The 224583-nt window shown below is 71.8% G+C and carries 215 protein-coding genes and 4 tRNA genes (2 of these 219 only partly in view); 98 read left to right on the top strand and 121 right to left on the bottom strand.

What is annotated here, in order from left to right:
• Window positions 1-2186: the 5' portion of an ATP-dependent chaperone ClpB gene (gene clpB, locus ACZ67M_RS22410; RefSeq protein ID WP_469852410.1), read on the bottom strand. Its footprint begins 415 nt before the window's first position; 2186 of the gene's 2601 nt are visible here — the first part of the coding sequence; its start codon is at window positions 2184-2186; its stop codon lies off the left edge, out of view.
• Window positions 2187-2483: 297 nt separating this feature from the next.
• Window positions 2484-2819 (bottom strand): Rieske (2Fe-2S) protein, encoded by a 336-nt coding sequence (locus ACZ67M_RS22405; protein ID WP_125494939.1) that lies wholly within the window; start codon window positions 2817-2819, stop codon window positions 2484-2486.
• 285 nt (window positions 2820-3104) lie between these two features.
• Between ACZ67M_RS22405 and ACZ67M_RS22400 the strand changes: the two genes are divergently transcribed.
• Window positions 3105-4142: a helix-turn-helix transcriptional regulator gene (locus tag ACZ67M_RS22400; protein ID WP_392011512.1), complete on the top strand. Its 1038-nt coding sequence runs from the start codon at window positions 3105-3107 to the stop codon at window positions 4140-4142.
• The gene (locus ACZ67M_RS22395; RefSeq protein WP_392011509.1) at window positions 4139-5116 is read left to right on the top strand and encodes a helix-turn-helix transcriptional regulator; all 978 of its coding nucleotides are present in this window, start codon (window positions 4139-4141) and stop codon (window positions 5114-5116) included. Before ACZ67M_RS22400 ends, ACZ67M_RS22395 begins: the two co-directional genes overlap by 4 nt.
• On the opposite strand, the gene ACZ67M_RS22390 is transcribed toward ACZ67M_RS22395, so the two are convergent.
• From ACZ67M_RS22390 to ACZ67M_RS22360, 7 genes are all read right to left on the bottom strand, one after another.
• Window positions 5079-6116 (bottom strand): helix-turn-helix transcriptional regulator, encoded by a 1038-nt coding sequence (locus ACZ67M_RS22390; protein WP_161326351.1) that lies wholly within the window; start codon window positions 6114-6116, stop codon window positions 5079-5081. The genes ACZ67M_RS22395 and ACZ67M_RS22390 overlap by 38 nt on opposite strands.
• Before the next feature lie 151 nt (window positions 6117-6267).
• A complete protein-coding gene (locus ACZ67M_RS22385; RefSeq protein WP_469852408.1) occupies window positions 6268-7386 on the bottom strand; it encodes a sugar ABC transporter substrate-binding protein in 1119 nt (372 codons plus the stop codon).
• A 241-nt stretch (window positions 7387-7627) separates the two neighbouring features.
• The gene (locus tag ACZ67M_RS22380) at window positions 7628-8083 is read right to left on the bottom strand and encodes a heat shock protein transcriptional repressor HspR (protein ID WP_361357157.1); all 456 of its coding nucleotides are present in this window, start codon (window positions 8081-8083) and stop codon (window positions 7628-7630) included.
• 5 nt (window positions 8084-8088) lie between these two features.
• Window positions 8089-9288 (bottom strand): molecular chaperone DnaJ, encoded by a 1200-nt coding sequence (gene dnaJ, locus ACZ67M_RS22375; protein WP_355829602.1) that lies wholly within the window; start codon window positions 9286-9288, stop codon window positions 8089-8091.
• Window positions 9289-9324: 36 nt separating this feature from the next.
• Complete coding sequence (gene grpE / locus ACZ67M_RS22370; protein ID WP_122616726.1) at window positions 9325-10002, bottom strand: nucleotide exchange factor GrpE; 678 nt, start codon at window positions 10000-10002, stop codon at window positions 9325-9327.
• The gene (gene dnaK / locus ACZ67M_RS22365; protein WP_122616724.1) at window positions 9999-11858 is read right to left on the bottom strand and encodes a molecular chaperone DnaK; all 1860 of its coding nucleotides are present in this window, start codon (window positions 11856-11858) and stop codon (window positions 9999-10001) included. Before dnaK ends, grpE begins: the two co-directional genes overlap by 4 nt.
• Before the next feature lie 95 nt (window positions 11859-11953).
• Window positions 11954-13174, bottom strand: coding sequence for an MraY family glycosyltransferase (locus ACZ67M_RS22360; RefSeq protein ID WP_392237369.1), 1221 nt, complete (start codon window positions 13172-13174; stop codon window positions 11954-11956).
• A 251-nt stretch (window positions 13175-13425) separates the two neighbouring features.
• Here ACZ67M_RS22360 and ACZ67M_RS22355 point away from each other — a divergent pair, with 251 nt between their 5' ends.
• The 6 genes from ACZ67M_RS22355 (at window position 13426) to ACZ67M_RS22330 (ending at window position 24628) form a co-directional block, all read left to right on the top strand.
• A complete protein-coding gene (locus tag ACZ67M_RS22355; RefSeq protein WP_361357150.1) occupies window positions 13426-15708 on the top strand; it encodes a (Fe-S)-binding protein in 2283 nt (760 codons plus the stop codon).
• Window positions 15709-15892: 184 nt separating this feature from the next.
• Complete coding sequence (locus ACZ67M_RS22350) at window positions 15893-17194, top strand: FG-GAP repeat domain-containing protein (protein WP_469852405.1); 1302 nt, start codon at window positions 15893-15895, stop codon at window positions 17192-17194.
• Window positions 17195-17316: 122 nt separating this feature from the next.
• Complete coding sequence (locus tag ACZ67M_RS22345) at window positions 17317-18555, top strand: FG-GAP-like repeat-containing protein (protein WP_469852403.1); 1239 nt, start codon at window positions 17317-17319, stop codon at window positions 18553-18555.
• Window positions 18556-18642: 87 nt separating this feature from the next.
• Window positions 18643-19656, top strand: coding sequence for a Yip1 family protein (locus ACZ67M_RS22340; RefSeq protein ID WP_469852401.1), 1014 nt, complete (start codon window positions 18643-18645; stop codon window positions 19654-19656).
• A gap of 170 nt (window positions 19657-19826) precedes the next feature.
• On the top strand, window positions 19827-23051 hold the full coding sequence (locus ACZ67M_RS22335) for an FG-GAP-like repeat-containing protein (protein ID WP_469852399.1): 3225 nt from the start codon (window positions 19827-19829) through the stop codon (window positions 23049-23051).
• A 143-nt stretch (window positions 23052-23194) separates the two neighbouring features.
• Complete coding sequence (locus ACZ67M_RS22330; protein ID WP_469852397.1) at window positions 23195-24628, top strand: recombinase family protein; 1434 nt, start codon at window positions 23195-23197, stop codon at window positions 24626-24628.
• Window positions 24629-24767: 139 nt separating this feature from the next.
• Here the strand turns inward: ACZ67M_RS22330 and repSA are convergent, their stop codons facing one another.
• From repSA to ACZ67M_RS22285, 9 genes are all read right to left on the bottom strand, one after another.
• On the bottom strand, window positions 24768-26156 hold the full coding sequence (gene repSA, locus ACZ67M_RS22325) for a replication initiator protein RepSA (RefSeq protein ID WP_469852395.1): 1389 nt from the start codon (window positions 26154-26156) through the stop codon (window positions 24768-24770).
• A complete protein-coding gene (locus ACZ67M_RS22320; protein ID WP_469852393.1) occupies window positions 26153-26818 on the bottom strand; it encodes an SAM-dependent methyltransferase in 666 nt (221 codons plus the stop codon). The genes repSA and ACZ67M_RS22320 overlap by 4 nt, the downstream gene beginning before the upstream one ends.
• Complete coding sequence (locus ACZ67M_RS22315; RefSeq protein ID WP_469852392.1) at window positions 26815-27060, bottom strand: hypothetical protein; 246 nt, start codon at window positions 27058-27060, stop codon at window positions 26815-26817. Before ACZ67M_RS22315 ends, ACZ67M_RS22320 begins: the two co-directional genes overlap by 4 nt.
• Window positions 27061-27065: 5 nt before the next feature.
• Entirely contained in the window at window positions 27066-27248 is a 183-nt protein-coding gene (locus ACZ67M_RS22310) for a hypothetical protein (RefSeq protein ID WP_469852391.1), read from the bottom strand.
• A 92-nt stretch (window positions 27249-27340) separates the two neighbouring features.
• The gene (locus tag ACZ67M_RS22305) at window positions 27341-27637 is read right to left on the bottom strand and encodes a hypothetical protein (protein WP_469852389.1); all 297 of its coding nucleotides are present in this window, start codon (window positions 27635-27637) and stop codon (window positions 27341-27343) included.
• Between the two features lie 13 nt (window positions 27638-27650).
• Window positions 27651-27833: a mobile element transfer protein gene (locus ACZ67M_RS22300; RefSeq protein ID WP_125494957.1), complete on the bottom strand. Its 183-nt coding sequence runs from the start codon at window positions 27831-27833 to the stop codon at window positions 27651-27653.
• 15 nt (window positions 27834-27848) lie between these two features.
• Entirely contained in the window at window positions 27849-28517 is a 669-nt protein-coding gene (locus tag ACZ67M_RS22295) for a DUF2637 domain-containing protein (protein ID WP_386119063.1), read from the bottom strand.
• Between the two features lie 23 nt (window positions 28518-28540).
• Window positions 28541-29878 carry an FtsK/SpoIIIE domain-containing protein gene (locus ACZ67M_RS22290; protein ID WP_469852386.1) on the bottom strand — a complete coding sequence of 446 codons (1338 nt, stop codon included), beginning with the start codon at window positions 29876-29878 and terminating at the stop codon, window positions 28541-28543.
• Between the two features lie 2 nt (window positions 29879-29880).
• A complete protein-coding gene (locus tag ACZ67M_RS22285) occupies window positions 29881-30210 on the bottom strand; it encodes an SCO3933 family regulatory protein (RefSeq protein ID WP_469852384.1) in 330 nt (109 codons plus the stop codon).
• Window positions 30211-30368: 158 nt separating this feature from the next.
• Here ACZ67M_RS22285 and ACZ67M_RS22280 point away from each other — a divergent pair, with 158 nt between their 5' ends.
• The 4 genes from ACZ67M_RS22280 (at window position 30369) to ACZ67M_RS22265 (ending at window position 34248) form a co-directional block, all read left to right on the top strand.
• Window positions 30369-31163: a GntR family transcriptional regulator gene (locus ACZ67M_RS22280; RefSeq protein WP_228951651.1), complete on the top strand. Its 795-nt coding sequence runs from the start codon at window positions 30369-30371 to the stop codon at window positions 31161-31163.
• Entirely contained in the window at window positions 31160-31825 is a 666-nt protein-coding gene (locus ACZ67M_RS22275; RefSeq protein ID WP_469852382.1) for a YdcF family protein, read from the top strand. Before ACZ67M_RS22280 ends, ACZ67M_RS22275 begins: the two co-directional genes overlap by 4 nt.
• Before the next feature lie 766 nt (window positions 31826-32591).
• The gene (locus ACZ67M_RS22270; protein WP_469852380.1) at window positions 32592-33074 is read left to right on the top strand and encodes a hypothetical protein; all 483 of its coding nucleotides are present in this window, start codon (window positions 32592-32594) and stop codon (window positions 33072-33074) included.
• 40 nt (window positions 33075-33114) lie between these two features.
• Entirely contained in the window at window positions 33115-34248 is a 1134-nt protein-coding gene (locus ACZ67M_RS22265) for a helix-turn-helix domain-containing protein (RefSeq protein WP_469852378.1), read from the top strand.
• Between the two features lie 247 nt (window positions 34249-34495).
• Here ACZ67M_RS22265 and ACZ67M_RS22260 read toward each other — a convergent pair whose 3' ends face one another.
• Window positions 34496-35005: a phosphoribosyltransferase gene (locus ACZ67M_RS22260; RefSeq protein WP_355283397.1), complete on the bottom strand. Its 510-nt coding sequence runs from the start codon at window positions 35003-35005 to the stop codon at window positions 34496-34498.
• 13 nt (window positions 35006-35018) lie between these two features.
• A complete protein-coding gene (gene dcd, locus ACZ67M_RS22255; RefSeq protein ID WP_064728971.1) occupies window positions 35019-35594 on the bottom strand; it encodes a dCTP deaminase in 576 nt (191 codons plus the stop codon).
• A 502-nt stretch (window positions 35595-36096) separates the two neighbouring features.
• On the opposite strand from dcd, the gene ACZ67M_RS22250 reads away from it, so the two are divergent.
• Window positions 36097-36170: transfer RNA gene (locus tag ACZ67M_RS22250), tRNA-Gly, on the top strand.
• A gap of 408 nt (window positions 36171-36578) precedes the next feature.
• Here ACZ67M_RS22250 and ACZ67M_RS22245 read toward each other — a convergent pair.
• From ACZ67M_RS22245 to ACZ67M_RS22220, 6 genes are all read right to left on the bottom strand, one after another.
• Complete coding sequence (locus tag ACZ67M_RS22245; RefSeq protein ID WP_469852375.1) at window positions 36579-36977, bottom strand: type II toxin-antitoxin system VapC family toxin; 399 nt, start codon at window positions 36975-36977, stop codon at window positions 36579-36581.
• Entirely contained in the window at window positions 36974-37255 is a 282-nt protein-coding gene (locus tag ACZ67M_RS22240; RefSeq protein WP_164251275.1) for a hypothetical protein, read from the bottom strand. Before ACZ67M_RS22240 ends, ACZ67M_RS22245 begins: the two co-directional genes overlap by 4 nt.
• A 152-nt stretch (window positions 37256-37407) precedes the next feature.
• Entirely contained in the window at window positions 37408-37839 is a 432-nt protein-coding gene (locus ACZ67M_RS22235) for a DUF7144 family membrane protein (RefSeq protein ID WP_467320536.1), read from the bottom strand.
• A gap of 75 nt (window positions 37840-37914) precedes the next feature.
• Window positions 37915-38364, bottom strand: coding sequence for an arsenate reductase ArsC (locus tag ACZ67M_RS22230; protein WP_469852372.1), 450 nt, complete (start codon window positions 38362-38364; stop codon window positions 37915-37917).
• On the bottom strand, window positions 38357-39457 hold the full coding sequence (gene arsB / locus ACZ67M_RS22225) for an ACR3 family arsenite efflux transporter (RefSeq protein ID WP_469852370.1): 1101 nt from the start codon (window positions 39455-39457) through the stop codon (window positions 38357-38359). Before arsB ends, ACZ67M_RS22230 begins: the two co-directional genes overlap by 8 nt.
• Window positions 39454-39861: an ArsR/SmtB family transcription factor gene (locus tag ACZ67M_RS22220; protein WP_469852368.1), complete on the bottom strand. Its 408-nt coding sequence runs from the start codon at window positions 39859-39861 to the stop codon at window positions 39454-39456. The genes arsB and ACZ67M_RS22220 overlap by 4 nt, the downstream gene beginning before the upstream one ends.
• A 79-nt stretch (window positions 39862-39940) precedes the next feature.
• On the opposite strand from ACZ67M_RS22220, the gene ACZ67M_RS22215 reads away from it, so the two are divergent.
• The 3 genes from ACZ67M_RS22215 to ACZ67M_RS22205 all read left to right on the top strand — a co-directional run bounded on the left by ACZ67M_RS22215 (window position 39941) and on the right by ACZ67M_RS22205 (window position 42039).
• Window positions 39941-40411: an ArsI/CadI family heavy metal resistance metalloenzyme gene (locus tag ACZ67M_RS22215; protein WP_469852366.1), complete on the top strand. Its 471-nt coding sequence runs from the start codon at window positions 39941-39943 to the stop codon at window positions 40409-40411.
• Window positions 40412-40632: 221 nt separating this feature from the next.
• Entirely contained in the window at window positions 40633-41640 is a 1008-nt protein-coding gene (locus ACZ67M_RS22210) for a sporulation protein (RefSeq protein WP_469852592.1), read from the top strand.
• 150 nt (window positions 41641-41790) lie between these two features.
• A complete protein-coding gene (locus tag ACZ67M_RS22205; protein ID WP_122616709.1) occupies window positions 41791-42039 on the top strand; it encodes an SCO4226 family nickel-binding protein in 249 nt (82 codons plus the stop codon).
• Window positions 42040-42137: 98 nt separating this feature from the next.
• Here the strand turns inward: ACZ67M_RS22205 and ACZ67M_RS22200 are convergent, their stop codons facing one another.
• Window positions 42138-43046: a winged helix-turn-helix transcriptional regulator gene (locus ACZ67M_RS22200; RefSeq protein WP_469852364.1), complete on the bottom strand. Its 909-nt coding sequence runs from the start codon at window positions 43044-43046 to the stop codon at window positions 42138-42140.
• A gap of 127 nt (window positions 43047-43173) precedes the next feature.
• On the opposite strand from ACZ67M_RS22200, the gene ACZ67M_RS22195 reads away from it, so the two are divergent.
• The 3 genes from ACZ67M_RS22195 (at window position 43174) to ACZ67M_RS22185 (ending at window position 46944) form a co-directional block, all read left to right on the top strand.
• Entirely contained in the window at window positions 43174-44445 is a 1272-nt protein-coding gene (locus tag ACZ67M_RS22195; RefSeq protein WP_469852362.1) for an MFS transporter, read from the top strand.
• Between the two features lie 83 nt (window positions 44446-44528).
• Window positions 44529-45386, top strand: a complete 858-nt coding sequence (locus ACZ67M_RS22190; RefSeq protein ID WP_469852360.1) for an alpha/beta fold hydrolase — start codon at window positions 44529-44531, stop codon at window positions 45384-45386.
• Between the two features lie 13 nt (window positions 45387-45399).
• A complete protein-coding gene (locus ACZ67M_RS22185; protein ID WP_392011460.1) occupies window positions 45400-46944 on the top strand; it encodes a fused MFS/spermidine synthase in 1545 nt (514 codons plus the stop codon).
• Window positions 46945-46960: 16 nt separating this feature from the next.
• Here ACZ67M_RS22185 and ACZ67M_RS22180 read toward each other — a convergent pair whose 3' ends face one another.
• The gene (locus tag ACZ67M_RS22180) at window positions 46961-47650 is read right to left on the bottom strand and encodes a DUF2848 domain-containing protein (RefSeq protein ID WP_361357100.1); all 690 of its coding nucleotides are present in this window, start codon (window positions 47648-47650) and stop codon (window positions 46961-46963) included.
• A gap of 126 nt (window positions 47651-47776) precedes the next feature.
• Between ACZ67M_RS22180 and ACZ67M_RS22175 the strand changes: the two genes are divergently transcribed.
• Window positions 47777-49132, top strand: coding sequence for an MFS transporter (locus ACZ67M_RS22175; protein ID WP_361357097.1), 1356 nt, complete (start codon window positions 47777-47779; stop codon window positions 49130-49132).
• A 12-nt stretch (window positions 49133-49144) separates the two neighbouring features.
• A complete protein-coding gene (locus ACZ67M_RS22170; protein WP_469852357.1) occupies window positions 49145-49945 on the top strand; it encodes a carbon-nitrogen hydrolase family protein in 801 nt (266 codons plus the stop codon).
• A gap of 403 nt (window positions 49946-50348) precedes the next feature.
• Here ACZ67M_RS22170 and ACZ67M_RS22165 read toward each other — a convergent pair whose 3' ends face one another.
• On the bottom strand, window positions 50349-50996 hold the full coding sequence (locus ACZ67M_RS22165) for a GntR family transcriptional regulator (protein WP_202558006.1): 648 nt from the start codon (window positions 50994-50996) through the stop codon (window positions 50349-50351).
• A 174-nt stretch (window positions 50997-51170) separates the two neighbouring features.
• Here ACZ67M_RS22165 and ACZ67M_RS22160 point away from each other — a divergent pair, with 174 nt between their 5' ends.
• Both ACZ67M_RS22160 and ACZ67M_RS22155 read left to right on the top strand, forming a co-directional pair.
• Window positions 51171-51734, top strand: a complete 564-nt coding sequence (locus ACZ67M_RS22160; protein ID WP_469852355.1) for a hypothetical protein — start codon at window positions 51171-51173, stop codon at window positions 51732-51734.
• Window positions 51735-51737: 3 nt separating this feature from the next.
• Complete coding sequence (locus ACZ67M_RS22155) at window positions 51738-52670, top strand: SRPBCC family protein (RefSeq protein ID WP_469852353.1); 933 nt, start codon at window positions 51738-51740, stop codon at window positions 52668-52670.
• Between the two features lie 68 nt (window positions 52671-52738).
• Here ACZ67M_RS22155 and ACZ67M_RS22150 read toward each other — a convergent pair whose 3' ends face one another.
• Together ACZ67M_RS22150 and ACZ67M_RS22145 are read right to left on the bottom strand one after the other, a co-directional pair.
• Complete coding sequence (locus tag ACZ67M_RS22150) at window positions 52739-53011, bottom strand: hypothetical protein (RefSeq protein WP_361357237.1); 273 nt, start codon at window positions 53009-53011, stop codon at window positions 52739-52741.
• A 51-nt stretch (window positions 53012-53062) separates the two neighbouring features.
• Window positions 53063-53593: an Asp23/Gls24 family envelope stress response protein gene (locus ACZ67M_RS22145; protein WP_361357083.1), complete on the bottom strand. Its 531-nt coding sequence runs from the start codon at window positions 53591-53593 to the stop codon at window positions 53063-53065.
• A 169-nt stretch (window positions 53594-53762) separates the two neighbouring features.
• On the opposite strand from ACZ67M_RS22145, the gene ACZ67M_RS22140 reads away from it, so the two are divergent.
• Genes ACZ67M_RS22140 through ACZ67M_RS22130 form a run of 3 tightly spaced genes read left to right on the top strand, consistent with a single transcriptional unit; the run spans window position 53763 to window position 55347 of the window.
• The gene (locus tag ACZ67M_RS22140) at window positions 53763-54320 is read left to right on the top strand and encodes an RNA polymerase sigma factor (protein ID WP_307013860.1); all 558 of its coding nucleotides are present in this window, start codon (window positions 53763-53765) and stop codon (window positions 54318-54320) included.
• On the top strand, window positions 54311-54979 hold the full coding sequence (locus ACZ67M_RS22135) for a hypothetical protein (protein WP_392011444.1): 669 nt from the start codon (window positions 54311-54313) through the stop codon (window positions 54977-54979). Before ACZ67M_RS22140 ends, ACZ67M_RS22135 begins: the two co-directional genes overlap by 10 nt.
• Window positions 54976-55347: a hypothetical protein gene (locus ACZ67M_RS22130; protein ID WP_469852350.1), complete on the top strand. Its 372-nt coding sequence runs from the start codon at window positions 54976-54978 to the stop codon at window positions 55345-55347. Before ACZ67M_RS22135 ends, ACZ67M_RS22130 begins: the two co-directional genes overlap by 4 nt.
• Before the next feature lie 66 nt (window positions 55348-55413).
• Here the strand turns inward: ACZ67M_RS22130 and ACZ67M_RS22125 are convergent, their stop codons facing one another.
• Entirely contained in the window at window positions 55414-56709 is a 1296-nt protein-coding gene (locus ACZ67M_RS22125; RefSeq protein ID WP_469852348.1) for an LPXTG cell wall anchor domain-containing protein, read from the bottom strand.
• Between the two features lie 239 nt (window positions 56710-56948).
• On the bottom strand, window positions 56949-57512 hold the full coding sequence (locus ACZ67M_RS22120) for a DM13 domain-containing protein (protein ID WP_469852346.1): 564 nt from the start codon (window positions 57510-57512) through the stop codon (window positions 56949-56951).
• 255 nt (window positions 57513-57767) lie between these two features.
• Between ACZ67M_RS22120 and ACZ67M_RS22115 the strand changes: the two genes are divergently transcribed.
• Window positions 57768-58541 carry a polysaccharide deacetylase family protein gene (locus ACZ67M_RS22115; protein WP_361357064.1) on the top strand — a complete coding sequence of 258 codons (774 nt, stop codon included), beginning with the start codon at window positions 57768-57770 and terminating at the stop codon, window positions 58539-58541.
• Window positions 58542-58565: 24 nt separating this feature from the next.
• Here ACZ67M_RS22115 and ACZ67M_RS22110 read toward each other — a convergent pair whose 3' ends face one another.
• Entirely contained in the window at window positions 58566-59621 is a 1056-nt protein-coding gene (locus tag ACZ67M_RS22110; protein ID WP_469852344.1) for a hypothetical protein, read from the bottom strand.
• 94 nt (window positions 59622-59715) lie between these two features.
• Here ACZ67M_RS22110 and ACZ67M_RS22105 point away from each other — a divergent pair, with 94 nt between their 5' ends.
• Window positions 59716-60549 (top strand): TetR/AcrR family transcriptional regulator, encoded by an 834-nt coding sequence (locus ACZ67M_RS22105; protein ID WP_469852342.1) that lies wholly within the window; start codon window positions 59716-59718, stop codon window positions 60547-60549.
• On the opposite strand, the gene ACZ67M_RS22100 is transcribed toward ACZ67M_RS22105, so the two are convergent.
• Both ACZ67M_RS22100 and sigJ read right to left on the bottom strand, forming a co-directional pair.
• Complete coding sequence (locus ACZ67M_RS22100) at window positions 60515-61705, bottom strand: NAD(P)/FAD-dependent oxidoreductase (protein WP_469852340.1); 1191 nt, start codon at window positions 61703-61705, stop codon at window positions 60515-60517. The genes ACZ67M_RS22105 and ACZ67M_RS22100 overlap by 35 nt on opposite strands.
• Before the next feature lie 152 nt (window positions 61706-61857).
• Window positions 61858-62802, bottom strand: coding sequence for an RNA polymerase sigma factor SigJ (sigJ, locus tag ACZ67M_RS22095; protein WP_469852338.1), 945 nt, complete (start codon window positions 62800-62802; stop codon window positions 61858-61860).
• A gap of 244 nt (window positions 62803-63046) precedes the next feature.
• Here sigJ and ACZ67M_RS22090 point away from each other — a divergent pair, with 244 nt between their 5' ends.
• Complete coding sequence (locus tag ACZ67M_RS22090; protein ID WP_469852336.1) at window positions 63047-63442, top strand: TOBE domain-containing protein; 396 nt, start codon at window positions 63047-63049, stop codon at window positions 63440-63442.
• A gap of 15 nt (window positions 63443-63457) precedes the next feature.
• On the opposite strand, the gene ACZ67M_RS22085 is transcribed toward ACZ67M_RS22090, so the two are convergent.
• Window positions 63458-63937 (bottom strand): molybdopterin-dependent oxidoreductase, encoded by a 480-nt coding sequence (locus ACZ67M_RS22085; RefSeq protein ID WP_469852334.1) that lies wholly within the window; start codon window positions 63935-63937, stop codon window positions 63458-63460.
• Between the two features lie 185 nt (window positions 63938-64122).
• Here ACZ67M_RS22085 and modA point away from each other — a divergent pair, with 185 nt between their 5' ends.
• From modA to ACZ67M_RS22070, 3 genes are read left to right on the top strand one after another with little or no spacing between them, the layout of a single operon-like run.
• The gene (gene modA, locus ACZ67M_RS22080) at window positions 64123-64953 is read left to right on the top strand and encodes a molybdate ABC transporter substrate-binding protein (RefSeq protein ID WP_392237298.1); all 831 of its coding nucleotides are present in this window, start codon (window positions 64123-64125) and stop codon (window positions 64951-64953) included.
• Window positions 64950-65759 carry a molybdate ABC transporter permease subunit gene (modB, locus tag ACZ67M_RS22075; RefSeq protein WP_361357036.1) on the top strand — a complete coding sequence of 270 codons (810 nt, stop codon included), beginning with the start codon at window positions 64950-64952 and terminating at the stop codon, window positions 65757-65759. The genes modA and modB overlap by 4 nt, the downstream gene beginning before the upstream one ends.
• Window positions 65756-66829, top strand: a complete 1074-nt coding sequence (locus ACZ67M_RS22070; protein ID WP_469852331.1) for an ABC transporter ATP-binding protein — start codon at window positions 65756-65758, stop codon at window positions 66827-66829. Before modB ends, ACZ67M_RS22070 begins: the two co-directional genes overlap by 4 nt.
• Window positions 66830-66840: 11 nt before the next feature.
• Here the strand turns inward: ACZ67M_RS22070 and ACZ67M_RS22065 are convergent, their stop codons facing one another.
• The 3 genes from ACZ67M_RS22065 to ACZ67M_RS22055 form a co-directional block, all read right to left on the bottom strand.
• Window positions 66841-68193, bottom strand: a complete 1353-nt coding sequence (locus ACZ67M_RS22065; RefSeq protein WP_469852329.1) for a phosphatase PAP2 family protein — start codon at window positions 68191-68193, stop codon at window positions 66841-66843.
• A 106-nt stretch (window positions 68194-68299) separates the two neighbouring features.
• On the bottom strand, window positions 68300-68914 hold the full coding sequence (locus tag ACZ67M_RS22060) for a VOC family protein (protein WP_469852327.1): 615 nt from the start codon (window positions 68912-68914) through the stop codon (window positions 68300-68302).
• 66 nt (window positions 68915-68980) lie between these two features.
• Window positions 68981-69634, bottom strand: a complete 654-nt coding sequence (locus ACZ67M_RS22055) for a DNA-binding response regulator (RefSeq protein WP_469852325.1) — start codon at window positions 69632-69634, stop codon at window positions 68981-68983.
• A gap of 118 nt (window positions 69635-69752) precedes the next feature.
• On the opposite strand from ACZ67M_RS22055, the gene ACZ67M_RS22050 reads away from it, so the two are divergent.
• From ACZ67M_RS22050 to ACZ67M_RS22035, 4 genes are all read left to right on the top strand, one after another.
• Window positions 69753-70610, top strand: a complete 858-nt coding sequence (locus ACZ67M_RS22050; protein ID WP_469852323.1) for an aldo/keto reductase — start codon at window positions 69753-69755, stop codon at window positions 70608-70610.
• Between the two features lie 196 nt (window positions 70611-70806).
• Entirely contained in the window at window positions 70807-71010 is a 204-nt protein-coding gene (locus ACZ67M_RS22045; RefSeq protein WP_019324834.1) for a cold-shock protein, read from the top strand.
• A 221-nt stretch (window positions 71011-71231) separates the two neighbouring features.
• Window positions 71232-72791, top strand: coding sequence for a DEAD/DEAH box helicase (locus tag ACZ67M_RS22040; RefSeq protein ID WP_469852321.1), 1560 nt, complete (start codon window positions 71232-71234; stop codon window positions 72789-72791).
• 45 nt (window positions 72792-72836) lie between these two features.
• Window positions 72837-73157: an SCO5918 family protein gene (locus ACZ67M_RS22035; protein WP_392011386.1), complete on the top strand. Its 321-nt coding sequence runs from the start codon at window positions 72837-72839 to the stop codon at window positions 73155-73157.
• Between the two features lie 16 nt (window positions 73158-73173).
• Here ACZ67M_RS22035 and ACZ67M_RS22030 read toward each other — a convergent pair whose 3' ends face one another.
• Window positions 73174-73527, bottom strand: a complete 354-nt coding sequence (locus ACZ67M_RS22030) for a DUF952 domain-containing protein (protein WP_361357013.1) — start codon at window positions 73525-73527, stop codon at window positions 73174-73176.
• A 39-nt stretch (window positions 73528-73566) separates the two neighbouring features.
• Between ACZ67M_RS22030 and ACZ67M_RS22025 the strand changes: the two genes are divergently transcribed.
• On the top strand, window positions 73567-73887 hold the full coding sequence (locus ACZ67M_RS22025; RefSeq protein ID WP_392100033.1) for a hypothetical protein: 321 nt from the start codon (window positions 73567-73569) through the stop codon (window positions 73885-73887).
• 90 nt (window positions 73888-73977) lie between these two features.
• On the opposite strand, the gene ACZ67M_RS22020 is transcribed toward ACZ67M_RS22025, so the two are convergent.
• Genes ACZ67M_RS22020 through ACZ67M_RS22010 form a run of 3 tightly spaced genes read right to left on the bottom strand, consistent with a single transcriptional unit; the run spans window position 73978 to window position 75535 of the window.
• Complete coding sequence (locus ACZ67M_RS22020; RefSeq protein WP_122616678.1) at window positions 73978-74469, bottom strand: RNA polymerase sigma factor; 492 nt, start codon at window positions 74467-74469, stop codon at window positions 73978-73980.
• 41 nt (window positions 74470-74510) lie between these two features.
• Window positions 74511-75152 (bottom strand): class F sortase, encoded by a 642-nt coding sequence (locus ACZ67M_RS22015; RefSeq protein ID WP_392237284.1) that lies wholly within the window; start codon window positions 75150-75152, stop codon window positions 74511-74513.
• Window positions 75149-75535, bottom strand: a complete 387-nt coding sequence (locus ACZ67M_RS22010; protein ID WP_392011376.1) for a RodZ family helix-turn-helix domain-containing protein — start codon at window positions 75533-75535, stop codon at window positions 75149-75151. The genes ACZ67M_RS22015 and ACZ67M_RS22010 overlap by 4 nt, the downstream gene beginning before the upstream one ends.
• 180 nt (window positions 75536-75715) lie before the next feature.
• Between ACZ67M_RS22010 and ACZ67M_RS22005 the strand changes: the two genes are divergently transcribed.
• The gene (locus ACZ67M_RS22005) at window positions 75716-76717 is read left to right on the top strand and encodes an NAD-dependent epimerase/dehydratase family protein (RefSeq protein ID WP_469852317.1); all 1002 of its coding nucleotides are present in this window, start codon (window positions 75716-75718) and stop codon (window positions 76715-76717) included.
• A gap of 9 nt (window positions 76718-76726) precedes the next feature.
• Here the strand turns inward: ACZ67M_RS22005 and ACZ67M_RS22000 are convergent, their stop codons facing one another.
• Both ACZ67M_RS22000 and ACZ67M_RS21995 read right to left on the bottom strand, forming a co-directional pair.
• Window positions 76727-77839, bottom strand: a complete 1113-nt coding sequence (locus ACZ67M_RS22000; RefSeq protein ID WP_392011370.1) for a sensor histidine kinase — start codon at window positions 77837-77839, stop codon at window positions 76727-76729.
• Window position 77840: 1 nt separating this feature from the next.
• Window positions 77841-78650: a response regulator transcription factor gene (locus ACZ67M_RS21995; RefSeq protein ID WP_361356995.1), complete on the bottom strand. Its 810-nt coding sequence runs from the start codon at window positions 78648-78650 to the stop codon at window positions 77841-77843.
• 115 nt (window positions 78651-78765) lie between these two features.
• On the opposite strand from ACZ67M_RS21995, the gene ACZ67M_RS21990 reads away from it, so the two are divergent.
• From ACZ67M_RS21990 to ACZ67M_RS21980, 3 genes are all read left to right on the top strand, one after another.
• A complete protein-coding gene (locus tag ACZ67M_RS21990; RefSeq protein WP_467320513.1) occupies window positions 78766-79494 on the top strand; it encodes a glycosyltransferase family 2 protein in 729 nt (242 codons plus the stop codon).
• Between the two features lie 5 nt (window positions 79495-79499).
• On the top strand, window positions 79500-80129 hold the full coding sequence (locus ACZ67M_RS21985) for a TIGR04282 family arsenosugar biosynthesis glycosyltransferase (protein ID WP_361357226.1): 630 nt from the start codon (window positions 79500-79502) through the stop codon (window positions 80127-80129).
• 323 nt (window positions 80130-80452) lie between these two features.
• Window positions 80453-81247 carry a class I SAM-dependent methyltransferase gene (locus ACZ67M_RS21980; protein ID WP_469852313.1) on the top strand — a complete coding sequence of 265 codons (795 nt, stop codon included), beginning with the start codon at window positions 80453-80455 and terminating at the stop codon, window positions 81245-81247.
• Here ACZ67M_RS21980 and ACZ67M_RS21975 read toward each other — a convergent pair.
• Together ACZ67M_RS21975 and ACZ67M_RS21970 are read right to left on the bottom strand one after the other, a co-directional pair.
• On the bottom strand, window positions 81133-81645 hold the full coding sequence (locus tag ACZ67M_RS21975; RefSeq protein WP_392237278.1) for a hypothetical protein: 513 nt from the start codon (window positions 81643-81645) through the stop codon (window positions 81133-81135). The genes ACZ67M_RS21980 and ACZ67M_RS21975 overlap by 115 nt on opposite strands.
• Window positions 81642-82880 (bottom strand): molybdopterin-dependent oxidoreductase, encoded by a 1239-nt coding sequence (locus ACZ67M_RS21970; RefSeq protein ID WP_392100024.1) that lies wholly within the window; start codon window positions 82878-82880, stop codon window positions 81642-81644. The genes ACZ67M_RS21975 and ACZ67M_RS21970 overlap by 4 nt, the downstream gene beginning before the upstream one ends.
• Before the next feature lie 113 nt (window positions 82881-82993).
• Here ACZ67M_RS21970 and ACZ67M_RS21965 point away from each other — a divergent pair, with 113 nt between their 5' ends.
• The gene (locus tag ACZ67M_RS21965) at window positions 82994-84376 is read left to right on the top strand and encodes a hypothetical protein (RefSeq protein WP_469852310.1); all 1383 of its coding nucleotides are present in this window, start codon (window positions 82994-82996) and stop codon (window positions 84374-84376) included.
• Between the two features lie 50 nt (window positions 84377-84426).
• Here ACZ67M_RS21965 and ACZ67M_RS21960 read toward each other — a convergent pair whose 3' ends face one another.
• Window positions 84427-85449, bottom strand: coding sequence for a hemolysin family protein (locus tag ACZ67M_RS21960; RefSeq protein ID WP_125494306.1), 1023 nt, complete (start codon window positions 85447-85449; stop codon window positions 84427-84429).
• Entirely contained in the window at window positions 85446-86795 is a 1350-nt protein-coding gene (locus tag ACZ67M_RS21955) for a hemolysin family protein (RefSeq protein ID WP_361356978.1), read from the bottom strand. Before ACZ67M_RS21955 ends, ACZ67M_RS21960 begins: the two co-directional genes overlap by 4 nt.
• 322 nt (window positions 86796-87117) lie before the next feature.
• On the opposite strand from ACZ67M_RS21955, the gene ACZ67M_RS21950 reads away from it, so the two are divergent.
• The gene (locus ACZ67M_RS21950; protein WP_392011354.1) at window positions 87118-87573 is read left to right on the top strand and encodes a tellurite resistance TerB family protein; all 456 of its coding nucleotides are present in this window, start codon (window positions 87118-87120) and stop codon (window positions 87571-87573) included.
• Between the two features lie 4 nt (window positions 87574-87577).
• Here ACZ67M_RS21950 and ACZ67M_RS21945 read toward each other — a convergent pair whose 3' ends face one another.
• Window positions 87578-88273: a TetR/AcrR family transcriptional regulator gene (locus tag ACZ67M_RS21945; RefSeq protein WP_469852307.1), complete on the bottom strand. Its 696-nt coding sequence runs from the start codon at window positions 88271-88273 to the stop codon at window positions 87578-87580.
• A 125-nt stretch (window positions 88274-88398) separates the two neighbouring features.
• On the opposite strand from ACZ67M_RS21945, the gene ACZ67M_RS21940 reads away from it, so the two are divergent.
• Window positions 88399-89538: a cytochrome P450 family protein gene (locus ACZ67M_RS21940; RefSeq protein ID WP_469852305.1), complete on the top strand. Its 1140-nt coding sequence runs from the start codon at window positions 88399-88401 to the stop codon at window positions 89536-89538.
• A 10-nt stretch (window positions 89539-89548) separates the two neighbouring features.
• Here ACZ67M_RS21940 and ACZ67M_RS21935 read toward each other — a convergent pair whose 3' ends face one another.
• Window positions 89549-91183 carry a penicillin-binding transpeptidase domain-containing protein gene (locus ACZ67M_RS21935; RefSeq protein ID WP_469852303.1) on the bottom strand — a complete coding sequence of 545 codons (1635 nt, stop codon included), beginning with the start codon at window positions 91181-91183 and terminating at the stop codon, window positions 89549-89551.
• A 168-nt stretch (window positions 91184-91351) separates the two neighbouring features.
• Window positions 91352-92350: a CE1 family esterase gene (locus tag ACZ67M_RS21930; RefSeq protein ID WP_469852301.1), complete on the bottom strand. Its 999-nt coding sequence runs from the start codon at window positions 92348-92350 to the stop codon at window positions 91352-91354.
• 115 nt (window positions 92351-92465) lie between these two features.
• Here ACZ67M_RS21930 and ACZ67M_RS21925 point away from each other — a divergent pair, with 115 nt between their 5' ends.
• From ACZ67M_RS21925 to ACZ67M_RS21900, 6 genes are all read left to right on the top strand, one after another.
• Window positions 92466-93398 (top strand): LysR family transcriptional regulator, encoded by a 933-nt coding sequence (locus tag ACZ67M_RS21925; protein WP_453435768.1) that lies wholly within the window; start codon window positions 92466-92468, stop codon window positions 93396-93398.
• Window positions 93399-93777: 379 nt separating this feature from the next.
• On the top strand, window positions 93778-94656 hold the full coding sequence (locus ACZ67M_RS21920; protein ID WP_392100009.1) for a serine hydrolase: 879 nt from the start codon (window positions 93778-93780) through the stop codon (window positions 94654-94656).
• A gap of 69 nt (window positions 94657-94725) precedes the next feature.
• Entirely contained in the window at window positions 94726-95094 is a 369-nt protein-coding gene (locus ACZ67M_RS21915) for a DUF6479 family protein (RefSeq protein ID WP_161330406.1), read from the top strand.
• 142 nt (window positions 95095-95236) lie between these two features.
• Complete coding sequence (locus tag ACZ67M_RS21910; RefSeq protein ID WP_392011342.1) at window positions 95237-96217, top strand: nucleoside hydrolase; 981 nt, start codon at window positions 95237-95239, stop codon at window positions 96215-96217.
• 90 nt (window positions 96218-96307) lie between these two features.
• Window positions 96308-97978 (top strand): glycoside hydrolase family 13 protein, encoded by a 1671-nt coding sequence (locus tag ACZ67M_RS21905; RefSeq protein ID WP_469852298.1) that lies wholly within the window; start codon window positions 96308-96310, stop codon window positions 97976-97978.
• Window positions 97979-98119: 141 nt separating this feature from the next.
• A complete protein-coding gene (locus ACZ67M_RS21900) occupies window positions 98120-98887 on the top strand; it encodes a hypothetical protein (protein ID WP_361356951.1) in 768 nt (255 codons plus the stop codon).
• Between the two features lie 432 nt (window positions 98888-99319).
• On the opposite strand, the gene ACZ67M_RS21895 is transcribed toward ACZ67M_RS21900, so the two are convergent.
• Both ACZ67M_RS21895 and ACZ67M_RS21890 read right to left on the bottom strand, forming a co-directional pair.
• Complete coding sequence (locus ACZ67M_RS21895) at window positions 99320-100051, bottom strand: GAF and ANTAR domain-containing protein (RefSeq protein ID WP_361356948.1); 732 nt, start codon at window positions 100049-100051, stop codon at window positions 99320-99322.
• A 94-nt stretch (window positions 100052-100145) separates the two neighbouring features.
• Window positions 100146-101495, bottom strand: coding sequence for a helix-turn-helix domain-containing protein (locus ACZ67M_RS21890; RefSeq protein WP_469852295.1), 1350 nt, complete (start codon window positions 101493-101495; stop codon window positions 100146-100148).
• 113 nt (window positions 101496-101608) lie between these two features.
• On the opposite strand from ACZ67M_RS21890, the gene ACZ67M_RS21885 reads away from it, so the two are divergent.
• A complete protein-coding gene (locus ACZ67M_RS21885; protein ID WP_361356942.1) occupies window positions 101609-101785 on the top strand; it encodes a hypothetical protein in 177 nt (58 codons plus the stop codon).
• 46 nt (window positions 101786-101831) lie between these two features.
• On the opposite strand, the gene ACZ67M_RS21880 is transcribed toward ACZ67M_RS21885, so the two are convergent.
• A complete protein-coding gene (locus tag ACZ67M_RS21880; protein WP_361356939.1) occupies window positions 101832-102929 on the bottom strand; it encodes a hypothetical protein in 1098 nt (365 codons plus the stop codon).
• A gap of 64 nt (window positions 102930-102993) precedes the next feature.
• Window positions 102994-104232: a PP2C family protein-serine/threonine phosphatase gene (locus ACZ67M_RS21875; RefSeq protein ID WP_361356936.1), complete on the bottom strand. Its 1239-nt coding sequence runs from the start codon at window positions 104230-104232 to the stop codon at window positions 102994-102996.
• A 65-nt stretch (window positions 104233-104297) separates the two neighbouring features.
• On the opposite strand from ACZ67M_RS21875, the gene ACZ67M_RS21870 reads away from it, so the two are divergent.
• The 4 genes from ACZ67M_RS21870 to ACZ67M_RS21855 all read left to right on the top strand — a co-directional run bounded on the left by ACZ67M_RS21870 (window position 104298) and on the right by ACZ67M_RS21855 (window position 107191).
• Entirely contained in the window at window positions 104298-104723 is a 426-nt protein-coding gene (locus tag ACZ67M_RS21870) for a hypothetical protein (RefSeq protein WP_161329544.1), read from the top strand.
• A gap of 57 nt (window positions 104724-104780) precedes the next feature.
• The gene (locus ACZ67M_RS21865) at window positions 104781-105695 is read left to right on the top strand and encodes a hypothetical protein (RefSeq protein WP_392011330.1); all 915 of its coding nucleotides are present in this window, start codon (window positions 104781-104783) and stop codon (window positions 105693-105695) included.
• 45 nt (window positions 105696-105740) lie between these two features.
• On the top strand, window positions 105741-106094 hold the full coding sequence (locus ACZ67M_RS21860) for an ADP-ribosylation/crystallin J1 (protein ID WP_392099998.1): 354 nt from the start codon (window positions 105741-105743) through the stop codon (window positions 106092-106094).
• An 83-nt stretch (window positions 106095-106177) separates the two neighbouring features.
• Window positions 106178-107191: an endonuclease/exonuclease/phosphatase family protein gene (locus tag ACZ67M_RS21855; RefSeq protein WP_469852291.1), complete on the top strand. Its 1014-nt coding sequence runs from the start codon at window positions 106178-106180 to the stop codon at window positions 107189-107191.
• A 31-nt stretch (window positions 107192-107222) separates the two neighbouring features.
• Here the strand turns inward: ACZ67M_RS21855 and ACZ67M_RS21850 are convergent, their stop codons facing one another.
• The gene (locus ACZ67M_RS21850; protein WP_469852289.1) at window positions 107223-109301 is read right to left on the bottom strand and encodes a PhoX family protein; all 2079 of its coding nucleotides are present in this window, start codon (window positions 109299-109301) and stop codon (window positions 107223-107225) included.
• 265 nt (window positions 109302-109566) lie between these two features.
• Between ACZ67M_RS21850 and ACZ67M_RS21845 the strand changes: the two genes are divergently transcribed.
• The 3 genes from ACZ67M_RS21845 (at window position 109567) to ACZ67M_RS21835 (ending at window position 113255) form a co-directional block, all read left to right on the top strand.
• Window positions 109567-110913, top strand: a complete 1347-nt coding sequence (locus ACZ67M_RS21845) for a VWA domain-containing protein (RefSeq protein ID WP_469852287.1) — start codon at window positions 109567-109569, stop codon at window positions 110911-110913.
• 157 nt (window positions 110914-111070) lie between these two features.
• The gene (metG, locus tag ACZ67M_RS21840) at window positions 111071-112792 is read left to right on the top strand and encodes a methionine--tRNA ligase (protein WP_469852285.1); all 1722 of its coding nucleotides are present in this window, start codon (window positions 111071-111073) and stop codon (window positions 112790-112792) included.
• 97 nt (window positions 112793-112889) lie between these two features.
• Window positions 112890-113255, top strand: coding sequence for a PH domain-containing protein (locus ACZ67M_RS21835; RefSeq protein WP_064728890.1), 366 nt, complete (start codon window positions 112890-112892; stop codon window positions 113253-113255).
• Between the two features lie 10 nt (window positions 113256-113265).
• On the opposite strand, the gene ACZ67M_RS21830 is transcribed toward ACZ67M_RS21835, so the two are convergent.
• The 3 genes from ACZ67M_RS21830 to aspS all read right to left on the bottom strand — a co-directional run bounded on the left by ACZ67M_RS21830 (window position 113266) and on the right by aspS (window position 116355).
• A complete protein-coding gene (locus ACZ67M_RS21830) occupies window positions 113266-113466 on the bottom strand; it encodes a DUF397 domain-containing protein (RefSeq protein WP_161327603.1) in 201 nt (66 codons plus the stop codon).
• Window positions 113463-114338, bottom strand: a complete 876-nt coding sequence (locus ACZ67M_RS21825; protein ID WP_361356919.1) for a helix-turn-helix domain-containing protein — start codon at window positions 114336-114338, stop codon at window positions 113463-113465. The genes ACZ67M_RS21830 and ACZ67M_RS21825 overlap by 4 nt, the downstream gene beginning before the upstream one ends.
• A gap of 253 nt (window positions 114339-114591) precedes the next feature.
• On the bottom strand, window positions 114592-116355 hold the full coding sequence (aspS, locus tag ACZ67M_RS21820; RefSeq protein ID WP_361356916.1) for an aspartate--tRNA ligase: 1764 nt from the start codon (window positions 116353-116355) through the stop codon (window positions 114592-114594).
• Window positions 116356-116517: 162 nt separating this feature from the next.
• Here aspS and ACZ67M_RS21815 point away from each other — a divergent pair, with 162 nt between their 5' ends.
• Window positions 116518-118668: a SpoIIE family protein phosphatase gene (locus tag ACZ67M_RS21815; RefSeq protein WP_469852282.1), complete on the top strand. Its 2151-nt coding sequence runs from the start codon at window positions 116518-116520 to the stop codon at window positions 118666-118668.
• Here the strand turns inward: ACZ67M_RS21815 and ACZ67M_RS21810 are convergent.
• The 6 genes from ACZ67M_RS21810 to ACZ67M_RS21785 form a co-directional block, all read right to left on the bottom strand.
• Window positions 118614-119684: an AI-2E family transporter gene (locus ACZ67M_RS21810; RefSeq protein ID WP_392011311.1), complete on the bottom strand. Its 1071-nt coding sequence runs from the start codon at window positions 119682-119684 to the stop codon at window positions 118614-118616. The two genes, ACZ67M_RS21815 and ACZ67M_RS21810, sit on opposite strands and share 55 nt — an antisense overlap.
• An 80-nt stretch (window positions 119685-119764) precedes the next feature.
• A complete protein-coding gene (locus tag ACZ67M_RS21805) occupies window positions 119765-121240 on the bottom strand; it encodes a glycosyltransferase family 39 protein (protein WP_469852280.1) in 1476 nt (491 codons plus the stop codon).
• A complete protein-coding gene (locus ACZ67M_RS21800; protein WP_361356905.1) occupies window positions 121237-121917 on the bottom strand; it encodes an ABC transporter ATP-binding protein in 681 nt (226 codons plus the stop codon). The genes ACZ67M_RS21805 and ACZ67M_RS21800 overlap by 4 nt, the downstream gene beginning before the upstream one ends.
• A 43-nt stretch (window positions 121918-121960) precedes the next feature.
• Window positions 121961-124078 carry a hypothetical protein gene (locus ACZ67M_RS21795; RefSeq protein WP_469852277.1) on the bottom strand — a complete coding sequence of 706 codons (2118 nt, stop codon included), beginning with the start codon at window positions 124076-124078 and terminating at the stop codon, window positions 121961-121963.
• Between the two features lie 53 nt (window positions 124079-124131).
• Window positions 124132-124425, bottom strand: a complete 294-nt coding sequence (locus ACZ67M_RS21790; RefSeq protein WP_161327611.1) for a lactococcin 972 family bacteriocin — start codon at window positions 124423-124425, stop codon at window positions 124132-124134.
• A gap of 83 nt (window positions 124426-124508) precedes the next feature.
• Window positions 124509-124742: a hypothetical protein gene (locus tag ACZ67M_RS21785; RefSeq protein ID WP_382813360.1), complete on the bottom strand. Its 234-nt coding sequence runs from the start codon at window positions 124740-124742 to the stop codon at window positions 124509-124511.
• A gap of 322 nt (window positions 124743-125064) precedes the next feature.
• On the opposite strand from ACZ67M_RS21785, the gene ACZ67M_RS21780 reads away from it, so the two are divergent.
• Complete coding sequence (locus tag ACZ67M_RS21780) at window positions 125065-125499, top strand: ankyrin repeat domain-containing protein (RefSeq protein ID WP_469852275.1); 435 nt, start codon at window positions 125065-125067, stop codon at window positions 125497-125499.
• A gap of 38 nt (window positions 125500-125537) precedes the next feature.
• Here the strand turns inward: ACZ67M_RS21780 and ACZ67M_RS21775 are convergent, their stop codons facing one another.
• Both ACZ67M_RS21775 and ACZ67M_RS21770 read right to left on the bottom strand, forming a co-directional pair.
• Complete coding sequence (locus ACZ67M_RS21775) at window positions 125538-126509, bottom strand: pirin family protein (RefSeq protein WP_122616634.1); 972 nt, start codon at window positions 126507-126509, stop codon at window positions 125538-125540.
• A gap of 115 nt (window positions 126510-126624) precedes the next feature.
• Window positions 126625-127095 carry an SseB family protein gene (locus ACZ67M_RS21770; protein ID WP_064728881.1) on the bottom strand — a complete coding sequence of 157 codons (471 nt, stop codon included), beginning with the start codon at window positions 127093-127095 and terminating at the stop codon, window positions 126625-126627.
• A gap of 173 nt (window positions 127096-127268) precedes the next feature.
• Here ACZ67M_RS21770 and ACZ67M_RS21765 point away from each other — a divergent pair, with 173 nt between their 5' ends.
• The 4 genes from ACZ67M_RS21765 (at window position 127269) to ACZ67M_RS21750 (ending at window position 131491) form a co-directional block, all read left to right on the top strand.
• Window positions 127269-129095 carry an acyl-CoA dehydrogenase gene (locus tag ACZ67M_RS21765; RefSeq protein ID WP_122616632.1) on the top strand — a complete coding sequence of 609 codons (1827 nt, stop codon included), beginning with the start codon at window positions 127269-127271 and terminating at the stop codon, window positions 129093-129095.
• 137 nt (window positions 129096-129232) lie between these two features.
• Complete coding sequence (locus ACZ67M_RS21760) at window positions 129233-130531, top strand: M18 family aminopeptidase (RefSeq protein ID WP_361356892.1); 1299 nt, start codon at window positions 129233-129235, stop codon at window positions 130529-130531.
• Window positions 130532-130647: 116 nt separating this feature from the next.
• Window positions 130648-130896, top strand: coding sequence for a DUF6458 family protein (locus ACZ67M_RS21755; protein ID WP_064731862.1), 249 nt, complete (start codon window positions 130648-130650; stop codon window positions 130894-130896).
• Window positions 130897-130981: 85 nt separating this feature from the next.
• Window positions 130982-131491 (top strand): LURP-one-related/scramblase family protein, encoded by a 510-nt coding sequence (locus tag ACZ67M_RS21750; protein ID WP_361356889.1) that lies wholly within the window; start codon window positions 130982-130984, stop codon window positions 131489-131491.
• Between the two features lie 31 nt (window positions 131492-131522).
• Here the strand turns inward: ACZ67M_RS21750 and ACZ67M_RS21745 are convergent, their stop codons facing one another.
• Window positions 131523-132320, bottom strand: a complete 798-nt coding sequence (locus ACZ67M_RS21745) for a carbon-nitrogen family hydrolase (RefSeq protein ID WP_392099984.1) — start codon at window positions 132318-132320, stop codon at window positions 131523-131525.
• A gap of 182 nt (window positions 132321-132502) precedes the next feature.
• Here ACZ67M_RS21745 and ACZ67M_RS21740 point away from each other — a divergent pair, with 182 nt between their 5' ends.
• Window positions 132503-133327 (top strand): maleylpyruvate isomerase family mycothiol-dependent enzyme, encoded by an 825-nt coding sequence (locus ACZ67M_RS21740; protein ID WP_385804066.1) that lies wholly within the window; start codon window positions 132503-132505, stop codon window positions 133325-133327.
• Between the two features lie 101 nt (window positions 133328-133428).
• Here ACZ67M_RS21740 and ACZ67M_RS21735 read toward each other — a convergent pair whose 3' ends face one another.
• Both ACZ67M_RS21735 and ACZ67M_RS21730 read right to left on the bottom strand, forming a co-directional pair.
• The gene (locus ACZ67M_RS21735; protein ID WP_392237242.1) at window positions 133429-134739 is read right to left on the bottom strand and encodes an MFS transporter; all 1311 of its coding nucleotides are present in this window, start codon (window positions 134737-134739) and stop codon (window positions 133429-133431) included.
• The gene (locus ACZ67M_RS21730) at window positions 134736-135386 is read right to left on the bottom strand and encodes a GntR family transcriptional regulator (RefSeq protein WP_361356879.1); all 651 of its coding nucleotides are present in this window, start codon (window positions 135384-135386) and stop codon (window positions 134736-134738) included. The genes ACZ67M_RS21735 and ACZ67M_RS21730 overlap by 4 nt, the downstream gene beginning before the upstream one ends.
• A 206-nt stretch (window positions 135387-135592) precedes the next feature.
• Here ACZ67M_RS21730 and ACZ67M_RS21725 point away from each other — a divergent pair, with 206 nt between their 5' ends.
• Window positions 135593-136534, top strand: a complete 942-nt coding sequence (locus ACZ67M_RS21725) for a D-alanyl-D-alanine carboxypeptidase family protein (RefSeq protein WP_361356876.1) — start codon at window positions 135593-135595, stop codon at window positions 136532-136534.
• A gap of 52 nt (window positions 136535-136586) precedes the next feature.
• On the opposite strand, the gene ACZ67M_RS21720 is transcribed toward ACZ67M_RS21725, so the two are convergent.
• From ACZ67M_RS21720 to pdhA (ACZ67M_RS21710), 3 genes are read right to left on the bottom strand one after another with little or no spacing between them, the layout of a single operon-like run.
• Complete coding sequence (locus tag ACZ67M_RS21720; RefSeq protein ID WP_469852590.1) at window positions 136587-137999, bottom strand: dihydrolipoamide acetyltransferase family protein; 1413 nt, start codon at window positions 137997-137999, stop codon at window positions 136587-136589.
• Window positions 138000-138018: 19 nt separating this feature from the next.
• Window positions 138019-138999 (bottom strand): alpha-ketoacid dehydrogenase subunit beta, encoded by a 981-nt coding sequence (locus ACZ67M_RS21715; RefSeq protein ID WP_122616625.1) that lies wholly within the window; start codon window positions 138997-138999, stop codon window positions 138019-138021.
• 1 nt (window position 139000) lies between these two features.
• Window positions 139001-140242 carry a pyruvate dehydrogenase (acetyl-transferring) E1 component subunit alpha gene (gene pdhA, locus ACZ67M_RS21710; RefSeq protein WP_361356873.1) on the bottom strand — a complete coding sequence of 414 codons (1242 nt, stop codon included), beginning with the start codon at window positions 140240-140242 and terminating at the stop codon, window positions 139001-139003.
• A gap of 324 nt (window positions 140243-140566) precedes the next feature.
• Between pdhA (ACZ67M_RS21710) and ACZ67M_RS21705 the strand changes: the two genes are divergently transcribed.
• Window positions 140567-141223, top strand: coding sequence for a response regulator transcription factor (locus tag ACZ67M_RS21705; RefSeq protein WP_352157072.1), 657 nt, complete (start codon window positions 140567-140569; stop codon window positions 141221-141223).
• An 83-nt stretch (window positions 141224-141306) separates the two neighbouring features.
• Complete coding sequence (locus ACZ67M_RS21700) at window positions 141307-141714, top strand: pyridoxamine 5'-phosphate oxidase family protein (protein WP_361356870.1); 408 nt, start codon at window positions 141307-141309, stop codon at window positions 141712-141714.
• 15 nt (window positions 141715-141729) lie between these two features.
• Here ACZ67M_RS21700 and ACZ67M_RS21695 read toward each other — a convergent pair whose 3' ends face one another.
• Entirely contained in the window at window positions 141730-143337 is a 1608-nt protein-coding gene (locus tag ACZ67M_RS21695) for a protein kinase domain-containing protein (protein WP_392011283.1), read from the bottom strand.
• A 348-nt stretch (window positions 143338-143685) separates the two neighbouring features.
• On the opposite strand from ACZ67M_RS21695, the gene ACZ67M_RS21690 reads away from it, so the two are divergent.
• Window positions 143686-145338 carry a Stk1 family PASTA domain-containing Ser/Thr kinase gene (locus ACZ67M_RS21690; RefSeq protein WP_361356864.1) on the top strand — a complete coding sequence of 551 codons (1653 nt, stop codon included), beginning with the start codon at window positions 143686-143688 and terminating at the stop codon, window positions 145336-145338.
• Window positions 145339-145433: 95 nt separating this feature from the next.
• On the opposite strand, the gene ACZ67M_RS21685 is transcribed toward ACZ67M_RS21690, so the two are convergent.
• Window positions 145434-145976 carry a bacterial proteasome activator family protein gene (locus ACZ67M_RS21685; RefSeq protein ID WP_361356861.1) on the bottom strand — a complete coding sequence of 181 codons (543 nt, stop codon included), beginning with the start codon at window positions 145974-145976 and terminating at the stop codon, window positions 145434-145436.
• A gap of 161 nt (window positions 145977-146137) precedes the next feature.
• Here ACZ67M_RS21685 and ACZ67M_RS21680 point away from each other — a divergent pair, with 161 nt between their 5' ends.
• Window positions 146138-146908 carry a hypothetical protein gene (locus ACZ67M_RS21680; protein WP_469852268.1) on the top strand — a complete coding sequence of 257 codons (771 nt, stop codon included), beginning with the start codon at window positions 146138-146140 and terminating at the stop codon, window positions 146906-146908.
• 177 nt (window positions 146909-147085) lie between these two features.
• Here ACZ67M_RS21680 and ACZ67M_RS21675 read toward each other — a convergent pair whose 3' ends face one another.
• Window positions 147086-148078, bottom strand: coding sequence for an NAD(P)H-quinone oxidoreductase (locus tag ACZ67M_RS21675; RefSeq protein ID WP_392011277.1), 993 nt, complete (start codon window positions 148076-148078; stop codon window positions 147086-147088).
• A gap of 162 nt (window positions 148079-148240) precedes the next feature.
• Between ACZ67M_RS21675 and ACZ67M_RS21670 the strand changes: the two genes are divergently transcribed.
• Both ACZ67M_RS21670 and ACZ67M_RS21665 read left to right on the top strand, forming a co-directional pair.
• Window positions 148241-149269, top strand: a complete 1029-nt coding sequence (locus ACZ67M_RS21670; protein WP_392237236.1) for an ATP-binding cassette domain-containing protein — start codon at window positions 148241-148243, stop codon at window positions 149267-149269.
• Entirely contained in the window at window positions 149266-150114 is an 849-nt protein-coding gene (locus ACZ67M_RS21665) for an ABC transporter permease (protein ID WP_234956516.1), read from the top strand. The genes ACZ67M_RS21670 and ACZ67M_RS21665 overlap by 4 nt, the downstream gene beginning before the upstream one ends.
• A 43-nt stretch (window positions 150115-150157) precedes the next feature.
• Here the strand turns inward: ACZ67M_RS21665 and ACZ67M_RS21660 are convergent, their stop codons facing one another.
• The 6 genes from ACZ67M_RS21660 to pdhA (ACZ67M_RS21635) all read right to left on the bottom strand — a co-directional run bounded on the left by ACZ67M_RS21660 (window position 150158) and on the right by pdhA (ACZ67M_RS21635) (window position 157247).
• Window positions 150158-151255 (bottom strand): potassium channel family protein, encoded by a 1098-nt coding sequence (locus ACZ67M_RS21660; protein ID WP_361356849.1) that lies wholly within the window; start codon window positions 151253-151255, stop codon window positions 150158-150160.
• Window positions 151252-152676 (bottom strand): molybdopterin molybdotransferase MoeA, encoded by a 1425-nt coding sequence (locus ACZ67M_RS21655; protein WP_469852264.1) that lies wholly within the window; start codon window positions 152674-152676, stop codon window positions 151252-151254. The genes ACZ67M_RS21660 and ACZ67M_RS21655 overlap by 4 nt, the downstream gene beginning before the upstream one ends.
• Window positions 152676-153590 carry an NTP transferase domain-containing protein gene (locus ACZ67M_RS21650; RefSeq protein WP_392011270.1) on the bottom strand — a complete coding sequence of 305 codons (915 nt, stop codon included), beginning with the start codon at window positions 153588-153590 and terminating at the stop codon, window positions 152676-152678. The genes ACZ67M_RS21655 and ACZ67M_RS21650 overlap by 1 nt, the downstream gene beginning before the upstream one ends.
• 80 nt (window positions 153591-153670) lie before the next feature.
• On the bottom strand, window positions 153671-155092 hold the full coding sequence (locus ACZ67M_RS21645; RefSeq protein ID WP_469852262.1) for a dihydrolipoamide acetyltransferase family protein: 1422 nt from the start codon (window positions 155090-155092) through the stop codon (window positions 153671-153673).
• Complete coding sequence (locus ACZ67M_RS21640) at window positions 155092-156096, bottom strand: alpha-ketoacid dehydrogenase subunit beta (protein ID WP_161332042.1); 1005 nt, start codon at window positions 156094-156096, stop codon at window positions 155092-155094. The genes ACZ67M_RS21645 and ACZ67M_RS21640 overlap by 1 nt, the downstream gene beginning before the upstream one ends.
• Entirely contained in the window at window positions 156093-157247 is a 1155-nt protein-coding gene (gene pdhA, locus ACZ67M_RS21635) for a pyruvate dehydrogenase (acetyl-transferring) E1 component subunit alpha (RefSeq protein ID WP_361356836.1), read from the bottom strand. Before pdhA (ACZ67M_RS21635) ends, ACZ67M_RS21640 begins: the two co-directional genes overlap by 4 nt.
• A 189-nt stretch (window positions 157248-157436) precedes the next feature.
• On the opposite strand from pdhA (ACZ67M_RS21635), the gene ACZ67M_RS21630 reads away from it, so the two are divergent.
• Window positions 157437-157937, top strand: coding sequence for an Lrp/AsnC family transcriptional regulator (locus tag ACZ67M_RS21630; protein WP_122616609.1), 501 nt, complete (start codon window positions 157437-157439; stop codon window positions 157935-157937).
• A 25-nt stretch (window positions 157938-157962) separates the two neighbouring features.
• Here the strand turns inward: ACZ67M_RS21630 and ACZ67M_RS21625 are convergent, their stop codons facing one another.
• Complete coding sequence (locus ACZ67M_RS21625; RefSeq protein ID WP_361356833.1) at window positions 157963-158565, bottom strand: TetR/AcrR family transcriptional regulator; 603 nt, start codon at window positions 158563-158565, stop codon at window positions 157963-157965.
• Window positions 158562-160079, bottom strand: coding sequence for a 3-hydroxyacyl-CoA dehydrogenase (locus ACZ67M_RS21620; protein ID WP_469852259.1), 1518 nt, complete (start codon window positions 160077-160079; stop codon window positions 158562-158564). The genes ACZ67M_RS21625 and ACZ67M_RS21620 overlap by 4 nt, the downstream gene beginning before the upstream one ends.
• A gap of 162 nt (window positions 160080-160241) precedes the next feature.
• On the opposite strand from ACZ67M_RS21620, the gene paaN reads away from it, so the two are divergent.
• A complete protein-coding gene (paaN, locus tag ACZ67M_RS21615; protein WP_469852257.1) occupies window positions 160242-161933 on the top strand; it encodes a phenylacetic acid degradation protein PaaN in 1692 nt (563 codons plus the stop codon).
• 9 nt (window positions 161934-161942) lie between these two features.
• Here the strand turns inward: paaN and ACZ67M_RS21610 are convergent, their stop codons facing one another.
• From ACZ67M_RS21610 to ACZ67M_RS21585, 6 genes are all read right to left on the bottom strand, one after another.
• The gene (locus ACZ67M_RS21610; RefSeq protein ID WP_392011260.1) at window positions 161943-162704 is read right to left on the bottom strand and encodes a TrmH family RNA methyltransferase; all 762 of its coding nucleotides are present in this window, start codon (window positions 162702-162704) and stop codon (window positions 161943-161945) included.
• The gene (locus ACZ67M_RS21605; RefSeq protein WP_392011257.1) at window positions 162701-164026 is read right to left on the bottom strand and encodes an HTTM domain-containing protein; all 1326 of its coding nucleotides are present in this window, start codon (window positions 164024-164026) and stop codon (window positions 162701-162703) included. The genes ACZ67M_RS21610 and ACZ67M_RS21605 overlap by 4 nt, the downstream gene beginning before the upstream one ends.
• Complete coding sequence (locus tag ACZ67M_RS21600) at window positions 164023-164841, bottom strand: DUF5819 family protein (protein WP_469852254.1); 819 nt, start codon at window positions 164839-164841, stop codon at window positions 164023-164025. The genes ACZ67M_RS21605 and ACZ67M_RS21600 overlap by 4 nt, the downstream gene beginning before the upstream one ends.
• A gap of 180 nt (window positions 164842-165021) precedes the next feature.
• Entirely contained in the window at window positions 165022-165351 is a 330-nt protein-coding gene (locus ACZ67M_RS21595; RefSeq protein WP_361357216.1) for a rhodanese-like domain-containing protein, read from the bottom strand.
• A gap of 59 nt (window positions 165352-165410) precedes the next feature.
• A complete protein-coding gene (locus tag ACZ67M_RS21590) occupies window positions 165411-166226 on the bottom strand; it encodes a hypothetical protein (RefSeq protein WP_361356816.1) in 816 nt (271 codons plus the stop codon).
• Between the two features lie 51 nt (window positions 166227-166277).
• Window positions 166278-167744: a DUF2252 domain-containing protein gene (locus ACZ67M_RS21585; RefSeq protein ID WP_469852252.1), complete on the bottom strand. Its 1467-nt coding sequence runs from the start codon at window positions 167742-167744 to the stop codon at window positions 166278-166280.
• 260 nt (window positions 167745-168004) lie between these two features.
• Here ACZ67M_RS21585 and ACZ67M_RS21580 point away from each other — a divergent pair, with 260 nt between their 5' ends.
• Window positions 168005-168871 (top strand): carbohydrate-binding protein, encoded by an 867-nt coding sequence (locus ACZ67M_RS21580; RefSeq protein ID WP_469852250.1) that lies wholly within the window; start codon window positions 168005-168007, stop codon window positions 168869-168871.
• Between the two features lie 97 nt (window positions 168872-168968).
• On the opposite strand, the gene ACZ67M_RS21575 is transcribed toward ACZ67M_RS21580, so the two are convergent.
• A tRNA-Leu gene (locus ACZ67M_RS21575) sits at window positions 168969-169055 on the bottom strand.
• 518 nt (window positions 169056-169573) lie between these two features.
• On the opposite strand from ACZ67M_RS21575, the gene ACZ67M_RS21570 reads away from it, so the two are divergent.
• The 6 genes from ACZ67M_RS21570 to pknB all read left to right on the top strand — a co-directional run bounded on the left by ACZ67M_RS21570 (window position 169574) and on the right by pknB (window position 177803).
• Window positions 169574-170449 (top strand): FhaA domain-containing protein, encoded by an 876-nt coding sequence (locus ACZ67M_RS21570; RefSeq protein ID WP_469852248.1) that lies wholly within the window; start codon window positions 169574-169576, stop codon window positions 170447-170449.
• A gap of 10 nt (window positions 170450-170459) precedes the next feature.
• Window positions 170460-170975 (top strand): antibiotic biosynthesis regulator FhaB, encoded by a 516-nt coding sequence (gene fhaB / locus ACZ67M_RS21565; protein ID WP_114528370.1) that lies wholly within the window; start codon window positions 170460-170462, stop codon window positions 170973-170975.
• Between the two features lie 141 nt (window positions 170976-171116).
• Window positions 171117-172670 (top strand): Stp1/IreP family PP2C-type Ser/Thr phosphatase, encoded by a 1554-nt coding sequence (locus ACZ67M_RS21560; RefSeq protein WP_361356805.1) that lies wholly within the window; start codon window positions 171117-171119, stop codon window positions 172668-172670.
• A gap of 27 nt (window positions 172671-172697) precedes the next feature.
• The gene (locus tag ACZ67M_RS21555) at window positions 172698-174134 is read left to right on the top strand and encodes an FtsW/RodA/SpoVE family cell cycle protein (protein WP_122616596.1); all 1437 of its coding nucleotides are present in this window, start codon (window positions 172698-172700) and stop codon (window positions 174132-174134) included.
• Window positions 174131-175603, top strand: a complete 1473-nt coding sequence (locus ACZ67M_RS21550; RefSeq protein ID WP_467320479.1) for a peptidoglycan D,D-transpeptidase FtsI family protein — start codon at window positions 174131-174133, stop codon at window positions 175601-175603. The genes ACZ67M_RS21555 and ACZ67M_RS21550 overlap by 4 nt, the downstream gene beginning before the upstream one ends.
• 190 nt (window positions 175604-175793) lie before the next feature.
• A complete protein-coding gene (pknB, locus tag ACZ67M_RS21545; RefSeq protein ID WP_469852245.1) occupies window positions 175794-177803 on the top strand; it encodes a Stk1 family PASTA domain-containing Ser/Thr kinase in 2010 nt (669 codons plus the stop codon).
• Between the two features lie 88 nt (window positions 177804-177891).
• On the opposite strand, the gene ACZ67M_RS21540 is transcribed toward pknB, so the two are convergent.
• The 4 genes from ACZ67M_RS21540 to ACZ67M_RS21525 are packed head-to-tail and all read right to left on the bottom strand — an operon-like array spanning window position 177892 to window position 182047.
• Window positions 177892-178563 carry a hypothetical protein gene (locus ACZ67M_RS21540; RefSeq protein WP_385865860.1) on the bottom strand — a complete coding sequence of 224 codons (672 nt, stop codon included), beginning with the start codon at window positions 178561-178563 and terminating at the stop codon, window positions 177892-177894.
• A 2-nt stretch (window positions 178564-178565) separates the two neighbouring features.
• Window positions 178566-179099 (bottom strand): hypothetical protein, encoded by a 534-nt coding sequence (locus tag ACZ67M_RS21535; RefSeq protein WP_385803325.1) that lies wholly within the window; start codon window positions 179097-179099, stop codon window positions 178566-178568.
• A 3-nt stretch (window positions 179100-179102) separates the two neighbouring features.
• On the bottom strand, window positions 179103-181553 hold the full coding sequence (locus tag ACZ67M_RS21530) for a glycoside hydrolase domain-containing protein (protein ID WP_361356795.1): 2451 nt from the start codon (window positions 181551-181553) through the stop codon (window positions 179103-179105).
• 59 nt (window positions 181554-181612) lie between these two features.
• Window positions 181613-182047: a hypothetical protein gene (locus ACZ67M_RS21525; protein ID WP_469852242.1), complete on the bottom strand. Its 435-nt coding sequence runs from the start codon at window positions 182045-182047 to the stop codon at window positions 181613-181615.
• Window positions 182048-182422: 375 nt separating this feature from the next.
• Between ACZ67M_RS21525 and ACZ67M_RS21520 the strand changes: the two genes are divergently transcribed.
• Window positions 182423-183445 carry a restriction endonuclease gene (locus tag ACZ67M_RS21520; RefSeq protein ID WP_469852240.1) on the top strand — a complete coding sequence of 341 codons (1023 nt, stop codon included), beginning with the start codon at window positions 182423-182425 and terminating at the stop codon, window positions 183443-183445.
• Between the two features lie 32 nt (window positions 183446-183477).
• Here the strand turns inward: ACZ67M_RS21520 and ACZ67M_RS21515 are convergent, their stop codons facing one another.
• The 5 genes from ACZ67M_RS21515 to ACZ67M_RS21495 are packed head-to-tail and all read right to left on the bottom strand — an operon-like array spanning window position 183478 to window position 186953.
• On the bottom strand, window positions 183478-184248 hold the full coding sequence (locus ACZ67M_RS21515; protein ID WP_467320475.1) for a class E sortase: 771 nt from the start codon (window positions 184246-184248) through the stop codon (window positions 183478-183480).
• A 13-nt stretch (window positions 184249-184261) separates the two neighbouring features.
• A complete protein-coding gene (locus tag ACZ67M_RS21510; protein ID WP_467320474.1) occupies window positions 184262-185299 on the bottom strand; it encodes a class E sortase in 1038 nt (345 codons plus the stop codon).
• On the bottom strand, window positions 185296-185934 hold the full coding sequence (locus ACZ67M_RS21505; protein WP_122616586.1) for an aminodeoxychorismate/anthranilate synthase component II: 639 nt from the start codon (window positions 185932-185934) through the stop codon (window positions 185296-185298). The genes ACZ67M_RS21510 and ACZ67M_RS21505 overlap by 4 nt, the downstream gene beginning before the upstream one ends.
• Entirely contained in the window at window positions 185931-186128 is a 198-nt protein-coding gene (locus tag ACZ67M_RS21500; protein WP_206328638.1) for a hypothetical protein, read from the bottom strand. Before ACZ67M_RS21500 ends, ACZ67M_RS21505 begins: the two co-directional genes overlap by 4 nt.
• A gap of 45 nt (window positions 186129-186173) precedes the next feature.
• Entirely contained in the window at window positions 186174-186953 is a 780-nt protein-coding gene (locus ACZ67M_RS21495; RefSeq protein WP_385803331.1) for a DUF881 domain-containing protein, read from the bottom strand.
• A 151-nt stretch (window positions 186954-187104) separates the two neighbouring features.
• Between ACZ67M_RS21495 and crgA the strand changes: the two genes are divergently transcribed.
• Window positions 187105-187359 (top strand): cell division protein CrgA, encoded by a 255-nt coding sequence (gene crgA, locus ACZ67M_RS21490; protein ID WP_361356777.1) that lies wholly within the window; start codon window positions 187105-187107, stop codon window positions 187357-187359.
• A gap of 246 nt (window positions 187360-187605) precedes the next feature.
• On the opposite strand, the gene ACZ67M_RS21485 is transcribed toward crgA, so the two are convergent.
• Together ACZ67M_RS21485 and ACZ67M_RS21480 are read right to left on the bottom strand one after the other, a co-directional pair.
• A complete protein-coding gene (locus ACZ67M_RS21485) occupies window positions 187606-188493 on the bottom strand; it encodes a rhomboid family intramembrane serine protease (protein ID WP_392237212.1) in 888 nt (295 codons plus the stop codon).
• A gap of 104 nt (window positions 188494-188597) precedes the next feature.
• Window positions 188598-189131, bottom strand: coding sequence for a peptidylprolyl isomerase (locus ACZ67M_RS21480; protein WP_361356771.1), 534 nt, complete (start codon window positions 189129-189131; stop codon window positions 188598-188600).
• Window positions 189132-189450: 319 nt separating this feature from the next.
• Here ACZ67M_RS21480 and ACZ67M_RS21475 point away from each other — a divergent pair, with 319 nt between their 5' ends.
• Window positions 189451-190152 (top strand): DUF5324 family protein, encoded by a 702-nt coding sequence (locus ACZ67M_RS21475; protein WP_469852236.1) that lies wholly within the window; start codon window positions 189451-189453, stop codon window positions 190150-190152.
• Window positions 190153-190235: 83 nt separating this feature from the next.
• Here ACZ67M_RS21475 and ACZ67M_RS21470 read toward each other — a convergent pair whose 3' ends face one another.
• The 3 genes from ACZ67M_RS21470 to ACZ67M_RS21460 form a co-directional block, all read right to left on the bottom strand.
• The gene (locus tag ACZ67M_RS21470) at window positions 190236-191012 is read right to left on the bottom strand and encodes an isoprenyl transferase (RefSeq protein WP_122616579.1); all 777 of its coding nucleotides are present in this window, start codon (window positions 191010-191012) and stop codon (window positions 190236-190238) included.
• 384 nt (window positions 191013-191396) lie between these two features.
• A complete protein-coding gene (locus ACZ67M_RS21465) occupies window positions 191397-192473 on the bottom strand; it encodes an endonuclease/exonuclease/phosphatase family protein (RefSeq protein WP_392011231.1) in 1077 nt (358 codons plus the stop codon).
• A 53-nt stretch (window positions 192474-192526) separates the two neighbouring features.
• Window positions 192527-193168, bottom strand: a complete 642-nt coding sequence (locus ACZ67M_RS21460; protein ID WP_469852234.1) for a M15 family metallopeptidase — start codon at window positions 193166-193168, stop codon at window positions 192527-192529.
• Window positions 193169-193254: 86 nt separating this feature from the next.
• Here ACZ67M_RS21460 and ACZ67M_RS21455 point away from each other — a divergent pair, with 86 nt between their 5' ends.
• Together ACZ67M_RS21455 and ACZ67M_RS21450 are read left to right on the top strand one after the other, a co-directional pair.
• Window positions 193255-193950 carry a response regulator transcription factor gene (locus tag ACZ67M_RS21455; protein WP_469852232.1) on the top strand — a complete coding sequence of 232 codons (696 nt, stop codon included), beginning with the start codon at window positions 193255-193257 and terminating at the stop codon, window positions 193948-193950.
• A complete protein-coding gene (locus ACZ67M_RS21450; protein ID WP_385803171.1) occupies window positions 193943-195028 on the top strand; it encodes a sensor histidine kinase in 1086 nt (361 codons plus the stop codon). The genes ACZ67M_RS21455 and ACZ67M_RS21450 overlap by 8 nt, the downstream gene beginning before the upstream one ends.
• A 73-nt stretch (window positions 195029-195101) precedes the next feature.
• Here the strand turns inward: ACZ67M_RS21450 and ACZ67M_RS21445 are convergent.
• A tRNA-Ala gene (locus tag ACZ67M_RS21445) sits at window positions 195102-195174 on the bottom strand.
• Between the two features lie 179 nt (window positions 195175-195353).
• On the opposite strand from ACZ67M_RS21445, the gene ACZ67M_RS21440 reads away from it, so the two are divergent.
• Together ACZ67M_RS21440 and ACZ67M_RS21435 are read left to right on the top strand one after the other, a co-directional pair.
• On the top strand, window positions 195354-195902 hold the full coding sequence (locus ACZ67M_RS21440) for a helix-turn-helix domain-containing protein (RefSeq protein WP_114528355.1): 549 nt from the start codon (window positions 195354-195356) through the stop codon (window positions 195900-195902).
• Window positions 195903-195977: 75 nt separating this feature from the next.
• The gene (locus tag ACZ67M_RS21435) at window positions 195978-197420 is read left to right on the top strand and encodes a serine/threonine-protein kinase (RefSeq protein WP_469852229.1); all 1443 of its coding nucleotides are present in this window, start codon (window positions 195978-195980) and stop codon (window positions 197418-197420) included.
• A gap of 13 nt (window positions 197421-197433) precedes the next feature.
• On the opposite strand, the gene ACZ67M_RS21430 is transcribed toward ACZ67M_RS21435, so the two are convergent.
• On the bottom strand, window positions 197434-198945 hold the full coding sequence (locus tag ACZ67M_RS21430; protein WP_469852227.1) for a hypothetical protein: 1512 nt from the start codon (window positions 198943-198945) through the stop codon (window positions 197434-197436).
• A 108-nt stretch (window positions 198946-199053) separates the two neighbouring features.
• Window positions 199054-199182, bottom strand: coding sequence for a DLW-39 family protein (locus ACZ67M_RS21425; protein WP_003999697.1), 129 nt, complete (start codon window positions 199180-199182; stop codon window positions 199054-199056).
• A 339-nt stretch (window positions 199183-199521) separates the two neighbouring features.
• Here ACZ67M_RS21425 and ACZ67M_RS21420 point away from each other — a divergent pair, with 339 nt between their 5' ends.
• The gene (locus tag ACZ67M_RS21420; protein WP_361356756.1) at window positions 199522-199893 is read left to right on the top strand and encodes a DUF6344 domain-containing protein; all 372 of its coding nucleotides are present in this window, start codon (window positions 199522-199524) and stop codon (window positions 199891-199893) included.
• A gap of 235 nt (window positions 199894-200128) precedes the next feature.
• Window positions 200129-200917, top strand: a complete 789-nt coding sequence (locus ACZ67M_RS21415) for a glycosyltransferase family 2 protein (protein WP_469852225.1) — start codon at window positions 200129-200131, stop codon at window positions 200915-200917.
• 63 nt (window positions 200918-200980) lie between these two features.
• Here the strand turns inward: ACZ67M_RS21415 and ACZ67M_RS21410 are convergent, their stop codons facing one another.
• Together ACZ67M_RS21410 and ACZ67M_RS21405 are read right to left on the bottom strand one after the other, a co-directional pair.
• Entirely contained in the window at window positions 200981-201856 is an 876-nt protein-coding gene (locus ACZ67M_RS21410) for an FkbM family methyltransferase (RefSeq protein WP_469852589.1), read from the bottom strand.
• A 74-nt stretch (window positions 201857-201930) separates the two neighbouring features.
• A complete protein-coding gene (locus ACZ67M_RS21405; RefSeq protein WP_361356750.1) occupies window positions 201931-202122 on the bottom strand; it encodes a ferredoxin in 192 nt (63 codons plus the stop codon).
• A 459-nt stretch (window positions 202123-202581) separates the two neighbouring features.
• On the opposite strand from ACZ67M_RS21405, the gene ACZ67M_RS21400 reads away from it, so the two are divergent.
• Window positions 202582-206709: an nSTAND1 domain-containing NTPase gene (locus tag ACZ67M_RS21400; RefSeq protein WP_469852223.1), complete on the top strand. Its 4128-nt coding sequence runs from the start codon at window positions 202582-202584 to the stop codon at window positions 206707-206709.
• A 199-nt stretch (window positions 206710-206908) separates the two neighbouring features.
• On the opposite strand, the gene ACZ67M_RS21395 is transcribed toward ACZ67M_RS21400, so the two are convergent.
• From ACZ67M_RS21395 to dnaA, 9 genes are all read right to left on the bottom strand, one after another.
• Window positions 206909-206985, bottom strand: a tRNA-Ile gene (locus ACZ67M_RS21395).
• A 100-nt stretch (window positions 206986-207085) separates the two neighbouring features.
• Window positions 207086-207802, bottom strand: a complete 717-nt coding sequence (locus ACZ67M_RS21390; RefSeq protein ID WP_079163581.1) for a DUF3566 domain-containing protein — start codon at window positions 207800-207802, stop codon at window positions 207086-207088.
• 18 nt (window positions 207803-207820) lie between these two features.
• Window positions 207821-210415: a DNA gyrase subunit A gene (gyrA, locus tag ACZ67M_RS21385; RefSeq protein ID WP_361356744.1), complete on the bottom strand. Its 2595-nt coding sequence runs from the start codon at window positions 210413-210415 to the stop codon at window positions 207821-207823.
• A gap of 42 nt (window positions 210416-210457) precedes the next feature.
• On the bottom strand, window positions 210458-212518 hold the full coding sequence (gene gyrB / locus ACZ67M_RS21380; RefSeq protein WP_206328622.1) for a DNA topoisomerase (ATP-hydrolyzing) subunit B: 2061 nt from the start codon (window positions 212516-212518) through the stop codon (window positions 210458-210460).
• Window positions 212519-212974: 456 nt separating this feature from the next.
• A complete protein-coding gene (locus tag ACZ67M_RS21375) occupies window positions 212975-213538 on the bottom strand; it encodes a DciA family protein (RefSeq protein WP_361356741.1) in 564 nt (187 codons plus the stop codon).
• Window positions 213535-214656, bottom strand: a complete 1122-nt coding sequence (recF, locus tag ACZ67M_RS21370) for a DNA replication/repair protein RecF (RefSeq protein WP_392237200.1) — start codon at window positions 214654-214656, stop codon at window positions 213535-213537. The genes ACZ67M_RS21375 and recF overlap by 4 nt, the downstream gene beginning before the upstream one ends.
• 32 nt (window positions 214657-214688) lie before the next feature.
• Window positions 214689-215564 carry a phosphogluconate dehydrogenase (NAD(+)-dependent, decarboxylating) gene (gene gnd, locus ACZ67M_RS21365; RefSeq protein ID WP_392011205.1) on the bottom strand — a complete coding sequence of 292 codons (876 nt, stop codon included), beginning with the start codon at window positions 215562-215564 and terminating at the stop codon, window positions 214689-214691.
• A 197-nt stretch (window positions 215565-215761) separates the two neighbouring features.
• Window positions 215762-216892 carry a DNA polymerase III subunit beta gene (gene dnaN, locus ACZ67M_RS21360; RefSeq protein WP_064728819.1) on the bottom strand — a complete coding sequence of 377 codons (1131 nt, stop codon included), beginning with the start codon at window positions 216890-216892 and terminating at the stop codon, window positions 215762-215764.
• 911 nt (window positions 216893-217803) lie between these two features.
• Window positions 217804-219795 (bottom strand): chromosomal replication initiator protein DnaA, encoded by a 1992-nt coding sequence (gene dnaA, locus ACZ67M_RS21355; RefSeq protein WP_385803139.1) that lies wholly within the window; start codon window positions 219793-219795, stop codon window positions 217804-217806.
• 376 nt (window positions 219796-220171) lie between these two features.
• Between dnaA and rpmH the strand changes: the two genes are divergently transcribed.
• From rpmH to ACZ67M_RS21320, 7 genes are all read left to right on the top strand, one after another.
• Window positions 220172-220309: a 50S ribosomal protein L34 gene (gene rpmH / locus ACZ67M_RS21350; RefSeq protein WP_064728817.1), complete on the top strand. Its 138-nt coding sequence runs from the start codon at window positions 220172-220174 to the stop codon at window positions 220307-220309.
• A gap of 21 nt (window positions 220310-220330) precedes the next feature.
• Window positions 220331-220702 (top strand): ribonuclease P protein component, encoded by a 372-nt coding sequence (rnpA, locus tag ACZ67M_RS21345; protein ID WP_378808939.1) that lies wholly within the window; start codon window positions 220331-220333, stop codon window positions 220700-220702.
• A complete protein-coding gene (gene yidD, locus ACZ67M_RS21340; protein ID WP_125491288.1) occupies window positions 220699-221073 on the top strand; it encodes a membrane protein insertion efficiency factor YidD in 375 nt (124 codons plus the stop codon). Before rnpA ends, yidD begins: the two co-directional genes overlap by 4 nt.
• Window positions 221074-221076: 3 nt before the next feature.
• On the top strand, window positions 221077-222378 hold the full coding sequence (gene yidC, locus ACZ67M_RS21335) for a membrane protein insertase YidC (RefSeq protein WP_392011196.1): 1302 nt from the start codon (window positions 221077-221079) through the stop codon (window positions 222376-222378).
• Between the two features lie 15 nt (window positions 222379-222393).
• Complete coding sequence (locus ACZ67M_RS21330) at window positions 222394-222906, top strand: Jag family protein (RefSeq protein WP_122616558.1); 513 nt, start codon at window positions 222394-222396, stop codon at window positions 222904-222906.
• A 125-nt stretch (window positions 222907-223031) separates the two neighbouring features.
• Window positions 223032-223751 carry a 16S rRNA (guanine(527)-N(7))-methyltransferase RsmG gene (gene rsmG, locus ACZ67M_RS21325; RefSeq protein ID WP_352155405.1) on the top strand — a complete coding sequence of 240 codons (720 nt, stop codon included), beginning with the start codon at window positions 223032-223034 and terminating at the stop codon, window positions 223749-223751.
• A gap of 265 nt (window positions 223752-224016) precedes the next feature.
• Window positions 224017-224583, top strand: the 5' portion of a protein-coding gene (locus tag ACZ67M_RS21320) for a ParA family protein (protein ID WP_163015882.1). The gene runs 507 nt beyond the window's last position; only the first 567 of its 1074 coding nucleotides appear in the window; the start codon lies at window positions 224017-224019; its stop codon lies beyond the right edge, outside the window.

Genomic DNA, 224583 nt, shown 5'->3' with positions numbered 1-224583 from the left:
AGGTACTGGCTGCCCAGGTTCGAGGTGAGGACCAGGATGGTGTTGCGGAAGTCGACGGTGCGGCCCTGTCCGTCGGTGAGGCGCCCGTCGTCGAGCACCTGGAGCAGGATGTCGAAGACCTCGGGGTGGGCCTTCTCCACCTCGTCGAGGAGCACGACGGTGTACGGCCGCCGCCGCACCGCCTCGGTGAGCTGGCCGCCCTCCTCGTACCCGACGTATCCGGGCGGCGCGCCCACCAGCCGCGCGACGCTGTGCTTCTCGCTGTACTCCGACATGTCGATGCGGACCATGGCCCGCTCGTCGTCGAAGAGGAAGTCGGCGAGCGCCTTGGCCAGCTCGGTCTTGCCGACGCCGGTGGGGCCGAGGAAGAGGAACGACCCGGTCGGCCGGTCGGGGTCGGCGATCCCGGCCCTGCTCCGCCGTACGGCGTCGGACACGGCCCGTACGGCCTCGCTCTGCCCGATGAGCCGCCTGCCCAGCTCGTCCTCCATGCGCAGCAGCTTCTGCGTCTCGCCCTCCAGGAGCCGCCCGGCCGGGATGCCGGTCCAGGAGGCGACCACGTCGGCGATGTCGTCGGCGCCGACCTCCTCCTTGACCATGGTGTCCCTGGCGACCTCCTCCTCGGCCTCGGAGGCGGCCTCCAGGTCGCGCTCCAGGTCCGGGATCTCGCCGTACAGCAGCTTGCTGGCGGTGTCGAAGTCACCGTCCCGCTGGGCCCGTTCCGCCTGCCCGCGCAGTTCGTCGAGCTTCTCCTTCAGCTCGCCGACCCGGTTGAGGGACTGCTTCTCCTTCTCCCAGCGGGCGTTGAGGCCGCGCAGCTCCTCCTCCTTGTCGGCGAGGTCGCGGCGCAGCCGCTCCAGGCGCTCCAGCGAGGCGGCGTCGGTCTCCTTGCCGATCGCCAGCTCCTCCATCTTCAGCCGGTCGACGGCGCGCTGGAGTTCGTCGATCTCGACGGGCGAGGAGTCGATCTCCATGCGCAGCCGCGAGGCGGCCTCGTCGACGAGGTCGATGGCCTTGTCGGGCAGGAACCGGGAGGTGATGTACCGGTCGGACAGACTGGCGGCGGCCACCAGCGCGCTGTCGGCGATCTGCACCTTGTGGTGCGCCTCGTAGCGCCCCTTGAGCCCGCGCAGGATCGCGATGGAGTCCTCGACGGTCGGCTCGGCGACGAGCACCTGCTGGAAGCGCCGTTCGAGGGCGGGGTCCTTCTCGATCCGCTCCCGGTACTCGTCCAGCGTGGTGGCGCCCACCATGCGCAGCTCGCCGCGCGCCAGCATGGGCTTGAGCATGTTCCCGGCGTCCATGGCGGAGTCCCCGCCGGCGCCGGCCCCCACGACGGTGTGCAACTCGTCGATGAAGGTGATGATCTGCCCGTCCGAGTCCTTGATCTCGGCGAGCACGGTCTTCAGCCGCTCCTCGAACTCACCCCGGTACTTGGCCCCGGCCACCATGGCGCCGAGGTCCAGCGCCACCAGCCGCTTCTCCTTCAGCGACTCGGGCACGTCCCCCTTGACGATCCGCTGGGCGAGCCCTTCCACGACGGCGGTCTTGCCGACACCGGGCTCGCCGATGAGGACGGGGTTGTTCTTGGTGCGCCGGCTGAGCACCTGCACGACCCGGCGGATCTCCTGATCTCGCCCGATGACGGGGTCGAGCTTCCCGTCCCGTGCCGCGGCGGTGAAGTCCGTACCGAACTTCTCCAGCGCCTTGTACTGACCCTCGGGGTCGGCGGTGGTCACGCGGCGTCCACCCCTCGCCTTGCGGAAGGCCTCCTGCAACTTCTTCGCACTGGCACCCTGCCCCTCCAGTACCTCACCGGCCGCGCCGCCCTTCGCGGCGATGCCGAGGAGCAGGTGCTCGGTGGAGAGGTACTCGTCCCCGAGTTCCTTGGCGCGTGCCTGGGCGTCGGCGACCACGGCGAGCATCTCACGGCTGGGTTGCGGGGGTGCGACCGTGGACCCGGTCACGCTGGGCAGCCCGCCGACGATGCGCTCGGCGCCGGTCCGCACGGCGGCCAGGTCGGCCTCGACGGCGGCGAGCAGGTCGGTGATGTTCTCGTTGTCCTGCCCCTGGAGCAGGGCCAGCAGCAGGTGGGCGGGGGTGAGGTCGGCGTTCCCCTCGGTCACGGCCCGGCTGCTGGCCGCGTTGATGGCGTCCCGGCTCCGGTTGGTCAGCTCGGCGTCCACGTTCTGGCTCTCCTCCGTGTCTCCATGTCTCCCAGTGCTGACTCAAACAACGTACACAAAGTTGAGTCTATTTCACTCAAGGGGGGTCGGCCACGGGTTCCGTCGGGGCATCCGGACGGAACCCGGGCGAGATCAGGACGCGATCCGACACGGGCAGGAGCTTTTCAGCCAGGCTCAGGAATCCGCGGTACCCGCACATACCCATACATACGACAGCGGCGTCACCGTGTTCAGGTCACGGTGACGCCGCTGCCGGGGGGAAGCACCTGAGCGATTTGTTACGACGGGGGAATCGCGTCAGGCGCTGCGGGGGGTGGCCGAGATGGTCCTGATGTCGGAGACCTCCGGCGGCGCGAGCCGGTGGTCCCGCTGGTCCAGGTTCACAAAGATCATTCCGTACCGGATGGCACAGCGCACGGGCTGCGGCGCCCCCCGAGGCCGCCGCAGACACCGGTACGCACGCACATCGCCGTCCTCGTCCAACGTGACGACGACCGGCTCGCCGAAGACGGTCACCATCAGGGAGTCACCGGGGTGGGGGATCGCGGTGACCAGGTCGATGAAGTGCCAGCCGGAACGGTAGGCGGTGGCCATTTCTCGGCGGAAGGAGCGGTCGTCGGGTGGCGTCGTCATGTCAGGACCACACCGTGTCGTCCGTGACTGCGGCCGCATCCTGTCCGGCGGACACCTCCACTGACTCGACACCGTTCGCTCGCTCGTCGCCCTGCGCAGTAACGAGGCCATTCAGCGCTCCGAAGGCCACAACGGCGGAGAAGGCGGCGACAAGCACCGAGCGAAGCATTCTCTTAGACATAGTCGGCTTCGTCCTCACTTGAAGGTCCCCTCTTCCCCCGTCGGATAAGACGATGGCTCATATAGGCACGTCATGGCCACACAATCGGTGCATCATGTTCCTGCATGTTCAGGACCCTGGGGGGTGGAGATTTGACTACGAATCGGACCAATGAGGCACATGCTCACGGGATCACTGAACTGTGCGAGGAGGGCGGACGTCTCTACGCGAACGCGCTGCGCACGGGACGTATCGCTCGCGCAGAGGCCGGCCAGGCACCTTGCCTCATAGAACTGGCCCTCTTGCACCCCGACCCGGACGACGCCGACTGGCTCCGCCCCGTCCCCCCGTCGATCGCTCTGGCACAGCGGCTCAATCCCATCGAGCGCGAGATCGCCGACCGCAGGCGGACATCGGTCGAACTCGCCGAGGTCTTCGAACCGTTCCTGACTCTCAGCGCACAGGGCGCGGCGCCGATCCACTCCATCACCGTGCTGGAGGGGCTCGACCGCATCAACTCCGCTCTTGATCTGGCCACGACTCAGTGCAAGAACGAGGTACTGACAGTCCAGCCCAGCGCCCGGCATCCGGAACGCCGTCTCGTCGAGGGCTTGGAGCGGGACAAGACACTGACCGAACGCGGGGTGCGCATCAGGACGCTGTACCAGCACACGGCCCGGTACAGCGCTGAACGGCTGGCCTACGTGGACCGGTTCTCCAACGGAAAGGCCGAGTACCGGACCATCGATGAACTGGTCGAGCGTCTGATCATCTGCGATGACACAGTCGCGTTCATCCCGGTTCGCGACGACCGCCAGGTCGCGCTGGAGATCCGCCACTCCGGCCTCGTCATTTACCTGATCAAGGTCTTCGAGTTCATGTGGGGTCGCGCCGTCCCCCTGACCGCCGGCGCTCCCTACGAGACCGCCCCCGACGGCATCACCGACATCCAGCACTCGATAGCCAAGCTTCTGGTGGAAGGCCACGTGGACGAGGCGATAGCCCGCCGCCTCGGCATGAACGTGCGCACCTGCCGAGCACACATCGCGAAGCTGGCGACGGTACTCGGCAGCGGAAGCCGAGCCCAACTCGGCTATCTCATAGCCCAGTCGGGGATTCTGGAGCAGGCGTCCCCGAGTCTGGGAGGAGAGAAGCGTTCATGACGGACGGGGCGCACCGGCACGGGGATGAAGAACTGTGCGATGCGGGTCTCGATCTCTACTCCCGGGCACTGCGCGAGGGCCATGTGTCCAGCGCCGAAGCGACAACGGCGCCTTGTCTCATCGACATCGGGCTACTGCACCCGGCCGTGGACAACCTGAACCGGCTGGAGCCTGTCGCACCGCCCGTCGCGCTGCAACGCCTGCTCCGGTCCTCGGAGGACCGCATCGCCGACGAGCGACGCCGCGGGCAGCGCATGGCCGATGTCTTCGAGCCCCTGATACGCCTGGGAACCCGCGACATCGAGGACACCCCCGCCCTCAGGATCCTCAGTGGCAAGAGACGGACGGGCCAGGCCATCGAGGAGGCCATGGCCGAGGGCAGGAGAGAACTGCTCGCCATCCAGCCGCACGACTCCCACGTGAGCAAACACCCCGACATCCTCGAAGGGGCGATGGAGCGGGACCAGGCTTTCCTCGACCGCGGCGCGCGAATGCGGGCGCTGTACCAGCACACCGCCCGCCACGCCCCCTACCAACGCGTCCGCTACGAGCGACTGACCGGCGACGTCGAGGCCCGCACACTCGACGAGGTGACCGACCGGCTCATCATCATCGACCGCACCGTCGCCTTCATCCCCGCCAGCGCCGACCGCACCCTCGCCCTCGAAGTCCGCCACCCCGCCCTCATCACCTACTTCGTCAACACCTTCGACCGCCTCTGGCGCCTCGCCACCCCCATGCACCCCCAAGCCGTCGAACAACCCACCCTCAACGGCATCACCCCCCGCCAACACGCCATAGCCGCCCTCCTCGTCGAGGGCCACACGGACAACGTCATCGCCGAACGCCTCGGCATGAACGTCCGCACCGCCCGCGTCCACATCGCCAAACTCGCCGCCACCCTCGGCAGCGAGAGCAGGGCTCAGCTCGGGTATCTCATCGGGCAGTCGGGGATTCTTGACCGGGAAGGATGACGGGGGCGGGGACGCCCTGGGAGGTGCCGTCCAGGCCCGCCTGGGCTATGCGGACGCCCAGTTGGGTGCGGCTCGCCGCGCCCAGGGTCTCCGAGAGGCGGGCGATGTGCGCGCGGGCCGTGCGGACGCTTATGCCCAGCCGCTCGGCGATCACCGCGTCCTGGTGGCCCTCCGCCAGCAGCGCCGCGATGGACTGCTCGCGGTGCGAGATGCCCTCGATGCCGGTGTCGGGGAGGGCGGCGGAGAGCGGGATCGCCAGGCGCCAGAGGCGTTCGAAGACCGTGACCAGGTAGGAGACCAGCGCGGGGTGGCGCAGTTCCAGGGCCATGGTGCGGTCGGTGTTGGCCGGGATGAAGGCGACGGTGCGGTCGAAGAGGATGAGACGGTCGATGACCTCGTCCAGCGTGCGGGCCTCGACCGCGTCGCCCATCAGCTCGAGGTAGTTGAGCAGGCCCTGGCCGTGCCGGGCCACGTGCGTGTACAGGTCCCGCATCCGCACCCCGCGCCCGCGCAGCGCCAGCGCCCGGTGCAGCCCCTCCGACAGCTCCGCCTCACGCCGGATGCCGCCGGGCTGCACGGTCAGGACCTCCGTCGTGCACGCCTGCGTCGCCTCGTCCATGGCGGCCTGGATGCGGGCCAGCCCGTCGAGGACCCGGATCGCCGAACTCTCCGTCCCGGCGGAGGCGTGGATGAGCCGGCCGAGCCCCGCGTACCACTCGAAGGCCTCCACCGCCGAGCCCACCCGCCGCTGACTCGCGCTGACCTCGTCGTGGACCCCGCGCAGCAGCCGCGTCATGACCTCCTGCGGAGAGGTCGGCACCAGCCAGTCCATGTCGTCGGGGTCGGGGTGCAGCAGGGCGAGTTCGAGGAGGCAGGGGACCGGTTCGGCGTCCTGGCGCGGCACCCGGCCGCGCCGTACGGCCCGGGAGTAGACGCGGTCCCCTGCCGCGCACAGCCGGTCGGCACCGTGCGGATGCTCCTGAGCCCCGTGCCCGGCCATCGCCCATCCCACCCCCCGGTTCCGGCTCCTCCGCAGCGCAACTATGCGCGGCCGGGACCGGCTCCGCAACACGGCTCGAACGGGGACGCGGGAGGGAAAGTACCGGTTGCGGAGGGTATGACCGGGGCGTGGAACCAGGCTCGCACCGCGACTACTTCTTCAGGCCGATCTCCGCGCAGGCGTCCGCGAACTTCGCCGTGCAGATGTCGCTGACCTTGTAGAAGCCGTCGGCGATGACCGTCTCGTCGATGTTTCCCTGGGTGAGGGCGACGACGGGGACGAGCTGGGCGGGGATGCCCTTGTCGGTGGGGCTGTCGACCTTGTCGCGGGCCAGCGCGTCGAACTGGATGTCCCGGCCCTGGACCCGCGCCACGGCCATCTCCGCGGCGTTCTCGGCCTCCTGCGGGTAGGACTTGTAGACGCTCATGTACTGCTCGCCGGTGACGATCCGCTGCACCGCGGCGAGTTCCGCGTCCTGGCCGGTGATCGGCGGCAGGTCGGTGACGCCCGCGTCCTCCAGGGCCTTGATGATGCCGCCCGCCATGCCGTCGTTGGCGGAGTAGACGCCCGCGATGTTGCTCTTGCCGATCTTCCCGATCGCCTCGGTCATGTTCGCCATGGCGTTCTCCGGCTTCCAGTCCTTGGTGTCGAAGGACTGGGCGATCGTCACCTTGCCGTTCAGCTCGGACATCGCGCCGGCCTTGAACTGCTTGGCGTTCGGGTCGGTGGGCGAACCGTTCATCATGACGATCTTGTCGGAGCTGTCCGCGCCGCCGAGCGCGTCGAGGAGGGAGCGGCCCTGCACCTCGCCGACCAGCTCGTTGTCGAAGGAGATGTACGCGTCGATCGGGCCCTCGGCCAGCCGGTCGTAGGCGATGACCGGGATGCCGGCGTCCTTGGCCTTCTGCACGCCGTCCCCGATGGACTGCGAGTCGACCGCGTCCAGCACGATCACGTCGACCTCGTCGTCGATCATCTGCTGCATCTGCTCGTTCTGCTTCGACGCGCTCGCCTCGGCGTTGGCGTACTTGACGTTGCCCGCGTCGTTCGTGAGCTCGCCGACCTTGGCCTTGAAGAAGGGGTAGTCGAACTGCTCGTAGCGCGTGTTCTCCTTCTCCGGCAGCAGCAGGCCGACGGTGATGTCGTTGCCCTTGGTCGGGCTCGCCTCACCACTGCTGTCCGAGGCGCCCAGGACGCCGCAGGAGGCCAGCGAGAACGTCATCAGGGACGCGGCCACGGATATGGCGGTACGACGGGCACGGCTGCTCACTGCGCTTACCTTCCGAACACACGGGTGCTGTCGGTGACCCAGGTGGGCCCCGGTGGTCCAGGTCCGGGTGACCCTGGTGACCCAGGTGACTCCTGGTGAAGGAAGCCAACGCTGTCTTCACCAAATCGTCAAGAAGTACTAGACCAATGAGACAGCACCGTTGTGAACAAGCCCCGGAGGTCCGATCGGACCTCCGGGGCTGTCGATGCCGTTCACCCTTGCGCCGTCTGCCGACCCGGGGTCAGTCCGGGGTCTGGCCATGGCGCTTGGGACGCCACACGACCAGGGCGCTGGTCTGCTGTACCTCTTGGTAAGGGACCAGGTCACGGCGGTACGACGCGTGTACCGCCGCCTCGCGCTGGCGCATCGCCGTCGCCGCCCCGTCGAGGGCGTCGGCCATCTCCGCCACGCGGGCCTGGAGCGCGGCGACCTGGTTCTCCAGTTCGATGATGCGCTTGATTCCGGCCAGATTGATGCCCTCGTCCTGCGACAGCTGCTGCACCTGGCGGAGCAGCTCGATGTCGCGGGCCGAGTAGCGCCGGCCGCGCCCGGCCGTGCGGTCCGGGGAGACCAGGCCGAGGCGGTCGTACTGGCGCAGGGTCTGCGGGTGCAGACCGGAGAGCTGGGCCGCCACCGAGATGACGTAGACCGGGGTCTCCTCGGTCAGTTCATACGGGTTGCGTCGACGACCGTCCATCCCCATCAAGCTCCCTTCGCGGCCTGGAACAACTCCGCCCGCGGATCCTCGTCCGCGGTCGCCTCGCGATACGCCTCCAGCGCGTCACGAGCCTTCCCCGTCAGGTCCTTCGGAACACTCACCTCGACGGTGACCAGGAGGTCGCCCCGGCTGCCGTCCTTGCGGACCGCGCCCTTGCCGCGGGCCCGCATGGTGCGCCCGTTGGGCGTGCCCGGCGGAAGCTTCAGCGTGACGGGCGGACCGCCCAGGGTCGGCACCCGCACCTCGCCGCCGAGGGCCGCCTCGGCGTAGGTGACCGGCACGGTGACCGTGAGGTTGTCGCCCCTGCGGCCGAAGACGGAGTGCTCCTTGACGTGCACGACCACGTACAGGTCGCCCGCCGGTCCGCCCCGCTCGCCCGGCGTGCCCTTGCCGCGCAGCCGGATGCGCTGCCCGTCCGACACCCCGGCCGGGATGCGGACCTGCATCGTCCGGGAGGACTTGGCGCGTCCGGAGCCCTTGCAGACGTCGCAGGGGTCCTCGGCGATCAGGCCGCGGCCCTTGCAGTCCGGGCACGGGTCGGTGAGCGAGAAGCCGCCGCCCGAGCCCCGCGCGACCTGGCCGGTGCCGACGCAGGTCGGGCACACGCGCGGTGTGCCGTTCTTGTCGCCGGTGCCCGAACAGGCCTTGCAGGGCGCCTGCGAGGACATCCGCAGCGGCACCGTGGCACCCTCGATGGCCTCCGTGAAGCTCAGCGTGACCTCGGACTCGATGTCCTGGCCGCGCCGCGGCTGGGTTCGCGTGCCGGTGCCGGGACCACCGCCGGTGCGGTTGAACAGGCCGCCGAAGACGTCCCCGAGGCCGCCGCCGAAGCCGCCGGCGCCGCCCCCCTGGCCCCCGCCCTGGGCGCCGCCTCCGAAGAGGTCGCCCAGGTCGAAGTTGAAGGTGCCGCCGCCGCCCGCGCCCGGCCCCGGACGGAAACCGCCGTTGCCGAAGAGGGCGCGGGCCTCGTCGTACTCCTTGCGCTTCTTGGGGTCACCGAGGATGTCGTTGGCCTCGGAGATCTCCTTGAAGCGCTCCTCGGCCCTGACGTTCCCCTTGTTGGCGTCCGGGTGGTACTCGCGGGCGAGCTTCCGGTACGCCTTCTTGATCTCGGCCTCGGTGGCGTCCTTGGGGACGCCGAGGACCTTGTAGTAGTCCTTCTCGATGAAGTCCTTGGTGCTCATCCCCGACGTCCCTCCTTCCCGCTTCGCCTACTGACGTCAGCCCTCCTCCGGGCCACCGTTCTCCTTGTTCTCCGCGGCGTCGGAGCCGTCCTTGGCCTCGGTGCTCTCCTCGGCCGGCTTGACGGTCTGCGCGCCGGGCTGCGGCTCGGCGACGGCCACCCGCGCGGGGCGGATGGTGCGCTCGCCGATCCGGTATCCCGGCTGGAGGATCGCCACGCAGGTCGTCTCGGTGACGTCCGGTGCGTAGGAGTGCATCAGGGCCTCGTGGATCGTCGGGTCGAAGGGCTCGCCCTCCTTGCCGAACTGCTGGAGGCCCATCTTGGCGATGACCGTCTCCAGCGACTCCGCGACGGACTTGAAGCCACCGACCAGCTCCCCGTGTTCCCGGGCGCGGCCGATGTCGTCCAGCATCGGGAGCAGTTCGGTCAGGAGGTTCGCGACGGCGACCTCCTTGACCGCGACGCGGTCCCGCTCCACGCGGCGGCGGTAGTTCTGGTACTCGGCCTGGAGCCGCTGGAGGTCCGCCGTGCGCTCGTTGAGCGCGGTGCGCACCTGGTCCAGCTGGGCCACCAGGCCCGCGTTCTCGCTAGCGTCCCCGGCCGGGGCCGCGCCCTCCTCCGAAGAGGGGGCGGCGGCCTTCGGCTCGGCGTCGTCAGGGCTGGCGCCGGAGGGGACGTCGGGCTTCTCGTCGAAGCCCGGGGTCTCCTCCGTCACGCGGCACCGTCCTTGCGCTCGTCGTCCACGATCTCGGCGTCGACGACGTCGTCGTCGGCCTTGTCGCCGTCACCGGCGGTGGCACCGGCGCCCGGGGCCTCGCCGCCGGCGGCCTGCGCGCCCTGGGCGTCGGCGTACATGGCCTGGCCCAGCTTCTGCGAGACGGCGGCGACCTTCTCCGTGGCGGTGCGGATCTCGGCGGTGTCCTCGCCCTTGAGCTTCTCCTTCAGCTCGGCGACGGACTCCTCGACCTCGGTCTTGATCTCGCCCGGGACCTTGTCCTCGTTGTCCTTGAGGAACTTCTCCGTCTGGTAGACGAGCTGCTCGCCCTGGTTGCGGGACTCGGCGGCCTCGCGGCGGGCGTGGTCCTCCTCCGCGTACTTCTCGGCCTCCTGGCGCATCCGGTCGACCTCGTCCTTCGGCAGCGAGGAGCCGCCGGTGACGGTCATCTTCTGCTCCTTGCCCGTGCCCAGGTCCTTCGCGGTCACGTGCATGATGCCGTTGGCGTCGATGTCGAAGGCGACCTCGATCTGCGGGACGCCGCGGGGCGCCGGGGGCAGACCGGTCAGCTCGAACATCCCGAGCTTCTTGTTGTACGCCGCGATCTCGCGCTCGCCCTGGTAGACCTGGATCTGCACGGAGGGCTGGTTGTCCTCGGCGGTGGTGAAGATCTCCGAACGCTTCGTCGGGATCGTCGTGTTCCGCTCGATCAGCTTGGTCATGATGCCGCCCTTGGTCTCGATGCCGAGGGACAGCGGGGTGACGTCGAGGAGCAGGACGTCCTTGACCTCGCCCTTGAGGACACCGGCCTGAAGGGCGGCGCCGATGGCGACGACCTCGTCCGGGTTGACGCCCTTGTTGGCGTCCTTGCCGCCGGTCAGCTCCTTGACCAGCTCGGCGACGGCCGGCATACGGGTCGAGCCGCCGACGAGGACGACGTGGTCGATCTCGGACAGCTGGATGCCGGCGTCCTTGATGACGTTGTGGAACGGCGTCTTGCAGCGCTCCAGCAGGTCGGCCGAGAGCTGCTGGAACTGCGCCCGGGTGAGCTTCTCGTCCAGGTGCAGCGGGCCCTCGGCGGAGGCCGTGATGTAGGGCAGGTTGATCGAGGTCTCGGTGGACGAGGACAGCTCGATCTTGGCCTTCTCGGCGGCCTCGCGGAGACGCTGGAGGGCCATCTTGTCCTTGGACAGGTCCACGCCGTGGCCGGCCTGGAACTGCTTCACCAGGTAGTCGACGACGCGCTGGTCCCAGTCGTCACCACCGAGGTGGTTGTCACCGTTGGTGGCCTTCACCTCGACGACGCCGTCGCCGATCTCCAGCAGCGAGACGTCGAAGGTACCGCCACCGAGGTCGAAGACGAGGATGATCTGCTCGTCCTTGTCGAGGCCGTACGCCAGCGCGGCGGCGGTCGGCTCGTTGACGATGCGCAGGACGTTCAGGCCCGCGATCTCGCCGGCCTCCTTGGTGGCCTGGCGCTCGGCGTCGTTGAAGTACGCCGGGACGGTGATGACCGCGTCGGTCACCTTCTCGCCCAGGTAGGACTCGGCGTCCCGCTTCAGCTTCTGCAGCACGAAGGCGCTGATCTGCTGCGGGTTGAAGTCCTTGCCGTCCAGGTTGATCTTCCAGTCGGTGCCCATGTGGCGCTTGACCGACCGGATGGTCCTGTCGACGTTCGTGACCGCCTGACGCTTGGCCACCTCGCCGACCAGCACCTCACCGTTCTTGGCGAAGGCGACGACGGACGGCGTGGTCCTGGCGCCCTCGGCGTTGGTGATGACGGTGGGCTCGCCGCCCTCCAGAACGCTGACGACGGAATTAGTCGTGCCCAGGTCGATGCCGACCGCACGTGCCATGGTGAATAACCTCCAGCTGACTTGAGTGGAACAGGCTCAAGTGTGCATGACGGCCTTCGTGCGGTCAACAGAGGTGAGTCGAGCCGACTCAACTCTTATCCGTTCCTTACACGCAACGGAGCGCTGACCTGCGCTTCTTCGGTCCGTCTGGCCTGACGAACCGGGAAAATCGACCTCCGGGAGGATGCACCCCCAGGGGGTCCGACCGCCTCGGGAGGCAGCGGGGACTCCGTACGCGGCCGCCGCACCCGTGCCTGCGGCCGACCGGACACCGGCCCCTCCGTCCGCACCCGCGCCTGGAGCCGACCGGGCACCTGTCCCGGCACCCCTGCCGCCCCTGCCCCGTGCCGCGGCCCGTACACCCGCACCCGCAGCAGTCCCGCCAGCGCGGCGGCCGCACCGCCCGCCACCCACCACACCGCCGTCCCGTCCAGCCGCCCGGTGTGCACGAGCACACCCACGAGGACCGCCCCGCACGACGCCCCGCCGACGACCACCGCGGCGCCCTGCGGAGTGAGCCCGAGCCGGCGCAGCCGGTGGGCGAGATGGTCGGGCCCGCCCCGCAGCGGCGGCCGCCCGGCCAGCCGGCGCGAGAGCAGGACGAGTACGACGTCCAGGCAGACCGGCACGCTCAGCGCGAACAGCACCGCCGCGCCGCTCGCGGGCGCGTAGCCCTCGCGGGTGAACACGGCGGCCCCGGCCAGCAGGAACCCGGCGAAGAGCGCCCCGCAGGCACCGAGCGCGATCCGCGCGGGATGCCAGTTGTGCAGCAGCAGTCCGGTCAGCGCGGCGGCCAGCGCGAACAGCGCCACCGCCAGCCCGTCGCGCAGCTCCGCCGCGGCACAGGCGGCGACCCCGAAGGCGGTCACGACCCCCACCGTGCCGGCCACCCCGTCGGCGTGGTCGAGCCCCCGGAAGGCGGAGGCGACCAGCGTGATCCATCCCACGGCGAGCACCCCGGCCACCGGCCCCGTCCCGCCGTACGGCACGACGCACGCCGCCGCGACGGCCGTACCGGCGACCACCCAGCGCCGCCGCAGCCGCCAGAGGTCGGCGGCGAGGCCGAGGAGACCGACGGCGGACGCGCCCAGGAGCAGCCGGCCGGCCGCGGAGCCGAGCGGCACGACGCCGGTCCAGTCCCCGGCCCACGCGACCAGCGCGGTGACCAGGGCGACGGCCACCCCGCCGGAGAGCGGGACCGGCCGCCGGCGGCGCCGGTCGACGAGGGCGAGGGCGAGGGCGGGTGTGCGCAGCACCCCGGCGAGGAGAGCGGCGAGGAGAAAGGAGGCGGTGGCGGCGACGATCCCGTAGAGCACGGGGATAAGCTATGCCGGATATCACGTTTTGATATGAATTGCCTTCCCGCTACGGCGTGGCGCCGGGGCGGCGGCCGACCCGGCGACCGGGCCGGTGGCCGACCCCGGGTCAGGGTTGCCTCAGCGACGCAGATCACCGCACGTCCGACTACAGTGCGGCGGAGGATCGGGGTAGTCTCGGACGGACTGAATAAGTTACCGCTTAGTAATATCGATCCCCTCGCAACCTCGCAGGCCCGAGGAGCCCCCAAATGCAACTCGCCGCGATCATCGTGTCGCTGGTCCTGATCGTGGTCGGCGTCGCACTGTTCGGCCGCGCCGTCCTGCAGATCGTCAACTACATGCGGCTCGGACAGCCGGTGCCGGCCGGCACGCGGACCGACGATCCCGCAGCGCGCACCGTCACCGTGGTCCGGGAGTTCCTCGGCCACACCCGGATGAACCGCTGGGGCATCGTCGGGGTGGCGCACTGGTTCGTGGCGGTGGGCTTCTTCTCCCTGCTCCTGACGATCGTCAACGCGGTCGGGCAGCTCTTCGAGGCGGACTGGATCCTGCCGGTCATCGGCGACTGGGCGCCGTACAACGTCTTCGTCGAGTTCATCGGCACCATGACGGTGCTCGGCATCCTCGTCCTGATCGTGATCCGCCAGCTGAGCAGGCCGGACAAGCCGGGCCGCAAGTCCCGCTTCGCCGGCTCCAACTTCGGCCAGGCGTACTTCGTCGAGGCCGTCATCCTCATCGTCGGCGTCTGCATCTTCATGCTGCACGCGCTGGAGGGCGCCCTCCACCACGTCGACGGCTACGAGGCGTCGTTCTTCATCTCGTACCCGGTCGTCTCCGCGCTCGGGAACCTGGACGTCTCCACCCTCCAGAACCTGGTCTACCTCTTCGCCGGCCTGAAGATCGCGACCTCGTTCATCTGGATGATCACCGTCGCCCTGAAGACCGACATGGGCGTCGCCTGGCACCGCTTCCTGGCCTTCCCGAACATCTGGTTCAAGCGGGACGCGAAGGGCGGCACCGCCCTCGGCGCCCTGCTGCCGATGACGTCGGGCGGCAAGCCGATCGACTTCACCGACCCCGGCGACGACGACACCTTCGGCGTCTCCCAGGTCGAGCAGTTCTCCTGGAAGGGCCTGCTGGACTTCTCCACCTGCACCGAGTGCGGCCGCTGCCAGTCGCAGTGCCCCGCGTGGAACACCGGCAAGCCGCTCTCCCCCAAGCTCCTGATCATGTCCCTGCGCGACCACGCGCACGCCAAGGCCCCCTACCTGCTGGCCGGCGGCGGCAAGACGATGGAGGGCGAGGAGAAGGCGTCCGAGGAGCAGCTGGCCGGCGTCCCGGCCGCCGCGCTGGCCGAGGCCGAGCGCCCCCTGATCGGCACCCTCGAAGAGAACGGCGTCATCGACCCCGACGTCCTGTGGTCCTGCACCACCTGCGGCGCCTGCGTCGAGCAGTGCCCGGTGGACATCGAGCACGTCGACCACATCGTCGACATGCGCCGCTACCAGGTCATGATCGAGTCGGCGTTCCCGTCCGAGGCCGGCACGATGCTCAAGAACCTGGAGAAGAAGGGCAACCCCTGGGGCCTGGCGAAGAAGCAGCGCCTGGAATGGCTCAAGGAGCTGGACTTCGAGGTCCCGGTCGTCGGCAAGGACATCGAGGACCTCACCGAGGTCGAGTACCTGTACTGGGTCGGCTGCGCCGGCGCCCTGGAGGACCGCGCCAAGAAGACCACCAAGGCCTTCGCCGAGCTGCTGCACATCGCGGGCGTCAAGTTCGCGATCATGGGCGGCGACGAGAAGTGCACCGGTGACTCGGCACGGCGCCTGGGCAACGAGCCGCTTTTCCAGGAGCTGGGCATGGAGAACGTCATGTCCCTCAACGCCGCCTTCGGCGAGGAGATGGACGACGACGGCAAGGTCACCGACGAGTCGAAGAAGCCGAAGTCGGCCAAGAAGATCGTCGCCACCTGCCCGCACTGCCTCAACACCCTCGGCAACGAGTACCCGCAGCTCGGCGGCGACTACGAGGTCATCCACCACACCCAGCTGCTCCAGCACCTCGTCGACGAGGGCAAGCTGCTCCCGGTCACCCCGGTCGAGGGCATCATCACGTACCACGACCCGTGCTACCTGGGCCGGCACAACAAGATCTACACGCCGCCGCGCGAGATCATCGCCGCCGTCCCGGGCGTCCGCAACGAGGAGATGCACCGCCACAAGGAGCGCGGCTTCTGCTGCGGCGCCGGCGGCGCGCGGATGTGGATGGAGGAGCGGATCGGCAAGCGCATCAACAACGAGCGCGTCGACGAGGCCCTGTCCGTCAACCCGGACATCGTCTCCACCGCCTGCCCGTTCTGCCTCGTCATGCTGACCGACTCGGTCAACGGCAAGAAGAACGACGGCAAGGCGAAGGAGTCCATCCAGGTCGTCGACGTCGCCCAGCTGCTGCTGGACTCCGTGAAGACCCCGGCAGACCCGGCGGGCGAGCCGGAGGCCGAGAGCGAGCCGACGCCGGAGCCGGTGAAGTAGCCGCGGCAGCCCCTTCCGCCGACACCCCCTGGTCCCGCCCGGACCGGGGGGTGTCGGCGTTTCATCGAGGGTGTCGGCGTTTCATCGGGGGTGTCGCCGTGCGTCGAACACGTGCATCATTACCCGGTCGTTGTCGGTGACACGGATTCACCGGTGATACGGGTTCCGACAGGCGGGGTGACCAATGCGCAGGCGAAGAAGGACCGGGGTCGGCACGGCTGCGGCCGTAGGCTGCGTGCTGCTGCTCGGCGCCTGCGGCCAAGGCGGCGAGGCCCCCGCCGCCAAGGACGCCGAGCCCACCCCCGTACGGGCGGCCCAGGCCCCCGCCACGCTGCCCGTCCCGCGCGGCGACGGCAGCGAGGTCCCCGACGACTTCAACGGCGACGGCCACCGCGACCTCGTCCTCGACGACCTGGTCAAGGCGCAGAGCCACGCCGACGACGCCGGAATCGGCCTCGTCTACGGCTCCGCGCGTGGACTGGTCCCGGGCACCCGGCAGTTGCTCACCCCGGCCAAGTACGCGGCGCCCACGGACGGGCAGACACCGGCCGTCTTCGAGGTGGAGGCGACCTGCGACCTCGACGGCGACGGCTTCACCGACCTGGTGGTCACCACCGACCCTCCCTACGACGGCCAGGGCCGCCCGCCGGTCCCGCTCCAGCTCCTCTTCGGCTCCCCGACCGGACCGGCCGCCCGCGCGGTCCCGCTGAACGTCCCCGACAAGGCCCGCTTCGGCAACGACTGGCCCGAGCGGCCGGTCTGCGGCGACTTCGACGGCGACGGCGCCGAGGACCTGGTCCTGCACGCCTCGGCCGGTCACCTCAGCCACCTGCGCGGCCCCTTCACCCGCAAGGGCGCCCCGCGGAAGGCCGGCCCGCCCGTCCCCTCCCCCGGCGAGGTGCCGACCGGCCCCGCCGCCGACGTGAACCGCGACGGGTACGACGACCTGGTCGTCCGCGCCTCCGCGGGCCCCGGCGCCGCGGCCCTGGTCCTCGGCGGCCCGGCGGGACCCACCCGCACCGGGGCAACCCTGCCCGCCGGCACCGACGTCGCCCTCGGCGCGTTCGGGCGGGGCAAGGCGCTGGACGCGGCGGTGGGCGGCGCGGACGGCACGGCCCTGCGCTTCGACCTGCCCACCCCCCGGCGGGGCACCCTCGACGCCCCCGGCACCCGGCTCGACGCCGCCGACTTCGACGGCGACGGTCTGACGGAGCTGGTCACCGACGACTCCGGCGTACGCGTCCTCCCGGTCCGCGAAACGGGCCCGACGACGCGGGGCGCGGTCACGGTGGCGCCCGCCGCCGAGGGCACGACGCGGGTGCTGACGGCGGGCGACTTCGACGGCGACGGCCGGGCCGACCTGGTCGTGCGGACGAACCAGGGCGACACGAAGGACACGGTCGAGGTCCACCGGGGCGCGACCGAGGGGCTGGTGACAACGGAGCCGGCGCTGACCTTCTCGACGTCGCAGTTCCTGGTCCGGTAGGCGACCGGCGGGGCGGACACGGACGGTCCACCGGCCGCCACCCCTTCCCCGAGCCGGTGCCGGGGACGGTGCGCGGGGCGGCTAAGGTTCCCCTCCGCATCACAGGGGAGGGGAACAACACCATGAGGAACCGATTCACCAGAGCCGTCGCCACGCTCGCCGGCCTGGTACTGGCCGGCTCCGGACTGTCCGTCGCCAACGCCGCTCCGGCCGCCGCGGACTTCGAGGAGGACTGCCCGAGGGGCTACTTCTGCGGCTGGACGGGCGACGACGCCGACGGCAAGATGTGGAAAACGAACAAGAACGTCGCGGACCTGGGCCGCTGGGCCGACGACATCCACTCCTACGCCAACCACACAAGCGCGGAAGCCTGCCTGTACGGCAAACGGAACTACGACAAGTCGAGCTACCTCTGGTACGTGGAACGCGCCCCCAGCGGCGAGGGACTCGCGTATTACGGGGAGAACGACCGGGTGATCGGCTCGGTCAGGTTCGTCCAGGACCGGCGCGAGTGCAACGTGAGCGACTACCCGTCCTGGGCGGTCTCGCCCACCTCCGGCACCCCGGAGTTCGGTGACATGGACGGTGACACCCGGCCCGACATCATCAGCCGCGACCGCGCGGGACGCCTGTGGTTCAGCCCGGGCAGCGGAACGGCGGGCCGGGTCATCGGCACCGGCGGCTGGAACGCGATGAGCGCCCTGACCCGGCACGGCGACTTCAGCCGCGACGGCCGCGAGGACGTCATCGCCCGGGAGGCCGCCACCGGCAGGCTCTGGCTCTACCCCGGCACCGGCTCCGGCGGCCTCGGCGCCCGCAAGCTCGTCGGCACCGGCGGCTGGAACGGCATGCGCGCCATCACTGCCTCCGGCGACCTCACCGGCGACGGCCTCACCGACCTCGTCGCCGCGGAGAAGTCCACCGGCAGGCTGTACCTCTACTCCGGCACCGCCACCGGCGGCCTCGGCGCCCGCAGGCTCATCGGCACCGGCGGCTGGAACGCCATGAACACCCTCGTCGGCACGGGCGACACCAACGGCGACGGCCACCCCGACCTGTACGCCCGCCAGGCCGCCACCGGCAAGCTCTGGCTCTACCCCGGCACCGCCACCGGCGGCCTCGGCGCCCGCAAGCTCATCGGCACCGGCGGCTGGAACAGCATGGCGCACCTCGTCGCCGTCGGCGACGTCAACGGCTCCGACACCCCCGATCTCGTCGCCGTCACCAACGACAGCTACACGCGGGACGGTTCGTTGTACGGCGCCGGTTGGCAGGTCGTCTACATAGGCCGCGGCGACGGCCGCCTCGAAGGCGCCTGGCCCGTGGGGGAAGGCTGGTGGGGTTTCACCGCCTTCTGCTGACGTCACTCCCGCCCACTGGGGCCGTACGACCCCGTCACCGACCCCCGTACGGCCCCTAGGGGACGCCCCGGTCAACCCCCGTAAGGGATGTCACAGCTCGGCCGCAAAGGGTCCCCCGAATGGCCGGGCCCCGCACGTCACTCTCCGGGACCAGGTACGTTCGAAGGCGTGGCTGGATTCAGGATCGGACGCGGCCGGGACAACGGCGCTCCAAACGCGCGACCGCAACGCCCACCGTACGGACAGCAGGCTCCCCAGGGACCGCCGTACGGCGGCCAGGCGGCGCCTCGGCAGCCGTACCCGCAGCAGCCGTACGGGGGTGGCGGACCGGGACCGGCTCCCGGCGGATCCCCGTGGCCGCAGGCACACGGCGGCGGCCACGGCGAGCCGGAGTACTTCGGCGACGGCGGCCATCACCCCGGCGGGCACGGCGGCCAGGCCCCGTACGACCCGTACGCCGCCAACAACCCGGGCCACACCCAGGCGTTCACCGTCGACGACCCCTACAACCAGGGCGACACCTACCGCGCCGGCTCCGCCCCGGCCCCCGGCCCGGTCGGCCCGCGCCTGCACTGGAAGGACCTGCTGAGGGGCGTCGTCCTCGCCCCCAACCAGACCTTCCTCCAGATGCGGGACTACGCGATGTGGGCCCCGGCGCTCATCGTGACGTTCCTCTACGGCCTGCTGGCGGTCTTCGGCTTCGACGGCGCCCGCGAGGAGGCCATCAACGCCACCCTGTCGAACGCGGTCCCGATCGTCCTGACGACGGCCGTGGCGATGGTCCTGAGCGCGTTCGTCCTGGGCGTGGTCACCCACACCCTGGCCCGCCAGCTCGGCGGCGACGGCGCGTGGCAGCCCACGGTCGGCCTCTCCATGCTGATCATGTCCATCACGGACGCCCCGCGCCTGGTCGTCGCCCTGTTCGCCGGCGGCGACGCGCCCTTCGTCCAGATCCTGGGCTGGGCCACCTGGATCGCGGCCGGCGCCCTGCTGACCCTGATGGTCTCCCGCTCCCACGACCTCCCCTGGCCGAAGGCGCTGGGCGCGTCGGCGATCCAGCTGATCGCACTGCTGTCGATCGTGAAGCTCGGAACGTTCTGACCCCACGGCGACCAGCAGGAAGAAGGGCCCCCGGCACGCACGACGCCGGGGGCCCTTCCCCCTGCCCCGCGGTGATCACCCCCTGCTAATGTCACCCTGCTCGCGCAGGGCCGAGCGGCGGTTCCCTGAACACCCCCCCTGCGCGGAGCGCCCTGGGGAGGGACTCACACGTGACACGTCCGCTGAACAAGCGGGCCGAGCGCCGTCGGCGCGCGCTCGCCCGTACCGCTCTGTCCGTCGCGCTCGCCGTGACCGCCGGAGTCGGCGCCACCACGGGAACGGCCGTCGCCGCGCCCGCCGGCATCACCGCCGAACCCGTCGTCATCAGCCCCGGCGCCCGCTTCGTGCCCCGCGCCACCCTCGTCCTGAACGCCGGCGAGACCGGCTTCCTCACCGCCCAGGAGGGCGACGACCGACTCCGCTGGACCGACTACGCCACCGGCGCGGCCACCGTCCTCGACCACCGGCTGCCCGAGCCGCTCTCCTACGACGTCGACGACTTCCGTTTCGCCGCGTATCCGGGGGAGTTCGGCCACGGCTCCGACACCGTCGCCCTGTACGGGGAGTCCCCCGACCCCCACGTGACGCTCCAGCAGCGGGCCGGCGGCGGACCGACGGTCACGATCCGGATCCCCGAGGGCCAGTCGTACGTCGCGACCTACGGCGACACCGTTGTCACCCGCACCGGTGCGAAGGGCGCGGAGACCGGCCTGCACCTGCTGCGCTCGGTGGACGGCGAGGTGCGCGACCAGAAGGTGGAGGGCCTGCCGGAGGGCTGGAACCTCAGCCTCGGCGAGGGCGACACGCGGTCCGTCGCCGTCCGCGCGATCAAGTGGGAGGACACCACCATGTCCCAGGGGTGGTGGGTCCTCGACCTCGCCACCGGGAAGCTGAAGACGCTCTCCACGCACGGCGAGCGCGTCACCTTCGACCGCGACACCGTCTTCCACCTCGGCGCCCCGGAGCCCTACGCCGCGCAGGTGTACCGCCGGGACGATCCGGACGCGGAACCGACCACCCTCGACCTGCGGAACATGGGGTACGACGAGACCGTCCTGCCCTTCGGCGAGGGCTTCGCCACCGTGTCCCCGCCCAACCCCGGCAACAACGAGTACCGCGGCAACGCGCTCACCCTGAGGGACATCGAGGGTCAGCACGCGGAGACCCTGCTGGACGTCGCCTCCCCCTCGCTGTACCGCACGCCCGACGGCTCGCTCCTGGCGACCGGCGCCGAGGCGGACACCGACTACGGCCCGCTCGACTGGGGGTACTACCTCTTCACGCCCGGCGCGGACGGCACCGTCACCCGCAAGCGGCTCGCGGACATCGAGGACCGGGAGGCCGAGCCGGCCGGCATCTCGCTGGGCAGCGGCATCCTCACCACGGCCGACGACTCGAAGCTCTACATGCCGGGCACCTACGTCGGCGGCTACCGGAGCACCTGGCTGAAGACGTCCGGCCGCCCCGAGGAGCTGAAGTCGACGGTCGACGGCCTCGTGTCGGGCCGGGACGACGACTGCGGCGACAGCGAGAGCGGCTACTGCGTCACGATGTTCGCGAGCGGCGACGGGCACCACGGCCGCAAGGCCGGCACCGAGCAGGACGTCACCATGCTCTACCGGAACGGCTCCGCGTCCTGGGGCCCGCGGGTGACCTCCGGACTCGGCAGTCCCGAACTCGTCGACCTGTCCGGCCGGTTCGCCGTCGTGGACCAGGCGTGGGGCGGCACACAGGCGCTCCTGGACCTCGGGGAGGGCGACACCGGCCGCGTCCTTCAGAAGCGGGAACAGGTCGCGGCCGCGCTCTGGGGCAGCACCCTGTGGAGCGCCGCCGGCGGCTGGGCCGACCCCGGCCAGAACGTGCCGACCACGGTGGCGGCGAAGAACGTGACGACGGGCACGGCCGGCGAGACCTTCGACGCGGGGTGCGTCCCGCGCGAGCTCCAGGCCGTGGGCCGCCTGGTGTACTGGCAGTGCGACGACTCCTGGCCCGACTACCGCAGCGGCGGCGTCTACGACCGCCAGACCAAGCGCACCCTGAAGCTCGGAAGCGACAGGACGCTGCTCGGCGACGGCTACCTGGTGCGGCAGTCGGACGCGGCCGGCCTCACCCTCGTCGACCTGCGTGACGGCCTCCCGGCCTCCGGCACGGAGGCGGACCTGCCCCAGCGGGTGATCGTCACCGCCGCGGAGCTGGGCGACCGGACCGTGCGCCGGGCCGACTGGACCGTCGACCGCTTCGGCGGCCACGTCGCCTACGCGGGCGCGGACCGCCGGGTGCGGATCGTCCCGTCGGGCGTCCCGGCCTCCCGCATCGCCGCCGTCGACGCGGACGTGCCCGCCCCGGACGTCGCGGCCGGGGCGTGGCAGCCGCGCTGGTGGCTGTCGAAGCCGGCGGCGTCGTGGTCGCTGACGCTGAGGAACAAGGCGAGCGGCAAGACCGTGCGGACGCTGTCCGGCGGCGAGGCGCGGGGCCTGATCGCCCCCTCGTGGGACGGGAAGGACGCGTCCGGCGGCCGGCTCCCGAACGGCTCCTACACCTGGACCCTGACCGCGCAGCCCGCCGACGGCGTCCAGGCCGCCCTCTCCGTCTCGGGCACCTTCCCGGTCACCGGCGGCGCGGCCGTCTGGCGGGACATGGCCGGCGACGACGGCTTCGGCGACCTGCTCACCACGGACGCCGCCGGGGCCGTGTCGCTGTACCGGGGCACCGGAACCGGCGGACTCTCCGCCCGCACCGCCGGCACCGCGGGCGCCTTCGCCGCCGGCTCGCTGCTCGTGCCCGTCGGGGACGTGGACGGCGACCGGTGCACGGACGTCCTGGTGCGGGTCGGCGACCAGCTGCGGGCCTACCGGCCGGGATGCGGCAAGGTCGTCGGCGCCTCGTCGCCGTACACGCCCGTCGGCGGCGGCTGGTCCCAGTACGACCGGCTGACGTCGCCCGGCGACCTGGACGGGGACGGCCTCGTCGACCTGATCGCACGCCAGGCGGCCACCGGAGACATCTACTTCTACGGCGGCACGGCCGACCACCGCCTGAAGCCCCGGGTGCGGATCCAGACGAACTGGAAGCTGTACAAGAGCATCACCGGCGCCGGGGACCTCAACGGCGACGGCCGCGGCGACCTGCTCGGCCTGGACTCCGCGGGCGTGCTGTGGCGCTACTACGGCACCGCCGCCGGCGGAGTGACCCCGCGGGAGCGGGTCGGCGGCGGATGGAACGTCTACTCCGCCCTCGCCGGCACCAGCGACCTCACCGGCGACGGCCGCACCGACCTGCTGGCCCGCGACACCACCGGGAAGCTGTGGCGGTACGCGTCCACGGGGTCCGGGGCGTACGGGGGCCGGGTGCTGATCGGCACGGGGGGCTGGAACACGTTCAAGGGCCTGTTCTGACCCTTCCCGACCGTGACGGTCAGGGTCAGGCGTCGAGCACCTGACCGTCACGCCGGACCACGGGAGGCAGGACGCTCCAGGCTGACTTGACTTGATGACGGTAGTAGTCTGGCCCTGCTCAGGAGGCAGGGGGAGGGCCGACCGTGGCACGCAAGGTAGGGGTCTACACCCGCATCTCGCGGGACGACGAGGGCGAGTCTCTGGGAGTCGCCAGGCAGCAGCAGGACTGCGAACGCCTCGCCGACCTCCGATCGTGGCAGGTCGTGAAGACCTACGAGGACAACGACGTGTCGGCTTTCAAGCGCAACGTCGTGCGCGACGAGTTCGAGCTGATGCTGAGAGACCTCCGCGCCGGCCTCATCGACGGCATCGTGGCCTACGACCTGGACCGCCTCGCCCGACAACCGCGGGACCTGGAACGCCTCATCGAGATCTTCGACGAGCGGCCCCGCCTGGAGTTCGCCACCGTCACGAACGACATCAACCTTGGGTCGCCGGACGGTCGCACCATGGCCCGCATCATGGTCGCGTTCGCCAACAAGTCGTCGCACGACGCGTCACGCCGGATCAAGCGCAAACACCTGGAGTTGGCCCAGCAGGGCAAGGACAGCGGAGGGCCGGCGCCGTACGGCTGGAGCAAGGACGACCGGACCAAGGTGGACCCGAAGGCCGCCGAAGCCATCCGAGAGGCACAGCGCGAGGTACTCGCCGGCGTCCGCATCGGAACCATCCGGACGCGGTGGCAGCAACAGGGCTTAGGCAACCCGCGCGCAGGCACGAAGCGCATGGCCCACCATCACGTCGAGCAGATCCTGACCAACCCGAGGCTGGTCGGCTACCGGACGTACCACGGCGAAATCCTGGTCGGCGAAGACGGAGAGCCAATCAAGGGCGCCTGGGAGCGGATCAACACCCTGGAGGAGTGGGAAGCCGTCTGCGCGGCCGTCGCCGAGCGGAAGCAAAAGCACCCCGGCAGGTCCCTCGCCCGTAAGTACCTGCTCTCAGGCATTGCCCGCTGTGGACTGTGCAAGGCGAAGATCCGAGGGCAGATCAACAACCGGTGGCAGCCAGGATCGAAGGCCACGAGGTACACGTACCAGTGCTCCGTGGTGAACGGCGGGTGCGGCAAGGTGGGACGGGTTGGAGAGCCCGTAGACAGGCTCATAGTCCAACTAGCACTAGAAGAGCAACGCGCCCGAGCAGCAGTTACCGCCGTCCCGGCCGATGAGCAATGGCCGCGCGAGGACGAGTTGCAGCAGGTCTCCCAAGACATCACCCAACTCGTGGATGCCGAACGCTCGAAACAGATCACGGTGGCCACCCTCTTGCAGCTCTTGCCGGCCAAAGAGCGGCTGCGCGACGAGCTCAAACTGGAGCGGGCCCGCTTCTACAAAGAGCGGAAGCAGGCCGAGGCCAAGGGCGACGCGGCGAACCTGACCGTCGAAGAGTTCTTTGCGCTGCCGGTCGAACGCCAACAAGAGATCGTGCTGCACAGCCTCTCAGCCGTGATCATTCACCCGGCCGGACGCGGAAGCCGGAAGTTCGACCCGAGCCTGATCGAACCCATCTGGCGGTGACGATCAGGCCCGCCCCTGCAACACAAGGGCACGGCGCACCCACTCCTCGTCACGCTCAGGAGCACGGCGAAGGTGCATCCGGAGCCACTCGTCAGTGCTCATGACCTCACGCTGAGCCGTCGCCTTACGGGACTCCGGGCTACTGGTCTGACTCATCAAGGGCACCCCCTGCCAGTTCTTCGCGGGCGGTTTCGCGGTTGTGCTGGATGTCGCGGCGGATGTTGGCGGCGAGCCAGGATTCGCCGGGGGTGTGGCCGTGGCCGGCGTAGGTCCAGTGGGCGAGGGTGAGCGTGGTGGCTTCCTCGTCGTCGGGGTCGGGCAGGCCGAGGGCGGCGCGTTGCTGGGCTGCGCGGTAGTCGGCGCGGGTCTGGCGCAGTTCGCCGAGGGTGGTCGAGTAGCGGCGGGACTTGGTGGAGAAGTGGCCGCGGAAGCCGAGCATGTGGGCCCAGTCGCGGAGCTTGCGATCCGGGTAGAGGGCGTGGAGGTCGAGGCACGCGGTGATGAGCCGGGCCGGGTGGTCGGCGACGCCGAGAAGCACAAGCGCGTCCTTGCTGCCGATCCGGCGGTCAACCGTGCCGGTGGTCTCAGCAGCCTTCGTGGCGTACTTGGCGACGTAGGAGGCGACCGCCTGTTCGGTGATGTCCTCGCCGTCGCCGAAGGCCCGGATGGGGCGCACGTCGAGCTGTGTGCCCCACGCGAGGGTGCGGGCGGGCTGGTCCCCGGACGCGGGCACGTCGACTTCCACGCGGGCGGCAGCGGCATGGATCGCGTCGGTGAGCAGGGCGAGCGTGGCCCACGCCGGCGGCGGATCGTCGGGCCCGTCCGGACCGTCGAAGCGGATCACGGCGTGGAAGTGCACGGCGCCGCGCTTTTGGTACTCGGCGACCTTGCCGAAGGACACCCGGGACTGTTCCTTGGCGGCTTTCTGGGTGAGGCCGGCGCGCTTTGCGATCTCGCGGCGCAGGTAGATCGTGAAGTAGCGCCACAGCTCGGAGGCGTGGTTGTTCCACAGCACCGCGCCCGCGTAGTCGTAGCTGTCGGGGTCGAGCGGGGTGCCCAGCTCCGAGGCATCCTCGCCGTGGCGGACACCGCAGCGGCAGGGCCGAGTGCCGGGCCGGTTGTGGACCGGGCCGAACGAGGGCGCCGTGAGGGTGGCGAACACCCGCGGGTGGTCCCGGATCGTCTCCGGGGTGCCCTTGGCGGGGTCACCGACGAGGCCCGCGCGGATCAGGTGGTAGGTGTCGCCGGCGTAGGTCCAGGCGCAGGAGGGGCAGCGGGAGGCCCGCCGGTTGCCGCAGGCGAGGCGGAGCCGTCCGCCGGGTTCGGTGTCGGTCGAGTAGGAGTGCAGCACCGCGCCGGTGGCAGCGTCGCGGGTGACGGTCGAGCCCTGGAGGTGGATGGGGTCGGAGCAGCCGCCGGTGCGGCGGATCTGGTCCTGGATGCGGTCGAAGCCGGTGGACCCGGCCAGCCTCAGCACGTCGGCGAGGGTGGCCGGGTCCAGGCCCGCCATGGTGGCGGTGTCGCTCACGCGGCCACCTCCAGCAGGGAGGCGTACAGGGCGGTGCCGACGTGTTCGGTGTAGGCGGGCGGGATGCACTCGCGGATGCCGTCGCGGTTCATCCAGGGCACCCGCATGTCGTCGCGGGCTTCCTGGACGCCGGAGAAGTTGCCGACGTAGTGGGCGAAGTGCCCGGCGGCCCGGGGGCGGCCCATCTTGGTCAGGGGCGCCGTGTGCCGCCGGTGGCGGGGCGGGGTGAAGGCGAATCCGCCGCCGGTCTCGAACAGGCGGTGCCGGTAGGTGCGCATTCCGAACGAGGCAGCGCACAGGGTGACCGGCTCGCGCAGCTCCGGGCCCGCCTCTTCCACGTTCTCGATCACCCACGGCCGCCCGGTGGCTTCCAGGGCGGCCCGGACGGGGGCGATCAGGTCGGGGTGGTCGCGGTGCTGGATGCGCTGGGCGAGGGTGTAGCGCTGGCACGGGGGCGAGGCGTGGATGAAGTCGAAGTCCGCGCCGTGCTCGCGGACGAAGGCGAGCGCGTCCGCCTGGACGAAGCGGAAGGGGTAGCGGGGCTGCGGGGCGAGGTCGACGCCGGTGACGTCGAAGCCGGCCAGGTGGTAGCCCATGGAGGCCCCGCCCTGGCAGCAGAACAGGTCCAGCACCCGCTGGCCGTTGGGAAGCGCGGCGTTCATCGGGCACCGCCCTTGCGGCTCTTGCGCGGCGGGTCGGAGTGGAACCGGCGGGTGCCGAGGTCACGTCCGTCGTGCTCGTGGCGGGCGGCGTTCGGGTTGCGGTCGTTCCAGTCCTCCGCGCACACCTTGTGGACGGGCTCACCGGCGTGGGAGCGCAGCGGGGTGGACCTGCCGCACTGGGTGCACGGGCAGTCGCCGGCGTGGTCGTAGTGCTGACCGGAGTTCCAGTTCAGGAGTCCCACGACGCTCACCGCCCCATCCGGGTCACGACGAACGCGGGGGCGGTGGTGCCGGTGCCCTTGCAGGCGGTGCAGGTGACGCGGAGGGTGGCGCGGCTGCCGTCCTGGTGGCGGGTGCCGGTGGTGATGGCGACGACGGGGAAGCCGTCGCAGTCGCGGCAGACGCGCGTGATCTGGGCGTGCTGAGGCATGATGAGGCTGCCCTTTCGGGTCCGTTGGATCTGGATGGGTGGAGCCGTCCGGGGCGGCGGAAACTTGGCGGTTGAGGCCGCCCCGGCCGGTGTTACTTGTTGCTCAAGTGCTTGCGCTTGGACGTGCGGTTGATCGTGTAGGTGAGCCCACCGGTGGCGGAAAGGACCGCTACGGCGGCGCCGGCGATGACCTGGACGAGGAAGGCGACCACGAGCAGCACGGCGACCGATCCCGTGACGACGACGAGCGTCAGGACGATCGGGCCCGTGTAGGAGCGGGGGGCCTGTTGGACGATCACGACGCGTCGCAGGTCGGTGCCGGGCGGGATCTGCCGGTAGAGGTCGGCGGGGATGTGTCCGGCGCGGATCTGGTCTTCGGGGAGCTGCATGGCGTGCCTCCTTTCAGGTGCAGCGGTGGGTGCGGGCGGCGAGTTCGGCCGCCGAGCGGTCACGGTGCTCGGTGGAGAATCCGCAGTTCGGGGCGGTGCAGGCGGCGGTGTGTCGGGTCTGGCCGCGTCCGTTGTTGAACGTGCCGACCCTCACGGGGCCGATGCGGATCAGGTCGTAGAAGCGGTTCGGGCGCACGCGGGTCATCTCCTTTCAGGCGAGTTGGGCGACGATCGCGCCGGCGAGGTCTTCCGGGACGCCGAGGCGAGCGCGCAGGGTGGCGGTGTCGATGTCCGTGCCGGTGCGGGTGCGGTGCTCGGTCGCGACCTTCCGGGCGTGGTCCACCAGCGCCGGCGGCACCGCGGGAGCCGAGGTCTTCGGCGGCACAGCCGAGGCCGGGGCTTGCGGGAGCGCCGGGGCAGGTTCCGGCGTCGGGATCTCCGGGGGCTGCTCAGGCTGCTCGGGTCGGTCGACCACCGGCACGGGCCGGGGCGCAGACTCACGGTCCGAGTCTGGTGCGGGGTCGGTGGGGGTGTGGGCGAGCAGGGTGCCGCCGAGGAAGGCCAGGGCGGGCCAGCCCGCGACGAGGATGCGCAGCCAGGCCGGGACGTGGTCGAGATCGAGGAGCCCGGCGGTCGCGATGTTCGCGCCGAGCGAGGCGACCAGGGCGACCAGGAACCAGAACCAGGCCAGCTTCGAACTCTCGGCGCGCAGCCGCCGCCACACCGCGACCAAGAGCAGGTCGACGGAGACGGGGTAGGCCCACGCCTTCCAGCCGGTCTGTCCGGCCGCTTCGGCGAGGTCGTGCAGGTGGGCGAAGGACAGGGCACCGGCGATCACGGCCTGAATGAGGACGGCGTCGATGCGGATCGAGCGGGACATGGCTCTTCACCTCCCCTTCGAGGTCAGGTCTGCGGGGTGACCAGCGGCGGGACGGTGGGCATCGGCGGCACCACCTGCCGGGCCGGCGGACGGAAGGGCTCCAGGAACGGCAGCTCCGGGGTGAGGTGGGCGAAGTCCCGGCACACGGCGGCTGCTTCGACCGGCGTGGTCTCGGGGGTACGGATACGGGACCAGCCACCAGAGGTGTCACCGGCCACCGCGACCCCGGGACGATCGGCCCGGATCGAGGTCGCCGCCATCACCGCGTCCGGCGCGATGTCGCCCAAGCCCATCTCGGCGGTCTGCTTGTCGTTGACGCGGTGCACCACACGGCCGGTGAGCTGGGCCCGGAGGGCGGTAGCGCCCCTGCCGAGGTCGGAGCCGAAGCGCTGCCCGCAGACCTCCAGATAGATGCCGACCGCGCGGGCCATCTGACCGAGGCGCACGAGCTGCATGACCGTCCGGTCCCGGGCCGCCTCGTCCTTCTTCGAGGTGACGAAGAACAGCTCTGCCACCTCATCGATCAGGACGACCAGCGGCACCGGCCGCAGCTTGGCCGGCAGGTCCCACACGTCCGAGACCCCGTAGAGCGCGAGGAGATCGAAGCGCTCCCCCATCTCCAGGACCAGCGCGTCTATCAGCCGCCCGGCCATGTCCGGGTCCGTCGCCAGAGCGGACAGGCGGGGCGCGTAGCGGCTGTGCTCGACACCGCGCTTGCAGTCGATGCCGATCAGACCCACCGGGAGCTTCGCGAGGCCCTTGATCAGGTTGCGCTGGTAGACGGACTTGCCGGACTGGTTCGCGCCGAGGGTCAGCGCCATGGGAACCGCCCGGTAGTCCCGCTCGAAGACCGTGCCGTCCTCACGCAGGGCCACCGGAACCGTGAGACCACGGGGCTGTGCGGAGCGCGGGAGGCGGACCCGGCGAAGGACGTCGTAGCCCGTCATCCGCAGTTCCACGTATCCCGGTCGGGTCTCGGACACGGTGACCGACTGGACGCCGAAGGCGTGGCGCAGCCGCTCGCAGGAGGCGGCGACGTCGGCGGGCTCCAGGCCGGCCGGGAGGCGCAGGGTGATGCGCAGCCCGGTCGAGGAGGGGCGCACGCGGCGGACCTTCGGCGGCACCGGGCGGACTTCGCGGCGGGCCAGGTTGCGGGTCATGAAGGCCCGCAGCCCGGTCGGCTGCACGGTCAGCCCGCACACCTCCATCGTGGAGCGGTAGGGGAAGGTGAACCGGCCCCAGGTGAGCGGCAGCCCGACCGTGGACCAGTACACGCGCGGCGCCCGGTGCTTGGCGTAGCCGAGACCGCCGGCACCCGCCAGGGCTCCCGTGGCCTCCAGTAACAGCGTCAGGTCACTCATGGTCAGGCCGCCGCCGTGATCGCGACCGCGCGGAACGAGATCCCGTGGCGCTTCTGGCCGTTGAACTCGTTCTCCCAGTCACGGGCCTTGAGGCCGACCACCCGCACCGGCATGCCCGGGGCCAGACCCTCGGGGTAGCCGGTCTCGGGGATGGTGACCTGGTAGAGGTTGCCCTCTCCCTCGTCGGAGACGAGCAGACCCACGGTGGACAGGCCCGCACCGGTGTCCCGGTCGACAGCCCGCTCACTGGTCTTCTTGTTGGCCATCTTCGGTTCCGGCGCGGTCGCCACGAACACGACAGCGGTGGAAAGGTCGATCTTGAAGGACGGCATTGGAACTCCCTGCTCGACGATGGAGCAGCCCAATAGGGACCGCTCATCCTCGCTGTCCTAGGACTGCGAGCGACAAGAGAGATACTGCACCGCAGTCCTAGGACTGTCAACAGTCCTAGGACTATGTTTCACTGGACTCCGTAGAGAGGGGTTACGTGATGGCGCCGAAGTGGCGGGAGCTGGCAGACAAGCTGGCCGAGGAGATCAAGCGGGGTGACTACCCCCCGGGCAAGCAGTTGCCGCACATCCGGGAGTTGGTCGAGGCCGGCGAAGGCTCGAAGGCGACCGTCCACGCCGCCTATAAGGCGCTGGAAGCCGAAGGTCTGGTCACCTCGTCCCGAGGCCACGGCACGGTCGTTCGGCACCAGGTCCCGCTCAAGCGACTCGGCATCGCCCGGTACGACAAGGCGAAGTGGCGGGACGGCGACGAGGTGGCTTTCATCGCCGACCGTGTGGCTTCAGGGCGGGCGTACCGCCGCAACGAGCAGACCCAGACGGTCAGCCTGGTGGAAGCGCCAGCGGAGGTGGCAGACGCACACGGCCTACCAGTGGGCGCCCCGGTCTACGCCCGCGCCCGGCTCGTCAAGGAGGGTGACCAGCCGACACACACCCTCACCAGCTACTACCGGCCCGAGCACGTTGAGGGCACCCGCATCGTTGACCCGACACCAGGCCCCGCCGGCCGGGGTGGCGGCTTTCGCGTGCTGTACGACGCGGGATACGAAATCGATCACATGCGAGAGCGGATTTTTGCCCGCGCGGCGAAGGCCGACGAAGTGAGTCTCCTGCAACTACCGCCCGGGGAGCCGGTCGTCGAGCTGCACCGGACCACCTACACGGCGGACGGCACCGTGGTGGAGTTCGCCATCGGTGTGCACGCTGCATCGCGCTTCGCCTGGGAATACGACTTCGAGGTACCGGACTCGGCGAAGGACAGGGAAGACCAGCAGTGATCTCTACGCAGAACTGGGCCGACACGCGACGCCTGTGGGAGTACCACCAGATGGGCCACACGCCCCGGCCCTGTTCTGTCGCGATCGGACTTGGCAGCCACGACCTGGGCGTCGCCGACACGGCCGCCGAGCTGTACGAGCGCGGCATGGCTCCGCTGATCGTGTTCACCGGCGCGACCAGCCCCACGACGCGAGAACGCATGCCGCGCGGTGAGGCGGTCCACTACCAGGAGCGGGCGGTGGAGCTCGGGGTGCCCAGCTCGGCGATTCTGGTGGAGCCGCGGGCGAGGAACACGGGGGACAACATCCGCTTCTCGCGAGAGCTGTTGGAGGAGGCCGGCGTGGACGTGTCGTCGGTCTTGCTGATCAGCAAGCCGTACGAGGAGCGGCGGGCGTACGCCACGGCGCGCAAGTTGTGGCCCGAGGTCGAGATCATCAGCGCCTCCAGCCCGATGACGCTGAACGAGTACGTCGACTCCCTCGGCGATGCCCGCATGGTGATCGACATGCTCGTGGGCGCGCTACAGCGTCTCCTGGTCTACCCGGAACAGGGCTACCTGATCAGCCAGCCCGTACCTGCCGACGTGGTCGAGGCGTACGAGCGCCTTTGCCGATCCGGGTTCACGAGCCGACTCCTGACCACCGAGACACCCTCGGCCTGACCGGGCGGCAGCGAGAGCTGTTACAGGTTTCTCTACCTCATCAAGGGCCCGCGCGAGGCGCGGGCTGGCCCCTTGGGCTCGACCCCTCTGCGCCTTCGGCGCCGGGGTCGGCCCATGGGGCCGCAGCGAAGCAACGGCCCGAGGGTAGAACCCGCATAGTGTGCGACGGTCAAAGACGATGCCTCCGGCGGGGGATCGGCCGGCACCGGGATGGAGGGGGCGCCGTCGCCGGCCGCGGGCACGTTGGGGCGTGCGTGGGGTGCTCCCATCCCGTACACCGTCGACCCAGGCAGAGCCGAGCAGACGCGGCCCAGGGCGTCCAGGTCGTTCGTACAGTGGCGCGCTCCACCTGGACGCCCTGAACCACGCCCGCTCCACGGTGTGTGGGTCGACGGCGTACGGGATGGGAGCCGGGGCTGGTGGTGGGTGGAGGGAGGACTGACGCACGCCCCCGGCGCGTACCTACGCAGCCTCACAGGAGGTCATCAGTCCAGCTCACAGTCATATTTGGACAACTGATACAGCATCAGGCAGCCCCAGGTGTACACTCGGCTTATTGTTTTGGCCCCTCAGATGTGGAGCCAAATTCATAAGCGAGGAGTGAGCCTTGGTTGAGGTACCCGCTCAAGATCGTCTGGCAGCGCTCGGGATGAAGGTGGAGTACTGCGAGCGTGCCATCCGGGCTGGGGAAGCAGCTCGGCGCGAGGCCACCCCGACAGAACCCCCGACGGCGCCTGGTCTCCGAGACTGGATCGCTCGCGTAGGGATGCTGCGCTACACCATGGTGATTGAGGAAGGGTGGACGCTCCTCAACCACAAGAACATGGCCTTGGTCGTCAACCCGGAGCGGGCCGTCGCGGTCGGCGTGCTGGCGGGAGACTCGGGTACGGGGTGGCCCGCCCCCATCAAGCCGAAGAGTCGGTACCCCAAGGGGCAAGCCTTCGCAAACGCCGTTGCGGGCGGAGACCTGACGTTGTTCGGTAACGAGGACGCAGGGCACCCCGAGGTCCTCGAACCTGAGACGATTGAGGCCCTTGACCTCTGGCTGCTGCTCACCTACCGGGTACGCCAGGGCGACACGATCACGGTCTACAACGAATTGTCCCTCCCGGAGCCTGTCAGTGACTCGGGGTACATTGTCGACTGGCGCGATCGAGTGATCATGCCTCGCCTGACATTCGAAGCGGTAGTCATCGATGACGGCCGCGACGAAGATGGCGGTTTTGATGTTCTTGTAGAGGAGATCTAGCCAGCTCGGCGGCTCCTACAACCGTCGGAGAGATGATCGCATGGTTACACCGTCGCGGATTACCCTGGCCCGTAAGCGACGCGGGATGACCATTGTGGAGCTCTCGCGCAAAGTCGGCATCAGTGCGCAAAGCCTCTCCAACTATGAGCATGGCCGTCAGCATCCATCAGAAGAGACGTTGGCGAAGCTTTCCGATACCTTGAACTTCCCGGAGAGCTTCTTTCTGGATGCAGACTTGGATGAAATTCCAGCGGGCTCCGTAGCCTTCCGCGCTCGGAGTAAACTGACGGCGAGCCGGCGTGACGTCGCCCTCTCTGTCGGGCGCCTTGCGCTCGAACTTGATGAGGAAATCTCCAAAAGATTCCGTCTTCCCGCTGCAGACATCCCCTCTCTGGACAAGCCGGACCCGGAGACGGCGGCAGAGATGATTCGATCACGATGGGGTCTGGGGCAGGCCGCCATTTCCAACCTGGTTCACCTGCTCGAATCCAAGGGTGTTCGCGTATTCAGTCTTGCACCTGAGTACTCCGAGATCGACGCTTTCTCGTTCTGGCATCAAGAGAAACCCTTCATCTTCCTCAATACCTTGAAATCTGCGGAGCGTGGACGTTTCGACGCGGCCCACGAACTTGGCCACCTTGTGATGCATGGCCCCGTTCGCAGCTTGACTGGCCCGGAAGCCGAGCAGGAGGCAAACGCCTTCGCTAGTGCGTTTATCATGCCCAGGAAGAGTGTCGTTGCACATATGCCTAAAGGCCCTTTCCTTGATCAGATCCTGAAGGGGCGAAAGATTTGGAAGGTGGCCGCAATGGCGCTCACCTATCGATTGCATGATCTTGGCATGCTGTCCGATTGGCAGTACCGAAGTGCCATTGTCGAACTCAGCAAAAGAGGCTATCGAACCAGCGAGCCTGGAGGAATTCAACGAGAAACCTCTCAGGTTTTCAGCAAAGTTTTTAAAGCTTTGAGAGATAAAGGCATAAGTGCTGCCGACGTCGCTAAGTCAATAAATATTGAACCCGATGAGCTGAGTAAGTATGTCTTCGGACTTACCCTCACCTCTCAAGATGGCGAAGGAGTCCGCACGTCAGGCCCTCGCCCCACCCTAAAATTGATTTCCTCGAGCGCTGACGAATCTCCAGTCCGCAAGGTGAAGCGAGCAGCCAGAGGTTAAGCGGGGCGGTGCGTAGTGAGCAGGCAGATAGCTCGCGGAGGGCGTGTGCCATCCGTACAGCAGCGCAGTACCGCAACCCCAGCAACTCTCCTTGTTCCCTGACTTCCGGGGTACTGGCGGCGGCCGGTATGACCGTCACTGACTGGTCCGCCTAGAACCGCGGATCGGAAGGCACCACCATGCCTGAGAGCCCTCCGGAGGGTCTCCGAAGGGCTCCCTCGTGGACACTGTGCAGGGCCGCCGCAGGTCAGAGCGCTTCCTTGTTCTCCTTGGGCGCCGTTCCCGACCTATGTACTGGAGGCAAGACACTCCACGGGAAATTAATCCACTCATCGGTCCGCTTCCACACGTACTCGCACTGGACCAGCGAGTGCGACTTCTCATAGATCACCGCGCTGCGGACCTCGGCGACGGTGTCGAGGCAGAAGTCCCGGACCAGCTTGAGCGTCTTGCCGGTGTCGGCGACGTCGTCGGTGATCAGGACCTTCTTGTCGGAGAAGTCGATGACGTTGGGGACGGGCGCGAGCATGACGGGCATGTCGAGCGTGGTCCCGACGCCGGTGTAGAACTCGACGTTCACGAGGTGGATGTTCTTGCAGTCCAGCGCGTAGGCCAGCCCGCCCGCCACGAAGACGCCACCGCGGGCGATGGAGAGCACTATGTCCGGCTCGTACCCGTCGTCCGCGATCGTCTGAGCGAGTTCGCGCACGGCGACGCCGAACTGCTCGTAGGTCAGATTCTCCCGAACATCACTCATGCGCGCGTCCTGCTCATACCTGGGTCCGATGGAAGTTGAGGAAGGAGCGGGAGGCGGTCGGCCCCCGCTGCCCCTGGTAACGGGACCCGTACCGCTCGCTCCCGTACGGGTGCTCGGCCGGCGACGTGAGCCGGAACATGCAGAGCTGCCCGATCTTCATCCCCGGCCACAGCTTGATGGGCAGGGTCGCGAGATTGCTCAGCTCCAGCGTCACGTGCCCGGAGAACCCGGGGTCGATGAACCCGGCGGTGGAGTGCGTGACGAGGCCGAGCCGCCCGAGCGAGCTCTTCCCCTCCAGCCGCGAGGCGAGATCATCGGGCAGCGAGACGACCTCGTACGTACTGGCCAGCACGAACTCGCCGGGATGCAGGATGAACGGCTCGTCGCCCTCCGGCTCCACGAGCCGGGTCAGATCCACCTGCTCCACGGAGGGGTCGATGTGCGGGTACCGGTGGTTCTCGAACACCCGGAAGTAGCGGTCGAGGCGCACGTCGATACTCGACGGCTGCACCATGGAGTCGTCGAACGGATCGATCCGCACCCGCCCGGAGTCGATCTCGGCCCGGATGTCCTTGTCTGAGAGAAGCACGCACCGAGGATACGCAAGGCGCGCGGAGCTGCGACAACCGCCGCCGCACCGCGCGCCCGATCCTGCCCTACCGCTGCTGCGAACCCACCGGCACGGCGCTCCTCAGCCGCGCACACCGCGGACATCGGACGAGCCTGCCGGGGCCGAGTCGCTCGGCCTGCTGCATCGGGAACGAGGCGGCGGTGAACACGTGCCCATCGGCACAGCGGACGACGGTGGTGCGCTCCATCAAGTCCTTCAAGTCCCTTCCCCAAGAGCCGCGTCAGGCTGTCTACGCTGACGACAAATGCCACAGTACGGGATGAAAGAGACGACTCTCCAGGCGGCACTCCGCCCTCACGCGCACCCACTCCAACGCCCCCACCGTACGCGCCAACTCGGCCCACCCGCAGCCGGATCCCACCCCCCGGAACGACCGGCGGCCCCGCGGCGGGAACACCGGGGGCCAGCGATGGGGTAGAGTGAGCGAGCGTCCAGGCACCGACCGTGGTCGGCGTCTTGCGCGGGTGTAGTTTAATGGTAGAACATCAGCTTCCCAAGCTGAGAGCGCGAGTTCGATTCTCGTCACCCGCTCCATGGTTAAGGCCCAGGTCATCGACCCGGGCCTTTTTCGTTGTCCTTTGGCGATCACCCGTCGCGTGCATGAAAGCTCGTCGGTCGTCTTTGGCAGCCTCCGTCCGAGCCCGGCGGACTCGATCCCGCTGACCATCGCGATCCTGCGCGTCCAGACCGCTGGGACCGTCTTTCTCCGCGCCTTGCCTGCCAACTACGCCCGCGCATTCGCAGTTGAGCGAGTCTCGCGGTGGGAGACGGGCTTCGAGGGGCAGCGGGTGAGGCTTCTCCTGGATGCGAATGCCACTAAGGCGACGGTGAGGGCAGGGCAACGCGGCAAGCGCGTGGGCTTGCAGACTGCTGAAGTGATCGACTGCTGGAACGTGAGAAGGGAGACATAGGAGAGCACGTCTTGCCGGCGGTTGCCTCGGCTCAGACCTTTTCGGCGCTCACGCGTGGATGCCCGGCAGTGAGCATCCCGACGTCTTCTACGTCGGAAGTCAGGATCGTCACCCTGCCGGGATGCTGCAGGGCGGTCGCGCACAGCATGGCGTCGATGGCGTATCGGTGGCCGTGCAGCCCCGTTGCCCGCAGCAAGGCGGCAGCGGATTGCGCGACGGCTTGGGTCACCGGCTCGACGCTCAGACGGGACAGGGTCCACCTCAGTGCGGCGTCGTTGATCTTCGGATGGATCACCTCGACCAACACGGCCGCGGAGGTGATCACGGGCAGATCCGCGTCGCGCGCCGCCGTCAGCCACTCGTGGATTTCCCGATCCCGGTGTACGGCCTTCGCCAGTCCCTCGCTGTCCAGGACCAGGACACCGCTCACGCGGCCGCCCCGGCGTTCGTGGCGCCTCCGGTCAGCCGGGCACGCTTGGCCGCCACGGCCTCGGAATCGGCCGGACCGTGCACCTTGTCGAAGTCTGCGATCAGCTCGTCCAGATTGTCGCGCTCGATCTGCCGCTGCGCCGCCTTCTCCAGGTAAGCCGAGACACCTCGCTTGCCGACCCGCTCACGGATGGCCTGCAGGGTTCCGGCGGTCAAGGTGACGGAGATACCACTGGTGGGGCCGTCGCCGGGCGGGAAGTCAACGTCGTCGTCAGTCACACTCCGAGTATGCCATTCGAAATAGCACAGCGGGTGGAAAGTGGCACCGCGCGGCTCTGAGTGGCGCCGGCCTGCCGCTTTCCGACGTCCTCGGGGGGCAGGTATCAATACTGGTCAGAGCCATGGAACCTTTGCGAGCGGGCTGAGGATGTTCACCGACCGCCGTCGGTTCCGGCGTGGAATCTCGTCAGGGCGAAGATGATGAAGAGGTCGAGTGTCATCACGGGGATGGCCCACAGGGGGTAGTACGGGACGAACATGAACTGGGTGATCAGGCTGATCCCCGCCGCCACTGCGCCCGCGCCACGCCCCCAGCTCTGGTTCGTGACGACTCCCATGCCGGCAATGACGAGTGCCAGGCCGACCGCGATGTGGATCCAGCCCCAAGCTGTCAGGTCGAACCGGTAGGCGTACTGGGACGCGGCGAACAAGTTGTCCCTCGCGATGCCGGACGCCCCCATGAGGATGCTGAGCGGTCCGCTGAGCATCATCACGGCGCCGGCGAACAGGGACGCGCCGCTGAGGCTTTCGCTGTCGCCCGGTTCGCCGTGCCCCCGCCGTGTCGCGCCCGGAATCGTTGTCATGACCGCCACCTCCTGTACAGCACGGTCGCCGACGCACACAGCCCGTGCGACGTCAGTAACGCTCCACTGACAGGATCACCGCGATCCTTCGGGACCGCGACTCCAGCCGTCCTGGCCCGCCGGAGCGATGTCGGCGAGCAGGCCGCGGATGCGCCTTTCGATCTCGTCGCGGATCGGGCGGACGGCGTCGACCCCTTGCCCTGCCGGGTCGGGAAGCTGCCAGTCGAGGTAGCGCTTGCCGGGGAAGACCGGGCAGGTGTCGCCGCAGCCCATCGTGATCACGACGTCGGACGCCTGGACCGCCTCGGCCGTGAGGACCTTGGGTACCTCTTCCGCGATGTCGATGCCCACCTCCGCCATGGCCGCGACGACGGCCGGATTGACGCCGGCGGCGGGGGCGGAGCCGGCGGACCGGACCTGGACGCGGTCCCCCGCGAGGTGGGTGAGGAAGGCGGCGGCCATCTGCGAGCGTCCGGCGTTGTGGACGCAGACGAACAGGACGGACGGGGTGGCGGTGTCAGGCATGGACGGCGTCCTTCTCGGGCGCGGGGGTAGCGGTCGGGGTGGTGAAGTAGCGGCGTGCGTACAGGGCGACGTACACGAGGCCGATGAGTACGGGCACCTCGATGAGCGGGCCCACGACGCCGGCGAGGGCCTGGCCGGAGGAGGCGCCGAACGTGGCGATGGCGACCGCGATGGCCAGTTCGAAGTTGTTGCCCGCGGCGGTGAAGGCCAGCGTCGTCGCGCGTGGGTGGTCGAGGCCGACCGCCCGTCCCACGAGCATCGAACCGGCCCACATGATCGCGAAGTAGACCAGCAGCGGCAGGGCGATGCGGGCGACGTCGAGGGGCTGCGAGGTGATGGCCTCGCCTTGCAGGGCGAAGAGGATGACGATCGTGAAGAGCAGGCCGTACAGGGCGAAGGGGCCGATGCGCGGGACGAGTTCGGCTTCGTACCAGGCGCGGCCCTTGGTCTGCTCGCCGATGCGGCGGGTGAGGTAGCCGGCCGCGAGCGGGATGCCGAGGAAGACGAGCACGCTGCGGGCGATCTCCCACACCGAGACGTCCAGACCGGTCTGCTCCAGGCCGAGCCGGCCGGGCAGGACGGAGAGGTAGAACCAGCCGAGCCCCGAGAACGCGATGACCTGGAAGACGGAGTTCACGGCGACGAGCACCGCGGCGGCCTCGCGGTGGCCGCAGGCGAGGTCGTTCCAGATGACGACCATGGCGATGCAGCGGGCCAGGCCGACGATGATCAGGCCGGTGCGGTAGGCGGGCAGGTCCGGCAGGAACAGCCAGGCCAGGGCGAACATGAGCGCCGGGCCGACGATCCAGTTGAGCAGCAGGGACGGCAGCAGCAGGCGGCGGTCGCGGGTGACGGTGCCGAGGCTGTCGTAGCGGACCTTGGCCAGCACCGGGTACATCATCACGAGCAGGCCCAGCGCGATCGGCAGGGACACCCCCGTCACGGTCACCCTGGCCAGCGTGTCCCCCAGGCCCGGAACCAAGCGGCCCAGGCCCAGCCCGGCAGCCATGGCTACGAGGATCCAGACAGCGAGGTAGCGGTCCACGAAGGACAGGCGCCCCGCTACGTGCCGATCAGGAGCAGGACCACTCACGAAGCAGCGCCGGCCGGCGTGCCGCGGTCGGGCAGAGGCTCGCCGGTGGGGCGGGTCAAGATGCTCGCCAGTTGGTCGGTCATCTCCGGAACCAGCCAGTAGTAGACCCACGTGCCGCGCCGTTCGCAGTCGATGAGGCCTGCCTGCCGGAGCAGCTTCAGGTGGTGCGAGATCGTCGGCTGGGACAGATCGAAAGCCGGGGTCAGGTCGCAGACGCACACCTCACCGCCCGCCCGTGAGGCGATGAGCGACAACAGGCGCAGCCGCACCGGGTCGCCCAGCGCCTTGAACACCTTCGCCAGCTCCAGGGCCTGGCCCTCGTCCAGGGGAGCGGTCAGCAACCCGGGGCAGCAGGCCCCAGCCTCGTCGGTCCGGCCGAGCACCACCAGCTCTTGATTCGACATTTCTCTATGTTGACATCCTTCGAATCAGAGCGCAAGGTTGTATCGACAGACATCAAAACAACCGGATGGGAGTCCTGCCATGTCCCGCGCTCAGCTCGCCCTGCGTGTCAGTGACCTGGAGGCGTCGATCACCTTCTACTCGAAGCTGTTCGGCACCGAACCGGCCAAGCGGCGCGAGGGCTACGCCAACTTCGCCATCACCGAGCCCGCGCTCAAGCTCGTCCTCATCGAGGGTGAGCCCGGCGAGGAAACCCGACTGGACCACCTCGGCGTCGAGGTCGACTCCACCGACCAGGTCTCCGCGGCCACGACCCGCCTCAAGGACGCCGGCCTGGCCACCTTCGAGGAGAACGACACCTCCTGCTGCTACGCCCTCCAGGACAAGGTGTGGGTGCACGGCCCCGGCAAGGAGCCCTGGGAGGTCTACGTCGTGAAGGCCGACGCCGACACCCTCAGCAAGAGCACCGACCCGCACGCCTCCGGTGACGGCTGCTGCACCGGCCAGGCCGCCGAGGAGGCACCGAGCGCCGCGGGCTGCGCCTGCGGCTAGGGGTGGCGAGTCGACTCAGGGGCGTCTTTCGGCCTTTCCGGGCGGGGTCGGCCGCGGCGGGCTTCCCGGCTGCCGGGCCAGCTCTATGCTTCTACTTGTTTGTAGAAACAAGACCAGGGGCGGCCCTGGGCGGCGGCCAGGTGTCCTCCGTGCGCATCCTTCCGGTGGCCGGACGGCGCCGCCTCACGAACCACGAGCACTCTTAAGGAGTGAACGCCACGATGGTGTTCAAGCGGCTTCTCGGCTCCCTCGGCGTGGGCGCTCCCACGGTCGACACGCTTCTCCAGCCGGAGCCCGTCCTGCCCGGCGGCACGCTGACCGGGCAGGTCCATCTCAAGGGCGGACAGGCCGACTTCGACATCGAGCACATCACGCTCGAACTCGTGGCCAGGGTCGAGGCGGAGCACGAGGACGGGGAGAGCGAGGGCTTCGTCGTCTTCGACCGGTTCACCGTCGGCGGCGGCTTCCGGCTCGGGGCGGAGGCATCGCACAGTGTGCCCTTCCACGTCACGCTGCCCTGGGAGACGCCGATCACCGAGCTGTACGGACAGCCGCTCGGCATCGTGCTCGGCGTACGCACCGAGCTGGCGGTCGCGGGTGCCAAGGACAAGGGCGACCTCGACCCCCTCACCGTCACCGCCCTGCCGGTCCAGGAAGCCGTCCTGGAAGCCTTCGGACAGCTCGGCTTCGGCTTCAAGTCGGCCGACCTGGAGTACGGGCACATCGGGGGAACGGGCCAGCAGCTGCCCTTCTACCAGGAGATCGAGCTGGCCCCGGCCCCCCAGTACGCGCACCAGCTCAACGAGGTCGAAGTGACCTTCCTGACCGGACCCGGCGGGCTCGAAGTGGTCCTGGAGGCCGACAAGCGCGGCGGGTTCCTCTCCCCCGGCCGGGACACCGTCACCCGCTTCGCCGTGGGCCACCACGACGTCCGCGACTGGGCGGCCGAGGTGGACGGCTGGGTTCGGCGGCTCGTCGAGCACCGCGCGGCGTACGGGGCCGGGGCCGCGTACGGACACGGCGCCCCGTTCACCGACCACGGGCAGCACGGTCACGGTGGTCATCACCACGACGAACACCACCGCTCGGGCCCCGGCGCCGGCACGGCCATCGCCGCCGGAGCGGCCGGACTCGCGGTCGGCGTGGTCGGTGGCATGGTCGCCGCGGAAGTCGTCGACGAGATCGGTGACTTCTTCGAGGGCGACGACGAAGGAGAGGGCGAGGACTGAGACCGGCGCCTGCCCGGGGGCGGAGACCCTGGACCGGTCGCCTGTTCCCGCGGGTCGCCCGTCGCGACCCGCAGGTGCAGCATGGAAGGAGGGGGCAGGGCCGGCGGTGCCGGTTCCCGGTGCCGTCACGGGACCGGAGGAGTGGGAGCGATGACGAAGTTCATGGACGTGCACCACGGCATGAAGGGGATCACGAGCGATCAGTTCCTGGCCGCCCACAACGCCGACCTGGCGGTGCAGGGCGACCAAGGCGTGCACTTCGAGCAGGCCTGGGCCGACCCGGATTCCGGCACCGTGTGGTGCCTGTCCGAAGGGCCCTCGGCGGAGGCGGTCCAGCGGACCCACGAGCGGGCGGGCCACACCGCCGACGAGATCTACCCGGTGTCACTCATGCTGTAGTGACGGTCCGCCGGTGCCTCGGCGAGCGAGGCGTATCCGCGCGGTGTCGTGCGGGGGCGGGTTGCGCGGGCGGTCCCGGTGACCAGGCCCACGCGCCCTCAAGGGTGTGACTGGCGCGCCGCCCGGCTCTCCGCCGCCACCCTCCGCACCACCGCCAGCGCCTCGCGCACCGCCCCCGGGATGTCCGTCACGGGAAAGCGGGCCAGGCGCAACGCGCGTTCGCGGTCCACCACCAGGACCGCCCGCTTCAGTCGCAGCGTCTGCCCCGCGCGGAAGACAGGGAGCCGCAGAGCGGCGGCGAGGCGCAGGTCGACGTCCGAGAGCAGGGTGAAGGGGATGCCCTCCTCGACCGCGAACACCCTTTGCTCGTCCGGGCGTTGTGTGCTCACGCCGCGCACCTCGGCGCCCGCCGCGCGGAAGTCGTCGTAGGCGTCCCGGAAAAGGCGGTTCTCGAGCGTGCAGCCGATGGCGCCCGGGATGTCGGCCCAGCCGTCCGGCAACGGGCCCGGGCGGCCGGTCGCCGGGTAGCAGAAGAGGACGGTGGCCGTGGCCTCGGCCACCGGGTCAATCGGGTCGCCGTCCCGGTGCCCCGGCAGTTCGAGGCGGGGCAAACGCTCGCCCGGCAGGTCCGCCACCCTCCGCGCCTCGGCGCTCTCCTCGTCGGCCGTGCCGCTCAGCGAGCCGTCGCCGAGCAGCCAGCGGTCCGCCCAGTCCTGCATCGAGAGCAGCACCGGCAGCAGGCCGAGACCGCTCTCCGTCAGCCGGTACTCGTACCGCACCGGGCCGCTCTGGTACGGCACCTTCTCCAGGATCTCCACCTCCACCAGGTGCGCGAGACGCTCGGTCAGCACCTTGCGGGAGATCCCCAACTCCTCCTGGAGCGCGTCGAAACGATGGTGCCCGCGTGCGGTCTCCCGTACCAGGAGCAGGCTCCACCAGTCGCCGACCACCGCCGCCGCCTGTGCGATCGCACAGGCGGCGTCCCGCTCGGGCACCGCCCTGACCATGGCTCCCCTGTCCTCCGGATACGGCTCCAGTCCTGGAAACCATCTTGCGCCCTCATGTCAGTTCCGGATAGGAACTCAGTCACAGCAGTAAGTTCCCATAAGAGACTCACTGGAGGGCGGGCGCCGCATGAGCGAGCCACCGACGAGCGAGCCACCGACGCTCCCGCAGCACGATCGCCGCGGCACGGGCCACGCGACCTCGCCCTCGGCCGTCTTCTGGCGCTACTGGGCCGCCGCCACCGTCAGCAGTGCCGGAACCGCCGTCACCGCCCTCGCGCTCCCCTTGGTCGCCCTCTCGGTCCTCGACGCCACCGCGCTCCAGGCCGCCCTGCTCGCCGCCGCCGGTCAGATCTCCTGGCTACTGCTCAGCCTCCCGGCCGGAGTGATCGCCCAGCGCCTCCCGCTCCGCCGTCTCCAAGTGACCCTCGATCTCGTACGGTTCGCCGCCGTCGGATCCCTCCCGCTCGCGTGGTGGCTCGACCGGCTCAGCTACCCGCACCTGTTTCTCGCCGCCCTGGCCACCGGCGCCGCGACCGTACTCTTCGACATCGGCAACTCGACGTTTCTGCCCGCCATCGTCCCGCAGCGGCAACTCGCCGCCCGCAACAGCCTGATGTCCGGCACGCACGCCGTCACCGAGACCGGCGGGCCCTCCGGGGGCGGCCTCCTCGTGCAGGCCGCGGGCCCGGTCGGGGCGCTCCTCCTGGACGCCGCCAGCTACCTGCTCTCCGCCGCGCTGCTGCGCACACTCCCCGAGCGCCGTCCCGCCGCCCGCACCGGCGACGGCGCCGGCCGGCTGATCCGCGAAGGCTGGACGTACGTGACGCGGCACCCGGTGATGCTGCCCTGCATGCTCTGGGCCACCGCCACCAACTTCGTCTGCGCCGCCCTGGTCGCCCTCACGCCCCTGTACCTGGTCCGGGAGGCCGGACTGACCCCCGCACAACTCGGCCTGGTACTGGCCATGGACGGAGTCGGGGGACTCGCGGGTGCCGCCGTGGCGGTCCGGCTGACGCGGCGGTTCGGCACCGCCCGGGGCCTCGTCGTGACCGCGCTGGCCGGCGGCTCCGCCGCCCTGCTGGCCCCGCTGACCACGACCGCCGCCGACGCGTACTGGTTCGCCCTGGGCAACGCCGGCTTCGCCTTCGGGGTCGCCATCGGGTCGATCACCACCCGCACCCACCGCCAGACCGCGTCCCCGCCCGAACTCCTCTCCCGCGTCATGGCCACCGTCCGCTTCGTCTCCTGGGGCGCCCAGCCCCTCGGCGCCCTCACCGCCGGCCTGCTCGCCACGTACGCCGGGACGCACGCGGCCCTGTGGACGGTGTGCGCCGCCGCGGTCCTGCCGCCGCTCTACCTGCTCACGTTCCCGGCAGGCCGCCGCAGGGACTTCGAGTGATGCCGGTGCCGGGCAGAATCGCAGGGCCACCTTCACTCCGCCGACGACCGCCGTGCCGACGACCGATGCCAGGGAGACGCCCGATGAGCCGTATGACCGTGGACGACACCGCACTCCACTACGACGACCTCGGCTCCCCGGACGGGATGCCGGTCGTCCTGATCCACGGACACCCGTTCAACCGCACGCTGTGGGCGCCCCAGGCCCGGGCCCTCGTCGCGGCCGGGCACCGGGTGGTCGTTCCCGACCTGCGGGGGTACGGGGAGAGCGACGTGACGCCCGGCAAGGTGTTCCTCTCCGGCTTCGCCGACGACATCGCCGCCCTCCTGGACCGTCTGGGCATCGAACGCGCGGTGGTCGGCGGCGTCTCCATGGGGGGCCAGATCGCCATGGAGTTCTGCCGCCGCCACCCGGGGCGGGTACGGGCACTCGTCCTGTCGGACACGTCGGCCCCCGCCGAGACCGACGAGGGCAAGGCGTACCGCAACCACCTGGCCGACCGGCTGCTCGCCGAGGGCATGGCGGGCTACGCGGACGAGGTCATCGGCAAGATGCTCGCCTCGTACAACGTCGACGCTCTCCCGGATGTGGCCGCGCACGTGCTCGGCATGATGCGCGCCACCGATCCCCGTGGGGCCGCGGCGGCACTGCGCGGCCGCGCCGAACGCCCCGACTACCGGGACACCCTCGCCACCGTCGCGGTGCCGACGTTGATCGTGGTCGGCGCGGACGACGTCTACACGCCCGTCTCCGACGCCGAGGCCATCGCCCGCCTCGTTCCGCACGCCACGCTGAGCGTCATCGACGGCGCCGGGCACCTGCCGGGCGCCGAGCGGCCCGAGCGCTTCAACACCGTCTTGCTGGACTTCCTCCGGACGGCCGGGCCCGCCGGCACCGCCTCGCCGGCCACTTCCTCACCGCTTCCGGACCAACTGGCGTGAATCGCGTGGGAAGATGTCGGTCGTGACCGATTCGTCGCCCTTAGTCGTCGCCGAAGGCAAGTCGCGCGTACGTGGGTTGGGTGCCCGTGCCGCCGCCGCGCTCGTGTTCGGGTCCTCCGCCGCCGTGCTCGTGGTCGAGATCGTTGCCCTGCGGCTGCTCGCTCCGTATCTCGGGCTCACCCTCGAGACCAGCACCATGGTGATCGGCATCGCCCTCACGGCCATCGCCGTCGGGTCGTGGCTCGGGGGGAAGATCGCCGATCAGGTCGACCCCCGACGGCTGCTCGGGCCCTCGCTCGGGGTGTCGGGGGCGGTCGTGGGGCTCACCCCCGCCGTGCTGCGTACCACCGCGGAGTGGGCGCCGACGGCGCTGTTGTTCATCGCGTCGCTGACCATCCTCGTGCCGGGCGCGCTGCTGTCCGCGGTGACGCCGATGGTGACGAAGCTGCGGCTCACCAGCCTCGCCGAGACCGGCACGGTCGTCGGACGGCTGTCGGGGGTCGGCACCGTCGGGGCCATCTTCGGGACCGTCCTCACCGGCTTCGTCCTCGTGTCGCGGTTGCCGGTCAGCGGCATCCTGATCGGGCTCGGCACGCTGCTGGTGGCCGGTTCGGCGGTGGTCGAGTGGCGCACGCGCGGGTGGAGCGGTGCGCCCGCCCTGGCCCTCGTGATCGTCGCCGGGGGTCTCGCCACCGCGGTCGCGCCCGGGGGCTGCGACGCCGAGACCCGCTACCACTGCGCGCGGGTCGTCGCGGATCCCGAGCGGGACGGCGGGCGCACGCTGGTCCTGGACGGCGTACGGCACTCGTACGTCGACGTCGACGATCCGACGTTCCTGGAGTTCGCGTACGTACGCGCCATCGCGTCCGTGGCCGACTCCGCGTTCCCCAAGGGTGAGCCGCTCGCCGCCCATCACCTGGGCGGTGGCGGGCTCACCCTTCCCCGGTACCTCGCCGCCACGCGGCCCGGGACGCGCAGCCTCGTCTCCGAGATCGACAGCGGCGTCGTCCGGATCGACCGGGAGCGGCTCGGTCTCGGGTCGGCCGCCGGTGTCGACGTACGGGTCGAGGACGGCCGGCTCGGTCTGCGGCGCCTGGACGCCGGCAGTCGGGACCTCGTCGTCGGCGACGCCTTCGGGGGCGTCAGCGTGCCGTGGCACCTCACCACGGTGGAGGCGATGACCGACGTACGGCGGGTGCTGCGGGAGGGCGGGCTGTACGTCGCCAATCTCATCGACCACGGGGGACTCGACTTCGCGCGTGCCGAAGCCGCCACCCTCGGCGAGGTCTTCGAGCACGTCGCCCTCGTCGGCGAACCCGCCGACATCGGCCTCGACCCGGACACCGGGGCCGACGGCGGCAACCTGGTCGTGCTCGCCTCCGACCGGCCCGTCGACCTGCGCGCGGCGCAGCGGGCGCTCGACGCCCGGCGGACCGGCTGGAAGATCATCGGTGGTGACGGGGTCGCCTCCTGGACCGGCGACGCCCGGCCGCTCACCGACGACTACGCGCCCGTCGACCAGCTCCTCCAGCCGGCCGCCACCCGCCGCGGCCCGTGACGCGAGGCCGGCGCGCTCAGCCGATGGGCGCCGGCATGGGCTGGACGTCGTACCGAAGGCGGATCGTGTCCCCGGTGGCGGGGTCGGCCAGCTCCACGGTCCAGCCGTCGGCGAACTGGTCGACGCCGGGGGTCATGGGGATGGTGCCGGAGATCAGGACGGTGCCGGGCGTGAGCCCGCCGCGTGAGCGCAGGACGTCGATCCAGTAGGCGGGGGCGAGGAGTTCCGCCAGGGTGCCGTGCTGGATCTGCGTCGACGTGTCGCCGTGGGTGACCCAGGCGCGCAGGGTGAGGTCGTCGAGGCGGGACTCCACGTCGGCCAGCCGCCAGGCGCGGCGGGCCAGGACGTCGGGGCCGGCGTTCTTGCTCCAGGCCACGCCGTGCACCTCCAGGTCGCGGTCGGTGTGGTCGCAGGCGGCGGTCAGCAGCAGCTCCCCGTCGTCCGCCACGACCAGCGCCCACTCCGCCTCGCCCGAGGTGTGCCCGTGCTGCGCCTGGACCCGGTCGGTCTGCTGGGCGAGGTATGGGGAGACGGGGTAGAGGGCAGGCGTCACGGACGGACCGGGCACGCCCAGCTCGGCCAGTTCCGCGACGTGCGCGGCGACGTCCTCCTGGCTGCGTCCGGCGTACCCGGCGTTGAGGACCTGGACGACGTCGACCTCGCGCGTCGATCCGTCGGGCAGTTCGAAGGTCAGCAGCACGGCCATGAGGGCACTCCCAGAGTTCGGGTCCGCGGTGAATCTCTCGCGCAAAGGGTTGCGCATACGACCTGTATACAAGAAGTATGCCGGGAGGTCGATGTCCCCCGACGTCCCCGAGCAAGGATGGGAACCATGCCCGACACCTCGAAGGACGGCACCACGCCGCCCGCGCGGCACTCCGGCGTCCGCCGGGCCTTCGTCGCGAGCCTGACCGGCACGGCGCTGGAGTGGTACGACTTCGCCGTCTACTCCGCCGCGGCCGCCCTGGTCTTCGGCGACCTGTTCTTCCCTTCGGAGGACCCCCTCACCGGCACGCTCCTGGCCTTCTCCACCTACGCGGTCGGGTACGTGTCACGCCCGCTGGGCGGGTTCGTCTTCGGCCGGCTCGGTGACGTGATCGGCCGCAAGAAGGTGCTGATCGCCACGCTGGTGCTCATCGGGGCGGCGACGTTCCTGATCGGCGTGCTGCCCGCGTACTCGACGGCCGGCGTGGCCGCCCCGATCGCGCTGGTCGTGCTGCGCTTCGCGCAGGGCGTCGGCGTCGGCGGCGAGTGGGGCGGTGCCGTACTGCTGTCCAGCGAGTTCGGGGACCCGCGCCGCCGCGGCTTCTACGCCTCCGCCGCCCAGGTCGGCCCACCGGCCGGAAACCTGCTGGCCAACGGCGTGCTGGCGGCGCTCGGCGCGCTGCTGACCGAGGCGCAGTTCGAGTCGTGGGGCTGGCGTGTGGCGTTCCTCTTCTCGGGCGTCCTCGTCGCGTTCGGGCTGTGGATCCGGGCGAAGCTGGAGGAGACCCCGGTGTTCAAGGCGATGGAGGCCGAGCAGTCCCGGCCCCAGGCGCCGGTCCGCGAGGTCTTCACCACCCAGCCCCGCGCCCTGCTGGCCGCGATCCTGTGCCGCGTGGGCCCCGACGTGCTGTACGCCATGTTCACCGTCTTCGTCCTCACGTACGCCACCGAGGAACTCGGCATGTCACGCGGCTCCGCCCTCGCGGCCGTGCTCATCGGCTCCTCGATCCAGGTCTTCCTCATGCCGCTGGCCGGCGCGCTCTCCGACCGGGTCAACCGCCGTCTGCTGTACGGCGTCGCCACGGTGGCCGCCGGTGTGTGGCCCTTCGTGTTCTTCCCGATGATCGGCGGCGGCACCTGGCTGCCGCTCGCCACGGGGGTCGTCGTGGGCCTGGTGATCCACTGCTGCCTGTACGGTCCGCAGGCCGCCTTCATCACCGAGCAGTTCGCGCCCCACCTGCGCTCGACCGGCTCGTCCCTGGCCTACACGCTGGCCGGGATCATCGGCGGCGCCGTCGCCCCGCTGCTCTTCACCAGCCTGCTGAGCGCGTACGGCACGTGGGCGCCGCTGGCCGTGTACATCGCCCTCGCCTCGGCCGTCACCCTCGTCGGCGTCTGGCTGGGGCGCGACCCCGACGCCGCCCTCGACGAGGACGCCGCCCTCGCGGCGCCGAAGGCGGACACCGTACCCACTCGCCTCTGAGGAGGACGCACCGTGCGCATCGCCCTGAGCCAGCTCACCACCGGCCCCGACCCCGAGAAGAATCTCCTGCTCGTCGAGGAGTGGACCCGGCGGGCGGCGGACGCCGGAGCCCGTGTCGTCGCCTTCCCGGAGGCGACGATGGCCTGCTTCGGCACCCCCTTGGCACCGCTCGCCGAGCCGCTGGACGGGCCGTGGGCCGACGGCGTCCGGCGGATCGCCGCCGCCACCGGCACGGTCGTCGTGGCCGGCATGTTCACCCCGGCCGGCGCAGGGCGGGTGGCCAACACCCTGATCGCCACCGGGGCCGGGGTCGACGCCTCCTACGACAAGATCCATCTGTACGACGCCTTCGGATTCCGTGAGTCCGACACGGTCGCCGCGGGCTCGGCCACGACGGTCATCGACGTGGACGGCGTACGGCTGGGGCTCGCCACCTGCTACGACATCCGCTTCCCGGAGCTGTTCCGGGCGCACGCCGACGCCGGTGCCGTCGCCACGCTGCTGGGCGCGTCCTGGGGTGCGGGGCCGGGCAAGCCGGAGCAGTGGGAGCTGCTGGCGCGGGCCCGTGCGCTGGACGCCACCGTGTGGCTGGCCGCCGTGGGCCAGGCGGATCCCGGCACGGACGCCGGACCGGGCTCCGCGCCGACCGGTATCGGGCACAGCCGCGTCGTCGGACCCGACGGGACCGTACGGCACGCGCTGGGCGCCGGGCCCGAGCTGCTGGTGGCGGACCTCGACGTGGACGAGGTCGCCGCGGTCCGGCAACGGATCTCCGTGCTGGCGAACCGGCGTCCCGAGGTGTGGAGGCGGTGAATGCCGTCCCCCGGCCCCGTTGAGGGGTGACCGGGGCGACGGGGTGACGGGGCGGGGGAGGCTTCGGCGCGGCTCGGGGCCGGCCTCGGTGTGGGCCGGGGGGCTGGGGAGGCTGGGGCTGAAGGAGCCGGGGGCGAGGGAGCCGGAGGGCCGAGGGAGCCGTGAGCCAGAAGGAGTCGTGGGCCCGAGGTAGCCGGAGGGCCGAGGGAGTCGTGGGCCCGAGGTAGCCGGAGGGCCGAGGTAGCCGGGGGCCCGAGGTAGCCGGGGGGGGGAGCCGGCGGGCCGAGGGAGCCGGGGCCGGGGGTTCCATGGGGCCAGGGGCCAGGGGCTGGGGGATTCGTGAGCCGGGGGAGCCGGGGCCCCGAACGAGCCTGGGAGCGGGGGCACGCGTATGCCCCGGTCCTCAGCCCTCCAGCAGAACCTTGAGCGTCGACTCCAGGTGATGGTCGATCGCCGCCCACGCGGCCTGCGCGTCACCGGCCTCCAGGGCGTCCAGGATCGCCTCGTGTTCCCCGAGGACCGCGTCCTGGCGCCCCTGCCGGCTGAAGAGGGCGGCGACCCCGGCACGGACCTGGCGGCTGCGCAGGCCCTCGTAATGCCGGTCGAGGAGGGTGTTGCCGACGGCGGACACCAGGGCCGCGTGGAAGCAGTGGTCCACGGCGATGAACTCCCGGGCCTGGTCGGCACCGGTGAGCCCGCGCTGCCGTTCCAGCAGGGACCGCAGCTCCGCCACCGGCGCTCCCCCACCAGAGACCAGCTCCTGGGCGGCGTACCGCTCGACGATGCCCCGCAGCTCCATCAGCTCGCGGATCTCCCGTCCCGTCAGGGGGGACACGCGGGCGCCCCGCTTCGGCACCAGCTCGACCAGGTCCTCGGCCGCGAGCTGCAACAGGGCTTCCCGGATGGGCGTGCGGGAGACGCCGATCCGGTCCGCGAGCTCCTGCTCGGACAGGAAGGCGCCCTGCATCCCGGGATCCGTCAGCACCGTGTCCTTGAGATACGCGTACGCCTTCTCCCGACCGGACGTCACGGCAGCCCCCAGCTCTCGCATACACCTTGTATACGACGGGACGCTACCACGCGGCCCCCTCGCGGTGCCCGGGGTGCGTTCCGGATCTCTCGGGAGATGCGGGCCCGCGCGGGTGAGAGGAGGGTGGGAGGAAGGGGTGGCCGCCCGGCCGAGCCGGGGCGCGCCTGATACCGCTGACCGCACTCGAGGCCATTCATGGAAACCGAAACGCAAGCCACTCTCGTCGCGGCCCTCGCGACCGGATACGCCCTGGGCCGCACCAAGAAGGGCAAACTCGCCATCGGGGTCGCCTCCGCACTCGCCGGCCAAGGGCTGCTGGGTCCGAGAGAGTTGATGACACGGGCGCTGAGCAAGGCGTCCGAGAACCCGCAGACGGCGCGGTTGCTGGATCAGGTCCGCGGCGAGCTGATGGACTCCGCCCGCACCGCGCTGTCCGCGACCGCCGACCGCCGTCTGGGCGCGCTGGCCACCTCGTTGCAGGAGCGCACCGAAGCCCTCCTGGGCCCGCCCGACGGCGACGAGGGCGAGGAGGAGGAAACGCCGGAGGACCAGGAGGACCAGGAGGAGGACGACGAGGAGGAGGAGGCGGCGCCGCCCCGTCGGAGCCGGGCGAGGAAGAGCCCCGCGAAGAAGTCCGCGCCCAGGACCGCCCCCAGGAAGAAGGTTCCCGCGAAGAAGGCTGCCGCCAAGAAGGCGCCCGCCGGGACGAAGAAGGCCGCTGCGGGCAAGGCATCCGGCCGCGGCAGCCGTAGGAGGTAGGCCATGGCCAAGACGGAGTCGAAGTCCACTCCAGCCGGCACCTCCGGCATGGACCAGCTCAAGGAGCAGCTGGCCGCGTTCGCCTCGGCGAAGGGCCAGCAGATGGCGGACAAGGCCGGGGAGAGGATCAGCGGCCTCGCGCAGGGCCTCGGGGACGTCGGAGACGGCAACAGCACCTTGCTCGACGTCGGCAAACGCGTACTCGGCGGAGGGGAGTCGCCGGTCAAGGCGTTCCTCGGCAAGAAGGCCGGGGACGTGAAGGACAAGGTGGTCGACACCGTGAAGGGCGTCTTCGGCGGCGGTGGCAAGGCGGGGAGCGTCAAGGTCACGAACATCGTCGAGGTGATCGACGTCGGCAAGCCGGTGCGCACCGTGTACGACCGCTGGACCCAGCTCGAGGAGTTCAGCTCCTTCACCAAGGGTGTGCAGAGCGTCTCGCAGTCGGACGAGGTCGAGAGCGACTGGAAGGCCAAGATCGCCTTCTCCAATCGCAGTTGGAAGGCCACCGTCCAGGAGCAGGTCCCCGACGAACGCATCGTCTGGAACTCCGAAGGGGGCAAGGGCACCACCCGCGGCGCCGTCAGCTTCCACGAACTGACTCCCGACCTCACGCGCGTCGTCGCCGTGGTCGAGTACTACCCGTCCGGCTTCTTCGAGAAGACCGGCAACATCTGGCGCGCGCAAGGACGTCGCCTGCGCCTCGACCTCAAGCACTTCCTGCGGTACGCCACGCTCTCCGACGACGAGGAACTGGAGGGCTGGCGCGGTGAGATCCGCGACGGCGAAGTGGTCCGCTCGCACGAGGAAGGTCTTGAGGACGACGAGAAGGACGAGGACGACGAAGACGCCGATGCCCAGTACGAAGACGAGGACGAGGAAGAAGAGGAGTACGACGACGGGGATGAGGACGAGGAGGAGGAAGAAGAGGGGCGGTAGACGAGACCGGGCCGGCGGCGCTTGCGCGCGTCGCCGGTGCCGGTCTCACGGTGTCTCACGATGAGGCGTCACCGCACGCGCCGCGTGTGCCCGTACCCGGTTCCGTAGCCGGGCCCGCGGGTCGCCCGGTTCCCTTCGAAGCTCTCCCGGCGCCCACGGCCCTCCCGGCCCTCGCGCGGGCGCACGAAGTCGGAGACGCGCGTCTCGCGACCCGCCAGGTGGCCGACGACCAGACCGGCCAGACCGAGGGCGGCGACCACCACGAACGCCGCGAACCCGCCGAAGTATCCGGCGAAGCCGAGTGCGAGGCCGGTCAGGAGCCCCGCCGTGGTTGTGTTCATGGCTCGTTCCCCATCTCGTGTGCGGCTCCCCATCGGGAGGGGCGGGGCGGGTCAGTCGACCCGCTGCCGGTTTCGGTCGCCCTCGTCCTCGTCCTCTTCGTCCGCCCCCGGCAGGGCGACGTCGTTGACGTCGATGTTCACCTCCACCACCTCGAGGCCGGTCATGCGCTCCAGCGTCGCGATCACTTCGGCGCGCGTCTCCGCCGTGACCTCGGCGATGGGGTAGCCGTAGTCGGTGACCACGTCCAGGTCCACCGCCACCTGGCGTTCCCCGACCTCGACGCTCACGCCTCGGGTGACGCTCGTCCGGCCACCGGGCATACGGTCGCGGACACCCCCGATGGCATGCGTCATCCCGGAGCCGAGGCGGTGGATGCCGGGCACCTCGCGGGCCGCCATTCCGGCGATCTTCGCCGCCACGACGTCCGCGATCGTGGTCCGTCCCCCGGGCTCCGCGCCGGCGGTGCCGGTCCGCTTCTCGCCCTCCGGCGCACGGGCGTCCCGCTTGGGGTCGTGCTGGGGCATGGTCCCCGGGGTCGGCGTGGCGCGGTCCGAGGCCGGGCTGTACGTCGTATGCGTCATGACGTCCTCCTGAGCGACGAGCGACGGTTCGGGGGCGCCTGGTCGGCACCCTTCATAAGGTTCGACACGAACCGGGCGAAATCGTCACACTTTTCTGTGACCTGGCTCACGTATCCTGGCTCGTAGCAGGACGCGCGCGACCGCGTCACGTGGGAAGCGGACAGTGGATGTGGGGAGCGATCTCGACGAAGCGGACGACCGGGTCCTCGCCGTCCGCGCCTCCGAAGCCGACGAGGACGCCTTCGCGGTGCTCGTGCACCGGCACACCGCCCGGCTGCTCGCGCTGGCCTGCCACATGCTGGGCAGCCTCCCGGACGCCGAGGAGGTCGTGCAGGACGCCTTCGCCAGCGCCTGGAGGCGCCTCCCCGAGTTCCGGGGGGACGCCGCCTTCCACACGTGGATGTACCGCATCGTCACGAACCGCTGCCTCAACCTCCTCCGCGGGCGCACGCCCTCCCTCCCCCTGGACTCCGTCGCCGAGCCCTCGGCCCACGACGCGACGGGCGAACCGGAACGCAGTGCCGAGAACGCCGCGGCGGCCGCCGCGCTGTCCCGCGCGCTCGGGGACCTGCCCGCCGGCCAACGCGCCTGCTGGATCCTCAGGGAGCTGCACGAACTCCACTACGAGGAGATCGCGCAGGTGCTGGGGGTGAGTGAACAGACCGTACGCGGCAGGCTCTTCCGGGCTCGGCGCACGCTCACGAAGGAGATGGCCCCATGGCGCTAGACCACCCCACCGCCACCTCCGCGTCCGGCCGGCCCGGCCCGGGGCACGGGAACACCGGCGAGGTCCGGTTCCCGGCCGACGAGCGGCTGCCGTGCGACCGCCTGCTGAGCGACGTGTGGGAGCGGGCACGCACCGGACACGGTCAGGGCGACGCGCACACGGACGCGTGCGTGTACTGCCGGGACGCCGTCGACGGGCTGACGGCCCTGGACCGCGCCACCGACGCGCTGCGCACGCGGGGGCCGAGCGCCCGCGCCCTCGTGGAGAGAATCGTCGCCGCCGTACGCGCGGAGCTACGACTCGGACGGCTGCTGCCCCTGGACGATCCGACCGGAGAGCTGCGCATCGCGGAGGCCACCGCGGCGGGCGTCCTCCGCCGCGCCGCCGGACGGGTTCCGGGGGTGCTGGCCGCCGGCTGCCGGCTGGCCCCGGGCCCCGCGGGGTCGGAGCACCGGGTGACCGTCGCCATGACCCTCTCCGTCACCCTCGACCAGCCCCTGCCCGGCAGGACGGAAGAGGTGCGACGAGCCGTGGCGGACGCGGCCGCCCACGAGCTGGGCCTCGCCGTCGACGCGATCGACCTGCGGGTGTCGGCCGAGTGGGAGCGTCGTCCGCACCCGACGGACGGCCGCGCCTCGGGGCCCGGGGTGGCGCCATGACGGCCGTCGACCCGGGGAGCGTGGAACGCGCGGTCGCCCGCGCCGCGTTGTCGGTCCCCGGAGTGGCCGGACTCCAGCCGGGCCTCGGCCGCTCACTGGCCGACGCGGCCCACGCTCAGCACGCGCCCGGCACCGCCGCTCCGGCTCCGGGCGCCGGCGTCCGCGCCCGGTACGCGCGCGACAGCGGCGTCTGGCACGTCGAGGTCCGCTGTGTCCTCACCGAGGGCCGCCGCGCCCTCGACACGGCCCGCGCGGTCCGCGCCCGCGCACGGGCGGCCGTGCGCCAACAAGCTCCGGGGAGCTGCGTCGTCGCCGTCACGATCACGCGCATCGTGGGGGACGCGGGGGGCCGGGCCTTGACCAGCTGACCCGACGGGCCGGGCCCGGTCCCCCTCGGGGAACCGGGCCCGGTCGTGCCTTGTCGTGCCCGCCCGTCAGGCGCCGGTGCTCTTGTTGCGGCGGCGGGTGACGACCACCGCGCCGGCGCCGAGGACGAGTGCCGCGCCGCCCGCCAGGGCGATCTTCGGCAGGGCGTCGTTCGAACCGGTCTGGGCGAGGGAGCCGGTGGTGGTGGTGGTGCTGGACGTGTTCACCGGCGTGGTGGAGGTGCCGCCCTGCCCGGTGGGGCTGTTGGGGGCCGGCTCGTCCTTCGGGTCCTCGGGCTTGCCCTGGTCGTCGGCGTTGCCGCCCTTGGGCAGGATCTCGAAGCCGTAGTCGTCCAGGTCGGGGTAACCGCCGCAGGAGCCGTCGTCGTTGAGGTAGTCGGCGGTGACGTAGACCGAGCCCTGCCCGGCGAGGACGTCCGCGTCGACCTTCAGCCGCAGCTTGACGTCGACCGAGGCGTTCGCCTTGAGGGAGCCGATGGAGGTGCCGCCCAGCAGGTCGGCGTCGCGCCACTTCGGGTTGGCGGCGGTGGACCACTCCAGGTCGAGGTAGGAGTCCAGCTCCTTGTAACCCTTGGTGTCGAAGCCGTGGGCGGACGCGAACGGGTACACCTCGTCCAGCGTGCCGCCGGTGCCGTTGGTGACGCGGAGGGTGAAGGTCTCCGTGGTGCCGCCGACGACCTTGTCCGGCAGCCCGCTGACGACTGCGGTGAGCTCGGGCGCGGGGACGCACTCGCCGTCCGGCTCCTCGCCCTCCTCGCCCTCCTCGGCCTCGGCGAGCGCCTTCTCGGCGTCCTTCAGCTTCGTCTTGGCCTCGTCCCGTGCCTTCTGGAGGAGGTCGATCTTGCGAGCCTGGGCGACACGTTCGTCGTCGTGGGCGGTCTGCGCCTCGGTGTGCGCGGTGTCGGCGGCGGTCTTGGCCTCGGCGGCCTCCGCGGCGGCGGTCTCGGCCTCGTCCAGGGCCGTCTGCGCCGCCGCCTTCTCCTCGTCGGTGGTGGCCGCGTCCAGTTCGGCCTGGGCGTCCACCACGGCCTGGTCGGCCTCGGCCTTGACCTTGGCGGCGTCCTCGGCGGCCTTCTCGGCCTCGATGAGCGCGGCCTTGGTCGGGTAGGTCTCCTCCTCCAAGCCCTCCTCGAGGAACTTGACGGCGTCGTTCACCGCGATGACGGCGGCGTCGTACTCCTTCTGCGCGCGTTCGACGGCCTGCTTCAGCTCTTCGATCGTCGGCTTCGCCTTCTGCGTCTGCGCGGCGGGCTTCTCGTCGGCGAAGGCGGGCGCCGACGACAGGAGGACGACCGGGGCGGTCACGGCGGCGGCGACGGCGGTCGCGAGAACACGGCGAATCATCACATGGACCCCTGGTCGGGAGGCGAAAGGAAGCGAGGGGCGCCGCACTCACGGAATCTTCACGCGCCGCGACGCTCCGGCGATGGTATGGCCTGCTTGATCGAGGCCACAGGGGGTTTCCCGCGCCCATGCCGGAAAAGCCTCCACGACGTATGAACAAACGGCACTTACGGGCACAGTTGCCCTCGTAGGCCGCACTTTCTGTGTGAGCCATGTCATCGTCGGCGCCCCACGCCGCCTCAGGCGCGGGCGAGTTCCGCCGCGCCGAAGGAGACGTCGAAGCGGTCGCACCAGATGCTGACGCTGCTGTAGCGGGACGGGTCGATGTGGGTGGGCACGGGGTAGTTCTGGCTGCCCTTGTTGCCCTTGAGCCTGCCCAGGCCGATGTGCTTCCCGTCGTCGAAGACGTGCCAGCCGGCCCGGCCCTCCTTGACCGGTGCGTCGGTCAACAGGACGCGCAGGTCGGGGCCGTTGCTGGTGTCGAGATCCGCCAGCCGCACCACGTGCGAGCCGTCGGCCAGGCGCACGAGTCGCACGGTGCCGGAGGTCGCGTGCTCGTGGCTGATCAGGTCGCCGCTCGCCAGGGTGACCGGCTCGGAAGCGGAAGGTGCGGCCGGCTTGCCGGACGAGTGGGCAGGGGCGCGGGAGGCGTCGGCGGTCGCGGGCAGCGCCTCGTTGACCGTCTCGTTCTGCCACAGCTTCCACGGCTGGAACCAGTACAGCCCGAGGCCGGCCGCGGCGACCGCCACCAGCAGCACGCCGCCCATCCACGGCCTGACCCTCGTACTTCGTCCACGTCCCATGCCGTCCGCCTCCCGGGGAGAATGCCGCGTCGCTTCCGTATCGCCTCCATTCAACGGACGGCGCGGCCTTCCCACGTCGTTCGGCGGATGACGAAACCCTTACGTCCGCCGCCCGTCCCGTCGAGTTGTCCAGGAACTTCTCCTGGATTGTCCGTGATCTGTAACGGACGGATCCCGTGCCCGCCATTCGTCGTCATGCCAGGTGGACCCGGGTTACCGGGGTTCGCCGGGGAACTGCGGGAAGGCGGGGCGGGCATGGCGCGGCACAGTGGTGGGCGGGGCTGGTACGGCAAGGTGGTCGGGGCCGCCCTCGGGGTGACGATGCTCGCCGTCGGTGCCTCGGTGTGGACCGCGCAGGCCGATGCCGTGGGCAGTTCGGCTCCGAAGGCGTCCGCGTCGCCCGCGCCGGGCGGTGCGGTGAAACCGGTCGACGCGACCATCGCGCACGCCTCCGACGCGGGGGCGCGCGGCGTGAACATCACCATCGACGACGGGCCGGACCCCGCGTGGACGCCCCAAGTGCTCGACCTGCTGGAGGAGTACGGGGTGAAGGCCACGTTCTGCGTGACGGGGACGCAGGCGCAGGCCCACCCGGACCTCGTGAAGCAGGTCGTCGCGGCCGGGCACCGGCTCTGCGACCACTCGGTGTCGCACGACACCTCCATGGACCGTAAGTCCGAGGCGTACCAGTCGAAGGAGATCCTCGACGCCGAGCGGATGATCATCAAGGCGTCGGGCGGCGTGCGGCCGATGTACTACCGGGCTCCCGGCGGGGCCTTCACCCCCTACAGCCGCAAGCTCGCCGCCTCCCACGGGATGCGTCCGCTGGGCTGGAACGTGGACACCAAGGACTTCGAGCGGCCGGGCACGGACGCCATCGTCGAGACCGTCCAGCGGGAGCTGGCCAACGGGCCGACGCTCCTCTTCCACGACGCGGGCGGCGACCGTTCGCAGACCGTCGAGGCCCTGCGCCGCGTGCTTCCGTGGCTGGCGGAGCAGGGGTACTCGTTCGGGTTCCCCGTGCGTTGATCCAGGCCGGTCCGCGCGCGGACCTCAGAGCGCCGCGGCCGGCGTGGCCCGGCGCCCCCGCAGGTCGCCGGCGAAGAGGAGGGCCAGGCCGAGCAGGGCCCAGCAGGCCAGTACCAGGGCGGGGGTCCCGGCGGACGTGCCGTCGAAGAAGGCGTTGGCGCGGAGCAGGCTGCCGGCGGCTCCCGGCGGCAGGAGCTGACCGAAGGCGGCCCAGCCGTCGGGGAGCCAGTGGGGGCCGCTGGCCAGGCCGGAGAGCGGGTTGCCGAGCAGCATCACCACCGCGGCGCCGAGGCCGAAGCCGGGCAGCCCGAAGAGCGATTCCAGGCCGAGCAGGGTCATGACCAGGGCGGCCATGCCCAGGGACATGCCGAGGGCGGTGATCAGGTAGTCGCCGCCGAGTGAGCCCGTCCCGTACTGGAGGAACGCGGTGACGGCGAAGCCCGCGACGAGGGCGAAGACGGCGCCGCCGACCGCGCGCAGCCGCAGTCCGAAGTGGCCGGGGAAGAGCCGCGAGAGGAGCACGGCGGGGAACATGCCGCCGAAGATCATGGGCAGGGTGGCCGCGGCGAAGCCCGCGCCCCTGGGGTCGTCCTCGGGGAACGGCTTGAGGTCGGTGACGGTGATGTCCGCCTGCTGCTTGCCCGCGAGCGCCGTCGCCGTGCCGGTCAGCGTCGCGGCTCCCTGCGGGCCGCCCGCCGAGGCCGTGTAGGCGGTGACCTGGCCGGGGGCCAGGACTATGCCGCCCATGACGTCGCGGTTCTCGATCGCCGACTTGAGGTCGGCCTCGGTCTCGTACGCGGTGACGTCCCACGCGTCGCCCTTCAGGGACTCGCTCACCGCTGTCGTGGCCTTCTCCGGGCCGGTCACGCCGACGGGCAGGTTGTGCGGGCCGCTGTTGATCGAGGGCAGGGCGAACGCGCACAGCATCACGACGACCACGGCGGCCAGGCCCACCACGACGACGGCGAGCTTGCGGCCCCGACCGGCGGTCGGGCCGGTGCTCGGGCCCGTGGTCGGGCCGGTGCTCGGGCCCGTGGTCGGACCGGTGGTCGGACCGGTGGTGCCGGCTTGCTGAGTCATGGGCGGGATCCTCGTCAGAAGGGATTACCGGGTCGGGTCGACCGAGATTAATTCATCGACTGTTGAAACAACGATACATGTTAGGTTGATTGCTATGTCAAGCGTCGAGTTCACCGCCTCCGACCCCGTGCGCGAGGAACTCGTACAGGCCGCACTCCGCGCCGCCCGGGCGCGTGACACGGCCGTCGGTGATGTCTCGGTGCAGGCCATCGCCCAGGAGGCGGGTATCTCGCGCAGCACCCTGCTGCGCCGGCTGGGCGGCAACCGGCACGCCCTGGACGAGGCGGTCCGCGCCGCCGGCGTCGATCCCGGCGGGCAGCGGCCGGTGCGGGAACGGGCCCTGGAGGCCGGCGCCGCCCTCATCGGCGAGCGGGGGCTGTCCGCGCTCTCCTTCGAACGCGTCGCCGCGCGGGCCCAGTGCTCGGTGCACAGCCTGTACGCCGCGTTCGGCGGCCGGGACGAGATGCTGCTGGCCGTCTTCGAGCGCTACAGCCCGATCCTCGACGTCGAGGCCGTGCTGGCGGCCCCGTCCACGGACCTGCGCAGCACCGTGCGGACCGTGTACTCCCTCATGGCCGCCGCGCTGAGCCGTGAGCCGCGGCTCCTGCCCGCCGTCTACGCCGAAGTGCTGGCCCGGCCGCACGACGACTCCGTACGGCCGATCACCGAGCAGTTCCTCCCGCGGATGTTCGCCAGTGTCGGCCGGTGGCTCACCGCCGAGATCAAGGCGGGGCGCATCCGTGACCTGCCGCTACTGCTGCTCATACAGCAGATGACCAGCCCGCTCATGATCCACTTCCTGATGCGGCCGACCACGGACCGGATGCCCCACTACTCCGTCCCGCCCGTCGAGGACGTCTGCGACACGTTCGCCGACGCGTTCCTGCGTGCCGTCACACCGCCGCGGGACGAACCTCCGCGCGCGTGACGGCACGGCGCCGGGCCGGTACGCCGAGGGTCGGGTTGGCGACGCCCCAGGCGGCGGCCTTGCAGACCAGTTCCTTGTAGACGGCGGCGAAGCGTCCGGTCAGGGCCGCCCGCACGGCTCGGTCGTCGGCGGTGACGTACTGGATCAGGCCCTCCCGGCGGCCCAGGGAGATGCACTGGTTGAAGTAGCGCAGCGGCGCGTTCGGGAGCTTGCCGCCGGTCAGGCGGGCCGCGATGGAGTCGGCGGCCTGCCAGGCGGTGGGGGTGCCCGAGGCGCACGACATCCGGAGCGGCTTGCCGCCGGGGCCGGCCGCCATGGCCGCGTCGCCGATGGCGTACACGTCCGGGTGGGAGACCGAGCGCATGGTCCCGTCGACCACGATCTGGCCCGTGTCGGTCACGTTCAGGGTGGTGGCCCGCGCGATGGGGTGGACGGCGAAGCCCGCGGTCCACAGGGTGACGGCGGCCGGGATGGTGGCGCCGTCGGCGGTGGCGACGTGGTCCGCCGCGACTTCGGTGACCGCGGCGTTCTCGTACGCCGTGATGCCGAGGGTGCCGAAGACCTTGTGCAGGTGGCGGCGGCCCTTGGGCGAGAGCCAGTCGCCCAGAGCGCCGCGCGCGGCGAGGGACACCTCCAGGTCCGGGCGGGACTCGGCGATCTCGGTGGCGGCCTCCAGGCCGGTCAGGCCGCCGCCGACCACGACCACGGACGCTCCGGCGTCCAGCCCTGCCAGCCGCTCGCGCAGCCGGAGCGCTCCCGGGCGGCCGGCGATCTCGTGGGCGTGCTCGACGGTGCCGGGCACGCCCTGGTGGTTCCAGGCACTGCCGAGGGCGTAGACGAGGGTGTCGTACTCCAACTCCCTCTCCTCGCCCGGGTGGTCCGGGTCGGTGACGGCGACCGTCCCGCGGTCCACGTCCACGCCGGTGACCTTGGCGAGCCGCACTTCGACACCGGTGTCCGCGAACATCTCGTGGAGCGACCGGGGCCTCAGCTCCTGGCCGACGGCGAGCTGGTGCATCCGGACCCGTTCGACGAAGTCGGGCTCGGCGTTGACGAGGGTGATGGCGACATCCTCGCGGCGCAGTCGCTTCGCGAGGCGCCCGGCGGCGACGGCACCGGTGTATCCGGCGCCCAGGACGACGATGCGGTGCTGCATTTCCCTGCTCCTGTCTCCGGCGGCCGAAGCCTCCGGTGTACGACGGCCTCCGGATCCGGAGCCCGTCGGCGGGTTCGCCCCTTGAACCGGACGGCCCGCCGTTTCCTGACAGAAGCAGGGTGTGATGCGCGTCACATACGCATGGGCGGTGGTCAGAAGGCGTTGAACAGGGGTTCTCCATGGTCGGTGGCGGCCCAGAGCCGGGTGGCGCGTTCGAGCTTGTCGGGGTTGACCTGGTTGCGGAAGCCGGCGATGCCCTCGGGGGTGATCTCCAGGCACATGACGCCGATGACCCGGCCGTCCACGACCGCCACCACGGCGGGGTCGCCGTTCGCGGTGCCGGCGTAGACCCCGACGGTGCCGCCGGCCAGGGCCCGCTTGGCCTTGCCGGGCTTGAACAGGCCCCGCATGAACGTCGCCACCGCGCGGGCGCCCTCGAACGCCTTGGCCCGGGCCGGGACCTTCCCGCCGCCGTCGCCGATCGACACGGCGTCCTGGGTGAGCAGCCGGACGAGCGGTTCGGTACGGCCGCTGGTGGCCGCGGCGAGGAACTCCTCGACGACCCGCCGGGCGGCGGCCTCGTCGATCTCGGTACGGGCCCTGCCCTCGGCGACGTGCTTCCTGGCTCGGTGGAGGATCTGCTGGCTGGCGGCCTCGGTGAGGTCGAGGATCCCGGCGATCTCCCGGTGCGGGTAGCCGAACGCCTCGCGCAGGATGTACACCGCGCGCTCGCCCGGCGACAGCCGCTCCAGCAGGGCGAGTACGGCGAAGGAGACCGACTCGCGCTGTTCTGCCGTGTCGGCCGGGCCGAGCATCGGGTCCCCGGCGAGCAGCGGCTCGGGCAGCCACTGACCGACGTAGGTCTCCCGCCGGGCGCGGGCCGAAGTGAGCTGGTTGAGGCAGAGGTTGGTGAGCACCTTCGTCAGCCAGGCCTCCGGGACCTCGACCCGGCCGACGTCGGCGGCCTGCCAGCGCAGGTACGTCTCCTGCACGGCGTCCTCGGCCTCGCTCGCGGAGCCGAGGAGGCGGTAGGCGATGGCCTCCAGACGGGGCCTGGACGCCTCGAACCGTTCCACGTCTTTCATGGTCAGGGCCATGACCGGATCTTAGGCGACGGGGCCCGGCCGCCAGGGTGTGCGGACGGACGGGCCTCGTCACCGCCGGCAGCGCGGGCACCGCGCCGTGCCGCGGCCGCCCACGCGGGGTCCGGGGTGTCGCGGTGGCCGGTGAGCCAGAGGGCACGGGGTGGGGCGCGGGCCGCCTCGAACGGCCCCGGTCCCATGGTGCGCGCGCCGCGGGCTCCGTGCAGCGCGCCGCCGCGGGTCGCCTATCTTGGCGCCCATGCAGGCATACACGATCGGCCAGGCGGCCCGGCTGCTCGGCGTCAGTCCGGACACCGCGCGGCGGTGGGCGGACGCGGGGCGGGTGACGACCCACCGCGACGAGGGCGGCAAGCGGCTCATCGACGGCAAGGACCTGGCCGCGTTCTCCGTGGAGCTGGCCCAGAGCGGCAGCGGCGAGGAGGACACGTCCTACACCTCGGTCCGCAACGCCTTCCCCGGCATCGTCACCGCGATCAAACTCGGCGACGTGGCGGCCCAGGTCGAGATCCAGGCCGGCCCGCACCGGCTGGTGTCGCTGCTGACCCGGGAGGCCGTGGAGGAACTGGGCCTGGAGGTCGGCATGGAGGCCACCGCCCGGGTGAAGTCGACGAACGTGCACGTCGACCGGGGTTGAGCGCGCCGAGACCCTTCAGCGCCCGGTGTCCGCCCCGGGGTATCCCCCGTCCACCCGGATCGCGTCGATGCCGCTGATGTGACGGCCCCCGCAGCGGTCCTGGGGGAGCACCAGTTGGGGGCCTGCGTGGTCGAGGGCGGTGCCGTCGAGGGTGACGGCTAGGAGGACGGGGGCGCGGCCGAAGTCCGGGTCGATCTCCGCCCAGGACAGCAGCGCGTGGTGGCCGTCCGCGCCGCGCACGGCGATCAGGAAGCGCAGCCGGTCCTTGCGGCGGGCGGGGTCGAAGGCCGGGGCGGTGCCGGCGAGGACGTCGTACAGGAGGGGTCCGGTGAAGCGGTGGTGCCGGACGCCGCTGGTGGCGCACTCGAAGGCGACCTGGGCCGTGTGCTGGGGCCAGGCCGCGAGGTCGGGGACGGTCAGGCGGGCCGGGCGGCCCAGGTCGCCGGTGATGACGACGACCGCCGTCGGACGGGCGGCTGCGAGGGACTGACTCACGGCTATCACCTCCCGTGTGACGGTACCCGGCCGGGCATCCCGTACAAACGCACATGCCATGCCAGAGATGGGTTGTGCCTGCTCATGCGAAGAGACAGGAGACTTCCGGGTGGCATCTGCGGCATTATCATCGGCGTAAGCGCAGCGAGCCCAGCAGGATCAGCACCAGAGGGAGTGGACCCGTGATGACCCGTTCCGCGCGCCGGACCCGTCGCACCGTGCAGGTGGTGGGGGCGACCGCCGCCGCGCTGCTGGCGCTGAGTGCCTGCTCCTCCGACTCCGACTCCGACTCGGGCTCGGGCTCGGGCTCCGGTGAGAAGTCCGGCGGTGCCCAGAAGCTCTCCGGGACGGTCAACGTCTTCGCCGCGGCCTCGCTCACCGAGAGCTTCACCGAGCTGGGCAAGGAGTTCGAGAAGCAGCACCCCGGCACCAAGGTCGTCTTCAACTTCGGCGGCAGCGACTCGCTCGCCGCGGGCATCACCAGCGGCGCCCCCGCCGACGTGTTCGCCTCCGCCAGCCCCAAGACCATGAAGGTCGTCACGGACGCCGACGCCGCCTCCGGGACGCCGGCCACCTTCGTCCGCAACCGGCTGGAGATCGCCACCCTGCCGGGCAACCCCGACAAGATCGCCACCCTGAAGGACCTGACCGGGTCCGGCCTGAAGGTCGTACTGTGCGACAAGTCGGTGCCGTGCGGGGCCGCCGCGCAGAAGGCGCTGGACGCGAGCAAGCTCAAGCTGACGCCCGTCTCCTACGAGGAGGACGTGAAGTCGGCGCTCAACAAGGTCGTCCTCAAGGAGGCCGACGCCGCGCTGGTCTACAAGACCGACGTGAAGGCCGCCGGTGACAAGGTGGAGGGCGTGGAGTTCCCCGAAGCGGCCGACGCCGTCAACGACTATCCGATCACCCTCCTCAAGGACGCGCCCAACGCCGAGGTGGGCCAGGCGTTCATCGAGCTGGTGCGGTCGGCCGAGGGCCAGAAGGTGCTCACCGAGGCCGGGTTCACCGCACCGTGACCGCACCGCCCAGGAGCGCGCGGGTGAGGGGCGGGGCTCCCCTGCCCCTGCTCGTGCCCGCGCTGATCGGCCTCGCGTTCCTGGTGCTGCCGCTGATCGCCCTGCTGATCCGGGCCCCCTGGGCGAGCATGCCGGAGCTGCTGACCAGTACCGAGGTGTGGCAGGCGCTGCGGCTGTCGCTGATCTGCGCCACGGCGGCGACCGTGGTGAGCATGGTGATCGGCGTGCCGCTGGCCTGGCTCCTCGCACGGGTCGAGTTCCCCGGGCGCGGTCTCGTACGGGCCCTGGTCACGCTGCCGCTGGTGCTGCCGCCGGTGGTGGGCGGCGTGGCGCTGCTGATGGCGCTGGGCCGCAACGGGGTCGTGGGGCAGTGGCTGGACTCCTGGTTCGGGATCACCCTGCCGTTCACCACCACCGGCGTCATCCTCGCCGAGGCGTTCGTGGCGATGCCGTTCCTCGTCATCAGCGTCGAGGGCACCCTGCGCGCCGCCGACCCGCGCTACGAGGAGGCGGCCACCACCCTGGGCGCCTCCCGGTTCACCGCCTTCCGCCGGGTCACCCTGCCGCTGATCGCGCCCGGCATCGCCGCGGGCGCGGTGCTGGCCTGGGCCCGCGCCCTCGGCGAGTTCGGGGCGACGATCACCTTCGCCGGGAACTTCCCCGGCCGCACCCAGACCATGCCGCTGGCCGTCTACCTCGCCCTGCAGAGCGACCCGGAGGCGGCCATCGCCCTCAGCCTGGTACTGCTGGCCGTCTCCATCGCCGTACTCGCCGGACTGCGCGACCGCTGGATGACCGCCTCATGACCGGGACCGGGAAGCCGGCCGCGCCCCCCGCGGACGGGCTGGACGCGCGGCTCGTCGTCGACCGCGGGGACTTCCGTCTCGACGTGAGGCTGACGGCCGCGCCCGGCGACGTGGTCGCCCTGCTCGGCCCCAACGGCGCGGGCAAGACCACCGCCCTGCGCGCACTGGCCGGCCTCGTCCCGCTGTCCGACGGCCACCTGCGCCTCGACGGGGACGAACTGGACGGTACGCCGCCGGAGTCCCGGCCCGTGGGCGTCGTCTTCCAGGACTACCTGCTCTTCCCCCACCTCACCGCGCTGGACAACGTGGCCTTCGGACCGCGCTGCCACGGCGCGGGCAAGGCCGAGGCACGGGCCCAGGCTGCGGACTGGCTCGACCGCATGGGCCTGGCCGGGCACAAGGGCGCCAAGCCGCGCCGGCTCTCCGGCGGCCAGGCCCAGCGGGTCGCGCTCGCCCGCGCCCTGGCCACCCGTCCCCGGCTGCTGCTCCTGGACGAGCCGCTCGCCGCCCTCGACGCCCGCACACGCCTCGACGTCCGGGCCCAACTCCGCCGTCACCTGGCCGACTTCGAGGCGGTGGCCGTGCTCGTCACCCACGACCCGCTGGACGCCATGGTCCTCGCCGACCACCTCGTCGTCGTGGAGGACGGCCGGGTCGTCCAGGACGGCACCCCGTCACACATCGCCCGCCACCCGCGCACCGACTACATCGCCCACCTGGTCGGCCTCAACCTCTACCGGGGGCGCGCCGAGGGGCACACGGTACGTCTGGACGACGGGACGGCGATCACGACCACCGAGGAGCTGACCGGGCCGGTGTTCGTGGCGTTCCCGCCCGGCGCGGTCACCCTGCACCGGGACCGCCCCACCGGCTCCAGCGCCCGCAACCTGTGGCGCTGCGAGGTCGCCGGACTGGAGACCCACGGCGACCAGATCCGCGCCGACCTCACGGGCGAACTGCCCCTCGCCGCCGACCTGACCACGGTCGCCGCGGCCGAACTCGACCTGCACCCCGGCGCCACCGTCTGGGCCACGGTCAAGGCCACCCAGACCCACGCCTACCGCGACTGACCGACCGCCGGTCAGGCCGCCTCCAGTTGGGGCTCCGGCCGCTTGGCCGGCGCTGCCGCGCCCGTCGGCCGCCATCCCCTCGTGGTCCGCACGTAGCCGTGGATCACCGACGCCATGGCGAGCAGGAGGAGGGGACCGAAGACCAGCGGGTGGCGGGCCATGTCCAGGGACAGATAGCGGGTCGACGCGAGGATCGCGGCGAAGACGAGCGCGCCGTGGGCGACCAGTTGGACTCCCGCCCGGTCCCAGCCGCGGTCGAACGCGCGCAGGGCCGCCTCGACCGTGACGGCGAAGACCACACCGGCGACGAGGTCGATGCCGTAGTGGTAGCCGAAGCCCAGCGTCGCGCCGAGCGTGGCGACGAGCCAGAACGCTCCCGCGAAGCGCAGGATCCTCGGTCCCGTCCGGGAATGCAGGAAGATCACGGTGGCCCACGCCGTGTGCAGGCTGGGCATGCAGTTGCGCGGGGTGATCCCGTCGTACGTGAACGCCGCGGGCGCGCTGATCGGCGGCGGCGTGTCCGGCCACAGCATGGCGACGGCCCACTGCTCACCGCCGGTGCCGAAGGCCCCGGTGCCGTAGGTGAAGATCGGTCCGACCACGGGGAAGATCATGTAGATACCCGGCCCGAGCAGGCCTATCACCAGGAAGGTGCGCACCAGGTGATGGCGCGGGAAGCGGCGCTCGGCGGCCACATGGCGCAGTTGGTAGAGCGCCACGACCACCGCGGCCACCGCGAGTTGGACGTAGACCCAGTCGAGGACGTGCTCGCCGACCGGGCCCGCGGCCCGCACCGCCCGGCCCACCAGCCACGAGGGGCTGCCCAGCGCGTGATCGGCGACCGCGACGTACGGGTCCAGCACCTTCGGGTGGGTCTTCGCGGTGATCAGCAGCCAGGTGTCGCCGGTCTTGCGGCCGGCCACCAGCAGCAGCCCCAGCCCGACGCCCTTCAGCAGCAGGACCCGCTCCCGGCCGGTGCGGCGCGTGACCGCGAGGACGCCGCAGCCGAGGACCACCCACAGCGCGCCGTTGCCGAAGGAGTGGCTGCCGGACACCGTGGCGCCCGCCGCCCAGCGCACCAGCGCGAAGACGAGGTCGACACCGACCGCGCAGGCGGCCGCCACGAGACGCTGACGCCAGGTCAGGACCACCATCGTCAGCGCCAGGCCGGCGTAGAGCAGCGGTCCGGAGACGGGGGCGAACACCACCTCCTTCGCCTGGTTGGTGATCGGCCCCGGAAGGCCGTAGCGGCGCGCGGCGATCTCCAGCGCGACGAGGAACGCGAGAGCCGCCACACCCGCCACGGCCCAGAGTCTTGCGCGCGGCTGACGCCAACGTATTCGCGACGGTATCCGTGATGGCATGTATCTCAATCTTTATTCTGTTTGCGTCTTTTTCCTGATTTGCGCAAATAACGACCTTTCGGCGACGGGAGGGTTACCAACCCGTCAGCACAAGAAGACGAATGTATTACTGCGCGGGTTGCCAGGCGAAGCCGTCGGGGTCCTCGAACGGCGCGGTCTCCGCGGCGATCACGAGGCGGTGCGAGCCGCTGCCGTCGGCGTCGACGCCCGCGACCTTGGCCAGGCCGCGCCGCTTGTAGAGGGAGAGCTTGACCGTGCCCGGTGCGGTGGCGAACTCGACGTACTTGTTCCCGAAGCTCTTGCCGACGGCGAGCCCGCGCTCGACGTAGAACTGCTTGCTGGCCTTCATGTCCTCGACGCCGAGCAGGAGCACGATCTCGTCGAACTCGCGGGTGACCGGACCGGTGTCCTTCTTGTTCGAGGTGGCGAGCTGCCAGATCGTGCCGTCCGGCGCCTGCACGACACCGCCGTAGCCCCACAGGGACTTCGCCGCGGGCTTGACGACGGTGGCGCCGGCGTCCACGGCGGCGGCGAGGAGGGCGTCGACGTTGCCCGGCTGGGACACCACGAGGGACAGGGTGAAGCCGCGGAAGCCGGCCGTCGGCGACTCGGAGGCGCCGACGCGGACCTGCTTGGGGTCCAGTCCGAAGGCGTCGGAGTAGAAGCGGGTGGCGGCCTCGGTGTCGGCCACTTCCAGGGTGATGGAGTCGATGGAGTTCATGTCCACGACGGTATGGGCGGCGGGGTCGGAGATGCTTCTCGAAAACTGACCGTGCCGGCGCGTGTCTCAGCCGCTCAGGCCGAGTTCACCCGCCCGCACCCCCGCCTGGAAGCGGGAGCCGGCGTCGAGGGCGTCGAGCAGTTCGGCGACCCGGCGCCGGTAGGTGCGCAGCGACATGCCCAGTTCGCGGGCGGCGGCCGCGTCGGTGGCGCCCGAGCCAAGGGCGCGCAGGACGGTGCGGCTCGCGGTGTCGAGGTGGGGCTGCTCGCCCCGGAGGAAGGACGTGAGGTCGGTGGCCGCCGCCCAGGCCGCGTCGAACAGGGCGTACACACCGCCGACCAGGGTGGGTTCGGTGGTCACGGTGTAGGCGCGGCCACTGGGGGAGTCCGGGCCGGCCAGGATCGCGTACCGCCGGTCGATGACGATCGTCTCGTGCGGGAGGGCGCCGGCCGCGATCCGCACCCGGGCGCCTTGGGTGAGCAGCGCGTGCAGGTGTTCCCTGCCGCCCTCGTCGGCCAGCGCGGCCGGGCTGAGCAGCTTGCGGACCCGTTGCGCACCGCTCTCCCGGACCCGGGCCCGCGCCACCTCGCGGGCGGCCGGGCGGGGCCAGGTGTCGAGGTCACGGGCGGCACAGACGAACTCCTCGCGGACCGAGGAGAACAGCTGCCCGGCGCGGGCCAGCAGCTCCAGCTCCCCGTGGATCGTGACGCTCTCAGCCATACGTCCATTGTCACCCGCGGGCTCGTGACGGGGACCCGACGGCCTCCGGCCGCCCCTTGGGCCGGCAGCAAGTTGCCACGGTGTCGCCGCGGCGGGGCCCGCCGCGCAGGCTCGGGGCATGAGCACTCACTTTCGTCTCGGCGGCGACCTTCCGGTCGGGCGGCTCGGTTTCGGGGCCATGCGGCTGCCCACCGGCGGCTTCCACGGTCCGGCCCGGGACCCGGAGGCCGGCCGCGCCGTGCTGCGCCGTGCCGTGGAACTGGGCGTCGACCACATCGACACCGCCGCCCTCTACACCAGCGGCGACGGCACCGTCCGGGCCAACGACCTGATCCGCGAGGCCCTGCACCCCTACCCGGACGGCCTGGTGATCGCCACCAAGGTCGGTCCGCTGCGCACACCCGACGGCGGGCTGGAGGCGACCACCGACCCGGCCGCCCTGCGCCCCCTGGTCGAGGAGAACCTGAAGACTCTCGGGGTCGACCGCCTCGACCTCGTCTACCTCCGCATCGGCGGCATCGCGCCGCCGCCGCACGGCGAGTCCGTCGCCGCCCGCTTCGAGGCGCTGGCCGCCCTGCGCGAGGAGGGTCTGATCCGGCACCTGGGGCTGAGCCACGTGGGCGCCGGGCACCTCGCCGAGGCACGGGCGATCGCACCCGTCACGGCCGTCCAGAACCACTTCCACACCGACAAGCGCGACGACACGGAGGTCCTGGCCGCGTGCGAGGAGGCCGGCATCGCCTACGTCCCGTTCTTCCCGCTGGGCGGTGGCCTCGGCGACCTGAGCGGGGCCCGGATCGCCGAGGTCGCGGCCCGGCACGCCGCCACCGTCCCGCAGATCGCCCTGGCCTGGCTGCTCGCGTCCTCCCCCGTCACCCTCGCCATCCCCGGCACGGGCTCCCTTTCCCACCTGGAGGAGAACACCGCCGCCCGGTCGATCGTCCTCACTCCGCGGGATCTGGCCGACCTCGGCTGACCCGGGCCACGCCTGGACGCCGCCCCGCGATCACAAGTGCGACGGGATTATCACGAGCGTCCACACGGTCACGGCGTGCTACTGTCGATGGAAGTTGCAGTTGTGGTTGCCTGAAGGTTTTTCCGACGGGGTGATCATCACGGCGACCGGCGCTCACACAGGGTGAACGCCGAGCACCGTACCGAAGGAGAAAAAAATGGCATCCGGCACCGTGAAGTGGTTCAACTCGGAAAAGGGCTTCGGCTTCATCGAGCAGGACGGCGGCGGCCCCGACGTCTTCGCCCACTACTCGAACATCGCCGCCCAGGGCTTCCGTGAGCTGCTCGAGGGCCAGAAGGTGACCTTCGACATCGCGCAGGGCCAGAAGGGCCCGACCGCCGAGAACATCGTGGTCGCCTGACCTCACGACGCACTCGCGTTACTTCGCAGTCGGGGCCCGCACCTTGGGGTGCGGGCCCCCGCTCGCGTTTCTTTCTTTTTCTTCTCGTTTTCTTCTCCATGCTCCGGTCCCGCGCCCCGATGCGCCGACAGTGACCGGACCCGGCTCGTTCTTGCGATTCCCCGCGCCGTACCACCGCTGCGGGACTCCCTTGATACGTGCCGTATCAAGGAAGGTTCCGTATGGACCGCGCACGCACACGCACCAATGACCGCAGCCGCTCCGGCGGCGGCCCCCGCCGCTCCCCCCGGACGGCCGGCCGCTCCCAGAACCCCGGCCGCCGTCCGGCCGCCGCTCCCCAGGGCGAGTTCGCGCCCCCGAAGACGATCACTCCGGCGCTGCCCGCCGTCGACTCGTTCGCCGAGCTCGACCTGCCGGAGCGCATGCTGGCCGCACTGAGCGGCGAGGGCGTGACCGTGCCGTTCCCGATCCAGGCGGCGACCCTGCCGAACTCGCTGGCCGGGCGCGACGTACTCGGCCGGGGCCGCACCGGATCGGGCAAGACCCTCGCCTTCGGCCTCGCCCTGCTGGCCCGCACGGCCGGCCGGCGCGCCGAACCGCGCAGGCCGCGCGCCCTGATCCTCGTCCCCACCCGTGAGCTGGCCCAGCAGGTCACCGACGCGCTCGCCCCGTACGCCCGCGCCGTGGGCCTGCGGTCGGCCACCGTGGTCGGCGGCATGTCGATCGGCCGCCAGGCCAGTGCGCTGCGGGGCGGTGCCGAGGTCCTCGTGGCGACGCCGGGACGACTCAAGGACCTGATCGACCGGGGCGACTGCCAGCTCGGCGACGTCGGCATCACCGTGCTCGACGAGGCCGACCAGATGACCGACATGGGCTTCATGCCGCAGGTCACCGCCCTCCTCGACCAGGTGCGGCCGGACGGGCAGCGGATGCTGTTCTCCGCCACCCTGGACCGCAACGTCGACCGGCTGGTCCGCCGCTACCTGTCGGACCCGGTGGTCCACTCCGTCGACCCGTCGGCCGGCGCCGTCACCACGATGGAGCACCACGTGCTGCACGTGCACGAGGCGGACAAGCAGGCCACGACCGTCGAGATCGCGGCGCGCGACGGCCGGGTCATCATGTTCCTGGACACCAAGCACCGGGTGGACCGGCTGGTCAAGCACCTGCTGAAGAGCGGCGTGCGGGCGGCCGGGCTGCACGGCGGCAAGTCCCAGCCGCAGCGCACCCGCACCCTCGCCCAGTTCAAGGACGGGCAGGTGACGGCGCTGGTGGCGACCAACGTCGCGGCCCGCGGCATCCACGTCGACAACCTCGACCTGGTCGTCAACGTGGACCCGCCCGGCGACCACAAGGACTACCTGCACCGCGGCGGCCGTACGGCCCGCGCCGGCGAGTCGGGCAGCGTCGTCACCCTGGTCACGCCCGACCAGCGGCGCGACATGACGCGGCTGATGGCCTCGGCCGGCATCACCCCGCAGGTCACCCCGGTCCGCTCGGGCGAGGCGGAGCTGTCCCGCATCACCGGTGCGCAGGCTCCCTCCGGCGTCCCCGTCGTCATCACCGCACCGGTCGTGGAGCGCCCGCGGCGTGCCGCGTCCGGCAGCGGCTCCTCGTCCCGCGGGCGGCGCGGCCGCTCCGGCCAGTCCCGCTCCGGCCAGGCGGCCTCCGTCCCGCAGACCCGCACCGGTCAGGGCCGCGGCGGCGGTCAGAGCCGCTCCGCCGGCGAAGCCCCGCGGCGCAGGCCGCGGCGCCAGTCCGCCGGTGGTTCGGCCGCCTAGGCGAACCGCAAGCCCATCCGCTCCGTCCCCCTTGTTGGAGGCATCATGCGCTGTGTCATCGCCCGGTACCCGTTCGACCTCACCAAGCAGGGGGTGCTGGACTCGATGAAGGGCGTCACGCCGCAGCCCGTCACGGGTGAGTCCGTGACCATCGGCCGCCGCCGCTACCCGGTCAAGCAGGTGGGCGTGGTCGTCACCCGGCAGGACAGCCGCGATTTCTCGGCGGCCGAGGTCACCCGGGCCATGACGCGCCTCGGCTTCACCTGCCACCCCGCTCCCGGTGCCGAGCCCGACCCGGCGCCCACCGCCACGCCGGTCCAGACCGCGTCGGCGATGCTCGGAGGACCGGCCCAGCCGCAGGAGTGAGGACGGGTCTCCTCCGTCAGGACAGTCCCGTCGCCCGGCCCGCGCCGTCCCAGCGCACCTCGCTCACGCGCCGGACGGCGTCGCGGTCGAGCGGGCCGAAGACGTGCGGGAAGAGGGTGCCCTCGGCGACCCCGGGCGGCGGTGCGGGCGCCGCCGCCTCCCACACGCACCGCGCGGTGAGCCGGTCCTCGTCGAGGAGCACCGCGAGCAGGGGACGGGGCGCGGCGCGGTAGTAGGCGTTGACGACGGCGAGCGTGGTCGCCTCGTCGGGCGAGCAGTGCACGAACCCGTCCTCTGCGAGCGAGGCGGGGGCGAAGGGCCGGCCGGGTTCGGCGTTCCACTCGGCCAGCGGTACCACGTGGTAGATCATCGTTCCGTTTTAACAGCCGGGCCGCCGGGCTCCGAGGGCGTGGGCACGGGATCCGGGGCGGACGGCGGCGCGGACGCCGACGGCGAGGAGGCCGACGGGGTCGGCGTGTTCCCCGTGGACGCGTCGGGGACCGGACTCGGCGCCTGCGAGGCGTCGCGGGGCGGGGCCGGGGTCGGTGCGGTCGTCGCGGGCGGGTCGGCGGGGGCCGGGGCCAGCGGGACCGTCGGACGCGGGGGCGGGGCGGGGGACGCCCAGTTCAGCGGCAGCGCGATCAGGGCGGCGGCGGCAGCGGTCGCCGCGGCACCGGCGGCGGCACGGAGCAGACGCCGGCGGGACGCGGTTTTGCGGATCGCCTCGTAGCGGCCGGGCGGCGGGCCCAGGTACGCGGTCTCCGGGCGGAGCACGACCAGCAGCGGATCGTCCCCGTCGTGTCCGAAGCCGGGATCGTCCTCAAGGCGTGTGGTCAAGGCTTCTCCTCAGATGGACGCGGAGCAGTTCGCGGGCCGCGTGGAGGTCGGCCTTGACGGTTCCTTCCTTGCGCCCGGTCAGCGCGGACACCTCCCGGATCGGCATGTCAGCGTAGTAGTGGAGCAGGATCGGCACGCGCAGTCGCTCCGGCAGGGACTGCACGAGCAGCCGCACCGAGGGGTCGGTCTGCTCGGGGTGCGGGCGTACGGCGACCTCCGCGGTGACCCGGCGCACGGCCCGGCGTTCGCGCTCCAGCTTGCGCCAGTGATCCCGGACGAGGTTGGCGGCGGTCACGTAGAGGAACCCGCGGGGCTCCTCCACGGACGTCCAGCGGGCCCAGAGCCGGGTGAACGCCTCCGAGGCGATCTCGTGGGCCGTCTCGTCGTCGTCGACGAGCCGGCGGCACCAGCCGGCGAGGCGCGGATACAGGGCGGCGAACAGCTCGGACGCCGCCCTGTCACGGGACCGTTTCAACGCTCTCCATGGTCGTGAGGGTATGCCGTGCGCACGGCGGGTCAGGAGGGAGCGGGACGCGTCGCGCTCAGCGCGGCGAAGACGATGACGTTGTCCCGGTACTCCTCGCCGACGCGCGGGCCACCGCAGGTGATGAGCCGCAACTCCGGCCGTTTCACGTCCCCGTAGACGTCGTCCGTCGGGAACTCGGCCTTCCGCACGGTCCGTACGGCGGTGACCGTGAACTCGGCCGCCGCGCCGTTCTCCAGGCGCGTCTCGATCCGGTCGCCCCGGTGCAGCCGCGCGAGGTGCCGGAAGACGCCGTCGCCGTGGGTGCCGACCGTGACGTGGCCGAGGAGGACCGACGGTCCCACCTGGCCCGGGGTCGGCGAGTGCCGGTACCAGCCCGCGCGGTCGTCGTCCGTGACGGGCGGGACCTGCACCGTGCCGTCCGCCGCGAGCCCCAGGCGCATCACCGGGGTGTCGACGCCGGCGGCCGGGATGCGCAGGCCGACCGGCACGGAACGCTCCAGTGGACGCGCGGACTTGGCACCGGTGGGCGACTGGGGCGCGGTGGTGCCGGGGCGGTCGGACGCGGCCACGTCGTTGCCCGTGTTCCCCGTGTTCCCCGCGCCGCCGCCGCAGCCGGCGAGCAGCACGGCGAGCGCCGCGGTGGCGAGGGCGCGACCGGCGGGGCGGGTCATGCCCCGGTCGCCGCCCGCCGACGCCGTACGACGAAGAGGACCGCACCGCCCGCGACGAGCACGGCACCGGCGCCCGCGCCGACCAGCCCCTCGTCGGTCCCGCCCGGCTCCGGGGCCGCGACGCCGGTGTCGGGGGCGCCCTCGGGCACGGCGGAGACCTGGCCGTCGGCCGGGGCGGGGGCGGGCGCCTCGTCCGCCGGGCCCGGCTTGCTGGGCGAGGCGGCCGGGGCCTTGGTCGGGGCCTCGCTCGGCACGGGGCTCGGGGTGCTCTGGGCCGGGGGCTTGGTGGGCGCGGGGCTGGGGTCGTCGGCGAACGCGGGCGCGGTGCCGGCCAGTACGGCGGTGCAGGCCAGGGCCACGGCGCTGAGGATGGTGCGGCGCATCGGGTCGCTCTCTCTCGGGGGGTGGTGAGTGGATCGGACGGAGAGACGAGGCGGCGCCCCGGCGGGTTGTAAAGGGATGGCAAAGTCGTGGCGGGTGGCGGACGCGTCCCCTTCTTACGGACCCGTGACGTGCCGCGCGGGACGCCCGGCGCGAGGGCCTCACGCGCCTAGCGTGGACGCATGCGCGTACTGGTCACCGGCCATGCCGGGTTCATCGGGTCCCATGTCGTGACGGCACTGCGGGAGCACGGGCACGAGCCCGTCGGATACGACGTCCGCGAGGACCCCGCCGCCGACGTGCGCGACCCCGCGGCGGTCGCCAAGGCGCTCACCGGGGTGGACGCCGTGTGCCACCAGGCGGCGATGGTGGGACTCGGCAACGGGTTCGCCGACGCGGCGGAGTACGTCTCGCGCAACGACCTCGGCACCGCCGTCCTGCTCGCCGCGATGGCGGAGGCGGGCGTGGAGCGGCTCGTGCTCGCCGGGTCGATGGTCGTGTACGGCGAGGGGCGCTACGAGTGCGCACGGCACGGCGTGGTGCGGCCCGGCCCGCGTGCCGTCGCCGACCTGGACGCGGGCCGCTTCGAGCCGCCGTGCCCGGTGTGCGGCGCGGCCCTGTCCCCGGGGCTGGTCGGCGAGGACGCGCCCACCGACCCGCGCAACGTGTACGCGACGACCAAGCTGGCCCAGGAGCACCTGGCCGCCGCCTGGGCGCGGTCGGCCGGCGCGACGGCGGTGTCGCTGCGCTACCACAACGTGTACGGACCCGGGATGCCCCGCGACACCCCGTACGCCGGGGTCGCCTCCTTCTTTCGCTCCGCGCTCGCCCGCGGCGAGGCACCCCGGGTCTTCGAGGACGGCCGCCAGCGCCGGGACTTCGTGCACGTCCGGGACGTGGCCGCGGCCAACGTCGCGGCGCTGACGGCCGATCGCCCGTCCGGCACGCTCACCGCCTACAACGCCGGCAGCGGCGACCCGCACACGGTGGGCGAGATGGCCACCGCCCTCGCCGAGGCGTACGGCGGCCCCGAACCGGTCGTCACCGGCGAGTACCGCCTGGGCGACGTACGCCACATCACCGCCGACTCCGCCCGCCTGCGCACCGACCTGTCCTGGCAGCCACGGGTCGGCTTCCGGGAGGGCATGCGGGAGTTCGCCCGGGCGGGGCTGCGGGGGGAGTGACGCCGGGGCTCAGGCGTCGGCCAGGGGGAGGGTCACCTCGAAGCGGCAGCCGCCGGGGATGTTCCGGACCGTGGTGCGGCCGCGGTGGGCTTCCACGATGCCGCGGACGATGGCGAGGCCCAGGCCCGCGCCGGCCGGAGGGGTACGGGCGTGGGTGCCGCGCCAGCCGGTGTCGAAGACGCGCGGCAGGTCGTCCTCGGGGATGCCGCCGCAGCCGTCGGAGACGGAGAGCACCACGCCCTCGGGCGAGGGTGCGGCGGCGACGGCGACCGTGCCGTCGGCGGGGGTGCGGCGGATGGCGTTGACCAGGAGGTTGCCGAGGACGCGGCTCATCTCCTTGCCGTCCACCTCGACCGGCACCGCCGCCACCGCGTCGCCGACCAGCCGTACGCCGTGCTCCCGCGCGAGCGGGTCCGCGCCCGCGAGGGCGTCGCCGACCAGGTCGTAGAGCGAGATCCGGGCGGGGGCGAGGGCGAGCGCGCCGGCGTGGATGCGGGAGAGTTCGAAGAGGTCGCCGACCATGCCGTTGAGGCGTTCCACCTCGGTGCGGATCTGGCGGAGGTAGCGGTCGGGGTCCGCCGCGACGCCGTCCTCCAGGGCCTCGGACATGGCCCGCAGGCCGGCCAGCGGCGTGCGCAGGTCGTGCGAGATCCAGGCGACCAGTTCGCGCCGGGAGGTCTCCAGGGCGCGCTCGCGCTCCCGGGACTCGGCGAGGCGGGCGCTGGTGGCGGCCAGTTCACGGCTGAGGGCGTCGAGTTCGGCGGTCGCCGGGACGGTGGGGGCCGCGTAGTCGCCGTCGTCGCCGAAGGAGCGTGCGGCGGCGGCCAGTTCGCGGCTGCGGGCGACCACCCAGCGGCCCAGCAGCAGCGCGGTGGCCAGCGACACCACGGCCGCCATCGCCGCGACGGTGGTGACCACGGACAGGTCGTGCGGGGACAGGAACATCGCCCAGGCGACGACGAGCGTGCCCGCGAACATCGCGAGGACGGCGACCGCCGCCACCACCGCGAGCGAAGCGGTCAGCGAGCGCCGCCGGATCAGCCGCAGCACGGCCGCGCCGGCCAGCCCGGTGACGGCGGCGCCGGCGAAGGAGTACAGGGCGATGAGGAGGGTGTCGTGCATGTCAGTCCGTCTCCCGCCCCGTCGGGTCGAAGCGGTAGCCCACGCCCCACACGGTCTGGATCAGCCGCGGCCGGGCCGGGTCGTCCTCGACCTTGCCGCGCAGCCGCCGCACGTGGACGGTGACGGTGGACAGGTCGCCGAAGTCCCAGCCCCACACCTCCCGCATCAGCTCCTCCCGGGCGAAGGCCCGCCCCGGGTGGCGCAGGAAGAAGGCCAGCAGGTCGAACTCGCGCAGGGTGAGCGCCAGCTCGGCGCCCTCCTTCGTGGCCCGCCGGGCGCCCGGGTCGACGGTGAGGCCGGCCGCGGACGGCGGCACCAGACCGGGGGCGGGCCGGGTGCGGCGCAGTACCGACTCCACCCGCAGCACCAGCTCGCGGGGGCTGAACGGCTTGGTCACGTAGTCGTCCGCCCCGACCTCCAGGCCGAGGATGCGGTCGTCCTCGTCGCCGCGGGCGGTCAGCATGACGACCGGCACGGGCCCGGTGCCGCGCAGCCGCCTGCACACCTCCAGGCCGTCCATGCCGGGCAGCATCAGGTCCAGCACCACCAGGTCCGGCCGGTGCGCGGCGGCCCGGGTGAGCGCGGCCGGACCGTCGTCGGCCCGGTCCACGAGGTGCCCGGCGCGCTCCAGGTAGCCGGCGACGACCTCCGCGACCGTGGGGTCGTCGTCGACGACCAGGATCCGGGCGGGGTCGGCGGTGGATCCCTCGGGGGTCCCGGCGGGGGATCCGGCAGGGACTCCGGCCCGGGATCCGGCAGGGACTCCGTCCGGGGACGCCTGTGCGGGAGCGGACTGGTGCGGCTGCTGCATGCGCCCAGCCTCGCACCGCGCCCACGCGGACGTCGTCCCCGCGAGCCGCCCCCGGCCGCGACGTCCGTGTTTCGTAAGGAGCGGGAGTCCGTTTCGCCCGATATCGGCTCGTAGGGTGAGAGCCGTGACCACCTCGCCCGCTCCCGACGTCGACGTCGTACTCCCCTGTCTGGACGAGGCCGGAGCCCTGCCCTGGGTCCTGGCCCGCATCCCGGACGGCTGGCGCGCGCTCGTCGTCGACAACGGTTCCACCGACGGCTCGGCGGAGATCGCCCGCGCGCTCGGCGCCACGGTCGTGACCGAGCCGCGCCGCGGCTTCGGCGCCGCCTGCCACGCCGGGCTGACCGCCGCCACGGCCGACATCGTCTGCTTCTGCGACTGCGACGCCTCCCTCGACCCCGGCCTGCTGACGCCCTTCGTGCGCGAGATCCGGGACGGCGGAGCCGACCTGGTGCTCGGCCGCCGACGACCGCAGGGGCGCGGCGCCTGGCCCCCGCACGCCCGGGCGGGCAACCTCGCGCTCGCCCGGATGCTGCGCCGCCGCACCGGCCTGCGGCTGCACGACCTCGGCCCGCTGCGCGCCGCCCGCCGCGAGGCGCTGCTCGGCCTCGGCCTCACCGACCGGCGCAGCGGCTACCCGCTCCAGATGGTGGTGCGGGCCGCCGACGCGGGGTGGCGGGTAACCGAGTACGACGTGCCGTACCTGCCCCGCACCGGGGCCTCGAAGGTCACCGGGACCTGGCGCGGCACCTGGCACGCGGTACGGGACATGCGCGGCGTGCTCGCCGAGCGACCGGAGCAACGGATTCCGCGTGACGCGGCCCGCGAGGGGAACACACGGTGAGCATGATGACCACCCTCCTCGTCATCGCGAAGGAGCCCCGCCCCGGCCGGGTCAAGACCCGCCTCACCCCGCCGTTCACCCCGGACGAGGCGGCCGCGCTGGCCGAGGCGTCCCTCGCCGACACCCTGCGCGCGGTCGCCGCGACGCCCGCCCGGCGCCGGGTGCTGGTCCTCGACGGTGCCCCGGGGCCGTGGCTGCCGCCCGGCTTCGACGTCGTACCGCAGTGCGCGGGCGGCCTCGACGCACGGCTCGCGGACGCGTTCGCCGGGTGCGCGGGGCCCGCCCTGCTGATCGGGATGGACACCCCGCAGGTGACGCCGGAGCTGCTCGACGTGGACTTCGAGGGCTGCGACGCGTACTTCGGTCCGGCGGAGGACGGCGGCTTCTGGGCGCTGGGCCTGGCCCGCCCCGACCCGGCCCTGCCGCGGGGCGTGCCGATGTCGACGCCGGTGACGGGGGCCGCGCAGCGCGAGCGCCTGCTGGCGGCGGGGCTGCGGGTACGGGACCTGCCGCCCCTGCGCGACGTCGACACCGCCGCCGACGCCCGGGCCGTCGCCGCACTGGCCCCGCACGGCCGCTTCGCCGCCCGGCTGGCTCAGTGCACGGCGGGCGCGGACGCGCGGGTGGGCCGATGAGCGGCCACGGGCGCGCGGGTGGACGGCTCGGCAGCGGCCGGGCGGCCGGCCCGGCGGACGGGCCGGCGGACGGGCCGGCCGCCGGGCCCGGGTACGGCTCCGCCGACGGGCCTCCCCCGAACAACGAACCGGCGGGCGCCCGGGCAACCAGATCCCCCGACGGCCCGAACAACGAACCGGCGGGCAGCCGGGCAACCACATCGCCCGACGGCCCGAGCAACGGACCGGCGGGCGGCCCGCCAAACGGATCCCCCCGCGTCCGCGCAACCGGGTCCCCCGACCGCCCGGCAGACGGACCCCCCGACGGCCCGCCCCGCGCCGCGGTGACCGGCTCCGCCCGCGCGCTCAGCGGTCGGCGGGCCGCCGTACCCGGCCGTCTCGCGGAGCCGGCGTTCCCCCTGGCGGGGCAGGCGCCCTGGGCCGGGTCCGATCCCTATGCCGCCGCGCTGCGGGCCGGTCGCGGGCCGCTGTTCCTGCGGCGTACCGACGGGTGGCTGCTGCCGTTGGAGGTGGAGCGGTGGTGCGCGGGGGCCGACACCGTCGACCTGGAGGTGCTGGACCGGTGCGAGGGCGCCGTCCTCGACGTGGGCTGCGGACCCGGCCGGCTGGTCGCGGAACTCGCCGCCCGGGGCCGGACCGTCCTCGGTATCGACGTCAGCGAGGCCGCGGTGGCCCACACCGTGCGCTCCGGCGGCCAGTCGCTGCGGCGCTCCGTCTTCGAGCCGCTCCCCGGCGAGGGCCGTTGGGACACCGTGCTCCTCATGGACGGCAACGTCGGCATCGGCGGCGATCCCCGCGCCCTGCTCACCCGCGTCGCCGCCCTGCTCGCCCCCGGCGGCCTGCTGATCGCCGAGACCGCGCGGGTGGACGTCGACGAGCGCGCCCACGTGCAGCTCGTCGACGTCACCGACGGCCACGCGTCCGGCAGCCCCTTCCCCTGGGCGCGGATCGGCACCCGCGCCCTGCTCGACCGCGCGGCCGCCGGGGGCTGGCGGACCGTCGCTCAGTGGACGTCGGGGGACCGCCCCTTCGTCGCGCTGCGCAGCGACCGCAGCGCCAGCAGCAGCGCCGAGCCGCCGAACAGCACGGCCGTGATCAGCAGCCAGCGGGCGAGGTAGCCGTCCGCCGACAGCCCGGTGACCCCCCGGTACCCCGCGTCGACCCGGCCGGCGATCAGCGGGAACCACACCAGCAGGAGCAGCCCGGAGAAGGCGGCGGGGACGCGCACGTACATCGCCCACCGACGGCGGCCGACCGCGCCGAGCGCGCCGGTGACCGCCCGGTCCGCCACCGAGTACAGCGGCAGCAGCACCAGGTCGTGCAGGAGCGCCGCCCCCACGAACCACAGGGCCACGCCCAGCCAGTCGTCGGCGAGCAGCCGCACCCCCGCGTAACCCGCCAGCGCGAAGGAGCAGGCCAGCAGGAGGATCTGGAGGGGGCTGCCGGTCAGCGCCCGGAGCCGGCCACCCGGCCCGCCCGGCCCGCGTGACTCGCGTGACTCGCGTACACGGTTCATCCCAGGTCTCCGAACGTCATCCGGGCCACCCACTTGGTGTTCAGCACGCCGGGCGCGGCGGGCACGATGATCCGCGCCGGGTAGCCGTGGTCCGGGCTCAGCGCCTCGCCGTTGACGTACAGGGCGAGCAGGGAGCGCGGGTCGGCGACCTGGTTGGCGCGCAGGGCGCCGCTGCGGAAGGCGCCGCGCCGCTGGAGGGACTCGACGAACACGTCGGGCGGGTCGTCCTCGTGGCCCACGCGCGCGGCGAGGTCCCGCAGCCGCACCCCGCGCCACCACTGGTCGGACGTCGACCAGCCCTCGACGCAGGCGATGGGCAGGGCCTCGCTGTGCTGCTCCATGGCGAGCAGGTCGGCCCGGCTGAGCCGGACGGTCCCGGAACGGCCCTCGACGACGAGCCGCCACGTGTCGTCGCGGGTCTCGGCCGGGACGATGCCGACGTACGCGGCCGTCTTGTTGATCTGGAAGCCGTTGGGGCCGTTCCCCGGGTCGGGTCCGCCGTGCGGGGAGAGGACGGCCGTGGCCCGCAGCGGAGGGTCGAAGCTGCGGCCCGCGTTCGTGGCGAACATCAGCAGCGAGCCGCCGCCGACGAACCACAGGGCACCGCGCCGCGAGACGGTGGGCGCGGCGGGCCGCGGGGACACCAGGTCGTCGCGCTCCTCGCGCATCGCCCGGAGGTTGCGCAGCGCCATCGGCGTCTTCAGCACGGCGTGCGCGACGAACGCGGCGAAGAAGACCCACGCTCCGTAGAAGTGCAGCGGGTAGAAGGAGCCGGGGAAGAGGTAGTCCAACTGGATGTTGAGCACCCCGGTCACGAACTGGAACAGCGCGCCCCCGACCAGCAGCAGCAGCGAGATCCGCTCCAGCGCGTGCGCGACCGAGCGGGCCGGCGGCAGGGTGAACAGCCTGGGCACGACCGACCACAGTTTGGCCAGCAGCACCGGGATCAGGGTGAGTCCGAGGGTGACGTGGACACCCTGGTTGAGGCGGTACAGCCAGGTGGGGTCGGTCGGCCACGCGAAGAGGTAGAAGCCGAGGAGCCCCTTGTCCGGGGTCTTGTCGTTGACCGGGGACAGGTCGGGGTTGTAGGCGGCGTACGAGAGCAGGCCGGTCACGAACAGCACGGTGATGCCGGCGAGCAGCACGATGCCGAGCACGGACGTGAACCGGGGGCCGCGCAGGGGGCTGCGCCAGAAGCCCGGGGAGGAGGGAAGGCGTGGGGCGAGGTCTCGCATGTCCCGACCGTAGGCAGCGAGAGACCCCGAAAGGGGTCCACGACCCATGACGAAACGCTGACGTCCGCCGTGTGCGCCGTCCGGCCCGCGATCCGCCGCCCTACGGTGCCGGTGTGACCCGCCTCCGCTCCGTCCCCCGCGACCTGTACGCCGCCGCGGCGGCCGTGCTGCTCGTGGCGGCCGCCATCCTGGTCGGCCGCCACGTGTACACCTACGACGACCTGATCGTCGGCTGGCCACCCCTGCTGGGCCGCTGGGACCCGCACCTGGGCCCCGGCACCCCGGCGGCCGTCCTGGTGGCGGCGGCAACCGTGGCGTACGGGCCGGCCGTCGCCGCCCGGCTGCCGTGGCGCGCGCTGCTCCCCGCGGCGTGGGGCGCGGCGATGGCGTGGACCTGGTCGCTGGCCCTGATCGACGGCTGGGAGCGGGGCGTCGCCGGGCGGCTGACCACCGGCCAGGAGTACCTGACGGTCATCGACCGCTGGCGCGACATCCCGGCGACCCTGCGCGACTTCAACGGGCACATCCTGCTGCACTCCCCGGACAACTGGCCCGCCCACGTCGCCGGTCACCCGCCGGGGGCCACGCTCACCTACGTGCTGCTCGACCGGATCGGGCTGGGCGGCGGGGGCTGGGCCGGGGTCTGGACCATCACCGTGGGCGCGACGGGGTGCGTGGCGGTGCTGGTGGCGGTGCGGGCCCTGTGCGGCGAGCGGCTCGCCCGGCGGGCGGCGCCCTTCCTGGCGCTGGCACCGGCCGCGGTGTGGATGGGCACGGCCGCCGACGGCTACTTCGCGGCGGTCGCCGCGTGGGCCGTGGCGCTGCTGGCCCTCACGGTCACCGGACGCTCCCTGTGGTGGACGGCGGGCGCGGGACTCCTCTTCGGTTGGACCTGCTACCTCTCGTACGGCCTCACGCTCTTCGCCGTGATCGGGGCGGCGGTGCTGCTGCTCGGGCGGCGCGGGGTTGGCGAGCGCCCGGTGATGTTCGTGCCGCTGCTGGCGGGCATGGCGGTGGTGCCGGTCGCCTTCACCGTGATCGGCTTCGACTGGTGGGAGGCGTACCACCTGCTCGTCGAGCGGTACTACGAGGGCGCGGCCGGCGTCCGCCCCTACGCGTACTGGGTGTGGGCCAACCTCGCCTGCACGGTGCTGATCACGGGCGTCGCGACGGCGGCGGGCCTGCGCCGGGCCGTCGCCCGCCTCGCCGCCCGGCGACGCGGCGGGCCGCCCGCGACCGGCGGGAGCCTCCGGGCGCCGGACACAGCGGACGCCACCGGGCAGGCCCGCCTCGCGTTCCTCGTCTGCGCGGGCCTGCTCACCCTGCTGATCGCCGACCTGTCCGGCATGAGCAAGGCGGAGACGGAACGCATCTGGCTCCCCTTCGCCCTGTGGCTCCTGCCGGCCTGCGCGTTCCTCCCGCGTCCCCGCGCGTGGCTGGCGGCACAGGCGGTCCTGGCGCTGCTCGTCAACCACCTGGTCGCAACCGGGTGGTGAGCGGCCGACCGCGCGGGTCGGGTTCCCGCGCGGTCAGGCTGCCCAGCGGGTCAGGATCCCACCGGTGCCGGTCCGACCAGCTCCGTCAGCACGTCCTCCATCGTCACGAAGCCCAGGACGGCGCCCGTCTCGCCGGTGACCGCGGCGAGGTGGCTGTCCTCGGTGCGCAGGGCGGTGAGGGTGTCGTCGAGCGGGGTGTCGATGCGGACGCGGGTGACGCGGTGCAGGGCCGAGCGCGGGAACGGGCGGTCGCGGTCGGTGAGGCCCAGGGTGTCCTTGATGTGCAGGTAGCCCAGGACCGTACCGCCGGGGCCGGTGACCGGGAAGCGGGAGTAGCCCGCCTCGGCGGCCATGCGTTCCAGCTCGGCCGGGGTGACCGTGTGGGGGACCGTGCGCATCTTCTGCGACGGGACCAGGATCTCGCCGACCGGGCGGGTGCCCAGCTCCAGTGCGTCGCGCAGGCGCTCGCCGTCGGCCGGGGTGAGCAGCCCGGCCTCGCTGGCGTCGACCACCATGCGGGCCAGCTGGTCGTCCGTGAAGACCGCCTCGACCTCGTCCTTCGGCTCCACCCTGAGCAGCTTGAGCAGGGCGTTGGCGAAGGCGTTGATGCCGAAGACGAACGGCTTCAGGGCCCGGGTGAGGGCGACCAGCGCGGGACCGAGGAACAGGGCGGTGCTCGCCGGGGCGGCCAGCGCGATGTTCTTCGGGATCATCTCGCCGATCAGCATGTGCAGATAGGTGGCGAGGGTCAGGGCGATCGCGAAGGCCACGGGGTGGACCAGCGCGTGCGGCATGTGGACCGCCTCGAAGACCGGCTCCATCAGGTGCGCGATGGCCGGCTCCGCGACCGCGCCGAGCACCAGCGAGGAGACGGTGATGCCGAGCTGGGCCGTGGCCATCATCTGGGAGATGTGCTCCAGGCCCCACAGGGTCATCCGGGCGCGCTTGTCGCCCGCCTTCGCGCGCGGCTCGATCTGGCTGCGGCGCACCGAGATCAGGGCGAACTCGGCGCCCACGAAGAACGCGTTGGTCAGCAGCGTCAGCGCGCCGATGAAGAGCTGTACGGCGGTCATCGGGCCATCTCCCGCTGCTCGTGCTCCGGCTGCCCGCCCACCAGGGGCGCGGGCGCGGTGACGCGGAGGCGGTCCGCGCGGTGGTGGTCGACGTCGAGGACGTCGAGGTGCCAGCCCTCCAGGTCGACGACGTCGCCCTTGACGGGGATGCGCGCGAGGTGGGTGGCGACCAGACCGGCCAGGGTCTCGTACGGCCCCTCCGGCGCGGTCATGCCGATGCGCCGCAGGTGGTCCAGGCGCAGCGAGCCGTCGGCCTCCCAGGCCGCCCGGCCGTCGGTCCGCGCGGGGGCGGGCAGGAGGTCCGGTATCTCGACCGGGTCGTGCTCGTCGCGCACCTCGCCGACGACCTCTTCGACGATGTCCTCGACGGTGGCCACGCCCGCCGTACCGCCGTACTCGTCGATGACGACGGCCATGGTGCGGGCCCGGCGCATGCGCTCCAGGAGGCGGTCGGCGGGCAGGCTGTCCGGCACCAGGAGCGGCGCGGCGGCCAGCTCGGTGACGGGGGTGACCGCCCGGCGCTCCGGCTCCAGGGCCAGCACGTCGCGGATGTGGACGGTGCCGATGACCTCGTCCAGGCTGTCGCGGTAGACCGGGAAGCGGGACAGGCCGGTGGCGTGCGAGAGGTTCGCGGCGTCGGCGGCGGTGGCGTGGGCCTCCAGGGCCTTGACGTCCACGCGCGGGGTCATGACGTTCTCCGCGGTCAGCTCGCTCAGGTGCAGGGTGCGGACGAACAGCTCGGCCGAGTCCGCCTCCAGGGCGCCCTCGGCGGCCGAGTGCTGGGCGAGGGCGACCAGTTCCTCGGCGCTGCGGGCGGACGCCAGCTCCTCGGCCGGTTCCAGGCCGAAGCGGCGTACGAAACGGTTCGCCGTGTTGTTCAGGTGCCGGATGAACGGGCCGAAGGCGGAGGTGAACCCGCGCTGCGGACCCGCGACGACCTTCGCGACGGCCATCGGGCGGGAGATCGCCCAGTTCTTGGGGACCAGCTCGCCGACGACCATCAGGACGACGGTGGAGAGCACCACACCGAGCAGCGTCGCCACCGTCGAGGCGGCGGCGCCCAGGCCGATCGCCTTCAGCGGGCCGCGCAGCAGCACCGCGATCGACGGCTCGGCCAGCATGCCGATGACCAGCGAGGTCACCGTGATGCCGAGCTGGGCGCCGGAGAGCTGGAGGGTCAGGGAACGTACGGCCTTCAGGGCTCCCTCGGCACCGCGCTCGCCGGACTCGGCGGCACGCTCCAGGTCACCGCGCTCGACGGTGGTGAGGGAGAACTCGGCCGCGACGAAGACCGCGCAGGCCAGGGTGAGCAGGAGGGCCAGCAGGAGCAGCAGGACCTCGGTCACCGTGCCACCCCGCTTCCTTCACGCGGATACGGGGGCACTGGCGGGCCGGCCGTGGCACGGCCGGTACTGGGAGGCTCCATTACGGAACGGGACTCCTTAACGGGGTCGGCGGGCGCCGGTACCAGCCGGGCGCCCGAGGTTTTCCCTCACATGGTAAAGGACCTGCAAAGAGAAGGGGAGTACTCATACCCCTGCGCTTCTACTCGCCTGTAGAGAACGGGCGGACGGTTCCGGTTGTTCCCTGCGGCGGCGCGGGCACGGCAGCCTGATAGCTTCTACAAAACTGTAGAAGCAACACTCTCCCGACCCGTACGGAGTTCTCATGGCCCTGTGGGACCGCTTCAAGGAGTCCGCGTCGCAGATGCAGACGCAGCTCGTGGCGAAGAAGAACGACCTCAAGAGCGGCGCCTTCCGCGACGCGAGCATGGCGATGTGCGCGCTGGTCGCCGCGGCCGACGGCACCGTCGATGCGTCGGAGCGGCAGCGCGTCGCCCAGCTGATCTCGGCCAACGAGGTGTTGCAGAACTTCCCCGCCGACGACCTGCGCCGCCGCTTCGAGGAGAACCTCGACAAGCTCACCGCCGACTTCGCCTTCGGCAAGGTCGGCATCCTCCAGGAGATCGCCAAGGCCAGGAAGAAGCCCGCCGAGGCGCGCGCCGTGGTGCAGATCGGCATCGTGATCGGCGGCGCCGACGGGGACTTCGACAAGGACGAGCGGGCGGTGGTGCGGGAGGCCTGCTACGCGCTGGACCTGCCGCCGCACGAGTTCGACCTCTGAGGTCTCACTCGCCGGGGCCGCGGCCGCCCGCACGGGTGCGGTGCGGGCCCAGTTCGCGCAGGACCTCGCCGAGGCCGGCGGCGGTGAGCGCGGGCGCCGGCAGGGGCGGTGCGGCCGGCGCGGTCCGCAGGCCGGCGAGGAACAGGGCGAGCGGGCGGCGCCAGGCGTCCGGCGTGGTCGCGGCGGTCAGCGCCGGGACCGCGCGGCCCAGCGCCGCGAGCCCGAACAGGACGTCCTCGGTGGTGACGTCGGCCCGCACCGCGCCGTCGTCCCGGCAGCGGGCCAGCAGCGCGTCCACGGTCCGGCGGTTGTGCTCGTGCACGGCCTCCAGGCTGTCCACGCCCCGCAGATGCGTGGTCATCAGGTCGTTGGAGCCGCGGTCGGCGGCCAGGGCCGCGAAGACGACGTCCAGATAGCCGGTGAGACCCGCCCACGCGTCCGGCGCCCGTCGGGCCCGCTCGCCCGCCTCCATCGTGCCGGTCAGCGAGTCCCGGAACACGGCGTCCACCAGCGCGGCGCGGGTGGGGAAATGGCGGTAGAGCGTCGCGTTGCCGACCCCCGCCCGGCGCGCGATCACGTCCAGCGGCGCGTCCAGCCCCTGCTCGGTGAACACCTCGTGGGCCGCCTCCAGCAGAAGCTCCCGGTTGCGTCGCGCGTCGCGTCGCTGCCGGGGCGCTCCCTCGCGTGCGCCGACGGTCATCCTCGCCCTCCGGATCGTACGAACCGGGGAGTGCTCCCCGTGCCCTCGGTGCCGATGCTATCGTCGGCCGGGTAAACGGGGATCACTCCCCGTTTAAGTGCCGTCCCCGGTTCCCAGGAGGTCCCATGGCCGCGCCCACCCTCGACGAACTGGCCGCCCTCCGGGCCGCGGGCGCCGTCCACCGGGTGTCGGTGCCGGGGAGCGGGGAGAGCTGGCTGGTCGTCACGCGCGACGCGGCGCGGGCCGCGCTCACCGACCCGCGGCTGCGCAACGACATCCGGCACTCCGCGTCCTGGGACTCCGACGGCGGGCACGCCATCGGCCGCAACATGCTCCAGAGCGACCCGCCGCAGCACACCCGCCTCCGCCACCTGGTGGCCGGCCACTTCGCACCGGGCCGGATCGCCGCCCTGCGCCCCCGCGTGGAGCGCGTCGCGGGGGACCTGCTGGACGCACTGGAGCGCCGGGGCACGGCGGACCTGGTCGCCCGGTACGCGCTGCCCCTCCCGGTGACGGTGATCTGCGAACTCCTCGGCGTGCCCGGGGCCGACCGCGAGGTCTTCCACACCTGGTCGAACGAGCTGGTCATGCCCACCTCGCCAAAGGCGGCTGAAGCCGCGGCCGGCGCGCTGACCGGCTATCTCACCGACCTGACCGGCGCCAAGCGCGACGCCCCGGACGGCACCCTCCTCGGCGACCTGACCGCCGCCGCGGACGCCGGGGGCCTCACCGCCGAGGAACTGCTCGGCACGGCCTTCCTGATCCTGGTCGCCGGCCACGAGACGACGGTCAACCTGATCTCCGCGACCGTCCACAGCCTCCTCACCCACCCCGGCCAGCTCGACCGCCTGCGCGCCGAGCCGGAGCTGGCCGGGGCGGCGGTGGAGGAGTCGCTGCGGTTCAACTCCCCGGTGCACGCCTCCGCGTTCCGTTTCGCGGCCGAGCCGCTGGAGCTGGCTGGCACACCGATCGCGGCCGGCGACTCGGTGCTCGTCTCCCTCGCCGCCGCCTCCCGCGACCCCGGCCACTTCCCCGCCCCCGACCGCTTCGACATCGGCCGCGCGCCCCGCGGCCACCTCGGCTTCGGCCACGGCCTCCACCACTGCCTGGGCGCCCCGCTGGCCCGGATGGAGGCCACCGTCGCCGTACGCCTGCTCCTCGAGCGCCACCCCGCGCTCGCGTTCGCCACCGACCCGGCGACGCTCACCTGGCGCACGAGCACCCTGCTGCGGGGGCTGGCGGAGCTGCCGTTGCGTCTGGGCTGACCCCCAAGCGTCAGGACGGGTCCTCCGGTACGGCGGACAGCAGGCTGTGCACGACCGGGCCCGCCGAGCCGCCGCCGGTGACGCCCTCCTCGACGACCACGGCGACGGCCACGTTGCCGCGGTGGGCGACGAGCCAGCCGTTGTTGTCCTGGTCGTCGGAGACCTCGGCGGTGCCGGTCTTCGCGCCGACCTCGCCGGGCAGGTCGGCCAGGACGCGCGCGGTGCCGTCGGTGACGGTGTCCCGCATCATTCCGCGCAGCTGGCCGACGACCTTGCCGGGCAGCGGCTCGGTGCGGGTACGGTCCTCGTTCCCCCCGGTGACGGACGGCTGGTGGAACTCGCCGGAGACCGCGGTCGCCGTCACCGACGCCATGATCAGGGGGTTGGCCTGGATCCGGCCCTGTCCGATCATCGACGCGGCCTTCTCGGTCTCGTCCTTGGGCACCGGCACCGAGCCGTCGTACGTCGGGATGCCCACGTGCCACTCCTGGCCGACGCCGAAGTAGGTGCGGGCGACCTCGCCCAGCTCCCCCTCCTCGAGCTTGCCGCGCAGGCTGATGAAGGCCGTGTTGCACGACTCCATGAAGTCCTTGCGGAAGGTGGCGCCCGGGTGCTCCGACGTCTCGACGTTGTGGAACTCCTTGCCGACCGTCAGGTACTTGGGGCAGTCCACGACGTCGTCGGGGGCGACCGCACCCTTGAGCAGCAGGGCGCTGCTGGTGACGATCTTCCAGGTGGAGCCGGGCGCGTAGGTGCCGGAGGCGGCGCGGTTGAAGCCGCTGGAGGGGGAGTTGGCGAAGGCCAGGACCTCGCCGTTGTCGACGCGCAGGGCGACGAGCGCGGCGTTCTTGCCGTCGGCCTTCTCGAGGGCCTGCTCGGCGGCGGACTGCCAGGTGGCGTCCAGGGTGGTGCGCACCGGCCGGTCCGCCGTGGCCGGGTCGGGCTTCTTGCCGAAGGACGCCTCGGTGCGCACGGTCTCGCCGCTGGCCCGGTCGACCAGCTCGACCGCGCCGCGCGGACCACCGCCGCCCGAGTCGCCGGCGAGCCGGCCCAGGAGCGGTGCCAGGGACGGGTACCGCGCGCCGTTGAGGGAGGTGCCCTCACGGTCGGTGACCTTCGGCGGGGTGGTCTCGGCGCGCTCCAGCCGGAACTTCTCCGTGTCGCTCAGCCGCGGGTGCACCAGGGACAGCCGCCAGTCCACCTTCCAGGCGCCGTCCTGTTCACGCAGCGGCAGCTCCGACTCGTACGTCCAGGTGCCGAGGCCGCTGATCGGCATCCGGGCGGTGAACGGGACGCCGAGGGTGCCGTCCTCGGCCTCCTTCGCGTCCTTCGCCGCCGTCAGCTTCGGCTTCTCGATGTCGAGCCCGGCGGTGAAGCTCTGGAGCACCTCCTCGGCCGGGCCGGGTCTGGTGGTGCGGCCGGCCGCGTTCGGCAGGCGCCCGGCGGACCAGTCCGCGAGGAACGCGCGCGCCTGCTCCATCGCGGCGGGGTCCGGGCCGTCCTCGCCGCGCGCGAAGGGGCCGAGCCCGGCGGCGTACGAGCCGCCCGCGGCGATCGCGAGCACGACCGCCACCGCGGCGACGGCCCGCACGCCGTTGCGGGGGCCGCGGCGGCGGGAGGAGGGGAGGTACGAGGCGTCGGACATCGGAAGTTCCCTGTCTGTCGGGGCGGTGGGCCGGCCGGGTGGTGAGGCGGCGGAGTGGTGGCATCCGGGGGGCGGTGGCTTCTGTTCGGTGCATCGGACCGGTGCGTCGGATCGGTGCGTCGGCGGCGCCGGGTCAGCGGCCGGGGTGGCGCGGCGCGTGGCGTCGGGTCAGCGGTCCGAGGCGGTGAAGAAGTCGAGGATCGTGCCGGTGGCGTCCAGGTCCTTGCTGACGGGGCCGAATCCCTCGGGCGGTGCGGCGGTCGTCCCCGGCCAGGTGTGACCGGCGTCGTGGACGACGAGGAGCCGGACGGTGCCGGCGTCCGGGGCGCCTCGGCCGTCCTTCGGCCGCCAGACGGTCTCGTCGTAGCCCTTCCGCTCCCGCGTGACCGGGTCACCCGCGCCGCCGGCGTCCGCGAAGGCCTCCGCGGTGTCCCGTGCCGACAGGCTCGGCAGGATCGGTTCCTCGGGGTTCGGCGGCGGGGAGGGCAGGCCGGCCAGGGGCCGTACGGGGTCGTCGGCGCCGTAGACGACCAGGACCGGGACGGGTCCGGTGGGCTTCACCGCGCCGTCGCCCGCGGCCAGCTGGCCGGAGACCGAGGCCGCGCCCGCCAGCAGGGCGGGGCGTTCGGCGGCCATGCGCAGCGCCATCGAGCCGCCGTTGGAGAACCCGGCGACGTAGACCCGCCGCGGGTCGGCGTGCTCGGTGCCGACCAGGTGCTTGATCAGCGCCTCGGTGAAGCGCACGTCGCGCCCGGGGTCGGGACGCTGCTCGGTCGCCCTCGCGCCCGCGCCCCAGCCCTGGTCGAGGCCCTCGGCGAAGGCGACGAGCATGCCGCGCTCCTCGGCCGCCCGTTGCAGCCCGCTCTTCTCCCGCAGGTCGGCGGCGCTCTCACCGCGGCCGTGGAAGGCGATGACGAGGGGCCTGCGGCCGTCGGCGGCGGGCCGGTGCAGGAGGTAGCGGCGGGTGTGGCCGTCGACCCGCAGCTTCCCGGGGACCTCCGGCGCCGCGGCGGCCGTACCGCCGGTGCCGGACGCGCCGCTCGACGGTGGCGCGGCGTCCGGGCGGGAGGAGTCGGCCGAGCAGCCGGCCAGGGGGAGCACGAGGCCGAGGGCGAGCGCACCGGGCCAGCGGCGGAGGCGGGGCGCGAGGTCGCGGAAGGAGCGCATGTCCCGAGGAGAGCAACCCCGCCGGGCCCTTGTCCAAGATTCATATGGATGTTGGATCGATCAATCCCCGATATGATTACTGCTCGTGGACCTGGTGCGGCACCTGGAGTGCTTCGTGGCTGTTGCAGAAGAGTCACACTTCGGGCGTGCCGCGACCCGGCTGGGCATGGCCCAGCCGCCCCTGTCGCAGCGCATCCAGCGGCTGGAGAAGGAGTTGGGCGTCCGGCTCTTCGAGCGCACCAGCCGCCAGGTCACCATCACCGAGGCCGGCACGCTGCTGCTCGCCGAGGCCCGTGAGCTGCTGGCCCGCGCCGAGTCCCTGCGGGCCACCGCGCGCCGGGTCCGCGACGGCGAGACCGGTCTGCTGCGCGCCGCCCTGTCCCCCGACATCTCCGGCGAGACCGTCGCCGCGCTGCTGGCGGACTTCCGGCGCCGCCACGCGGGACTGGAGCTGGAGCTGCACGAGCTGTCCACCGCCCAGCAGCTCGCCGGGTTCGCCGCGCACGAGCTGGACGTCGGCCTGATCCACCACCCCTGCGACGTCGCCGGCCTGGAGCTGGGTCCGGTGCTCCGCCGCGACCTCGGCGTCCTGCTGCCGCGCGGCGCCCCCCAGGCGGACCGGGCGGAGGTGCCGCTCGCCGCCCTGACCGGCTACGACCTGGTCCTCTTCCCGCGCGCCGACGCCCCCGCGGTCTACGACGACCTGCTCACCTCGTGCGCCCGGGGCGGCTGGACGCCCGGTGCCGTACGGCACGGCCAGGGCGCCAGCTTCGTCCGCGGCCTGGTGCTGTCGTCCGGGGCCGTCGCCCTGTGCCCGCGCGACACCCGGCTGGTGACACCCGGCGACCGGGACCTGGTCTGGCGCCCGCTGGCCGGGGCAGCGCCCGCCTGGCGGCACTCCGTGGCCTGGCCGAAGGGACGCGGCGACGCCGCCGTCGGCGCCTTCACGGACGCGGCCACCCACGCCCTGCGCACCACGGCCGACGCCCACTCGGAGGCCCCCGCCCGGCCCCTGCACCTTCGCCCGGCATCGGAGTACTGGCTATGACGGCCCCCGCCGCCTTCCCCCACCCACCGTCGCCCGGTGCCACCGCGGGCCACCGCCCCGCGTTCCCCACCACCGCGCGCCCGGCGCCGCCCCGCGCCACTCCGCACACGACGGACCGCCGTCCGGCGTCCACCACCACCCACCGGCCGTCGCCCGGTGCCGCCGCGCCCTCGGCCGACCATCACCCCGCGCCTCCCGCCCCCGCCCGAGCGGCCGGCGGGTCCGTCGCGGTCCTCCCCCGGCCGGGCGGGCGCCCGCGCACCGTCCCGGCCCTCCCGGCCCCCGGGACCGCCCACACCACCCCCCGCCCCGGAACCCGCGTCCCCCGCACCCGGTACGCCGTCCCCACCCGCCGCCGCCCGGCATCGGAGCCCCGGTCATGACCGACACCGCCACCGCGGCCCGGCTGGGCGCGGCCTTCGCCGAGGCCGGGGTCACCGGGTGGCTGCACGCCGTGGACGTGGACTCCGGTGCGCAGGTGGAGGCCGGTGCGGACCAGGCGGTGTGCACGGCGAGCGTCCACAAGGTGTGCGTGCTGGTGACGCTGCACGAGCAGGCGGCGGCCGGGACGCTCGACCTCACCGAGCAGGTCGAGTGCCCGGCCGACGGGCGCACCCCGGGACCCACCGGCCTGTCGGCGATGCTGGACCCGGTCCGGCTGTCCCTGCGCGACGCGGCGTTCTGGATGATGTCCGTCAGCGACAACACCGCCGCCGACCTGCTGCTGCGCCGGGTCGGTCTGGACGCCGTCAACCGGACCACCGAGCGGCTCGGCCTGCACCGGACGCGGGCCGTGTACGGCTTCGGCGAGATGCTGCGCACCATGCGGGAGGACGCCGGGCCCGCCGGCGCCCAGGCCCTGGCCGACCCGCACGTCATCACCCGGCTGCGCGCCCTGGACCCCGCCCGCACCAACCGCAGCACCCCCCGGGACATGACCCGGCTGCTCACCGCGGTCTGGCGGGACGAGGCCTGCCCGCCCGAGTACGGCGCCGCCATGCGCCGGATCATGGGCCTCCAGGTCTGGCCGCACCGCCTGGCCTCGGGCTTCCCCTTCGACGACGTCCACGTGGCCGGCAAGACCGGCAGCCTGCCGACCCTGCGCAACGAGGTCGGCGTCGTCGAGTACCCCGACGGGGGCCGCTACGCCGTCGCGGTCTTCACCCGCACCGCCCACACCGCCGCCACACTCCCGGCGGCGGACGCGGTCATCGGCACGGCGGCCCGGATCGCGGTGGACGCGCTGCGGGCCCCGTGAACCGCCGGGCCCGGAGATCGAAGAGACATATCGGGCGCTTTATCCCATTCGGGGGTACATAATCAGAACATGAGTACGGCAACGTATGAACTGCTGGCCGCGTCCGACGCGGTCAACGTGACAGTGGCCTTCATCCTCGGGCTGGTGGTCGCCGGCGCGCTCATCGGCGCCGTACGGATCGGCATGCGGGTCATGGACCGGGAGTCCGACCGCCCGCGCGCCGAGGATCAGCCCCACCTCCCGGAGACCGGCGCCGTCCGCGAGGAGCGGGAGATGCGGGAACCCGACGAGATCCCGCTGAACCAGGACGGCAGCCCACGGCTCATGCCCTACGAGCTGCACCACTCGGGCAGCCGCCGGGGCGAGGACCAGCGACGCAAGCGCTGGCTCCCCGGATCCAGCGGAGCCTTCGGCAGCGGCGGCTCCGGGCACCACTGAGCGGCCCGGCGGCGGACGGACCGCCGGGCGGACGCGGCGGAGGGGCCCGTCGGACACGGCGGAGCGGCCCGGCCCGCGGGGACGCGGGCGGGCGCGCGTAGGGTCGCCGGGACCGGCCCCCGCAGCCCAAGGAGCCCCCGCCGTGACGACCGCCCCCAGCCGGCCGCAGCCCGTCCCCGTGATCATCGACTGCGACACCGGCGTCGACGACGCCCTCGCCCTGCTCCTTGCGGTCCGCCACCCCGGACTCGACCTGCGCGCGGTCACCTGCGTGGCCGGGAACACCGACGTGGCGGGCGTCGTACGGAACACCCTGACCGTGCTGGAGCAGGCCGGCGCCCCCGACATCCCCGTGGCCCGGGGCGCCGAGCGCCCGCTGATCGAGGCCGTACGCACCGCCCGGCACGTGCACGGCCACGACGGCATGGGCGACCTCGGACTGCCCGCGCCCACCCGCACCGCCGCCGACGTGGACGCGGTGACCCTGCTGCGCCGGGAGATCCTCGCCTCCCCGCGCCCGGTCACCCTGGTCCCCACCGCACCGGCGACCAACATCGCGCTGCTGCTGCGCACCCACCCGGAGGTCACCGGGAACATCGAGCGGATCGTGTTCATGGGCGGCGCGGTGACCACCGGGAACGCGACGCCGGTCGCCGAGTTCAACGTCTGGCACGACCCGGAGGCCGCCGCGATCCTGCTCGGCGCCGGGGTGCCGATCACGATGTACGGCCTCGACGTCTTCCAGCGGGTGATCGTCCCGGGCCCGGACGTGCGCCGCCTGCGCGCGAGCGACGAGCCCGGCACCCGGCTCGCCGGTGAGCTGCTCGCCCACCGCGGCCCCGCCACCGACGAGTCGGACCCCGGCGGCGGCCTCGGTGACGCGGGCGCGGTCTGCGCGGTGCTCGACCCGGCGGGCCTGACCACGCACCGGCTGCCCGTCGAGGTCTCCCTGGCCCCCGGTCCGGCCCGCGGGCAGACCGTCGTCGACCGCCGCGTCCGCCCCGGCGAGTCCGAACTCCACGACGGGACCCGGGAGCAGCCCCTGGTGGACGTCGCCTTGGACGTGGACGTGGACCGCTACGTGGAGCTGTATCTCTCGGCGGTCGAGCGCCGGACTCCGTAGCCCTCGGCGCGTCGCGGGCACGCGGGTTCGCTTTTCGGGTGATGTGGACAGATCTATTCGTGTCGCCCGCACGCTCGCGAAGGAGACCGCGTGACCGTACGCAGCACCGCCGCCAAGCCCGACCTGTCGTCCAAGGACCCCAACTGGTGGCGGCAGGCCGTCATCTACCAGGTCTACCCCCGCAGTTTCGCCGACGCCGACGGCGACGGGCTCGGTGACCTGCGCGGCATCACCCAGCGCCTGACCCACCTGGCCGCCCTGGGTGTCGACGCCCTGTGGCTCAGCCCGTTCTACCCCTCCGAACTCGCCGACGGCGGCTACGACGTCGACGACTACCGCGACGTCGACCCGCGCCTGGGCACCCTGGACGACTTCGACGCGATGGCCGCCGAGGCGCACCGGCTGGGCCTCAAGGTGATCGTCGACCTGGTCCCCAACCACTCCTCGCACCGCCACGCGTGGTTCCTGGAAGCCCTGGAGGCGGGCCCCGGCTCCGCGGCCCGCGACCGCTACGTCTTCCGCGACGGCCGCGGCACGCAGGGCGAACTCCCGCCCACCGACTGGCAGTCGGTCTTCGGCGGCAGCGCCTGGAAACGGGTGCCGGACGGGCAGTGGTACCTGCACCTGTTCACCCCCGAACAGCCCGACCTGAACTGGGAGAACGAGCAGGTCCGCGCCGACTTCCGCACCACGCTGAAGTTCTGGTCGGACCGGGGTGTCGACGGCTTCCGCGTCGACGTCGCGCACGCCCTGGTCAAGGACCTGGCCGAGCCGCTGCGGGACCTCGGCTCCCCCGAGCTGAGCGGCGAGGCGGCGCTCGCGGAGTTCGCTCCGGGCACCCACCCGTTCTACGACCGCGACGACGTGCACGAGGTCTACCGCGACTGGCGCAAGATCTTCGACACGTACACCCCGCCCCGCATGGCGGTGGCCGAGGCGTGGGTCCCGGGCGCCCGGCGCGCGCTGTACGCCCGCCCGGACGAACTGGGCCAGGCCTTCAACTTCGAGTACCTCCAGGGCGGCTGGGACGCGGCGGAGCTGCGCGCGATCATCACCGGCTCGCTGGCCGACGCGCACGCCGCCGGTGCCTCGGCGACCTGGGTGCTCTCCAACCACGACGTGGTCCGGCACGCCACCCGCCTGGTGCTGCCGCCGGGCACCGACACCGACGCCTGGCTGCTGTCCGGCGGCCACGCCCCGGCCGTGGACGCGGCGGCCGGACTGCGCCGGGCCCGCGCGGCGACGCTGCTGATGCTGGCGCTGCCCGGTTCGGCCTACGTCTACCAGGGCGAGGAGCTGGGGCTGCCCGAGGTGGCCGACCTGCCGACCGAGGTCCTCCAGGACCCGATCTGGGAGCAGACCGGGCACGTCCGCAAGGGCCGCGACGGATGCCGGGTGCCGCTGCCGTGGACGACGGAGGGACCGTCGTACGGCTTCGGCGCGGGCGCGGCGTGGCTGCCGCAGCCGCCGGTCTTCTCGGGGTACTCCGTCCAGGCCCAGGACGGGGTGGCGGACTCGACCCTGGAGCTGTACCGCACGGCGCTGCGCCTGCGCCGCAAGCTGCTCGACGGCGAGTCGCTGACCTGGTCCGACGACGTGCCGGCCGGGGTCCTCCAGTTCGACCGCACGGACCGCTGGCGCTGTGTCACCAACATCACCGGTGCCACGGTCGACCTCCCGGCCGGCGAGGTACTGCTGAGCAGCAGCCCGCTGGACGGCGGCCGCCTGGGCCCGGACACGACGGTCTGGCTGGGGCTGTAACCGCGCACCGTCCCCGTCTCCGTCCCCGTCCCTCACCCGGACGGCCGCGCGCGCTGGTGGCGGGGCGGGGACGGTGGTGGCCTGGGGGGTGCGGCCGGGCCCGGAGCGGCGCCGGCCGCACCGGCCCTCCAGGAGGCACCGATGCAGCACGCCCCCGCCGCCCGTCCCCGGCTCGCCGCCCTGCTGTCGGCGGTCCTGGCGCTCACGGCGGCCGCCTGTGCCGGTGGCGGGCGGACGGCCGAGCACCCCGCCACGCCGGCACCGACGGCCCCGCGGTCCCCGGCCGCGCCGGCACCGGCCGCCGTGCCGCCCGTGCTCACCGAGGGCCAGGCGCGGGCGGCCCTGATCACCGAGGACGACCTGGGGGAGGCGTGGGAGCCGACGCGGGGCGCCGCGACCTGGCGGGACGAGCTGCTCAAGGCCACCGCCGAGCGGCCGGACTGCCGCCGCCTGCTGGACGTCCTGTACACCGAGGACCTCTTCGGCACCGGCACCGCGCCGCGCGCCACGGCCGCCCTGGACGACACGGACGGCGGGGCCCAGCTGCACTACCGGGTCACCTCGCACCGCGCCGCCGACCTCGACCGGACACTGACCTGGCTCGGCACCCTGCCGGACACCTGCGGACACTTCACGTCCCGCGCCGCCCACGGCCCCGCCCGGGACGTCCGGGTCACCGCCGTGCCGCTGCCGGAGGCGGGCGAGGCCCGGCAGGGCGTCCGGGTCACGCTGGACGCCGGGGAATCCGTCCTCACCGTGGACCTCGTCGCCGTCCGCGTCGGCGACGACGCCGCCAGCCTGACCATCGGCACCCTCGGCGAACCGTCCGACGACCCCACGTGGACAGCCACCGAAACGGGCGCCCAGCGCCTGACGGAGGTCCGCCGACAGGGGCGGGTACAGGTGTAGGGCGGGCCGCGACGGGACGCCCGGGCCGGTCCGGGGCCGGCGGTCGGTCGACGGGCGGCGGTGGGCCCGGACCCCGCGTCACGGTCGGCGGGCGGCCGGTCACGCCCCCGGCCGGCCGGAGACGCCGGCTGGACGACCGCCCGCACCAGCGCGCACGACGCTTGGCGGACGCCCGGCGTCGAGGTACGGGCGCAGGTGCGGGACGGGCCCCCGGCGGGGCGACCGAGCCCTGCTCCGCGGGCAGCCGGGCGACGGTCCGCGCCGGCGGGCGATGGTCCGCGGCCGGCAGGCCACGGTCCGCGGCCGGCAGGCCACGGTCCGCGGCCGGCAGGCGACAGTCCGTGGCCGGCAGGCGACCGACGACGCCACCCGGGCGGCCCGCGCGCGCAGCGCTCGGCACGGCCCGCGGCGGGGGCGGGCGCGGACGGCGGTCTACGGGCCGGGGTCCGCGTCGTGGCCGAAGTGTCTGCGGTGGGTCAGTACCTCGCGGGCCACCGCTTGGGCCGTGCGGTCGCGGGCGAAGGCGTCGGCGCGCAGCCGGGCCAGGGCCTCGTCGGCGCCGATGCGCAGCTGCGCCATGATCATGCCGACGGCCCGGTAGACCTCGTCGTGGTCGCCGGCCACCTCGTCAAGCCAGGCGTCCTGCCGGCGCGGCAGGGCCATCAGGGCCACCGTGATGACCCCGGCCACCAGCCGTGCCGTGCGCAACTGCGGCGCGCTCAGACCACCGGGGGTGTCGCGGTAGAGGTCGAGGGTGCCCAGGCACGCCTCGTCGGTGCCCAGCGGCAGCGCGTAGACCGCGTGGACGCCGACCGCCGTGGCCTGCTGGGCGAAGAACGGCCACCGCCCGGCGTCCGCGGCGGACGTCAGGTCGCAGGCGAGCACCGGCACGCCCTCCTCGACGGCCGTCACACAGGGGCCGGTGCCCAGCGTGGCCTGGATCTCCGCCAGGTACGACGCCCGGGCCCCGCTCGCGCACAGCCGCACCGGCACGCCCTCGCCGCGCAGCGACGCGCTCGCCCCGGTCACCGGCAGCAGCCGTACGGCCGCCGCGCACATCCGCCCGGGCACCTCGTCCGGCGCCGCGCCGCGCACCTCGGCGGCGATCAGCTCGGCGGCGGCGGAGCCGTCCGGGAGCCCGCGGGGTCCGTCACTGGGCGGCACGCGCACCGCCTCCTTCCCACCCGGCGGCCGAGGGGCGACTACCCCTGCCCGACCGGCGGAAACCGGCGAAACCGGCGGGACGTGACGAGCCGGGCTACAGCGGCGGCTGCGCCGGTGCCGGACCCAGGGTCGTCGTGCCCGGCGCGGTGCGGTGCCCCAGGCCGGTGCGGTAGGCGTCGAGGGCCGCCTCCACGCGGCCGGTGCGGCGCAGCAGGTCGCCGAGGAGCCGGCACAGGTCGGCCAGGTCACCGGCCGCGCCCGCCCGCTCCAGCAGGCTCAGCGCGCGGACGTAGTGCTCCTCCGCGGCCTCGGTGTCCCGGGCGTCCTCGGCGATGATGCCGAGCAGCCGGTGCGCGCCCGCGGAGTGCACGGCCCCGCGCTCGGAGGAGAGGTCGTCCAGCACCCCGTGCAGCAGTTCGGCGGCCTCCGCGGACTTGCCGCGCCGGTGCAGTACGTCGGCCAGCTCGACGGCGACCTGGCTGCTGTAGAGGGCGGCACGGGTGGCGGAGAGCATGCTCAGCGCCTCGCGCATCGCCTCCTCGGCGCGCGGGAGTTCGCCGTTCTGGGCGTAGACGTACCCGCGCATCCAGTGGCAGTTGGCCAGCTCGGTGCGCAGATGCAGCGTGCGGTACAGCTCGGCGGCCTTGGCGAGCGACGCGTCCGCCTCGGCCAGGCGGCCTTCGGCGAGCAGGGTGCGGGCGACCGAGCGGTGCATCCGGGCGACCAGCGCGGGGTCGCCGGCGCTGGGGGCGAGGGAGAGCGCCAGTTCGGCGGCCTGGGCGGCGCGCGCGTGGGCGCCCATGTCCATGTACGGGCCGATCGCGCTGGCGTAGAGCAGCAGCAGCGCGTCGGGGTCGTGCAGGCCGCCCCGGTTCAGCTCGTCGAGGGTGGACTCCAGGAGGTAGACGGCGTACCGCAGTTCACCGGCGAGGTAGTGCGCGACGGCGCGACCGCGCAGGGCGGGCACCCGGCCGGGCAGCGGGGCTCCGGCGTCGGCGAGGCACCGCTCGGCCCGTTCGAAGTACTGCTGTCCGGCGGCCAGTTCGCCGGTCTCCAGGGCGCATTCGCCGAGCCCGAGCAGCGCGGCGGCGCGTTCCTCGGGCAGTTCGTGCGCCTCGGCCTCGGCGAGCAGCTCGGTGTACTGCCCGGCGGCCTGTTCCGCGCCCCCGGCGGCGAGGGTGCGCTGCGCCTCGGTGAGCCTGAGCCGCAGATCCGTGGCGAGCCGTGCCGGACGCCCGGTGGCCAGCTCCTCGTAGCCGACGCCCAGCCGCTCGGCGAGGTGCCGCAGCGCGTCGTCGGAGGGGCGGACGCGGCCGGCCTCCAGGGTGGAGATGTAGGCGGGTGTGTACGCCGGTTCCGCGAGCTGGCGCTGGGTCATCCCGCGCTCGGCCCGCAATCGTTGCACCCGGCGTCCGATGGCCCCTCGGTCGTCACGGTCCCCCACTGCCAACTCCCCTTGAGGCTCTTGCCGTTCGACTCGGACGGCTCTAGGTTAAACCGCGTATTAAGCGTGCTTAACAGCGCTTGACACAATCCCCGGATCCCGCAGAGGACGCCGTGCCCGCACCCACCCGCACCGCCGAACGCTACGCCAGAGCCGTCGCCGCCGCCCTCGCCGCCGTGGCCTGCCTCCTGCTGGCCGCGAACGCCGGCCCGACGACCACGGCCGGCTCCCCGGCCCCCGTCGGGGAGACCGCCCCGAAACTGGAGGACGTGGCGTCCGTGGACCGCTGAGGGACGTCCGGGCAGCCCCGCAGGCGCCGCACACCGCCTGCCCCGCTCAGCCCTGGGTCTGCAACCGGCTCAGCTCCCGCCGCACATGGTCCAGGGCGCCCTCGCGGCTCCCCGGTACGCGGCCGCGCAGCGCGGCGAGGGCCGCGCCCAGTTCCCGGGCCGGGACGGTGTCGCGCACCCGGCCCCACTGGTGGTGGGCCCGGTCGACGGCCGCCTCCACGGCGGGTGACTGCGGGGGCTGGCCGGCGCCGAGGCGGGCCTCCGCCACCGTCAGCCAGGCCCGGCAGCTGCGCACCGGGTCGCCCGCGAACATCGCCAGGTCGGCCCGGACCTCCGTCCAGTGCAGCGCCTCCTCGGAGGCCGGCCCGTACGCGTGCGCGGCGGCCCCCTCGTGCCGGGCGGCGAGGGCGTCCGCGTCCGGGTGCCGGCCGGCCTGCACGGCGGCGGCGATGACGGCGTGCGGGTCGCCCGCGGCCGGCCCCGGCCCCGTCAGCACCAGGTCCGCGCCGACCGCCGTGCCGCTGCCCGCCGCCTCGGCCGCCGTGCGGGCCAGCGCCTGCTGGTGCAACGCGTCGAGGGGCGGCCGGTGCCCGCTGCGCAGGATCGTGGCGAGGGCCCGCATGTACGAGGGGGCGGCCAGCGTCCGCCGCGCGGGCGGCGGCGCGACGCGGCCGTAGACGGCGTTGTTGCGCCCGCAGTCCAGCGCGTTCAGCGGATTCGGTGCGTTCGCCCCCAGCCACTGCCAGGTCTCGTGGTCGGCGTGCAGGTCGAGCAGCAGCGTCGTCGCACCGCTCGGCCGCAGCCGCAGCTCCTCGCGGATCCAGTGCCAGGGCAGGGCCGTGTAGCGCACGGTGGCCGGGGTGGTGCGGGCCAGGGCCAGGTGCGGCAGGCGCTGGCGCCGGTCCAGCTGGAGCTGCCCGACGACGTAGACGGTCAGCGGCCCCGGGGCCGCCGCCGCGGCGCGCAGCCGGGTGAGCACGGCCTGCGGCTCCAGCGGGTCGGCGAGTTCGACGACGTTCGCCGTGTCGGTGCCGGACAGCACGGCGGGCGGCACGGCCGCGAGCACGGGGAGCACGGAGGCGGCGTCCACCAGGCATCCCCTGCCCACCGGCGACGCCGCGAGCAGCAGCACGGTTCCGGGCATGTCCCCTCCCCCTGTCGATCACGTACGGCAGCACCGTAACCGCTGCGACCGCAAAGCGGGGCGCTCAGGGCCACTTCGGGGGCCGCCCCACCCGCCGTACCGCGAAGACCGTGGTGTCGTCGGCCAGCTTCCCCCGGCAGTGCCGCAGCGTGCCGTCCCGTACCAGGGACACCAGCCGGTGCGGCGCGGCGTTCGCGGCGTCGGCGGCGACGGCGCGGGCGACGGCCTCGCCGTGCGGGAAGAACCGCCCTTGGGGATCGCGGGCCTCGGTGACCCCGTCGGTGACCAGCAGCAGCGACTCGTCACCGGCGAGCGCCGCGCGGCTCACCGGCATCACGGAACGGGAGATGAGATCGCTCATGCCCAGAGGCAGACCGCCCACGACCGGAAAGGCTCGTACGCCACCTGGGCCGACCGCGAGGGGCGGCTCGTGGCCGAAGACGACGATCTCCACGGAGTCGGGCAGGTCGGTGCGGAAGCTCACCAGGAGGGCCGTGGCGAAGCGGTCGCCCTCGGCGCGGCCCAGGGCCGCCGTGTGCGCGCGGTGGCGCAGCATGCGGACCTCCAGGTGCCGGGCGACCACGGCCAGGTCCGCCTCGTGGTACGCGGCGTCCCGGAAGGTGCCGAGCAGGGCGGCGGCGGCGTCCACCGCGCCCAGGCCCTTGCCCTGCACGTCACCGAGGAGGACGCGGGTGCCGTGCGGCCCGGGCTGGATGTCGTAGAAGTCGCCGCCGACGCGGGCCTCGCTGTCCGCGGCGAGGTAGACGGCGGCGTGCTCCAGCCCGCCGAAACCCAACGGGAGCGGGCGCAGCACGGTGCGGCGCGTCGTCTCCGCGATGTCCCGCATGTGCAGCATGCGCTGCTCGCCGCCGACCCGGACCGCGGCCACCACCACCGCGACCACGCCGCCGATGACGACGAGCATCAGGCCGGACAGCCCGGTCTCCTCCCGGTGCCTCCAGACCATGTCGGCGAGGAGGTAGACGACCACCGCCAGCAACGAGAACACGGCCGTGGCCCGCACTCCGCAGATCGCGGCGGCGACGCCGGGGACGAGGACGGTCCAGGAGATGATCTGGAACACGTCGGTGGTGAGGTCGGACAGGGCGATGCCGGCGAGCAGCACCGCCGGGATCAGCCAGGCGACGCTGTGCCCGCGCACGCTGAGCAGTTCGTGCCGGGACACGACGTCACCGCGGCCGGCCGCGGTGACCAGCCGTCCCCACTTCCACCGGCCACGCACCGGCCTGAGCACGCGACCCCTCACAGCGCCAAGCGAAGCACGCCCCCCGGCGCCCCGCATCCTGACTTGCCGCCCGGCCCGCCCAGGTGTGCCCTGGAAGTCGGGGCGAGCGAGAGGAGTGCTCCATGGCTCACGCGGCACCGACACACACACCGCCCGACGTCTACGGCGCGCGGACCCACCTTCTGATGAAATGGGCGATGCCGCTGGCGATCGGCCTGGTCTACGGCTACTGGGTCGCGTCCGTCCGCCGCCACGGCGGGCCCATCACCGGCTGGAACCTGCTGGTCGGCTTCCTGAGCGTCCTCGTGTTCTTCGTGCTCTTCGTCGCGGTCCGCGCGGTGGCGGCGCGGCTGCCGCGGGAGGGGCACGCGGTGCTGTGGGGCGCGTTCGCGGGCAGCGCGCTGGGGTTCCTGTACTCCGGCAGCGGCGTGGCCATGTTCACGTCCATCCTGGTGTCCCTGCTGCTGGCGGCGGCGGTGACGGCGTCGCTGTTCTACCGCTACTACACCCACCAGGACGCCGAGGAGGCGCGGGCGGCGCGTACCTAGGGGCCATATGCAGTCACCCCGGTCGCCGGGGGTGGCCGCGCGGGCTTGCCTGGGAGGGTGGCCCCGCGACTCCGGAGCGGCCTGTCGGCCGTACTGATCTCGCTCGCCTGCCTGCTCGCACCGTGCGGCACGCTGGCGGGCTGGGTCGCGTACGGGCTGGCCGACACCGGGCGGTACGTCGCGGCCATGGCGCCGCTCGCGGACGACCCTGACGTACGGGACACGGTCGCCGACACGCTGGGCGCCGGAGTGGCCGACGAGGTCGCGGCCGGCCCCGGCAACGGCGCCGTGCGGCTCTTCGTGCGGGACGCGGCCCGTTCCTTCGCCCGGACCGAGGCCTTCCGCGTGGGCTGGGACGCGGCCAACCGCGCCGTCCACGTCGCCGTGCTGCGCGCCCTGCGGGACGACGGGGCACGGGGGCGCCCGGTCACCGTCGACCTGGCGCCCGTCACCGCCCGCGTACGGGAGCGGCTGGCCGAGGACCACGTGTCGTTCGCGCGGCGCATCCCGGTCCGGCACACCGCGGTCACCGTGCTCCCGGCCCACGACGTGGACCGGCTCAGGAAGGGCTACCACGTGCTCGACGTCGCCGCGTTCTGGCTGCCGCTCGCGGCGGTCGTCTTCGCGCTCACCGGCATCGCGGTCGCCGCCTGCCGCCGCCACGCGCTCACGGCCGCCGGGATCGGCACCGCCCTGGGCGGGGCGCTGCTCGCCCTCGCCGTCGTACTCGGCCGCCGGCTCACCGTCGCCGACCTCCCCGGCCCGGTGGACGGCCCCGCCGCGGGCGCCGTCTACGACGCCCTCACCGAGACCCTGCGCACGGCCTCCTGGCTCCTCGTCGCCCTCGGCCTCACGGTGGCCCTGACCTCCTGGCTCACCACCCGCCTCCGCCCCCTCCTGCACCGCCGCCGACCCCCCACACCCCCCACCACGGATCCCACGACCCCCGGCCCGACCCGCACGAGGCTCTGAAATCGCTTGGCCGCGCCCGCCCGCGGTCGGCTACCGTCACCGCTCATGCCCGAGACGACGACCCTGTGGCGCCCCACGGGCCCCGAGGAGCTGGCCCTGGTCGAGGCCGCCGGCTGGACGGCCTGGCCACCGCGCCTGCCCGAGCAGCCGATCTTCTACCCCGTCCTCAACGAGGACTACGCGGTCCGCATCGCCCGCGACTGGAACGTCCCCGCCTCCGGCTCCGGCTACGTCACCCGCTTCGAGGTCGACACCGCCTTCCTGGAGCGCTACCCCGTGCGTCGGGCCGGCGGGGAGACGATCCTGGAGCTGTGGGTCCCGGCGGAGGAGCTGGCCGAGTTCAACCGGCACATCGTCGGCCGTATCGAGGTCGTGCGGGAGTTCCACGCGCCGGCGTAGGTCCGGGTGCGCAACTTTCGGCGCCCCGTCTCCGTCTTTGAGGGAGGATTCGGGCATCGCATCCGCGAGCGAAGGGCCGGTACGTGGACACGGACACCGACACGGCGACCGGTGAGTGGACCGACGCCTCCGACCGACCGGCCGGCCGCCGCGCCGGACGGCGTTTCGGAGCCTGGTGCGCGACGCTGCTCTTCGCCCTGGTGAGCGTGGTCGTCGGCTGCCGCGTCGCGGACACCGACGGCGTCACCCCCGTACCGCAGCTGCTCGCCTTCCTGCCCTGGCTGCTCGTGCCGGCCGGCGCCGGACTGCTGCTGACGCTGCTCGCGCGGTGGTGGACCGGCGCGGTGTGGGGCGTCGCGCTGCTCGGCCTGCTGGCCTGGTTCATCGAGCCGTACGGCAAGTCCGTCGACCCCGCGGGACCGCCCCTCGCCGAGCTGCGGGTACTGACCTCGAACGTCGAGTTCGGACAGGGCACCGGCGCGCTCGTCGCGGCCGTCCGCGAGGAGAAGCCCGACCTCGTGTTCGTACAGGAGTGCGAATACACGTGCGACGCGGCACTGCGCCGCGACCTCGCCGCCGACTACCCCCACCGGCAGGCGGTCGAGGGCGGCGGCTCCGAGGGGTCGGTCATCCTGAGCACCTACCCGCTCAAGGCCACCGCCGGCGTCCCCGCCACCATGGGCATGCCGGGCGCCGTCGCCGACGTGCGCGGCCACGCCGTACGGCTCCAGCTCGCCCACCCCATGCCGCCACTGCCGGACCAGGTGGGCCTGTGGCGCGACGAGCTGGACGCGCTGCGGGACGCGGTCGCCGGGGACGGCGGGGCGCCCACCGTGGTGGCCGGGGACTTCAACGCCTCCCAGGACCACGCCGCCTTCCGCCGCGTCCTCGACACCGGGCTGCGCGACGCCGCCCGGCTGTCCGGGGCCGACCGCACGGTCAGCTGGCCCGCCCGGACCAGCCCGGCCTTCGGCGTGCAGATCGACCACGTCCTCGTGTCGGAGGACTTCGCCGCGCGCGGCGCCCGGTTCCTGGACCTGGCCGACACCGATCACCGCGCGCTGGTCGTCGACCTCACGCTGCACGGGGCCGGCTGACACCGGCCCCGCACGGCGTGATCGGCGGGGCTCAGACGCCGATGTCCTCGCCGTCCGCCCGCCACACCGCCACGACCGCCGGGCGCACGATCTTCCCCGGCCCGTCGGGCCAGGTGGAGGCCGGCTTCTCCACGGAGGCGCCGTCCACCTCGCCCGGGTGCTGCACGGCGACCAGCACACGCCGGTCCTGGATGAGCGGACCGCAGGTCTCCGCGCCGGTCGGCACGGTCAGGAACTGCTTCAGCTCGCCGCGCCGGTCACCCTTGGTCGCGACGCCGAAGAGGCCGTCGTGGGTGCCGAGCGCGTTGCCGTCGGTGGAGATCCACAGGTTGCCGTGGTCGTCGAAGGCCACGTTGTCCGGGCAGGAGATCGGGCTGACCCGGTCCTTCGGGAAGCCGGCGAAGTACGTCGCCGGGTCCTGCGGGTCGCCCGCGACCAGGAACAGCGACCAGGCGAAGCTGGTGGCGTCGGCCCGGTTCCAGCGCTCGGTCAGCTCCAGGACGTGCCCGTGCTTGTTGGCGTTGCGCGGGTTGGCCTCGTCGGGCTTGGCGTTGGACCCGACCCCGCGGTTGGAGTTGTTGGTGAGGGCGACGTACACCTTGCCGGTCGCCGGCGACGGCTCGATGTCCTCGGGGCGGTCCATCTTCGTCGCGCCGACCTTGTCCCCGGCGAGCCGCGTGAAGACGCACACCTCCTCGGCGCTCATGCCCTCGACGTGCGAGACGGCGCCGTCCTCGGTCGCGGTGACCAGCGGGATCCAGCGGCCGCTGCCGTCGAACTCGCCGTCGCGCGGCAGCTTGCCCGTGCCGTCGATCTCGATCGCCGGGGAGTCGCCGCTGAGCTTGGCGACGTACAGGGTGCCCTCGTCGAGCAGCGACAGGTTGTGCTCGCGCGCCGAGCGGCTGCCGCCGTGCCGCATCCGCTTGCTGCCGACGAACTTGTAGAAGTAGTCGAACCGCTCGTCGTCGCCGGTGTAGACGACCGGGCGGCCGTCCCAGGTCAGCCGCACGGTGGCGGCCTCGTGCTTGAAACGGCCGAGGAGCGTGTGCTTGCGCGGCGTGGACTCGGGGTCGTACGGGTCCAGCTCGACGACGTACCCGAAGCGGTGCACCTCGTTCGGCTCCTGGGCGACGTCGAACCGCTTGTCGAACCGCTCCCACTTGCGCTCGGTGGGACCGGTCCCGATCCCGTACCGCTTGTCGGTGTCGCGGCTGCTGTTGGCGAAGTACTGGTTGAAGTTCTCCTCGCCGTGCAGCGTCGTGCCCCACGGGGTGGTGCCGCCGGAGCAGTTGTTGAGGGTGCCGAGCACCTTGCGCCCGGACCGGTCGACGGAGGTCTTCACCAGGTCGGACCCGGCGGCGGGCCCGGTCAGCCGGAACTCGGTGGTTGCGGTGACCCGCCGGTTGAGCCGGTGCCGCGAGACGGGCGTCAGCCGCCCGCTCCGCCTCTCCTCCTCCACGGCGACGACGGACAGCCCGTGCGCCGCCCAGGCGATCTCGACCTGCTCGCGCGTCGGGTTCTCGGGGTCGTAGCCCCGGAACATGAGGATCTCGTCGGTGTACTCGTGGTTGGCGACGAGGACCTGCCGGTCGCGCTCGCCGTGCAGCGGCAGCAGCGCCAGGAAGTCGTTGTTGTACCCGAACTGACCGGCCTGGGCCTTGGCGGTCTGCTTCTCCGGGTCGAAGGCGGGCGCCCCGCGCAGAATGGGTTCACCCCAACGGATCACGACGTCCTGCCGGTAACCCTCCGGAACGGTGACCTTGTCGTCCTTGTTGGGCACGACGGGCGTGAACCGCAGCCCGCGCGCACCCTGCGGTTTCGGGTGCCCGTGCCCCCGGCCGGCCACCGGCGCGGCCTGCGCCGACGGCGCCCCGGCCACGCCCACGGCCCCGGCACCCGCCGCGGCGACGGTGACGACGGCCGCGGCACGCATCATGGAACGGCGGCTGAGCGCACCGGCGATCACGTCACCGACGTACTCGTTGGAGCTGGTGTTGGGCACCTCGTGGAAGCAGGCGTCACCACACCGGAAGCGACAGGTCATGGCGGACCGGCCGCCCGGGTGCGAGCCGGACGACGGTGTCCCGATCAACGGCAGCAGCTTGCGCACTGTGTTCTCCCCTGAGAAACCCTTGGATGCCCTTGGTGTCAGCGCGACCGTAGGTGCACATACGTGCGGGAGCCGGGCGGCGCGGTGAACGGCGGGTGAACCCGTGGCAGCCGGAGGGGAATTGTCGCGCCGTCTCGATCCCATCTTGACGCGCCCGTGCTTTCGTGGCAGACCCTGCACAAGATCACAAGTCGGGACCGCTAACCTTACGTGTCCGTCCTGGCCAGGGATTGACGGGCATCAACTCACCCGAAGGGTTGCGCACATGGGCATTCTCACTCTCCTGCGGAACGCGTTCGGCCGGTCACGCAAGGAACAGACCGCCCCTGCGGAGGGTGCGACGCAGGAGACGGCACCGCCGGTCACCGCGCCGGAGCCGAAGCTCCCGTCCCAGCCCACCGCACCCCCGGAGACCACGGCCCAGCCGGAGTCCACCCAGGTCCCCGAGCCCCGCTCGGAATCCACCCCTGACGAACACGACCTCGTCAAGGCCGCCTTCACCAACGTCAACGTCCCGAAGCCGTCTGCGGAACCGACCCCGGAGGCGAAGGCGACCCCGGAGGCGAAGGCGACCCCGGAGCCGAAGCCCGAACCGAAGGCCGAGCCGAAGCCCGAGCCGGAGGCGAAGTCTGCCCCGGAGCCGGAGCCGGAGGAGCCCCCGACCGCCCCGGAAGCCACCCCCGAACCCGCAGCCGCCGACGACGAGGACGCCCCACAGGGGCCACCCGCACCCGACGACGAAAGCAGCACGGGTGGTGCGGGTGGGAACAAGGACTCCGAAGGCGAAGCCGAGGAGACCACGCAGCCGGAGCCGGAGGCACCCGCCGAGGAGACCACGCAGCCGGAGCCGGAGGCACCCGCCGAGGAGACCACGCAGCCGGAGCCGGAGGCACCCGCCGAGGAGAAGGAGACGCACAGCCAGCCGGAGGCACCCGCCGGGACGCCCCCGAAGCCGGCGACCACAGTCGCCCGCATCCGCTCCCGCGCCCCCGCCCTCACCACCGCCTACAAGGCCGCCGCCACCACCCTCAAGACCCACGACCTCACCGGCACCCGCGCCAAGGTCCACCTCGTCCTGGACCGCTCCGCCTCCATGCGCCCGTACTTCAAGGACGGCTCCGCCCAGGCCCTCGCCGAGCAGACCCTCGCCCTCGCCGCCCACCTCGACCCCGAGGCCACGGTCCACGTCACGTTCTTCTCCACCGAGCTGGACGGCACCGGCGACCTCACCCTCACCGACCACGAGAACAAGATCGACGAGCTGCACGCAGCGCTCGGCCGCATGGGCCGCACCAGCTACCACGCCGCCGTCGAGGCCGTCCTCGCCCACCACGAGAAGGAAGCCCCCGGCACCCCCGCCCTGGTGGTCTTCCAGACCGACGGCGCCCCGGACGCCAAGACCCCGGCCACCCAGGCCCTCACGGACGCCGCCAAGAACCACCCGAACGTCCACTTCTCCTTCGTCGCCTTCGGTGACCCGGAGAACAAGGCCTTCGACTACCTCCGCAAGCTGAAGACGGGCAACACGTCCCACTTCCTCGCCGGTGAGACCCCGAAGGAGCTGACCGACGAGGAGCTGTACGAGGGCGTACTGGCCACCTGGCGCCCGTAACCACGGCGCACCCCACCCGCAGCACCCCGGGCCGCCTCCTTCCACTCCCTGAAACGGAAGGAGGCGGCCCAACCGTGTCGGCTACGATTTCAAGGTTCCACGGACGACCGGAATCACAGGGTCGTCACTCCACGTAGCGACTTGGGAGCAGCCCGCGATGGCTCGACACCTCATCACCAGCGCCCTTCCGTACATCAACGGGATCAAGCACCTGGGCAACATGGTGGGGTCCATGCTCCCGGCCGACGTCTACTCCCGGTACCTGCGCCAGCGCGGCCACGAGGTCCTCTACATCTGCGCGACCGACGAGCACGGCACCCCCGCCGAGCTGGCCGCGAAGGAGCGGGGCGTGCCCGTCGACGAGTTCTGCGCGTCGGCGCACGACGCCCAGAAGGCGGTCTACGACGGCTTCGCCCTGGCCTTCGACTACTTCGGCCGCAGCTCCTCTCAGCAGAACGTCGAGATCACCCAGCACTTCGCCCGGAAGCTCAACGAGAACGGCTTCATCGAGGAGCGCGCGATCCGCCAGGTGTACAGCCCGGCCGACGGCCGCTTCCTCCCGGACCGCTACGTGGAGGGCACCTGCCCCCACTGCGGCTACGACAAGGCCCGCGGCGACCAGTGCGAGAACTGCACCCGGGTCCTCGACCCCACCGACCTGATCGAGCCCCGCTCGGCGATCTCCGGCTCCACGGACCTGGAGGTCCGCGAGACCAAGCACCTCTTCCTCCTCCAGTCCAAGCTCCAGCACGAGGTCGAGGAGTGGGTGGCCCGCCACGAGGAGGAGTGGCCGCAGCTGGCCGCGTCCATCGCCCGCAAGTGGCTGAACGAGGGCCTGCACGACCGCGCGATCACCCGCGACCTGGACTGGGGCGTCCCGGTCCCGGCCGACACCTGGCCCGACCTGGCGGCCGAGGGCAAGGTCTTCTACGTGTGGTTCGACGCGCCGATCGAGTACATCGGTGCGACGAAGGAGTGGGCGGACCAGGACCCGGAGAACCGGGACTGGAAGTCCTGGTGGTACGACGCCGACGACACCGTCCGCTACACGGAGTTCATGGCCAAGGACAACGTCCCGTTCCACACGGTGATGTTCCCGGCCACGGAGCTGGGCGTCCGCGAGCCGTGGAAGAAGGTCGACTACGTCAAGGCCTTCAACTGGCTGACGTACTACGGCGGCAAGTTCTCCACCTCCCAGAAGCGCGGCGTCTTCACCGACCAGGCCCTGGACATCCTCCCGGCCGACTACTGGCGGTACTTCCTCATCGCCAACGCCCCTGAGTCCGACGACTCGTCGTTCACCTGGGAGCACTTCACCGCCACGGTCAACAAGGACCTCGCGGACACGCTCGGCAACTTCGTCAACCGCGTGCTGTCCTTCTCGAAGAAGCGCTTCGGCGAGGCGGTCCCGGCCGGCGGCGAGCCGGGCGAGGCGGAGACCCGGCTCGGGACGGAGATCGCCACGCTCCTCGCGGAGTACGAGGCGCAGATGGAGGCGCTCCAGTTCCGCAAGGCCGCCGCGGCCCTGCGCGCCCTGTGGTCGGCCGGCAACTCCTACCTGGAGGAGAAGGCCCCCTGGCTGGAGATCAAGACCGACAAGGACGGCGCCGCGCTCACCCTCCGCACCGCGATGAACCTGATCCACCTGTACGCGGTGGTCTCGGAGCCGTTCATCCCGGGCACCGCCGCCGCCATGCGCCAGGCCTTCTCCCTGGAGGAGGACACGGCGACCTGGATCACCCCCGCCGAGGCCCGCGCCCTGACGACGGTGGCGGCCGGCACCCCCTTCACGGTTCCCCCGGTCCTCTTCGCCAAGCTGACGGACGACGACCTGGACGCGTACAAGGAGCGCTTCGGCGGCGAGCCGCAGCCCGCGTAGGCAGCGCCACACGCGAGGGCCCGGGAGCAACCGCTCCCGGGCCCTCGTGCGTCCGTTACTCCGAGCGCACCGCGAGGATCACGAGGGGGACCAGCCCATGGCACTGTTCGGCAACGCCCACAGCATCGACCCGGCCCAGGCGCAGCAGGAGTACGCGCGCCTGCTCGGCCAGGGTGAGCAGGTGTACGCCGCGTACCTGCTGATCCGCGACACCATCCTGTTCACCGACCGTCGCCTGATCCTGATCGACAAGCAGGGCATCACCGGCAAGAAGACGGAGTACCACTCGGTCCCGTACCGCAGCATCACGCACTTCGCGGTCGAGACGGCCGGCACCTTCGACCTCGACGCGGAACTGAAGATCTGGCTCTCCGGCTCCCAGGTCCCCATCCAGAAGACCTTCACCAAGGGCGTCGACATCTACGAGGTCCAGGCCATCCTGACCCAGTTCGTGGCCCGGTAGCCCGAAGAGGTCAGCTCCCGGAGGCGTACGCCACGAAGTCCGCCCAGGCGTCGGCGCCGAGCGCGAGGCGGGGCCCGGCGTCGCGGTACTTGGAATCGCGGACGTGGGTAGTGCGGGGTGTGAGGGCGATCTCGACGCAGGAGTTGCCGTCGCCGCTGCTGCTGTAGCTGCTCTTGAACCACGTCAGCGTGGAGTCGTCCCTGGTGCTCATGTCTCTCCAAGCATCTGCTCGATGAACGCCCGCGATTCCCGGGGCGTGAGCGCCTGGGCCCGGATCATGCTATAGCGCAGGTCAAGGATGCGGATCTGCTTCGGGTCGCTCACGGGGCGGCCGTTGAACGCGCCCTCGGAGCGACCCACCGCCGTGCCTTCCGGGAACTTCAGCTCCTCGATGAGCCCGCCCGTGCCGAAGTGGTCCTCGACCTCCGTCGGCATCACCTGGATCGACACGTTCCGCAACTCCCCCAGCTCAAGCAGGCGTTCGAGCTGTCGACGCCACACCATTCTGCCCCCAACCGGCCGCCGGAGCGTCGACTCTTCCTGGACGAAGGTGAGCGTCGGCGCGGGTGACCGATCGAAGACCGCGCGGCGAGCCATTCGTGCGGCCACCATGCGCTCCGTCTCCTCGTCCGAGTAGGCGGGAAGCCACGCGCCGAACAGCGCCCGCATATGGCCCTCGGTCTGCAACAGACCCGCGACGTTGCTGTTCTCGTACACCCCGATCTCGACCGCCCGCGCCTCCATCTGAGCAAGATCCCGCACCTTCTTCGGGTACCGGACCTTGGCCACGTCCTCCCGCATCGCCGCGAGCAGACCGCCCGCCCCCAGCACCTCGTCCGCCCGCTCCAGGTACTCGGGCCGGGGAATCCGCTTCCCGCCCTCGATCTTGTAGACGAGGTCCTCCCCGTACCCCACGGCCCGCCCGAAGTCGCCTGCCCGCATCCCCACGGCCTCGCGCCGCAGCCTCAACTGCCGCCCCACCGTGGCGATCACCGCCACGCCCCACTCGTCGTCCGGGTCGACCTCCCACCCCGGCTCGTCAGCCTCGGTCCTGAGCTGCCGAACCTCGCCGTCCACCGACATGCGCGCCCCTCCGTCGTACCGCCCCGTACCAGCCGTGCCCTACCCGTGAACGGCGCCCCGACAAGCCCGGACACGCCCGGACAGATCCCGCCCGGACCGCCCCCTCCCAGACCTGCGACGCCTGCGACCGCGCCTTCCGGGCGCCCGAGCCGGGCAGGTGCCGCGACTGCCGATCCGAGGTCAGGCGTGACGACGGCGAAGGGCCCGGAACCAGCGCATGGTTCCGGGCCCTTCGTCGCAAGGCTGCCGCGGGCTACTTCGGCTGCGGCTTGCGCACCGTCAGGTGCAGCTCCCTCAGCCGGGACTCGTCCAGCTCCGTCGGGGCGCCCATCATCAGGTCCTGGGCGTTGCCGTTGAGCGGGAAGGCGATGGTCTCGCGGATGTTGGGCTCGTCGGCCAGCAGCATCACGATGCGGTCGACGCCCGGGGCGATGCCGCCGTGCGGCGGGGCGCCGAAGCGGAAGGCGCGCAGCATGCCGGCGAACTCGCGCTCGACGGTCTCCGCGTCGTAGCCCGCGATCCCGAAGGCCTTGAGCATGATGTCCGGCTCGTGGTTCCGGATGGCGCCCGAGGACAGCTCGACACCGTTGCAGACGATGTCGTACTGCCAGGCCAGGATGTCCAGCGGGTCCTGGTTCTCCAGCGCGTCCATGCCGCCCTGCGGCATCGAGAAGGGGTTGTGGGAGAAGTCGATCCGCCCCGTCTCCTCGTCCTTCTCGAACATCGGGAAGTCGACGATCCAGCAGAACCGGAAGACGTTCTCCTCGAAGTGCCCGGCGCGCTTGGCGGCCTCGACGCGGACCGCGCCCATGATCTTGGAAACCTCGTCGAACTCGCCCGCGCCGAAGAACACCGCGTGCCCGGCGGCCAGCGACAGGCGCTTGGTCAGCTCGGCGACGTTCGCCTCGGTGAGGAACTTCGCGATCGGGCCGGTCAGCGAGCCGTCCTCGGCGACGCGGACCCAGGCCAGGCCCTTGGCGCCCTGCTCCACCGCATAGTCGCCGAGCTGGTCGAAGAACTTGCGCGGCTGGCCCGAGACGTCCGGCACCGGCAGCGCGCGGACGTGCTTGCCGGCGAAGGCCTTGAACTCCGAGCCCTCGAAGACGTCGGTGATGTCGACCAGCTCCAGCTGGGCCCGCAGGTCCGGCTTGTCGGAGCCGTACTTCAGCATCGCCTCGCGGAACGGGATCCGCGGGAACGGCGAGGTCACGTGCCGGCCCTTGCCGAACTCCTCGAACAGCTCCGTCATCAGCTGCTCGATCGGACGGAAGACGTCCTCCTGCTCGACGAAGCTCATCTCGACGTCGAGCTGGTAGAACTCGCCCGGCGAGCGGTCCGCGCGGGCGTCCTCGTCGCGGAAGCAGGGCGCGATCTGGAAGTACCGGTCGAAACCGGAGATCATCAGCAGCTGCTTGAACTGCTGCGGCGCCTGCGGCAGCGCGTAGAAGCGGCCCGCGTGGAGGCGGGAGGGGACGACGAAGTCGCGGGCGCCCTCGGGGGAGGTCGCGGTGAGGATCGGCGTCGCCATCTCGTTGAAGCCGAGGGCCACCATCTTGCTGCGGATCGAGGAGATCACCGACGTACGCAGCATGATGTTGCGGTGCATGCGCTCGCGGCGCAGGTCGAGGAAGCGGTACTCCAGCCGCCGCTCCTCGTTGACCCCGTCCTCGGTATTGATCGTGAAGGGCAGCGGCTGGGCGGCGCCGAGCAGCTCGACCTCGCCCACCTCGACCTCGACCTCACCGGTGGGCAGGTCGGGGTTGATGTTGTCGGCGCCGCGGGAGACGACCTTGCCGTCGACCCGAACGGTCGATTCCTTGGTCAGCTTGTCCAGCGCCGCGTACGCCTCGGTGCCCGGACGGGCGACGAGCTGCGTGATGCCGTGGTGATCGCGCAGATCGATGAAGAGGATGCCGCCCAGGTCGCGCCGATTGTGCAGCCAGCCACTCAGTCGGACGTCGGTACCGACGTCAGAGGAGCGGAGCTCGCCGCAGGTGTGGGACCTGTACCGATGCATCGTCGTTCATCCAGCCTTCGCGGATCGGGGATGGTGTTTCGCGTTTCACGTGAAACAACCCCAGCGTACCGGGCACCCAAGGCTGCCCTCCTCCCCTTTGGCCGCCGGGGCCCCCGCCGCGAGCGGTGGCAGCCTGCGAACACCTCTTCTTACAGTGGGCCCATGCGCACTGGTGAGCCCCTGCCCGACGTGGGGGACGTCCTGGCCGCCCTGGCGACCGGCCTGTGGCACTGGGACACCGCCACGGGTGAGGTCACGGTGGACGCGGAGGCCGCCCGCCTGCTGGGGCTGCCCGCGGAACGGCGGTGCCTCACCGAGGCACAGGTACGGGCCCGGCTGCATCCGGTCGACTGGAACGAGATCACCGGCGTGGTCCAGCTCGCCGTCGAGGAAGGCACCCTCGCCGAGGTCCGGATCCGGATCATGGACGAGCGGGGCCATGTCCTCCGTGTGGTCCGCAGCCGCTCCAAGCCCTCCTTCGACCCCCTGCGCAAGGCGTACGAGCTGACCGGCACCCTCCAGGAGGTCACCGAGCCCACCCCGGGCACCCCCGCCGGGCGCAGCGCGGTCACCGGCGACTGGCGGCGCTCGCGCGAGGCCTTCCTGCTGGACGCGGGCCGGGCCCTGGCCGAGGCGCGCTCCACGGAGGAGGTGCTGCGGGTCGCCGCGGCGCTGTCGATGCCGGGGTTCTCGCCGGACGGCCTCGCGGTCTTCGGGGTCTCCGGCGACCGCCTCACCGTCATCGGCCACCACGGGCAGCCGGAGAACGAGGTCAACCCGTTCGTGGACATGTCCCTGGACACCGACTACCCGGCCGCCGAGGTGGCCCGCACGGGACGGGCCGTCTACCTCTCCTCCCCCCAGCAGTACCGGTCCCGCTACCCCATGACCTGGCCGCTCGCGGAGCGCTTCGGCCGCCGTTCGTGGGCCTACCTGCCGCTGACCGTGGCCGGCCGCACCATGGGCGCCTGGCTGGCGGCCTTCGCGTACCCGGTCACGTTCACGCCGGACGAGCGGTCCGTGCTGACCACCGTGGCGCGGATGCTGGCCCAGGCCCTGTCCCGGGCGGGTGCCGCCGAGACCCAGCGGGAGCTGACCGACGGGGTCCAGCGCTCCATGCTGCCCGTGCTGGGCCCGGAGATCCCCGGCATGGACATCGCCGCCCGGTACGTCCCCACCGGCGGCGGACTCCAGGTCGGCGGCGACTGGTACGACATGATCCCGCTGCCCGGCGAACGCTTCGCCATCGTCATCGGCGACGTCCAGGGGCACGACGTGAGGGCGGCCGCGCTGATGGGCCAGCTGCGCATCGCGCTGCGCGCCTACGCCTCCGAGGGCCACCGCCCGGACGCGGTGCTCTCCCGCGCCTCGCACTTCTTCCACGGCCTGACCCAGTCCGACCAGGACCCCGGCGACCTGCGCTTCGCGACCTGCTACTACGCCGAGGTCGACCCCGAGACAGGCACCGTGGAGAGCGCCCGCGCCGGGCATCTGGACCCGGTGGTGCGGATGGCGGACGGGACGGCGCTGATCCTCGCCACGGCGGGCGGACTCCCCCTCGGCATCGACCCGGACACCGACTACCCGACCACCCGGCTCGCCCTGGAGCCCGGGGACACCCTGATGCTGTGCACGGACGGCCTGGTCGAGACCGGCGGCCACGACCTCCAGACCGGCTGGCACCGCCTCCGCGTGATCCTGGAGGACCATGAGGGCAGCCTGGAGGACCTCGCCGACGCCCTGGTCCAGGCCGTGCACGGGCCGTCCTCGCACCACACCACCGGTCCGCTGGCCGACCGGCGGGAGGACGACATCGCCCTGCTGCTGCTGTGCCGGCAGGGCGAGGGCTGCGGCTGCGGCGACAGCACGGTGGCCCGGCCGACGGTGCGCCGCACCATGCTCTCGGTCGCGCAGGCCGAGCCCGCCCGGATCGCCACCGCCCGGCAGCACCTGCGCGACCTGCTGCACGACTGGCCCGACGAGGACCAGCGGGACGCCGCGGTGCTGCTGCTCTCCGAGATGCTGACCAACGTCCTGGTGCACACCGACACCGACGCCCTGCTGGTCGCCGAGGTCGCCGGGGAGCCCGGCGAGCGGCGGATCCGGGTGGAGGTCACGGACAACGGCGACGACCTGCCGCACAAGCGGCGGCCGGGGGAGATGGCGTCCTCGGGCCGGGGGCTGATGCTGATCGAGCTGCTCGCCGACGCCTGGGGCGTCGCCCCGCGCGGCAAGGGCAAGAGCATCTGGTACGAGGTCTACGAGTCCGCGGCCCCGGAGGACGGCCCCGCCGACGGCTCGGCGGCGGCGTAGCGCTTCTGCAACTCGTGGACGATCCCGAACGCCGCCGCGGTGAGCGGTACGGCGAGGAGCATCCCGAGGATGCCGGCCACCGACGCCCCCGCGGTCAGTGCCAGCAGCACGACCGCCGGGTGCATCTGCACCGTCCGGCTCTGGATCATCGGCTGGAGGACGTGCCCTTCCAGGACCTGCACGGCCACGACCACCCCGAGGGCCCAGAGCGCGATGACGAACCCCCGGTCCGCCAGCGCGACCAGTACGGCGACGGTGCCGGAGATGAACGCCCCCAGGTACGGGATGTAGGCGCCGACGAAGACCAGCGCGCCGAGCCCCACCGCGCCGGGGACGCGCAGGATCAGCAGCCCGACGGTGATGCAGAGCGCGTCGATGAGGGCGATGAGGGTGGTGCCGCGCATGAACCCCTCGACGGCCCCGAAGGCCCGCCGTCCCATCGCCTCGACGGTGTCGGCGGCGCCGGGCGGGGCGAGGGCGCGCACGGTGCCGACGGCCCGGTCGGAGTCGCGTAGGAAGAAGAAGACCAGCAGCAGGGCGAGGACCGCCACGGCGATCATCTCGCCGACCACGCTGAGCCCGGTCACCACGCCGGAGGCGGCCGTGCCGCCGAACTTGCCCAGCAGCTCGCGGGCGTTGGACGCCATGTCCTCCAGCGAGGTGCCCGCCGCCCCGAAATGGTCGGCGATGTCGCGCGCCGCGTTCCGGACCGAGGCGACGATCTGGTCGCCGGTCTCGATGAGCGCGGAGACCACGATGTACATCGCGCCGCCGACCACGGCGACGACGGCGACGCAGGTCAGCGCGGCCGCCAGTGAGCGCTGCACGTGGGCCTTGACCAGCCGCTTGTGCAGTGGTCTGAGCAGCGCGGTGCCGAGCAGCGCGAGCAGCGCCGGCGTCACCGCGGTGCGCAGCTCGACGCAGAGCCGGATCGCGACGTAGGCGACACCGCTGGCGAGCAGGATGACGGCGCACCAGGCGGCGAGCCGACGGATCGGGCCGGGAAGCAGCTGCACGTCCCCAGCCGATCATGCCCCGGGCGGGCTGTCCTGCGCGGACGGCCCGCCCGGGTGACACGGCGTCAGGACCGCCGCCCTCAGGCCGCGGCGCCCGCCGGCCGGAGCCGCTCGTACACGGTCAGACGCCGCCCGCGGACCTGCTCGTCCCCCACCACGGTGAAGTACTCCTCCAGCACCGCGGTCTTCGCCTTGTCCCGCTCCGCCGACAGCGGGCGGGCCACGCCGGGCGCGTCGGTGATCAACAGGATGCGCCGATGCGCCAGCATCGCGGACCGTATGCGGGCCGGGTCGGCCTCCTCGCCCTTCAACGTCCGGGACTCCACGGGCGTCTCCCGCAGCGCGACGTCCCGCAGTCCCGCGAAGGCGCCGGGGGAGACCAGCGCGGTGTCGCGGCGGGCCGCCGGTATGAAGACCACCGCGTCGCCGGGCCGCTTCACCCTGCGTACGTCCGCCGCCGCCGCGAGGACGTCGTCGACCCGGCTGGCCGGAGACCGCTTGGCCAGCGCCTGCGGCAGCAGCGCGACCACGGCGGCGGTGACCACCACCGGCACGAGCCACGACGACGCTCTGGGGAACCGCGCCCCGAGGGCCGCGGCGGCGGCGCTCAGGCCCGCACCGATCAGCAGGGCCAGACCGAGCATGCTGAACAGGACGTAGCGGTCCAGGAACAGGGGGCGGACCAGGGAGAGCGCGGCCAGGGCGAGTTGCGGCACCGCCAGCAGCGGCAGTCCGACGGCCGCCACCGACAGCCGTCCCGCCCTCGGCCGGCTCAGCAGGGCGCAGAGAGCGCCGATCGCCAGCAGGACGGCGGGGCCGATCATCGTGTGCCAGGTCAGCGGCGGTATCCAGGAGACCTGGCCGGACTGTCGCCGGCTGAAGAGGATCAACGGCAGCACACCGGCCACGGCGACCGCCGAGGCCGCCGCCCAGCGTCTGAGGACGGCCGGCGTCGCCCGCGCCCACACCAGCGTCGCCGCGTGCGCGGGCAGGATCAGCAGCGACAGCCAGTTCAGCAGCCCGCACACCAGGAGCGCGGCGGCGTAGGCGGCCCAGTGCGGTGTCCGGCCGCGGCCCTGGAGCAGGGTCACCAGCAGCAGCGTCGAGATGCCCGCTCCGGCCGTGATCAGCGCGTACGGGCGGCCCTCCTGCAAATAGAACTGCACGGCCGGGACCAGCCCCAGCGCCAGGCCGCCGACCAGGCCCGCCCGGGCTCCGGCCAGCCGCTGCCCGATGACCGTCACACAGGCGGCCGCCACCGCCATGGCCAGCACGGAGGGCAGCCGCAGGGTCGTCGTGCCGGGCCCGAAGCAGGTGAAGAGTCCGTGCATCAGCAGGTAGTAGAGACCGTGCACGACGTCGACCCGGCCCAGCATGTGGCCTATGTCGGCGGCCGACCGAAGGGCCACCTGCCAGGTCGCGGCCTCGTCCCGCCACACGCTGTCCTGCCGGGAGAGCCCCCACAGCCCGAGGGCGAGGGTCCACCCGACCGGGACCGACCAGAGCGGCGGGCGCCGCCGGAGGCAGGCGACGGCGGCGGCTTTCCAGGGATTCATGAAGCGGCGGACCGTTCGGCACCCCGGAGGTGGTGGTGGGCGTTCTCGTGGACGGCGAAGACGGAGTCGCACCGGTCACGGACACGGTCGTCGTGCGTGGCGATCACCACGGCGCATCCCGCGTCGCTCATCTCGCGGAGAACGTCGGTGACGACGTCGGCGTTGGCCTGGTCGAGGGCGCCGGTCGGCTCGTCGGCCAGCACCAGGGAGGGTTCCTTGACGATGAGCCGGGCGAGCGCCACCCGCTGCTGTTCCCCGCCGCTGAGCCGGTGGACCTTCTCCTGTTCCCGGCCCGCCAGGCCGACGCGGTCCAGGGCGTCCGCGACGCTCACGCCGGTGCGGTCCCGCCGGCCCCGCCGCTTCGTGCGCGCGACCTCCAGGTTGTCGGCGACGGTGGCGTTGTCGATCAGGGCGTAGTTCTGGAAGAGGTGGCCGAGGACGTCGCGGCGGAAGCGCCGGGCCTCCTGCCTGCCGAAGCGGGTGATGTCGACGCCGTCGTGGAGTATCCCGCCCGCAGTCGGCCGGTCGAGGAGGCCGAGGCAGTTGAGGAGGGTGGACTTGCCCGATCCGCTGGGGCCGACGAGGGCCAGCATGCGGCCGCGGTCGATGCCGACGGTGACGTCGGACCACAGGGTGCGGCTGCCGAAGGTCTTCGCCAGTTTCACGATCTCGATCACAAAGGTGCTCCTGCCGGGTGGGGGGTTCTCGTCCGCGAGAGGCTCATGAGTCGGCCGCCCCCTCCTTGACGACGCGGCGGTGGAAGACGCCGAGCGCGATGAGCACGGCGCACACCTGGACGGCGACGAGACCGGCGATGACGGCCAGGTCCGACGCGGTCGTCTCGACCGCCGGGAACGGAGCGGGGATGCCGCGGCCGGTGAACTCCGCCAGCTCCTGGTTCTGCCGCCAGGCCCGCACGGGAACCCAGCAGGCGAGGAACACGGCCAGAATCCCCTCCGAGGCGAGGAGGAGCCGGTGGTTCGCCGTGAACCTCCAGCCGCTGACGTGCCGGGCGAAGACGGTCTGGGCACGCCTGCGCACGTGGATCATGCAGACACCGACGCCGGTGATGACCAGGACGGCCACCGCCGCGGCGAGATTGAAGAGCTGTAGCCGGAAATCGTGCACCGCGTCGCGCAGTTTCAGCGCGGCGCTCTGTCCGACCGGACGCACTGAAGTGACGTAGGTCCCCAGTCCGCTCGGGTCCGCCGTGATCGCGCCCAGGGCGTCCTCCGGGTCGGGGAAGACGATGCCTTCCTGACTGGCGAAGGCGGTGTAGGCGTCGTCGGAGAGGACCGGGGAGCCGTTGGGCACCACGACGAGGACCGGGTCGCGCACCAGGGACCGGTCGTCGTCCGGGCGGTGGGCCGTGTTGGGGCTCAGGGCGCCGGAGTTGTAGCCGAACAGGCGCTGACCGTCCTTCGCCCGCAGCGACGTCACCTCGAGCCCGCGGCGGACCTCGGGTGCGAGCCGCCCGAACATGTCGGGGAGCCCGGCGCGGATGTCCGCGGTGTGGCCGGCGAGGGAGTCGGGGACGATGAGCCGCACGGCGTGGGCGTCCGGGTCCCTCCCGTCCGGGGGCCGTGCGGAGTACCGGCGTCCGGCCGGGTCGAGGACCGGCTGCCGGGCGAGGAAGGTCTCGTTGACGACGAGCATCTCGCCCGGTGGGAGCCGGACTTCGGAGGAGGCGTCCCGGAGGTCCCGGCGCCCGGCGACGACGATCTCGCCCGCGGTGTCGGACCGTCGCAGCCACCCGCCGACCTGGGCGATGACCTTCCTCTGCTCGCCCATCAGGCTGCCGTTGAGGCGGATGGTGACGGCGTCGCCCGCCCGGGCGTAGGCGCTCCGGGTGTCCTGCCGCGCCATGACGTGCTGCCCGGCCAGGGCCACGTCCATGGCGACGGCGAGCGCGAGGAGCAGCGCCGGGACACGCACCAGGTAGGTGGCGACGAGCGCCGCCCGCCCCGGCAGTTCGCCCTTGAGGGCGCGCACCAGCGCCACCTTGGAGATCAGGACGAGGGCGGCCGCGTGGGCGGCCAGGACCAGGAGGACCAGCGGTACTGCCAGGGCTACGGCCACCGACGCGAACAGCCCCAGCCAGGCGAGACCGTTGTAGTGGCCGAGGAAGGCGAGTGTCGCGGCCGCCACCGCGCAGACGGCGGCCGCCCAGAACCCCGCCAGTTGCCGGAGGTCACGCGCGAGGACGTCCCACAGGGAATGGCCCTGGAGGCGCAGCACCCCGTACGCCTTGGCGCTCAGCAGAACGCTCGCGCCGGTCGTCGCCGCCGCGGCGAGGGCCACGACCCAGAAGGTCCAGAAGAGGTCGTCGCCCGAGAAGAACAGGGCCAGTTCACCGGCCGAGAGCGGGTGCTGCACGCTCGCGCGCAGTCCGAGCCCGCTGAACTCGGCCACCAACGCGTCGGCGGCCTCGGGCGGTCCGAACACGTAGTAGAAGCCCCGCGGATCCCGCTGCCCGATCTCGGTGAGGGGATGCACGCGCGTCTCGACGTGGGCGCTGAAGCCCGGATATGCGTCGCGCAGCCACGAAGCGGCGTCGGAACGCGGGGCGCCCGACGTCAGATAAAGGTGCCGAATTCCGTCGGGATTCCGGACGTCGGGGGCCTCGCGAGCCACCGAGATCTCGTGTTCTTCGGAGAACGCGGCGATCTCGCGGGCCACCCGGGCACCGCTCACGGAATCGTCGGACTCGAACACCCAGACCTGGGCCGAATTCCCCAGTACCAGTTGTTCGTCCAGCCCCCGCACGAAGAGAAAGGCCATCATCGCGGAAGTGGCCAGCACGGCGGCATGGACGTATTTGATACCTCGGTGCAGCATCGGTCACCTGGGTCCGGGTGTTCGATCAGTGAGCGGTGGCGTACGGCGGAACGTCAGCAGGACGCGTCGTAATGGGCGCTGTTGGGGTGGACGCTCGACTTCTCCACCGAGGCCTTGGACCACTTCTTGTTGGCGGTGCAGCCGCTGTACGCCCAGCTCCTTCCGTGCACGGAGGAAGCGTGGTAATTGACGCTGTGGTAGAAGTTCGAATAGGCGTAGTTCGCGCCCACGTCGTAGCTCCACCGGCCGCCGCTGACGTCGACCGACTTGGCCAGCGCGGGAGTGGCGACAGCCATGACGATGGCACCCGCGGCGGCTGCGGCCTTGAGGCCGTTCTTCATGCGCATGTGTGACTCACTTTCGTTCTTGCCTGCTGAAACGGGCATGGGTGTGCCCTGACGGGCGGAAGAGGAGACCGGCCGGCCTCGGGTCAGAGCTGCTTGACCGACTTCTGGGTGCAGTGCTTGGCGCGATAGCCGCGGGGCATCTGGTCGTTGGCGTTCTTCTTGGCCGCCTTCTTGGCGTCCGACGCCGTCTTTCCGGTGCCGTGCCCCTGCACGAACCCATGCGCGGTGTCATCCGAGATGCGCTTCTTGGTGCACTGGAAGTGCGCCGTCCAGCCCCGAGCCGCTTCGGCGGGAGCGGCGACGCTCAGTGGAATCACGACCGCCATGGCAGTGGTGAGGAGTGGGCCGACGACAAGCATTTTGCGCACGAGTGCTGATCCCCCTTGAAATGTGTGGGGGCACACCGAATCCCGCCTTGGCCCGAAGGCCAATGCGGGATGTGAGTCTTGCTCTCGCCCCCGTGAATGCCACTCGTCCCCGGTGGTCGGCCGGGTGAGTGGACGTGCCAGAAGTTACGTGGCGGGGACGGAGTTTATCCAGTCAATACGGGGTGACCATGATCACTGCACATTGATGGAACGCGCGGGACACCTGCTCCGGATGGCCCACGCCACTTCGTCTCCGCTAACCTCCACCCCCATGAAGCAGCGGCAGCAGAAGAAACTTTCCCGCCACCTCTTCGAAGCGATACTGCTGGGGGACGCCGCTCGTGCGCGGACGGTGCTGCGGGCCGGTGCCGACCCCGAGCGGGGCGACGGCGAGGGCACGCTCCCCCTGTACGAGGCGGCGGTGAGCGGCAGGACCGAGATCGTGCGGCTGCTGCTGGAGGCGGGCGCCGCTCCCGACACCGAGAGCCGCGGAGTCGGCGCGGAGGGCACCCCGTTGTGCGCGGCGGCGTGCTGGGGGCACGCGGAAACCGTGCGGGAACTGCTGGCGCACGGCGCCGATCCGGGGCTCCGGGAGGACCACGGAACCGGCCGCTCCCCCCTGGACTGGGCGAACGACGGCCCCCACCCGGAGACCGCCGCCCTCCTGATCGCGGCGGGGGCGGCGGCCGGCACGGAATCCGTGTAGCCACCGCCCCCCACCGGGCGCCGCCGGCGCCGGAGGACCTACAGACCGTCCTCGGTCATCCCGTGCACCGCCGGGACCGTCCCCAGCCGGCCCTTCTGGAAGTCCTCGAAGGCCTGCTGGAGCTCGTCGCGCGTGTTCATCACGAACGGCCCGTAGTGCGCCATCGGCTCCCGGATCGGGCGCCCGCCGAGCAGCACGACCTCCAGGTCCGGCGTGTGCGCGTCCTGCTTCTCGTCCGCGCGGACGGTCAGCGAGCCGCCGGCTCCGAAGACGGCGGTCTGCCCGAGGTGCACCGGGCGCCGCTCGGCGCCCACCGAACCGCGGCCGGCCATCACGTACGCCAGGCCGTTGAAGTCCTCCCGCCAGGGCAGGGTGACCTCGGCGCCGGGCGCCAGCGTGGCGTGGACCATGGTGATCGGCGTGTGCGTGATCCCGGGGCCGTCGTGACCGTCCAGCTCACCGGCGATGACGCGGAGCAGCGCGCCGCCGTCGGGGGAGGTGAGCAGCTGGACGCTGCCGCTGCGGATGTCCTGGTACCTCGGGGCCATCATCTTGTCCCGGGCCGGCAGGTTCACCCACAGCTGGAGCCCGTGGAAGAGGCCGCCGGACATCACCAGCTGCTCCGGCGGCGCCTCGATGTGCAGCAGTCCGGAGCCCGCCGTCATCCACTGGGTGTCGCCGTTGGTGATGGTGCCGCCACCACCGTTGGAGTCCTGGTGGTCGAAGATCCCGTCGATGATGTAGGTGACGGTCTCGAAGCCGCGGTGCGGGTGCCAGGGCGTGCCCTTGGGCTCGCCGGGCGCGTACTCCACCTCGCCCATCTGGTCCATCATGATGAACGGGTCGAGATGGCGGTAGTTGATCCCGGCGAACGCGCGGCGCACCGGGAAGCCCTCCCCCTCGAAACCGCTGGGAGCGGTCGTGACGGTCAGCACGGGGCGTGCGACGGCGTCTGCGGACGCGGATACACGGGGCAGCGTCAACGGGTTCTCGACGGTCACTGCGGGCATGTCGGTACCTCCTCGGGTACGCCCACTTTAGTTGAGCGTTGAACTTCTTGCCACTCCGAACCACGAAAGCCCGGAGGACATTCCCTCCGGGCTCGCTCAGCGGTGGCGACGGCGTCTAGCCATACATGCGGCGCATCGCGAAATCGACCATCTGTTCGACGGCCTTCGCGTCGAAGACCATCCGGTGCTCGCCCTCCATGTCCAGGACGAAGCCGTAGCCGGTCGGCAGCAGGTCGATCACCTCGGCCCCGGTGATCACGAAGTACTTGGACTCCTTGCCCGCGTACCGGCGCAGCTCCTTCAGGCCGGTGAACATCGGGATCACCGGCTGCTGGGTGTTGTGCAGCGCGAGGAACCCGGGGTTGTCGCCGCGCGGGCAGTAGACCTTCGAGGTGGCGAAGATCTGCTGGAAGTCCTCGGCGGACATCTGGCCGGTGGTGAAGGCGCGCACCGCGTCCGCGAGCGAGGGCGGGGACGGCTCGGGGTACAGCGGCGGCTGCTGCCCGTACCCGCCGCCCATCGGCTGCTGCGGCGGCGGGGCGTACTGCTGCTGCTGAGGACCCGCGGTCTGGTCGTAGCCGTACATGCCGCAAAGAGTAACGAGTAACGAGTCACAGATGGCCCGCTCGGGGTTGCTTCTTATTACCGACGGGTAGCATCATCAGTAGCCAGGCTGAGCTACTGCTTGGTACGCGCAGTCGGTATGTGTACAGATGCGAGGAGTCAGTGCCTCGCCGATCTCTCAACGGAGCCGTCGCCATGGGGCACTACAAGCCGAATCTCCGGGACATCGAGTTCAACCTCTTCGAGGTGCTCGGCCGTGACAAGGTTTACGGCACCGGCCCGTTCGCGGAGATGGACACGGACACCGCCAAGAGCGTCCTGGAGGAGCTGACCCGCCTCTCGGAGAACGAGCTGGCCGAGTCCTTCGCCGACGCCGACCGCAACCCGCCGGTCTTCGACCCCGAGACCAACACCGCGCCGGTCCCGGCGTCCTTCAAGAAGAGCTACCAGGCCTTCATGGACTCCGAGTACTGGCGCCTGGGCCTGCCCGAGGAGATCGGCGGCACCACCGCGCCGCGCTCCCTGATCTGGGCCTACGCGGAGCTGATCCTCGGCGCCAACCCGGCCGTGTGGATGTACTCCTCCGGCCCGGCGTTCGCCGGCATCCTCTTCGAGGAGGGCAACGAGGTGCAGAAGCACATCGCCTCGTTCGCCGTCGAGAAGCAGTGGGGCTCCACCATGGTGCTCACCGAGCCGGACGCCGGCTCGGACGTCGGCGCCGGCCGCACCAAGGCGGTCCAGCAGGAGGACGGCTCCTGGCACATCGAGGGCGTGAAGCGCTTCATCACGTCCGGCGAGCACGACATGTCGGAGAACATCCTCCACTACGTCCTCGCCCGCCCCGAGGGCGCCGGACCCGGCACCAAGGGCCTCTCCCTCTTCCTCGTCCCGAAGTACGAGTTCGACTTCGAGACCGGCGAGCTGGGCGAGCGCAACGGCGTGTACGCCACCAACGTCGAGCACAAGATGGGCCTGAAGGCCTCCAACACCTGCGAGATGACCTTCGGCGACCGCCACCCCGCCAAGGGCTGGCTGATCGGCGACCGGCACGACGGCATCCGCCAGATGTTCCGCATCATCGAGTTCGCCCGCATGATGGTCGGCACGAAGGCGATCTCCACCCTGTCGACGGGCTACCTGAACGCGCTGGAGTACGCCAAGGAGCGCGTCCAGGGCCCCGACCTGGCCAACTTCATGGACAAGTCGGCCCCCAAGGTCACCGTCACGCACCACCCGGACGTCCGCCGCTCCCTCATGACACAGAAGGCGTACGCCGAGGGCATGCGCGCGCTGGTGATGTACACCGCGTCCGTGCAGGACGAGATCCAGGTCAAGGAGGCGAACGGCGAGGACGCCTCGACCGAGCACGCCCTCAACGACCTGCTCCTGCCGATCGTCAAGGGCTACGGCTCGGAGAAGGCCTACGAGCAGCTCGCCCAGTCGCTCCAGACCTTCGGCGGCTCCGGGTTCCTCCAGGAGTACCCGATCGAGCAGTACATCCGCGACGCCAAGATCGACACCCTGTACGAGGGCACCACGGCGATCCAGGGCCAGGACTACTTCTTCCGGAAGATCGTCCGCAACCAGGGCGCCGCGCTGAACTCGCTCGCCGAGGACATCAAGAAGTTCCTGGCGCTGGCCACCGGCGGCGAGGAGCTGTCCGGCGCCCGCGAGCACCTGGCCAAGGCGGCCGTCGAGCTGGAGGCCATCGTCGGCCTGATGCTCACCGACCTCGCGGCCACCGAGCAGGACGTCAAGAACATCTACAAGGTCGGGCTGAACACCACCCGCCTGCTGCTCGCCTCCGGCGACGTGGTCGTCGGCTACCTGCTCCTCAAGGGCGCCGCGGTGGCCGCCGAGAAGCTGCCGACCGCCTCCGCCCGGGACAAGGCCTTCTACACCGGCAAGATCGCCGCCGCGAAGTTCTTCGCCGCGAACGTCCTGCCCGGCCTCACCCTGGCCCGCAAGGTCGCCCAGGGCGTCGAGCTGGACCTGATGGAGCTGGACGAGGCCGCGTTCTAGTCGCTTCTGGTCAGGGGCCGCCTCCCCGGTCCGATCGGTACCGGGGAGTCCGGTCTCCACACTCCCCACACACCATCGCGAGGGCCCGCTCCCGGCAGACCGGGAGCGGGCCCTCGTACGTCGTTAAGGTGAACCCCATGAGCGCACCGTCCCGCTTCGACCGCGGCCACACCGACGACCTGATGTCCTTCCTGGCGGCCAGCCCGACGCCGTACCACGCGGTGGCGACCGCCGCCGAGCGGCTGGAGAAGGCCGGATTCCGGCAGGTCGCCGAGACGGACGCGTGGGAGGGGTCCTCCGGCGGCAAGTACGTGCTGCGCGGCGGCGCGCTCGTGGCCTGGTACGTGCCGGAGGGCGCCGAGCCCCACACGCCCTTCCGCATCGTCGGCGCGCACACCGACTCCCCCAACCTGCGCGTCAAGCCGCGCCCGGACAGCGGGGCGCACGGCTGGCGCCAGGTAGCCGTGGAGGTCTACGGCGGCCCCCTGATGAACTCGTGGCTCGACCGCGACCTGGGCCTGGCCGGCCGGCTCTCGCTGCGCGACGGCTCCACCCGGCTGGTCAACATCGACCGCCCGCTGCTGCGCGTTCCGCAGCTCGCCATCCACATGGACCGCAACGTGTCCGCGGAGGGCCTCAAGCTCGACAAGCAGCGCCACCTCCAGCCCGTCTGGGGCCTCGGCGACTCCGTCCACGACGGCGACCTGATCGCCTTCCTGGAGGAGGAGACGGGCCTGGCCCGCGGGGAGGTCACCGGCTGGGACCTGATGACCCACTCCGTGGAGGCCCCGGCCTACCTGGGCCGTGACAACGAGCTGGTGGCCGGGCCGCGCATGGACAACCTCCTGTCGGTGCACGCCGGAACGGCCGCGCTGATCGCGGCCGCCGCGTCGGGGGACGACCTCACCTGCATCCCCGTACTCGCCGCCTTCGACCACGAGGAGACCGGCTCCCAGTCGGACACGGGCGCCGACGGCCCGCTGCTCGGCGGCGTCCTGGAGCGCTCGGTGTTCGCGCGCGGCGGCTCGTACGAGGACCGGGCGCGCGCCTTCGCCGGCACCGTCTGCCTGTCCTCCGACACGGGCCACGCCGTCCACCCCAACTACGCGGAGCGGCACGACCCGACGCACCACCCGCGCGTCAACGGCGGCCCCCTCCTCAAGGTGAACGTCAACAACCGCTACGCCACCGACGGTTCGGGCCGCGCGGTCTTCGCCGCCGCCTGCGAGAGGGCTGACGTCCCCTTCCAGACCTTCGTCTCCAACAACTCCATGCCGTGCGGCACCACCATCGGCCCGATCACCGCGGCGCGGCACGGCATCAGCACCGTGGACATCGGCGTGGCGATCCTTTCGATGCACAGCGCCCGGGAGCTGTGCGGCGCCGACGACCCGCACCTGCTGGCCAACGCGCTGGTGGCGTTCCTCCGCCCGTAGCCGGCGGGAACGAGTAACGGCGTTCCACGGCATGCGGGTTGACACCCGGGGTACCCGAACGGAACCGGATCGACCGGAAACCCGGATCCGACCGGCTCTACAGGGAGGCGACACTCATGGGCCTCGGCGGGTGCATCATCCTCATCGCCGTGGGAGCCATCCTCACGTTCGCGACCGACTGGGACATGCAGGGCGTCAACCTCGACCTGGTCGGGGTCATCTTCATGGTGGTCGGCCTGATCGGTGTCGCGACGTTCAGCAGCATCGCCCGGCGCAGGCGCGTCATGGTGCCGCCGACGACCCAGGTCGTCGAGGACCGCTCCCACCAGCCGCGCGACGGCTACAGCAACGGCTACGGCGCCTGACCGGCCGCACACCGCGCGCGGGCGCACTCATCCTGTCGGCCTACCGCCCGCGTTCCGCGGCGCCCGGCGGGGAAGCGGTCCGGACATGAGATTCCTCGTGTACGACCGGCTCCTCGGCATCGGTGACGACTACTGGATCGAGGACGACTCCGGCAACAAGGTCTACCTCGTCGACGGCAAGGCGATGCGGCTGCGGGACACCTGGGAGCTGAAGGACGCCCAGGGACGCGTGCTGATCGACATCCACCAGAAGATGTTCGCCCTGCGCGACACGATGGTGATCGAGCGGGCGGGCGAGCCCCTGGCCCGGATCAAGCGGAAACGTCTCTCCCTGCTGCGCAACCACTACCGCGTCGCCCTGGCCGACGGCACCGAGCTGGACGTCAGCGGCAAGATCCTCGACCGGGAGTTCGCCGTCGAGTACGACGGCGAACTGCTGGCGGTCGTCTCGCGCCGCTGGCTGACCCTCCGGGACACTTACGGCGTGGACGTCGTCCGCGACGACGCGGACCCCGCGCTACTGATCGCGCTGGCGGTGTGCGTGATCCACCTGGCGGAGAAGGAACGGGAGAAGGACGACGGCGAGGACGACTGAACGAGCGGGCCCACCGGGGACGGGGCGGCGGCTACCGCGGGTGCGGAGCCGCCAGTCCCATCACGCGGTCCTTCAGGGCCGGGAACTGCTCCCGGGTCGTCGCCACCTTCGCCGGGTCGAACTCCACCGTGAGGACCTCCTCGCCGGCCCCGGCCTCGGCCAGCACCTCACCCCAGGGGTCGACCACGATCGAGTGACCGGCCTGCGGAACTCCGGCGTGCGTCCCGGCCGTTCCGCAGGCGAGGACGAACGCCTGGTTCTCCACCGCCCGGGCCTGGGCGAGGAGCGTCCAGTGGGCCCGGCGGCGCTCCGGCCAGCCCGCCGGGATCACGAGCGTCTCCGCCCCGGCGTCGACGAGCGAGCGGAAGAGTTCGGGGAAGCGCAGGTCGTAGCAGGTCGCCACACCGAGGCTGGTCTCCGGCAGACGGACCGTCACCGGCTCGCGCCCCGCGCCCATCAGCACGGCCTCGCCCTTGTCGAAGCCGAAGCGGTGGATCTTGCGGTAGGTGGCGGCCAGGTCGCCGGAGGGGGAGAAGACGAGCGAGGTGTTGTAGAGCACTCCGTCCGGAGCGCGCTCGGGCACCGAACCCGCGTGCAGCCAGACGCCCGTGTCGCTCGCCGCCTTGGCCATCGCCTCGTGCGTGGGGCCGGTCAGCGGCTCCGCCAGCGCCTCGAAGTCGTCGAAGGCGAACGCCCCGGTGGTCCACAGCTCCGGCAGCACCACGAGATCGGCGCCCGCCTGCTCCCGTACCAGAGCCGCCGCGCGCACTCGACGCGCTTCGGGCGTTTCGTCCTCATTCACGGCGATTTGGATCAAAGAGGCGCGCACACTACCACCGTCCTGGCGTTCGAGCCGTCCACACGGGCCTACGATCGTCACACGAAAGCACTGCCGGGGTGCCGCACAGCAGCGTAACTTAGCGTTCCAAGACGCCCGCCGACCGCAGCCACCGCCCACTGGCACCGCCGCCACCGCCCGCCCGTGTACCGACCGCCGAGGGGTCCCGTTCCGTGAGTCTGCATCCCACCCTCCAGCCCTACGCCGACGCCTGGACTCACTCCATCGAGGCGATATCCGAGCTGGTCCAGCCGCTTGCGGAAGCAGAGTGGAACCGCCGTACCCCCTGCCCGGGCTGGTCGGTGCGGGACATCGTCTCCCACGTCCTGGGCCTGGACTCCGAGATGCTCGGCGACCCCCGCCCCATCCACACCCTGCCGCGCGACCTCTTCCACGTCACCAACGACCACCAGCGCTACACGGAGATGCAGGTCGACGTCCGCCGCCACCACACGGCCCCCGAGATGACCTCCGAACTGGAGTACATGATCATCCGGCGCAACCGCCAGCTGCGGAACGAGTCACGGGACCCGGGTACGAAGGTGCGCGGCCCGCTCTCCACCGAGCTGACCCTGGAGGAGGCGATGCGCCGGCACGCCTTCGACGTGTGGGCGCACGAGCAGGACCTGCGCACCGCCCTCGGCCGCCCCGGCAACCTCGACTCCCCGGGCGCGCACGTCGCCCGTGACGTGCTGCTCGACGAACTGCCGGCCGTCGTCGCCGAACGCGCGGACGCGCCGCGCAGCTCCGCCGTCGTCTTCGACGTGCACGGCCCGGTCGAGTTCCTGCGCACCATCCGCGTCGACATCCAGGGCCGCGGCACCCTGGAGACGGCGCCCGCGCTCGGCCCCGCGGCGACGCTGACCATGGACTGGGAGACCTACTTCCGCCTGGCCTGCGGCCGCGTGAGCCTCCAGGCGTCGGCGGACCGCATCAAGACGGAGGGCGACCCGGACCTGACGGACGCGATCCTGCGCCACTTCACGGTGACACAGTAGGTTTCTCCAGCCCGTCCGGCGTTTGAGGACGAGGCCGTTCAGGCCGACAGCGGGGGTCTGGGGGCGGCAGCCCCCAGCCGGCCCGCACCCACGCCGGGGACCTACACGGGAACGTGCACCGTCTCCACCCGGCTCGCGACCAGCCGCTCGCTCTCCCTCCGCGCCGCCCGCTTCCGCAGCCGCAGGATCTGCGTGATCCCGAGCGCCTGCAACACGAACACGGAAGAGAACGCCACGGCGTAGTCGTCCCCCGTCGCGTCCAGCAGCACCCCCACCGCGAACAACGTGGTCATCGACGCCACGAAGCCCCCCATGTTCGTGATCCCGGACGCCGTCCCCTGCCGCTCCGGCGGGTTCGCCGGCCGCGCGAAGTCGAAGCCGATCATCGACGCCGGCCCGCACGCCCCGAGCACGGCGCACAGCACGACCAGCAGCCACATCGGCGCGTGGTCGGCCGGGTAGGCCAGCGTCGCCGCCCACAGGACCGACGTCGCAGCCACCGTGCCGAGCGCCAGCGGCAGCCGCGCCGCGTGGTGCCGGGCGATGACCTGGCCGTAGACCAGGCCGACGGTCATGTTGGACAGCACGACGAGGGTGAGCAGCGTGCCGGCCGTGGCCTGGGACAGCCCCTGCGCCTCGACCAGGAACGGCATCCCCCACAGCAGCAGGAAGACCATCGCCGGGAACTGGGTGGTGAAGTGCACCCACAGCCCCAGCCGCGTCCCCGGCTCCCGCCAGGACAGCGCGATCTGCCGCCGTACGTACGCGGCCCCCTGATGCGGCATCGGCTCCGGCTCGTGGCCCTCGGGGTGGTCCTTCAGGAAGAGCAGCAGCAGGACGAAGACCACCACACCGGCGAGCGCGCTGCCCGCGAACGCGGCCGTCCAGCCGACGCCGTGCAGCAGCCGGGCGAGGACGAGGGTGGAGACCAGGTTGCCCGCCATGCCGACGAGACCGGCGAGCTGGGCGACCATCGGCCCCCGGCGGGCGGGGAACCAGCGGGTGCCCAGCCGCAGCACGCTGATGAAGGTCATCGCGTCGCCACAGCCCAGCAGCGCCCGCGAGGCCAGCGCCATCCCGTACGACGGTGAGAAGGCGAAGCCGAGCTGTCCGGCCGTGAACAGCACCACGCCGATGCCCAGCACCCGCTTGGTGCCGAGCCGGTCGACCAGCAGGCCGACGGGTATCTGCATGCCGGCGTAGACCAGCAGCTGGAGGATGGAGAAGGTGGACAGCGCCGAGGCGTTGACGTGGAACCGGTCGGCGGCGTCGAGACCGGCGACCCCCAGCGACGTACGGAAGATGACGGCGACGAAGTAGACGGCGACGCCGATGCCCCAGACGGCCATCGCGCGCCGGCCGCCGGGCGGATCGCCGGGCAGGCCGCGCCCGGCCGAGCCGGCCGTGCTCATCGGACCTCCCCCCGCGCCAGGTTCGAGAACCAGCCCACGTGGCGGCCGACGACGCCGACCGCCGCCTCCGCGTCCCCCGCACGCAGCGCGTCGAGGATCTCCTCGTGCTCGGTGAGGGTCTTGGCGATGCGGTCGGGATGCGAGTACATGACGGCGACACCCATGCGCAGCTGGCGGTCGCGGAGCTGGTCGTAGAGGCGGGAGAGGATCTCGTTGCCGCCGCTGCGGACGATCTCGGCGTGGAAGCAGCGGTCGGTGACGGAGGCGGCGACGAAGTCCCCGGCGGCGGCCTGCTCCTTCTGCCGGGCGAGCAGTTCCTCCAGCCGTTCGACGAGGCCGGGCGGTGCGGGTACGGCCTTCCTGGCCGCGTGCTCCTCGACCAGCAGCCGGGTCTCCACCACGTCCGCGATCTCCTGGGCGGACACGGGCAGGACCAGGGCGCCCTTCTTCGGGTAGAGCCGGATCAGGCCCTCGACCTCCAGCCGCAGCAGGGCCTCGCGCACCGGTGTGCGGGAGACGCCGACGGCCTCGGCCAGCTCACCCTCGGTGAGCAGCGTCCCGCCCTCGTAGCGGCGCTCCAGGACACCCTGCTTGACGTGGGTGTAGACGCGGTCCGCCGCGGGGGGTTGCTTCACTGCCGTGGTCATGCCGACAGGATAGATACAACAGGGACGCAAGACGGGGCCGGTCCAGCATGCGGACGCCCGGTCACCTATCAGGGGGATCCGTCATCCCACCCCTGCCGCAGGGCAACCTTCCGTGCTATTCACGAGTCGCACAGTCGCGGCCCCATCCGCACCGACCACAACCCGGCCGCATATCTGGGGAATTCACCACAATCGGGGTATTTGACTTGATAAACAGCATTCTGGGCAGCCGCTCCCGCAGAGCCGCCGCCGTCACGCTGACCGGCGGCGCCGTCCTCGCGACCGGCGTCCTCGCCTCCGCACCCGCTCAGGCCGCCGAGCAAGGGTGGAAGGACCACCGCGTGCGCGTCGCCGTCGCCCCGGCGCCGTCGATCGCCGCCAAGGGCGGCTTCGTGATGAACGACGCCAACGGTGCCTCGCTGTACACCAAGGCCGCCGACACCAAGCGCTCCACCGGCTCCACGACCAAGATAATGACCGCCAAGGTCGTGCTCGCGCAGCCGAAGCTGAACCTGGACGCCAAGGTCACGATCCAGATGGCGTACAGCGACTACATCGTGTCGAAGAACGCCTCCTCCGCCCGTCTGATCGTCGGCGACAAGGTGACGGTCCGGCAGCTGCTCTACGGGCTGATGCTGCCGTCCGGCTGCGACGCGGCGTACGCGCTGGCCGACAAGTTCGGCACGGGCTCCACGCGGGCGGCCCGGGTGAAGTCGTTCATCGGCAAGATGAACTCCACCGCCAAGAGCCTCGGCCTGAAGAACACGCACTTCGACTCGTTCGACGGCATCGGCAACGGCAAGAACTACTCCACGCCGCGCGACCTGACGAAGCTCGCGAGCAACGCGATGAAGAGCTCGACCTTCCGCACGATCGTCAAGACCAAGAAGTACACGGCGAAGACGGTCACCAAGTCGGGCGGCACCCGCACCATGGGGGCCTGGACCAACACCAACACGCTGCTGAGCAGTTACAGCGGCGCGATCGGCGTGAAGACGGGCTCGGGCCCGGAGGCCAAGTACTGCCTGGTCTTCGCCGCGACCCGGAAGGGCAAGACCGTCATCGGCACGGTCCTGGCGTCCACGTCGTCCAACCAGCGCGCGGCCGACGCCACCAAGATCATGAACTACGGCTTCGGCAAGCTCTGACGGGACCGGGCCGCGCGTCCCGGACGGGGACGCGCGGCCCGGTTCGTCCCGGCTACGCCCAGCTGATCAACCGCTTCGGCTGCTCCAGGACCGCCGCCACGTCGGCGAGGACCTTGGAGCCCAGCTCGCCGTCGACCAGGCGGTGGTCGAAGCTCAGGGCCAGGGTCGTCACCTGACGCGGCTTCACCTTGCCCTTGTGCACCCACGGCTGGAGCTTGATCGCGCCGACCGCGAGGATCGCGGACTCGCCGGGGTTGAGGATCGGCGTGCCGGTGTCGACGCCGAAGACGCCGACGTTGGTGATGGTCACCGTGCCGCCCTGCATGGCGCCGGGGCTGGTCCTGCCCTCCCGCGCCGTCGACACCAGCTCGCCCAGGGACCCCGCCAGCTGCGGCAGCGTCTGGGCGTGGGCGTCCTTGATGTTCGGGACGATCAGGCCCCGCGGGGTCGCGGCGGCGATGCCCAGGTTGACGTAGTGCTTGACCACGATCTCCTGCGCCGCCTCGTCCCAGGAGGCGTTGACGTCCGGGTTGCGCTTGATCGCGACCAGCAGGGCCTTGGCGATCAGGAGGAGCGGGTTCACGCGCAGGCCCGCGTACTCCTCGTCCTGCTTCAGCTCCTCGACCAGCTTCATCGTGCGCGTCACGTCGACCGTCACGAACTCGGTGACGTGCGGCGCGGTGAACGCCGAGCCGACCATCGCCGCCGCCGTCGCCTTGCGGACACCCTTGACCGGGATCCGGGTCTCCCGCGCGGTGTCGTGCGACGCCGGCGCCACCGGTGCCGGGGCGGCCGCCGCGGGGGCCGCCTGCGGTTCCGGCCGGGCCGGTGCGACGGCCGCGTGCACGTCCTCGCGGGTGATGACGCCGTCCGGGCCGGAGGGCACCACGGTCGCCAGGTCGACACCGAGGTCCTTGGCCAGCTTGCGCACCGGCGGCTTGGCCAGCGGGCGCTCGCCGGGGACCGGCGCGGCGGCCGGCGCGTGGCCGTTCCCATGGCCGTTCATCTCGGCCTGGATGGCGGCCGCCGCCGGGGCCTGCCGGTCGTCCGGGGCCTGGGCGCCCTTGCGGGGGCGGCGGCGGGTCGCGGAGGTGGAGACCCCGTAGCCGACCAGGACCGGCTGGCGGCCCTCCGGCTTCTTCTCCTCCGCGTCGGCCGGCGCCTCCTCGGCCGCGGCCGGGGCCGCCTCCTGCACGGGGGCCTCGGCCGCCGCGCCGCCCACGGCGACCGCGATGATCGACGTGCCCACGTCGACGGTGGTGCCCTCGGGGAAGTGCAGCTCGCGGACCACACCGTCGTAGGGGATGGGCAGCTCGACGGCGGCCTTGGCCGTCTCGACCTCGCACACCACCTGCCCGTCGGTGACCGTGTCACCGGGCTTGACGTACCACTTGAGGATCTCGGCCTCGGTGAGTCCCTCACCCACGTCGGGCATCTTGAACTCACGCACGGAGCTGTCCGTCATCGTCGTCACGCTCCCCTCCTCAGTACGCCAGCGAGCGGTCGACGGCATCCAGCACCCGGTCCAGGTCGGGCAGGTACTCCTCCTCCAGACGCGCCGGCGGGTACGGGGCGTGGTAGCCGCCGACCCGGAGCACCGGGGCCTCCAGGTGGTAGAAGCAGCGCTCCGTGATCCGGGCCGCGATCTCCGCGCCCGAGCCCAGGAACACCGGTGCCTCGTGGACCACGACCAGGCGGCGGGTCTTCTCCACCGACGCCTGGATCGTGTCGAAGTCGACCGGCGAGATGGACCGCAGGTCCACCACCTCCAGCGACCTGCCCTCCTCGGCCGCCGCGTCGGCGACCTCCTGGCAGAGCTTCACCATCGGGCCGTACGCGGCCAGCGTGAGGTCGCCGCCCTCGCGCACCACGCGCGCGGTGTGCAGCGGGCCCGGGATGGCCTCCCGGTTGACCTCGGCCTTGTCCCAGTAGCGCCGCTTGGGCTCGAAGTAGATCACCGGGTCGTCGCTCTGGATGGCCTGCTGCATCATCCAGTAGGCGTCCGCCGAATTCGACGGGGAGACCACCTTCAGGCCCGCCACGTGCGCGAACAGCGCCTCGGGGGACTCGGAGTGGTGCTCGACCGCGCCGATGCCGCCGCCGTAGGGGATGCGGATGACGATCGGCATCTTGACCTTGCCCAGCGAGCGGGCGTGCATCTTGGCCAGCTGGGTGACGATCTGGTCGTAGGCCGGGAAGACGAAACCGTCGAACTGGATCTCCACCACCGGCCGGTAGCCGCGCAGGGCCAGGCCGATGGCGGTGCCGACGATGCCGGACTCGGCCAGCGGGGTGTCGATGACCCGGTCCTCGCCGAAGTCCTTCTGGAGGCCGTCGGTCACCCGGAAGACACCGCCGAGCTTGCCGACGTCCTCGCCCATGATCAGGACCTTGGGGTCCGAGTCCAGTGCGCGGCGCAGCGACTCGTTGATCGCCTTGGCCAGCGCCATCTTTTCCGCTGCCATGTCAGACCCCCTCTGCCTCGGCGAACGACGCCTGGTAGGCGGCGAACTGGGCTCGCTCCTCGTCGACGAGCGCGTGCCCGTCCGCGTACACGTTCTCGAAGATGGCGAACCGGTCCGGGTCCGGCATGGCACGGACCACCTCGCGCACTCGCTTGCCCAACGCCTCGCTCTCCGCCTCCAGTTCCCCGAAGAATCCCTCGTCCGCGTGGTTTGCGGCCTCCAGGAAGCGGCGAAGACGCAGGATCGGGTCCTTCGCCTCCCACGCGGCACGCTCGTCGTCGTGCCGGTAGCGGGAGGGGTCGTCCGAGGTGGTGTGGGCGCCCATGCGGTACGTGTACGCCTCGATGAGCGCCGGGCCCTCGCCGCGCCGCGCCCGCTCCAGCGCCCAGCGGGTGACCGCGAGGACGGCCAGTGCGTCGTTGCCGTCGACGCGGACGCCGGGGAACCCGAAGCCCTGGGCGCGCTGGTAGAGCGGCACGCGGGTCTGCTTCTCGTTGGACTCGGAGATCGCCCACTGGTTGTTCTGGCAGAAGAACACCACGGGGGCGTTGTAGACGGCGGCGAAGTTGAACGCCTCGCTGACGTCGCCCTGGCTGGAGGCGCCGTCGCCGAAGTAGGCGATCACGGCCGAGTCCGCGCCGTCCTTGGTGATGCCCATCGCGTAGCCCGTGGCGTGCAGCGCCTGCGAGCCGATCACGATGGTGTACAGGTGGAAGTTGTTGCCGTTGGGGTCCCAGCCGCCGTTGTTCACGCCGCGGAACATGCCGAGGAGGTTGGTCGGGTCGACCCCGCGGCACCAGGCGACGCCGTGCTCGCGGTAGGTCGGGAAGACGTAGTCGTCCTCGCGGGTGGCCCGGCCGGAGCCGATCTGGGCGGCCTCCTGGCCGAGCAGCGAAGCCCACAGGCCCAGCTCGCCCTGGCGCTGGAGGGCGGTGGCCTCGGCGTCGAAGCGCCGGGTGAGCACCATGTCGCGGTACAGGCCGCGCAGCTCGTCGGGGGTGATGCCGTCGACGAACGAGGCGTACTCGGCGTACGGCGAGTTCTTGGCGGGCTTCACGCGCTCGCCCTCGGGGGTCAGCAGCTGCACCAGCTCCGTCTCGGAGCCCTTCTGAGCAGCGGTGCGGGTGGTGCGAGTGGTGCGTGCGGTGCGCTTGCCGGTGGTCTCGGCTTGGGTGCCGGTGGTGCCGGCCGCCTTGCTTCCGGCGCTGCGTCGCGGCTTGCGCGCGGCAGTGCTCTCGGTCACGTGTGCTCCTCCGTCGGTCCGGCCCCCGGGTTCGCCGGAAGCCAGTGCGGCTCACCTGTGTCCCGGCGGTCGCACGAGGGTGGGTGCGGCCCGATCGGGGGACAGGCGTGACAGGTGCCCCGGCGAGCGCCCTGCGAACTGCACGTTACCCAGTGCTCCACATTTCTGTGAAACCCCTCCTGACCTGCGTTTTTACTCGGATTTCCAAGTAAATCGGCGAAGTGCGGAAGTTGTCCTGGTCACAGCCTCGCAGGGGGCCGGAACAACGGCACGTTATCCCGGCCACCCCGGGCACGGGAAGAGTCGGTGTGTGACACTGACCGCGTGCGCGAAGACGGAAAAATCCGGGTATTCCTCCTCGACGACCACGAGGTGGTGCGCCGGGGGGTGCACGATCTGCTCTCGGGCGAGTCCGACATCGAGGTGGTCGGCGAGGCCGGCACGGTGGCCGACGCCGCGGCCCGGGTCATGGCCACCCGTCCGGACGTGGCGGTGCTGGACGTCCGGCTGCCCGACGGCAGCGGCGTCGAGGTGTGCCGCGACATCCGCTCCCGGGACGAGTCCGTCCGCTGCCTCATGCTGACCTCCTTCGCCGACGACGAGGCCCTGTTCGACGCGATCATGGCGGGCGCCTCCGGGTACGTCCTCAAGGACATCCGGGGCGCCGAGCTGCTGAGCGCCGTACGCGGCGTGGCGGCGGGCAAGTCGCTGCTCGACCCCGCGGCCACCGCGCGGGTGCTGGAGCGACTGCGCGACGGCGGCGCCAAGCCCGACGACCGGCTGGCCCGCCTGACCGACCAGGAGCGCCGCATTCTGGAGCTGATCGGCGAGGGGATGACCAACCGCGCGATCGGCGAGCGGCTGAACCTGGCGGAGAAGACGATCAAGAACTACGTGTCGAGTCTGCTGGCCAAGCTCGGGATGCAGCGGCGTTCCCAGGCGGCTGCCTTCGTGGCCCGGCTGGAGGCGGAGAGCCGCTGAGCCGCCCGAACCGGGACTTACGTCCCGTCCTGCCGGGGCGGGCGACTCTGTCGCCGCCGCATCCGCTCGCGCACAGTGAGTGCATGCCCACCGACGCACAGCACGCCGTAGGCCTGCTCGCCCGCACCGCCTACGGCCGCGCTGCCACGACCATGCGCGCCCTGCCGTTCCTCGCCTTCGCGCGCCACATCGTGGCCGACGCCCGGGTCCTGCTGCGCATGCCGCGCAGCTGCGGCTACCACCAGGTCTGCGCCGGGAGCGTCGTCGCGTACGGCGCCGACAACCTGAGCACCGCCGGGCCCGGCGAGAGCCTGTGGTCGGCCCAGGTGGTGGGCCGGTGCGAGGCGCACGAGCCGAGCGCCGCAGAGGTCGAGCGGTTCGGCCCCGCACCGCGCCGGGTGGACGGCGAGCCGTTCGACCCGGTCTACCTGCGGATCGAGCCGCAGTTCGGTTCGGTGCACGTCACGGAGGACACCGTCGGCACCCTGTGACCCGCGGCGCTCCGGTCAGCCGTTGCCCTCTTCGCCGCCCGGGGCCCCGGTCCCGCCGCCGCCCTCGGTGCCGCCGGTCGGATCGCCGGTCGGGTCGCCCGTCGGCCCGGTCGGGTCCGTCGTCGGGTCGTCCGTGGGCGTCGTCGGATCGCCGGTCGGGTCGCCGGTGGGGTCGCCGGTCGGCTCCTCCGTCTGACTCTGGGAGGGCGTGTAGGAGGGTGAGTACGACGGCGTCCAGTCGCCACCGCCGGTGCCGCCCCCGCCGTTGTCCTGGTCCGTGCCCGGGTCGGTGTTCTCCTGCGTCTCCTCGTCGCTGGGCGACGGGCTGGGCGACTCGTCGCCGGTGCTCTCCGAGACGCTGGCGGACGGACTCTTGTCCGTGTCGGTGCCGCCCTTGCCGTCATCGCCGTTGTTCAGGGCCAGCGCGACGCCGGCCGCGATGGCGATGACCGCGAGGACGGCCAGTATCCACAGCTTGCCGCGGCCGCTGCCCTTGTTGCCGTTGCCCTCGAAGCCGCCGTCGTCGCCCCCGCCGTAGCGGCCGGGCAGGATCGGCTGCGGGATCTGCTGGGTGCCCGACGTTCCGTGGCCGGGGTTCGGCATCACCGACGTGCCGGCGAGACCGGCCGCCGGCGTCTGCCGGCCGTCGTGCGCGGTGACCGGGCCGGTGTTCCAGGTGCCGGTGTGGCTGCCCTGCTCGTAGAGCATCTGGAGCCCGTACTGGACCAGCCCGCGCATCTCCTCGGCGGTCTGGAACCGGTCGTCGGGCTCCTTGGCCAGGGAGCGCATCACGAGGCCGTCCAGCTCCGGCGGGGTGGCGTCGGAGACCTCGGACGGGGGCGTCGGGATGTCCTGGACGTGCTGGTAGACCACGGACAGCGGGGTCTCGCCGGTGAACGGCGGGCGCAGCGCGAGCAGTTCGTAGAGCAGGCAGCCGGTCGCGTACAGGTCGGAGCGGTGGTCCACGGCCTTGCCGAGGGCCTGCTCCGGGGAGAGGTACTGCGGGGTGCCCATGACCATGCCGGTCTGCGTCATCGTCGTGGACGCGCCGTGCAGGGCGCGGGCGATGCCGAAGTCCATCACCTTCACCGCGCCGTTGTTGGTGATGATGACATTGGCCGGCTTGATGTCGCGGTGCACGATGCCGTGCTGGTGCGAGTAGGCGAGCGCCTCCAGGACGCCGGAGACGATGATCAGCGCCTGCTCGGGGCCGGGCGCCTCGGCGTTCAGGAGGAGGTCGCGGATGGTGCGGCCCTCGACGATCTCCATCACGATGTACGGCACGGACTGGCCGCCGACGAAGTCCTCGCCGGAGTCGTACACGGCGACGATCGCGTGGTGGTTGAGGCCGGCCACCGACTGCGCCTCGCGCGTGAAGCGCGCCTTGGAGACCGGGTCCTCGGCCAGGTCGGCGCGGAGCAGCTTGACCGCCACGGTGCGGCCCAGGCGGACGTCCTCGGCGGCGAACACCTCGGCCATGCCGCCCCGCCCGAGTCTGCGGGTCAGCCGGTACCGGCCGTCGCCGACAAGGCCGCCGTTGCCCCAGGTCTCCGGCGCGTCAGCCATACCGCCGCCATTCGCCTCGGGATCGGACGGGCCCTGGGCGCGCTGCTGCTGTGCCATCAGTCCTCGCCGTCGTTTCTGCCCGCGGTGCGCGCGGTGTTGTTACGGTCTCCGTCGGCCACGCTACAGGCTCCGCGGCGGCCTCCGGTCCGGGATGGGGGGCCGGGACCGGACATGAGACGGACCGGTCATGAAACCCTGGTTCCTTACTGTCGTGCAAATTCTGTGTACCGGCGGTACGGCGGCTGTAACGCTTCCGCGACGCTTCTTTCGCGTACGGTCACGGAACGGGCACCGCGCTTGACGTGTCAGTGCCCTCGGGCAGACTTGGCCGGGAATAGCACTTTCGATCACGAGCGCGCGGCCCGCTGCCACCGGCGCCGCGGCGCCTATGGGGGACGCAGAGACATGAGCCAGGACGCCGGACAGGGCCGGTACGCGGGGCGCGCGCTCGCCGGCGGCCGCTACCAGCTGCGCGACTTGCTCGGCGAGGGCGGCATGGCCTCCGTGCACCTGGCGTACGACTCGGTCCTCGACCGCCAGGTCGCGATCAAGACGCTCCACACCGAGCTGGGCCGGGAACAGGCCTTCCGCGAGCGCTTCCGCCGCGAGGCCCAGGCCGTGGCCAAGCTCACGCACACCAACATCGTCTCGGTCTTCGACACCGGCGAGGACGAGCTGGACTCCATGACGACGCCGTACATCGTCATGGAGTACGTCGAGGGCCGCCCGCTGGGCTCGGTGCTCGACGAGGACGTCCGCCAGCAGGGCGCGATGCCCGCCGACAAGGCGCTGAAGATCACCGCGGACGTGCTGGCGGCGCTGGAGATCAGCCACGAGATGGGCCTGGTCCACCGGGACATCAAGCCGGGCAACGTGATGATGACCAAGCGCGGCGTGGTCAAGGTCATGGACTTCGGCATCGCCCGCGCCATGCAGTCCGGCGTCACCTCGATGACGCAGACCGGCATGGTGGTCGGCACCCCGCAGTACCTCTCGCCGGAACAGGCCCTCGGCCGCGGCGTGGACGCCCGCTCCGACCTGTACTCGGTCGGCATCATGCTGTTCCAACTGGTCACCGGGCGGCTGCCGTTCGACGCGGACTCCCCGCTGGCCATCGCGTACGCGCACGTGCAGGAGGAGCCGGTGGCCCCCTCCTCGGTCAACCGGTCGCTGCCCCCGGCGGTGGACGCGCTGGTGGCCCGCGCCCTGAAGAAGAACCCGAACGAACGCTTCCCGAGCGCCGAGGCCATGCGGGACGAGTGCCTGCGGGTGGCGCAGTCCTTCCACGCCGCCCCGCCGAGCATCGTGCCCGGCGCGGCCGCGGCGAGCGGCGCCGGTGTCGGCTCCGCGGTCTTCCCGCCGGTCGACCAGAGCACCCCGGCCCCCACCGGCCCCGTCCAGACGCCGTACCAGCCGACCCCGGCCCCGAACCCGTACGGCGGCCCGGCACCCGCCACGCACTCGCCCGCCGCCTACGGCTATCCGCAGCAGGGCGGCTACCAGACGCCTGCCCCGTACGGACAGCACGGGCAGCAGGGCGCGTCCACGCCGCCGCCGTACAACCTGACGCCGTCGGCCCCGGCCTCCGGCGGCGCGGGCGGGGGCAAGAACAACAAGCCGGTGATCATCGGCTCGATCGTGGTCGCCGTGGTGGCCGTCGGCGGACTGGTCGGCGCGCTGCTGATGAACGGCGGCGGCGGTGACGACCCCGAGGCGGGCAACTCCCCCAGCGCCTCCGTGTCGGCGTCGAAGGCGGCGGGCTACCGCGGGCCGGACAAGACGAAGACCATGGAGAAGGACGAGTGCACCGAGCCGGAGGAGTCGTACAACGACCCCGACAAGATCAAGGTGCCGGACTTCACGTTCAAGTACATCGGCTCGGTCAAGGAGTGCTTCAACGCCGCGGGCTGGCGGATGAAGGTCGTCGAGGTCGACGAGAACACATACGGCGAGGGCTCGATCCGGGACCAGTTCCCGGCGGCCGGCACGGACGTCGACCCGGAGGACATGCCGGAGATCCAGCTCAAGGTCTCGACGGGCAACCCGGCCTCCGAGTGAGCGCGTGACAGCGCGAAGGGCCCGGCAGCAACCGCTGCCGGGCCCTTCGCGCTGTCGTGGGGGAGGCTCCCGCGGGTCGGGAGCCCCACCAGAGGCTAGAGGTACGGGCCGCCCGAGCGGCCGCCCGGCTGCGGGGGCTCCTCGCCGTCCGGGACGACCCCCGGCGGCAGGGCGCGGCGCATCTGCTCCAGCTGGGCCCGCGCGGCCATCTGCTGGGCGAACAGCGTGGTCTGGATGCCGTGGAACAGCCCCTCCAGCCAGCCGACCAGCTGCGCCTGCGCGATCCGCAGCTCGGCGTCGGTCGGGGTCACGTCGTCGGTGAACGGCAGGGAGAGCCGCTCCAGCTCCTCGACCAGCTCCGGGGCCAGACCGTCCTCCAGCTCCTTCACCGAGCTGGAGTGGATCTCCTTGAGCCGGGCCCGGCTCGCCTCGTCCAGGGGCGCGACGCGCACCTCCTCCAGCAGCTGCTTGATCATGCTGCCGATCCGCATGACCTTGGCAGGCTGTTCCACCTGCTCGGTCACCGGAATCTCGCGGGAGTCGTCGTCCCCGCCGCCGCCGCTGAGCGCCATTCCGTCCTGGCCGACGACCAGGATCTGGGGGTTCTCCGGCGACCTGTCGTTCCTCGGCATCTCCATGCCGCCATTGTCTCGCACCGGTGCGCGGCGGCCGGGCGGTGCCCCCGCCCAAAGGTGTCGCACCGCGTTCGGACCCGTCCGAAATGCCGGAATCGTCGCCTGGTGTGAGGCTTGTTCCGTCGATTTTCCACGACTGGTTACACCGGGAGGGGGTCACGGACGTGACTCCATGGCTGCGCACACTGCGAGCGACGGGACTGGTGGGGGCACTGGGGTTCGGCGCGCTGGTGTCGCCGTACGGGGTGGGGGCGGCGCACGGCGTCGCCGGGTTCGCGGCGGTGGGGGGCGCCTTCACGCCGTCCCCCTCGGGGCCGGGGCACGGTGCGGTGCCGGGGGCCGCCGCCGACCGACCCGACGGCGGCGGGGACCAGGACGGGCGGGGCGGGCACGAGCGCCCCGGGCAGTCCAGCGGGCACGAGCGCCCCGGCCGCCCGGAGCGCCCCGAGCGTCCCGAGGCCGGCCCCGCCGCGCCCTCCGCCGGGCAGACCCGGCCCGGGGGCGGGAGGGCGCACGGTTCCGCCACGCCCTCCACCACGGCCTCGCCCTCGAAGTCCGGCGCCTCGGCGCGTTCCGCGGCGCCCGCCGTCTCCACGCCGGAGCCGTCCCGGGCGGGGAGCGTGCCGGGCGAGGGCAGGCAGCGGCCCGGCCGTGCCGGGGAGTGGAGGCCGGGGAGGGACGGCGCCCACGAGAACGCCGACCGCAGGGCGCGGGGCGACCACGACGGGCCGGCCGAGGACCCGGCCACCGCCCAGCCGCCCGGCGAGGCCGCCCTGGTGCCCTCCGCCGCGCCGTCCCAGTCCCAGCCCGGGACCGGCACGCGTGCCGCCGCCACCGAGCCCGTGCTGCGGGTGCTCCCCCTCGGCAGCGGCCTGGTCCTCATCGGCCTCGGCCTGGCCCTCGCCTTCGTGGGCCTGCGCCTGCGCCGGGGGTAGCCCGGCGCCATGACGGACCACGGCCCGCCCGCGGGACACAGCGCCGCCCGCGCCAGGCGGGCCGGCCCGCCGGATGGTGCCCCGGACGCGGGGCCCGGCGCGCCCACCGGCGTCTGCGCCATGCTCCGGCGCCGGCAAGGCGGCGTGGCCTGCCGGCGACCCGATCCGCCGGAGGCCCTACGACCCGGTGACCAGCAGCACCTTGCCGATGTGGCCGCTCTCCTCCACCACCCGGTGGCCGTCGGCGGCGTCGCTCATCGCCAGTTCGCGGTCGACGACCGGGCGTACGCGAGCACTGCCGTCTCCGGCGAAGAGCGGCCAGACGTGCTCCCGTACAGCGGCCACGATGGCCGCCTTCTCCTCCGGCGGGCGGGCCCGCAGCGAGGTCGCGCTCACGGCGGCGCGCTTGGCGAGGAGCGTGCCGATGTCCAGCTCGCCCTTCCGGCCGCCCTGCATGCCGATGATCGCCAGCCGGCCGTTCACCGCGAGGGCCCGGACGTTGCGGTCCAGGTACTTGGCCCCCATGTTGTCGAGGATCACGTCGGCGCCCGCGCCGCCCGTCGCCTCCTTCAGCTCGGCGACGAAGTCCTGCTCCCGGTAGTTGACCAGGATGTCGGCGCCCAGCGCGGCGCAGCGCTCCAGCTTCTCCGGGGTGCCCGCCGTCACGGCGACGCGCGCACCCACCGCCTTGGCGAGCTGGATCGCCATGGTGCCGATGCCGCTGGAGCCGCCGTGCACGAGGAACGTCTCGCCGGGCCGCAGGTGGGCGACCATGAAGACGTTCGACCAGACGGTGCAGACCACCTCGGGCAGCGCCGCCGCCTCCTTGAGGCCGACGCCCTTGGGCACCGGCAGCAGCTGGCCGGACGGAACGACGACCTTCTCCGCGTAGCCGCCGCCCGAGAGCAGCGCGCAGACCTCGTCGCCGACGGCCCAGCCGGACACGCCGGGCCCGAGCGCGGCGATCCGCCCGGAACACTCCAGTCCGGGGTACGGGGAGGCGCCGGGCGGGGGATCGTAGAACCCCTGGCGCTGCATGATGTCGGCGCGGTTGACGGCGCTGGCCGCCACCTCGACCAGGACCTCGCCGTCGCCGGGCACCGGGTCCGGGACCTCGGTCCAGACCAGCGCCTCGGGGCCGCCGGGTTCGGAAATCGTGATCGCATGCATGGGGCGACGCTACTCCTGTGGTCCTCCGTGCCCGGGTCCCCGGACCGAGCGCCCTGCGACTTTGGGACCGTCCCTCCCGAAATCCCTTCGCACGACCGATGAGTTTGCGCGACGGTAAAGGTCTCCCCATGCGTAGCCCAAGAAGGCGGAAGGACCACCAGCATGAGCACGCACACGTCCGACCCCGCGATCGAGACCGCGGGACTGGTCAAGACGTTCGGCGAGACCCGGGCCGTGGACGGGGTGGACCTCTCGGTGCCCGCCGGCACGGTCTACGGCGTCCTCGGACCGAACGGCGCGGGCAAGACCACCACGGTGAAGATGCTCGCCACCCTGCTGCGGCCGGACGCCGGCCAGGCCCGGGTCTTCGGCCGTGACGTCGTACGCGAGGCGGACGAGGTACGCAGCCGGGTGAGCCTCACCGGTCAGTACGCCTCCGTGGACGAGGACCTCACCGGCACCGAGAACCTGATCCTGCTGGGCCGCCTCCTCGGTCACGGCAAGGCGGCCGCGGCGGAGCGCGGCGAGCAGCTGCTGGCGGCCTTCGGCCTGACGGACGCCGCGGGGAAGCAGGTCAAGCACTACTCCGGTGGCATGCGGCGGCGCATCGACATCGCCGCGTCCATCCTCAACACCCCCGACCTGCTCTTCCTGGACGAGCCGACCACCGGCCTCGACCCGCGCAGCCGCAACCAGGTGTGGGACATCGTGCGCGCGGTCGTCGCCCAGGGCACCACCGTGCTGCTGACCACGCAGTACCTGGACGAGGCCGACCAGCTGGCGTCCCGGATCGCCGTGATCGACCAGGGCAAGGTGATCGCCGAGGGCACCAAGGGCGAGCTGAAGGCGTCCGTCGGCGCCGGCTCCGTCCATCTGCGGCTGCGGGACGCCGAGGAGCGCCCCGAGGCCGAGCGGCTGCTGCGGAACCTGCTGGTCGCCGAGGTGCAGCAGGAGCCCGACCCGGTGGCACTGAGCGCCCGCCTCGGCGCGGCGGCCGGCGACACCGCCGCCGACCAGGCCGCCAAGGCCCTCGGTGAGCTGGCGCGGGCCGGCATCACCGTCGACAGCTTCTCCCTGGGACAGCCCAGCCTCGACGAGGTCTTCCTGGCGCTGACCGGGCACGACACCGGCCAGAGCACCGGCCCCGACGCCGGCTCCGGCACCGACAAGAAGGACGAGGTGGCGGCATGAGCACGGCCACGAGCCCCGAGAGCAAGGAGCTCTCCCCGGTCAGCGCCGAGTCCCTGGCGGCGCTGCTGGTGGCCAAGGAGCGCCCGCCCCGGCCCAGTGCCCTGTCCACGTCCGTGACGTTCGGCTGGCGCGCGATCCTCAAGATCAAGCACGTGCCGGAGCAGCTCTTCGACGTCACCGCGTTCCCGATCATGAACCTGTTGATGTTCACGTACCTCTTCGGCGGTGCGCTGGCGGGTTCGCCCGGCGACTACATCCAGTTCGTCCTGCCGGGCATCCTCGTGATGTCGGTCGTGATGATCACGATGTACACCGGCATCTCGGTGAACGTCGACATCGAGAAGGGCGTCTTCGACCGCTTCCGCTCGCTGCCGATCTGGCGGCCCTCGGCGATGGTCGGCTACCTGCTCGGCGACGCGCTGCGCTACACCATCGCGTCCGTCGTGATGCTCGCGGTGGGCCTGCTGCTCGGCTACCGGCCCGACGGCGGGTTCGTCGGCGTGGTCGCCGGCATCGCGCTGCTGCTGGTCTTCTCGTTCGCCTTCTCCTGGATCTGGACGATGTTCGGACTGATGCTGCGCACCGAGAAGTCGGTGATGAGCGTCAGCATGATGGTGATCTTCCCGCTCACCTTCCTGTCCAACGTCTTCGTCGACCCGAAGACCATGCCGGGCTGGCTCCAGGCCTTCGTCAACAACAGCCCGATCACCCACCTCGCGTCCGCGGTGCGCGGTCTGATGGCGGGCGAGTGGCCCGGCGTCGAGATCGCCTGGACGCTGGGCTGGGCGGGCGCGCTCCTGCTGGTCTTCGGCCCGGTCACGATGCGGCTCTACAACCGCAAGTAGCGGGTCCGCGATCTCGAGGGGGCCGCGCCAGTCGCGGGCCCCCTCAGTCGCGGGGCAGCGGGCGGGCGTCGGGCGCCACCTGGGTGGTCGGCGTCGCCCGCACGATCGTGATCAGCCGGTCCGTCAGCTCCAGCCCGCCGACGGCCGCGTCGTCGTACCCCAGGACCCGGTGCCCCCGCACGACGCTCACCACCAGGTCGCTCACCTCGCGCAGGTTCTTGCCCACCTCGGCCTTTATGACGGGCCGCTCGATGAGGTCGAGGCCGCTGCCCTGGCTGATCAGGTCCTCCATGACCATGCCGGCGGCGGGGCTGAGCACCGAGAGCCCGAGCAGCCGGCCCGCGGCGCTGGCGCTGGTGATCACGGCGTCGGCGCCGGACTGCTTCAGCAGCGGCGCGTTCTCCTCCTCGCGGACCGCGACCACGATCTTCGCGCCCCGGTTCATCTGCCGGGCCGTCAGCGTCACCAGCACGGCCGTGTCGTCCCGCTGCGTGGCGATGATGATCTGCTTCGCGCGGAACAGCTCGGCGCGGTTGAGCACGTCACTGCGCGTCGCGTCGCCTATCACGCCCGCGTAGCCGTGCGCCGTCGCGGCCTCGATGGCCTTCCCGCTCGGGTCGACCACCACCACCTGCTCCTTGCGCAGGCCGGTAGCGCAGACGGTCTGGATCGCCGACCTCCCCTTGGTGCCGAAGCCGACGACGACGGTGTGATCGCGCAAGGTGGACCTCCAGCGGTTCAGGCGCCACTCCTCCCGAGTGCGCTCGGTGAGGGCTTCCAGCGTGGTGCCGACCAGGATGATCAGGAACATCACACGCAGGGGCGTGATGATGAAGATGTTGGTCAGCCGGGCGGCGTCGCTGACCGGGGTGATGTCGCCGTATCCGGTGGTGGAGAGGGTGACGGTGGCGTAGTAGAAGGCGTCGAGAAGATCGACCGAGCCGTCCGAGTTGTCGTTGTAGCCGTCGGCGTCGGCGTAGACGATGAACGCCGTCGCGACCAGCACCACCAGGGCCAGGGAGAGCCGCTTGGCGACCTGCCGGATCGGGTGCTCCACCAGTTTCCTGGGGAGCTTCACCCGGTGGGTCACGAGATGCTCGTCCGCCTGGCGGGCGATCGCGTCCTGGCCCGGAAGTTTCACGTGAAACACACTCCGATTCCGGCGGTGGCCCAGGGCAGGTCCAGCAACTCCGCCTCCTGACCCGACCGCGCTCCGCCCGGGGGTACGACGGCCAGCGCGTCGGCGGCCGCGATGCCGCGCAGCATGGCCGGGCCGTTGTAGTGCAGCGGCGCTGCGCCGTCCTCGCGCAGTACGACGGGGACGAGCCGGGTGTCGTAGGGGTGCCCGTGCACCGCGTCCCGCAGCGGCAGCGTGTACCGCTCGGGCGCCGGGCGGGCGGCGAGCGTGCGCAGCAGCGGCTCGGCGAGGGTGAGCAGGCCGGAGACGGCGGCCAGGGGATTGCCGGGCAGCCCGACGAGGTGCTGGTCGTCCTTGAGGCGGGCCAGCAGCATCGGGTGTCCCGGGCGCACCTTGACGCCGTCCACGAGGAGGTCGGCGCCGATCCGGCGCAGGATCGGGTGGACGTGGTCGACGGGCCCGGCGGCGGTACCGCCGGTCGTGACGATCAGGTCGGCGTCGCAGGTCGTGACGGCTTGTTCCAGCGCCTGGGCGTCGTCGCCGATGCGGCGGACGGTGCGGACCTCGGCGCCGAGCGCACGCAGCCAGTGCGGCAGCATCGGGCCGAGCGCGTCCCGGATCAGGCCGTCGTGCGGGAGGCCACCGGTGAGCAATTCGTCGCCGAGGACGAGGACGTCGACGCGGGGGCGGGGGACGGTGGTGAGGGTGTCGTACCCGGCGGCCGCCGCGAGGCCCAGCACGGGCGGGGTCGCGAGGGTGCCGACGGGCAGCAACTGGTCGCCGCTGCGGCACTCCTGGCCGCGCGGGCGGATGTCCTGGCCGTGGACGACCTCGCGGGTGGGGTGGAGACGGTCCCGGTCGTCGGTGCGGCCGTGCTCGGTGCGCAGCACGGCGGTGGTGTCCGGGGGGATGCGGGCGCCGGTGGCGATCCGGGCGGCCTCGCCGTCGGTGAGGGGCGCGGCCTCCCCGTGTCCGGCCAGGACGCCTTCGTCGCGCACGGTCCAGGGGCCCGGCCCGGCGACGGCCCAGCCGTCCATCGCGGAGGTGTCGAAGGACGGCAGGTCGGTGAGGGCGGTCAGCGGTGCGGCCAGGGTGAGGCCGAGAGCCGCGTCGAGCGGCACGGAGACCGGGGTGCGGCGGGCGGCACGGGCGGCGGAGCGGGCGGCGCGCTCGGCGGCCGACCGGGCCTCGGGCCAGGGTGTCGCGTGGTGGGACTCGGGGGAGTCAGAGGGCTCATGGGGCTCGGCGGGGCCGTTCGGGGCGCCCTGACGGCCGCCGGCCGTGGCGCGGGCCGCAGCGTGGCCGGGGTCACCGTGGGAAGGGCCCGGACGGCCGTGCGGGCGGCCGGGGTTCTCCTTCACGAGGGCGAGCGCCTCCTCGACGTCGAGGTCTTCGTCGTCGGCCCATGTGCCGGGGGAGGCCATCAGGCGTCCGGGCGGGCGTCGGTGGCCTCGTCCGCCCAGCGCTGGGCGAGGGCCGCGGCCTTGCGGGCTGCCTCGGCGACCGCCTCGGGACCTCCCCCGGCCCGCCCGGCGGCGTAGCCGACGAGGAAGGTGGTCAGCGGCGCCGCGGGCCGGGCCACTCCGTGGGCGGCGTCACGCGCGAGGTCGAGCAGGAGGCCGGTGTCGACGTCGAGGTCGATGCCCAGTTCGTCCTTGGCTGCGGAGATCCATTCATCCAACACGTGACCATGCTCCCTGATGCGTGCCCTTGCGGTGGCGATGTCGTCCCAGGTGTCGCAGTCGAAGGAGGCGACGGCGTCGGGAACCCGCGCGAGCCGGAGGGCGCCGGTGAGGCGGCGCAGGGGCAGCCCGGTGAGTTCCGTCTCCTCCTCCCCAGCCGGCGCGGCGAGTTCGCGACGTAGGGCGGAGGCGCGATAGGCCGCCACCAGGGGCTGGTCGCGGCCGTCGGCGTCGGTGAGCAGCACGCCGTCCGCCTCGCCCGCGGCGAGGGCCGACAGCAGCCGGGCGACGGTGGGTTCGCCCAGGAACGGCAGGTCGGCGGAGAGCACGACGACGTACTCGGCCGTGGTGTGCCGCAGTCCGGCCGCGAGGGCGGCGAGCGGTCCGCCACCCGGCGGGTCCTCGCGGGCCCAGGTCACCGGGCGGGCGGTGGGCCGCGGTCCGGCGACGACCACGGTGGTGCGCGCTCCGGCGCAGGCGGCGAGCACCCGGTCGAGGAGCGCGCGCCCGCCCACGCGCAGGCCGGGTTTGTCGGCACCGCCGAGCCGCCGGGCGGCCCCTCCCGCGAGCACGACGGCGTCGTACCCGGCGGGGCCGGGGCCCGGCGCGGGGCCGGGGCCGGCGCCGGGGTCACCCGGTGGCTCGTACGCGGTCACCCCCCGAGTATGGGGCCCTGAGCGATCACAGGGAACGTGGGGGAGGCCGCGCGATCAGCGTCCGCGCGGCAGCACCCGCGTCACAGGGTGCGCAGCAGCACCGCCGGCTGTTCCACGCAGTCCGCCACGTACCGCAGGAAACCGCCCGCCGTGCCGCCGTCGCAGACCCGGTGGTCGAAGGTGAGCGACAGCTGGACGACCTGACGCACCGCCAACTCGCCCTCGTGCACCCACGGCTTGGGGACGATGCGGCCGACGCCGAGCATCGCCGCCTCCGGGTGGTTGATGATCGGCGTGGAGCCGTCGACGCCGAACACGCCGTAGTTGTTCAACGTGAAGGTGCCGCCGGTCAGCTCACCGGGCGTCAGCCGGCCCGCGCGGGCCGCCTCGGTCAGCCGGGCGAACTCCGCGGTGAGCCCCTCGGCGTCCCGCGCGTGCGCGTCCCGGACGACCGGCACGACCAGCCCCCGGTCCGTCTGGGCGGCGAAGCCGAGGTGGACGTGGTCGAGTTGGACGACCTCCCGGGCCTGGGTGTCGACCGTGGAGTTCAGCTCCGGGAAGCGGGCCAGGGCGGCCGTGCAGATCCGGGCCAGCAGCGCGACGAGGGAGATCTTCGGGCCCCCCGACGCGTTGATCGCGGTGCGCGCCCGCATCAGCTCGGTCGCGTCGGCGTCCACCCAGCAGGTCGCGTCGGGGATCTCGCGCCGGCTGCGGGAGAGCTTGTCGGCGACGGCGCCGCGCACGCCCTTGAGGGGGGTGCGGATGCCGCCGGGGCGCGGCGCGGAGGACACGGGGGACCCGGTGGGCGGGGCGCTCGGCCCTTGGTCCGCCACGCCCGGCTGGACCGCCGTACGGCCGCCCTGGGCGGTGGCGGCACGCAGCGCGTACTCCACGTCCGCCCGCAGGATCAGCCCGTCGGGGCCCGAGCCGGTCAGTTCGCGCAGGTCCAGGTCGTTCTGCCGGGCCAGCCTGCGGACCAGCGGGGAGATGACCGGGACGGGACCCTCCGGCTCGGCGGCGCGGACGGGCCGCCCGTTCGCCGCCGCGCCGGCCTGATGGGCGGCGGGCTCCGGACGCACCGGACGCACCCGGCGCCGCCGCGCCGGTGCCTCCGAGGTGCCGTAGCCGACCAGGACGTTGCCGGAGCCCTCGGCCTTGGGCTGCTCGGCCCCGGTCGCCGCGGCCTTGGCCGTCTCGGCCCTCGCCCCCTCGGCGGCGCCGCCAGGGGCCCGCTCCGGGCCGCCGGGAGCGGCTCCCTCGCCCACCGCGACCGTCAGCAGCGGCGCGCCGACGGGCAGCTCCGAGCCCTCCTCGCCGAAGCGGGCGGTGACCACGCCGCCGTAGGGGCAGGGCACCTCGACCATCGCCTTGGCCGTCTCGACCTCGACGACCGGCTGGTCGACGGCGACGACCTCGCCGACCTCGACGAGCCAGCGCACGATCTCCGCCTCGGTGAGCCCCTCACCGAGGTCCGGGAGCTTGAACTCCAGCACCTGTGCCATCAGCTTTCGGCCTCCCACTGAAGACGCCCCACGGCGTCCAGGATCCGGTCCACACCGGGCAGGTGGTGGCGCTCCAGCATCGGCGGCGGGTACGGGATGTCGAACCCGGCCACACGCAGCACCGGCGCCTCCAGGTGGTGGAAGCAGCGCTCCGTGACCCGGGCCGCGATCTCCCCGCCCGGGCCCCCGAAGGAACCCGACTCGTGGACGACGACCGCGCGTCCCGTCCGCCGCACCGAAGCGCACACCGTCTCGTCGTCGAACGGCACCAGGGAGCGCAGATCGACGACTTCGAGGTCCCAGCCCTCGGCCCGGGCCGCCTCGGCCGCCTCCATGCAGACGGCCAGCGACGGCCCGTACGTGATGAGTGTGGCGCTCCGGCCGGAACGCCGCACCACCGCGCGGCCCACCGGTTCAACGGGTGCGGGCTCCTCGGGGTTCCAGGCGTCCTTCGACCAGTACAGGCGCTTGGGTTCGAGGAAGACCACCGGGTCGTCGGAGGCGATGGACGCGCGCAGCAGCCCGTAGGCGTCGGCGACGGTCGCGGGCGTGACGACATGGAGCCCCGGAGTCGCCATGTAGTACGCCTCGGACGAGTCGCTGTGGTGCTCGACCCCGCCGATGCCGCCGCCGTAGGGGACGCGGATGGTCAGCGGCAGGGGCATCTTGCCGCGCGTGCGGTTGCGCATCTTGGTGACGTGGCTGACGACCTGCTCGAACGCCGGGTAGGCGAAGGCGTCGAACTGCATCTCCACGACCGGGCGCAGCCCGTACATCGCCATGCCGACGGCGGTGCCGAGGATGCCGGCCTCGGCGAGCGGGGTGTCCGTGCAGCGGTCCTCGCCGAACTCCTTCGCGAGGCCGTCGGTGACGCGGAAGACACCGCCGAGGGTGCCCACGTCCTCGCCGAGGACGTGCACGGCCGGGTCGGCGGCCATGGCGTCGCGCAGCGCGCGGGTGAGGGCCTGCGCCATGGTGGCCGGCTTGGCGGCGACGGTGGTCATCGGTGCGTCCCTTCCGGCCCGGTCTCCGCCTCGGCCGCGGCCTCCAGCTCCGCGCGCAGCAGCGCCCGCTGCTCGCGCAGCTGCCCGGTGGGCTCGGCGTAGACGTGGGCGAACAGGTCCATCGGGTCCAGCTCCGGGTCCTGGTTCATCCGGGCGCGCAGGTCCGCGGCCATGGCCTCGGCGTCCTCGCGGGCCGCCAGGACGGCGTCCTCGCCGAGCAGGCCGCGGTCGGTCAGCTCCCGCTCCAGCAGCTCGATCGGGTCGTGCCGCCGCCAGGTCTCGACCTCGGCGTCGCCCCGGTAGCGCGTGGCGTCGTCGGCGTTGGTGTGCGCCTCGACGCGGTACGTCACCGCCTCCACCAGTGTGGGACCGCCGCCCTCGCGCGCGCGGCGCACGGCGTCGGAGAGGACCTCGTGCACGGCCACCGCGTCGTTGCCGTCGACCAGGCGGCCCGGCATCCCGTAGCCGACGGCCTTGTGGGCCAGCGACGGGGCGGCGGTCTGCTTGGCGAGCGGGACGGAGATCGCGAAGCCGTTGTTCTGCACCAGGAAGACGACGGGCGCCTGCCAGACGGCGGCGAAGTTCAGCGCCTCGTGGAAGTCGCCCTCGCTGGTGCCGCCGTCGCCGACCATGGCGAGCGCGACCACGTCGTCGCCCTTGAGCCGGGCGGCGTGCGCGAGGCCCACGGCGTGCGGCAGCTGGGTGGCCAGCGGCGTGGACAGCGGGGCGACCCGGTGCTCGTAGGGGTCGTAGCCGGTGTGCCAGTCGCCGCGCAGCAGGGTGAGGGCCTCGACGGGGTCGACGCCGCGGGCGACGACGGCGAGCGTGTCCCGGTAGCTGGGGAAGAGCCAGTCCCGCTCCCTCAGGGCCAGCGCGGCGGCGATCTCGCACGCCTCCTGGCCGGTGCTGGAGGGGTAGACGGCCAGTCGGCCCTGCTTGGTCAGCGCCGTAGCCTGCGCGTTGTACCGCCGGCCGTGGACCAGCCGGGCGTAGAGCGTGCGCAGCAGCTCGGGGTCGGCGTGCTCCGCCGCCTCCGTGCCGAGCACGCGGTACGGCTCGGCGTCGGGCAGCAGCGGCGCGGGGTCGGTACGGGGCTGCCAGGCGGGCGGCGGTGTGGGCCGGTACGCGCCCCGCTGCTCCATGACCGTCATGACGGCACCTCCTCGTGGGAGCGGCTGTCGACTCGCCACGGGTGTGACGGGCCTCACCTACCGATTGTTCGGTCGCCGGCACATTTTGGCTACAGGCGGCCCCAGGCTGTGGACAAACGGTTCTCCACAGCCTGAGATGGACGCAGGACGTCCACGACAGGGAGGCGGGGGCAGGTGGCATCTGAACAAATGGCCGAGCGCCCGGAGGACGGCGGCCCCGAAGAGCCCGCTCCCCCGCCGCCCCCGCGCCCGCTGGACGCGATCGACCAGGACATCCTGCGCATGCTCCAGGCCGACGGCCGCGCCTCGATACGGTCGGTCGCCGAGCGGGTGCACGTCTCGCGCGCGAACGCCTACGCCCGCATCAACCGGCTCGTCGAGGACGGCGTCATCCGCGGCTTCGGAGCCCGCGTCGACCACGAACGCGCGGGGCACGGGACCTCGGCCTACATCACCCTGAAGATCGTCCAGAACTCCTGGCGCACGGTCCGGGCGCAGCTGCGGCAGCTGCCCGGGGCCTCGCACATCGCCCTGGTGGGCGGTGACTTCGACGTGCTCCTGCTGGTGCACACGCCGGACAACCGGGCCCTGCGCGAGCTGGTGCTCAGCCGCCTCCAGGCCATCCCGGAGGTGCTCAGCACGCGCACCCTGCTGGTGTTCGAGACCGAGGACCTGGAACCCCAGAGCTGAGCGCGCGGGCGCCGGGCGCCACGGCCTAGGAGGGGTTGCGCAGCCCGCCGAAGACCAGCCGCGCCACGGCGTCGGCCACCTCGCGCTCGCCCGCGCCCGCCCGGCCGTCGGGACCCTCGGGGCGGTACCACTCGACGATCGAGTTGATCATGCCGAAGACCAGGCGGGTCGCGAGCCGCACCTCCACGTCCGCGCGGACGTCCCCCTCGGCCGCCGCGGCCTTCAGCAGGGCGGCGACCCGGTGGTCGAACTCCCGCCGCCGCTCCAGCGCCCACCGCTCGGTGTCCGTGTTGCCGCGCACCCGCAGCAGCAGCGTCACGTAAGGCAGTTCGGCCATCAGCACCTCGACCATGCGGCGCACGACGTACTCCAGGCGCCCGGCGGCGGACCCCGAGCGCGCGTGCTCCTCGTCGAGGATCCCGAAGAGCTCGTCCAGCGCCCGGCTCACCGCGCGGCGCAGCAGCTCCTCCTTGCCCGTGACGTGGTGGTAGATGGACGACTTGGAGATCCCGGCGGCCTTGGAGAGGTGCTCCATGGAGGTGCCGTCGTAGCCGCGCTCGATGAAGACCTGCACGGCGACGGAGAGCAGCGTCTCGGGCGTGTACGTGTCGCGCCTGGCGGTGGTCATGAGGGGGTGCCCTCCTGCTTGTCGGCGGCGTACGCGTGGCGGTACAGCGCCAGGGACGGCGCGTACCGGCCCGTGGGCGCGCACTCGTGCAGGTGGCCGAGGACCGAGCAGGCCCAGTCGCCGCCGAGGCGACGGCTCCACTCCAGCGGCCCCAGCGGGTAGTTCACACCGAGGCGCATCGCGGTGTCGACGTCCTCCTCGGTCGCCACGCCCTTGGCGACCGCCTCCACGGCCAGGTCGACGATCCGCGCGACCGTGCGGGCGACGATCATGCCGGGGACGTCCCCGATGACGCTGACCTTCTTGCCGAGCGCCTGGAACAGGCCCGTGGCCTCGGCGACCGTGCGCGGGGAGGTGCTCCGCGCGGCGGCGAGGGCGACACGCGTCGCCGCGCGGTAGTCGAGCGCGAGGTCGAAGTGGACGACGTCCCGGAACTCCACCGAGGTCTGGCCGTCGGCGAGCACGAGCTGCCCGCCGCCGGGCAGGACCAGCCGCGTGCCGTTGTCCTCGGCCTCCTCGCGCACCTCGATGCCCGCCTCGCGGATCAGCGCGAGCACCTCGGCGGCCGGCCCCAGATCGCCCTCGGCGACGACGTACGCGGGCGGGTCGGCCGGCTCGGCGGTGTGCGGCTCGGGCCGCTCGGCGCCGTCCCGGTAGTCGTACCAGCCCTGCCCGCTCTTGCGGCCGAGGCGCCCGGACTCGACCAGGCGGCGCTGGGCCAGCGACGGCGTGAACCGCACGTCCTGGAAGAACGCCTGCCACACGGAGTGCGTGACGGACTCGTTGACGTCCTGGCCGATGAGGTCGGTCAGCTCGAAGGCGCCCATGCGGAAGCCGCCCGACTCGCGCAGCACGGCGTCGATGGTGGCCGGGTCGGCGCCCTGGTCCTCGTACACGGCGAGGGCCTCGGCGTAGAAGGGCCGGGCGATGCGGTTGACGATGAAACCGGGGGTGTCGGCGCAGGCGACCGGGGTCTTGCCCCAGGCGCGGGCCGTCTCGTACGCGCGCGTGGCCGACGAGAGGTCGGTGGCGAAGCCGGAGACGACCTCCACCAGCGGCAGCAGCGGCGCGGGGTTGAAGAAGTGCAGGCCGACGAAGCGGCCGGGGCTGCCGAGCCCGCCGGCGATGGCGGTGACGGACAGGGAGGAGGTGTTGGTGGCGAGCAGGCAGTCGTCGCCGACGACGCCCTCCAGCGCCCGGAACAGCTCCTGCTTCACGTCCAGCCGCTCCACGACGGCCTCGACGACCAGGGCGCAGTCGGCCAGCTCGGAGAGCGCCCCGGCGGGCGTCAGCCGGGCGCGGGCGGCGTCGCGCTCCGGGCCGGTGAGCCGTTCCTTCTCGACGAGCCGGTCGAGCCGGGCGCCGATCGCGTCGGCCGCCTCCCGGGCCCGGCCCGGGACGGCGTCGTACAGCCGTACGGGATGACCCGCGACCAGCGCCACCTGGGCGATGCCCTGGCCCATGGTGCCGGTACCGACGACGGCCACGGGGCTGCTGAGGTCGAGTGCTGTCATGTGCGCGATCCTCCCGCACGGGGTTTTCCACAGATGCGGCGGTCCCCCTTGTCCCGACCGATCGTTCGGTTACTCTAACCGTGTCCGCCCGTTCCTGCCCAGGTTTCCCCCAGGTCCACGAACTCGACGGCGAGTTTGTGGGAGACGAGGAGTTGGTCCCGCATGGCCGCCGAACTCACCGCACACCAGCTGATCGCCCAGCACCGGCCGACCCTGGACCTGGCGCTGGAGACGATCCGCACGCGCGCGTACTGGTCCCCCCACCCCGAGCACCCCAAGGCCTACGGGGAGAACGGCAGCCTGGACATGGCCGGGGGCAAGGCCGCCTTCGACGCCCTGCTCGGCACCCGCCTCGACCTCGGCCAGCCCGGCACCGACGACTGGGTCGGCGGCGAGGTCTCCCCGTACGGAGTCGAGCTGGGCGTCCAGTACCCGCACGCGGACCTCGACGTGCTGCTGCCCGCCATGAGGGCCGGCCAGAAGGCGTGGCGGGACGCGGGCGCCGAGCTGCGCGCGATGGTCTGCCTGGAGATCCTCCGCCGGATCGGCGCGCGGACCATGGAGTTCGCCCAGGCGGTCATGCACACCTCCGGGCAGGCCTTCATGATGGCCTTCCAGGCGGGCGGCCCGCACGCCCAGGACCGCGGCATGGAGGCCGTGGCCTACGCGTACGTGGAGCAGGCCCGCACCCCCGACACCGCGGAGTGGACCAAGCCCCAGGGCAAGCGCGACCCGCTCGCGCTCACCAAGGGGTTCACGCCGGTGCCGCGGGGCATCGGCCTGGTCATCGGCTGCAACACCTTCCCGACGTGGAACGGCTACCCGGGCCTGTTCGCCTCCCTCGCCACCGGCAACGCGGTCCTGGTCAAGCCCCACCCCCGCGCGGTGCTGCCGCTCGCCCTCACCGTGCAGGTCGCCCGCGACGTGCTCGCCGAGGCCGGCTTCGACCCGAACCTGGTCGCGCTGGCCGCCGAGCGCCCCGACGAGGGCATCGCCAAGACCCTCGCGACCCGCCCCGAAATCCGGATCATCGACTACACCGGCTCCACCGCCTTCGGCGACTGGCTGGAGGCCAACGCCGGCCAGGCGCAGGTCTTCACCGAGAAGGCCGGCGTCAACACGGTGATCGTCGAGTCGACCGACGACTACAAGGGGATGCTCGCCAACCTGGCCTTCTCGCTGTCCCTGTACAGCGGCCAGATGTGCACCACCCCGCAGAACCTGCTGATCCCCCGCGACGGCATCCGCACCGACCAGGGCCCCAAGTCCTACGACGAGGTGACCGCCGACCTGGCGCGCGCCGTCGACGGCCTCCTCGGTGACGACGCCCGCGCGAACGCGCTGCTCGGCGCCATCGTCAACCCGGACGTCAAGGCCCGCCTGGAGGCCGCCGCCGGACTCGGCGAGGTCGCCCTGGCCTCCCGCGAGATCACCAACCCGGAGTTCCCGGACGCGGTCGTGCGCACCCCGGTGATCGTCAAGCTGGACGGCGCCAAGCCCGGTGACGAGGCCGTCTACACCAGCGAGTGCTTCGGCCCGGTCTCCTTCGCCGTCGCCGTCGACTCCGCCGCCGACGCCGTGGAGCTGCTGCGGCACAGCGTCCGGGAGAAGGGCGCGATGACGGTCGGCGCGTACACCACCGACCCGCAGTTCGAGGAGGCCGTGACCGAGGTCTGCCTGGACGAGGCCGCCCAGCTCTCCCTCAACCTCACGGGCGGGGTGTACGTCAACCAGACGGCCGCCTTCTCCGACTTCCACGGCTCCGGCGGCAACCCGGCGGCCAACGCGGCCCTGTGCGACGGCGCCTTCGTCGCCAACCGCTTCCGCGTGGTGGAGGTCCGCCGGCCCGCCTAGGGCCCGTTCCTACGGCACCCGCGGTGCGCCCCCGGTGGCGCTCCAGTGGTACAGCGTCATGGCCACACTGGTCGCGAGGTTGTAGCTGGAGACCTGGGGGCGCATGGGCAGCGCCACCAGGTGGTCGGCCCGCGCCCGCAGTTCCCGCGAGAGACCGCTGCGCTCGGAGCCGAACGCGAGCAGCGCGTCGTCCGGCGGCCGGAGCCCGCGGATGTCCTCGCCCTCGGGGTCCAGCGCGAAGACCGGCCCCGGCGGCAGCTCCGCCACCTCCAGCCGCTCCACGACCGTCGCGAAGTGCAGCCCGGCCCCGCCCCGCACCACCGTGGGGTGCCAGGGGTCGAGCGTGCCGGTGGTGACCACGCCGGTCGCCCCGAACCCGGCGGCCAGCCGGATCACCGCGCCCGCGTTGCCGAGGTTGCGCGGCTGGTCCAGCACCACCACCGGGGCGTGGCGGGGCCTGCGCGCCAGCGCCTCCAGACCGGCCGCCCGCGAGGGCCGTACCGCCAGGGCGGCCACCGCCGTGGGGTGCGGCCGCGCCACCAGCGACGCGTACGCCTCGGGCGGCACCTCGGCCAGCAGACCGTCCAGGGTGTCGCGCACGTCGGGCGCCAGTTCGCCGGCGAGGGCGAGGGCGGCCGCGCGGTCGGTGGTGACGGCCACCGGCACCCGGGCCCCGAACCGCAGCGCGTGCTTGAGCGCGTGGAAGCCGTCCAGCAGGACACACGGCCCGGCGTGCCGGCGCCAGGCGGCCAACGGGTCGGGCTCGGTCATGCCTTGAAGCCTACGTGGGTCTGCTCGGAGCCCTCGGGCCCCTCGGGCCCCTCCCCGGAGCGCTTGTCCCCCTCGGACCCCTCTCCGGGGCCCTCCTCGCCGGATCCGGCCCGCGGGCCCGGCACCGTGGCCGCACGGCCCGCCCCGCCCTCGCTCCCGCCTCCGCCGGGGAACCCGGCCGGCAGCCGGCCCAGCAGCCGCGCACGCGCGCGCGTGGCCCCGTCGCCCAGGCGGCGCAGGAACGACGTCGGCAGGAACACCGCGTCGGCGGCGATCATCGCCAGCGAGAAGAACGGCAGCCCGAGCGTCACGGCGATCACCGCGTGCTCGGTCATCATGGCGGCCAGCAGTACGTTCTTGACCCGCCGGTTGAACAGCGTGAACGGGAAGGCGACCTGTACGACGACCGTGCCGTAGGTGATGAGCATGACCATGGTGCCGTTGCCGGCCAGGGCGTCCGAGAGCGCGGGCCAGGGCGAGAAGTAGTCCAGGTGCAGCGGGTAGTAGACGGCCGTGCCGTCCTGCCAGCGCGAGCCCTGGATCTTGTACCACCCGGCGGTCGCGTAGATCAGACACGCCTCGGCCATGATCACGAAAAGCGCGCCGTTGTGCACGATGTCGGTGACCACGTCCAGCAGGATCCGCGGCTGGCTGCCCTCGGCCGCGCGCCCGACGACCCAGCCGATGCCCAGCGCCACCCACACCGCCCACAGCAGCGCGGGGACGAACCAGTCGCCGTCCATCCCGCCCGCGAGCGTCACGGTGAGCAGGACGAAGCCGAACACGGACCACAGCAGCGGCCCGACCCGGTCCCGGACTCGCTCCCCACGCGCGCGTGCCTCCGCGCCGCGCCGCGCCCGGCGGGCGTCCAGCGACCAGACCAGGCCGCAGCGGGTGAGGACCAGGTAGATGCTCATCAGGTGCAGGACGTTGTCGCCGCCGTCACCCATGAAGACACTGCGGTTCTGCAGCGAGAGCACCCCGACCATGAACAGCACGGACATGGTCCGGGTGCGCCAGCCCAGCAGGAGCAGCACGCTGCTCAGCACGGCCAGCGCGTAGACGATCTCGAACCAGGTCGCCGAGTCGGACCACATCAGCGCCGTGAAGGCACCGTTGTCCGCAATCAGTTGCTCGGCGAGATCGTGGCTCCAGGGGCTCTCGGGGCCGTACAGCTCGCTCCGGTGGGGGAGTTCGCGCAGCAGGAAGAGCAGCCAGGTGGCGCTGAAGCCGATACGGATCACGGCCGTCTGGTACGGGCCGAGCGCGGCGCCGGTGACGCGGGCGATGGCGCGGGAGACCGAGAGCGCGATGCCGTTCACGCGGCACCCCCGTTCGTCACGGCGCCGTCGGCCGCGCCGCCGTCCTCCGGGCCCGTGCCGCCGGGCACCGTCCACCAGGGCAGCTCGCGGTAGGCCGGCCGGTCGGAGACCTTCTCACCGGTCCACGACGGCGGCTCCACGTTGGTGGTCCGCGACCGGTACTGGACGCGCTCGACGGTCCCGCCCTCTCCGGCGGCGTCGTTCCGCTCCAGCCGCTGGACGGCGATGTGCCGCAGGTAGGTCTCGGAGAGGGTGCCCCGCATGCCCACCGGCCGGTTGTCGGAGTCGTGGCTGGAGACGAAGAAGTCCCAGGCCCGCCGGAGTTCGTTCTGCTGGGTGTGGCTCGGCAGCGGATTGCCGTCGATGGCGCGGCCGTCCTCCGCGGACAGGTCGTACCAGCCGGTCGTGCGTATCTCGCCGTCCGCCGTGCTCACGTCGGCGCGGACCTGGACCGAGATGTTCTGCTGGAGCGGGTTGGGCGCGAACAGCTTCCAGTTCTGTTCGAACTCCGGGAAGACCCACTCGTCCACCGCCTCGCCGTGCTGCTTGGTGAGGGTGTTGGACGGCGCCACGTGCAGGAACACCAGGCCTATGTGGGCGCAGACGGCGATCGCGACGACCGCGAGGGCGACCACGGCACCGACCTGGTAGCGCGGGGAGAGCGCGGCGACTCCGGTGCGGGGTGCCGCGGCCTGGGAGGCACCGGTGGCCCCGGCCGCCCCGCCGGTCTCCTCCGGCGCCCCGTCGGACCCGACCGGGTCCTCCTGCCCGTCCCGCCCCTGCCGGGCGCCCGAGCCTGTGTCGTACGCTTCCATTCCGCCCCGTTCGGTCCCGATCCGTCCATCCGCCCGCGCACCGCGGGGCGCCCGCGCGGCACAGCCCGGCCGCCCGGCCACGTTCGAACGGGAACGGTACTCAGGACCGGCCGCCCGCACATCCCCCGGCGGACCGGCCGCACCGTGGCCGTCACCACATCCGCGGGATCACGGGACAGCCTAGAGAACGTGCCCCGGCTCGCCCTTCTCGTCCACGACCGCCCGGCCGGCCGCGGCCCACTCCTGCATGCCGCCGTCGACGTTCACGGCGTCGACGCCCTGCTGGACCAGGTACATGGTGACCTGCGCCGAACGCCCGCCGACGCGGCAGAGCACGTGGATCCTGCCGTCCTGCGGCGCGGCCTCGGCCAGCTCGCCGTACCGGGCCACGAACTCGCTGAGGGGAATGTGCAGCGCCCCGGCGGCGTGACCCGCCTGCCACTCGTCGTCCTCGCGGACGTCCAGCAGGAAGTCGCCGTCCTTGAGGTCTCCGACCCCGACCGTGGGCACACCAGCTCCGAAACTCATGCCCCAGACGCTACCCGAGCCGCCGCCCGGGTCCGTGCCGCTCAGTCCCGGCCGAGCGCCGCCGCCAGCTCCGCCTCGCGCTCCCGCACCTGGGTGGCGAGCTGCTCGGCGATCTCCTCGAGGAGCCGGTCGGGGTCGTCCGGGGCCAGCCGCAGCATGGCGCCGATCGCGCTCTCCTCCAGCTCCTTGGCGAGCAGCGTCAGCATCTCCTTGCGCCGGTCCAGCCACTCCAGACGGGCGTACAGCTCCTCGCCCCGGCTCGGGCGCCGCTCGGGCACCGGCCCGGCGGCCCACTCCTCGGCCAGCTCACGCAGCTGCGCCGCGTCGCCGCGGGCGTAGGCGGCGTTGACACGGGTGATGAACTCCTCGCGCCGGACCCGATCGTCCTCCTCCTGGGCCAGGTCGGGGTGGGCCTTGCGGGCCAGCTCGCGGTAGAGCTTGCGGGCCTCCTCGCTCGGCCGCACCCGCTGCGGGGGCCGTACCGCCTGGTCCGTGAGCATCGCCGTGGCCTCCGGGAACAGCCCGTCCCCGTCCATCCAGCCGTTCAGCAGCTCCTCGACCCCGGGGATCGGCATCAGCCGGGCCCGGGCCTCGTCGGCCCGCTCCCGGTCGGCGGCGTCGCCGGTGCGCGCCGCCCTGGCCTCCAGGATCTGCGCCTCCAGCTCCTCCAGACGCGCGTACACCGGGCCGAGCCGCTGTTCGTGCAGCCGCGAGAAGTTCTCGACCTCCACCCGGAAGGTCTCCAGCGCGATCTCGTACTCGATGAGTGCCTGCTCGGCGGCCCGTACGGCCTGTTCCAGCCGTTCCTCGGGACGCGGCGCACCCCCCTGCTCGGGCTCAGCTTCGGGCGTCGTCACCCGTCCAGCCTAGGCCACGATCGGGTCCGCCCCGGCGGGCCGCGAGACCCCTCACACCCCCAGCTCGGCCGCCACCCGCCCGCTGCGCACCGCGGCGGCCAGTACGGCGTGGTCCGCCTCCGTCCGGTCGGCGTAGGCGACGGCGAAGGTGGCCACCGCCTCGTCCAGCTCCTCGTTCTTGCCGCAGTAGCCGGCGACGGCCCGCGGGTCGGCGCTGTGCGCGTGGGCGCGGGCCAGCAGGGCGCCCGTCATGCGGCCGTAGTCGTCCAGCTGGTCGGCGGCCAGGGCCGTGGCGTCGACGCTGCCCTTGCGGTTGCGGAACTGCCGCACCTGGAACGGCCGCCCGTCGACCGTGGTCCAGCCCAGCAGCATGTCGCTGACCACCTGCATCCGCTTCTGTCCCATGACCACCCGGCGGCCCTCGTGCCCGGGCTCGGGGACGTCGAAGCCGGCCGTCGCCAGGTGGGGCAGCAGCGCGGACGGCCGGGCCTCCTTGACCTGGAGGACGAGCGGTTCGCCCCGGTGGTCCAGGAGCAGCGCGACGTAGGACCGCGTGCCCACGCTGCCGGTGCCCACGACGCGGAACGCGACGTCGTGCACCGCGTACCGGGCCAGCAGCGGCAGCCGGTCCTCGGAGAGCGTGGCCAGGTACTGCTCCAGGGACGCCGCGACCGTCGCCGCCTCCGGGTCCGTCACCCGGCGCAGCACCGGCGGCGCCTCCACGAAGCGCCGCCCGCCCTCCTCGGTGGCCTCGGTCGACTTGGCCGCGAAGCGCCCGCTGGTGTTGGCCCGCGCCTTCTCGGCCACCCGCTCCAGGGTGCCGAGCAGGTCGTGGGCGTCGGTGTGGGAGACCAGTTCCTCGTCCGCGATGGCGTTCCACGCGTCCAGCGCCGGAAGCTTGGCCAGCAGCCGCATGGTGCGCCGGTAGGCACCCGTCGCGCCGTGGGCGGCCCCGCGGCAGGTGTCCTCGTCGGCGCCGGCCTCCCGGCCCGCGAGGACGAGCGACGCGGCGAGCCGCTTGAGATCCCACTCCCAGGGGCCGTGGACCGTCTCGTCGAAGTCGTTGAGGTCGATGACCATGCCGCCGCGGGCGTCACCGTAGAGACCGAAGTTCGCCGCGTGCGCGTCGCCGCAGATCTGGGCGCCGATCCCGGTCATCGGCGTACGCGCCAGGTCGTACGCCATCAGGCCCGCCGACCCGCGCAGGAAGGCGAACGGCGTGGCCGCCATCCGCCCGGCCCGCAGCGGGGCGAGCCCGGGGATGCGGCCCCGGTTCGACTCCTCGACCGCGGCGAGCACATCCGGGCGGCCGGCGTCCAGGTCCAGCGCGGCGTGCGCGGAGCGCGGGACGCGGGTGCGCACGGCCTTGCCCTCCGCCTTCGGCGAGCCCTCCGCGGGCCACCGCGCGAATCCCGGCACGACCGGCACCCGCACGCCCCCGTCCGCGCCCTCCGCGCGCGCCCCCGGCACCACCCCGGCCGCCGACTCCGTGACCGCCCCCGCCGTCGCCCCGCTCATCCCGGCCGCCTTCCCCGTACTCGTCCGTCGCGCCACGCCTGCCGATACGCGCCCCGACCGTACCTCCGGCCGAACCTGCCGTACACGCTCCGGCCCCGCTCGCATAACGCCGGGCAGAGGGCGGAACAGGAGGTGCCCGCGGCCCAGGGTGCGCGCCTACGGTTTCCAGCGCTCCCTGCCCCCGGCCCCCGACGTCCCGGACGCCGCACCTCCCGTCCGGCCGCCCCGGGGACCACCCACCGAGGAGACCGAGGAACCCCATGACCCCCGACGCCCCCACACCCCCCGACAACCCCGGCACCGGCAGCGGCACCGACCGCGCCCTCAGCCGCAAGGCACTCCTCAGGGCCGCGGTCGCCGCCGGCGCCGCCGTCCCGCTCCTCGCCACCGGCTCCGTCGCGCTCGCAAGGGACGCCGCCCGCTCCTCCACCGGCCGCACGCTGACGCCGACCCCCTACTGCGACGACGGCGACGACCCGACGCCGGACCAGATGGAGGGCCCGTACTTCAAGCCGAACTCCCCGCGGCGCACCAGCCTGGTGACACCCGGCACCGTCGGCACCCCGCTGACCGTCGCCGGCTACGTCTTCGGACGGAACTGCGCCCCGCTGCCCGGCGTGCTCCTCGACTTCTGGCAGGCGGACAACGCCGGCGCCTACGACATGGCCGGATACGCCTTCCGCGGCCACCAGTTCACCGACGCCACCGGCGCCTTCACCCTGCGCACGATCGTCCCGGGCCTCTACCCGGGCCGCACCCGGCACCTCCACGTCAAGGCGCAAGCACCCGGCCAGCCCGTGCTGACCACCCAGCTCTACTTCCCCGGCGAACCCCGCAACGCCACGGACGCGCTCTTCGACCCGGCGCTGCTGATGAACGTCCGCGCCGGGGGCGGCGGCAGGGAGGCCACCTTCGACTTCGTCCTGAACGTGGACGGCGGTCCCGGCCCCGACCCCACCGACCCGCCCACCGACCCGCCGAGCGGCACCTGGGCACCCGGCCGCTCCTACACCGCGGGCGACCGCGTGACGTACGGTGGCCGCGCCTACCGCTGCCTCCAGGCGCACACCGCGACGACGGGCTGGGAGCCGCCCAACGTGCCGGCCCTGTGGCGCCCCGAGTCCTGAGACCTTCCTCACAGCAGGCCGCTCGCGGACCACTCCCCGCGTCCCGCGTCCGGGCATGCGAAAGCCCCCCAGGTCCGAGACCTGGGGGGCTTTCGGCTGGTGCGCGAGGGGGGAGTTGAACCCCCACGCCCTTGCGGGCACTGGAACCTGAATCCAGCGCGTCTGCCTATTCCGCCACCCGCGCATTGGGTGTGTCTTCCGGTGCCCTGCCTCGCCTTGGCTTGCGGCCTGGCCCCTTCCGACACGAGAACATTAGCACGCTGCCAGGGGTGGATTCACATCCCTTCACGGCCGGGAGCAGGGCGCCCGCCCCGCTCCCGGGCACTCGTCTCGACCCGTAGCCGTTCACGTATCAACCTCGTACCGGTACGGCCCGTCTCACCAGGAGCCGGTAGGGGTCCGCAGTCAGGTGCGGGACACTGGTCTGCGGCCGCCTCTACGATCCTGGGCATGAGTACCCGAGGGAGCGCATCCCGAAGGTCCCCGGGAGTTCGAAGGACGGCTCCAGCGGGAACTCCGAGAGGCGTCGACACCCGTCGACCGGGCCGACAGGGGGAACCAGCCGATCGAGCGGCGCGTGGATACGATCAGTAAGCAGTACCAGGTGGACAGTGCACGGACGAGCGGTGCGCACACCGGCAGTACGCAAGGCAGCAGTACGCAAGGCAGTGGACAGGTCGGCAGCGACGGAGGAGGTGCCCCATGGGAGTCCTGAAGAAGTTCGAGCAGCGTCTCGAAGGTCTGGTCAACGGCACCTTCGCGAAGGTGTTCAAGTCCGAGGTGCAGCCCGTGGAGATCGCGGGAGCGCTCCAGCGCGAATGCGACAACAACGCGACCATCTGGAACCGCGACCGCACCGTCGTACCCAATGACTTCATCGTGGAGCTGAGCACGCCCGACTTCGAGCGGCTCAGCCCGTACTCGGGCCAGCTCGGCGACGAGCTGGCCGGCATGGTCCGCGACTACGCCAAGCAGCAGCGCTACACCTTCATGGGACCGATCAAGGTCCACCTGGAGAAGGCGGACGACCTCGACACCGGCCTGTACCGGGTGCGCAGCCGTACGCTCGCCTCCTCCTCCAGCAGCCACCAGGGCGGCGGCCCGGCCCCGGCGGGCCCCGCGGCCCCCCCGGCGCCCGGCGCCCCGGGCGGTGGCTACGGCTACCCGCCGGCCGCCGCGCCCACCGGCGCCCCGCCCATGCCGTCCGCGCCGCCGTCCGGCTCACGCCCCGGCGGTTACGGCTACCCGCAGCCCGCCGGCGGCCAGCAGCCACCGGCCGCACCCGCGTCCGGCGGACGCATGCGCCACTGGGTCGAGATCAACGGCAACCGCCACCAGATCTCCCGCGGGACCCTGGTCCTCGGCCGCAGCACCGAGGCCGATGTGCGCATCGACGACCCCGGCGTCTCCCGCCGGCACTGCGAGATCCGGACCGGAACGCCCTCGACGATCCAGGACCTCGGGTCCACGAACGGCATCGTGGTGGACGGGCAGCACACAACCCGCGCTACGCTCCGCGACGGCTCCCGCGTCGTCGTGGGCAGCACCACCGTTATCTACAGGCAAGCCGAAGGGTGATCCGGGGGCAATGTCAGAGCTGACCCTCACGGTCATGCGGCTGGGTTTTCTCGCCGTACTGTGGCTGTTCGTGATCGTGGCCGTGCAGGTCATCCGCAGCGACCTGTTCGGCACGCGGGTCACCCAGCGCGGAGCGCGGCGCGAAGCCGCCCGACCGCAGCAGGCCGCGCGCCAGAACCAGGCGCCTCCGCCGCAGCGCCAGCAGTCCGGCGGCGGCCGCGGCCGCCGGGGCGCGCCCACCAAGCTGGTCGTGACGGAAGGCACTCTCACCGGCACCACCGTTGCCCTCCAGGGGCAGACCATCACGCTCGGCCGGGCACACGACTCGACGATCGTGCTGGACGACGACTACGCGTCCAGCCGCCATGCCAGGATCTACCCGGACCAGAACGGGCAGTGGATCGTCGAGGACCTGGGCTCCACCAACGGCACCTACCTGGACCGGTCCCGGCTGACGACGCCGACACCGATCGGGCCGGGTTCGCCGATCCGCATCGGCAAGACCGTCATCGAGCTGCGGAAGTAGTGCTACACCAATGAAAGAGCGCGAGCGGAGCGAGCACGCGGCGGCGGCCGGCACCCCGGGCCCCGGCGCGCTCCCGACCGGAGGGTGGGCAGTGTGGCTCGACACGACCGGCTGTACCCGGAGCCGACGGGCGAGGTGCGCATGAGTCTGTCACTGCGCTTCGCCGCCGGTTCGCACAAGGGCATGATCCGGGAGGGCAACGAGGACTCCGGCTACGCCGGTCCGCGCCTGCTCGCCATCGCCGACGGCATGGGCGGCCAGGCCGCCGGTGAGGTCGCCTCCTCCGAGGTGATCTCCACCATCGTCGCCCTCGACGACGACGTGCCCGGCTCCGACGTCCTCACCTCCCTCGGCGCCGCCGTGCAGCGCGCCAACGACCAGCTGCGGCAGATGGTCGAGGAGGACCCCGCCCTGGAGGGCATGGGCACCACGCTGACCGCGCTGCTGTGGACCGGCCAGCGCCTGGGCATGGTGCACGTCGGCGACTCGCGGGCCTACCTGCTGCGCGACGGCGTCCTCACCCAGATCACGCAGGACCACACCTGGGTGCAGCGCCTCGTCGACGAGGGACGGATCACCGAGGAGGAGGCGGGCACCCACCCGCAGCGCTCCCTGCTGATGCGCGCCCTCGGCAGCGGCGACCACGTCGAACCCGACCTGTCCATCCGCGAAGTGCGGGCCGGTGACCGCTACCTCATCTGCTCCGACGGGCTCTCCGGCGTCGTCTCCCACCAGACGATGGAGGACACCCTCGCCAGCTACCAGGGCCCCCAGGAGACCGTCCAGGAGCTGATCCAGCTCGCCCTGCGCGGCGGCGGCCCGGACAACATCACCGTCATCGTCGCCGACGTCCTGGACCTCGACACCGGCGACACCCTCGCCGGGCAGCTCTCCGACACCCCCGTGGTCGTCGGCGCCGTCGCCGAGAACCAGGCCCAGATGGGCGACAACGGCATCATGCAGACCCCGGCCGGCCGCGCCGCCGGCCTCGGCCGCCAAGGCGGACAGCACGGCGGGGGCGGCGAGTTCGGCCCGCCCGGCAGCGGCGACACCACCGGATACGTCCCGGCGGGCGGCTTCGACGACTACGGCCCCGACGACTTCGTCAAGCCCCGCAGGGGCCGCAGGTGGCTGAAGAGATCCCTCTACACGGTGCTCGCCCTCGCCGTCATCGGCGGCGGCACCTACGGCGGCTGGCGCTGGACCCAGACCCAGTACTACGTCGGCACCAACGACGACCACGTCGCCCTGTACCGCGGCATCAGCCAGGACCTCGCCTGGGTCTCGCTCTCGAAGGTCCAGAAGGACCACCCCGAGATCGAACTCAAGTACCTGCCGCCCTACCAGCAGAAACTCGTCGAGGCCACCATCGCCGAGGGCGACCTGGCCGACGCGCGGGCGAAGATCGAGGAGCTGGCGGTGCAGGCCTCCGCCTGCAAGAAGCAGGCCGACCGGCGCTCCGCGGCGACCGAGGAGAACGCCAAGACGGGCGAGGGCGAGGCCGGCGGCACCACGGGAACCACCCCCGCCTCCTTCACGTCCAAGGCCTCACCGACACCCAACCCGTCGCCGAACGCGTCGGAGTCGCAGAAGGCACCCGAGTCGTCCCAGTCCCCGACCGCACCCACCCCAGGTTCCGGCCCGACCCTCTCGGAGGAAGAGCAGAAGGTCGTCTCGCTGTGCGGTAAGCAGTAGGCAAGCCGTGAGAGGCCCCGTCACACGATGAGCAGTTCTACCAACTCGACGACGCACCACACGTCCACGATCGGCGCCATCGGCGCCCCGAGCCGGCGCAACACCGAGCTGGCTCTGCTCGTGTTCGCCGTCCTCATCCCGGTCTTCGCCTACGCCAACGTGGGTCTGGCCATCAACGACGAGGTGCCCGCCGGCCTGCTGAGCTACGGCCTCGGCCTCGGCCTGCTGGCCGGCGTCGGGCACATCGTCGTCCGCAAGTTCGCGCCGTACTCGGACCCGCTGCTGCTTCCGCTGGCCACTCTGCTCAACGGGCTCGGACTCGTCGCCATCTGGCGGCTGGACCAGTCGGAGCTGCTCCAGGACATCGAGCAGGCCGGCACCGCCGCGCCGCGCCAGCTGATGTACACGGCGATGGGCATCGCCCTCTTCGTCGCGGTCATGATCTTCCTCAAGGACCACCGCGTCCTTCAGCGCTACACCTACATCTCCATGCTCGGCGCCCTGTTCCTGCTGCTGCTCCCGCTCGTACCGGGCCTCGGCAAGAACATCTACGGCGCCAAGATCTGGATCCAGGTCGGCTCCTTCTCCATCCAGCCGGGCGAGTTCGCCAAGATCGTCCTCGCGATCTTCTTCGCCGGCTACCTGATGGTGAAGCGCGACGCGCTGGCGCTGGCCAGCCGCCGTTTCATGGGTCTCTACCTGCCGCGCGGCCGCGACCTCGGACCGATCCTCGTGGTGTGGATGGTCTCGATCCTCATCCTCGTCTTCGAGACCGACCTCGGCACCTCGCTGCTCTTCTTCGGCATGTTCGTGATCATGCTGTACGTCGCCACCGAGCGGACCAGCTGGATCGTCTTCGGTCTGCTGATGTCCGCCGTCGGCGCCGTCGGCGTCGCCAGCTTCGAGCCGCACATCCAGCAGCGCGTGGACGCCTGGCTCGACCCGATGAAGGAGTACACGCTCTCCCGCGCGGGCGTCGGCGGCCACTCCGAACAGGCCATGCAGGCCCTGTGGGCCTTCGGCTCCGGCGGCACCCTCGGCACCGGCTGGGGCCAGGGCCACTCCGAGCTGATCCGCTTCGCCGCCAACTCCGACTTCATCCTCGCCACGTTCGGCGAGGAGCTGGGCCTCGCCGGCCTCATGGCGCTGCTCCTGCTCTACGCCTTGATCGTCGAGCGCGGCGTGCGCACCGCCCTCGCCGCCCGGGACCCCTTCGGCAAGCTCCTCGCCATCGGCCTCTCCGGCGCCTTCGCCCTCCAGGTCTTCGTCGTCGCCGGCGGTGTCATGGGCCTCATCCCGCTCACGGGTATGACCATGCCCTTCCTGGCCTACGGCGGCTCCTCCGTCATCGCCAACTGGGCACTGATCGGCATCCTGCTGCGCATCAGCGACACCGCGCGCAGACCGGCACCCGCCGCTCCCGCCAGCCCCGACGCCGAGATGACCCAGGTGGTCCGACCGTGAACAAGCCACTGCGCCGGATCGCGATCTTCTGCGGCCTCCTCGTCCTCACCCTGCTCATCCGAGACAACTGGCTCCAGTACGTCCAGGCCGACGACCTCAAGGAGGACGAGCACAACCGCCGGGTCGCCATCGAGCGGTACGCCAGCCCGCGCGGCGACATCATCGTCGACGGCAAGGCCATCACCGGACACGCCACCACCGAGGGCGACTTCAAGTACAAGCGGACCTACAAGGACGGCGCCATGTGGGCGCCCGTCACCGGGTACGTCTCCCAGGCCTACGGCGCCACCCAGCTCGAGTCCATCGACGACGGCATCCTCACGGGCAACGACGACCGGCTGTTCTTCCGCAACACCCTCGACATGGTCACGGGCAAGAGGCGCGAGGGCGGCAACGTCGTCACCACCCTCAACAGCGCCGCCCAGAAGGCCGCCTACGACGGTCTGAAGAAGCAGGGCGCCAAGGGCGCCGTCGTCGCGCTCGAACCGTCCACCGGCAAGATCCTGTCGATGGCCTCGTACCCGTCGTACGACCCCACCTCGATCGCCGGCAGCAACGAGGCGGCCGGGGAGGCCTGGAACAAGCTCCAGAAGAAGAACAACCCCGACGACCCGATGCTCAACCGCGCGCTGCGCGAGGTCTACCCGCCCGGCTCCACCTTCAAGGTGGTCACCGCGGCGGCCGCCCTGGAGAACGAGAAGTACACCTCGGCGGACGACAAGACCGAGACCCCGCTGCCGTGGACCATGCCGGGCACCACGACCGAGCTGAAGAACGAGGGCGACCTCCCCTGCGAGAACGCCACGCTCCGCGAGGCGCTGCGGGTGTCCTGCAACACCGTCTTCGGCAAGATCGGCTCCGACCTCGGCAACGAGAAGATGCTGGAGGAGGCCAAGAAGTTCGGCTTCACCGAGGAGCAGTTCGTCCCGGTCCGCTCCAACCCCTCCGTCTTCTCCGACGACATGGCGCCCTCCGAGGTCGCGCTCTCCTCCATCGGCCAGTTCAACACCGCCGCGACCCCGCTGCAGATGGCCATGGTCACCTCGGCGATCGCCAACAACGGCACCCTGATGAAGCCGTACATGGTCGACGAACTCCAGGCCCCGAACCTCGACACCATCGAGAAGACCGACCCCGAGGAGATGAGCAAGCCGCTCTCCCCGGACAACGCCCAGGTCCTCCAGGACATGATGGAGACCGTCGTCCAGGACGGCACGGGAACCAACGCGCAGATCGACGGCGTCACCGTGGGCGGCAAGACCGGTACCGCACAGCACGGCGTCGACAACAAGGAGAACCCCTACGCCTGGTTCATCTCGTACGCCAAGGGCGAGGACGGCAGCGCGCCGGTCGCCGTGGCCGTGGTGATCGAGGACGAGAACGCCGTACGCGACGACATCTCCGGCGGCGGCCTCGCGGCACCGATCGCGAAGAACGTCATGGAGGCCGTCATCGACAGCAAGAAGTAATCGCACCATGAACGGGACGTGACTCCGATCACGTCCCCTTCACATCGGCGCACGTTGCGATACCGGTCCTGTATCGGCTGCCGGGCTTGGCCAAGGCACACAGAGCGAGCCGGGTACCGTAGGCCGGACGGCAGCCTCCGACCGTACAAGCATGCCGGTCGGGACCGACGGAGAGGGCTGGTAGGTAGTTATGGAAGAGCCGCGTCGCCTCGGCGGCCGGTACGAGCTGGGCCCGGTGCTCGGCCGTGGTGGCATGGCGGAGGTTTACCACGCTCATGACACCCGGCTCGGACGCCAGGTGGCGGTGAAGACGCTGCGCGCGGACCTCGCGCGCGACCCGTCCTTCCAGGCCCGCTTCCGCCGGGAGGCCCAGTCGGCCGCCTCGCTCAACCATCCCGCGATCGTGGCGGTCTACGACACGGGCGAGGACTACATCGACGGGGTCTCCATCCCGTACATCGTCATGGAGTACGTCGACGGCTCCACACTCCGTGAGCTGCTCCACTCCGGCCGCAAGCTGCTGCCGGAGCGGACGCTGGAGATGACCATCGGCATCCTCCAGGCGCTGGAGTACTCGCACCGGGCCGGCATCGTCCACCGCGACATCAAGCCCGCCAACGTCATGCTCACGCGCAACGGCCAGGTCAAGGTCATGGACTTCGGCATCGCCCGCGCGATGGGCGACTCCGGCATGACCATGACGCAGACCGCCGCGGTGATCGGCACCGCCCAGTACCTCTCCCCGGAGCAGGCCAAGGGCGAGCAGGTCGACGCGCGGTCCGACCTGTACTCCACGGGCTGCCTGCTCTACGAGCTGCTGACCGTGCGGCCGCCCTTCGTCGGCGACTCCCCGGTCGCCGTCGCGTACCAGCACGTACGTGAGGAACCGCAGGCGCCGAGCGTCTTCGACCCCGAGATCACGCCCGAGATGGACGCGATCGTGCTGAAGGCGCTGGTCAAGGACCCCGACTACCGCTACCAGTCGGCCGACGAGATGCGGGCCGACATCGAGGCGTGCCTCGACGGCCAGCCGGTCGGCGCGACCGCCGCGATGGGCGCCATGGCCGCGGGGGGCTACGGGGCGTACCCCGACGACCAGCCGACCACCGCGCTGCGCTCGGACGGGGGCGGCGGCGCCACGACCATGCTGCCGCCCATGAACCCGGACGACGGCGGCTACGGCTACGACGACCGCCCCGACCGGCGCCGGCAGCAGCCGCGCAAGTCGAACACGTCCACGATCTTCCTGGTCCTGGCGGGCGTCCTCGTCCTCGTCGGCGCCATCCTGATCGGCAAGTACGCGTTCAGCGGGGACGGCGGACCCGGCAACGACAAGGTCGACGTCCCAGGATTCATCGGGCAGACCAAGGCCGACGCCGACCAGTTGGCGATCAACGCCGACCTCAAGCTGGCCTTCACGCAGAAGCCCTGCGAGGACCAGAAGAAGGGCAACATCTGCGACCAGGACCCCAAGCAGGGGACGTCGGTCGACAAGCAGTCCACCGTCAACCTGGTCGTCTCGACCGGCGCCCCGAAGGTCGCCGTGCCGAACGTCATCGACAAGGACGTCGACACGGCCACCGAGCAGCTGAAGAACAAGGGCTTCGAGGTCGAGACCAAGCAGACCGAGTCCTCCCAGGACGAGGGCACGGTCCTCAGCCAGGACCCGGACCCGGGCAGCGAGCTGGAGAAGGGCTCCACGGTGACCCTGGAGGTCGCCAAGGCCGAGGCGAAGGCCACGGTGCCGGACGTGGTCGGCCGCAGCTGCGACGAGGCCAAGGCCCAGATGCAGAACAACGACCTGGAAGCCACCTGCACCGACCAGCCGACCCAGGACCCGAACCAGGTCGACAAGGTGATCTCCACCACACCCGCGGCGAACCAGCAGGTCGACAAGGGCTCCAAGGTCACGATCGTCGTCGGCAAGGCCGTGGCGAAGACGAAGGTGCCGGAGGTCCGCACCAAGACGCTCGCGGAGGCTCGGCAGATCCTGCAGCAGAGCGGCTTCGCCAACGTCCAGGTCGCACCGAACGCCCCGGGGGATGACAACGCGACCGTGATCGCCATGGACCCGCAACCCGGCACCGAGGTCGACGACCCCGCCGCCACCCCGATCACCCTCACCACCGTGGGCGGCAACGGCGGCAACAACGGCGGTAACAACGGAGGCATCATCGGCGGCCTCCGCGGCGACGACTGACCCGCGCCGCACCCGGCAACGAAGAGCCCCGGCCCCTCAGCGGAGGGACCGGGGCTCTCGTCTGCCCGGAGCGGAACCGGGCGCCGTCCTACGCCGAGCGCCGGGCGAAGGCGCGGGCCTTCTCACGGCGTGCCGGGTCGAACGCGTCGGTCGCCCCGGCACCCTCGTCTCCGGGGCCCCTCCGCCAGCCCTCGATCTTGCGGGCGACACCCTTGAGCCGCGGATGTCCGGGCTTCACGGCGATCTCGAAGTGGGACTCCTTGACCGGCGTGAGATCGCCGCCCCAGGAGACGACGCCGTCCAGTTCGGCGAGGATGTCCCGCACCACGACCAGCTCGTTCGGGTACAGGCCGTCGCGCGCCCCGGCCGGATACGAGAGGGGCCGCACGGCGATCGCCGTACCGGACAGGTAGTTCGACTCGTACTCCTGCGCGACCCGGCGGTCGGCCGTCCACCCGTGGATCTCGCCGGCCCGCAGCTCGCCGATCTCGTAGTGGAAGCGCCGCGCGACGTGCAGCAGGACCACGGCGGCGTCACCGCCGGCGAGTCTCACCTTCTGGTCACTGCCCTCGACGCCGAACGTCTCCGGGGCCTCCAGGAGCGGCCAGCCGTTGCTGCTGCGCTCCCCGGCCCAGGAACCGGCCGCACCGGCCGGCTCGGCCGCGACGGCCGCCGTGGCGGGCAGCAGCGAGGTCAGGGCCGCCGCACCCGCCACACCGGCCGTCGCCCCCACGAAGCGGCGCCTCGTCAGTTCGCCCATCATCATCTGTCTCTCCTTGGTCTCAGAGCGGTCGCCACCGCGGCGGCGAGGCAGAGCACGCCCGCCGCCGCCAGCAGGACGAAGAACACAATGGCCGGATTGACCCAGGAGGGAACGAGGTCGAAGTTCTCGTTGCACTTGCTGTGCAGCGGGAACCAGCGGCTGAACTCTTCCGCGTGCGCTTCCCGGTAGGCGTCGTCGTAGCGGACGCCGTGACCGTGGACACAGGCCTCCTCGACGTCGAGCCCTCCGGAGAGGATCCCGGTCAGGTAGGCGGCCGCGAACCCGACGACACCGGCCGACAGAGCGGCCACACCCAGTGACAGCCAGGTACGGGGCCGCGCCCACGCGCCCTCGCGGACGGCCCGGACGCCACTACGGCCTCCGGCGACCATCCCGACGCACAGGATCCCCAGCACGGCGGCGACAACGATGCCACCGGTGCCGAGCAGGAACAGCAGCGCGACGCCCATCACCGCCAGCCCGCCCAGGTAGGCGAGCCGCTCGGGCCGGAAGGTCTTGTTCCCCGGGGTCATCCGTCAGCCCTTGGCGGAACGCGCGGCAGCCCGGCCGCGGGCCGCCTTGAGGAACGCCTCGTGATTGGCCCGGTACTGCGCCGCCTTCTTCTTCTCCATGCCCATGCGGGCGAGAAGGGCGTCCACGAATCCCTGCTCGAAGTTCTGCAGCTTGTCGAAACCACCCGGAGCATTCTGGTACACGGCCGGCAGCACGGCGCCCTTCAGGCTGATCAGCTGCTTGCGGGCCGGGCCCAGGACGGTGTCGGAGGCGGTCAGGGCGTTGTGCGCGGACTGCTTGCAGTCGGTGGCGTTGCCCCAGCGCTGCGTGAAGTAGTCGTTGAAGCGGGTCAGACCGCCGCCCCCCTGCTGGTACAGCGCCTTGACCGCCTCGACGACCGTCTTGTTCCCGCGGACCGCGCGGGCGATCAGATAGCCGTCGGCGTCCTCGATGAGGTCGTTGAAGCCGAACGAGGACGACACCCCGGGGACGGCGAGCCTGGCGTGGCAGAAGGCGAGCGGATCGGCGTACTCCGTCTCGGAGTTGCGCCAGTCCGACCAGAACGTCATCAGGTCGCCGGCCCAGCCGCCGACGTCACCGCCGTTGGCACCCTGGCGGTCGGACGGCTGGTCCGTCAGGAGGTGCGCGTTGGCCGTGGCCATCATGTGCTCGGCGCCCAGGTCATAGCCGGTGAAGGGATCCTTGAAGGACTTCCTGATGGACATGCCCTGCGCGTTGCAGTAGTCGACGAACCCCTGGTCGAACCCGCCGATGAGATACCACCAGCCGATCTTGTTCAGGGTGTCCTTGTCGCCGTACTCGTAGTGGCGGATGTACTCCATCACGAGCTGGCTGCGCTTCTGACCGGTCGCCCCGTAGGAACCGGCCAGGTCGTACAGCTTCTGGACGTAGGCGATGAAGTCGTCGGCCGGTCCGGCCTGGTCGTTGACCGAGCCCACACCGCGGTCGAGACCGGAGATCACGTCGCGGTCCAGGTCGAAGGTGTCCGACCCGTTCTGGACCTTGAACTCCTTGATCTGGTTGAACGACCAGTTGCGCGGGATCGGGAAGCCGAGGTTGCCGGAGAAGCCCCAGGACATGCCGGAGACGAACGAGTACCGGGCGAACGTCTTGTTGGTGACGTTGATGCAGACGTTGCGGGAGCCGTAGACGCCGTGGTTGTACTTCTTGCCCTTGCTGGCGAGCGCGGCCTGTACGCCGTGGAAGTAGACGATGATGCCCTTCGGAGAGCCGTCGATGGCCTCCTGGGTGGCGTCGTAGTCGACCGCGAAGTAGATCGTGGTGCCGGGGTTGAAGCCGTACCCGCTGGCCAGCTCGTGGGCGTTCAGGCCGTGCTGGTACCCGTTGGCGTACGTGAAGTCGTCCAGCTCGCGGGCGTTGTCCTGGTAGATCGGGAAGACGCGCAGCCCGTGCGAGAAGATCGTGTCCAGCTCGCCCGGCTTGATCTCCTTGTCCAGAGTGGAACCCGGCGGATCGTAGATGTAGCGGCCCACGATCTCGTACTTGTTGTCCTTGAGCCACTTCGCGCGCGACGGGGTGATCTCGTAACGCGTGTCCGAACCCGTGGCCGGGCGGTCGGGGTCGCCCATGGAGACCAGGAGCTGCGACCAGGTCTGGAAGTCGCCGTCGCCGTTGACCTCCAGCTTGTTGAACTTCTGGAAGGCGCTGACCCATTCGGCGAGCTTGCCGTCGAAGGTGGAACGCCAGGTGGTGGGGACCGCGTTGAGTTCACCGTCGTAGGTGGGGGAGTTGAACACGCAGGCGGCGGAGAATATCTGCACCAGCGTGCCGGACGCGCCCTCGGCGACCGGGTGGGACCGCAGCCCCGCCTGCGTCGCGGGTCCGTAGTTCCCGTTCGGCGCGGCGATGCCCAGCTCGTACTGGAGGGCGACCATCAGCGACTTCTGGACGTCACGGGAGTAGATGCCGTCCGCGGGACCGATGCTGTAGGCGCTCCGGTCCCAGTAGCGCCCGTTGAGCCACCGCTGGATCCCCTGGACCTCCTCGCTGCCGCCCGCGACGACGACGTAGGCGTCCATGTTGAGGATGGCCTTGATGATCTTGACGTTGAGGACTCCGTCGCCCTCCGGGAGGCCCATGTTGGAGCGCAGCTCCTTGACGGCCTCCCGGGTGACGCCGGTGAACCAGCCCTCGCTCTCCGGCTCGACGGCCCAGTAGCCCTTGCACCACATGCCGAACTGGATGCAGGCCAGCAGGTCGCGGTTCACCTCCCAGCCGAACCCGATGTCGCCCAGGGCCTCGACGCGGGAGTACGTCCCCGGGCCGAAGCTCGCGACGACGGGGCTGATGCCGAGTTCATGCTGGAGCCCCATCGTGAGGCTGTACATGGTCGACCAGCCGGTACGGCCGTCTTCGGGGCAGCGCTGGTAGCCGGCGACGCTGCCGTACTTCTCGTTGACCCACTTCTGGGCTCTGAGGACTTGCTGATCCATGCGGGATCCTCTCTGCGGGACGGGGAGGAGCTGGGACGTGCGGGTGGTCCGGGGACGGATCAGCAGCGCGGGCCGTAGCTGCGCTTGCCGTTGATGAGCCAGGTCGTGTCCTTCTCGTTCCGCAGCATGTACGCGGCGGTGAAGCACCCCGTGTCGGTGATGCGGATCGGGCCCGCGTAGGTGGCGTAGTCGCCGTGGTCGGTGCCGCACCCGGGCCCGCCGGTCTTGCCCGGACAGACGTTGAAGTACATCTCGTTCGCCCCGCCGGGCGTGCCGTTGTAGAAGACGACGCACAGGTAGCCGGTGCCGCCGGCGTACGCGACCATGTCGCCGTCGTCGTTGCCGCTGTCGCCCGGCAGCCGGCCGTCGACGTAGGCGATGGTCTGGTACGGCCCGCCGCAGGGGTTGGACGCGGCCTGGGCAGGCGCCGCGCCGAGCGGCAGGAGGGCGGCGGCGAGGGCGAAGACGCCGGCGACCACGGACTTCTTGTTCATGCGGGAGTTCCCCTTGACATCGTTTTCGAGCACGTTTCGGGCATGCCGAAGCCGCTCCGGCAGACCGGAGCGGCTGCTTCTGCGTGACTGGGCGGAAACCGGCGCGACCGGACGGCGGGAGCGGGACGCTGCGAAGTACCGCTTCAGCGGCACGAGTCCGGCGAGGCCCGCCAGATACGGGCACACAACAGCACGGAATCCATGGACATCACTTCCCCCCAGGTGGTCAGCCCGGGGAGCACCTTATCCGACGTACGGGACATGACAAGCAACAAAGCGGCGCAGCTCAGCGCGGCGCTGCGGAGATCGTGTCTTCATATGTCATGACTCGTTGACTCTGGTTGACCACACGTCCCGACAGGGGGAGGAACGACAATGATCAACGAGACGGCTCTACTGGAATCCCCAGCCCTGCGCAGCAGCGTCCTGGAACGCACGGACGTACTCGACCGAGTGAAGGCACTGTCCCTGCTGCCGGACGGCATGCACGTGACTACGGCGATGGTGGCGAAGTACTTCAGCGTCACAGTGGAAGCGGTCCGTGCCCTCGTCCACGATCACCGAGCGGAGATGGAAGCGAGTGGATACCGAGTGCTGACAGGACAGGAACTGAGTGACTTCAAGCAACTCAGTGACATCCGGTCGCACACACGGTCCCTCGCCCTATTTCCCCGCCGAGCCGTCCTCAACGTCGCCATGCTGCTCCGCGACAGCGAAGTCGCACGTCAGGTGCGTGTCTACCTCCTGGACATGGAGTACCTGGCGCGCACACAGCCTGTGGAAAACCCGGCCCCGACAGACCCCGCCGCCCTCGACACCCGCATCGACCAGCGCATCACCCACATCCTCGGCCGCACCGTCGTACCGATGTTCAACGCCCTCATCGCCACCTCCGGCGAACACCGCCGCGAGCTCATCGAACTCCGCGCGGACATCGAGAACGTCGAGCGCAAACTGTGCTGGCACCACAAGCGCCTCGCCACCCTGGAAGGAGACACCCCCGCCGACGACGTCAGGGCGAAACTCAACGCGATGACCTGGCGGGCGTTCGAGCACCACGTCGCCGGCCTGCTGCGCCGCGACGGCTGCGTCGACGTCGTCGTACGGCAGGCCCGCACCGACCGCGGCATCGACATCACCGGCCGCACCGCCGACGGACGCACCGTCGCCGTCCAGTGCAAGAACAGGTCCGGCCGCTGGACCGTACCCAGCGCCGACATGCAGAAGTTCGCGGGCGCGGCACGCGCCATCGACCAGGCGGACGTCGCCCTGTTCGTCGCCACCTCCAACTTCAGCCACGAATCAGAGGCTGTCGCCAAACTCAGCGGAGTCATCACCGTGAACCGCGAAGAGCTGGAGGCCTGGAGCGCCGGAGTGCTGCTCAAGGCGCTGCGGTAGAGCACTGGGTTGCTTCGAGCAACTCAGTCATGTCACCGCAACTCCGCCGGCGGCGTCCGATCCCCGTCCACCTTCTCCGTGCGGACCAGTTCGCCCCAGACCACGTACCGGTACTTGCTCGTGTACACCGGGGTGCAGGTCGTCAGGGTGATGTAGTGGCCGGGCTTCTTCTTGCCGGACTCGAGGGGGACCTGGTCGAGGACCTTGACGTTGAACTTCGAGGTCTCGCGAAGGACCGCGTAGGTCTTGTAGACGTACCAGGTGTCCTTCGTCTCGAAGACGATCGGATCGCCCTCGTCGATCTTGTCGATCTTGTGGAACTTCGCCCCGTGCCCGTCGCGATGGGCCGCGAGCGAGAAGTTGCCCTCCTTGCCCGAGGTGGGCAGCGTCGCCTTCACCGGGTCCGTGTAGTAGCCGGCCACGCCGTCGTTGAGGATCTTCATCGACGTGCCCTTCTCCACCAGGATGTCGCCCTTGCCCATGGCCGGGACGTGGAGGAAGCCGATGCCCGCCTTGGTGTCCAGCGCGCCGGGACCGTCCGGGCCCACGCGGTCCTGGGCCCAGTTGTCCCGGACCTTGTCCGCCTGCTTGTCCGCCGCGCGGTCGGCGACCACGTTCGTCCACCAAAGGGAGTAGACGACGAACAGGCCCATCACCAGCCCCGCGGTGATGAGGAGTTCACCGAAGACGCTCACCGCGCGCGCGACGATCCGCCCGGGACCCCGCCCGCGCCCGCGCGCGGCGGCCCGCTCGCGCTGCTCCGACTGCTCCGAGTCGTGCTCCGTGTCGGTGGTCGCTGCCACTGGTCATCCGCCCTTAACTGACGAGCGCATCCGGCTTGCCCTTGCTGCGCGGCCGTTCCTCGACCATCTTGCCCCACACGATCATGCGGTACTTGCTGGTGAACTCCGGCGTGCAGGTCGTCAGGGTGATGTAGCGGCCGGGCTCCTTGAACCCCGACTGCTTCGGGACCGGGTCCAGCACACTGACGTTGCTCGGCGACGTCACCGGCAGGATCGACGCCATCTTGTAGACGAAGTACTTGTCCTGCGTCTCCACGACGATCGGATCACCCGGCTTTAGCTTGTTGATGTACCGGAACGGCTCGCCGTGCGTGTTGCGGTGCCCCGCCAGTCCGAAGTTGCCCGTCTTCGCGTCCGGCATCGCCGTCTTCAGGGCGTCCTCCCCGTAGTGCCCGACCATGCCGCGGTCCAGCACCTTCTTGCTGTTGATGCCCTCCGCGATCGGCACCACCACGTCCAGATCGGGGATGTGCAGCAGCGCGAAGCCCTGGCCCGGCTCGAAGGTCCCCGGGTTGCGCTTGCCGTTCGCCCAGTCGTCCTGGAGATTGCTGGCCGCCTTGTCCGCCTGCGCGTGCGCCCGCACGTTCGTCCACCACAGCTGGTAGGTGACGAAGAGCAGCATCAGCACGCCGGTGGTGATGAAGACCTCGCCGATCGCCCGGCTGGCGATCACCGCGGCGCCGGGCTTGCGGGCCCGGGCCTGACGGCGGGCCTCCACGCGCGACAGCGGCGCCTTCGACTCCTCGGCCGACTCGGAGTCCGCCGACGCCCCGCGCGGCGCTCCACGGCGCCCGTGACGCCGTTTCGCGGCCTTCCTGCGGGCCGCGCGGCCACCGGTCGGGGTCGCGGTCGTGGCCGTCCGCTCCGGCGGCGGCTCGGGGATCCGCAGCGCCACCGTCTCGTCGTCGACCGGACCGCCGGTCGGACCCGCCGAGGCGAAGTCCTCCTGCCGTCCGCCCCCGAACGCACCGGAATCCCCGTACGGCCGTCCGTACGAGGATCCCTGGTCACCGGCGGTGCCGGATTCGCGCTCGGGGCGCACGGCGGTCACGCCGTGGCCCTGCCCACCACCGGGGCGAGCCCCGCCGACCTCGCCACCGCGTCCTGGTCGCCGCACTCCACCAGCCAGTTGGCCAGCATCCGGTGCCCGTGCTCGGTCAGCACCGACTCCGGATGGAACTGCACGCCCTCGACCGGCAGTTCACGGTGGCGTAGGCCCATCACGATGCCGTCGTGGGTGCGGGCCGTCACCTCCAGCTCGGCCGGCACCGTGCCCGGCTCCGCCGCGAGCGAGTGGTACCGGGTGGCGATGAACGGGGAGGGCAGCCCCGCGAAGACGCCCGTGCCCGTGTGCTCGACCGGCGAGGTCTTGCCGTGCAGCAGCTCCGGCGCCCGGTCCACCACACCGCCGTACGCCACCTGCATCGACTGCATGCCGAGGCAGACGCCGAAGACCGGGACACCCGTGGCGGCGCAGTGCCGGACCATGTCGACGCAGACACCCGCCTGCTCCGGCGCCCCCGGCCCGGGAGAGAGCAGCACGCCGTCGAAACCGTCCTGGGCGTGCGCCGTCGACACCTCGTCGTTGCGCAGCACCTCGCACTCGGCGCCCAGCTGGTACAGGTACTGGACCAGGTTGAAGACGAAGCTGTCGTAGTTGTCGACGACGAGGATGCGCGCGCTCACTGGTTGTCCACCGTCACATCGTTGAAGGGAAGCAGCGGTTCGGCCCACGGGAAGACGTACTGGAAGAGGACGTAGACCACGGCCACGACCAGCACGAGCGAGAGCAGCGCCCTCACCCACGCGTTGCCCGGCAGATGCCGCCAGATCCAGCCGTACATGCCGTCCCTTCCGTCGCACCGCGGCGCCAGACTCACGCCGCACCGCACCAGACTAGCGGCGCGGCGCCCTCCGGAACGGCCTCACTCCACAGGCTGGGCATAGTGCAGGTCCGCCGTGCCCGAGTAGCCGGGCAGCGTGGCCTTCCCGTCCTCCTCGACCTTCCAGCCGAGTCCGTAGACGTTGACGTACACCATGTAGTTCTGGATCGCCGGCGACGCCGCCAGCGTCTCCTTGAGCCGCTCCGGATCACCGACCGCCTGGATCTTGTACGGCGGTGAGTAGACGCGGCCCTGAAGGATCAGGGTGTTGCCCACGCAGCGGACCGCGCTGGTGGAGATCAGCCGCTGGTCCATGACCTTGATGCCCTTGGCGCCGCCCTGCCACAGCGCGTTCACCACGGCCTGGAGGTCCTGCTGGTGGATCACCAGGTAGTCGGGCTGCGGCTCGGGGTAGCCCGGGAGCTTGGCGGTGGCGTCCGGCGGCGCGTCGTCGAGTGTGACGGAGATCGCCTCTCCGGTCAGCTTCTGGGTGCCCGCCTCCTCCTCCAGCGCGGCGAGCTCGTCGTCCTCCGACTTCGACCGTCCGTCGTCCCGCTCGGCGAGCGACTCGATGTCGTGACGCAGGCCGGCGTTCGCCTCCTCCTGCTGCCCGTTCTCCTGGCTACGCTCGTGGATGAGGTCGGACAACTTGAGCAGAGAGGCGTCCGTCCGGATATTGGTGCCCTTCGCGGTGTTGAAGCTGGTGAAGAAAATGAGTCCCGCGAGAGCGAAGACGGCTGCCGTGAGTACGCGCACGGGCCGGAAACGGCGCCGGCGGGCAGGGCTGGATCCCGTCCCGGGGGAGTCGGCAGAATTGCTCAACGTACCCTTATCTCCTTCGGCGCCACGGAAGGACTACGCTAACGGACGCCCGGGGGAGCGCTCAGAGTCCCCTTGTCCCCCGAACGCCGCTCCCGAGACCGACCCCCCGTTCCCTGCGCGGCCACGCAGCGCATCGACAGGAGAGACCCTCGTGCCGAAGTCACGTATCCGCAAGAAGGCCGATTACACGCCGCCGCCCGCCAAGCAGTCGACCAGCATCAAGCTGACCAACCGCAGCTGGGTGGCACCCGTCATGCTGGCCATGTTCGTCATCGGCCTCGCCTGGATCGTCGTCTTCTACGTCACCGACGGTTCACTGCCGATCGACTCCCTGGGCAACTGGAACATCGTCGTGGGCTTCGGCTTCATCGCCGCCGGCTTCGGCGTCTCCACGCAGTGGAAGTAGCGCCCCATTAGCTCTGCCCAGGGCTATCCGCGGAGTTATCCACAGGCGCTGTCCACACGGTGGGGAAAAAGAAAGACGATCTGTGGATAACCCCCAGGACGTTGACGCCGGTGTGACGGAAGTACTGGGATCCGAAAGCATGTTCGCCCCCTGCCTGACCTGCGGAAACACTGGTCAGCGACAGGGGGCACATCTGTTCCCGCACACTGTGCACAAGATCCGCCACCCACTGTGGAAAACGCGTGCTCAAGTGAGCTGTGCGCTCCTCAACAGGGTCAGTCCCACGACGACCAGCAGGACGAGCGCACAGGCGCCGTACTGCACGAGGGTCCGGCGCTCGCGCGGGGCGTGGAGCATGGCGAAGCCGATCACACCGCCGGCGACGAGACCGCCGATGTGTGCCTGCCAGGCGATGTTGGCCCAGGTGAACGTGAAGACGAGGTTGATCGCCAGCAGGATGACGACCGGCCGCATGTCCGCGTTGAGGCGGCGGACGAGTGCGGCGGTGGCGCCGAAGAGGCCGAAGACCGCGCCGGAGGCACCGAGGGTCGCCGTGGTGGGCGAGGCCAGCAGATAGGTGAGGGCGCTGCCGGCCAGGCCCGAGACGAGGTAGAGCGCGAGGTAGCGGGATCTGCCCAGCGCGGCTTCCAGCGGGCCGCCGAGGAACCAGAGGCTGATCATGTTGAAGCCGATGTGCCAGATTTCCTCGTGCGTGAACATCGTGGTCACCAGGCGGTACCACTCGCCCTCCGCGACGCCCTCGGTCGGGACGAAGGGGGCGGGGGGCCAGCGTCCGATGAGCACCATGTCGCTGAGGAAGGACGACGGGAGCGCCTGTACGGCGATGAACACCGCCACGTTGATCCCGATCAGGATCTTGGTGAGCAGGTGCGGGTCGGCGGCGACCGTGCCCCCGGCCAGGGTGCGGGGCCGGGAGGCGGCGGGCGCGGGGCCACCGCCCGTGCGGCCGGAGGCGCAGTCGGGGCAGTGGAAGCCGACGGACGCGTTGATCATGCAGTCCGTGCAGATGGGGCGTTCGCAGCGGGTGCAGCGGATGCCGGTCTCGCGGTCCGGGTGGCGATAGCAGCCGGGCAGGCTCTGGGCGTCCGGCGGGCCTGCTGCCGCGTGGTCCATGACTTCCCCTCGGTCGTCCCTGCGGGCGGTGTGCGCGCGTGCGCCGCCCCGCCCTTTTTTACGGATGGGCGGAGCGTTTGGTTCCTTCCCGGTGCGGGAGGAGGTCAGCCCTGGCGGGTTTCCACGAGGACGGTCTCGATGACGATGTCGTTGACCGGGCGGTGCGTGCGCGGGTTGGTCTGCGCCGCGGCGATGGTGTCCACGACCTTCTGACTGGCCGGGTCGGTGACCTCGCCGAAGATGGTGTGCTTGCGGTTGAGCCAGGTCGTCGGGGAGACGGTGACGAAGAACTGCGAGCCGTTGGTGCCAGGACCGGCGTTGGCCATGGCGAGCAGGTAGGGCTTGTCGAAGGCGAGGTCGGGGTGGAACTCGTCGGCGAACTGGTAGCCGGGGTCGCCGGTGCCGTTGCCGAGCGGGTCGCCGCCCTGGATCATGAAGCCGCTGAGGACCCGGTGGAAGACGGTGCCGTCGTAGAGCCGGTCCGTGGTCTTCTCGCCGGTGGCGGGGTGGGTCCACTCCCGCTCGCCTCGGGCGAGTTCGACGAAGTTCTTGACCGTCCTGGGTGCGTGGTTCGGGAGCAGCCGGATCTCGATGTCGCCTTGGCTGGTCTTGAGAGTGGCGTAGAGCTGCTCGGCCACGGGATGCCTTCCGTCGTCTGGTGGTGCGCACCGATACTCCCACGGGCGAGGGCGCGTTCGGCGCTGATACCCCCGGGTCCGAGCGCGGGGAGCCGATCCGTGGCATTGTCGGGTACGGGCTCGCGTTGCCCGGTATTCGCCCGTTATTGAGCTTGTTCCGCTCTTGTTCGCAACTTCATCACCACTTGCCCCAGTGAGCCCGAGGGCATCGTCGGTGACCCGGATGGCCGCCCTCGCATGCCTGGCTTTGCGTCCACAGGCATGATCCGTAAAAGGGTGGAAAGTCGAATTACCGTACGCCACCGAGGAGGAGGAACCCGTGACCCGCATCGACAGCGTGCGCGCCGCGACCGGTTCGGCGAAGGACAGCGTGCTGCACGCCGCGGAAGTGGTGGCGCCCTACGCCGACACGGCCAAGGACAGGGCCGCTCACTATGCACAGGAGGCGCGCGTACGGCTGGCGCCCAAGGTGTCGCAGGCCGCAGATCAGGCCCGCCATCAGTACGGGGCGCATGTCGCGCCGCGGCTGGAGCAGGCCCTTACGCATGTGCCGCCGAAGGTGGACGCCGCCGCGCAGGAGGCGGCCATCCGCACCCGTCTGGCCGCTCGGCAGGCGGCCGACTATTCACGGCCGAAGATCGAGCAGGCGGTGGCCGCGGCCGGTCCCGTGCGGGACGAGGCGACGGCGCGGGGTGCGGCCGCGCTGGCCGCGCTCCGGGGTCAGGTCACGGCGAAGGAGATCGAGAAGCTGACCCGCAAGCACCAGCGGCGTGCGAGGGCCGGCCGGATCGCCAGGGTCCTGGCGGTGGCGGGTCTCGTCGCGGGCGGCGCCTTCGCGGCCTGGAAGTGGTGGGACAAGCAGGCAAACCCGGACTGGCTGGTGGAGCCGCCGGAGGCGACGGAGGTGCCCGAGTCCGGGCGGCTGATGTCGGTGGACGGCACCGGTGAGGCGATTCTCGACCCCGAGGTGCAGGCCAAGCAGGCGCAGGAGGAGGCGGCGGAGGGCGACGAGCCCCGCTGACCTTTCTCCGGACCGGTGTCGCCGTGGGGCGGAAGACCTTCGGGTCTTCCGCCCCACGGCGATGTTTCACGTGAAACGGCGGCTCAGCGGCCGTAGCGGCGTTCGCGCAGTGAGTAGGAGCGCAGGGCGCGCAGGAAGTCGATCTCGCGGAAGTCCGGCCAGTAGGTCTCGCAGAAGTGGACCTCGGCGTAGGCGGACTGCCAGAGCAGGAATCCGGAGAGGCGCTGCTCTCCGGAGGTGCGGATGATGAGGTCGGACTCGGACCGCGTCTTGGAGTACAGGTGCTTGGAGATGTGCTCCATGGTGAAGGTCTCGATGAACTCGTCGATGTCCCCGCCCTGGGAGCTGTGCTCGGTCAGGGCCGAGCGCACGGCGTCGACGATCTCGCGGCGGCCTCCGTAGCCCACGGCGACGTCGACCTTGGTGCCGCCCTTGCGGCCCTGGGTGGCGGCGGTGGCGGTCTTGAGGCGGCCGGCGGACTCGGCGGGGAGCAGGTCCAGGGCGCCGACGGCTTCCACACGCCAGGGGTTGCCGGGGGCGGCGAGTCGCTCGACGACTTCGGCGATGATGTCGATCAGCGGGTTCAGCTGGTCCTCGGGCCGGTGCAGGTTGTCGTCGGAGAGCATGAAGAGGGTGACGTGCTCGATCTGCGCGGAGTCGCACCAGCGCAGGAAGTCCAGCACCTTCGCTCCGCCGGCCCGGTAGCCCTCTCGCGGGTCGTCTATGCCCGACATCTTGGCCCAGCGGCGGTTGCCGTCGAGCATGATGCCGATGTGCTGGGGGCGTGGGCGTCCCTCCAACTCCTTGACCAGGCGCTTCATATACAGCGCGTCGAGAGCGGCCCGTACCTTCGCCCGCATGCTCTACCCCTTCCACCTCGTCGGTAGCGACCGGACGCCTCCGACGGCGATGAGCCACGTGGCACCGGCCCGCCGGGGTGTGGTGGTGGTGCCCTGTGGGGTGACGATATCAAGAGCAGACAGCACCTCCCGGGTGCCGAGCGGCGGCCGTCCGTGGGCCCGTTTCGGTCGGGCCGCGTGGGCCGCGCGGTCGTTTCCCGTGGTCAACTGGGCCTTTCCGTGCGGTCGTTGGTGATCGTCCGGATCGCGTGTCCACCGGCGGCCGAGGTGCGCGGGTGCCGTCGGTGAGGAACGTCTCCGCGCCACCTGCACGCATATCGGGCGAAACCCCCTCAGGGGGTGGTCCGGGTGCCGGGTCCCGGGCTGGCCACCTTACTGCCGTGTTCACCAGCTGACCCCCGCGGCGACCGGCAGGTGGTCGCTGCCGGTGGCCGGCAGTGTCCAGGAGCGGTCCGTCCGTACGCCCCTGACCAGGATCTGGTCGATCCGTACCACCGGGAAGCCGGCCGGATAGCTGAAGCCGAAACCGTCGCCGGCCTGCTCCTGGGCCGAGTCCATCCGCGAGGTGATGCCGTCGAGGGCGCCGTCGTCCACGGTGCCGTTCAGGTCGCCGAGCAGCACCACCCGCTCGTTCTCCTCGGCGGCGACGGCCTCGGCGAGTGCCTGCGCGTTGCGGTCGCGGCTGCCCGTCCAGAAGCCGGTGCGGGGCAGTACGCGCACGGACCCCAGGTGGGCGACGTAGACCGCGAGCGGCCCCTGGTCCGTGGCCACCGTGGTGCGCAGGGCCCGGGTGGAGGCGAGCTTGACGGCGTCCGGCTTGGTGTCCGCCAGCGGCCCGTAGTCGATCCTGGTGTCGACCGGTGCCGTGCCGGACAGCGGCAGCCTGCTCCACAGTCCGACCGTGCCCTGCACCGTGTGGTGGGGGTAGGCGTCCGCGAGTTCCTTCTCGTAGGTGGCCCGGTCCTGCTCGGTCAGCTCTTCGAGTGCCAGCAGGTCCGCGCCGGAGGAGGCCAGGTCACGGGCGGTGCCGGCCGGGTCGGGGTTGGCGGCGCCGACGTTGTGGCTGACCACGGTGAGGTCGCTGGCGCCCGGGCGGGACTTGTCGGCGATCATGCCGCCGAAGAGGCTCGTCCACGCCACGCACGGAACCAGCAGCGCGACGGTCGCGGTCGCGGAGCGCCGCAGCAGCGCCGCGACCAGGAGAAGCGGTACGCCCAGGCCGAGCCACGGCAGGAAGGTCTCCACGAGGCTGCCGAGCCCGGCCCGGTCCGTGACCAGCGCGTGCAGCGGCATGAGCAGGCCGAGCAGCACCGCCAGGGCGGCGATGATCCGGCCGCGTCGCCAGGGTCCCGGCCGGGAGAGGGCGCGGGCCACCCGTCGCAAGGGGGCGGGCCTCCCGGAGCCGGTGTCCGGGCGGCGGGGTCCGTCCTGTCCGGTCGCCGCCGTGTCCACCTGTGTCATGGGCCGCCCTCGCTCACCGTGCGTGTCGCTCGTCTTCACATCGAATGCGCTGGTCACCGCTGTGTCCTCGGGTCCTGTGCGGGGTTGTCGTACATGGCCGGGCAGCCGTGTGCGGCGGCCTCGGGGCGCAGCTCGTAGTGCCAGGGTTCGTTGGCGTAGGTCTGGCAGAGTCCGTACGCGCTGCCGTTGCGGGAGAGCCAGGCCGTCGCGTCGGAGCCCTCGATGTCGACGGCGTCTCCCGACACGTGGGCGGAGGTCTCCGGAGTGGCCACCCACTTCGCGGCCTCCTCCTTGGAGCCGTACTGGTCGACCGCGTCGTCGAGGAGCTGTTTCTGGTAGTCCTCGGAGCGCCAGCCGCTGTTGACGCGGGACGCCTGGACGCCGTCGTCCTCGGCGTCCGTCGCCGCCCGTCGCAGGGCCGCGAGGAGCGCCGGCTCGAGGCGGGTGACGGCGGGGACGTCCGTGGCGAAGACGGTCGTGCCGTCGGGGACGACGCCTTCCTCCTCGTCGATCACGCCGGGGGGCTCCGTTGGCCGTGCCTCACCGGGTGACGCGGTCGGGGACATGGGCGGAGACGGGGACGCCAGGGCCTGGCAGCCGAGGGCGGCGATGATCAGGGCGGCCACCGGCAGGCCGATCTTGAGGACGTCGGTACGCCGGTGGGGCTTCTCGTGTGCGGACGCGTCTCGAGTCATGCCCACAGGAAAGGGAGCGCGGTGTTGCCGCGGTGTACGCGGTTTTCGATACGCCGACGACATGCGCCGGCTCCTAGCATCGGAGGATGCGAGTGCTGATCGTCGAGGACGAGCCGTACATGGCGGAAGCCATCCGCGACGCGCTGCGGCTGGCGGCGATCGCCGCCGACATCGCGGGGGACGGCGACACCGCTCTGGAGCTGCTCGGTGTGAACACGTACGACATCGCCGTCCTCGACCGCGACATCCCCGGCCCCTCCGGCGACGAGGTGGCACGGCGCATCGTCGACTCCGGCAGCGGCATGCCGATCCTCATGCTCACGGCCGCCGCCCGGCTCGACGACAAGGCCTCCGGGTTCGAGCTGGGCGCCGACGACTACCTCACCAAGCCCTTCGAGCTGCGCGAACTGGTGCTCCGGCTCCGGGCCCTCGACCGCAGGCGTGCGCACAGCCGGCCTCCGGTGCGGGAGATCGCGGGGCTGCGGCTCGACCCGTTCCGCAGGGAGGTGTACCGGGACGGCCGTTTCGTCGCGCTCACCAGGAAGCAGTTCGCGGTGCTCGACGTGCTCGTCGCCGCCGAGGGCGGGGTGATCAGCGCCGAGGAGCTGCTGGAGCGCGCGTGGGACGAGCACGCCGACCCGTTCACCAACGCGGTGCGGATCACCGTCTCGGCGCTGCGCAAGCGGCTCGGGCAGCCCTGGATCATCGTCACCGTGCCCGGCGTCGGCTACCGCATCGACGTTGGGCCGGACGCGGCGGACGAGGGAGCGGGCCGTGGATAGGGAGGGCGGGCCGAGCGTCCGGCTCAAGCTCACCCTCAGCTACACCGGCTTCCTGATGCTGGCCGGCGCCCTGATGCTCGCCGCCGGGTGGCTGTTCCTGACGCGGGTGTCGCACGTCGGGCTCGTCTTCCAGCCCGAGTACCAGCTCTCGGTCGCGCGTGACTTCGCTCCGATGGCGGCGGTCACGATGGCGTTCCTGCTGGTGTTCGGTCTCGCGGGAGGATGGTTCCTGGCCGGCCGCATCCTGGCCCCGCTGAACCGCATCACGGAGGCCACCCGCACGGCGGCGGCCGGATCGCTCTCCCACCGCGTCCGGCTGCCGGGCCGTCAGGACGAGTTCCGCGAACTCGCCGACGCCTTCGACACCATGCTCGGCCGGCTCGAAGCGCACGTCGCCGAGCAGCGCAGGTTCGCGGCCAACGCCTCGCACGAGCTGCGCACCCCGCTCGCGATCTCGAAGTCGCTGCTCGACGTGGCCCGCGCCGACCCGGACCGCGACACCGGTGAACTCGTGGACCGCCTGCACGCCGTCAACACCCGGGCGATCGACCTGACCGAGGCGCTGCTCCTGCTCAGCCGCGCCGAGCAGCGTGCCTTCGCGCGGGAGCGCGTCGATCTGTCGCTCCTGGCGGAAGAGGCCACCGAGACGCTCCTCCCCCTCGCGGAAGGGCGGGGCGTCACCCTGGAGACGCGCGGCGACCTCACGCCGACGACCGGCTCACCGTCGCTCCTGCTACAGCTGACCATGAACCTCGTGCACAACGCGATCGTCCACAACCTGCCGGAACGGGGCACCGTCCACGTCACCACGGTCGCCCGCCCCAGGACCGTGGCGCTCACGGTCGAGAACACCGGCGACCGGGTCGCCCCCGAGCTGGCCTCGACGCTCACCGAGCCGTTCCAGCGCGGCACCGAACGCGTCCACACCGATCACGCGGGGGTCGGCCTCGGCCTGGCCATCGTCAGCACCATCGCCCAGGCCCACGACGGCACCCTCACCCTGACCCCCCGCCCCACGGGCGGCCTCAGCGTCACGGTGGAGCTGCCGGCGGCGCCCCGAGCCGCGGGACGACCGTGACGGTCAAGCGCCCCACGGCACGCGAAAAGCCCCTCCGAACCACGTTCCCGCAGTTCGGAGGGGCTTCGACAAGTGGAGCCTAGGGGAGTCGAACCCCTGACATCTGCCATGCAAAGACAGCGCTCTACCAACTGAGCTAAGGCCCCTCGGGAGGCGGCGCCGGTCGCTTCGGGCGGGCCGACGGTCACCGCGGACAAGAGTACCGGGTCGCGCCCCGGATCTCACAAATGATTGGGGCTCCCGGGGAACGACCACGCTCCGTAAGATGCTCGGCGTGGTTCGCTGGAGCGAACTGCGGTTCTTGGGGAAGCGATGGGGAGACGCAATGGACGCCGCACAGCAGGAAGCCACCGCGAGAGCGCGGGAACTGCAGCGGAACTGGTACGGGGAGCCGTTGGGGGCGCTCTTCCGTAGGCTCATCGACGATCTTGGTCTCAACCAGGCTCGTCTCGCGGGGGTACTGGGACTGTCCGCACCGATGCTCTCGCAGCTGATGAGCGGCCAGCGGGCGAAGATCGGCAATCCCGCGGTGGTGCAGCGGGTGCAGCTGTTGCAGGACCTGGCGGGGCAGGTCGCGGACGGCAGTGTGAGCGCGGCCGAGGCGACGGAGCGCATGGACGAGATCAAGAAGTCGCAGGGGGGTTCGGTGCTCAACAACACCACGCAGACGACGAGCAGTTCGGGTGCGCCCACGGTCAAGCGGGTGGTCCGCGAGATCCAGTCGCTGCTGCGTTCGGTGGCGGCCGCCGGGGACATCATCGACGCGGCGGACGCCCTGTCCTCCTCGCACCCGGAGCTGGCGGAGTTCCTGCGGGTGTACGGAGCGGGCCGCACCTCGGACGCGGTCGCGCACTACCAGTCCCACCAGAACTGATCCCGGGGTCCGGCCGCCACAGGGGGGTCGCGGCCGGACCCGGGAGTGGCGCGAGGGGAGGAGCGACACACAGCCATGGGTGAGGTCTTCGCCGGTCGGTACGAGCTGGTCGACCCGATCGGCCGCGGCGGGGTCGGTGCCGTCTGGCGTGCCTGGGACCACCGCCGCCGACGGTATGTGGCCGCAAAGGTGCTCCAGCAGCGGGACGCGCACTCGCTGCTGCGGTTCGTCCGCGAGCAGGCGCTGCGCATCGATCATCCCCATGTGCTCGCGCCCGCGAGCTGGGCCGCCGACGACGACCAGGTCCTGTTCACCATGGACCTGGTCACCGGCGGCTCCCTGGTCCACCTGATCGGGGACTACGGCCCGCTGCCGCCCGCCTTCGTGTGCACGCTGATCGACCAGCTCCTCGCGGGCCTCGCGGCGGTGCACGCCGAGGACGTGGTCCACCGGGACATCAAGCCCGCCAACCTGCTCCTCGAGGCCACCGGCACGGGCCGGCCGCGGCTGAGGCTGTCCGACTTCGGCATCGCGATGCGGCTGGGCGAGCCCCGGCTGACCGAGACCAACCTCGTGGTGGGGACGCCGGGTTATCTCGCGCCGGAGCAGATGATGGGCGCGGAGCCGGACTTCGCCGCGGACCTGTTCGCGGTCGGCCTGGTCGCCCTGTACCTGCTGGAGGGGGCCAAGCCGGACGCCAAGGCGCTGGTCCAGCACTTCGCCGAGCACGGGACACCGGCCGCGCCGCAGGGGATACCCGAGCCGCTGTGGCAGGTCGTCGCGACGCTGGTGCAGCCGGATCCACCGGCCCGGTTCCGTACGGCGACGGGGGCGCGCAAGGCGCTGGCCGCGGCGGCGGAGCTGCTGCCGGAGCCGGGTCCCGACGACGAGCTGATCGAGATCTTCGACCAAGTCGGCCCGCTGCCCGCCGGGTTCGCCGCCGACGGTCCGCTGAAGCGGGCGTCCGGACTGGACGACTCCTCACCGGGAGACCCGCCGACCGACCCGCCGGGAGCCCCGCGGAGCGACCCACCGACCGACCCGCGCCGCCCGTCCGCCCCGGTCACGCCCGCGTCCCCGGCGTCGCCGGCGCCTTCGCGACCCACGTCGCCTCCGGCCTCCGCCACACCGTCGGCGCGGCCCGAGCCGTCGTCCGCCATGTCGGAGACCGGCAGCTTCCACCTGCCGCCCCCGCAGCCGACCATCAGCTCCGCCGCGGGGGACGGAGCACCGACGCCCGTCCCGCACCCAGGCCAGTACCCGCCCGAGTACCCGCCGCCGTACGCCGAGCCACCACCCGCGCCGACCCTCGCGCCGTCCTTCACGCCGCCCCCGTGGCAGGCGCCCGACGCCACCCCCACCGCCTCGTACACCGCCCGCAACCCTCAGGCCCCGGCGCAGCACCGGGCGACGCGACGGCGGCGCCGTCCGGGTCCCCCGGCGGCGGTGGCGGTGCCCGTGCTGCTCCTCGCGCTGGCCTGCTACGCGGTGGGTTTCTGGGCGCTGACCCGGATCTGAACCGGGCCGCTCCTCAGCCCGCCCTGCGCCGGGCCGCCGCGGTCCACACCGTCAGGCCCGCCAGCAGCAGGCTGCCGGTGCCGATGCCGCCCACGGCGACCGCCTTCATGGCGAGGTCGTCGTCTTCCGGGGAGCCGGTCTCCGGCGCTGCCGCCCGGTCCTGGGCCGAGACGGTGAAGAGATCCTCGGGCCGCGGCTCCCCCGCGTAGCCGGGCCCGCTCCGCGCGGATCCCCTCAGTCCGACGCGGAGCGTCAGTCCGAAGGGCCCCTCGCCGAAGTCCTCGGCCACCTGCGCCGCCAGGTGCACGACGACGTAGTAGTCGCCGGCGAAGCGCACCGCGCCGACCTGCCCGCTCGTGGCGTACCGGTTGGGGTAGGCCACTGGCGGCAGGGCGGCGAGCCCGACGGTGACCGGGCGGCCGGTGTAGCCCTTGGCCGCGTCGTCGACCTCGCCGCGCACCGGGTTGTGCAGCGCCAGGCGCAGGGCACCGGTCGCGTAGCCGGAGGCCTCCCGGGCGCCGTCGAGTTCGGCGGTCGCGGAGATCTGGCGGCCCCAGTCCACCGGCACCTTGTAATAGAGGGTCTGTCCGGGCCGGATGCCGTCGCGCCAGGCGCCCGGTCCGAGGGGTGTGGCGTGGGCGAAGCCGTTGCCGCCCGTGCGGGGTTCCGGTTCACCGGGTACGGCCTCGGGCGAGGCGGAGTCCCAGGCTTCCGGCGCCTGGGTCGCACCCGTCCGGGCGGGGCGGGGTTCGGTGGCGACGGTGAGTTCCAGGTCCCAGTCCTCGGCCGGGGAGTCCTGGGGTCTGGCCCGCTCGACGGTGACGTAGTAGGTGCCGGGCTCCTGGCACCGGTTGCCGCCGGGCTCGGTCTCCCGCTTGCCCCACGCGGTGACCGGGCGGGGGCTGTGCGCCGCGCCGAAGGTCGCGCTGTCGGAGGAGCAGGAGCCGCCCTCTGCGTCCTGTACGGAGACGCGGATCCCGTCGACGGCGGTGACCTCACCGGCGGAGCCGGGTACGGCGGTCACGGAGACGTAGGCGTCGGAGGCGGCGTCGAGGTCGAGGCGGTAGTAGAGGGTGCCGTCGCGCGGCAGCGAGGAGCGGTACGTGGCTCCGGCCGTCAGCGCCGCGGCGTCCGAGGCGGCGTTCGTCCCCTCGATCCGCGGGGCGCCGTCGGCGAAGGCGTACCCCGGAGCGTCACCGGCCGCGAAGGCGGCACCGCCGGGCGGAGCGAGGGCCGTGGCGGTCGCGCCGACGGTGGCCAGTACGGCGGTCACGACGGCCAGCCGCCGCACGGACCCCGTACGGCCGGCCGCCGCACGGTTCGCGGGCCCGGTACGCGGTGCGGGCGCCGTACTCCGACGGGGCGCCCTCCGCCGTCCGGGCGCCGGCGCGGACGCGGGCGCGGCCGGCTGCGGCTTCGCGCCCCCGGACCCGGCATGCCGCCAAGCCGTACACCACCGTCCCATGACCCGCCACCCCTCGCGCTCGCCGGCCCTCGCCGCCCGCCCCGAACGACCGTGCCCCATCCTGCCGCGCGCCCCGGCGCTCCCGCGCCCCCGCGTGGAGATCCGGGCAACAGAAAACCCCGACCGTTTGACGGCCGGGGTCTGCTCGGGACCGGATGTCGGTCGTGCTCAGGAACCCGTGGGCACGGAGTCAGTCGCCTCCGTCCACAGATCCTGCTCGGCGCGATCCGCCTGGATCTGGCGGTACACGAGGAGCCCGCCGATGGCGGCCAGTGCGACCAGGAGAAGCTTCTTCACCGCGCGACCTCGTCTTTCCTTGACGTAGGGGACCTCTGGCGCCCGACTATACACACCGGCCGATACCGATCGGTGACCTGCGTAGGCGGTCAACTGCCGTGCGCCGAAGCCCTCCAGAAGCGGACGAACCCGTTCTGATCGGAGGGTGATCACACCCTTACGCGAGGTGACTTTTCGCCCGCCTCTCTCCCGTATTGGCAGCTTTTCCACCCACTTGCGGCCATTCGGGTTGTGTTCATCTGAACATCGACGCGCCACGAGCCGAGGTCCACCACTTCGCGATCCGCATACACATCATGAGGAAAGTACGCAAATCGCCCAACCTGAAAGTGAGGGGTTATGGCCCGGAACAAGGTCATGACGCTGTGGACCACCATCGTCACCGCCTTCCTCGCGCTCTGCACGGCGCTCGGACTCATCACGACGACCGCCGCCGCGGCCGCGCCGCAGGCCGGAACGCACAGCAAGAGCGAGAGCGCCTCCCCCGAGGCGGCACCCGTGACGGCGGTCCCCTGGTCCTGGTCCCGGACCGGCTCCCTGCCCCCCACGATGAAGCAGCGCATCCGCGCCGAGGCGCACGGCTCGGCCCCCAGTTGCCGGCACCGTCCGCTCAGCGACGCGACCGCCACGGCCACCGAGACCGCCACCGGCCTCCCCTGCGACGACACCGCGGGGTCACCGGCCCAGCACAGCGCGCCGCTCCAGCGCTGAGCGGGCCGAGGCGGCGCCCGGTTCGCACCGCGCCCGCCCCGCCCGACCCGACACAACGGCGATCTGCGTACCGCACCACACGCGAGAAACGGCCCGGCCGCTCGACAGAGCAGCCGGGCCGCCGCCGTGTGTGGGCTCACCTCGTCGGCGGGCTTCCCCCTGGCCCCGCCCACCGGCGCCTCTTCGCGCGTCATAGCCTGTACGGCACTCTGCGGAAAGGTGGTGAGTGCCGCCCGTGAGCCGGCGCATCGTCATCGTCACGGCCGTCCACGGCCCCTCGGCGCGCTATCTGCCGGAGGCCCACGCGTCGTTGGCCGCCCAGGAGTTGCCCGACGGCTGGGACTGGCGCTGGGTGATCCAGGAGGACGGCGTGACCCACGACGTCCGCCCGCACGTGCCCGACGACCCGCGCGTCGTCTTCCGCCAGGGCCGCGGGGACCGGCAGGCGGGCCCCGGTGTCGCCCGCACCATGGCCCTCGCCCACGCGGACGGGGAGTACGTGAAGGTCCTGGACGCCGACGACCGGCTCGCGCCGGGCACCCTGGCCCGGGACCTGACCGCGCTGGAGGCCGACCCGGGCCTCGGCTGGGCGACCTCACGGGCCCTGGACCTCCTGCCCGACGGCTCGACCACCGGCTTCCCGGGCGACCCCGCGCACGGGCCGATCGAACGCGGCGCGGTACTCGACTTCTGGCGGGCCAACGGATTCCGCGCCCAGGTCCATCCGGCGACGCTCCTCGTCAGGCGCGACCTGCTGCTCGCCCTCGGCGGCTGGATGGCCCTCCCGGCGTCCGAGGACACCGGCCTCCTGCTGGCCCTGAACTGTGTGAGCCGGGGCTGGTTCACCGAGGAGGTGGGCCTGCTCTACCGCAAGTGGGAGGGCCAGGTCACCGGCCAGGCGTCCCACCTGGACCCGGCCGAGCGGGAGGCCCGGATGGCGGTGGTGGAGGCCAGGGCGCGGGCCCTGGCCTCCTACGGATGGCACCCGCCGCACCGGACCCAGGACGCGGACCCGCGGCGGTGACGGACGCCCGCCCCGCCGCCGTGCCGCCCGCCCCGCCGCCCGCCCCGTCGCCGTAACGGCAGCTCAGGGCAGCGTCTCGGCGTCCACCCGGGAGAAGACCAGGTCGCTCTCCTCGACGACCGGCCCGCGCCAGCGGACCGGCACACCCGGCTCGCCGCGCAGCGCCGCGGGGTAGCTGCCGGGCGCGTAGTCGTTGGCCAGCCGGTAGACGTGGAACCCGGCGTCCCGCATCACCCCCAGCAGATCGTCGGCCGAGTCACCCAGCAGCGCCATGCGTTCCGGCGTGACCTCGACACAGATCTCCGCGTCGGGCCGCAGTTCATCCAGCACCGGCGCCAGACCGCGCACGACGCCGCCCTCCGCGCCCTCCACGTCGATCTTGATCACCCGGGCGCCGGCCAGTTCCGCCGGGTCGAGGAGTTCGGGCAGCGGCCGGGCCTCGGCCTCGAAGCCGGACTCCGCCGGGCCGTCGTACGGGACGATGCTGTTCGCGCCCGTGTTCCGTGAGCTGGCGAGCACGAAGTGCAGGGTCCTGCGGCGGTCGGACACGGCGGCGTTGAGCGCGCGGACGTTGTGGAGGCCGTTGAGCCGCGCGTGCCCCACCAGACGGCGGTGCATGTCGGGGGAGGCCTCGACGGCGACCACGTGGCCCTCCTCGCCGACGAGTTGCGCCGCGAGGACGCTGAAGACCCCGATGTTCGCCCCGACGTCCACGAAGCCGTCGCCCGGGCGCAGCCGGCGCCGCAGCCACGCCGTCAGGTGCGGCTCCCAGGCGCCGAACAGGTACAGGTACCGCTGGATGAGGTCCCGCGTGTCCACGGCGAACAGGCCGCCGGAGCGCACCCGGACGACCCTGCGGCGGGGCCGCTCCCGCAGCCGCGCGTTCAGCCAGTGCGTGGTGAGCGCCGACTTCCCGAGCGTGCCGGGCGCGTGGCGCACGTAGCGGGCGGCGAGGGTGACCAGGGCCTGGGAGGCTGTCCCGGCCGCGGACGCGCCCCGTTCTCCCGGCAGGCTCACTCGCCCGAGACGGTGATCGCCGCCGAGGGGCACCCCTCGACCGCCTCCCGCACGCGGTCCACGTCGATGTCGTACTCCCGCCCGGGTATCACGGCACCCAGACCGTCCACCTGCGTGAAGACGGACGGGGCCCGGTGGACGCAGTCACCGGAGCCGTAGCACTGCTCGGGGTCGACGGAGATCCTCATACGCGCTCCAGCGGCGGTCGGCTTCGGAACCTTCACGACGTGCCTGCCCGCGGATCGAGGTGCCGAACCCGCCCGGCGCGCCCGCGTGTTGGCCGGTGCCCGCGAATCGGACGGCATACGCGCCGGCATGGGTTTGGCACCGGTCCCTCCCCTCGTGGGGACCGGTGCCGAACCATGCCGGCGGTGTCCTGCGGGTGGTACCGGAGCGAGTCGGGGAGGGCCGCGCCGCGGAAAGCTGACCGAGAACGTGCGGCCTCGTGGGGTGGCTCCGCGGACACTGAGCCGCTGACCTGTCAGGGTGCCTCGCGGCCGACTCGCCGCTGCGACGGAATCCTGCCATCCGAGGTCGCCGCCGAGGAGGTTCCGGACCCGCGGAACCTAGATAGCCGCAGGTCAGGCATATAGAGTGAGTTTTCCGGTCCGGACGTCCAAGTGCGGGGGAAGTAAGGAGAGGAGACCTTGAGTTTCGACTCAGGGGCACGCACGGCCTTCGCGGAACGCCTCGCACTGCTCTACAAGGAGGCGGGCAACCCCCCTCTGAAACGCGTGTCCGAGGCCGTCGTCCGGCTCCAGCGGGTCGACGAACGGGGCCGTCCCGTACGGGTCTCCGCCCAGCGGATCAGCGACTGGCGGCGGGCAAAGAACGTCCCCGCCCAGTTCCCCGCCCTCGCGGCCGTCCTGCACGTCCTCGTCCCGCTCGCGCGCCGGGCGCGTCCCGTACCGGTCTCCGCCGGGCTGTACGACCTGGCCCAGTGGCAGCGCCTGTGGGAGCGGGCGGTGGCCGACCCGACGGGCGAACGCCCCGCGCCGGGCGCCGCGGACGAGGAACACCCCGCGGCCGAGCCCCAGGCCGCCGGCGGGGTCTGCCCGTACCGGGGGCTGGCCGCCTATCGCCGGCAGGACGCCGACTGGTTCTTCGGGCGGGACCGGAGCACGCGGGCCCTCGTCACCCAGCTCCGCGCGGCCGAGGACACGGGCGGCCTGGTCATGCTCGTGGGCGCCTCGGGGGCGGGGAAGTCCTCCCTGCTGAACGCCGGGCTCGTGCCCGCCCTGCGCGAGGGGACGCCGGGCGGCGGGACGGGCCCGCCGAGGGAGCCGAGGCGGGTGCTCCAGCTCGTGCCGGGCGTCGATCCGCTCGGGGAGCTGGGCCGCCGGATACCCCAACTGGAGCCCGTCGTGAGCGCCGTGCGCGGGACGCGGAAGCCGGGCGCCCCCGGGACCGAGGACGCGGTCAGGGCGGCCTTCGCGGCATGGGCGGCGTCCGGCGCGGAGGATCGGCCGGGGGCGGGATCGGAGTCGGGGCCGGAATCGGGGCCGGAATCAGGGACGGGGTCGGGGCCGGAATCAAGGGCGGGGTCGGGGCCTGAGCATGAGCCTGAGCCGGAGTCGCCGTCCGCGCGTCCCGTCGTCATCGTGGACCAGTTCGAGGAGACCTTCACCCTCTGCCCCGACGAGTCCGAGCGGCGCGCGTTCATCGCGCTGTTGCAGGCCGCCTGCGTGCCGGGCGGTCCGGGAGAGGCGGCGCCCGTCCTCGTACTGCTCGGCATCCGCGCCGACTTCTACGAGCAGTGCCTGCGCCACCCCGAACTGGCCGACGCGCTCCAGCACCGGCACATGGTGCTCGGGCCGCTGACCACAGCGGAACTGCGCGAGGCGGTGACCGCGCCCGCCAAGGCCGTCGGCATGGAACTCGAACCGGGACTCGCCGAGCTGATCATCCGTGAGGTGAGCACCGACGGCCCGCACGGGACCCACGACGCGGGCGTCCTGCCGCTCCTCTCCCACGCCCTGCTCGCCACCTGGCAGCGGCGCAAGGCGGGCCGGCTGACGCTCGCCGGGTACCGCGCGGCGGGCGGCATCCAGGGCGCGGTGGCCGGAACCGCCGAACGGGCCTGGTCCGACCTGGACCCGGCGGCCCGCACGGCGGCGAGGCTGCTGCTGCTCAGGCTGGTCCGGCTGGGCGAGGACACCCAGGCGACCCGCAGACGCAGCACGCGGCGGCGGCTGGCGCAGGAGTCGAGGGACCCCGGCAAGACCGAGGAGTCCCTGGAGGCACTGGTACGGGCCCGGCTGGTAACCCTCGACGCGGAGGCCGTGGAGATCACCCACGAGGCGCTGCTGCACGCCTGGCCAAGGCTGCGCGACTGGATCGACGAGGACCGCGCCGGCAACCTGCTGCGCCAGCGGCTGGAGGAGGACGGCCGGGCCTGGGAGGAGTCGGACCGCGACACCTCACTGCTCTACCGGGGCTCCCGGCTCGAACAGGCCCACGGCTGGGCGGACTCGGCCGGCGGCACCTTCCTGACCCGCAGCGCGGTCGATTTCCTGGCCGCCGCGAGCAGACTGCGCAGGCGCACCGTCCTGATCCGGCGCGCCGCGGTGTCGGCGCTGGTCGTGCTCGCCCTGGTCGCCGTCGGTTCGGCGGTGATCGCCTGGCAGCAGCGCAACGACGCGGTGTTCGAACAGGTGGTCGCCGAGGCGGACCGCGTCGAGGACACGGACCCGTCGCTGTCCGCCCAGCTCGACCTGGCGGCGCACCGCCTGCGCCCGGACGACGAGGACGTCCGGAACCGGCTGATATCGATCGTGAACGCGCCGCTCGCCACCCCGCTCCTCGGGCACACCGGCGCCGTCTACCTGACCTCCTTCAGCCCCGACGGGCGGCTCCTGGCGACGGCCAGCTACGACCGGACCGTCCGGCTGTGGGACGTGTCGGACCCGGCCCGTCCGGAACAGCTGGGCAAGCCCCTCACCGGCCACAGGAGCTGGGTCAGCACCGCCGTCTTCAGCCCGGACGGCCGCACCCTGGCCAGCGCCTCCGACGACGGCACGATCCGGCTGTGGGACGTACGGAACCCGAGCCGCCCCCGTCCCCTCGGCGCACCCCTGACCGGCCACGGCGGCACCGTCTACCTGCTCGCCTTCAGCCCCGACGGACGCACCCTGGCCTCCGCCCACGACGACCACGCGGTGCGCCTGTGGAACGTGGCCGACCCGCGCCGGCCGCGGTCCCTGTCCACCCTGACCGGCGCGAAGGCGGCGGTGCGCTCGGTGGCGTTCGGCCCCGACGGACGGACCCTGGCCGCCGGGGGCGACGACAACGCGGTCCGGCTCTGGGACGTGGCCGACCCGAACCGCCCGGAGCCGGTCGGCGCGCCGCTGACCGGTCACGGCGCCCTGATCCACTCCGTGGCCTTCAGCCCCGACGGACACACCCTCGCCAGCGGGAGCGCGGACGACACCGTACGGCTCTGGGACGTGGCCGACCCGGCCCGCGCCAGATCCGCGGGCGCTCCGCTCACCGGCCACACCGGTCCCATCTGGTCGGTGGCCTTCAGCCCCGACGGCGCCATGCTCGCCGCGAGCAGCGCGGACAGCACGGCGAGCCTGTGGAACGTCAGCGACCCGTCCTACCCGTCCCAGGTGGGCATGGACCTGGCCGGGAGCAGCGGCGAGATGTACGCCCTCGGCTTCAGCCCCGACGGGCGGACCCTGGCCACCGGCAGCGGCGACAGCAAGGTGCGCCTGTGGTCGCTGCCGACGTCGGACGTGATCGGCAGGATCGGCGCCTTCCGCCGGGACGGGCACGTGCTGGCCACGGCGGCCCGCGACGGCCGGGTCCGCCTCTGGGACGTGACGAACCCCGCCCGGCCGGTGTCACTGAGCGAGCCCTTCAGCCCGGGCGAGGGCGAGGGCGACATACGGTCGCTGGTGTTCTCCCCGGACGGCGGCACCCTGGCGGTGCTCTCCGCGGGCGCCGTCCGTCTCTGGAACGTCGGCGATCCGGCCCACCCCACCGCCCACGGACCGCCGGTGCGGCTGCGCACCCGCTACGCGGGCCCCGACACCCTGGCGTTCAGCCCCGACGGCCGCACGCTGGCGACGGCCTACGACGACCGCACCGTCCAGCTGTGGAACACCCAGGACCCGTCCCACCCGCGCCGCCTGGGCCGGCCGCTGAGCGGCCACCGGGGATACGTCAACACCCTGGCCTTCAGCCCCGACGGGCGCACGCTCGCCAGCGGCGGCGCGGACGACACCGTACGGCTCTGGGACGTGAGCGACCCCGCGCACGCCACCGCCCGCGGCGCGCCCCTCTCCGGGCATCTCGGGCCCGTCAACGCCCTCGCCTACAGCCCTGACGGCCACACCCTGGCCAGCGGCAGCGACGACGGCACGGTCCGCCTCTGGGCCGTTCCCGGCGGCGGCGAACCCGGCCGGGCCGAGTCGACACTCGCCGGTCACACCGACTCGGTGGTGTCACTGACCTTCAGCCAGGACGGCGAGACCCTGGCCAGTGGCGCCAACGACAACACCGTCCGCCTCTGGAACGTCACGACGCCCGCCGAGGCCGCGCCCATCGGCCAGTCGATGAGCCCCAACGCCAAGGCGGGGAGCTTCCTCTCCTTCAGCCCCGTGCGTCACATGCTGGGGGTGGCGAGCGGAACGGACACCGTCCGGCTCTGGAACCTCGGGGTGGACGACGCCATCGACCGCATCTGCTCGGCCACCCGGAACGTACTCACCGAGGAGAAGTGGAACGAGTACCTGCCGCGCCTGGACTACGAGCCCTCGTGCGACCGTTGACGACGTGATCCCGGTCACACCCGGGAGACCCGACCGACCAGTCGGCACCCATGACGCACCGGCCCTTGTTAGCCTTGGCCACAGCCCGGCCGCTGGCGCATCCCCCGTCGCCAGCGGCCGGGCCTTCTCGTACCCGGCGCCACCCGAGAGCCACCCACACGAAAGACCCCCAGCCGTTGCCGACTGGGGGTCTTCTCGCTGGTGGGGCTAACAGGATTTGAACCTGTGGCCTCATCCTTATCAGGGATGCGCTCTAACCAACTGAGCTATAGCCCCGCCGCGCTCTGCGGTGTATGTCCCGCGCGCTGACTCCTGAAGATTAGCGCACGAGGAGGGCAGTCCCAAAATCGGTTCTCGCGGGGTCCCGGAGGGACGATCACTCGTCCTCGGCGAGCGTCAGTTCCACGCCCCCGACGAAGCCGGCGGACAGGTTGTAGATGAACGCGCCGAGCGTGGCCAGCGCCGTCGCGAGGACAACGTCTATGACGGCGATGACCGTGGCGAACAGCAGCACGTTGGGCAGCGACAGGAACGACTGCAGGTCGAAGCCGTTGGACTCGTTGGATCCGGTCGCCTCGGAGATCGTGCCGCCGACGGTGGAGAAGACGCCCATGGCGTCCATGACCATCCACAGCACGGCGGACGCGACGATCGTGCAGATGCCCAGCGCGATGGAGAGCAGGAAGCTGACCTTCATCACCGACCACGGGTCGGCCTTCGACACGCGCAGGCGCGCCTTGCGGACCCGGGGCGTGGTGCGCGCGCCGGTGCGCGGGCGGCGCACGGCGGACGCGTTGCCGCCCTGGGTCTGGTAGGCCTGCGGCGGGTGGTACGGCCCGCCGGGCTGCTGGGGCTGCCGTTCCCCCGGCAGCGGCGAGGCCGCCTGCTGAGTCTGCTGGCCTCGGGTGTCCGTCACAGTTCCCCCCTGGGATCCATGCTTCTGCGACGTCTGCGAGTCGGTCGCGCCGTCGTCGATCTTGCGCAGCTGAGTCGTGTGCGGATCGGTCGCACGCGCGGCGGAGCCACGGCCGCCGCCGCCCGTTTCCGTACCCCTGGAGGTACCGGCCGACCCGGCGCCCGTGGCTCCGCTCACGATGACTCTCTCCTCGTGCTACTCGGCCGAGGGCGCCTCACCCTCGTCCGTGCCGGTGGTCTCGGGACCCTCGGCGGCCTCGTCGACGACGACATCGCCGTCGACCTCCTCCGCCTCGCGTCCCGCCTCGGCGTTGCGTGCGATGCCGACGACGGCATCGCGCTTGCCCAGATTGATCAGTTGAACGCCCATGGTGTCACGGCCGGTCTCCCTGACCCCGCTGACTCGCGTACGAATCACACCGCCCGAGAGTGTGATGGCGAGGATCTCGTCGTGCTCCTCGACCACCAGCGCGCCCACGAGCGACCCGCGGTCCTCCACGATCTTGGCGGCCTTGATGCCGAGGCCACCGCGACCCTGGACGCGGTACTCGTCGACGGAGGTCCGCTTCGCGTAACCGCCGTCGGTGGCAGTGAACACGAACGTACCGGCTCGAACAACATTCATCGAGAGCAGCTCGTCCCCTTCACGGAAACTCATGCCCTTGACGCCCGAGGTCGCACGGCCCATCGGACGCAGCGTGTCGTCCGACGCGGTGAACCTGATCGACTGCGCCTTCTTGCTGATCAGCAGCAGATCGTCCTCGGCCGAGACCAGCTCGGCACCGATCAGCTCGTCGTCGGAACCGTCCGCCTGCTCGCGCAGATTGATGGCGATCACGCCACCCGAACGCGGCGAGTCGTAGTCCTTCAGGGACGTCTTCTTCACCAGGCCCGCCTTGGTGGCCAGGACCAGGTAGGGCACCGCCTCGTAGTCGCGGATCGCGCGGATCTGGGCGATGGTCTCGTCCGGCTGGAAGGCCAGCAGGTTCGCCACGTGCTGCCCGCGCGCGTCCCGCCCGGCGTCGGGCAGCTCGTACGCCTTCACCCGGTAGACGCGGCCCTTGTTGGTGAAGAACAGCAGCCAGTGGTGGGTGGTGGACACGAAGAAGTGGTTGACGATGTCGTCTTCCTTGAGCTTCGTGCCCCGTACGCCCTTGCCGCCGCGCTTCTGCGCCCGGTAGTCGTCGGTCTTGGTGCGCTTGATGTAGCCGCCCCGGGTGACCGTGACGACGATGTCCTCCTCGGCGATCAGGTCCTCCATGGACATGTCGCCCTCGTACGGGATCAGCTTGGTCTTGCGGTCGTCGCCGTACTTCTCGACGAGCGCCGCCAGCTCCTCGCTGACGATGCCGCGCTGCCGGGCCGGGGAGGAGAGGATCTCGTTGTACTCGCGGATCTTCGCCTGGAGTTCGTCATGCTCCTGGACGATCTTCTGGCGCTCCAGGGCCGCCAGGCGGCGCAGCTGCATCTCCAGGATCGCGTTGGCCTGGATCTCGTCGATCTCCAGGAGGCCCATCAGGCCGTGGCGGGCGATCTCGACGGTGTCGCTGCGCCGGATCAGCGCGATGACCTCGTCGATGGCGTCCAGGGCCTTGAGCAGGCCGCGCAGGATGTGCGCCCGCTCCTCGGCCTTGCGCAGCCGGAAGCGCGTGCGGCGGACGATGACCTCGATCTGGTGGTTCACCCAGTGGCGGATGAACGCGTCCAGGGAGAGGGTGCGCGGCACACCGTCGACCAGGGCCAGCATGTTGGCGCCGAAGTTCGACTGCAGATCGGTGTGCTTGTAGAGGTTGTTCAGGACGACCTTGGCGACCGCGTCCCGCTTCAGGACGATGACCAGGCGCTGGCCGGTGCGGGACGACGTCTCGTCGCGGACGTCGGCGATGCCGCCGATCTTGCCGTCCTTCACCAGGTCGGCGATCTTCTGCGCGAGGTTGTCGGGGTTGGTCTGGTACGGCAGCTCCGTGACCACCAGGCACTGGCGGTTCTGGATCTCCTCGACCTCGACGACCGCGCGCATGGTGATCGAACCACGCCCGGTGCGGTACGCCTCCTCGATGCCCCTGCGGCCCACCACCAGGGCGCCGGTCGGGAAGTCCGGGCCCTTGATGCGCTCGATCAGCGCGTCGAGCAGCTCCTCGTGCGAGGCCTCGTAGTTCTCCAGGTACCACTGGGCGCCCGCGGCGACCTCGCGCAGGTTGTGCGGCGGGATGTTGGTCGCCATGCCGACCGCGATGCCGGCCGAACCGTTGATCAGCAGGTTCGGGAAGCGGGCGGGCAGGACGGTCGGCTCCTGGGAGCGGCCGTCGTAGTTGTCCGTGAAGTCGACGGTCTCCTCGTCGATGTCGCGGACCATCTCCATCGACAGCGGCGCCATCTTGCACTCGGTGTAGCGCATGGCCGCCGCCGGGTCGTTGCCCGGCGAGCCGAAGTTGCCGTTGGAGTCGACCAGCGGCATCCGCATCGACCACGGCTGGGCGAGGCGCACCAGCGCGTCGTAGATGGAGCTGTCGCCGTGCGGGTGGTAGTTGCCCATGACGTCGCCGACGACGCGGGCGCACTTGTAGAAGCCGCGCTCGGGCCGGTAGCCGCCGTCGTACATCGCGTACAGCACGCGGCGGTGCACGGGCTTGAGGCCGTCACGGACGTCGGGCAGCGCGCGCGAGACGATGACGGACATCGCGTAGTCGAGGTACGAGCGCTGCATCTCCGTCTCGAGCCCGACGGGCTCGACACGCATCGCCAGGGCGTCGCCCTCGGGCGTCGTCACAGGGGTGTTCTCGTCGGTCATTGCTGGTGAAGATCCTTCCTGGTGCGGTCAGCTGAGACCGACTCAGATGTCGAGGAAGCGGACGTCCTTGGCGTTGCGCTGGATGAACGCGCGCCGGGCCTCGACGTCCTCGCCCATCAGCACCGAGAACAGGTCGTCGGCCTGTGCGGCGTCGTCGAGCGTGACCTGGCCGAGGACGCGGTGCTCCTGGTCCATGGTCGTGATGCGCAGCTCCTCGGCGTTCATCTCACCGAGACCCTTGAAGCGCTGCACGGAGTCCTCGCGGATGCGCTTGCCGGCCTGGCGGCCCATCTCGATCAGCGCGTCGCGCTCGCGGTCGGAGTACGCGTACTCGAAGTCGTCCCGACCCCACTTGATCTTGTACAGCGGCGGGCGGGACAGGTACACGTGCCCGGACTCGACCAGCGGCCGCATGAAGCGGAACAGGAAGGTCAGCAGCAGGGTGTTGATGTGCTGGCCGTCGACGTCGGCGTCCGCCATCAGGATGATCTTGTGATAGCGGAGCTTCTCGATGTCGAAGTCCTCGTGCACACCGGTGCCGAACGCGGAGATCATCGCCTGGATCTCCTGGTTCTGCAGGATCCGGTCGATGCGCGCCTTCTCGACGTTGAGGATCTTGCCGCGGATCGGGAGGATCGCCTGGTACTGCGGGTTCCGGCCGGACTTGGCGGAACCGCCGGCGGAGTCGCCCTCGACGATGAAGATCTCGCACTTGGTCGGGTCGTTGGACTGGCAGTCGGACAGCTTTCCAGGCAGCGACGCCGTCTCCAGCAGACCCTTGCGGCGGGTCAGGTCGCGGGCCTTGCGGGCCGCCACACGCGCGGTGGCCGCCTGGATGCCCTTGCGGATGATGTCCGCCGCCTCGTTCGGATTGCGGTCGAGCCAGTCGGCCAGGTGCTCGTAGACCACGCGCTGCACGAAGGTCTTGACCTCCGTGTTGCCCAGCTTGGTCTTGGTCTGGCCCTCGAACTGCGGCTCGGACAGCTTCACCGAGATGATCGCCGTCAGACCCTCGCGGATGTCGTCACCCGTGAGGTTGTCGTCCTTCTCGCGCAGCAGCCGCTTGTCGCGCGCGTACTTGTTGATGAGCGAGGTCAGCGCCGCACGGAAGCCCTCCTCGTGCGTACCGCCCTCGTGGGTGTGGATGATGTTGGCGAAGGAGTAGACACCCTCGGTGTAGCCGCCGTTCCACTGCATCGCGACCTCGAGGGACAGGTTGCGGTCCTTGTCCTCCGCCTCCAGGTCGATCACGGTGGGGTGCACCACTTCTCCCTTGCGGGAGTTGAGGTACTTCACGAAGTCGACGATGCCGCCCTCGTAGTAGTACGAGACGGTCTTGACCTCGTGCTTCTCGTCCTCGCCCGCCTCGTCGGCACCCGCCGTGGCCTTCGCCGACTCGCGCTCGTCGGTGAGGTTGATGCGCAGGCCCTTGTTGAGGAACGCCATCTCCTGGAAGCGCCGCGACAGCGTCTCGAAGGAGTACTCGGTGGTCTCGAAGATGTCCGGGTCGGCCCAGAAGGTGACCGTCGTACCGGAGTCCTCGACCGCCTCGTGCTGGGCGAGCGGCGCGGTGGGGACACCCAGCTTGTAGTCCTGGGTCCAGCGGTAGCCGTCGCACTTGATGTCGACGGACAGCCGGGACGACAGGGCGTTCACGACGGAGACACCGACGCCGTGCAGACCACCGGAGACCGCGTAACCGCCGCCGCCGAACTTGCCGCCCGCGTGCAGCACCGTCAGGACGACCTCGACGGCCGGCTTCTTCTCCACGGGGTGGATGCCCACCGGGATGCCACGGCCGTTGTCGACGACCCGGACACCGCCGTCGGCGAGGATCGTGACGTCGATCGTGTCCGCGTGGCCGGCCAGCGCCTCGTCGACGGAGTTGTCCACGACTTCCTGCACCAGGTGGTGCAGACCGCGTTCACCGGTCGAGCCGATGTACATACCGGGTCGCTTGCGGACCGCGTCCAGACCCTCGAGCACGGTGATGGCACTGGCGTCGTACGAGGCGGAGGTCGCGCCGTTCGAAGTGCTCACCACGTCGTTCACGCCGGTGTCGGTGGACGGGTTGTTCTCGTTGGGGTTGCCGGAATCGGCCACGAAGCGCCCTTTCTGGCACAGCACGAGCCGGGCTCGTCGGCGGGTTGCCGGAGCGGCTGCGGCATGTTGCGTTGGTAAGCCTTGATCAGCGTTGCTCAGCTAGTCCCGAACGGTCCCCACGTTCGGGGCGGGATTCTCTCCCAGTCTACCGGTACCACTGACACTGATGGGGGTTTGCCGGTACCTGAGTCCGCATGTGCCGCCCTCAACCAGCCTCGCCCGACTCCCGATATGCGGAAGGGGGCCTCAAGAGGCTCACAACGGCACTCAGCGCTTCGAGGCGTCAACCCTTGGCTACTTGGGAGTCATATCGTGATTCACGATCACGCGCAGGGGTACGCCTCAGCGGTCGCCGACGGTTCACACCGATCAACGACGCCCGAATATGTGAGGTACATCACCCATGTGTGACAGGGCGCCAGAGTGCCCGCCCGTCACCCGTGAAGCGCCCCTCGCTCACCCGTAGGTGTCGCCCGGACCCTGGCTGCCGGGCGCGCGCAACGGGCCGTAACGGCGCCCGGGACCCCCGGCACCGCCAGGTCCCAGCACCTTGATCATCCGGACCGAGCCGTGCCCCAGGTCCTCGTTGAGCCGCGCCACCAGGGTCGGCGCCAGCAGCCGCAGGTTCGTCGCCCAGGCCGTCGAGTCGCAGCGCACCACCAGCACCCGCTCGTCCTCGTCGTACCGCTCCGGAACACAGTGCTTGGCCACGTCCTCGCCGACGATCTGCGGCCAGCGGCCCATCACGCCGCCCACCGCGGCCGGCGTCTCCCAGCCCCGCTCGGTGATCAGCCGGTTGATCGCCGACCCCAGCGCCATCGGGTCGCGCCCGTCGGCCCGCGCCCCGGAGCGCAGGCCGCCGCGCCGCGCCTGCTTCTTCTGCTGCGCCGCGTCCCCACGCGCGCGTGCCGCCTCCCGCGCCGCCCTGAGTGCCACGCGCGCGAGGTCGACGCCGGACGGTTCGGGATTCCCACCCCGGGACCCGGGCTGCTCCTTGGGGACCGGTTCCTCGGTGCTCATACGCGCTCCACCGTGCCCTCCGCGACCGTGAACCGCGTCCCCGCCAGCACCCGCGGCACGTCGTCGGCGACCGCGGCCGTCACCAGCACCTGCTCGCCGGGCGCCACCAGCTCGGCCAGCCGCTCCCGGCGCCGCGCGTCCAGCTCGGCGAAGACGTCGTCGAGGACCAGGACGGGCTCGTTGCCCTCGGCCCGCAGCAGGTCGAACGAGGCCAGCCGCAGCGCCAGCGCGTACGACCAGGACTCGCCGTGGGAGGCGTACCCCTTGGCGGGCAGTGCACCGAGTTTGAGCAGCAGATCGTCCCGGTGCGGCCCCACCAGGGTGACGCCCCGCTCGATCTCCTGCTTGCGCGCCTCGGCGAGCGCGGCCATCAGCTGCTCGTACAGGTCCTCGCGCGTGTGCGCCTCCCCCGGCGCCGACGGCTTGTACTCCAGTGCGACGGGACCGCCGCCCGGGGCGAGCTGCTCGTACGCCTTGTCGGCCAGCGGCTGCACGGCGGCGATCAGGTCGAGGCGCTGGGCGAGCAGCTCGGCGCCCGCGCGCGCGAGGTGCTGGTCCCAGACGTCGAGCGTGGACAGGTCCATCGTGCGGCCGCCGTGCCGGCGGGCCAGCGCGGCCGACTTCAGCAGGGTGTTGCGCTGCTTGAGGACGCGGTCGTAGTCGGAGCGCACCCCCGCCATGCGCGGGGAGCGGGCGGTGATCAGCTCGTCCAGGAAGCGGCGCCGCTCCCCGGGGTCGCCCTTCACCAGCGCCAGGTCCTCGGGCGCGAACAGGACGGTGCGCACGATGCCGAGTACGTCACGGGGCCTGACCTGCGAGGACCTGTTGATGCGGGCCCGGTTGGCCCTGCCCGGGTTCAGCTCCAGCTCGATCAGCTGCTGCCGGTCGCCCTGTCTGACCTGGGCGCGGATCACGGCGCGCTCGGCGCCCATGCGCACCAGGGGCGCGTCGGAGGAGACCCGGTGGCTGCCGAGGGTGGCGAGGTAGCCGACCGCCTCGACCAGGTTCGTCTTGCCCTGCCCGTTCGGGCCGACGAAGGCGGTGACGCCCGGGTCCAGGGGCACCTCGACCCGGGCGTAGGAACGGAAGTCGGCCAGCGACAGATGCGTGACGTGCATGGTCGTTCGCCGACCTCCCCAACTGGTGGTGCCTACTTCTTCTCGACCGCGTGACCGCCGAACTGGTTGCGCAGCGCGGCGATCATCTTCATCTGCGGGGAGTCGTCCTGCCGGGACGCGAACCGCGCGAACAGCGACGCCGTGATCGCCGGCAGCGGCACCGCGTTGTCGATCGCGGCCTCCACAGTCCAGCGTCCCTCACCGGAGTCCTGTGCGTAACCCCGCAGGTCGCCGAGGTGCTCGTCCTCGTCGAGCGCGTTGACCGCCAGGTCCAGGAGCCAGGACCGGATCACCGTGCCCTCCTGCCAGGACCGGAAGACCTCGCGGACGTTCTCCACGGAGTCGACCTTCTCCAGCAGCTCCCAGCCCTCGGCGTAGGCCTGCATCATCGCGTACTCGATGCCGTTGTGGACCATCTTCGCGAAGTGGCCCGCGCCGACCTTGCCGGCGTGCACGGCGCCGAAGTCGCCCTCCGGCTTGAGGGCGTCGAACACCGGCTGCACCTTGGCGACGTTCTCCGCGTCGCCGCCGTACATCAGCGCGTAGCCGTTCTCCAGGCCCCACACGCCGCCGGAGACGCCGCAGTCGACGAAGCCTATGCCCTTGGCCGCCAGCTCCTCCGCGTGCTTCTCGTCGTCCGTCCAGCGGGAGTTGCCGCCGTCCACGACGACGTCGCCGGGCTCCAGCAGCTCGCCGAGCCGGTCGACGGTGGCCTGGGTGGCCTCGCCGGCCGGGACCATGACCCAGACCACGCGCGGGGCGTTGAGCTTGCCCACAAGCTCTTCCAGGCTGTGGACGTCGGCGAGATCCGCATTGCGGTCGTATCCGACGACGGTGTGGCCCGCGCGGCGGATCCGCTCGCGCATGTTGCCGCCCATCTTGCCGAGGCCGACGAGACCGAGCTCCATCAGTTGCTTTCCTTAGGTGTGCGAGGTGGCAAGGCGGCACCTCCGTACCCGCCGGATGCGTGCCGCGGCACTTTCGTACCCGCGCCGAGCCTAAACCCGGACGCCCGTGCACAGCTGTGGGCATACGCGCTCAGACGTACGCCCCTCACCTGCGGGTTTTCCTCACCCTGTGGACAACCACCGACGGTGCGGACGGCTCAGCCGCTCAGCCGCACCGGCATGATCAGGTACTTGTAGGCCTCGTCCGCCTCGGCGTCCAGCGCGGGCTTGCCGCTGAGCAGCGCCGGCTTCGTGGACGTCGTGAAGGACAGCTGGGCGACCGGCGAGTCGATGGCGCTCAGACCGTCCAGCAGGAAGGTCGGGTTGAAGGCGATCGAGATGTCGTCGCCGTCCAGCTGGGCGTCGACCCTTTCCACAGCCTGTGCGTCGTCGCTGGAGCCTGCCTCCAGGATGAGCACGCCCTGCTCGAAGCTGAGCCGCACCGGGGTGTTGCGCTCGGCGACCAGGGCCACGCGCTTGACGGCCTCCACGAAGGGGGCGGTCTCGATCACGGCGACGCTGTTGAACTCCGTCGGGAACAGCGTCTTGTACTTCGGGAGGTCACCCTCCAGGAGACGCGTCGTCGTCCGGCGGCCGGCGCCCTCGAAACCGATCAGGCCCTCGCCGGCGCCCGAGCCGGACAGCGCGATGATCACCTGGTCGCCGCTGGTCAGCGCCTTGGCGGTGTCCTGGAGCGTCTTGGCGGGCACCAGGGCGACCGCGGAGACCTCCGGGTTCTCCGGCTTCCACAGGAACTCGCGGACCGCGAAGCGGTAGCGGTCGGTCGAGGCCAGCGTCACCGAGTCGCCCTCGATCTCGATGCGCACACCGGTGAGCACGGGCAGCGTGTCGTCGCGGCCCGCGGCGATCGCGACCTGCTGCACGGCCGCGGCGAAGACCTCGCCGGGGACCGTGCCCGTCGCCTCCGGCATCTGCGGCAGCGCCGGGTACTCCTCCACCGGCAGGGTGTGGAGGGTGAACCGCGAGGAGCCGCAGACCACCGTCGCCCGTACACCGTCTGTGGAAATCTCCACCGGCCGGTTGGGGAGGGCGCGGGAGATGTCGGCGAGCAGGCGGCCGGAGACGAGCACCGTGCCCTCCTCCTCGACCTCGGCCTCGACCGACACCCGCGCGGAGACCTCGTAGTCGAAGCTGGACAGGCTCAGCTGCCCCTCCTCGGCCTTCAGCAGCAGGCCTGCGAGGACCGGCGCCGGCGGACGGGCCGGGAGGCTGCGCGCCGCCCAGGCCACGGCCTCCGCGAGTACGTCGCGTTCCACCCGGATCTTCACTGTTGCCGCCTCCTGCTGTTGCCGGCGCTGCTCGCCCTGCCTGGCCTTCGTCGTCTGGGTCGGTGTCGTCGTTCCCCACGGGACCGGAACACCGGGGACCAGTCTGACGCACCCCACTGACAGTAGGTGCCCTTCGGGGTCAAGTCGTGACGAGGGACGGTCGGGCTCCCGAGAGCGAGTTGTGCACAGGACCCGCTTCGAAACGAATTCCGCTCTCTCTAAGGTCAGGAGTAGTAGTAGGGCCTGTGGATACCGTGGATAACCGCGTTTTCGCAGGTCAGAGCAGGAATTTTGTCCACTGGTCCTGTGGGTGGAGCCCGTGGACAACCGGGCGTATCTGTGGAGAACAGAAAGTTCTGCACACTCCGTGCACAGGGAGAGGCGACTTCTCCCCAACGCCGTCCCCAGCTTTACCCACGTTTCCCACAGCCCAACCCGGCACCTTGATGTGACGCCTTTCACTCGACGCGGTGACAGGGCGCGTCATGTTGCCGAACAGTGGACAGGCATGTGGAGAAGCCCATGATCGTTGGGGACAACCGGCTCCAGCCTGTGGGTTGCCCGTGGACAACTCGATGCACAGCCTGTGGAACATCTCGTCGTCCACAGCCTGTGGAGATCGTTCGTCCACGAATCCACAGGGAGCTGACCTGCCCTGATGATCCCTCAACAGCCTGGCCTGTGGACAGGATCGGGACAACTTCCCAGTCCCCAAGGTGTGGACGGAAAAAAGTGGCCCAATCTGTGGAGGACGGCCGTAACCCCGCAGGTAATCGAACAGCGGCTGGGACGGGCGTACGACCTCCGGGCACGACGCACGCGTCCTCGGGCACGACGTCCACGCGTCCTCGGGTACACGAAAGGCGCCCCCGGAGTGTCCGGAGGCGCCTGTGGGCCGGTGCCGGCGGCCGTCAGCCGTTCTTGATGCGGTTGGTCAGCTCGGTCACCTGGTTGTAGATGGAGCGCCGCTCCGCCATCAGATTGCGGATCTTGCGGTCGGCGTGCATCACGGTGGTGTGGTCCCGGCCGCCGAACAGGGCGCCGATCTTCGGCAGCGAGAGGTCCGTCAGCTCGCGGCACAGGTACATGGCGATCTGCCGGGCCGTCACCAGCGCGCGCCCGCGCGAGGTGCCGCACAGGTCCTCGACGGTGAGGCCGAAGTAGTCGGCGGTCGCGCCCATGATGGCCGTGGAGGTGATCTCGGGCGCGGAGTCCTCGCCACCCGGGATCAGGTCCTTGAGGACGATCTCGGTCAGGCCGAGGTCGACCGGCTGCCGGTTGAGCGAGGCGAAGGCCGTCACCCGGATCAGCGCGCCCTCCAGCTCGCGGATGTTCCGCGAGATCCGGGAGGCGATGAACTCCAGTACCTCGGGCGGGGCGTTGAGCTGTTCCTGCACGGCCTTCTTGCGCAGGATCGCGATGCGCGTCTCCAGCTCGGGGGGCTGGACGTCGGTGGTCAGGCCCCACTCGAAGCGGTTGCGCAGCCGGTCCTCCAGGGTCACCAGCTGCCGGGGCGGCCGGTCGGAGGAGAGCACGATCTGCTTGTTGGCGTTGTGCAGCGTGTTGAAGGTGTGGAAGAACTCCTCCTGCGTCGACTCCTTGTCCGCCAGGAACTGGATGTCGTCGACGAGCAGGATGTCCATCTCGCGGTAGCGCTTGCGGAAGCTGTCGCCCTTGCCGTCGCGGATGGAGTTGATGAACTCGTTGGTGAACTCCTCGGAACTCACGTAGCGCACGCGTGTGCCCGGGTAGAGGCTGCGCGCGTAGTGCCCGATGGCGTGCAGCAGGTGGGTCTTGCCCAGTCCCGACTCCCCGTAGATGAAGAGCGGGTTGTAGGCCTTCGCGGGCGCCTCGGCGACGGCGACGGCCGCCGCGTGGGCGAAGCGGTTGGAGGCGCCGATGACGAAGGTGTCGAAGAGGTACTTCGGGTTCAGTCGCGCGGTCGGCTCGCCCGGCCCGGTGGCCGGCGCGGGCTGCGCGGCGAGCGGTCCCGGGGCGCCGGTTGCCGGTCCGGGGCCGACGGGGCCGCCGCGGTGCACCCGTCCCGAGCCGGACGGGGGCTCGGGCAGGTCCCGGCGGGGGCCGCGCTGGTCGTATTCACCGCGCGGGGAGTCGTATTCACCGCGAGAGGTCTCGTAGTCGCCCCGGGACTGCTCGTAGTCGCCACGGGGGGATTCGTAGTCGCCGCGGGGCTTGTCGTAGTCCCCGCGCGGTTGGTCGTACTCCCCGCGCTGCTTGTCGTAGTCCCCGCGCGGGGAGTCGTACGGCGGGCGCTCCGGGGACTTCGGCCGGTAGTCCTGCTGGTACGCGTCGTGGGGGTACGGCGCCGGGTCCTGGCCGTACGGCTCCTGCGGCGGTGAGGCGTAGGGGTCCCGCTCCGGGAAGCCGAGGCGCTGCTGCTGCCAGCCGTAGTCGTCCTGCTGCGTCGGGCGCGGCCAGGAGCCGGGCTCGGGGCGCTGGTACTCCTGCGGGTAGGCGGGCCGGGCGGTGGGCAGCTGGTCGGCGCGGTGGCGGCCGTATCCCTCGTACTCGTCGCGGCCCTGGCCGGGGGCGGGGAGCTCGGGCTCCTCGTAGCGGGGCTGGGGACGGCTCGGCGGCGCCTGCGGGGCGGGGCCGGCGGGCTCGCCCGCGGTGTCGTCGACGGTGATCGCGATGCGGATCGGCCGGCCGCACTCGCGGCTGAGGGTCTCGCTCACGACGGGGGCGAGACGGCCCTCCAGTACGCCCTTCGCAAATTCGTTCGGTACGGCGAGCAGGGCGGTGTCGGCGACCAGCGCGAGCGGCTGACAGCGCCGGATCCAGTGCTCGTCCTTGGATTCGACGCCCTGCCCGCGGCCTTCCCCGAGGAGCTGTTCCAGTACGCGTGGCCACACTGCGGCAAGATCGGCAGGTACGTCAGCCACAGGGCACGCTCTCTCACGAGTCCCTCGAAGGTGTGATTCGGGGACGGGTCGGGATGAAACTCGGATGGGGCAGGGATAAGGGAACGAATCGGAGTTCAGCCACGGTAGTCAGCGCGGCCGGTAGGGTTCAAGTTGTTGTCCCCAGCCTGTGGACAAGTGTCTCCCGGTCCCCGTTGGTTTGACCGAATGGCGCAGTCCCACGTACCGTGACCAGGTCGAGTTGTCGATGGCTGCTGCCGCCTGCCTCCGATGGGCACAGGTCACGTCCAAGGTGATCGAAAAGCGGTGCACTCGGGCGTAACGCGAGCTACTCGTGGGCGCACGGTGACAGCCAGGACGGCACCCCGCCAACCCCGATTCTTTCTGGAGCCCCCGAGTGAGCAAGCGCACCTTCCAGCCGAACAACCGCCGTCGCGCCAAGACCCACGGCTTCCGGCTGCGGATGCGTACCCGTGCCGGCCGCGCGATTCTCGCGACTCGCCGCAGCAAGGGTCGCACCCGCCTGTCCGCCTGATCCCGATCAGGTCATGACGTCGTGCTGCCCACCGAGAACCGGCTGAGGCGGCGCGAGGACTTCGCGACCGCGGTACGACGAGGCCGCAGGGCCGGCCGCCCGGCCCTCGTCGTCCACCTTCGAAGCGGTTCCACGGACCCGCACGCGCCTGGGGAGAGCGCTCCCCCGACACGTGCGGGTTTCGTCGTGAGCAAAGCTGTAGGAGGCGCGGTGGTGCGCACCAAGGTGAAGCGCAGGCTTCGCCATCTGGTGCGCGACCGGATCCACCTGTTTCCCCCCGGTAGCCTGGTAGTCGTACGAGCGCTGCCCGGTGCGGGTGACGCCGACCATGCACAGCTGGCCCGAGACCTGGACGCCGCCCTGGAGCGGCTACTGGGAGGGGGCGCGCGATGAAGTACCCGCTACTGGCTCTGATCAAGCTCTACCAGTGGACGATCAGTCCGCTGCTGGGGCCGGTGTGCAAGTACTACCCGTCGTGCTCCCACTACGGGTACACGGCCATCGACCGGCACGGAGCCGTCAAGGGCACGGCGCTCACGGCATGGCGCATCCTGCGATGCAATCCGTGGTCGCTGGGCGGCGTGGACCATGTTCCGCCGCGCAAGCGTCCGCGGTGGCACGAAATGCTGCGTGACGCCTGGCGTGCACGTAAGGGCGGGCCCTCCGCCGCCGAACCGGCCACCGAAGGACGGACGGCTCCCACGAGCCCCTCCGGCCCCTCGGGCCCGGCCGCAGAGACCTCGCCCCATGCCCAAGGAGCATGATTAGTGGACACGATTGCCAGCCTGTTCAGCTTTATCACCTGGCCCGTCTCCTGGGTCATCGTCCAGTTCCACACGGTGTACGGGGCGATCTTCGGACCTGACACCGGATGGGCCTGGGGCCTGTCCATCGTGTCCCTGGTGGTCCTCATCCGCATCTGCCTGATCCCGCTCTTCGTGAAGCAGATCAAGGCGACGCGCGGCATGCAGACGCTCCAGCCGGAGATGAAGAAGATCCAGGAGCGCTACAAGAACGACAAGCAGCGTCAGTCCGAAGAGATGATGAAGCTGTACAAGGAGACGGGCACCAACCCGCTCTCCTCGTGCCTTCCCATCCTGGCGCAGTCCCCGTTCTTCTTCGCCCTGTACCACGTGCTCAACGGCATCGCGTCCGGTGACACCGTCGGTGCGGTCAACCAGAAGCTCCTGGAGAGCGCGCAGCAGGCCCACATCTTCGGCGCCCCGCTGGCCTCCAAGTTCTTCAGCAGCGAGAGCGACGTCGCCGCCCTCAACGCCTCGCTGACCGATGTGCGGGTCGTCACCGCGATCATGATCGTGCTGATGTCCGCGTCGCAGTTCTTCACCCAGCGCCAGCTGATGACGAAGAACGTCGACACCACGGTGAAGACCCCGTTCATGCAGCAGCAGAAGATGCTGATGTACGTCTTCCCCGTCATGTTCGCCGTCTTCGGCGTGAACTTCCCCGTCGGTGTCCTCGTCTACTGGCTGACCACCAACGTGTGGACCATGGGCCAGCAGATGTACGTCATCCGCAACAACCCGACGCCGGGTTCCAAGGCCCAGGCCTCCTACCTGGAGCGGCTGCACAAGAGCGTCACCGAGCACGGCAAGACGCGCGGCCGGGGCGAGAGGGCCGTCGTGAAGGCCATCGTCGCCAAGGGCCGGGACCGCAACGAGTTCGAGCGCAAGTTCATCAACGGCCTGAACAAGGCGGGTCTCGCCGCCCAGCCCGACGGCAACGTGATCAAGAGCGACGCCTCCGCGGCCGCCCAGAGCGAGGACGGCACGGCCGTCGCCACCGCCACGCCCAAGCGGCAGCAGCCCAAGCGCCAGAGCAAGTCGCAGCGCCACCAGTCCACCAAGCCGGGCGGTGAGTCCGAGGCGAAGACCTCGCTCACCAAGTCCGACGAGCCGGAGGACGGCAAGCAGGCCGCCAAGCCCGCCGATGCCGCCAAGAAGTCCGGACAGCAGAAGCCCGCCCAGCAGAAGGGCGGCGGCACTCGCAGCAAGGCCCAGTCCGGGCAGCGCAAGGGCCCGCAGCGGCCCAAGTCCCCGTCGAAGAAGTAAGAAGGAGTCCATCCCGTGACGGAAGGCACCACCTCCGCCGCTGCCGAGGGCGCAGACACCCTCTCCCGCCTCGAGCAGGAGGGCGAGATCGCCGCGGACTACCTGGAGGGTCTGCTCGACATCGCCGACCTCGACGGCGACATCGACATGGACGTCGAGGCAGACCGTGCCTCTGTCTCGATCATCAGCGACTCGAACAGCCGCGACATCCAGAAGCTGGTCGGTCGGGACGGTGAGGTGCTGGAGGCTCTGCAGGAGCTGACGCGCCTGGCCGTGCACCGGGACACCGGTGACCGCAGCCGACTGATGCTCGACATCGCCGGCTACCGGGCCCAGAAGCGTGCCGAGCTGTCCGAGCTGGGCGCCAAGGCCGCGGCCGAGGTAAAGAGCAGCGGCGAGTCCGTGCGGATGAAGCCGATGACCCCGTTCGAGCGCAAGGTCGTGCACGACGCGGTCAAGGCCGCGGGGCTGCGCAGCGAGTCCGAGGGCGAGGAGCCCGAGCGCTTCGTCGTCGTGCTTCCCGCCTGATCGGTTCTCTCGTTCTCCGGCCCCGTCTGTTGCGCAGGCGGGGCCGAGTTTTGTCAGCCTGATAGTTCTGGTGGTTCTGGCACCGGCGCCTGGTGCGCCGGGCGCCGTACGGAAGGACGGTCCCCGTGACGGAGGCAGCGGAGCTTCCCCCTGTACCCGAGCAGGCACGTGACGTGTTCGGCGATCGCTACGCGGACGCGGTCCGCTACGCGGAGCTGCTTGCCGAGGCAGGGGTGAAGCGCGGTCTGATCGGCCCGCGTGAGGTTCCCCGCCTGTGGGAGCGGCATCTGCTGAACTGTGCGGTGCTCTCGGAGGTCGTGCCCGAGGGAGTGACGGTGTGCGACGTCGGGTCGGGCGCCGGTCTGCCTGGGATCCCGCTGGCGCTGGTGCGGGACGACCTGAAGATCACGCTGCTGGAGCCGCTGTTGCGGCGCACGAACTTCCTGACCGAGGTCGTGGAGCTGCTGGGCCTGGACCACGTGACCGTCGTGCGCGGCCGGGCCGAGGAGGTCATGGGCAAGATGCCGCCGGTGCATGTGGTGACGGCTCGTGCCGTAGCACCGCTCGACCGCCTCGCCACCTGGGGGATTCCCCTACTGCGCCCGTACGGCGAGATGCTCGCGCTCAAGGGCGACACGGCGGAGGAGGAGCTGAAGGCGGCGGCCACCGCACTGAGCAAGCTGGGTGCCGAGAAGACTTCCGTCCTTCAGGTGGGCGAGGGCGTCGTGGATCCTCTGTCCACCGTGGTGCGGGTCGAGGTCGGCGAGAGCCCCGGTGGTGTGCGCTTCGCCGCCAAGCGGGCCAAGGCGGCCCGGACGGGGCGGACGCGCCGGCGTCGCGGCTGACCCGTCCTGGCGTCCGGCCGTACTCCACACAAGCTGCCATACCTACGCATGCCGGAGTGTCGCGGGAGTTCGGCATCGCGCGCTGTGCATCGTGTTTCACGTGAAACGTCGCTCACTGCTGCACGGCATCATCAGTCGCGGCCGCGCTGCGGCCGACCCCCGCGACCGGAAGCCTCTCGGGTCGCTCGGAGAGGGGGCGGAGTTGTCCACAGAGGTGGATTTCTCCACAGAACACCAGGCCTCACTGGTTCATGACCCCGAAGGCATGGGAGGCTCTGTTCATTGCGAGCCTGAAGTCGAGGAGAGTGAATCCTTGCGGTCCGACGCCAATATCGCGGGACCGATGACCGATCCGGTCCCCGGTCCCCGTACCGAGTCGATGGGAGCGGATGTTTCACGTGAAACACCGCCTCCGATGGACGACACTCCGATCGGTCGCGCTGCCCAACTGGCGGTGGAGGCTCTGGGGCGCGCCGGCGAAGGGCTGCCGCGACCCGAGCAGACCCGGGTCATGGTGGTCGCCAACCAGAAGGGCGGTGTGGGCAAGACGACGACGACCGTCAACCTTGCCGCCTCACTCGCCCTTCACGGTGCCAGAGTCCTGGTCGTCGACCTGGACCCGCAGGGCAACGCGTCCACCGCCCTGGGCATCGATCATCACGCCGACGTCCCCTCCATCTACGACGTACTCGTCGAGAGCCGACCGCTCTCGGAAGTGGTCCAGCCGGTCCCGGATGTCGAGGGTCTGTTCTGCGCGCCCGCCACGATCGACCTCGCCGGCGCCGAGATCGAACTGGTCTCTCTGGTCGCCCGGGAGAGCCGGCTTCAGAGG

This window comes from Streptomyces sp. NPDC107500 (assembly GCF_055582785.1).
Note: the sequence above shows the minus strand (reverse complement) of the source record. Positions and strands in the feature narration are given on the sequence as shown.

Coding starts and splice junctions, on each gene's coding strand:
- ACZ67M_RS22405 (WP_125494939.1), bottom strand. CDS start 2,819: ATGACGACGCCACCCGACGACCGCTCCTTCCGCCGAGAAATGGCCACC.
- ACZ67M_RS22400 (WP_392011512.1), top strand. CDS start 3,105: ATGTTCAGGACCCTGGGGGGTGGAGATTTGACTACGAATCGGACCAAT.
- ACZ67M_RS22395 (WP_392011509.1), top strand. CDS start 4,139: ATGACGGACGGGGCGCACCGGCACGGGGATGAAGAACTGTGCGATGCG.
- ACZ67M_RS22390 (WP_161326351.1), bottom strand. CDS start 6,116: ATGGCCGGGCACGGGGCTCAGGAGCATCCGCACGGTGCCGACCGGCTG.
- ACZ67M_RS22380 (WP_361357157.1), bottom strand. CDS start 8,083: ATGGACGGTCGTCGACGCAACCCGTATGAACTGACCGAGGAGACCCCG.
- dnaJ (WP_355829602.1), bottom strand. CDS start 9,288: ATGAGCACCAAGGACTTCATCGAGAAGGACTACTACAAGGTCCTCGGC.
- dnaK (WP_122616724.1), bottom strand. CDS start 11,858: ATGGCACGTGCGGTCGGCATCGACCTGGGCACGACTAATTCCGTCGTC.
- ACZ67M_RS22355 (WP_361357150.1), top strand. CDS start 13,426: ATGCAACTCGCCGCGATCATCGTGTCGCTGGTCCTGATCGTGGTCGGC.
- ACZ67M_RS22350 (WP_469852405.1), top strand. CDS start 15,893: ATGCGCAGGCGAAGAAGGACCGGGGTCGGCACGGCTGCGGCCGTAGGC.
- ACZ67M_RS22345 (WP_469852403.1), top strand. CDS start 17,317: ATGAGGAACCGATTCACCAGAGCCGTCGCCACGCTCGCCGGCCTGGTA.
- ACZ67M_RS22340 (WP_469852401.1), top strand. CDS start 18,643: ATGTCACAGCTCGGCCGCAAAGGGTCCCCCGAATGGCCGGGCCCCGCA.
- ACZ67M_RS22320 (WP_469852393.1), bottom strand. CDS start 26,818: ATGAACGCCGCGCTTCCCAACGGCCAGCGGGTGCTGGACCTGTTCTGC.
- ACZ67M_RS22310 (WP_469852391.1), bottom strand. CDS start 27,248: ATGCCTCAGCACGCCCAGATCACGCGCGTCTGCCGCGACTGCGACGGC.
- ACZ67M_RS22305 (WP_469852389.1), bottom strand. CDS start 27,637: ATGCAGCTCCCCGAAGACCAGATCCGCGCCGGACACATCCCCGCCGAC.
- ACZ67M_RS22295 (WP_386119063.1), bottom strand. CDS start 28,517: ATGTCCCGCTCGATCCGCATCGACGCCGTCCTCATTCAGGCCGTGATC.
- ACZ67M_RS22290 (WP_469852386.1), bottom strand. CDS start 29,878: ATGAGTGACCTGACGCTGTTACTGGAGGCCACGGGAGCCCTGGCGGGT.
- ACZ67M_RS22285 (WP_469852384.1), bottom strand. CDS start 30,210: ATGCCGTCCTTCAAGATCGACCTTTCCACCGCTGTCGTGTTCGTGGCG.
- ACZ67M_RS22280 (WP_228951651.1), top strand. CDS start 30,369: ATGGCGCCGAAGTGGCGGGAGCTGGCAGACAAGCTGGCCGAGGAGATC.
- ACZ67M_RS22270 (WP_469852380.1), top strand. CDS start 32,592: ATGCTGCGCTACACCATGGTGATTGAGGAAGGGTGGACGCTCCTCAAC.
- ACZ67M_RS22265 (WP_469852378.1), top strand. CDS start 33,115: ATGGTTACACCGTCGCGGATTACCCTGGCCCGTAAGCGACGCGGGATG.
- ACZ67M_RS22260 (WP_355283397.1), bottom strand. CDS start 35,005: ATGAGTGATGTTCGGGAGAATCTGACCTACGAGCAGTTCGGCGTCGCC.
- ACZ67M_RS22235 (WP_467320536.1), bottom strand. CDS start 37,839: ATGACAACGATTCCGGGCGCGACACGGCGGGGGCACGGCGAACCGGGC.
- ACZ67M_RS22230 (WP_469852372.1), bottom strand. CDS start 38,364: ATGCCTGACACCGCCACCCCGTCCGTCCTGTTCGTCTGCGTCCACAAC.
- ACZ67M_RS22220 (WP_469852368.1), bottom strand. CDS start 39,861: ATGTCGAATCAAGAGCTGGTGGTGCTCGGCCGGACCGACGAGGCTGGG.
- ACZ67M_RS22215 (WP_469852366.1), top strand. CDS start 39,941: ATGTCCCGCGCTCAGCTCGCCCTGCGTGTCAGTGACCTGGAGGCGTCG.
- ACZ67M_RS22210 (WP_469852592.1), top strand. CDS start 40,633: ATGGTGTTCAAGCGGCTTCTCGGCTCCCTCGGCGTGGGCGCTCCCACG.
- ACZ67M_RS22205 (WP_122616709.1), top strand. CDS start 41,791: ATGACGAAGTTCATGGACGTGCACCACGGCATGAAGGGGATCACGAGC.
- ACZ67M_RS22200 (WP_469852364.1), bottom strand. CDS start 43,046: ATGGTCAGGGCGGTGCCCGAGCGGGACGCCGCCTGTGCGATCGCACAG.
- ACZ67M_RS22195 (WP_469852362.1), top strand. CDS start 43,174: ATGAGCGAGCCACCGACGAGCGAGCCACCGACGCTCCCGCAGCACGAT.
- ACZ67M_RS22190 (WP_469852360.1), top strand. CDS start 44,529: ATGAGCCGTATGACCGTGGACGACACCGCACTCCACTACGACGACCTC.
- ACZ67M_RS22185 (WP_392011460.1), top strand. CDS start 45,400: ATGTCGGTCGTGACCGATTCGTCGCCCTTAGTCGTCGCCGAAGGCAAG.
- ACZ67M_RS22180 (WP_361357100.1), bottom strand. CDS start 47,650: ATGGCCGTGCTGCTGACCTTCGAACTGCCCGACGGATCGACGCGCGAG.
- ACZ67M_RS22175 (WP_361357097.1), top strand. CDS start 47,777: ATGCCCGACACCTCGAAGGACGGCACCACGCCGCCCGCGCGGCACTCC.
- ACZ67M_RS22165 (WP_202558006.1), bottom strand. CDS start 50,996: ATGCGAGAGCTGGGGGCTGCCGTGACGTCCGGTCGGGAGAAGGCGTAC.
- ACZ67M_RS22160 (WP_469852355.1), top strand. CDS start 51,171: ATGGAAACCGAAACGCAAGCCACTCTCGTCGCGGCCCTCGCGACCGGA.
- ACZ67M_RS22155 (WP_469852353.1), top strand. CDS start 51,738: ATGGCCAAGACGGAGTCGAAGTCCACTCCAGCCGGCACCTCCGGCATG.
- ACZ67M_RS22150 (WP_361357237.1), bottom strand. CDS start 53,011: ATGAACACAACCACGGCGGGGCTCCTGACCGGCCTCGCACTCGGCTTC.
- ACZ67M_RS22145 (WP_361357083.1), bottom strand. CDS start 53,593: ATGACGCATACGACGTACAGCCCGGCCTCGGACCGCGCCACGCCGACC.
- ACZ67M_RS22135 (WP_392011444.1), top strand. CDS start 54,311: ATGGCGCTAGACCACCCCACCGCCACCTCCGCGTCCGGCCGGCCCGGC.
- ACZ67M_RS22130 (WP_469852350.1), top strand. CDS start 54,976: ATGACGGCCGTCGACCCGGGGAGCGTGGAACGCGCGGTCGCCCGCGCC.
- ACZ67M_RS22125 (WP_469852348.1), bottom strand. CDS start 56,709: ATGATTCGCCGTGTTCTCGCGACCGCCGTCGCCGCCGCCGTGACCGCC.
- ACZ67M_RS22120 (WP_469852346.1), bottom strand. CDS start 57,512: ATGGGACGTGGACGAAGTACGAGGGTCAGGCCGTGGATGGGCGGCGTG.
- ACZ67M_RS22115 (WP_361357064.1), top strand. CDS start 57,768: ATGGCGCGGCACAGTGGTGGGCGGGGCTGGTACGGCAAGGTGGTCGGG.
- ACZ67M_RS22110 (WP_469852344.1), bottom strand. CDS start 59,621: ATGACTCAGCAAGCCGGCACCACCGGTCCGACCACCGGTCCGACCACG.
- ACZ67M_RS22105 (WP_469852342.1), top strand. CDS start 59,716: ATGTCAAGCGTCGAGTTCACCGCCTCCGACCCCGTGCGCGAGGAACTC.
- ACZ67M_RS22100 (WP_469852340.1), bottom strand. CDS start 61,705: ATGCAGCACCGCATCGTCGTCCTGGGCGCCGGATACACCGGTGCCGTC.
- sigJ (WP_469852338.1), bottom strand. CDS start 62,802: ATGGCCCTGACCATGAAAGACGTGGAACGGTTCGAGGCGTCCAGGCCC.
- ACZ67M_RS22090 (WP_469852336.1), top strand. CDS start 63,047: ATGCAGGCATACACGATCGGCCAGGCGGCCCGGCTGCTCGGCGTCAGT.
- modA (WP_392237298.1), top strand. CDS start 64,123: ATGACCCGTTCCGCGCGCCGGACCCGTCGCACCGTGCAGGTGGTGGGG.
- ACZ67M_RS22070 (WP_469852331.1), top strand. CDS start 65,756: ATGACCGGGACCGGGAAGCCGGCCGCGCCCCCCGCGGACGGGCTGGAC.
- ACZ67M_RS22065 (WP_469852329.1), bottom strand. CDS start 68,193: ATGCCATCACGGATACCGTCGCGAATACGTTGGCGTCAGCCGCGCGCA.
- ACZ67M_RS22060 (WP_469852327.1), bottom strand. CDS start 68,914: ATGAACTCCATCGACTCCATCACCCTGGAAGTGGCCGACACCGAGGCC.
- ACZ67M_RS22055 (WP_469852325.1), bottom strand. CDS start 69,634: ATGGCTGAGAGCGTCACGATCCACGGGGAGCTGGAGCTGCTGGCCCGC.
- ACZ67M_RS22050 (WP_469852323.1), top strand. CDS start 69,753: ATGAGCACTCACTTTCGTCTCGGCGGCGACCTTCCGGTCGGGCGGCTC.
- ACZ67M_RS22045 (WP_019324834.1), top strand. CDS start 70,807: ATGGCATCCGGCACCGTGAAGTGGTTCAACTCGGAAAAGGGCTTCGGC.
- ACZ67M_RS22040 (WP_469852321.1), top strand. CDS start 71,232: ATGGACCGCGCACGCACACGCACCAATGACCGCAGCCGCTCCGGCGGC.
- ACZ67M_RS22035 (WP_392011386.1), top strand. CDS start 72,837: ATGCGCTGTGTCATCGCCCGGTACCCGTTCGACCTCACCAAGCAGGGG.
- ACZ67M_RS22030 (WP_361357013.1), bottom strand. CDS start 73,527: ATGATCTACCACGTGGTACCGCTGGCCGAGTGGAACGCCGAACCCGGC.
- ACZ67M_RS22015 (WP_392237284.1), bottom strand. CDS start 75,152: ATGACCCGCCCCGCCGGTCGCGCCCTCGCCACCGCGGCGCTCGCCGTG.
- ACZ67M_RS22010 (WP_392011376.1), bottom strand. CDS start 75,535: ATGCGCCGCACCATCCTCAGCGCCGTGGCCCTGGCCTGCACCGCCGTA.
- ACZ67M_RS22005 (WP_469852317.1), top strand. CDS start 75,716: ATGCGCGTACTGGTCACCGGCCATGCCGGGTTCATCGGGTCCCATGTC.
- ACZ67M_RS22000 (WP_392011370.1), bottom strand. CDS start 77,839: ATGCACGACACCCTCCTCATCGCCCTGTACTCCTTCGCCGGCGCCGCC.
- ACZ67M_RS21995 (WP_361356995.1), bottom strand. CDS start 78,650: ATGCAGCAGCCGCACCAGTCCGCTCCCGCACAGGCGTCCCCGGACGGA.
- ACZ67M_RS21985 (WP_361357226.1), top strand. CDS start 79,500: ATGACCACCCTCCTCGTCATCGCGAAGGAGCCCCGCCCCGGCCGGGTC.
- ACZ67M_RS21975 (WP_392237278.1), bottom strand. CDS start 81,645: ATGAACCGTGTACGCGAGTCACGCGAGTCACGCGGGCCGGGCGGGCCG.
- ACZ67M_RS21970 (WP_392100024.1), bottom strand. CDS start 82,880: ATGCGAGACCTCGCCCCACGCCTTCCCTCCTCCCCGGGCTTCTGGCGC.
- ACZ67M_RS21960 (WP_125494306.1), bottom strand. CDS start 85,449: ATGACCGCCGTACAGCTCTTCATCGGCGCGCTGACGCTGCTGACCAAC.
- ACZ67M_RS21950 (WP_392011354.1), top strand. CDS start 87,118: ATGGCCCTGTGGGACCGCTTCAAGGAGTCCGCGTCGCAGATGCAGACG.
- ACZ67M_RS21945 (WP_469852307.1), bottom strand. CDS start 88,273: ATGACCGTCGGCGCACGCGAGGGAGCGCCCCGGCAGCGACGCGACGCG.
- ACZ67M_RS21940 (WP_469852305.1), top strand. CDS start 88,399: ATGGCCGCGCCCACCCTCGACGAACTGGCCGCCCTCCGGGCCGCGGGC.
- ACZ67M_RS21935 (WP_469852303.1), bottom strand. CDS start 91,183: ATGTCCGACGCCTCGTACCTCCCCTCCTCCCGCCGCCGCGGCCCCCGC.
- ACZ67M_RS21930 (WP_469852301.1), bottom strand. CDS start 92,350: ATGCGCTCCTTCCGCGACCTCGCGCCCCGCCTCCGCCGCTGGCCCGGT.
- ACZ67M_RS21920 (WP_392100009.1), top strand. CDS start 93,778: ATGACCGACACCGCCACCGCGGCCCGGCTGGGCGCGGCCTTCGCCGAG.
- ACZ67M_RS21915 (WP_161330406.1), top strand. CDS start 94,726: ATGAGTACGGCAACGTATGAACTGCTGGCCGCGTCCGACGCGGTCAAC.
- ACZ67M_RS21900 (WP_361356951.1), top strand. CDS start 98,120: ATGCAGCACGCCCCCGCCGCCCGTCCCCGGCTCGCCGCCCTGCTGTCG.
- ACZ67M_RS21880 (WP_361356939.1), bottom strand. CDS start 102,929: ATGCCCGGAACCGTGCTGCTGCTCGCGGCGTCGCCGGTGGGCAGGGGA.
- ACZ67M_RS21875 (WP_361356936.1), bottom strand. CDS start 104,232: ATGCGGGGCGCCGGGGGGCGTGCTTCGCTTGGCGCTGTGAGGGGTCGC.
- ACZ67M_RS21870 (WP_161329544.1), top strand. CDS start 104,298: ATGGCTCACGCGGCACCGACACACACACCGCCCGACGTCTACGGCGCG.
- ACZ67M_RS21860 (WP_392099998.1), top strand. CDS start 105,741: ATGCCCGAGACGACGACCCTGTGGCGCCCCACGGGCCCCGAGGAGCTG.
- ACZ67M_RS21845 (WP_469852287.1), top strand. CDS start 109,567: ATGGGCATTCTCACTCTCCTGCGGAACGCGTTCGGCCGGTCACGCAAG.
- metG (WP_469852285.1), top strand. CDS start 111,071: ATGGCTCGACACCTCATCACCAGCGCCCTTCCGTACATCAACGGGATC.
- ACZ67M_RS21835 (WP_064728890.1), top strand. CDS start 112,890: ATGGCACTGTTCGGCAACGCCCACAGCATCGACCCGGCCCAGGCGCAG.
- ACZ67M_RS21830 (WP_161327603.1), bottom strand. CDS start 113,466: ATGAGCACCAGGGACGACTCCACGCTGACGTGGTTCAAGAGCAGCTAC.
- ACZ67M_RS21825 (WP_361356919.1), bottom strand. CDS start 114,338: ATGTCGGTGGACGGCGAGGTTCGGCAGCTCAGGACCGAGGCTGACGAG.
- aspS (WP_361356916.1), bottom strand. CDS start 116,355: ATGCATCGGTACAGGTCCCACACCTGCGGCGAGCTCCGCTCCTCTGAC.
- ACZ67M_RS21815 (WP_469852282.1), top strand. CDS start 116,518: ATGCGCACTGGTGAGCCCCTGCCCGACGTGGGGGACGTCCTGGCCGCC.
- ACZ67M_RS21805 (WP_469852280.1), bottom strand. CDS start 121,240: ATGAATCCCTGGAAAGCCGCCGCCGTCGCCTGCCTCCGGCGGCGCCCG.
- ACZ67M_RS21795 (WP_469852277.1), bottom strand. CDS start 124,078: ATGCTGCACCGAGGTATCAAATACGTCCATGCCGCCGTGCTGGCCACT.
- ACZ67M_RS21790 (WP_161327611.1), bottom strand. CDS start 124,425: ATGCGCATGAAGAACGGCCTCAAGGCCGCAGCCGCCGCGGGTGCCATC.
- ACZ67M_RS21780 (WP_469852275.1), top strand. CDS start 125,065: ATGAAGCAGCGGCAGCAGAAGAAACTTTCCCGCCACCTCTTCGAAGCG.
- ACZ67M_RS21775 (WP_122616634.1), bottom strand. CDS start 126,509: ATGCCCGCAGTGACCGTCGAGAACCCGTTGACGCTGCCCCGTGTATCC.
- ACZ67M_RS21770 (WP_064728881.1), bottom strand. CDS start 127,095: ATGTACGGCTACGACCAGACCGCGGGTCCTCAGCAGCAGCAGTACGCC.
- ACZ67M_RS21765 (WP_122616632.1), top strand. CDS start 127,269: ATGGGGCACTACAAGCCGAATCTCCGGGACATCGAGTTCAACCTCTTC.
- ACZ67M_RS21760 (WP_361356892.1), top strand. CDS start 129,233: ATGAGCGCACCGTCCCGCTTCGACCGCGGCCACACCGACGACCTGATG.
- ACZ67M_RS21755 (WP_064731862.1), top strand. CDS start 130,648: ATGGGCCTCGGCGGGTGCATCATCCTCATCGCCGTGGGAGCCATCCTC.
- ACZ67M_RS21750 (WP_361356889.1), top strand. CDS start 130,982: ATGAGATTCCTCGTGTACGACCGGCTCCTCGGCATCGGTGACGACTAC.
- ACZ67M_RS21735 (WP_392237242.1), bottom strand. CDS start 134,739: ATGAGCACGGCCGGCTCGGCCGGGCGCGGCCTGCCCGGCGATCCGCCC.
- ACZ67M_RS21730 (WP_361356879.1), bottom strand. CDS start 135,386: ATGACCACGGCAGTGAAGCAACCCCCCGCGGCGGACCGCGTCTACACC.
- ACZ67M_RS21720 (WP_469852590.1), bottom strand. CDS start 137,999: ATGACGGACAGCTCCGTGCGTGAGTTCAAGATGCCCGACGTGGGTGAG.
- ACZ67M_RS21715 (WP_122616625.1), bottom strand. CDS start 138,999: ATGGCAGCGGAAAAGATGGCGCTGGCCAAGGCGATCAACGAGTCGCTG.
- ACZ67M_RS21700 (WP_361356870.1), top strand. CDS start 141,307: ATGCCCACCGACGCACAGCACGCCGTAGGCCTGCTCGCCCGCACCGCC.
- ACZ67M_RS21695 (WP_392011283.1), bottom strand. CDS start 143,337: ATGGCACAGCAGCAGCGCGCCCAGGGCCCGTCCGATCCCGAGGCGAAT.
- ACZ67M_RS21690 (WP_361356864.1), top strand. CDS start 143,686: ATGAGCCAGGACGCCGGACAGGGCCGGTACGCGGGGCGCGCGCTCGCC.
- ACZ67M_RS21685 (WP_361356861.1), bottom strand. CDS start 145,976: ATGGAGATGCCGAGGAACGACAGGTCGCCGGAGAACCCCCAGATCCTG.
- ACZ67M_RS21675 (WP_392011277.1), bottom strand. CDS start 148,078: ATGCATGCGATCACGATTTCCGAACCCGGCGGCCCCGAGGCGCTGGTC.
- ACZ67M_RS21670 (WP_392237236.1), top strand. CDS start 148,241: ATGAGCACGCACACGTCCGACCCCGCGATCGAGACCGCGGGACTGGTC.
- ACZ67M_RS21665 (WP_234956516.1), top strand. CDS start 149,266: ATGAGCACGGCCACGAGCCCCGAGAGCAAGGAGCTCTCCCCGGTCAGC.
- ACZ67M_RS21655 (WP_469852264.1), bottom strand. CDS start 152,676: ATGGCCTCCCCCGGCACATGGGCCGACGACGAAGACCTCGACGTCGAG.
- ACZ67M_RS21645 (WP_469852262.1), bottom strand. CDS start 155,092: ATGGCACAGGTGCTGGAGTTCAAGCTCCCGGACCTCGGTGAGGGGCTC.
- ACZ67M_RS21640 (WP_161332042.1), bottom strand. CDS start 156,096: ATGACCACCGTCGCCGCCAAGCCGGCCACCATGGCGCAGGCCCTCACC.
- pdhA (WP_361356836.1), bottom strand. CDS start 157,247: ATGACGGTCATGGAGCAGCGGGGCGCGTACCGGCCCACACCGCCGCCC.
- ACZ67M_RS21630 (WP_122616609.1), top strand. CDS start 157,437: ATGGCCGAGCGCCCGGAGGACGGCGGCCCCGAAGAGCCCGCTCCCCCG.
- ACZ67M_RS21625 (WP_361356833.1), bottom strand. CDS start 158,565: ATGACCACCGCCAGGCGCGACACGTACACGCCCGAGACGCTGCTCTCC.
- ACZ67M_RS21620 (WP_469852259.1), bottom strand. CDS start 160,079: ATGACAGCACTCGACCTCAGCAGCCCCGTGGCCGTCGTCGGTACCGGC.
- paaN (WP_469852257.1), top strand. CDS start 160,242: ATGGCCGCCGAACTCACCGCACACCAGCTGATCGCCCAGCACCGGCCG.
- ACZ67M_RS21610 (WP_392011260.1), bottom strand. CDS start 162,704: ATGACCGAGCCCGACCCGTTGGCCGCCTGGCGCCGGCACGCCGGGCCG.
- ACZ67M_RS21600 (WP_469852254.1), bottom strand. CDS start 164,841: ATGGAAGCGTACGACACAGGCTCGGGCGCCCGGCAGGGGCGGGACGGG.
- ACZ67M_RS21585 (WP_469852252.1), bottom strand. CDS start 167,744: ATGAGCGGGGCGACGGCGGGGGCGGTCACGGAGTCGGCGGCCGGGGTG.
- ACZ67M_RS21580 (WP_469852250.1), top strand. CDS start 168,005: ATGACCCCCGACGCCCCCACACCCCCCGACAACCCCGGCACCGGCAGC.
- ACZ67M_RS21570 (WP_469852248.1), top strand. CDS start 169,574: ATGGGAGTCCTGAAGAAGTTCGAGCAGCGTCTCGAAGGTCTGGTCAAC.
- fhaB (WP_114528370.1), top strand. CDS start 170,460: ATGTCAGAGCTGACCCTCACGGTCATGCGGCTGGGTTTTCTCGCCGTA.
- ACZ67M_RS21560 (WP_361356805.1), top strand. CDS start 171,117: ATGAGTCTGTCACTGCGCTTCGCCGCCGGTTCGCACAAGGGCATGATC.
- ACZ67M_RS21555 (WP_122616596.1), top strand. CDS start 172,698: ATGAGCAGTTCTACCAACTCGACGACGCACCACACGTCCACGATCGGC.
- pknB (WP_469852245.1), top strand. CDS start 175,794: ATGGAAGAGCCGCGTCGCCTCGGCGGCCGGTACGAGCTGGGCCCGGTG.
- ACZ67M_RS21540 (WP_385865860.1), bottom strand. CDS start 178,563: ATGGGCGAACTGACGAGGCGCCGCTTCGTGGGGGCGACGGCCGGTGTG.
- ACZ67M_RS21535 (WP_385803325.1), bottom strand. CDS start 179,099: ATGACCCCGGGGAACAAGACCTTCCGGCCCGAGCGGCTCGCCTACCTG.
- ACZ67M_RS21530 (WP_361356795.1), bottom strand. CDS start 181,553: ATGGATCAGCAAGTCCTCAGAGCCCAGAAGTGGGTCAACGAGAAGTAC.
- ACZ67M_RS21525 (WP_469852242.1), bottom strand. CDS start 182,047: ATGAACAAGAAGTCCGTGGTCGCCGGCGTCTTCGCCCTCGCCGCCGCC.
- ACZ67M_RS21520 (WP_469852240.1), top strand. CDS start 182,423: ATGATCAACGAGACGGCTCTACTGGAATCCCCAGCCCTGCGCAGCAGC.
- ACZ67M_RS21485 (WP_392237212.1), bottom strand. CDS start 188,493: ATGGACCACGCGGCAGCAGGCCCGCCGGACGCCCAGAGCCTGCCCGGC.
- ACZ67M_RS21470 (WP_122616579.1), bottom strand. CDS start 191,012: ATGCGGGCGAAGGTACGGGCCGCTCTCGACGCGCTGTATATGAAGCGC.
- ACZ67M_RS21465 (WP_392011231.1), bottom strand. CDS start 192,473: ATGACACAGGTGGACACGGCGGCGACCGGACAGGACGGACCCCGCCGC.
- ACZ67M_RS21460 (WP_469852234.1), bottom strand. CDS start 193,168: ATGACTCGAGACGCGTCCGCACACGAGAAGCCCCACCGGCGTACCGAC.
- ACZ67M_RS21455 (WP_469852232.1), top strand. CDS start 193,255: ATGCGAGTGCTGATCGTCGAGGACGAGCCGTACATGGCGGAAGCCATC.
- ACZ67M_RS21440 (WP_114528355.1), top strand. CDS start 195,354: ATGGACGCCGCACAGCAGGAAGCCACCGCGAGAGCGCGGGAACTGCAG.
- ACZ67M_RS21435 (WP_469852229.1), top strand. CDS start 195,978: ATGGGTGAGGTCTTCGCCGGTCGGTACGAGCTGGTCGACCCGATCGGC.
- ACZ67M_RS21430 (WP_469852227.1), bottom strand. CDS start 198,945: ATGGGGCACGGTCGTTCGGGGCGGGCGGCGAGGGCCGGCGAGCGCGAG.
- ACZ67M_RS21420 (WP_361356756.1), top strand. CDS start 199,522: ATGGCCCGGAACAAGGTCATGACGCTGTGGACCACCATCGTCACCGCC.
- ACZ67M_RS21405 (WP_361356750.1), bottom strand. CDS start 202,122: ATGAGGATCTCCGTCGACCCCGAGCAGTGCTACGGCTCCGGTGACTGC.
- gyrA (WP_361356744.1), bottom strand. CDS start 210,415: ATGACCGACGAGAACACCCCTGTGACGACGCCCGAGGGCGACGCCCTG.
- ACZ67M_RS21375 (WP_361356741.1), bottom strand. CDS start 213,538: ATGAGCACCGAGGAACCGGTCCCCAAGGAGCAGCCCGGGTCCCGGGGT.
- recF (WP_392237200.1), bottom strand. CDS start 214,656: ATGCACGTCACGCATCTGTCGCTGGCCGACTTCCGTTCCTACGCCCGG.
- gnd (WP_392011205.1), bottom strand. CDS start 215,564: ATGGAGCTCGGTCTCGTCGGCCTCGGCAAGATGGGCGGCAACATGCGC.
- yidD (WP_125491288.1), top strand. CDS start 220,699: ATGAAGTACCCGCTACTGGCTCTGATCAAGCTCTACCAGTGGACGATC.